General features: G+C 41.1%; 210 protein-coding genes, 3 tRNA genes, 5 pseudogenes and 1 other annotated feature (1 of these 219 cut by a window edge). Of the genes and pseudogenes, 25 read left to right on the top strand and 193 right to left on the bottom strand.

Translation table 11 applies throughout. The annotated features are described in order from the left end of the window. Positions 1 to 51: 51 nt before the first annotated feature. Both MP387_RS04115 and MP387_RS04110 read right to left on the bottom strand, forming a co-directional pair. Positions 52 to 495: a SprT family protein gene (locus tag MP387_RS04115; RefSeq protein WP_242747876.1), complete on the bottom strand. Its 444-nt coding sequence runs from the start codon at positions 493 to 495 to the stop codon at positions 52 to 54. After that, positions 482 to 2,611, bottom strand: coding sequence for a Tex family protein (locus MP387_RS04110; protein WP_242747874.1), 2,130 nt, complete (start codon positions 2,609 to 2,611; stop codon positions 482 to 484). Before MP387_RS04110 ends, MP387_RS04115 begins: the two co-directional genes overlap by 14 nt. 130 nt (positions 2,612 to 2,741) lie before the next feature. On the opposite strand from MP387_RS04110, the gene MP387_RS09140 reads away from it, so the two are divergent. The 3 genes from MP387_RS09140 to MP387_RS04100 are packed head-to-tail and all read left to right on the top strand — an operon-like array spanning position 2,742 to position 4,594. Continuing rightward, entirely contained in the window at positions 2,742 to 2,873 is a 132-nt protein-coding gene (locus MP387_RS09140; protein WP_278192666.1) for an SPJ_0845 family protein, read from the top strand. Next, positions 2,874 to 3,779 carry a permease gene (locus tag MP387_RS04105; protein ID WP_242747871.1) on the top strand — a complete coding sequence of 302 codons (906 nt, stop codon included), beginning with the start codon at positions 2,874 to 2,876 and terminating at the stop codon, positions 3,777 to 3,779. It begins immediately after the preceding gene. Then, positions 3,776 to 4,594, top strand: a complete 819-nt coding sequence (locus MP387_RS04100) for a TIGR03943 family putative permease subunit (protein WP_242747869.1) — start codon at positions 3,776 to 3,778, stop codon at positions 4,592 to 4,594. Before MP387_RS04105 ends, MP387_RS04100 begins: the two co-directional genes overlap by 4 nt. A gap of 18 nt (positions 4,595 to 4,612) precedes the next feature. On the opposite strand, the gene MP387_RS04095 is transcribed toward MP387_RS04100, so the two are convergent. From MP387_RS04095 to gyrA, 41 genes and pseudogenes are all read right to left on the bottom strand, one after another. Next, complete coding sequence (locus MP387_RS04095) at positions 4,613 to 5,224, bottom strand: tetratricopeptide repeat protein (RefSeq protein ID WP_242747867.1); 612 nt, start codon at positions 5,222 to 5,224, stop codon at positions 4,613 to 4,615. Between the two features lie 17 nt (positions 5,225 to 5,241). Continuing rightward, on the bottom strand, positions 5,242 to 6,294 hold the full coding sequence (locus tag MP387_RS04090; protein WP_242747865.1) for a hypothetical protein: 1,053 nt from the start codon (positions 6,292 to 6,294) through the stop codon (positions 5,242 to 5,244). 8 nt (positions 6,295 to 6,302) lie between these two features. Next, positions 6,303 to 7,076: a nucleotidyltransferase domain-containing protein gene (locus tag MP387_RS04085; protein WP_242747863.1), complete on the bottom strand. Its 774-nt coding sequence runs from the start codon at positions 7,074 to 7,076 to the stop codon at positions 6,303 to 6,305. A gap of 134 nt (positions 7,077 to 7,210) precedes the next feature. Continuing rightward, positions 7,211 to 8,161: a bifunctional riboflavin kinase/FAD synthetase gene (locus MP387_RS04080; RefSeq protein ID WP_242747861.1), complete on the bottom strand. Its 951-nt coding sequence runs from the start codon at positions 8,159 to 8,161 to the stop codon at positions 7,211 to 7,213. 143 nt (positions 8,162 to 8,304) lie between these two features. Continuing rightward, entirely contained in the window at positions 8,305 to 11,844 is a 3,540-nt protein-coding gene (gene smc, locus MP387_RS04075; protein ID WP_242747859.1) for a chromosome segregation protein SMC, read from the bottom strand. After that, entirely contained in the window at positions 11,835 to 12,533 is a 699-nt protein-coding gene (gene rnc, locus MP387_RS04070; RefSeq protein ID WP_242747858.1) for a ribonuclease III, read from the bottom strand. Before rnc ends, smc begins: the two co-directional genes overlap by 10 nt. A 172-nt stretch (positions 12,534 to 12,705) precedes the next feature. Next, positions 12,706 to 12,777 (bottom strand) — tRNA-Arg (locus tag MP387_RS04065). 67 nt (positions 12,778 to 12,844) lie between these two features. Next, positions 12,845 to 13,831, bottom strand: a complete 987-nt coding sequence (locus MP387_RS04060) for a GMP reductase (protein WP_084937712.1) — start codon at positions 13,829 to 13,831, stop codon at positions 12,845 to 12,847. Positions 13,832 to 14,004: 173 nt separating this feature from the next. Further along, a complete protein-coding gene (locus MP387_RS04055; RefSeq protein WP_242748040.1) occupies positions 14,005 to 15,309 on the bottom strand; it encodes an McrC family protein in 1,305 nt (434 codons plus the stop codon). Then, on the bottom strand, positions 15,293 to 16,843 hold the full coding sequence (locus MP387_RS04050) for an McrB family protein (RefSeq protein ID WP_423218898.1): 1,551 nt from the start codon (positions 16,841 to 16,843) through the stop codon (positions 15,293 to 15,295). The genes MP387_RS04055 and MP387_RS04050 overlap by 17 nt, the downstream gene beginning before the upstream one ends. Positions 16,844 to 16,951: 108 nt before the next feature. Beyond that, positions 16,952 to 17,086, bottom strand: a complete 135-nt coding sequence (locus tag MP387_RS09135; protein WP_278192671.1) for a hypothetical protein — start codon at positions 17,084 to 17,086, stop codon at positions 16,952 to 16,954. Between the two features lie 77 nt (positions 17,087 to 17,163). Beyond that, positions 17,164 to 18,045 (bottom strand): hypothetical protein, encoded by an 882-nt coding sequence (locus MP387_RS04045; RefSeq protein WP_242747856.1) that lies wholly within the window; start codon positions 18,043 to 18,045, stop codon positions 17,164 to 17,166. 157 nt (positions 18,046 to 18,202) lie between these two features. Then, positions 18,203 to 18,470 (bottom strand): annotated as a pseudogene (locus MP387_RS04040) (hypothetical protein); the annotation flags it as partial. Positions 18,471 to 18,621: 151 nt separating this feature from the next. Beyond that, complete coding sequence (locus tag MP387_RS04035) at positions 18,622 to 19,401, bottom strand: L-threonylcarbamoyladenylate synthase (RefSeq protein WP_242747854.1); 780 nt, start codon at positions 19,399 to 19,401, stop codon at positions 18,622 to 18,624. 26 nt (positions 19,402 to 19,427) lie between these two features. Continuing rightward, on the bottom strand, positions 19,428 to 20,021 hold the full coding sequence (gene leuD / locus MP387_RS04030) for a 3-isopropylmalate dehydratase small subunit (RefSeq protein WP_000410640.1): 594 nt from the start codon (positions 20,019 to 20,021) through the stop codon (positions 19,428 to 19,430). A gap of 9 nt (positions 20,022 to 20,030) precedes the next feature. Beyond that, positions 20,031 to 21,413, bottom strand: a complete 1,383-nt coding sequence (gene leuC, locus MP387_RS04025; RefSeq protein WP_242747852.1) for a 3-isopropylmalate dehydratase large subunit — start codon at positions 21,411 to 21,413, stop codon at positions 20,031 to 20,033. Between the two features lie 3 nt (positions 21,414 to 21,416). Further along, positions 21,417 to 21,686 carry a DUF1294 domain-containing protein gene (locus MP387_RS04020; protein ID WP_070683951.1) on the bottom strand — a complete coding sequence of 90 codons (270 nt, stop codon included), beginning with the start codon at positions 21,684 to 21,686 and terminating at the stop codon, positions 21,417 to 21,419. Beyond that, positions 21,683 to 22,720, bottom strand: coding sequence for a 3-isopropylmalate dehydrogenase (leuB, locus tag MP387_RS04015; protein ID WP_242747850.1), 1,038 nt, complete (start codon positions 22,718 to 22,720; stop codon positions 21,683 to 21,685). The genes MP387_RS04020 and leuB overlap by 4 nt, the downstream gene beginning before the upstream one ends. Positions 22,721 to 22,731: 11 nt before the next feature. Further along, complete coding sequence (locus MP387_RS04010) at positions 22,732 to 24,294, bottom strand: 2-isopropylmalate synthase (protein WP_242747848.1); 1,563 nt, start codon at positions 24,292 to 24,294, stop codon at positions 22,732 to 22,734. 314 nt (positions 24,295 to 24,608) lie between these two features. After that, positions 24,609 to 25,265, bottom strand: a complete 657-nt coding sequence (locus tag MP387_RS04005; RefSeq protein ID WP_242747846.1) for an MmcQ/YjbR family DNA-binding protein — start codon at positions 25,263 to 25,265, stop codon at positions 24,609 to 24,611. A gap of 43 nt (positions 25,266 to 25,308) precedes the next feature. After that, on the bottom strand, positions 25,309 to 25,941 hold the full coding sequence (locus MP387_RS04000) for a copper homeostasis protein CutC (RefSeq protein WP_049518799.1): 633 nt from the start codon (positions 25,939 to 25,941) through the stop codon (positions 25,309 to 25,311). Positions 25,942 to 26,034: 93 nt separating this feature from the next. Then, entirely contained in the window at positions 26,035 to 26,394 is a 360-nt protein-coding gene (locus tag MP387_RS03995; protein WP_001220350.1) for a YbaN family protein, read from the bottom strand. Between the two features lie 106 nt (positions 26,395 to 26,500). Continuing rightward, entirely contained in the window at positions 26,501 to 28,588 is a 2,088-nt protein-coding gene (gene topA, locus MP387_RS03990; protein ID WP_242747844.1) for a type I DNA topoisomerase, read from the bottom strand. A gap of 117 nt (positions 28,589 to 28,705) precedes the next feature. Continuing rightward, the gene (gene dprA / locus MP387_RS03985; protein ID WP_242747842.1) at positions 28,706 to 29,554 is read right to left on the bottom strand and encodes a DNA-processing protein DprA; all 849 of its coding nucleotides are present in this window, start codon (positions 29,552 to 29,554) and stop codon (positions 28,706 to 28,708) included. An 84-nt stretch (positions 29,555 to 29,638) separates the two neighbouring features. Then, positions 29,639 to 30,262 (bottom strand): hypothetical protein, encoded by a 624-nt coding sequence (locus MP387_RS03980; RefSeq protein WP_242747840.1) that lies wholly within the window; start codon positions 30,260 to 30,262, stop codon positions 29,639 to 29,641. Positions 30,263 to 30,406: 144 nt separating this feature from the next. Further along, the gene (lepA, locus tag MP387_RS03975) at positions 30,407 to 32,230 is read right to left on the bottom strand and encodes a translation elongation factor 4 (RefSeq protein WP_242747837.1); all 1,824 of its coding nucleotides are present in this window, start codon (positions 32,228 to 32,230) and stop codon (positions 30,407 to 30,409) included. A 78-nt stretch (positions 32,231 to 32,308) separates the two neighbouring features. Then, complete coding sequence (locus MP387_RS03970; RefSeq protein WP_242747836.1) at positions 32,309 to 33,037, bottom strand: metallophosphoesterase family protein; 729 nt, start codon at positions 33,035 to 33,037, stop codon at positions 32,309 to 32,311. Further along, the gene (recN, locus tag MP387_RS03965) at positions 33,038 to 34,705 is read right to left on the bottom strand and encodes a DNA repair protein RecN (protein WP_125391279.1); all 1,668 of its coding nucleotides are present in this window, start codon (positions 34,703 to 34,705) and stop codon (positions 33,038 to 33,040) included. It lies immediately after the preceding gene. Positions 34,706 to 34,711: 6 nt separating this feature from the next. Next, complete coding sequence (locus MP387_RS03960) at positions 34,712 to 35,143, bottom strand: arginine repressor (protein ID WP_001034390.1); 432 nt, start codon at positions 35,141 to 35,143, stop codon at positions 34,712 to 34,714. Further along, positions 35,136 to 35,951, bottom strand: coding sequence for a TlyA family RNA methyltransferase (locus MP387_RS03955; RefSeq protein WP_242747834.1), 816 nt, complete (start codon positions 35,949 to 35,951; stop codon positions 35,136 to 35,138). Before MP387_RS03955 ends, MP387_RS03960 begins: the two co-directional genes overlap by 8 nt. Then, a complete protein-coding gene (locus tag MP387_RS03950; RefSeq protein ID WP_242747832.1) occupies positions 35,944 to 36,819 on the bottom strand; it encodes a polyprenyl synthetase family protein in 876 nt (291 codons plus the stop codon). The genes MP387_RS03955 and MP387_RS03950 overlap by 8 nt, the downstream gene beginning before the upstream one ends. After that, complete coding sequence (locus tag MP387_RS03945) at positions 36,816 to 37,028, bottom strand: exodeoxyribonuclease VII small subunit (protein ID WP_000043226.1); 213 nt, start codon at positions 37,026 to 37,028, stop codon at positions 36,816 to 36,818. Before MP387_RS03945 ends, MP387_RS03950 begins: the two co-directional genes overlap by 4 nt. Next, positions 37,006 to 38,346, bottom strand: a complete 1,341-nt coding sequence (gene xseA, locus MP387_RS03940; RefSeq protein ID WP_242747830.1) for an exodeoxyribonuclease VII large subunit — start codon at positions 38,344 to 38,346, stop codon at positions 37,006 to 37,008. Before xseA ends, MP387_RS03945 begins: the two co-directional genes overlap by 23 nt. A gap of 128 nt (positions 38,347 to 38,474) precedes the next feature. Continuing rightward, the gene (udk, locus tag MP387_RS03935) at positions 38,475 to 39,113 is read right to left on the bottom strand and encodes a uridine kinase (protein ID WP_001181369.1); all 639 of its coding nucleotides are present in this window, start codon (positions 39,111 to 39,113) and stop codon (positions 38,475 to 38,477) included. Positions 39,114 to 39,224: 111 nt separating this feature from the next. Then, positions 39,225 to 40,103, bottom strand: coding sequence for a tRNA pseudouridine(55) synthase TruB (truB, locus tag MP387_RS03930; protein WP_242747828.1), 879 nt, complete (start codon positions 40,101 to 40,103; stop codon positions 39,225 to 39,227). 3 nt (positions 40,104 to 40,106) lie between these two features. Beyond that, positions 40,107 to 40,913 carry an alpha/beta fold hydrolase gene (locus tag MP387_RS03925; protein WP_242748038.1) on the bottom strand — a complete coding sequence of 269 codons (807 nt, stop codon included), beginning with the start codon at positions 40,911 to 40,913 and terminating at the stop codon, positions 40,107 to 40,109. 11 nt (positions 40,914 to 40,924) lie between these two features. Then, positions 40,925 to 42,199 carry a DUF2130 domain-containing protein gene (locus MP387_RS03920; RefSeq protein ID WP_242747826.1) on the bottom strand — a complete coding sequence of 425 codons (1,275 nt, stop codon included), beginning with the start codon at positions 42,197 to 42,199 and terminating at the stop codon, positions 40,925 to 40,927. Positions 42,200 to 42,293: 94 nt separating this feature from the next. Beyond that, entirely contained in the window at positions 42,294 to 43,574 is a 1,281-nt protein-coding gene (locus MP387_RS03915) for an O-acetylhomoserine aminocarboxypropyltransferase/cysteine synthase family protein (protein WP_242747824.1), read from the bottom strand. 150 nt (positions 43,575 to 43,724) lie between these two features. Further along, positions 43,725 to 44,522, bottom strand: a complete 798-nt coding sequence (locus MP387_RS03910) for a formate/nitrite transporter family protein (protein WP_125827214.1) — start codon at positions 44,520 to 44,522, stop codon at positions 43,725 to 43,727. Between the two features lie 199 nt (positions 44,523 to 44,721). Beyond that, positions 44,722 to 45,468, bottom strand: a complete 747-nt coding sequence (locus MP387_RS03905; RefSeq protein ID WP_242747822.1) for a class A sortase — start codon at positions 45,466 to 45,468, stop codon at positions 44,722 to 44,724. Then, positions 45,468 to 47,936 carry a DNA gyrase subunit A gene (gyrA, locus tag MP387_RS03900; RefSeq protein WP_242747820.1) on the bottom strand — a complete coding sequence of 823 codons (2,469 nt, stop codon included), beginning with the start codon at positions 47,934 to 47,936 and terminating at the stop codon, positions 45,468 to 45,470. The genes MP387_RS03905 and gyrA overlap by 1 nt, the downstream gene beginning before the upstream one ends. A gap of 193 nt (positions 47,937 to 48,129) precedes the next feature. On the opposite strand from gyrA, the gene MP387_RS03895 reads away from it, so the two are divergent. After that, positions 48,130 to 49,116: an L-lactate dehydrogenase gene (locus MP387_RS03895; RefSeq protein ID WP_000204722.1), complete on the top strand. Its 987-nt coding sequence runs from the start codon at positions 48,130 to 48,132 to the stop codon at positions 49,114 to 49,116. 131 nt (positions 49,117 to 49,247) lie between these two features. Here the strand turns inward: MP387_RS03895 and MP387_RS03890 are convergent, their stop codons facing one another. Next, positions 49,248 to 49,523: an HU family DNA-binding protein gene (locus tag MP387_RS03890; RefSeq protein WP_001284636.1), complete on the bottom strand. Its 276-nt coding sequence runs from the start codon at positions 49,521 to 49,523 to the stop codon at positions 49,248 to 49,250. Positions 49,524 to 49,629: 106 nt separating this feature from the next. Continuing rightward, complete coding sequence (locus MP387_RS03885; protein WP_242747818.1) at positions 49,630 to 50,466, bottom strand: DegV family protein; 837 nt, start codon at positions 50,464 to 50,466, stop codon at positions 49,630 to 49,632. 141 nt (positions 50,467 to 50,607) lie between these two features. On the opposite strand from MP387_RS03885, the gene MP387_RS03880 reads away from it, so the two are divergent. Further along, positions 50,608 to 51,456: a YitT family protein gene (locus tag MP387_RS03880; RefSeq protein WP_000619787.1), complete on the top strand. Its 849-nt coding sequence runs from the start codon at positions 50,608 to 50,610 to the stop codon at positions 51,454 to 51,456. 22 nt (positions 51,457 to 51,478) lie between these two features. Here the strand turns inward: MP387_RS03880 and MP387_RS03875 are convergent, their stop codons facing one another. The 21 genes and pseudogenes from MP387_RS03875 to parE form a co-directional block, all read right to left on the bottom strand. After that, entirely contained in the window at positions 51,479 to 52,876 is a 1,398-nt protein-coding gene (locus MP387_RS03875) for an APC family permease (RefSeq protein ID WP_242747816.1), read from the bottom strand. Between the two features lie 214 nt (positions 52,877 to 53,090). Further along, positions 53,091 to 53,660, bottom strand: coding sequence for a hypothetical protein (locus MP387_RS03870; RefSeq protein WP_242747813.1), 570 nt, complete (start codon positions 53,658 to 53,660; stop codon positions 53,091 to 53,093). Between the two features lie 19 nt (positions 53,661 to 53,679). Then, positions 53,680 to 55,092: a Fe-S cluster assembly protein SufB gene (sufB, locus tag MP387_RS03865; protein WP_000797056.1), complete on the bottom strand. Its 1,413-nt coding sequence runs from the start codon at positions 55,090 to 55,092 to the stop codon at positions 53,680 to 53,682. 57 nt (positions 55,093 to 55,149) lie between these two features. Continuing rightward, positions 55,150 to 55,590 (bottom strand): Fe-S cluster assembly sulfur transfer protein SufU, encoded by a 441-nt coding sequence (gene sufU, locus MP387_RS03860; protein ID WP_001218473.1) that lies wholly within the window; start codon positions 55,588 to 55,590, stop codon positions 55,150 to 55,152. After that, the gene (locus tag MP387_RS03855) at positions 55,577 to 56,803 is read right to left on the bottom strand and encodes a cysteine desulfurase (protein WP_242747811.1); all 1,227 of its coding nucleotides are present in this window, start codon (positions 56,801 to 56,803) and stop codon (positions 55,577 to 55,579) included. Before MP387_RS03855 ends, sufU begins: the two co-directional genes overlap by 14 nt. Positions 56,804 to 56,813: 10 nt before the next feature. Continuing rightward, positions 56,814 to 58,076 carry a Fe-S cluster assembly protein SufD gene (gene sufD, locus MP387_RS03850; RefSeq protein WP_042768928.1) on the bottom strand — a complete coding sequence of 421 codons (1,263 nt, stop codon included), beginning with the start codon at positions 58,074 to 58,076 and terminating at the stop codon, positions 56,814 to 56,816. Between the two features lie 27 nt (positions 58,077 to 58,103). Then, positions 58,104 to 58,874, bottom strand: a complete 771-nt coding sequence (sufC, locus tag MP387_RS03845; RefSeq protein WP_000114489.1) for a Fe-S cluster assembly ATPase SufC — start codon at positions 58,872 to 58,874, stop codon at positions 58,104 to 58,106. A gap of 152 nt (positions 58,875 to 59,026) precedes the next feature. After that, entirely contained in the window at positions 59,027 to 59,221 is a 195-nt protein-coding gene (locus MP387_RS03840; RefSeq protein WP_000198269.1) for a DUF3272 family protein, read from the bottom strand. A 27-nt stretch (positions 59,222 to 59,248) separates the two neighbouring features. Then, positions 59,249 to 60,907, bottom strand: a complete 1,659-nt coding sequence (gene dnaX, locus MP387_RS03835) for a DNA polymerase III subunit gamma/tau (RefSeq protein WP_242747809.1) — start codon at positions 60,905 to 60,907, stop codon at positions 59,249 to 59,251. After that, entirely contained in the window at positions 60,907 to 61,404 is a 498-nt protein-coding gene (locus tag MP387_RS03830) for a GAF domain-containing protein (RefSeq protein WP_242747807.1), read from the bottom strand. The genes dnaX and MP387_RS03830 overlap by 1 nt, the downstream gene beginning before the upstream one ends. An 82-nt stretch (positions 61,405 to 61,486) precedes the next feature. Further along, positions 61,487 to 62,689, bottom strand: coding sequence for a 30S ribosomal protein S1 (rpsA, locus tag MP387_RS03825; RefSeq protein WP_001001617.1), 1,203 nt, complete (start codon positions 62,687 to 62,689; stop codon positions 61,487 to 61,489). A gap of 164 nt (positions 62,690 to 62,853) precedes the next feature. Continuing rightward, positions 62,854 to 62,925, bottom strand: a tRNA-Gln gene (locus MP387_RS03820). Between the two features lie 8 nt (positions 62,926 to 62,933). Continuing rightward, positions 62,934 to 63,014, bottom strand: a tRNA-Tyr gene (locus MP387_RS03815). Between the two features lie 49 nt (positions 63,015 to 63,063). Next, positions 63,064 to 63,294: a DUF2969 domain-containing protein gene (locus MP387_RS03810; RefSeq protein ID WP_000037107.1), complete on the bottom strand. Its 231-nt coding sequence runs from the start codon at positions 63,292 to 63,294 to the stop codon at positions 63,064 to 63,066. A 112-nt stretch (positions 63,295 to 63,406) separates the two neighbouring features. After that, positions 63,407 to 64,453 carry a branched-chain amino acid aminotransferase gene (locus MP387_RS03805; protein ID WP_278192664.1) on the bottom strand — a complete coding sequence of 349 codons (1,047 nt, stop codon included), beginning with the start codon at positions 64,451 to 64,453 and terminating at the stop codon, positions 63,407 to 63,409. Between the two features lie 103 nt (positions 64,454 to 64,556). Beyond that, complete coding sequence (parC, locus tag MP387_RS03800) at positions 64,557 to 67,037, bottom strand: DNA topoisomerase IV subunit A (protein ID WP_242747803.1); 2,481 nt, start codon at positions 67,035 to 67,037, stop codon at positions 64,557 to 64,559. A gap of 244 nt (positions 67,038 to 67,281) precedes the next feature. Then, a complete protein-coding gene (locus tag MP387_RS03795) occupies positions 67,282 to 68,100 on the bottom strand; it encodes an aminoglycoside 6-adenylyltransferase (RefSeq protein WP_242747801.1) in 819 nt (272 codons plus the stop codon). Between the two features lie 124 nt (positions 68,101 to 68,224). After that, positions 68,225 to 68,701, bottom strand: coding sequence for a hypothetical protein (locus MP387_RS03790; RefSeq protein ID WP_242747799.1), 477 nt, complete (start codon positions 68,699 to 68,701; stop codon positions 68,225 to 68,227). A 12-nt stretch (positions 68,702 to 68,713) separates the two neighbouring features. After that, positions 68,714 to 68,929, bottom strand: a pseudogene (locus MP387_RS09160) (toprim domain-containing protein); the annotation flags it as partial. Between the two features lie 256 nt (positions 68,930 to 69,185). Further along, positions 69,186 to 69,536 (bottom strand): lipoprotein, encoded by a 351-nt coding sequence (locus MP387_RS03780; protein WP_242747796.1) that lies wholly within the window; start codon positions 69,534 to 69,536, stop codon positions 69,186 to 69,188. 28 nt (positions 69,537 to 69,564) lie between these two features. Beyond that, the gene (gene parE / locus MP387_RS03775) at positions 69,565 to 71,508 is read right to left on the bottom strand and encodes a DNA topoisomerase IV subunit B (RefSeq protein ID WP_242747794.1); all 1,944 of its coding nucleotides are present in this window, start codon (positions 71,506 to 71,508) and stop codon (positions 69,565 to 69,567) included. Positions 71,509 to 71,643: 135 nt separating this feature from the next. On the opposite strand from parE, the gene plsY reads away from it, so the two are divergent. Then, positions 71,644 to 72,285 (top strand): glycerol-3-phosphate 1-O-acyltransferase PlsY, encoded by a 642-nt coding sequence (gene plsY / locus MP387_RS03770; protein ID WP_242747792.1) that lies wholly within the window; start codon positions 71,644 to 71,646, stop codon positions 72,283 to 72,285. Positions 72,286 to 72,319: 34 nt separating this feature from the next. Here plsY and MP387_RS03765 read toward each other — a convergent pair whose 3' ends face one another. From MP387_RS03765 to MP387_RS03730, 8 genes are all read right to left on the bottom strand, one after another. Then, entirely contained in the window at positions 72,320 to 73,276 is a 957-nt protein-coding gene (locus MP387_RS03765; RefSeq protein ID WP_242747790.1) for an ABC transporter permease, read from the bottom strand. Positions 73,277 to 73,278: 2 nt separating this feature from the next. Continuing rightward, the gene (locus tag MP387_RS03760; protein WP_242747788.1) at positions 73,279 to 74,337 is read right to left on the bottom strand and encodes an ABC transporter permease; all 1,059 of its coding nucleotides are present in this window, start codon (positions 74,335 to 74,337) and stop codon (positions 73,279 to 73,281) included. Next, positions 74,330 to 75,865, bottom strand: a complete 1,536-nt coding sequence (locus MP387_RS03755) for an ABC transporter ATP-binding protein (protein WP_000929832.1) — start codon at positions 75,863 to 75,865, stop codon at positions 74,330 to 74,332. Before MP387_RS03755 ends, MP387_RS03760 begins: the two co-directional genes overlap by 8 nt. Positions 75,866 to 76,001: 136 nt before the next feature. After that, positions 76,002 to 77,057, bottom strand: coding sequence for a BMP family lipoprotein (locus tag MP387_RS03750; protein WP_242747786.1), 1,056 nt, complete (start codon positions 77,055 to 77,057; stop codon positions 76,002 to 76,004). A 90-nt stretch (positions 77,058 to 77,147) separates the two neighbouring features. Beyond that, the gene (locus MP387_RS03745; RefSeq protein WP_000246111.1) at positions 77,148 to 77,537 is read right to left on the bottom strand and encodes a cytidine deaminase; all 390 of its coding nucleotides are present in this window, start codon (positions 77,535 to 77,537) and stop codon (positions 77,148 to 77,150) included. Next, complete coding sequence (gene deoC, locus MP387_RS03740) at positions 77,524 to 78,186, bottom strand: deoxyribose-phosphate aldolase (protein ID WP_242747784.1); 663 nt, start codon at positions 78,184 to 78,186, stop codon at positions 77,524 to 77,526. Before deoC ends, MP387_RS03745 begins: the two co-directional genes overlap by 14 nt. 19 nt (positions 78,187 to 78,205) lie before the next feature. Next, the gene (locus MP387_RS03735) at positions 78,206 to 79,483 is read right to left on the bottom strand and encodes a pyrimidine-nucleoside phosphorylase (protein ID WP_242747782.1); all 1,278 of its coding nucleotides are present in this window, start codon (positions 79,481 to 79,483) and stop codon (positions 78,206 to 78,208) included. Further along, positions 79,480 to 80,070, bottom strand: a complete 591-nt coding sequence (locus MP387_RS03730) for a class I SAM-dependent methyltransferase (protein ID WP_125398199.1) — start codon at positions 80,068 to 80,070, stop codon at positions 79,480 to 79,482. The genes MP387_RS03735 and MP387_RS03730 overlap by 4 nt, the downstream gene beginning before the upstream one ends. A 205-nt stretch (positions 80,071 to 80,275) precedes the next feature. Between MP387_RS03730 and coaA the strand changes: the two genes are divergently transcribed. From coaA to MP387_RS03715, 3 genes are all read left to right on the top strand, one after another. Next, positions 80,276 to 81,196, top strand: coding sequence for a type I pantothenate kinase (gene coaA, locus MP387_RS03725; RefSeq protein ID WP_061586901.1), 921 nt, complete (start codon positions 80,276 to 80,278; stop codon positions 81,194 to 81,196). Between the two features lie 67 nt (positions 81,197 to 81,263). Further along, positions 81,264 to 81,500, top strand: coding sequence for a 30S ribosomal protein S20 (gene rpsT / locus MP387_RS03720; protein WP_001274000.1), 237 nt, complete (start codon positions 81,264 to 81,266; stop codon positions 81,498 to 81,500). Positions 81,501 to 81,552: 52 nt separating this feature from the next. After that, positions 81,553 to 82,086 carry a DNA topology modulation protein gene (locus tag MP387_RS03715; protein WP_242747780.1) on the top strand — a complete coding sequence of 178 codons (534 nt, stop codon included), beginning with the start codon at positions 81,553 to 81,555 and terminating at the stop codon, positions 82,084 to 82,086. 16 nt (positions 82,087 to 82,102) lie between these two features. On the opposite strand, the gene metG is transcribed toward MP387_RS03715, so the two are convergent. From metG to MP387_RS03695, 4 genes are all read right to left on the bottom strand, one after another. Continuing rightward, positions 82,103 to 84,100 (bottom strand): methionine--tRNA ligase, encoded by a 1,998-nt coding sequence (metG, locus tag MP387_RS03710; protein ID WP_242747778.1) that lies wholly within the window; start codon positions 84,098 to 84,100, stop codon positions 82,103 to 82,105. A gap of 135 nt (positions 84,101 to 84,235) precedes the next feature. Further along, complete coding sequence (locus MP387_RS03705; RefSeq protein WP_242747776.1) at positions 84,236 to 85,495, bottom strand: ABC transporter permease; 1,260 nt, start codon at positions 85,493 to 85,495, stop codon at positions 84,236 to 84,238. A 1-nt stretch (position 85,496) separates the two neighbouring features. Further along, complete coding sequence (locus MP387_RS03700; RefSeq protein ID WP_242747774.1) at positions 85,497 to 86,198, bottom strand: ABC transporter ATP-binding protein; 702 nt, start codon at positions 86,196 to 86,198, stop codon at positions 85,497 to 85,499. Continuing rightward, positions 86,182 to 87,366, bottom strand: coding sequence for an efflux RND transporter periplasmic adaptor subunit (locus MP387_RS03695; RefSeq protein ID WP_242747772.1), 1,185 nt, complete (start codon positions 87,364 to 87,366; stop codon positions 86,182 to 86,184). The genes MP387_RS03700 and MP387_RS03695 overlap by 17 nt, the downstream gene beginning before the upstream one ends. A 265-nt stretch (positions 87,367 to 87,631) precedes the next feature. Between MP387_RS03695 and gor the strand changes: the two genes are divergently transcribed. The 3 genes from gor to MP387_RS03680 all read left to right on the top strand — a co-directional run bounded on the left by gor (position 87,632) and on the right by MP387_RS03680 (position 90,608). After that, positions 87,632 to 88,978, top strand: a complete 1,347-nt coding sequence (gene gor, locus MP387_RS03690) for a glutathione-disulfide reductase (RefSeq protein WP_242747770.1) — start codon at positions 87,632 to 87,634, stop codon at positions 88,976 to 88,978. Between the two features lie 143 nt (positions 88,979 to 89,121). Beyond that, positions 89,122 to 89,658 carry a biotin transporter BioY gene (locus MP387_RS03685; RefSeq protein ID WP_242747768.1) on the top strand — a complete coding sequence of 179 codons (537 nt, stop codon included), beginning with the start codon at positions 89,122 to 89,124 and terminating at the stop codon, positions 89,656 to 89,658. Between the two features lie 392 nt (positions 89,659 to 90,050). Further along, complete coding sequence (locus MP387_RS03680) at positions 90,051 to 90,608, top strand: TetR/AcrR family transcriptional regulator (protein ID WP_084883285.1); 558 nt, start codon at positions 90,051 to 90,053, stop codon at positions 90,606 to 90,608. 33 nt (positions 90,609 to 90,641) lie between these two features. On the opposite strand, the gene MP387_RS03675 is transcribed toward MP387_RS03680, so the two are convergent. Beyond that, positions 90,642 to 90,860 carry a YdbC family protein gene (locus MP387_RS03675; RefSeq protein WP_049479683.1) on the bottom strand — a complete coding sequence of 73 codons (219 nt, stop codon included), beginning with the start codon at positions 90,858 to 90,860 and terminating at the stop codon, positions 90,642 to 90,644. A 103-nt stretch (positions 90,861 to 90,963) separates the two neighbouring features. Between MP387_RS03675 and MP387_RS03670 the strand changes: the two genes are divergently transcribed. Beyond that, entirely contained in the window at positions 90,964 to 91,284 is a 321-nt protein-coding gene (locus MP387_RS03670; protein ID WP_033629575.1) for a eukaryotic translation initiation factor 4 gamma, read from the top strand. A gap of 27 nt (positions 91,285 to 91,311) precedes the next feature. On the opposite strand, the gene MP387_RS03665 is transcribed toward MP387_RS03670, so the two are convergent. The 7 genes from MP387_RS03665 to rpsP all read right to left on the bottom strand — a co-directional run bounded on the left by MP387_RS03665 (position 91,312) and on the right by rpsP (position 94,429). Next, positions 91,312 to 91,650: an ATP cone domain-containing protein gene (locus MP387_RS03665; RefSeq protein ID WP_001196045.1), complete on the bottom strand. Its 339-nt coding sequence runs from the start codon at positions 91,648 to 91,650 to the stop codon at positions 91,312 to 91,314. Between the two features lie 11 nt (positions 91,651 to 91,661). Then, a complete protein-coding gene (gene trmD, locus MP387_RS03660; protein WP_002882191.1) occupies positions 91,662 to 92,381 on the bottom strand; it encodes a tRNA (guanosine(37)-N1)-methyltransferase TrmD in 720 nt (239 codons plus the stop codon). Continuing rightward, positions 92,371 to 92,889 carry a ribosome maturation factor RimM gene (gene rimM / locus MP387_RS03655; protein ID WP_242747766.1) on the bottom strand — a complete coding sequence of 173 codons (519 nt, stop codon included), beginning with the start codon at positions 92,887 to 92,889 and terminating at the stop codon, positions 92,371 to 92,373. The genes trmD and rimM overlap by 11 nt, the downstream gene beginning before the upstream one ends. Positions 92,890 to 92,962: 73 nt before the next feature. Then, a complete protein-coding gene (locus tag MP387_RS03650) occupies positions 92,963 to 93,514 on the bottom strand; it encodes a hypothetical protein (protein WP_242747764.1) in 552 nt (183 codons plus the stop codon). Beyond that, positions 93,504 to 93,848: a MazG nucleotide pyrophosphohydrolase domain-containing protein gene (locus MP387_RS03645; RefSeq protein ID WP_096422032.1), complete on the bottom strand. Its 345-nt coding sequence runs from the start codon at positions 93,846 to 93,848 to the stop codon at positions 93,504 to 93,506. Before MP387_RS03645 ends, MP387_RS03650 begins: the two co-directional genes overlap by 11 nt. 49 nt (positions 93,849 to 93,897) lie before the next feature. Continuing rightward, positions 93,898 to 94,137: an RNA-binding protein KphA gene (gene kphA / locus MP387_RS03640; protein ID WP_000379617.1), complete on the bottom strand. Its 240-nt coding sequence runs from the start codon at positions 94,135 to 94,137 to the stop codon at positions 93,898 to 93,900. A 19-nt stretch (positions 94,138 to 94,156) separates the two neighbouring features. Then, positions 94,157 to 94,429: a 30S ribosomal protein S16 gene (gene rpsP / locus MP387_RS03635; protein ID WP_000268760.1), complete on the bottom strand. Its 273-nt coding sequence runs from the start codon at positions 94,427 to 94,429 to the stop codon at positions 94,157 to 94,159. Positions 94,430 to 94,928: 499 nt separating this feature from the next. Between rpsP and MP387_RS03630 the strand changes: the two genes are divergently transcribed. From MP387_RS03630 to MP387_RS03615, 4 genes are all read left to right on the top strand, one after another. Continuing rightward, positions 94,929 to 95,525, top strand: coding sequence for a hypothetical protein (locus MP387_RS03630; RefSeq protein WP_242747762.1), 597 nt, complete (start codon positions 94,929 to 94,931; stop codon positions 95,523 to 95,525). A gap of 2 nt (positions 95,526 to 95,527) precedes the next feature. Beyond that, entirely contained in the window at positions 95,528 to 95,752 is a 225-nt protein-coding gene (locus tag MP387_RS03625) for a helix-turn-helix transcriptional regulator (protein WP_001041097.1), read from the top strand. Positions 95,753 to 96,348: 596 nt separating this feature from the next. Further along, positions 96,349 to 97,155, top strand: a complete 807-nt coding sequence (locus MP387_RS03620; RefSeq protein WP_242747760.1) for a peptidylprolyl isomerase — start codon at positions 96,349 to 96,351, stop codon at positions 97,153 to 97,155. A gap of 27 nt (positions 97,156 to 97,182) precedes the next feature. After that, entirely contained in the window at positions 97,183 to 97,422 is a 240-nt protein-coding gene (locus tag MP387_RS03615; RefSeq protein ID WP_000600216.1) for a zinc-ribbon domain-containing protein, read from the top strand. Between the two features lie 42 nt (positions 97,423 to 97,464). Here MP387_RS03615 and MP387_RS03610 read toward each other — a convergent pair whose 3' ends face one another. The 7 genes from MP387_RS03610 to MP387_RS03580 all read right to left on the bottom strand — a co-directional run bounded on the left by MP387_RS03610 (position 97,465) and on the right by MP387_RS03580 (position 103,962). Next, positions 97,465 to 99,006 carry an ABC-F family ATP-binding cassette domain-containing protein gene (locus MP387_RS03610; protein WP_242747758.1) on the bottom strand — a complete coding sequence of 514 codons (1,542 nt, stop codon included), beginning with the start codon at positions 99,004 to 99,006 and terminating at the stop codon, positions 97,465 to 97,467. A 1-nt stretch (position 99,007) separates the two neighbouring features. Continuing rightward, on the bottom strand, positions 99,008 to 99,487 hold the full coding sequence (locus MP387_RS03605; protein ID WP_242747756.1) for a VanZ family protein: 480 nt from the start codon (positions 99,485 to 99,487) through the stop codon (positions 99,008 to 99,010). A gap of 1 nt (position 99,488) precedes the next feature. Beyond that, positions 99,489 to 100,574 carry a dual-specificity RNA methyltransferase RlmN gene (gene rlmN, locus MP387_RS03600; protein WP_061599238.1) on the bottom strand — a complete coding sequence of 362 codons (1,086 nt, stop codon included), beginning with the start codon at positions 100,572 to 100,574 and terminating at the stop codon, positions 99,489 to 99,491. A gap of 20 nt (positions 100,575 to 100,594) precedes the next feature. Beyond that, complete coding sequence (locus MP387_RS03595) at positions 100,595 to 101,125, bottom strand: YutD family protein (protein WP_001224364.1); 531 nt, start codon at positions 101,123 to 101,125, stop codon at positions 100,595 to 100,597. 155 nt (positions 101,126 to 101,280) lie between these two features. Continuing rightward, the gene (gene sodA / locus MP387_RS03590) at positions 101,281 to 101,886 is read right to left on the bottom strand and encodes a superoxide dismutase SodA (protein WP_000974728.1); all 606 of its coding nucleotides are present in this window, start codon (positions 101,884 to 101,886) and stop codon (positions 101,281 to 101,283) included. A 69-nt stretch (positions 101,887 to 101,955) separates the two neighbouring features. Further along, on the bottom strand, positions 101,956 to 102,993 hold the full coding sequence (gene holA / locus MP387_RS03585) for a DNA polymerase III subunit delta (RefSeq protein WP_242747754.1): 1,038 nt from the start codon (positions 102,991 to 102,993) through the stop codon (positions 101,956 to 101,958). A gap of 33 nt (positions 102,994 to 103,026) precedes the next feature. After that, the gene (locus MP387_RS03580; RefSeq protein WP_242747753.1) at positions 103,027 to 103,962 is read right to left on the bottom strand and encodes a dihydroorotate oxidase; all 936 of its coding nucleotides are present in this window, start codon (positions 103,960 to 103,962) and stop codon (positions 103,027 to 103,029) included. Between the two features lie 205 nt (positions 103,963 to 104,167). Between MP387_RS03580 and gdhA the strand changes: the two genes are divergently transcribed. Continuing rightward, entirely contained in the window at positions 104,168 to 105,514 is a 1,347-nt protein-coding gene (gene gdhA / locus MP387_RS03575) for an NADP-specific glutamate dehydrogenase (RefSeq protein ID WP_242747750.1), read from the top strand. Positions 105,515 to 105,545: 31 nt separating this feature from the next. Next, on the top strand, positions 105,546 to 106,031 hold the full coding sequence (locus MP387_RS03570; protein ID WP_242748036.1) for a GNAT family N-acetyltransferase: 486 nt from the start codon (positions 105,546 to 105,548) through the stop codon (positions 106,029 to 106,031). A 160-nt stretch (positions 106,032 to 106,191) separates the two neighbouring features. Here the strand turns inward: MP387_RS03570 and MP387_RS03565 are convergent, their stop codons facing one another. From MP387_RS03565 to mecA, 12 genes are all read right to left on the bottom strand, one after another. After that, positions 106,192 to 106,560: an EXLDI protein gene (locus MP387_RS03565; protein ID WP_242747748.1), complete on the bottom strand. Its 369-nt coding sequence runs from the start codon at positions 106,558 to 106,560 to the stop codon at positions 106,192 to 106,194. A gap of 62 nt (positions 106,561 to 106,622) precedes the next feature. Further along, positions 106,623 to 107,525: a DUF2268 domain-containing putative Zn-dependent protease gene (locus MP387_RS03560; RefSeq protein WP_242747746.1), complete on the bottom strand. Its 903-nt coding sequence runs from the start codon at positions 107,523 to 107,525 to the stop codon at positions 106,623 to 106,625. A 297-nt stretch (positions 107,526 to 107,822) separates the two neighbouring features. Then, the gene (locus MP387_RS03555) at positions 107,823 to 108,176 is read right to left on the bottom strand and encodes a hypothetical protein (RefSeq protein WP_242747744.1); all 354 of its coding nucleotides are present in this window, start codon (positions 108,174 to 108,176) and stop codon (positions 107,823 to 107,825) included. A gap of 227 nt (positions 108,177 to 108,403) precedes the next feature. Then, positions 108,404 to 108,772: a 50S ribosomal protein L7/L12 gene (gene rplL / locus MP387_RS03550; protein ID WP_001196964.1), complete on the bottom strand. Its 369-nt coding sequence runs from the start codon at positions 108,770 to 108,772 to the stop codon at positions 108,404 to 108,406. Positions 108,773 to 108,846: 74 nt separating this feature from the next. After that, positions 108,847 to 109,347 carry a 50S ribosomal protein L10 gene (gene rplJ / locus MP387_RS03545; RefSeq protein WP_001287274.1) on the bottom strand — a complete coding sequence of 167 codons (501 nt, stop codon included), beginning with the start codon at positions 109,345 to 109,347 and terminating at the stop codon, positions 108,847 to 108,849. Positions 109,348 to 109,385: 38 nt separating this feature from the next. Next, positions 109,386 to 109,521, bottom strand: a sequence feature (ribosomal protein L10 leader region). A 61-nt stretch (positions 109,522 to 109,582) separates the two neighbouring features. Further along, positions 109,583 to 110,842 carry a TRZ/ATZ family protein gene (locus MP387_RS03540; protein WP_242747742.1) on the bottom strand — a complete coding sequence of 420 codons (1,260 nt, stop codon included), beginning with the start codon at positions 110,840 to 110,842 and terminating at the stop codon, positions 109,583 to 109,585. A gap of 114 nt (positions 110,843 to 110,956) precedes the next feature. Beyond that, positions 110,957 to 112,705: an ABC transporter ATP-binding protein gene (locus MP387_RS03535; protein ID WP_242747740.1), complete on the bottom strand. Its 1,749-nt coding sequence runs from the start codon at positions 112,703 to 112,705 to the stop codon at positions 110,957 to 110,959. Position 112,706: 1 nt separating this feature from the next. Then, entirely contained in the window at positions 112,707 to 114,431 is a 1,725-nt protein-coding gene (locus MP387_RS03530) for an ABC transporter ATP-binding protein (RefSeq protein ID WP_242747738.1), read from the bottom strand. Positions 114,432 to 114,490: 59 nt separating this feature from the next. Next, positions 114,491 to 115,429: a peptide-methionine (R)-S-oxide reductase MsrB gene (gene msrB, locus MP387_RS03525; protein ID WP_242747736.1), complete on the bottom strand. Its 939-nt coding sequence runs from the start codon at positions 115,427 to 115,429 to the stop codon at positions 114,491 to 114,493. Between the two features lie 259 nt (positions 115,430 to 115,688). Then, positions 115,689 to 116,558, bottom strand: a complete 870-nt coding sequence (gene thrB / locus MP387_RS03520) for a homoserine kinase (protein WP_242747733.1) — start codon at positions 116,556 to 116,558, stop codon at positions 115,689 to 115,691. A 1-nt stretch (position 116,559) separates the two neighbouring features. Continuing rightward, on the bottom strand, positions 116,560 to 117,846 hold the full coding sequence (locus tag MP387_RS03515) for a homoserine dehydrogenase (RefSeq protein ID WP_242747730.1): 1,287 nt from the start codon (positions 117,844 to 117,846) through the stop codon (positions 116,560 to 116,562). A gap of 151 nt (positions 117,847 to 117,997) precedes the next feature. Further along, positions 117,998 to 118,735: an adaptor protein MecA gene (mecA, locus tag MP387_RS03510; protein WP_242747727.1), complete on the bottom strand. Its 738-nt coding sequence runs from the start codon at positions 118,733 to 118,735 to the stop codon at positions 117,998 to 118,000. Positions 118,736 to 118,857: 122 nt separating this feature from the next. On the opposite strand from mecA, the gene MP387_RS03505 reads away from it, so the two are divergent. Beyond that, complete coding sequence (locus tag MP387_RS03505; RefSeq protein ID WP_242747725.1) at positions 118,858 to 120,336, top strand: oligosaccharide flippase family protein; 1,479 nt, start codon at positions 118,858 to 118,860, stop codon at positions 120,334 to 120,336. A gap of 46 nt (positions 120,337 to 120,382) precedes the next feature. On the opposite strand, the gene MP387_RS03500 is transcribed toward MP387_RS03505, so the two are convergent. The 16 genes from MP387_RS03500 to MP387_RS03425 form a co-directional block, all read right to left on the bottom strand. After that, positions 120,383 to 122,911 (bottom strand): MBL fold metallo-hydrolase, encoded by a 2,529-nt coding sequence (locus MP387_RS03500; protein WP_242747723.1) that lies wholly within the window; start codon positions 122,909 to 122,911, stop codon positions 120,383 to 120,385. Positions 122,912 to 122,954: 43 nt separating this feature from the next. Continuing rightward, entirely contained in the window at positions 122,955 to 123,767 is an 813-nt protein-coding gene (locus MP387_RS03495) for a LicD family protein (protein ID WP_002881745.1), read from the bottom strand. A 57-nt stretch (positions 123,768 to 123,824) separates the two neighbouring features. Next, positions 123,825 to 125,984 (bottom strand): LicD family protein, encoded by a 2,160-nt coding sequence (locus tag MP387_RS03490; protein ID WP_242747721.1) that lies wholly within the window; start codon positions 125,982 to 125,984, stop codon positions 123,825 to 123,827. A gap of 21 nt (positions 125,985 to 126,005) precedes the next feature. Then, on the bottom strand, positions 126,006 to 126,974 hold the full coding sequence (locus tag MP387_RS03485) for a glycosyltransferase family 2 protein (RefSeq protein ID WP_242747719.1): 969 nt from the start codon (positions 126,972 to 126,974) through the stop codon (positions 126,006 to 126,008). Then, positions 126,971 to 127,807, bottom strand: coding sequence for a LicD family protein (locus tag MP387_RS03480; protein WP_242747717.1), 837 nt, complete (start codon positions 127,805 to 127,807; stop codon positions 126,971 to 126,973). The genes MP387_RS03485 and MP387_RS03480 overlap by 4 nt, the downstream gene beginning before the upstream one ends. Before the next feature lie 143 nt (positions 127,808 to 127,950). Further along, positions 127,951 to 129,246 carry an LCP family protein gene (locus MP387_RS03475; RefSeq protein WP_242747715.1) on the bottom strand — a complete coding sequence of 432 codons (1,296 nt, stop codon included), beginning with the start codon at positions 129,244 to 129,246 and terminating at the stop codon, positions 127,951 to 127,953. Beyond that, positions 129,243 to 130,091 (bottom strand): prephenate dehydratase, encoded by an 849-nt coding sequence (gene pheA, locus MP387_RS03470; RefSeq protein ID WP_242747712.1) that lies wholly within the window; start codon positions 130,089 to 130,091, stop codon positions 129,243 to 129,245. The genes MP387_RS03475 and pheA overlap by 4 nt, the downstream gene beginning before the upstream one ends. Continuing rightward, positions 130,088 to 130,564 carry a shikimate kinase gene (locus MP387_RS03465; RefSeq protein WP_242747710.1) on the bottom strand — a complete coding sequence of 159 codons (477 nt, stop codon included), beginning with the start codon at positions 130,562 to 130,564 and terminating at the stop codon, positions 130,088 to 130,090. The genes pheA and MP387_RS03465 overlap by 4 nt, the downstream gene beginning before the upstream one ends. Continuing rightward, the gene (gene aroA / locus MP387_RS03460; protein ID WP_242747708.1) at positions 130,557 to 131,840 is read right to left on the bottom strand and encodes a 3-phosphoshikimate 1-carboxyvinyltransferase; all 1,284 of its coding nucleotides are present in this window, start codon (positions 131,838 to 131,840) and stop codon (positions 130,557 to 130,559) included. The genes MP387_RS03465 and aroA overlap by 8 nt, the downstream gene beginning before the upstream one ends. Positions 131,841 to 131,930: 90 nt before the next feature. Beyond that, positions 131,931 to 132,269 carry a YlbF/YmcA family competence regulator gene (locus MP387_RS03455; RefSeq protein ID WP_000065971.1) on the bottom strand — a complete coding sequence of 113 codons (339 nt, stop codon included), beginning with the start codon at positions 132,267 to 132,269 and terminating at the stop codon, positions 131,931 to 131,933. A gap of 10 nt (positions 132,270 to 132,279) precedes the next feature. Next, the gene (locus MP387_RS03450) at positions 132,280 to 133,383 is read right to left on the bottom strand and encodes a prephenate dehydrogenase (protein WP_242747706.1); all 1,104 of its coding nucleotides are present in this window, start codon (positions 133,381 to 133,383) and stop codon (positions 132,280 to 132,282) included. A gap of 9 nt (positions 133,384 to 133,392) precedes the next feature. After that, positions 133,393 to 134,559, bottom strand: coding sequence for a chorismate synthase (aroC, locus tag MP387_RS03445; RefSeq protein WP_242747704.1), 1,167 nt, complete (start codon positions 134,557 to 134,559; stop codon positions 133,393 to 133,395). 9 nt (positions 134,560 to 134,568) lie between these two features. Next, a complete protein-coding gene (gene aroB, locus MP387_RS03440; RefSeq protein WP_242747702.1) occupies positions 134,569 to 135,636 on the bottom strand; it encodes a 3-dehydroquinate synthase in 1,068 nt (355 codons plus the stop codon). A gap of 18 nt (positions 135,637 to 135,654) precedes the next feature. Further along, positions 135,655 to 136,509 (bottom strand): shikimate dehydrogenase, encoded by an 855-nt coding sequence (locus tag MP387_RS03435; RefSeq protein ID WP_242747700.1) that lies wholly within the window; start codon positions 136,507 to 136,509, stop codon positions 135,655 to 135,657. Continuing rightward, positions 136,499 to 137,176, bottom strand: a complete 678-nt coding sequence (aroD, locus tag MP387_RS03430; RefSeq protein ID WP_000767778.1) for a type I 3-dehydroquinate dehydratase — start codon at positions 137,174 to 137,176, stop codon at positions 136,499 to 136,501. The genes MP387_RS03435 and aroD overlap by 11 nt, the downstream gene beginning before the upstream one ends. Continuing rightward, positions 137,173 to 138,336: a class I SAM-dependent rRNA methyltransferase gene (locus MP387_RS03425; RefSeq protein ID WP_242747698.1), complete on the bottom strand. Its 1,164-nt coding sequence runs from the start codon at positions 138,334 to 138,336 to the stop codon at positions 137,173 to 137,175. The genes aroD and MP387_RS03425 overlap by 4 nt, the downstream gene beginning before the upstream one ends. 272 nt (positions 138,337 to 138,608) lie before the next feature. On the opposite strand from MP387_RS03425, the gene MP387_RS03420 reads away from it, so the two are divergent. Continuing rightward, on the top strand, positions 138,609 to 140,057 hold the full coding sequence (locus MP387_RS03420) for an alpha-amylase (protein WP_242747696.1): 1,449 nt from the start codon (positions 138,609 to 138,611) through the stop codon (positions 140,055 to 140,057). 90 nt (positions 140,058 to 140,147) lie between these two features. Here MP387_RS03420 and MP387_RS03415 read toward each other — a convergent pair. The 12 genes and pseudogenes from MP387_RS03415 to budA form a co-directional block, all read right to left on the bottom strand. Next, positions 140,148 to 140,462, bottom strand: a pseudogene (locus MP387_RS03415) (DHHA1 domain-containing protein); the annotation flags it as partial. A gap of 148 nt (positions 140,463 to 140,610) precedes the next feature. Further along, a complete protein-coding gene (locus tag MP387_RS03410) occupies positions 140,611 to 141,435 on the bottom strand; it encodes a hypothetical protein (RefSeq protein WP_242747694.1) in 825 nt (274 codons plus the stop codon). After that, on the bottom strand, positions 141,422 to 142,681 hold the full coding sequence (locus MP387_RS03405; RefSeq protein ID WP_242747692.1) for an AAA family ATPase: 1,260 nt from the start codon (positions 142,679 to 142,681) through the stop codon (positions 141,422 to 141,424). Before MP387_RS03405 ends, MP387_RS03410 begins: the two co-directional genes overlap by 14 nt. A 650-nt stretch (positions 142,682 to 143,331) precedes the next feature. Beyond that, complete coding sequence (gene alaS, locus MP387_RS03400; protein ID WP_242747690.1) at positions 143,332 to 145,950, bottom strand: alanine--tRNA ligase; 2,619 nt, start codon at positions 145,948 to 145,950, stop codon at positions 143,332 to 143,334. A 20-nt stretch (positions 145,951 to 145,970) separates the two neighbouring features. Beyond that, positions 145,971 to 146,456 carry an LURP-one-related/scramblase family protein gene (locus MP387_RS03395; protein WP_000847083.1) on the bottom strand — a complete coding sequence of 162 codons (486 nt, stop codon included), beginning with the start codon at positions 146,454 to 146,456 and terminating at the stop codon, positions 145,971 to 145,973. Between the two features lie 257 nt (positions 146,457 to 146,713). Beyond that, positions 146,714 to 147,784, bottom strand: a complete 1,071-nt coding sequence (locus MP387_RS03390; protein WP_242747688.1) for an ABC transporter substrate-binding protein — start codon at positions 147,782 to 147,784, stop codon at positions 146,714 to 146,716. Then, complete coding sequence (locus MP387_RS03385) at positions 147,781 to 148,554, bottom strand: ABC transporter permease (RefSeq protein ID WP_000712716.1); 774 nt, start codon at positions 148,552 to 148,554, stop codon at positions 147,781 to 147,783. Before MP387_RS03385 ends, MP387_RS03390 begins: the two co-directional genes overlap by 4 nt. After that, on the bottom strand, positions 148,551 to 149,357 hold the full coding sequence (locus MP387_RS03380; protein ID WP_242747686.1) for an ABC transporter permease: 807 nt from the start codon (positions 149,355 to 149,357) through the stop codon (positions 148,551 to 148,553). The genes MP387_RS03385 and MP387_RS03380 overlap by 4 nt, the downstream gene beginning before the upstream one ends. Then, the gene (locus MP387_RS03375) at positions 149,338 to 150,495 is read right to left on the bottom strand and encodes an ABC transporter ATP-binding protein (RefSeq protein ID WP_216728283.1); all 1,158 of its coding nucleotides are present in this window, start codon (positions 150,493 to 150,495) and stop codon (positions 149,338 to 149,340) included. Before MP387_RS03375 ends, MP387_RS03380 begins: the two co-directional genes overlap by 20 nt. Positions 150,496 to 150,654: 159 nt before the next feature. Next, positions 150,655 to 151,560, bottom strand: a complete 906-nt coding sequence (gene murB, locus MP387_RS03370) for a UDP-N-acetylmuramate dehydrogenase (protein ID WP_242747684.1) — start codon at positions 151,558 to 151,560, stop codon at positions 150,655 to 150,657. Positions 151,561 to 151,671: 111 nt separating this feature from the next. Further along, a complete protein-coding gene (locus tag MP387_RS03365; protein ID WP_033629494.1) occupies positions 151,672 to 152,424 on the bottom strand; it encodes a YhfC family intramembrane metalloprotease in 753 nt (250 codons plus the stop codon). A gap of 9 nt (positions 152,425 to 152,433) precedes the next feature. Beyond that, a complete protein-coding gene (budA, locus tag MP387_RS03360) occupies positions 152,434 to 153,165 on the bottom strand; it encodes an acetolactate decarboxylase (RefSeq protein ID WP_000375405.1) in 732 nt (243 codons plus the stop codon). Positions 153,166 to 153,309: 144 nt separating this feature from the next. Here budA and MP387_RS03355 point away from each other — a divergent pair, with 144 nt between their 5' ends. Beyond that, a complete protein-coding gene (locus MP387_RS03355) occupies positions 153,310 to 154,581 on the top strand; it encodes an aminotransferase-like domain-containing protein (protein WP_242747681.1) in 1,272 nt (423 codons plus the stop codon). Positions 154,582 to 154,600: 19 nt separating this feature from the next. On the opposite strand, the gene MP387_RS03350 is transcribed toward MP387_RS03355, so the two are convergent. From MP387_RS03350 to MP387_RS03230, 25 genes and pseudogenes are all read right to left on the bottom strand, one after another. After that, complete coding sequence (locus tag MP387_RS03350; protein WP_242747679.1) at positions 154,601 to 155,416, bottom strand: ABC transporter substrate-binding protein; 816 nt, start codon at positions 155,414 to 155,416, stop codon at positions 154,601 to 154,603. A gap of 157 nt (positions 155,417 to 155,573) precedes the next feature. After that, positions 155,574 to 156,227 (bottom strand): phosphate signaling complex protein PhoU, encoded by a 654-nt coding sequence (gene phoU / locus MP387_RS03345; RefSeq protein ID WP_242747678.1) that lies wholly within the window; start codon positions 156,225 to 156,227, stop codon positions 155,574 to 155,576. Positions 156,228 to 156,238: 11 nt separating this feature from the next. Next, entirely contained in the window at positions 156,239 to 156,997 is a 759-nt protein-coding gene (gene pstB / locus MP387_RS03340) for a phosphate ABC transporter ATP-binding protein PstB (protein WP_242747675.1), read from the bottom strand. Between the two features lie 12 nt (positions 156,998 to 157,009). Further along, positions 157,010 to 157,813: a phosphate ABC transporter ATP-binding protein PstB gene (pstB, locus tag MP387_RS03335; RefSeq protein ID WP_000049851.1), complete on the bottom strand. Its 804-nt coding sequence runs from the start codon at positions 157,811 to 157,813 to the stop codon at positions 157,010 to 157,012. 10 nt (positions 157,814 to 157,823) lie between these two features. Next, positions 157,824 to 158,708: a phosphate ABC transporter permease PstA gene (gene pstA, locus MP387_RS03330; protein WP_000543050.1), complete on the bottom strand. Its 885-nt coding sequence runs from the start codon at positions 158,706 to 158,708 to the stop codon at positions 157,824 to 157,826. Further along, entirely contained in the window at positions 158,698 to 159,615 is a 918-nt protein-coding gene (pstC, locus tag MP387_RS03325) for a phosphate ABC transporter permease subunit PstC (RefSeq protein ID WP_001070951.1), read from the bottom strand. Before pstC ends, pstA begins: the two co-directional genes overlap by 11 nt. Continuing rightward, positions 159,615 to 160,493, bottom strand: a complete 879-nt coding sequence (locus tag MP387_RS03320) for a phosphate ABC transporter substrate-binding protein PstS (protein WP_242747673.1) — start codon at positions 160,491 to 160,493, stop codon at positions 159,615 to 159,617. Before MP387_RS03320 ends, pstC begins: the two co-directional genes overlap by 1 nt. Before the next feature lie 210 nt (positions 160,494 to 160,703). Beyond that, positions 160,704 to 162,008, bottom strand: a complete 1,305-nt coding sequence (locus MP387_RS03315; protein ID WP_242747671.1) for an RsmF rRNA methyltransferase first C-terminal domain-containing protein — start codon at positions 162,006 to 162,008, stop codon at positions 160,704 to 160,706. Next, entirely contained in the window at positions 162,009 to 162,782 is a 774-nt protein-coding gene (locus tag MP387_RS03310) for an inositol monophosphatase family protein (RefSeq protein ID WP_242747668.1), read from the bottom strand. Next, positions 162,772 to 163,050 (bottom strand): UPF0223 family protein, encoded by a 279-nt coding sequence (locus MP387_RS03305; protein WP_061866043.1) that lies wholly within the window; start codon positions 163,048 to 163,050, stop codon positions 162,772 to 162,774. The genes MP387_RS03310 and MP387_RS03305 overlap by 11 nt, the downstream gene beginning before the upstream one ends. Next, positions 163,051 to 163,452 carry a Spx/MgsR family RNA polymerase-binding regulatory protein gene (locus MP387_RS03300; protein WP_000631261.1) on the bottom strand — a complete coding sequence of 134 codons (402 nt, stop codon included), beginning with the start codon at positions 163,450 to 163,452 and terminating at the stop codon, positions 163,051 to 163,053. Between the two features lie 218 nt (positions 163,453 to 163,670). Beyond that, positions 163,671 to 164,291 carry a TIGR01906 family membrane protein gene (locus MP387_RS03295; protein ID WP_242747666.1) on the bottom strand — a complete coding sequence of 207 codons (621 nt, stop codon included), beginning with the start codon at positions 164,289 to 164,291 and terminating at the stop codon, positions 163,671 to 163,673. Then, positions 164,281 to 165,054 carry a TIGR01457 family HAD-type hydrolase gene (locus tag MP387_RS03290; protein WP_242747664.1) on the bottom strand — a complete coding sequence of 258 codons (774 nt, stop codon included), beginning with the start codon at positions 165,052 to 165,054 and terminating at the stop codon, positions 164,281 to 164,283. Before MP387_RS03290 ends, MP387_RS03295 begins: the two co-directional genes overlap by 11 nt. A gap of 10 nt (positions 165,055 to 165,064) precedes the next feature. Next, complete coding sequence (locus tag MP387_RS03285; protein WP_242747662.1) at positions 165,065 to 165,802, bottom strand: acyl-[acyl-carrier-protein] thioesterase; 738 nt, start codon at positions 165,800 to 165,802, stop codon at positions 165,065 to 165,067. A 4-nt stretch (positions 165,803 to 165,806) separates the two neighbouring features. Beyond that, positions 165,807 to 166,937, bottom strand: coding sequence for a radical SAM family heme chaperone HemW (gene hemW / locus MP387_RS03280; protein ID WP_242747660.1), 1,131 nt, complete (start codon positions 166,935 to 166,937; stop codon positions 165,807 to 165,809). 73 nt (positions 166,938 to 167,010) lie between these two features. Beyond that, the gene (locus MP387_RS03275) at positions 167,011 to 167,409 is read right to left on the bottom strand and encodes a YtxH domain-containing protein (protein WP_242747658.1); all 399 of its coding nucleotides are present in this window, start codon (positions 167,407 to 167,409) and stop codon (positions 167,011 to 167,013) included. 15 nt (positions 167,410 to 167,424) lie between these two features. After that, on the bottom strand, positions 167,425 to 167,808 hold the full coding sequence (locus tag MP387_RS03270; RefSeq protein ID WP_000895033.1) for a DUF948 domain-containing protein: 384 nt from the start codon (positions 167,806 to 167,808) through the stop codon (positions 167,425 to 167,427). Next, positions 167,809 to 168,597, bottom strand: coding sequence for a prolipoprotein diacylglyceryl transferase (gene lgt, locus MP387_RS03265; RefSeq protein WP_000609707.1), 789 nt, complete (start codon positions 168,595 to 168,597; stop codon positions 167,809 to 167,811). After that, entirely contained in the window at positions 168,590 to 169,525 is a 936-nt protein-coding gene (hprK, locus tag MP387_RS03260) for an HPr(Ser) kinase/phosphatase (RefSeq protein WP_000115190.1), read from the bottom strand. Before hprK ends, lgt begins: the two co-directional genes overlap by 8 nt. A gap of 136 nt (positions 169,526 to 169,661) precedes the next feature. Beyond that, positions 169,662 to 170,624, bottom strand: coding sequence for a hypothetical protein (locus MP387_RS03255; protein WP_242747656.1), 963 nt, complete (start codon positions 170,622 to 170,624; stop codon positions 169,662 to 169,664). Between the two features lie 64 nt (positions 170,625 to 170,688). After that, positions 170,689 to 170,865, bottom strand: a complete 177-nt coding sequence (rpsU, locus tag MP387_RS03250; RefSeq protein ID WP_000048054.1) for a 30S ribosomal protein S21 — start codon at positions 170,863 to 170,865, stop codon at positions 170,689 to 170,691. A 110-nt stretch (positions 170,866 to 170,975) separates the two neighbouring features. Beyond that, on the bottom strand, positions 170,976 to 171,299 hold the full coding sequence (locus tag MP387_RS03245; protein WP_242747654.1) for a hypothetical protein: 324 nt from the start codon (positions 171,297 to 171,299) through the stop codon (positions 170,976 to 170,978). A gap of 50 nt (positions 171,300 to 171,349) precedes the next feature. Next, positions 171,350 to 171,598 (bottom strand): annotated as a pseudogene (locus tag MP387_RS03240) (class I SAM-dependent methyltransferase); the annotation flags it as partial. Between the two features lie 212 nt (positions 171,599 to 171,810). Beyond that, on the bottom strand, positions 171,811 to 178,662 hold the full coding sequence (locus tag MP387_RS03235) for a CshA/CshB family fibrillar adhesin-related protein (RefSeq protein WP_242747652.1): 6,852 nt from the start codon (positions 178,660 to 178,662) through the stop codon (positions 171,811 to 171,813). Positions 178,663 to 178,963: 301 nt separating this feature from the next. After that, complete coding sequence (locus tag MP387_RS03230) at positions 178,964 to 179,671, bottom strand: glucosamine-6-phosphate deaminase (RefSeq protein WP_061852482.1); 708 nt, start codon at positions 179,669 to 179,671, stop codon at positions 178,964 to 178,966. A 147-nt stretch (positions 179,672 to 179,818) separates the two neighbouring features. On the opposite strand from MP387_RS03230, the gene queA reads away from it, so the two are divergent. Next, the gene (queA, locus tag MP387_RS03225) at positions 179,819 to 180,847 is read left to right on the top strand and encodes a tRNA preQ1(34) S-adenosylmethionine ribosyltransferase-isomerase QueA (protein WP_242748034.1); all 1,029 of its coding nucleotides are present in this window, start codon (positions 179,819 to 179,821) and stop codon (positions 180,845 to 180,847) included. A 39-nt stretch (positions 180,848 to 180,886) separates the two neighbouring features. On the opposite strand, the gene MP387_RS03220 is transcribed toward queA, so the two are convergent. The 5 genes from MP387_RS03220 to mnmL are packed head-to-tail and all read right to left on the bottom strand — an operon-like array spanning position 180,887 to position 185,587. After that, positions 180,887 to 181,747, bottom strand: a complete 861-nt coding sequence (locus MP387_RS03220) for a YihY/virulence factor BrkB family protein (RefSeq protein ID WP_000759517.1) — start codon at positions 181,745 to 181,747, stop codon at positions 180,887 to 180,889. 29 nt (positions 181,748 to 181,776) lie between these two features. Beyond that, the gene (locus MP387_RS03215; RefSeq protein WP_242747650.1) at positions 181,777 to 183,831 is read right to left on the bottom strand and encodes a cation:proton antiporter; all 2,055 of its coding nucleotides are present in this window, start codon (positions 183,829 to 183,831) and stop codon (positions 181,777 to 181,779) included. 11 nt (positions 183,832 to 183,842) lie between these two features. Further along, complete coding sequence (locus MP387_RS03210) at positions 183,843 to 184,097, bottom strand: hypothetical protein (RefSeq protein ID WP_000361100.1); 255 nt, start codon at positions 184,095 to 184,097, stop codon at positions 183,843 to 183,845. Further along, positions 184,090 to 184,647, bottom strand: a complete 558-nt coding sequence (mnmM, locus tag MP387_RS03205) for a tRNA 5-(aminomethyl)-2-thiouridylate-methyltransferase MnmM (RefSeq protein ID WP_042902095.1) — start codon at positions 184,645 to 184,647, stop codon at positions 184,090 to 184,092. Before mnmM ends, MP387_RS03210 begins: the two co-directional genes overlap by 8 nt. A 1-nt stretch (position 184,648) precedes the next feature. Beyond that, entirely contained in the window at positions 184,649 to 185,587 is a 939-nt protein-coding gene (gene mnmL, locus MP387_RS03200; protein ID WP_242747648.1) for a tRNA modification radical SAM protein MnmL/YtqA, read from the bottom strand. Positions 185,588 to 185,678: 91 nt separating this feature from the next. Between mnmL and MP387_RS03195 the strand changes: the two genes are divergently transcribed. Next, positions 185,679 to 186,038 carry a DUF3397 domain-containing protein gene (locus tag MP387_RS03195; RefSeq protein ID WP_000525394.1) on the top strand — a complete coding sequence of 120 codons (360 nt, stop codon included), beginning with the start codon at positions 185,679 to 185,681 and terminating at the stop codon, positions 186,036 to 186,038. Between the two features lie 81 nt (positions 186,039 to 186,119). Here MP387_RS03195 and MP387_RS03190 read toward each other — a convergent pair whose 3' ends face one another. The 15 genes and pseudogenes from MP387_RS03190 to miaA form a co-directional block, all read right to left on the bottom strand. Then, positions 186,120 to 186,860, bottom strand: a complete 741-nt coding sequence (locus MP387_RS03190; protein WP_242747647.1) for a class I SAM-dependent methyltransferase — start codon at positions 186,858 to 186,860, stop codon at positions 186,120 to 186,122. A gap of 206 nt (positions 186,861 to 187,066) precedes the next feature. Continuing rightward, positions 187,067 to 190,429 carry a Cna B-type domain-containing protein gene (locus tag MP387_RS03185; RefSeq protein WP_242747645.1) on the bottom strand — a complete coding sequence of 1,121 codons (3,363 nt, stop codon included), beginning with the start codon at positions 190,427 to 190,429 and terminating at the stop codon, positions 187,067 to 187,069. Between the two features lie 593 nt (positions 190,430 to 191,022). Beyond that, a complete protein-coding gene (gene bgaA, locus MP387_RS03180) occupies positions 191,023 to 198,261 on the bottom strand; it encodes an LPXTG-anchored adhesin/beta-galactosidase BgaA (RefSeq protein ID WP_242747643.1) in 7,239 nt (2,412 codons plus the stop codon). Positions 198,262 to 198,536: 275 nt separating this feature from the next. Beyond that, a complete protein-coding gene (locus MP387_RS03175) occupies positions 198,537 to 199,046 on the bottom strand; it encodes an SdpI family protein (RefSeq protein WP_242747641.1) in 510 nt (169 codons plus the stop codon). Next, complete coding sequence (locus MP387_RS03170; protein WP_242747639.1) at positions 199,024 to 199,311, bottom strand: autorepressor SdpR family transcription factor; 288 nt, start codon at positions 199,309 to 199,311, stop codon at positions 199,024 to 199,026. The genes MP387_RS03175 and MP387_RS03170 overlap by 23 nt, the downstream gene beginning before the upstream one ends. Positions 199,312 to 199,550: 239 nt before the next feature. Continuing rightward, positions 199,551 to 200,009, bottom strand: a pseudogene (locus tag MP387_RS03165) (serine hydrolase domain-containing protein); the annotation flags it as partial. A gap of 169 nt (positions 200,010 to 200,178) precedes the next feature. Further along, on the bottom strand, positions 200,179 to 200,664 hold the full coding sequence (locus tag MP387_RS03160; protein WP_242747637.1) for a hypothetical protein: 486 nt from the start codon (positions 200,662 to 200,664) through the stop codon (positions 200,179 to 200,181). A 13-nt stretch (positions 200,665 to 200,677) separates the two neighbouring features. Next, entirely contained in the window at positions 200,678 to 201,508 is an 831-nt protein-coding gene (locus tag MP387_RS03155) for an ATP-binding cassette domain-containing protein (protein WP_242747635.1), read from the bottom strand. Positions 201,509 to 201,592: 84 nt separating this feature from the next. Next, entirely contained in the window at positions 201,593 to 202,258 is a 666-nt protein-coding gene (locus MP387_RS03150) for an ABC transporter ATP-binding protein (protein WP_242747633.1), read from the bottom strand. A 642-nt stretch (positions 202,259 to 202,900) separates the two neighbouring features. After that, the gene (locus MP387_RS03145) at positions 202,901 to 203,656 is read right to left on the bottom strand and encodes an SDR family NAD(P)-dependent oxidoreductase (protein WP_242747631.1); all 756 of its coding nucleotides are present in this window, start codon (positions 203,654 to 203,656) and stop codon (positions 202,901 to 202,903) included. Between the two features lie 28 nt (positions 203,657 to 203,684). Next, a complete protein-coding gene (locus tag MP387_RS03140; RefSeq protein ID WP_242747629.1) occupies positions 203,685 to 204,176 on the bottom strand; it encodes a DUF7832 domain-containing protein in 492 nt (163 codons plus the stop codon). A gap of 28 nt (positions 204,177 to 204,204) precedes the next feature. Next, positions 204,205 to 205,134, bottom strand: coding sequence for a ribonuclease Z (gene rnz / locus MP387_RS03135; protein ID WP_242747627.1), 930 nt, complete (start codon positions 205,132 to 205,134; stop codon positions 204,205 to 204,207). A 14-nt stretch (positions 205,135 to 205,148) separates the two neighbouring features. Next, a complete protein-coding gene (locus MP387_RS03130) occupies positions 205,149 to 205,772 on the bottom strand; it encodes a cystathionine beta-lyase (RefSeq protein WP_242747625.1) in 624 nt (207 codons plus the stop codon). Further along, on the bottom strand, positions 205,765 to 207,003 hold the full coding sequence (hflX, locus tag MP387_RS03125) for a GTPase HflX (protein WP_242747623.1): 1,239 nt from the start codon (positions 207,001 to 207,003) through the stop codon (positions 205,765 to 205,767). The genes MP387_RS03130 and hflX overlap by 8 nt, the downstream gene beginning before the upstream one ends. Beyond that, positions 206,996 to 207,880: a tRNA (adenosine(37)-N6)-dimethylallyltransferase MiaA gene (gene miaA / locus MP387_RS03120; protein WP_242747621.1), complete on the bottom strand. Its 885-nt coding sequence runs from the start codon at positions 207,878 to 207,880 to the stop codon at positions 206,996 to 206,998. The genes hflX and miaA overlap by 8 nt, the downstream gene beginning before the upstream one ends. Before the next feature lie 120 nt (positions 207,881 to 208,000). On the opposite strand from miaA, the gene MP387_RS03115 reads away from it, so the two are divergent. Then, entirely contained in the window at positions 208,001 to 208,171 is a 171-nt protein-coding gene (locus MP387_RS03115) for a DUF3042 family protein (protein ID WP_001051782.1), read from the top strand. A 42-nt stretch (positions 208,172 to 208,213) separates the two neighbouring features. Here MP387_RS03115 and MP387_RS03110 read toward each other — a convergent pair whose 3' ends face one another. The 15 genes from MP387_RS03110 to MP387_RS03040 form a co-directional block, all read right to left on the bottom strand. Continuing rightward, complete coding sequence (locus tag MP387_RS03110) at positions 208,214 to 209,053, bottom strand: thymidylate synthase (RefSeq protein WP_242747619.1); 840 nt, start codon at positions 209,051 to 209,053, stop codon at positions 208,214 to 208,216. A gap of 98 nt (positions 209,054 to 209,151) precedes the next feature. Next, positions 209,152 to 210,111, bottom strand: coding sequence for an ROK family glucokinase (locus MP387_RS03105; RefSeq protein ID WP_242747617.1), 960 nt, complete (start codon positions 210,109 to 210,111; stop codon positions 209,152 to 209,154). Between the two features lie 100 nt (positions 210,112 to 210,211). Then, positions 210,212 to 211,012, bottom strand: coding sequence for an excalibur calcium-binding domain-containing protein (locus tag MP387_RS03100; protein ID WP_242747616.1), 801 nt, complete (start codon positions 211,010 to 211,012; stop codon positions 210,212 to 210,214). 96 nt (positions 211,013 to 211,108) lie between these two features. Further along, positions 211,109 to 212,830 (bottom strand): aminodeoxychorismate synthase component I, encoded by a 1,722-nt coding sequence (gene pabB / locus MP387_RS03095; protein ID WP_242747614.1) that lies wholly within the window; start codon positions 212,828 to 212,830, stop codon positions 211,109 to 211,111. 206 nt (positions 212,831 to 213,036) lie between these two features. Then, positions 213,037 to 217,395: a sialic acid-binding adhesin gene (locus tag MP387_RS03090; protein WP_242747612.1), complete on the bottom strand. Its 4,359-nt coding sequence runs from the start codon at positions 217,393 to 217,395 to the stop codon at positions 213,037 to 213,039. Positions 217,396 to 217,636: 241 nt separating this feature from the next. Beyond that, positions 217,637 to 223,339, bottom strand: coding sequence for a ZmpA/ZmpB/ZmpC family metallo-endopeptidase (locus tag MP387_RS03085; protein ID WP_242747609.1), 5,703 nt, complete (start codon positions 223,337 to 223,339; stop codon positions 217,637 to 217,639). Positions 223,340 to 223,341: 2 nt separating this feature from the next. Then, entirely contained in the window at positions 223,342 to 223,905 is a 564-nt protein-coding gene (locus tag MP387_RS03080) for a TIGR01440 family protein (RefSeq protein WP_242747607.1), read from the bottom strand. Positions 223,906 to 224,014: 109 nt separating this feature from the next. Continuing rightward, a complete protein-coding gene (locus MP387_RS03075; protein ID WP_242747605.1) occupies positions 224,015 to 225,706 on the bottom strand; it encodes a cache domain-containing sensor histidine kinase in 1,692 nt (563 codons plus the stop codon). After that, entirely contained in the window at positions 225,703 to 226,440 is a 738-nt protein-coding gene (locus MP387_RS03070; protein ID WP_084937094.1) for a response regulator transcription factor, read from the bottom strand. The genes MP387_RS03075 and MP387_RS03070 overlap by 4 nt, the downstream gene beginning before the upstream one ends. A 70-nt stretch (positions 226,441 to 226,510) precedes the next feature. Further along, entirely contained in the window at positions 226,511 to 227,623 is a 1,113-nt protein-coding gene (gene msrB, locus MP387_RS03065; protein WP_242747603.1) for a peptide-methionine (R)-S-oxide reductase MsrB, read from the bottom strand. Between the two features lie 9 nt (positions 227,624 to 227,632). Next, positions 227,633 to 228,196, bottom strand: coding sequence for a redoxin family protein (locus MP387_RS03060; RefSeq protein WP_242747601.1), 564 nt, complete (start codon positions 228,194 to 228,196; stop codon positions 227,633 to 227,635). 13 nt (positions 228,197 to 228,209) lie between these two features. Next, positions 228,210 to 228,920 (bottom strand): thiol-disulfide oxidoreductase-associated membrane protein CcdA2, encoded by a 711-nt coding sequence (ccdA2, locus tag MP387_RS03055; RefSeq protein ID WP_242747599.1) that lies wholly within the window; start codon positions 228,918 to 228,920, stop codon positions 228,210 to 228,212. 162 nt (positions 228,921 to 229,082) lie between these two features. After that, positions 229,083 to 229,634, bottom strand: a complete 552-nt coding sequence (locus MP387_RS03050; protein ID WP_002882760.1) for a GNAT family N-acetyltransferase — start codon at positions 229,632 to 229,634, stop codon at positions 229,083 to 229,085. A 155-nt stretch (positions 229,635 to 229,789) separates the two neighbouring features. Beyond that, the gene (nadE, locus tag MP387_RS03045; RefSeq protein ID WP_000058057.1) at positions 229,790 to 230,614 is read right to left on the bottom strand and encodes an ammonia-dependent NAD(+) synthetase; all 825 of its coding nucleotides are present in this window, start codon (positions 230,612 to 230,614) and stop codon (positions 229,790 to 229,792) included. Then, a protein-coding gene (locus tag MP387_RS03040) for a nicotinate phosphoribosyltransferase (RefSeq protein WP_242747597.1) crosses the window boundary here: on the bottom strand, positions 230,611 to 230,686 show its end. The gene runs 1,385 nt beyond the window's last position; 76 of the gene's 1,461 nt are visible here — the last part of the coding sequence; its start codon lies off the right edge, out of view; it ends in the stop codon at positions 230,611 to 230,613. The genes nadE and MP387_RS03040 overlap by 4 nt, the downstream gene beginning before the upstream one ends.

Here is a 230,686-nt window from a genome sequence, read left to right as displayed (position 1 = left end):
CCTCTTTCGGTATTCTTACAAGTAGTATAGCATGAAACGGGGACAAAAACATCAGTCCTTAGGCCGATTTATGATGACGAGTTTGCCACGGCAGACGCCACAGCGATAGCGTTTTGTATCAATCCTACGCTTGCGCTGATAAGTCTGCTGGCAGGATTGGCACTGATAGACCAGGAAATTACTTTGGTCTTTCAAAGGGGGAACATAGCGCAGTCCATCCACTTCTTTCAAAAGTTCCTTGAAATCTCGGTCCTTATGTCGATAACCCTTTTTCTGAAAATAAAGGTGGTAGTGACAGAGTTCATGACGCACGATTTTCCGAAAAACCTCCAAACCAAGTTCATTATAGACCTTGGGATTAAAATCCAAATGCCCATCTTTAGGGAAAAATCGCCCACCTGTCGTTCGCAGACGAGAATTCCACCGGGCTTGGTGTATAAAAGGTCTACCAAAGTCTTCGAGTGAAACAGACTGAACGTACTCAGTCAGTTTCATCTGGAGCTAAGAGCGACAGATTAACTTTTTCACGTTCAGTATCGATTTTTTTAACCCAAACCGTTACCAAATCTCCGACTGACACCACTTGGCTGGGATGTTTGATAAATTTACGACTCATGTGGGAAATATGGATCAAGCCATCCTCGTGAATCCCGATATCAACGAATGCACCGAAGTCAACGACATTACGCACCACACCTTCTAGCTTCTGGCCGACTTTTAAGTCTTTGATATCCAAGACATCTTGGCGAAGCACAGGAGCATCAAAGGAGTCCCGGAAATCTCGACCAGGTTTGAGAAGGTCAGCAATGATATCTTTAAGGGTTTCTGGGCCAAGATTCAGTTCCTGTGCCATCTCCTTAACTGAAAGGGACTTAAGCTTACTTTGTGCCTCTTCATTCAAGTCTTTGATATCCAAGCGTTTGAAGAGCTCCTTGACGGCAGCATAGTTCTCTGGATGAACTCCTGTATTATCAAGAATATTGCTACTTTCCGGGATACGGAGGAAACCAGCAGCTTGCTCAAAGGCTTTAGCTCCCAGGCGAGGAACTTTCTTAATTTGAGCGCGTGAAGTAATTTTTCCTTCTTCCTCACGGTATTTGACGATATTTTCAGAAATGGTTTTATTGAGTCCAGCTACATGGGAAAGAAGTGCTGGGCTGGCTGTATTGACATTGACACCGACTTGGTTAACCACGGTATCCACGACAAAGTCCAGACTTTCAGACAGTTTCTTCTGACTGACATCGTGCTGGTATTGACCAACACCGATTGACTTGGGATCAATTTTGACCAATTCAGCGAGGGGATCTTGCAAACGTCGAGCGATAGAGATAGCAGAGCGTTTTTCAACAGTTAATTCTGGAAACTCCTGACGAGCAAGTTCGCTGGCAGAGTATACAGAAGCGCCACTTTCATTGACGATAACATAGCTGACCTCAGGAAAATCTTTCAGAACTTCCGCCACAAAGGCTTCGCTTTCCCGGCTGGCCGTTCCATTTCCGATAGCAATAATTTCGACACTATACTGACCAATCAAGTCTGCCAAGTCTCGCTTGGCTTCTTCGATCTGACGAGCTGATGCTGGTTTGACAGGATAAATGACCTGAGTCGTCAGCATTTTCCCTGTCGTATCAACGACAGCAAGCTTGGCACCTGTACGAAAAGCAGGGTCAAATCCTAAAATCACGCGCCCTTTCAGCGGAGCAACCAAGAGGAGATTGCGCAGGTTGTCAGAAAAGAGTTGGATAGCTCCTTCTTCTGCCTTCTCAGTTAATTCTGTCCGAATGCGTCGTTCGATAGCAGGCAAGACCTTTTTCTTAACTGACTGTTGAACCACTTCATCTATGTAGGCATTTTTCACCTTGAATCGGGCAGCAAAGAAAGATAAGATACGGTCCGTCGCATGTTCAAAGCCAACCTTCAAAATACCTAGTTTTTCCCCACGATTGAGGGCCAAGGTACGATAGCCCTGCATATTGCCAACTGTCTCTGAAAAATCATAATAAATCTGAAAAACTTGTTTTTCATCAAGACTTTCATCCTTGACTTGTGAAGTGATTTTAGAGTGTCTCAACACTTCCTGATAGGTCAGTGAACGCAAATTGACATCTTCCGATAAGGCTTCGACCAAAATATCAACCGCACCAGCCAAGGCTTCTTGACCAGTCGCAAATCCTTCACAAACAAACTTCTCACCTTCTTTCTCTAAGCCATCTACGTTTTGCAAAATCAATCGAGCAAGAGGAAAGAGTCCAGCTTCACGGGCAATGGTTGCCTTGGTTCGACGTTTTTCCTTATAAGGAAGATAGAGTTCTTCAACGTCTGCTAATTTTTCAGCTGCCAAAATAGCTTCTTCCAATTCCTTGGTTAGTTTGCCTTGTTCTTGAATCTTAGCCAAGACAGCTTCCTTACGATCATTGAGATTTGTCAGAGTTTTATCCAGGTCAATAATGGCCTTAATCGCCACCTCATCCAGACTACCAGTCATATCCTTTCGATAACGCGCGATGAAGGGAATTGTCGCCCCTTCTGCCGTCAGACTTAGAACAGTATCGATTTGCTTTAAGGTTACACCCAAATCTTGGGAGATTTTTTCATATTTTTTATCCATAAACCTATTATACCATAAGGAACAGCTCTTGTTTTGCCTTACCTGTTTTTGCATCTTTGATTATCAAAATAATCCCTTTTCCACAAAATAATAGTATAATAGAGGTAGAATGTAGAAAAGAGGTAGGCCCATGGCTGTTAAATTTACAAAAACCGATGACTTGGACAAGATGTTTGAAGAATTCGCAAAACTTCCTGACTTAACACAAGTCACTTTTCCAGATGAAAAAGATAAAAAAGAAAAAGTTGAGAAGAAAAAATAGATGACTGTTTTCCAATCTCTTCCTCCTAGTGTATTACAAGCGGGAGCTATTTTTCTCTCCATCATGATTGAAGCCCTTCCTTTTGTTCTAATTGGGAGTCTCATTTCGGGGTTGATTGAGGTCTATATCACACCTGATAAAGTTTATAGGTTTCTTCCTCGCAATCGTTGGGGGAGGATCTTTTTTGGTACCTTCATTGGTTTTCTCTTTCCTTCTTGCGAATGTGGGATTGTTCCGATTATCAATCGTTTTTTGGAAAAGAGAGTGCCCAGCTACACAGCGGTTCCTTTTCTGGTGACTGCTCCCATCATCAATCCTATCGTTCTTTTCGCCACTTATTCTGCCTTTGGCAATTCAATAAAACTTGCCTTCTTGCGAGCGCTGGGAGCCATTGTGATTGCTTTGGTGCTTGGGATTTTCCTAGGATTTTTCTGGAAGGAACCCATTCAAAAAGAGAATCCTATCACTTGTCACGAACATGACTTTTCACACTTGAATCCTGCTAGAAAAGTATTACAGGTCTTTATACAAGCTATTGAAGAATTTTTCGATATGGGGCGTTACTTGGTCTTTGGCTGTCTCTTTGCGGCTATCGTGCAGGTCTATGTCCCGACTCGGATCCTGATCTCTATCAGTGCTAGTCCAGTCCTTGCGATTCTCTTGCTCATGTTTCTAGCCTTTCTCCTCTCGCTTTGTAGCGAGGCGGACGCCTTTATCGGAGCTTCTCTCCTCTCGAGCTTCGGCCTAGCACCAGTCCTTGCCTTTCTGGTCATTGGTCCTATGCTTGATATCAAAAATCTCCTCATGATGAAGCACTATCTCAAAGCGCGCTTCATCTGGCAATTCATGGGCATTGTGACAGTGCTTGTCTTGCTTTATTCTTACATGATAGGGGTGACGCTATGATTCGATTTTTCATTCTACTGGGCTATTTTTCTCTGACCTTTTACCTAAAGCTATCTGGCAAGCTCAGTCACTACATCAACCTCCACTATTCCTATCTAGTCTATATTTCCATGCTCCTTTCTCTTCTATTGGCTCTGGTCCAATTCTACATCTGGATCAAGAAAATCAATTCTCACAGCCATTTGGAAAGTCGTCAAGCTAGACGAATCAGCATCCTGTTACTGTCACTACCTCTGTTGATTGGAGTTGCCTTTCCTACCGTAAGTTTGGACTCGAGAACCGTTTCTGCTAAGGGATACCATTTCCCACTTGCTGAGGGAATCGACACAGCCATTCAGGCAAGCGAAGGAACATCCAGTCAATACCTCAAACCCGATACCAGCACCTATTTTTCCAAATCTGCTTATGAAAAGGAAATGAGGTCTACAGCTGACAAATACCTCACCCAATCAACCATTCAGGTTACAGATGAAAACTATATGGAGGTCATGGAAGTTCTCTATGACTATCCTCAGGAGTTTGAAGGAAAGAAAATCGAATTTACAGGCTTTGTTTATAACGATCCTAGCCATCCAGATAGCCAGTTCCTCTTTCGCTTTGGCATCATCCACTGTATCGCTGACTCTGGTGTATATGGACTCTTGACCAAGGGGAACTCACGCCAGTATCCTGACAATACCTGGATTACCGCTAGGGGAACCCTGACACTCCACTACCATAAAGAACTCAAACAAAAACTCCCAACACTAGAAGTTGAGAGTTTCACAAAAGTAGACAAACCAGAAAATCCATATGTATATCGCGTGTTTCAATAAAAAAGTAGCCTGAACAGGCTACTTTTTATTATTTAGCAATTTTCTAACCTCTTGAGCACCAATCTGATCGCCTGCCTTTTCAAAAAGAGCGATAGCTTGTAAAAAATTTTCATGTGATTCTTCAGGATTTTGTATCGAACCAATCTCTCCTAAACCTCTATAGGCACAAGCTTGGGCAATCAAATCATCTGTTTGCAAAGCTTGTTTTAAGGACTGTTCCATATACATGAATGCTTCTGCTACTTTCCCTAGCTTTAATCGTAAATAACCTTGCTCATAATTGTTAACAGAAGATTTGAGGGTATCCTCTGTAAAAGATTCTTCAATGACTTTTTGCTCTCTTTCGATATAGAAAAGGGCCGTTTGAAATTCATTCATTTCACGATAAATCATGGCTAACTGATGATAGCCTATATGTTCATTTTCTGGGTCACTTTTAGTTCGTGCTAAGTCAATGTAACGCTGATAGATACTTAAGCACTCGTTGTATTTTTGCTCTTCGAGATAAATATACCCCATCAAATTTAACAAACTAAAATCTGTGCAAGTTTCCAATAAAAAATCAGCTTCAACTAATTTTTTAGCCTCATTAATCTTACCCTCAAACAATAAATCCCATGCTTGATTCATACATTTTCTCCTGCATCTTATGTTGTATAGAAATCTATCGACAAATCGCTATCAGCCTCGTATTTTTTCCAAGCTAAACTGAAGCCATAATAATCTTCACATTCAGAGTGCCAATCATAATAAAGTGGGATACGACTATACTTTCTCGCAACTACTTCGTCTTCAAATTCTGGAGACTCCCTAACAGTAATACCAAATTGAAGACCATTTAGCTCCCAACTATTGCCCCAAACGTTTTCATCAGAGAGAACATCGATCCATCTTGAGGCATCAATATCAAAATCAGCACATAATTCTAGTTCATAGAATCTTCTACAGTTAATCTCTGATGGCTTTATATAAAGGGCGCCATCCACTTGGTACTTTTTATCTCTGGCTTGGATTTGTGTAATTTTCATTAATATAGGAACTCCATTTAATTCTAACCAGAAATAACCTAAAGGAGTTTTGATACTATAATATGTTTTCTGAGAGTTGGGGGTAGCGTTTTTAGAGCAAGCATCAAGAATTCTTCCCTGCTTAATTAAATTTCTACAAACATTTTTCGAAGTGATTGGATCGAAATATGAATACCTACGAATGACACGTTTTAACTTCTCAACAGGAAAAGGGATATCCTTTGGTAGGGCATGATACTTCTGTACAACTAAAGCAGTTTTTTCAGTATTTTCCTTTCCTACAGGGACAATAACAGCGTGCCCAATATGGATATTTGGGTCATCGCAGATATAAGTATAGCCATTCCCTCCCTCCTGAAACTCAACCACAACAAGATTTAAATCTTGATCTGGATCAAAGAGAGGCTCGATCTTTTCTACTTCTTGGCGCTCATAAAAAGTAAAGCGGTCTCCATCCCCTTCTTCACCAAAAACCATGAAACTGCCACACTCAGGGCACTTCCACATATAAAATGACGCCTCTGAAATGTCTTCATAAGAAATTTTATTATGGTCGTCAGCTTTATTCATGATTTCTTCAAACAGCTCATCCGAATAAACCGAATAAGCATTTGGATCGGGCGATCTATGGTTGTTCATCGCTTGTCCACATTTACATGTCCATTTGCCCATAAACAACCTCAGTCATTCTCTAATTCTTCAAGGAAAAATTGATTGAGAGCTTTCCAGTCTTTCTTTTCCTCGCTAACACTTTGAACGTATGCATCCAGCTCTTGGATGTTAGCTAAAATATAATCTTGAATTGGCTTAATCGGATCAATTTCCATACCTTCAGGCCCGTTTATCTTAATGTCTAGCAATCTTGATACATGCTCCTGCATATGAGACGGAAGCAATTCTTTCACTAAATCATCAAACAAAATTGGAGGGACTGAATGGTATTTTTCAATCCAGCGACAGGCCAAAATGGGACGTAGTGCATAGAAATACTTTTTAGGCTTGACCTTGTCTCCTGAAAGATACTTATTCATTTGAGTTCTAGCAGTGTTCAAGTAATGGTGGAGCATTTTCTTCTCAGAAAAATACTGGTTGGCAAGTGGACGTAGGCGCTCGATAAAATCCGTTTGTTGATAGACAATTGGTGACTGTAACCATTCAAACAGTGTAGGATTTGACTTATAAAGGAGTTTTAAAGTCTTGTCTAAATCCCAACCACTCACATCCCAAGTATCGTCAATTGGTAGCTCGATAACATCACGCTGTTCATTCAAACGGAGATAAAAATCCTGCTTGTGTTTGTAGATAAATCGCACATCAAAGTCACTATCAGGAGACTCAAATCCCCAAGCACGACTACCAGACTCAATAGCCCATAAAACTCTGATACCATAATCACGCTCAATTTCTGCTAATTTTTCAGGTACCAGAACATTCATTTCTTCTTGCGTTTGCATAATAAAGCCTCGTCTATAATTAGGACATAAATAGTTGCTAAAATAGGTAACTAAGAGGACTGAAAGTGCGTTATATCAAACTTTCAAAACTACTAGAAAAAAACTAATCCTTCTAGTAGATTTTCAGACGTTTTCTATACCTCAGCCCCTTGAATGACAGAATCTCCATCCTTCCAGTTTCGAGCAATCTCTTCGTCTTTCTGGAGTTGGTCTACCAATTCCTCTACGGAGTCAAATTTGACCATATCGCGAACACGGTCCAGCCAGTAGACCATGACTGTCTCACCGTAAATATCGTCTGAAAAGTCGAAAATATTGACTTCAAAACGTGGTTCTTCTCCATCGAAAGTAACATTTTTCCCAACACTTGCCATTCCACGATATCTCTGACGTTGTACTTCTACATCAACTACGTAAACACCGTCTGCTGGCATGTAGGTTCGATCTCTGAGGACCAGATTGGCTGTTGGATAACCGATTGTACGCCCACGAGCATTTCCATGAACGACCATTCCACGGGTTGGGAGAGGTGTGCCGAGTAGATGGTTGACTTCCTTGACATCTCCATCAAGAATAGCTTGGCGAATCCGTGTGGAACTGATCTTTCCTTTTTCGTCCTCGACTGGAGGAACAATGATAATCTCTCCATCAAAATAATCTTTCAGGTCATCCGCAGTTTTCTTATCTGAACCAAACGTGTAATCAAATCCCGCTACAATAATCGCTGGTTTTAAAGCTCGAACATAGGTATCAAAGAATTCTTGACCCGTTAAACTAGCAAATTTGCTACTAAAGTCAAGTAAGAAAAGAGCCTCTACTCCGTGCCACTTCATCTTGTGCTCTCGTTCCTCGTGATTGACGATATGGAGCATGAGTTCAGGTTGGTAAGGTTGTAAGGCAAGTTTTGGCGATTCTGTAAAGGTCATCACGACAACTGGCAGATAATCCTTCATAGAAGCCTTGCTGGCCACTTCAAAAAGTTTCTGATGTCCCTTGTGGATGCCATCAAAATAACCTAGTACAAGGACTGTTTTCCCTGGTACTGCAATATCTTTTTCGTTCTTAATAGGTACTGTTGTAATCATGAAACTATTATATCATAGAGAAAGTCTTTTCGCTAAGAGGAAATCCCAAATGTCGTTTTTTGCGCCTGAACTGACCTTAAGAGAAGATTTAGCACTTTAGTTTTAAAAAATAGCACCTCCTAAGAGATGCTATCATTTGGTAACTAGTCTATTGTTTCTTCCAAATCTTTTAATTTAACCGAAACAATTTTAGATACACCTGATTCTTGCATGGTAACTCCATAGATAGAATCCGCTGCCGCCATCGTTCCCTTACGGTGGGTCACGACGATAAACTGACTATCCTTGTCAAAACGATTGAGGTAATCCCCAAAGCGTTTAACATTGGCTTCGTCTAGTGCCGCCTCTACCTCGTCCAAGATGACGAAAGGAATAGTCTTAACTCGGATGATTGAGAAGAGCAGAGCCAGAGCAGATAGGGCTTTTTCACCACCACTCATGAGGTTGAGAGATTGGATTTTCTTACCTGGTGGTTGAACAGAAATCTCCACACCAGCAGTTAAAAGATCGCCCTCAGTTAATATCAAATCTGCCTGACCTCCACCAAACATCTGTCTAAAGGTCACTTTAAAGGACTCACGAATCGCCTCAAAGGTTGATTTAAAGCGTTCCTTAACCTCATCATTCATCTCTGTGATGGTCTCAAGGAGTAGGTTTTTTGCAGACAGAATATCATCTCGTTGGCTATTGAGGAAATCTAGACGGTTGTGAACTTCTTCGTACTGGTCTATAGCGTCCAAGTTGACAGGGCCTAGTGAGCGAATAGCCTTCTCTAAATCCTTAACCTCTTGCTCCGCCAGATTGAGATTTTCCAGTTCATGAGCCATTTCTAGCGCCTCTGTGTAACTGATCTGGTACTGGTCAGTTAATTGAGCTTGTAGATAGCGCAGGCATTCGCTGACCTTTTCCTTCTTAGCTTCAGCACGTGTTTGCTTGCGAATCCACTCTTCATTCTGCTGGCGAGCCTGGTCCAAATGACTGGCAATATCATCTAGCTGACCTTCAATATCATCCAACTCAAACTGCTTGCGAATCAGACCTTGTTGGAGGTTTGTTTTCTGAGTTTTGGCCTCTTCCTCCTGCTGACTTAGCAAATCCGTATCCACTTTCTCAAGATTATCAACCTTTTCTTGGAGGAGGCGCTGGATTTCCTCTTGCTCGATATCCAGATTATCCAGTTCCTTGTCTAAGCGTTCAATATCAGTCACTTCGTACCGCTTTTGTCCTTGCAGTTCTGACTTAAGCAAGCGCGCTTGAGAAATCTGTTCCTGCAAGTTTTGATAACGTTCTTGAATAGCGTTTTTGTTAGACTTAATCTCTTCAATCTCAGCTTCCAGATTTTGCTTTTCACTGGTGATAGTAGCAAGGCGCTCTTGGCATTTTTCCTTGTCCGCTTGCCAATCTCCTTCAGATAGGCGATTTAATTCCTCTTCTTGAAGTTTCCAAAGCGTTTCCAGTTCTTCGACCTGCTGATTGGTTTGTTGATAAGCAAGGTACAAGCCTTGCTCCTGAATACGAGCTTGCTCACCCTGAGATTTGATGGCTTCTAATCTTTCTGTTAATACTACCATCTCATCTTGCAAGGTCTTCAAAGTCGCTTCTTCTGACCGCAAGTCAGCTTCTTCTTCAGCAATTTCTTTTTGTAATTGTTCCAGCTCTGGCTTGATGAAAATACTGTTGTTTTGACGATTGGCTCCACCCGCGTAGGAACCACCTGTGCGCAACTCTGTCCCATCCAGTGTCACCATGCGAACCTGATAACGAACTTGGCGAGCTGCGGCACGCGCATGTTCTACAGTATCAAAAATCGCTGTCGTAGCTAGCAAGTTCTTGAAAATGGCTTCTAGTCTCTTATCAAACGACACCAACTCATCTGCCATTCCAAGAAAGCCTGGACTTGATGCAATAGCATCTTGATTCTGACTAGAAATCGTACGAGCCTTGATTGTCGTCAACGGAAGGAAGGTCGCACGACCAGCTCTGTTACGTTTTAGGAAATCAATCGCCTTAGTCGCCGCGTTTTCATCTTCTACGATGATATGCTGACTGCTAGCTCCAAGTGCAATCTCAAGAGCTGTTTGATAATGAACATCAAAAGTCAGATGCTCACTAACTGCACCAATAATCCCACCTAGGCGGTCTTTTTCTTGGAGAACACTTTTAACACCCGCGTAAAAGTTGCTATGATTTCTAAGGATATTCTCTAAACTCTGGGCTCTAGCCTGCTTGTTTTTGAGACTATCCAGACGGTCAAATAGTTGGCTTTGCTGGGCTTGGTAAGAAACTTTCTGCTCCTCTTGCTCCTTGGCACTAGCTTGGTAGTCCGCCAATAATTTCTGAACCTGTTCCTTGGCAGTTTCAAGCTCAGCCTGTTGTTGACTGGCCTTCTCTTTAGCTGTAGCCAGTTGTTCTTTCAGTTTCTCAAGTTGATCTGCTTGTTTTTGAGATAACTGACGGCTGTTCTCTAGTTCATTCTCGATGCGGGTCAACTGGTTTGAGACATCCGCTTCTTCTTGTAAAAGAGCCACAAAACGTTCACGCAAGAGCTCAATCATCTGGTCAGGATCATCTGAAAAAGCTAGCAATTCAGCCTCTAGGTGATTGAGTTTCTTGTTATTTTCAGCTAGATTTTCCTCTAACTGTTTCAAGTGAGCTTCTTTTTCAGCCTTTTCCTTACTTAGCGCCTTTCTCTTATCTTCCAAAGTCGCCAAACGGGCTTGCGCTTCTTGTTGATTGAGGGCTACCTGCTCAGATTCCAGTTTAGACAAGGCTAGTTTTCGCTCTAAGTCACTGATCAAACTAGTCAAATCCATCAAGCTTCCTTGATCCTTGGCCATTTCAGCCTGGAGATCTTGGCGTTTCTTTTTAAGGCTTTGATTTTCCTCTTCTAACTCTTCACGCTTTTGGTAATAGCTAGTCAAAAGTTCCTGAACCTGAGTTAGTTCTTCCTCGGTCAGCTCCAGTTCAGCCTTGTTTTCCTTGATTTGGGCAACCAGTACATCCAAATAAATCGCCTTGCGTTGACCATCCAGGTCGAGAAACTTACGAGCATTCTCGGCTTGTTTTGCAAGGGGCTTGATTTGATTGTCCAACTCATAGATAATGTCCTCTAAGCGGTCGAGATTGTCTTGAGTTTGTTGCAGTTTGCTTTCTGTTTCTTTTCGACGAGTCTTGTATTTTAAAACTCCAGCAGCTTCTTCAAAAATAGCACGGCGTTCCTCTGGCTTGGAATTAAAAATCTCCTCAACCTTCCCTTGGGAAATGATGGAGAAGGAATCCCTTCCCAAACCTGTATCCAAGAAAAGGTCGTGCACATCACGCAAGCGAACTTTCTTGCCATCAATTCGATACTCGCTATCACCACTACGATAGATATGACGTTCTACCTTAATGATTTGCCCCGCATCCTTGATAAAGCCATCTTCATTGTCCAAAGTCACGACAACAGAGGCATAATTGAGTGGTTTGCGGCTTTCAGTTCCAGCAAAGATAACGTCGGGCATCTTGCCTCCACGAAGGCTCTTGACACTAGACTCCCCCAAAGCCCATCGCAGACTTTCTGTAATATTTGACTTCCCAGAACCATTGGGCCCAACGACAGCTGTCACACCTTGATCAAAGACGACCTTGGTCTTGTCAGCAAAGGACTTGAATCCCTGAATCTCAATTTCCTTTAAATACATGAATCCAGCCCTTTCTCAACTGCATTTTTGGCGGCCTCTTGCTCTGCTAATTTTTTAGAACGGCCTTGACCTTTTCCGATACTCTTGCCCTCAACAAGAACTTCTACATCAAAAACCTTATCATGGGCAGGCCCCTTCTCAGAGGTCACCTGGTAGCGAATATCCACATCTCCATTGACCTGGAGCAGCTCTTGCAGGTGTGTCTTGTAATCCTTAATCATTTCAAAGTCACCTGCTTCAACCTTGGGAATCATGACCTGATAGATGAACTCTTTTACTCTAGCAACATCCTTATCCAAAAGCAATGCTCCCAAAAAGGCTTCAAAGGCATCTCCAAGAATGGTGTCACGATTGCGCCCACCAGACTTTTCTTCCCCTTTTCCTAGCTTGATAAACTGATCAAACTGGCAATCACGCGCAAAACCAGCCAAACTCTCCTCACGGACAATCATAGCACGGAGTTTAGACAAATCTCCCTCCGGTTTCTTAGGATATTTTTTATACAGATATTCTGAAATCAATAATTGCAGAACAGCGTCTCCTAAAAATTCCAAGCGCTCATTGTGTGAAATTTTTAAGAGGCGGTGCTCATTGGCATAACTCGTATGAGTAAAGGCCGTTTCCAGTAAGTTTTTGTCTGCAAATTCGATTGCAAAACGCTTCTTTAGTACAGTTTGTAATTCTTTCATACCAACCTCTTTCTAACTGATAACAGTCCCTTTTATTATAACAAAAAAAGCCCCCTGAGTCACTTTAAAACGGGACTAGAGGGAAATTGAGCATTTTTTAGAAGACAATTTTCAATTTTAGGGACAGTATAAAGAAAAAAGCCTTATTTAAGGCTTTCTTAGGCTATTTACATCCACCCTGAGGGAATCGAACCCCCATCTCAAGAACCGGAATCTTACGTGATATCCATTACACTAAGGGTGGAAACTTGTCTTATTATAACAGAAATTTGCTCTAATAACAAGTTTTTTATTGGTGGACTAAGTGTCTCTTAGTGGGATGCATCCCCGTTCCAGATAGAGTTTTTCACGATAACATAATCAACGTGTTTGAGGTCAGCAACCTTGCGTCCACCTGCATAGGAAATAGCACTTTGCAAGTCCTGCTCCATCTCAGTAAGGGTGTCTTGCAAATGCCCTTTAGCAGGCAGTAAGATGCGCTTACCTTCCACATTTTTATATGCTCCTTTTTGGTATTGAGAAGCTGAACCATAGTATTCTTTGAATTGTTCCCCATCGACTTCAATCGTCTTCCCTGGGCTTTCGATGTGTCCTGCAAAAAGGGAACCAATCATGACCATGCTAGCACCGAAACGGATAGACTTGGCAATGTCACCGTGTGTACGAATCCCTCCATCAGCGATAATCGGTTTGCGTGCTGCTTTAGCACACCAGCGAAGTGCTGCCAACTGCCAGCCACCTGTACCAAAACCTGTCTTGACCTTGGTGATACAAACCTTACCAGGACCGATTCCAACCTTTGTTGCATCCGCACCGGCATTTTCCAATTCACGAACAGCTTCTGGTGTTCCTACGTTGCCAGCAATGACAAAAGTATTTGGTAATTCTTTCTTGATGTGTTGGATCATAGAAATCACGCTATCCGCATGACCATGAGCAATGTCAATCGTGATATACTCAGGAGCATCAGCCTTGAGTTGGCTAACAAAATCATACTCGTAATCCTTGACACCGACGGAAATAGAAGCAATGAGCCCTTGATCGTGCATGCGCTTGATAAAAGGAATACGTCCAGCCTCATCAAAACGATGCATAATATAGAAGTATCCACCTTTAGCAAGCTGCTCTGCTACGTTCTCATCCAAAATCGTCTGCATATTTGCTGGCACAACAGGTAGTTTGAAAGTGTGATTTCCAAGTGTGACACTTGTGTCTGCTTCTGCACGGCTTTTAATGACACATTTATTTGGGATCAACTGAATATCTTCGTAATCAAAAATTGGAAATTCATTTAACATATCGATGTCTCGTTTCTTTTGTAATGACCTACCTATGCTTACGCATCCCTACGCCTTTTTCCGACGTTTCCTTGACACATTATAAACCAAAGTACAGTTTTTGTCAAATATTTTTAATAATCAAATTATATTGTTCGGGAATTGCTTATATAAATATCAAAAAAGTGAAGAGATTATTTTCTCCCCACTTCTTCATCAATAATCGCTTTAAAAATTTCTGCGGAGTTTTCCATCATTTTACAAAATGCACTATAGGATGAGGCATTCTGAGGGATTTGGATAGACCACTTCTTCAATTGAGCGCCATAACCAGCTAGTTTTCCTATTTCACTATTTACTGACTGCTCCATACTAGGAAAAATCAGTCCAGCTTTCTCAGCTTCTAAAATATAAGAATAGGAAATCAGCTGGAACAAGTCCTCGCGGTTAATTCCTCTTTCAGTGAACTCCAGTTTTTTATATTTTGCATCTAGAACAATCTTTCGTTCTCTGTCATAAAAATCTGGATATACTTTTCGTTTCCCAACAGAAAATACTGAAATTCCATCCGTCTTATCCTTATTTCTGGGATGTACAAAATATTTTGGCAACAAGGTGTAGACATACTCTTCCCAAAGCCAGGCAACATCAAAGAGAATACCATGGATTTTTTGCTCTTGATATCCTAACCCATGCTTCTCTCTATTTAGGATCATCAGGCAAAGCTCCTGTAACTTTCTGTACTCTCTGAAGTAGGCGTGTCGGATGGGTTTCGTTTTATTCATTCTGATAATCTTAGCACGATCAGCGAGTTTATAAGACGGACTTACACGGATAATTTCAGCTATAGTTTCACGATTATTATCAAGCAAAGATCTGAAACTTTTTTGAATCTTTATGTACTCAATCGTATGCCGAATCAATTGCATGAGTGGATTATCATAGGTGAACACTCTTGTTGTATAGGCAATATTTCCCATAAAAGGAACATTTCTCTTAAGATGATTTCCTACATCTATCACTCCCTTTACATGACTATCGTTATGAGAAAATCTCTGGTATTCCTTATAAAGACCTTTTCTGAGAGCAGCTTGTAAATACTTGGGAAAGAGGTAAATCAAAAGCTGATAGAGTTTATCCTCTAGAGATAGACCGACATCCAAACTAGTCAGATTGATATTGAGAACCTTTTGTAAGAGATAATTCAAAAAATGGTCGTTACTTCCATCAGAAAAACGAGAGGAAATCGTTAATCTTTCCTGACCACACCCCAGAAAACCAATCACATTTCCAGTCTTAATTTCCTGATTGACAGTTTCAATAATCTTTTGATCCTTATCCAAATCAGGAGAATGCTTCAAATCATTTGGGAAAATAAAGATATTGTCCTCTCGATAAAGGTTATAGAGTGTTCTATCAAGAAGGGCTTGACTTAGTTTGGGATATTCTGCGACAAAGTCTTCTTTAGCAATTCTATGCTGATTATCGGTTATCCGCATCATAACCACCAGTATCTTGCTGAACTGTTTGCTCTTTATTTGTCAGATCAAATGCTTTTTTCAATGTTTGCAGAGTTTCATCCTCTTCATAAGAACCTCGTAAGTAGTCTTCTAGTAGCGGTTTAATATAATCAGACCAGAGTAATTCATAGTCAAAGTCCACTTCTTCCAACTTAAGGAAATAACTTGGTCCGATATGATAATGACTGTTTAGCTCCTGAACGTTCTCGATAGCAGCATTCAAGCTTCTTAGACGAAGTTTTGCTTCTTCTGCATGGATACCCAGTTCTTTATCCAACATAGCAACTTGACTTTCAGCAGTAACTTCAACAAAACGAAAACGACGACGCATAGCAAAATCAAAGGTATCCACTGAACGATCAATATCATTCATAGTTCCGATGATGTAAACATTTTCGGGGATATAAAACTTTTCATCAGTTTCGTGTAGATTTGCATATTGGGTAGAAACACTTCCCTTTTCACCACGATAGCCAGGGTCAATAGAGAAAAAGAGTTCACCAAAAATCTTAGAAATCTCACCACGGTTGATTTCATCAATGATGAAAACGAATTTCTTGTCTGTGTCAATTTCTGTTGGGGAAACATAGTCTTTCAAACCAAATCTCTTTCTCAATGTTTCTAGGACAGTTTTTCCACCACTTTTGTAGTATTCTTGCTTATTATAATTTTTATCTTTATACAACTCGTAAACATATTTGCGAGGTAGTGACCATCCTGGAACACCACTATCATAATTTACTGACAAATTTTGTCTACTATTAACAGATAAGTAAGATGTTTTTGTTATATATTCTTTTTCTTCAGCAACATTTATATATTCTAAGTAAGAATCCCAAGCCTCCTCAAAATTATCTTGTCCTCCAATCAATTGGGCTTCTTTTGCTTTCTGACAAAAATCTTTAAAAATACCGTCCTGTAGCCTAAACTCAATAGCTCCATCGCCATTTGATACCGGTCTCAAACCCTCTACAAAATCCGTATAATCATAAGATGGGTGAAATTGTACAAAGTCGATTTGATCTTCATTACCACCAGTTAGCTCTGCCGCAATTTCTTTAGCAAGATAAGTTTTTCCTGTGCCAGGAGCACCTCGGAGGATGAGGTTTTTGGATTGTAACAAGATATTACTCAAGGGATGATGAATATTATTTTGTTCAGACATTTCTTTCTCTCCTTGCTTATTATCACTGTCTATAAAATCTTTTGAATATTCAAATAAAATACTACCCAACATTGAAGATTCTAGTTCAGGATATGTTTTAGAAAACAGTTTACAAATCTCATGATTCTGACGATAGGGCCCTCCTTGATTGCTTTGGGGAATCAACCTATTCCAAAATTCATTTTGACTATTCATATTTACTCCTAAAAAAGAAGGATTCTCAGAATAAATACAAAGTAGTTTTGTGACTACCGCAGAACGCCCAATAAATTCATTCGTAGACTTTTTCATATCAAAAATCGGATTATCAAATTTGAAATGAATACCTTCTTTAATAATTTCGTACAAATCTGTTTTCAATTTAGTAAATAGATGATCCAACTCTGAAAGAGGAATGACTTTATTAGCTTGATCTTTATAACTCTTTGTTTTTTCATTCCAATAAACACCAAATTTTTAAGAACCTCCGCTTTGTTTTGCGGCTGTCCATCGGCGGACGAAAATAACAAACACACATGTCGCAATAAACACAAAACTCACTAGGAATACCAGCGAAATCCCAAATCTCGCTCCACTTTCTATTGTTGCCATTGTCGTTCCTCCTTTTTATCTTTCTCACTTAGAATCCATACAAATACAAGAATTTTTCTTTTCTTAGATATCACGATTTACACTTCCTCAGTTGTTGTTGAGCAATCTCTTTTATCCCACTTTAAAGGTAAGTGAGGTTTAATATCAACTGAATTACGATACGCAATCACTTTGTTCAATCTATCAAAATACGTCTTCCAATCTTCTAATGAAAAGTCTCGATATTTATAATCTGAGATTTCAAATTTATCAATTAATCGTTGTATGTTATTTTCTTTAATTTCTATATTATTTCTGTCTATAGCAACTTTACGATTTTCAATTTCCTCTAATGAGTGTTGAAAAAAACCTTGAAGAAACATACATTCTAAACTTTCTGAAAAAAACCATTCCACTAAATTTTTCTTGTTGTTGAAATACTCCATTAGTTTCCCTTTTAAACAATAGTATAAAAACTGATCAAGTTTATCTTCTGACATCATAAATTTATCAGGATTCAAATTTCTTTTTCCTGCTTTATTTGTCATATTCGGTAATAACAACAAATTTCCTCTCGATGCATAATGTTCTGCCAAATAATTAAAAATAGTAAGCTTCTCATTATTCCTAGTTTCATCATTTTGAAGAACTATATCGATACCAGCATTATTTTTCGCTAATATCTTGCCATCTTTATTCAGGTCTAAATAATAAGTGATTGGAGTCCAAATCGAAGTCATAATATCTCCGCGTTCTGCTAAATCTCTCCTTTGCCAATCATTATCCAGTTCTTTAATTTCTTCATCAAAATTATAAAAGTATACCGCATCTGAATCATATAAAAATCGAGGTGATTTAGGGATATCATCCTTATAATAGCGCATTAACATTTCTAAACCACTATTAACATTACTACAATCCACTGAAGCCGTTGAAAAAATTGTCTCAAAAACTTTCTTGCTAATCCCTTTCGTTCCCATCTCATACACCTACACCCTTCCAATCTATTTATTTACTATCGTTTTACCCTACTCATTGTTCGTTCTATCTCTATCTTATCGAGCTTTTTTATTTTTTCCACCTCTTTTAAGTACGTTTTAGGTTCATGGTGCAAATTATAGTTAACCAAACGGAAAGGAGAAGCTCCGCCTCCAATTCCCATAAATAAGGATTTGTATTTTCCCCTCTCAAGACCGTAACAAAAAGAATTACTTTGAGCTCCTTTCCCAATGACATATTCATCGATAGACATGGTTAAAATTCTATCAAGTGGGCACTCTTTAAGAAATTCTTCACGTAATTGTTCATTGTAAATACTATATTTAGATGCGTCTTCTCTTAATCTTATTTTATTTTCTTGATACCAAGCATAAAAATCTTCCAATCCAAGCTTTCTTTTATCCATCAATCTTACTCCTTTTATAATAATGTTCGAATAAAAAACTATATATTTCATATATAGAATATCATATCCTATAGAAAAAGAAAAGAACTTCTAAAAAAAGCCCAGCGTTAGGAGCTTCAATGACTCTTAACACTAGACTTCTTTTTTTATCTTAGTAATACTCACCTTGACGGTAGTCCCATGAGTTAAAGGTATCTGACAGATGCATCATGATTTTATCAATGTCAAGCCCTTTACGGATCACAACTGGAGCTGGTGAGATTGAACGATCTCCTCCTTGTTCAGGGATGAGTTTGCCGTCTTTATCGACCATAGATACCATCACGCCTTGCTCGTAGCGCGTTTCAATCGTTTTGTCAGGTTGGATAGATGCCACATAGTCGTCTGCTTCGATGACAAGGTCCACTGCTCCTTCAATACGTTCTCCGATTCCTTCTACCTTACCACGGTTTCCTTTTCCAGATGGGTTGGCTGATGAGGCGTAGACCATCTTGCCTTCTTCCCAAAGTTTAGCAGCCAGTTGTTCACCAGCTTTACCAAACTTGATGACAAAACAGCTAGTACCACGAACGTCTGTCATGAGTTCTTCACGGCCATCACCATATGCTTTGAGTTTGTCAAAAGCTTCTGGTTTCCATGGAAGGATACAACCGAGGAGAATATCTTCGTCCCAATGTTTTTGGTAGAAGGCTTCAATTTCTGGGTTGAGTTGTGCTAAAGCGCGAAGCTCGTCCATGCTACCACAAAGTACAACACCTGGTTTGTTACGGTTACGCTCTTTAGCTTCAAATTTGCGTTCAAGACCTGCCTTATCGCTCGTCATGATAATGTAACCAACTTTTGTGGGGCAAACGATACATCCGCCCTCACCTTTTAAAATGTCATAGCCTTCTTGAGAAAGTGTTCCGTTCCATTGAATGTGTTTTGTCATAGTTCTATAGTTCCTTTTCTATTTTTCTAATCCTGCCAGTAGGCCGGTCGTTGTTTTTCATAAGCAGCAATCAAATCTTCATACTGCAAAGTAATACCAATATCATCCAAACCATTTAAGAGCTTGTGTTTCCACTCGCTATCTATTTCGAAAGTGAATTCTCCAACTGGTGAGATGATTTTTTGTTGTTCCAAGTCCACAGTTACCTGGTCAGTTGGTTTGAGCTGGGCTAGTTTCTCTCTAACCTCTCTGGGCTGAACAATAGGCAACATGCCATTATTGAGTTCATTATTGTAATGAATGTCCCCGAAAGATCCTGCAATCACGACCTTAAAACCATAGTCAGCTAGAGCCCAAGCTGCGTGTTCCCTCGAAGACCCCGCACCAAAGTTATCCCCCGAGATGAGAATACTAGCTTTACGATATTCAGGTCGGTTAAAAACAAAATCTGGATCCTCAGTGTAGTTATCGTCCAGATAACGCCAAGCATACATAAGGTACTTACCAAAGCCTTTTTTATCAATCAACTTGAGAAATTGCTTGGGGAGGATTTGGTCGGTGTCGATGTTATCGTTCATGAGAGGAACGGTCGTTCCCGTATAAACTGTAAATTTCTCCATATCCTCTCCTTACTGGGCCTCTGGCATTTGCCGAACATCTACGAAGCGCCCTGCGATAGCCGCTGCAGCTGCCATGGCTGGACTGCAGAGATGGGTCTTAGCACCAAATCCCTGTCTGTCTTCAAAGTTACGATTGCTAGTTGAAGCGCAGTGAACACCATCAGGAACCTTGTCGGGATTCATCCCTAGGCACATAGAGCAACCTGGGTCTCGCCACTCAAAGCCAGCATCTAAGAAAACCTTATCCAAGCCCAACTTCTCAGCAGCTCGTTTGACAGGACGAGAGCCTGGAACCACGATAGCAGTTAAGTTAGGAGCTATTTTCTTCCCTTTGACAAATCGAGCAGCCAGTTGCAAGTCACTGAGTCGAGCATTGGTACAAGACCCGATAAAAATATATCCTAGTTCAATGTCCGCTGGCTTTTGACCAGGCTCCAAGTCCATGTAATGATAAGCACGTTCATCGTTCATATCCTTAATTTCTGGGAAGCTACTGTCAAAGTCAACGCCCATAGCAGGATTGGTTCCCCAGGTCACCATAGGAGCCAAGTCTGAGACATCCATCCGGATAACCTTATCATAAACAGCATCCTCATCGCTGACAAGCGTCTTCCAGTCAGCAACAGCCTCCTCGAAATCCTCTGGAACACATTCCCGTCCCTTGAGATAGTCATAGGTAGTTTGATCTGGATTCATGATGCCCATCTTAGAGCCAAACTCGATGGACATATTGCAGATGGTCATTCTCTCTTCCATGGTCAGTGCATCAATCGCTTGCCCACGATATTCCACCACATATCCTACACCACAAGCAACGCCATACTTGGCAATTAAAGCGAGAATGTAATCCTTAGAGTAAACTCCTTTTTGAGGAACACCAGCGAATTCTACCAGCATTTTCTTAGGTTTAACTTGCCAGAGTGTCTGGGTAGCAAAGACATGCTCAACCTCACTGGTCCCAATCCCAAAGGCGATAGCTCCGAAAGCTCCGTGAGTAGCTGTGTGGCTATCTCCACAAACGATGAATTTTCCTGGTTGCGTCCGTCCTGTTTCTGGACCAACCATGTGAACGATGCCCTGCTTTTCAGAACCGTGGGCCGCATGTTCAATCCCAAACTCCTCAACATTTTCAGCGAGCTTATCAATTTGAGCCTTAGAAATCACATCTCGAATATCGTAGATATTGACGGTTGGTACATTGTGATCAAAGGTCCCAAATGTCAAGTCGGGCCGTCTCAATCTGCGGCCTGCATCTCGTAATCCTTGAAAAGCTTGGGGACTGGTCACTTCATGAATATAGTGCTGATCTACATACATGAGTTGGGGTTGCCCTTCTTCTCCTGTGATGACATGACGGTCCCATAATTTATCAAAAATCGTTTTTCCTACCATCCATTACCTCCAAATAAAATATAAGGCTACTAGTGTGGTCACCATCCCGAGAAACCAAACTGTTTTAAAATACCATTTTCTAGTCTTGTGGTGAAAGGTGATTCCTGCCAACCAGGCACCAAAACCACCACAAGTAAGGGCTAAAATGAGTAAGATTTTCTCTGGGACGCGCCAAGCACCTCTTCTTGCCTTGGATTTGTCAATGCCATAAATCAAGAAAATCAGCAAATTCCAAATCAAGAAGGCAAGCGTGATTCCTTCATTTATCTTCATAATCTTTCAATGATGGCTTCTGTCATTTCCTTAGTCGAAGCCTGTCCTCCAATATCTCTTGTTAAAATGCCAGCCGCTAAACTAGCTTCAACAGCACGCTCGATACGCTCTGCATCCTCATAACGTCCAAAACTGTCTCTCAACATCATAGCAACTGACAAAATCATAGAGATAGGATTGGCAATTCCTTGACCTGCAATATCAGGCGCTGAACCGTGAATAGGCTCATAAAGACTTGGCCCCTTTTCAGAATGACTGGCTGATGGCATAACACCAAGAGTGCCTGATAGAACGCTTGATTCATCAGATAAGATATCTCCGAAAAGATTCTCTGTCACGATGACATCAAACTTGGCAGGATTGGTAATCATGAGCATGGCAGCTGAGTCCACCAACTGGTGCTCCAAGGTTACATCTGGAAAATCTTGCGCAACCTCCTCAGCTACTCTGCGCCAGAGTTTTGAAGTCGCTAGAACATTTTGCTTATCGATACTAGTAACGATTTTTCTGCGACTTCCTGCGATTTCAAAGGCCTTACGAATAATCCGCACTACTTCCTCATAGCTGTAGTCGTTGATATCACGCGCTTTCCGCTCTTCAAGGATATGATCTCCAAAGTAGATACCACCTGTCAACTCACGTACCACGACAAAGTCAACACCAGCAATTCGTTCCGGTTTGAGAGGTGACAAATGCTTGAGACTGTCAAAAATCTTAACAGGCCGAATATTGGCATAGAGATTGAGTTCCTTACGGAGAGCCAGCAAGCCTTGTTCAGGCCGAATCGCTGCCCCATCATACTGGGGACTACCGATAGCCGCTAGGAGAATAGCATCTGCTTCTCTAGATGCCTTGAGGGTTTCATCAGGTAAGGGATGCCCCACAGCATCAATACCCGCACCTCCAAAGGGGCGTCTTTCTATCTCATAGTCAAATCCTGTTTTTGAAGCTAGAGCTTCCAGAACCGCTAAACCAGCTTCCATGATTTCTGGACCGATTCCATCCCCTGCTAGAGCTACTATTTTCTTTGTCATAGCCTTCTCCTTTACACACTAGGCATGTCTCGGTAGGAAACGCTATGCCCCATCTCACCTGCATTCTCTTTTTGAACAAAAGTATTGGCATTGATATAGGCAATAGCGGAAGCCTTCAATACATCGAAATCAAGACCTGCTGCGTTAAAGATGGTTTCTGTATCTCTGTTTTCAACAGTGACCAAAACCCGAGCTTGGGCATCGATTCCATCTGTTACCGCATCGATGGTATAGGACACCAAGCGGACAGATTGGTTAAAGAACTTATCGATAGCGTTAAAGATCGCTTCAACGGAACCTTGCCCTGTCGCATTAAATTCGACTTTTTCACCATCCATATTAGCCAGACTAACGAGGGCTTCAATCTTATTATCTGCATGGGTTTGAAGTTGCAAATCATCAAAATGGAAGCCTTCTGGGTTTTCAACCATGGTACCAGCGACCAGAGCTCGAATATCTGCATCTGTGATTTCTTGCTTTTTGTCCGCCAGCGCCTTGAACTTAGCAAAGAGTGGTTTGATGTCTTCTTCAGTAAAGTCTAGTGCCAATTCTCTTAGTTTTTCAACAAAGGCATGGCGACCTGACAATTTACCAAGCGGAAGACTATTGCTCTTAACACCGACCAATTCAGGTGTGATGATTTCATAAGTGAGAGGATTTTTAAGGACTCCATCTTGGTGAATACCAGACTCGTGAGAGAAGGCATTACCACCAACCACAGCCTTGTTTTTAGGAACTGGAATACCAGAAAAGCGAGAAACCATTTCAGACGTATTCATTGTTTCATCCAAAACAATATCACTAGTTGCTTGGAAGAAATCCTCACGAATCTTCAAAGCAACAGCTACTTCTTCAAGAGCAACATTACCTGCGCGTTCACCGATACCATTAATAGTTCCCTGGACACGTCCAGCACCGTGTTTAATTGCTGTCAAAGTATTTGCAGTTGCCATACCGAGATCATCGTGACAGTGGACACCAAAGACAACTTTATGATCTGATTTAATATTTTCAGTCAAGTAATCAAAGATACGAGCAAACTCTTCTGGAGTCGTAAAGCCAACTGTGTCAGGGATATTGATATAAGATGCACCTGCATCGACCGCTGTTTGAACGACTTGTAAGAGGAAATCCAACTCTGTTCTAGTCGCATCTTCAGGAGAGAATTCGACGATTTCAAACTTAGAACGTGCATAAGAAACATGTTCCTTGATAGCTTCTAAAATCTCTTCCTTGCTCTTATTGAGCTTATACTTGCGGTGAATCGGACTAGTAGCAATAAAGACATGAATTTGAGGATACTTGGCATCCTTAAGAGCCTCATAACAAGCATCAATATCAGATTTTACAGAACGAGCTAATCCTGTCACTGCTGTTTTTTTCATGGCTTTAGCAATTTCTTGAACAGCTATAAATGAATCTGGACTAGCAGCCGGAAAACCAGCTTCAATTACAGAAATTCCCCATTTCTCCAGCTGTCTTGCAATGGAAACTTTTTCCTTTATTGAAAAGTTAACACCAGGTGTTTGTTCCCCATCACGAAGGCTTGTATCAAAAAATTCAACTTTACGCATAAGATTTCCCCTTTTCCAAATGTGGTTTTAAAAAAACATCTCGCTCAGAAGCCCAAGCGAGATGTTGATTTACTCCCGCTTGGTAAGCCAAACAGGACTAATGCTTTTGCACTAGCCCGAGTACCTCAACAACAAAGCAAATTGATTAAACTTAGCTGTTTTCATGTTTGACTTTCTCCTTCGTTTGATATCTTGTTTAGTATTTTAGCATAGCTAAAAACACTTGTCAAGAAAAAATCCATTATTTTCTGAAAATTTCTTCAGTAAAGAATATTTTGCTAATTGAAAGTATTTGAAAACTCAAGCGAATTTTCTTATTTTTTCACAGTCAAGTTCCAACTTTTTTCGATGAGTTCTATCACTTCTTCATCTTGCAAACTATCATCAAGTGCCAGACTAAGCCAGTAGCGTTTATTCATATGAAAAGCTGGATAAATACCCTTTTGTGAAAGCATGTCAGCTACTTGGTCGTGTTTGAGGTTGACTGCTTCGACTAGCCCTTCTCTCCCCTTTTCCAGCTTATCCCATGGGATTCTCATCACAACAGCATACCACTTTTGATTGCCTTCATGGCGCAATACAGCTGTATCAGGAGACTTTTCCCACAGATACTCCAACTGATTACCATACTTTTCCTGAACTTGAGCAATGATACGCTTAGTCTGAGGGCAGATAAAATCCTGTACATCAAAGCAAGCCTTCCGAATCTGGTAGAGAGTCTCCAAACAAGCCTCACGGACACTTCCGACAAAACTTCCCCGCATACTTTCCATATGTACTTGAGGATAGAGATCACCAGTTTCCTGGTCAAAGACATGAAATCTCACATTATCAGGAGTGATAGTGACTGTCATGTAAAAGTCACCCTGCAAAATCTGGCAACTATAGGTCCAGACTTCTCCATTTTCTACAAAACCATAGGCATGAGCTTTTTCTTTATTAAACTGATAGGATTTAAAAATTTCAAACATAAGTGAAAACTGCTACCAAAAGCTAGCAGTTCCTTTCTATTTTTTAAAAGACAACCTTAGTTCCATGCAATTGTGTCACACCCAGCTGGTCGATAAAGGTTTGACGGTTATCCAAGTCAATCCCCCCACCTGGTAGAATTTCAATTTTACCTTTAGCATGTTCCAAAATTCTGTGATAATGAGCGAAACGTTTCTCTAGCGAGTCTCCAGACACACCAGCACGAGTTAAGATACGAGTGACACCAGCTTGGCTGAGCCAGTCAATGGCTTCTAACTGGTCTTCATCACTCAATTCATCAAAGGCCATGTGAAAGACAATTTCCATTCCTTTAGATGCGGCAATCAGCTTCTCAAGATTAGGCTTATCTAACTTTTTATCAGCAGTTAATGTCCCAAATACAACCCCTTGACTTCCAGCCTGTGCAGTCAAACGAATGTCTTCTAGCATGATCGCTATTTCAAGATCAGTATAGACAAAGTCGCCACCACGGGGACGAATCATAGTCATGATGGTGCTATCATAATTAGCTGCCAATTCAACCGCTGCCTTGGTCACTCCATAACTTGGCGTTGTTCCTCCTACAGCTAGATTGTCACAAAGTTCGATTCGACGAGCTCCAGCCTGCATCGCTTTTTCAAGCAAGGTCACATTTTCAGCGCAAAATTCGTAAATCATTTGATTCTCCTTGATGTTTTCTTTGAATTTATTATATCATATTATTTTAAATATGCTTTCATTTTTATCAAGGCAAATAACTACTATTTTTATCTATTCTTTGTCAGGAATGACTTTAAAGAGATAGTAGGTAATAAAGATAGTCAGGGCTCCCAGACCGATTTTGACTGGTAAAAGAGGGGCAAAATAAATAGAAATCCCCATCAAGATATAGATAGATACGATAATTTTTTTCTTTCGTTCACGCGCGATTGACTTGGTTTCCCGAAAGTCCGCTACATAAGTCTGATAAAGCTTTGTATGATAAAGCCAGTCTTCAAAACGCTTAGAAGATTTTGAAAAGCAAGCGATAGCTAACAAAAGAAAGGGTGTTGTTGGCAAAAGTGGTAGGACAACTCCAATAACAGCTAAAGCCAGTGAAATAAAGCCAATACAGAGATAAATGATACGCATGATTTCTCCTAGATAAATTACTCTTCCTCTAGTTTCGCACACAAGGGGGAAATTTGTCAAGCTTCAAGTAAAAAGAGCCTGAAATTCAATTTCAGGACTCTGCATTTTATTTAATTTTCTCTTCTTCGTAGTCGCCATTACTACATACAACCTGCTTGCCACCACCACGGACTTTTTTCTCCACTAGGAAGTGTCCGCATTTTGGACAGTCACGGCCAATTGGTTTGTCCCAGGAAGTAAACTCACATTCTGGATAGCGATTGCAACCATAGAAGATACGATTGCGCTTGGTTTTGCGTTCAATGATTTGTCCTTGATGACAGCTTGGACACTCGACACCAATCTCCTTAACAATCGCTTGTGTATGACGGCAGTCTGGGAAGTTGCTACAAGCATAGAATTTACCAAAACGTCCTAGCTTAATTACCATTGGACTGCCACAAACTTCACAGTCAAATCCAGCTGGCTCATCCTTGATCTGGATTTTTTCCATTTCGGATTCAGCCTTGGCTACTTCTTTAGAGAATGGTTTGTAAAAGGCGTCAATGACCCGTTGCCACTGCTCTTTACCAACTTCGACATCATCCAGTTTTCCTTCCATTTCAGCTGTGAAGGTCACATTTACGATATCTGGGAAATATTCAACAATGAGTTTATTAACAATTTCACCCAACTCTGTTGGTTCAAAACGTTTTGCTGCTAGACGAACGTAGTAACGTTTTTGGATGGTTTCAATGGTCGGAGCGTAAGTTGACGGACGTCCAACCCCATTTTCTTCCAAGGTCTTGATAAGAGTCGCTTCCGAATAGCGAGCAGGTGGTTGAGTGAAATGTTGTTCTGGCTTGCTATTGACCTGCTTGACCACATCTCCAACAGCCATATCTGGCAACATTTTGTTCTTGTCAGAGTCATTGTAGATAGCAAGATAACCATCAAACTTAACTTGACTACCATTTGCCGCGAATTGGACTCCATTTTGAGAGAGTTTGACAGCCATGGTATCAAAGATAGCAGCTGTCATCTGGCTAGCCACAAAACGGTTCCAGATAAGGGTATAGAGCTTAAGCTGGTCTTTGTCCAAGTACTTAGCGATGCTTTCAGGTGTGTTAAAGACACTAGATGGACGAATGGCTTCGTGGGCATCTTGAGCACCTGAGGCATTCTTGACCTTGCTACCATGCTTGGAATACTTGCTACCAAAGCGGTCGTTAATATAGCTTGCTGCTTCGTTCTGAGCCACAGGACTGATACGAGTCGAGTCTGTACGCATATAGGTAATCAAACCTTGCACGCCCGATCCAATATTGATCCCTTCATAGAGCTGTTGGGCTACCATCATAGTCTTTCGAGTACGGAAATTGATTTTGTTAGCAGCATCCATCTGCATGGTTGAAGTTGTATACGGTAGGGGCGCATTGCGTTTGCGTTCTTTCTTATCTACCTGGTCTACTGTGAAATCTTTACTAGTCAAATGGGACAAGACTTCTTTGACCTCTTCATTGGTGGTCAATTTCATCTTTTTGCCATTCATACCATAGAAAGAAGCCTGAAATTGTTTGGTTCCCTTCTTAAAAACACCATCAATTGTCCAGTATTCTTCTGGTTGGAAGGCATTGATTTCATTTTCACGGTCAATGATGAGCTTAAGGGCAACAGACTGCACGCGTCCTGCTGATAAGCCCTTCTTGACCTTTTTCCACAAAATAGGCGAAATCGAATACCCTACCAAGCGGTCTAAGACTCGACGAGCTTGTTGGGCGTCGACCAAGTCCATGTCAATCTTGCGAGGTTCTTTAAAGGCATTTTTTACTGCGTCTTTGGTGATTTCATTAAAGACTACACGGTTGGCATCATTTTCATCCAAGTTGAGAATGTGAGCCAAATGCCAGGAAATCGCTTCTCCTTCACGGTCCGGGTCACTTGCTAGAAAGACTTTATTGGCTTTTTTAGCTTCTTTTTTTAAGTCATTGATGAGAGGACCTTTTCCTCGGATATTGATATACTGTGGTTCATAGTTATTTTCAATGTCGACTGACATACTGGATTTCTTCAAATCACGGATATGCCCGACACTGGCTAAAACCTTGTAATTTCTGCCTAGATATTTCTCAATCGTTTTCGCCTTAGCAGGCGACTCTACGATGACTAGATTTTTTTTAACTGTTGATTTTTTCTTCTTTGTTGCCGTAGCCACACTATCACACCTTTTCAAAGTAATAAACTTTATAAAGTGTAAACCATTTTTCTATAGCTGTCAAGACCTAAGTCCTATATATAGAAGAAAAGTTTATCTGAGTGAACAAATTTCTCCTTAAAATTCAAACTCAGCCAACACATCTTGACCACTGGAAATCAGCTTTGCCCCCTCTTGGATCAGGTGGTGACAGCCATCTGAATGGCCATCTAGAATGTTTCCTGGAATGGCAAAAACATCACGCCCCTCCTCCATAGCTCGCTCACAGGTAATGAGACTCCCTGAACGCATCCTTGCCTCTGCTACAATAACGCCACGGCATAGTCCAGCAATGATGCGATTACGAGCTGGAAAGTGAAATTTCAAGGGTTCTTCACCAGGTCCGTACTCGCTAAGTACCAAATGGTGATTGCCAATGTGTTCCTGCAAACGTTTATTGGCTCGGGGATAAAAAACATCCAATCCTGTTCCAATGACGGCAATCGTTCTTCCTCCATTCTGGAGTGCAGCCATATGAGCAGCTGTATCAATCCCTTTGGCTAAACCACTGACCACAATTAACTCGTTTTCCAAACCTTGAATGACTTTCTGAACCGACTTTGCTCCCTGACTAGAACATGAACGACTCCCTACAACAGCAACCTTTGGAAATTTCAACAGGTCTAGATTTCCTTTATAAAACAAGAGCGCTGGAGCATCATAAATCTCACTCAGATTCCAAGGATAACAGTCATCAAGAATCGAGAAGGATGGAAATTTTTGGAACTCTTTCTCCAACTGTGTATCATCTATCTGGAAATAGCGTTCCATAAAAACCGCAGGATTGCGACATCCTGAAATTTCTGCAATATCACCTAGCAAGAGCTCCTGATCTACAGTCTCGTCATATTCAAGAACTGTTAAAATTTGTTGATTGCTCAGCCCAGCTTTTCTCAATTTGTAAATCTCATAGTTTGTGATCTTCATATACAACTCCATTTCTTTTTCTACTCATCTATCTATTCGTAAAAAAAAAAATAAAAAGAAGACCAAGGATCTTCTTTTTTTCATTTATTCAGCTTTAGTAGTTGACCAGCTACTTTCAACCATCGGTAAGATTGTTTTTAAAGTTTCCCCATCCCCTTCAAGTGAAACATAGCGGATTTTACCATCATTTGATCGGAAAACCCAGGTAACGAGGTATTTCCCTGACTTAGCAATTGCATTGACAACATAGGCTTCATAACCTCCAATGGTTGATTTAGAGCCCCAAACCTTACTGAAATCAGAGCTTTGTTCTTTGGAAGTTAAAATACTAGATGAGACAGTCACAACATCCAATTTAGCATATTCTTCTTGACTGATATTAAATTGCTCAGCCTTGAAGGTATTCAGCGTAACAATGTTGATATCTGTGCCATCACAATACTGTATATCATTTCCACCTTCTACTTCATGGAATCGAACCCATGATTTGGGTACCTTGACAAAACCATACTCATTCGAGCCGATGATTTGCGTCTCTTCCTTTTTCGCTTCAGAAACAGCAGAGCTAGGGCTACTCGTCTCCTGACTTCTTGAAGAACTAACAACTGCAGACGAACTTTCTTCGGTTGCTGTTTGCGATTTATTAGAGCATGAAGCTAAAAAAGCACTAATAGTAACTACAGTACCTAAAATTAATAATTTTTTCATCCTACCACCTTTCCATCTGCATTATAAGAAAAATAAGGACTTCTGTCAAATTCTAACCTGATCGATTCTGTTAGCTTCCGATTTTATAGCTCACATTTAAAGCAAAAACTCTTGAAAAATCTTCAAGAGTTTTGTTTTCTATTTCTATTCTTCATCCATGCTTAAGACGCTAAGGAAAGCTTCTTGTGGGACTTCTACTGATCCGATCGCTTTCATGCGTTTCTTACCAGCTTTTTGTTTTTCAAGGAGTTTGCGTTTACGAGAAACGTCACCGCCGTAACACTTAGCAAGTACGTTCTTACGAAGGGCCTTGATATCAGTACGGGCCACGATCTTGTGCCCAATAGCTGCTTGAATCGGCACTTCAAATTGTTGACGAGGGATGATTTTCTTGAGCTTATCAACAATGAGTTTCCCACGTTCGTAGGCAAAATCCTTGTGAACGATAAAGCTGAGGGCATCCACCTTGTCCCCATTGAGAAGGATATCCATTTTGACCAGTTTAGATGGGCGGTACTCTGACAATTCGTAGTCAAAGCTTGCATAACCACGCGTCGAAGACTTAAGCTTATCAAAGAAGTCAAAGACGATTTCAGCAAGTGGAATTTGATAGATAACATTGACACGATTATCATCAATATAGTCCATGGTCACAAAGTCTCCACGCTTGCGCTGAGCCAGTTCCATTACTGCTCCGACAAACTCCTGCGGTACCATGATTTGCGCCTTGACATAAGGCTCTTCAATGGTCGCAATCTTGGTTGGGTCTGGAAATTCAGAGGGGTTAGACACATCCATAGACTCACCATCAGTTTGGTTAACCTTATAGATAACAGATGGAGCTGTCATGATGAGGTCAATGTTGAACTCACGCTCTAAACGCTCTTGGATAACATCCATATGGAGAAGTCCAAGGAATCCACAACGGAAACCAAATCCAAGGGCCTGAGATGTTTCTGGCTCAAACTGCAAGCTGGCATCGTTGAGTTGCAATTTTTCAAGGGCTTCACGAAGGTCATTGTACTTGTTTGACTCGATTGGATAAAGACCTGCAAAGACCATAGGATTCATCTGCTTGTATCCGTCTAGTGGTTCTGCTGCAGGATTACTTGCTAGAGTAACTGTATCACCCACACGAGTGTCTTGAACCGTCTTGATAGAAGCTGCAATGTAACCAACGTCACCTGTGGCTAGGAAATCGCGCCCTACTGCTTTCGGTGTGAAAATTCCCACCTCAGTAACATCAAAGGTCTTGCCATTGCTCATGAGTTGAATCTTATCGCCAGGTTTAACCACTCCGTCCATAACACGCACTTGGAGGATAACCCCACGGTAAGCGTCGTAAACAGAGTCGAAAATCAAGGCTTTTAATGGAGCTGAAACATCACCAGTTGGTGCGGGAACTTTCTCTACGATCTGCTCAAGAATTTCTTCAATACCAATACCAGCTTTGGCTGAAGCTAAGACCACTTCGCTGGCATCCAGTCCAATGACATCCTCAATCTCTGTACGCACACGCTCTGGATCAGCTGCTGGAAGGTCAATCTTGTTAATGACTGGCAGAATTTCCAAATCATTGTCCAATGCTAGATAAACATTGGCAAGCGTCTGAGCCTCAATCCCTTGGGCCGCATCAACCACCAAAATTGCTCCTTCACAGGCCGCTAGCGAACGCGACACTTCATAGGTAAAGTCCACGTGCCCTGGCGTGTCAATCAAGTGGAAAATATAGGTCTCGCCATCTTTTGCAGTGTAATTGAGCTCAATGGCATTAAGTTTAATGGTAATCCCACGTTCACGCTCAAGATCCATACTATCCAGAAGTTGGGCTTGCATTTCACGACTAGAAACCGTCTCCGTCTTTTCCAAAATGCGGTCTGCCAGCGTTGACTTCCCGTGGTCAATATGGGCGATAATGGAGAAGTTTCGAATCTTCTCCTGTCGTTTCTTTAATTCTTCTAGGTTCATGCTGCTCTTCCTTTCAGGGTATCTATTAATTATAAATTGTTTTTAACATTTTGACAAGACCATACCCTGCTAGGAGTACTAATCTTCGGCAATAAAGCCATCATTTTCGATAAAGTGGTGTTCTGTCATTCCTTGCTCAGTAAAGACAATCCCATGAAGGACACCACCATAGACAGCTCCTCCATCCATGCCAATCTTGCCATCTTCTGTCATCCAAAGCTCAGCAGTACCTCGGTCTTGCTTCAGCAAACCATAAACTGGTGTATGCCCAAAGACAATGGTTTTCCCGGTATGATTTTCAGCTTCGTGGAATGGTTTTCTGAGCCAGACTTTTTTATAATCTGTAGTTTCATGCCAATCATCCAAGGTCAAGTCAATACCCGCATGAACAAAGATATACTTGTCTGTCTCTACTACAAATGGCATTTGACGAATAAATTCGACCAAGTCTGCTGCTTCTGTCGCAACCCGTTTGGCATCTTCTACGCCATCAACTGGTGCATCCAAGGGACGACCTAAAATTGAGTTAATGGTTGTATCACCACCATTGCGACGATAATGGTCATAGCTTTCTTCTGGGTCATCGAGCCAAGTCAGAAACATATACTCATGATTACCTGATAAACAAATAGCTCCTTGATTGTCGACCAAGTCTTTGACCATTTCTAGAACACGGCGACTATCTTCACCACGGTCAATCAAATCCCCTAGAAAGAGCAACTGAGTTTGACCATCCCATGTTTTGAGAAGATCTTCCAGCATACCTGCTTTTCCATGGACATCTCCAATTACATAATAGTCTGTCATTTATTTCATCCTCGTTTGCAATAATTCTCTGGCTTGGGTAAGGGCAGCTTCAGTTACATTTTCCCCAGCCAACATCTTAGCTACTTCTTCTACTCGCTCTTCTATAGTCAAGAGACGAACCGTCGACACCGTAGAATGCTCATCACTAATCTTCTCAATAAAGAATTGATAATCCGCGATGGCAATCACTTGTGGAAGGTGAGAGATAGCAAGAACCTGACCATGCTGGCCAATCTTATGAATCTTTTGAGCAATAGCCTGGGCTACACGACCTGAAACTCCCGTATCCACCTCATCAAAGACAATACTGGTCTTACCTTCCTTACGAGAAAAGGCGGATTTAATAGCTAGCATGAGGCGGGATAATTCCCCACCAGATGCAACTTTGACCAAAGGCTTAAAGTCCTCACCTGGGTTGGTGGAAATGTAAAACTCGACCGTTTCATTCCCCTCACGACTAAATTTGCCCTTGCTAAAGCGAACCTGAAATTGTGCCTTCTCCATATAGAGGTCTTGCAGTTCTTGTTTAATCTCTGCCTCAAGCTGCTGAGCCAAATCATGACGAGCAGATGCAAGCTGACCTGCCAAGTCGACAAGATTAACTTCCAATTTCTTGAGCTCTGCTTCCATGTCTTCAGAAGAAAGATTATTTCCAGTCAAGAGATTGTACTCATCCGTAATCTTGGCAAAATAAAGCAGGACATCGTCCACAGTCCCACCGTACTTGCGGGTAATAGTATTTATAAGGTCTAAGCGATTCTCAACCTGCATGAGGCGATTGCCATCAAAATCTAAGTCCTCAATAATATCTTCCAAACGCTTTGTAATATCTTCTAAAACATAGTAGGTCTCAGACAGAGAACTTGAAATTTCACGGTATTCAGGGTCATATTCTTCAACACTTTCCATGTCATTCATAGCTGAACGGACATTAGCAAGACTGGAGAATTCCTCATTGTCCAACATACTGTAGGCATTGGTTAGCGTATCCGCAATATTCTTATGATTGAGGAGTTTATCTCGTTCTTGGTTGAGAGCCAAGTCTTCACCAGCCTGTAAGTTCGCTGCCTCAATCTCTGCCATTTGAAATTCCAACATCTCAATACGAGCCTTATGTTCCTGCTGGTTTTTCTTGACTTCCAAAACCTGCTTGCGCATTTTGCGATAGGCATCAAAGCTCGTCTGATAGGTCTCCTTCAAGTCCAAGAACACAGTATCACCAAACTCATCCAACATCTGGATGTGCAGTTGAGGACGCATTAACTCCTCTTGGTCATGCTGACCATGGATATCCACAAGGTGTTGCCCAATAGCACGCAAGACAGAAAGATTGACCATCTGGCCATTCACGCGACTAACACTACGACCATTTTGCAGAATTTCACGCCGGATGATAATTTCATCACCCATTTCCAAACCTTGCTCATCAAAAAGTTCCTGTAAAAGGCGACTATTTTCAACTGAGAAAAGCCCCTCAATCTCTGCTTTTGGCGCACCGTGACGAATAACGTCTGTCGTTGCACGAGCCCCCAACATGAGATTCATAGCGTCGATAATGATAGACTTTCCAGCACCCGTTTCCCCGGTCAAAACAGTCATACCCTTTTCAAAATTGAGGGAAATCGCTTCAATAATGGCAAAGTTTTTTATCGAAATTTCAAGTAACATACTGACCTACCATTTTTTGACTTGTTCAACAATTTCCTCAGCTGCCTCTGCTGTTCTAGCTACAATTAAGATAGAATCATCATCAGCTAGACAGCTAAAAATCTGTTCAGAAAATGCTTCAACCAACTGACTCTTCACAAAAATAGTATTTCCAGGAATGACAGCAAGGTTGATCATATTTCCCATTAACTCAGAACTCACAATATTGTCCTCAGCCAACTGCAAACTTTTGACGATTGATTTTGGCAACTCATAGATATAGGTGTTGTTCTTCAAAGGAATTTTAACAATCCCAAGCTCCTTGATGTCTCTTGAGACAGTGGCTTGCGTAGCAGAAATACCTGCTTCCTTCAAATGCTCAACGATTTCTTCCTGAGTACCGATTTGATAATCCGTAACAAATCTTCTAATTTTTTCAAGTCTCTCTTTTTTATTCATCTTTAAATTCTCTATGTGCTCTCTCTACAACTTTTTCTATTTCAGGAGCAACTTGGTTACTTGCTCCCTCTTCCTTTTTCAAATATGCCAGAAATTCGATGTTTCCATGTCCACCTTGGATTGGTGAATAGTCTAATCCAAGCACTGAAAAACCTTGCTCAACTGCCATAGCAGTGACAGATTCAAGGACATTCTGATGAACCTTGGCATCACGAATAATCCCATTTTTCCCAATCTGCTCACGACCTGCTTCAAACTGGGGCTTAACCAGAGCTACAATTTGACCTTGATCAGCCAAGACGCGGTGCAAAGCAGGCAAAATCAGACTGAGGGAAATGAAACTCACATCAATACTGGCAAAGCTCGGTTCCTGCTCAAAATCAGTCTTTTCAGCGTAACGAAAATTAAACTGCTCCATGCTGACAACCCGCGGGTCTTGGCGTAATTTCCAAGCCAACTGATTGGTGCCAACATCGACTGCAAAGACCAACTCAGCACCATTTTGCAACATGACGTCAGTAAATCCTCCAGTGGAAGCCCCAATATCAATCGTTGTCGCTCCCTCGACTGACAAATCAAAGACCTCCAAGGCCTTCTCTAGTTTTAGACCACCTCGACTGACATACTTGAGTTTTTCACCCTTGAGTTTTAGTTCAGTGTCATCTGGGATCTTCTCTCCTGGTTTGTCAAATCGCTCCCCATTGAGGACAGCTACGACTAGACCTGCCATGACACCGCGCTTGGCCTGTTCTCGCGTTTCAAACAAGTCCTGTTTATAAGCTAGTACATCCACTCTTTCCTTAGCCATTGATTCTCAAACTTTCTACTACTTTCACAATCGGCTCTGTTTCAAAGCTGACTTGCTGGGCAATTTCTTCTAACTTGGCATTAGCTTGATCCAAGGTTTTGTTACAAAAGGCAATGGCCTCCTCCAAACCCAGCAAGGCTGGATAGGTTGATTTTTCAGCCTGCAAATCCTTTTGTGGAGTCTTGCCGATTTCCTCAAAACTAGCTGTCACATCCAGCACATCATCTCGAACTTGAAAGGCCAGTCCAATCAATTCACCAACTGTTTTCAGTTTTACTTGGATTTCTGGTGCTAATTCAGCTATGATAGCAGCTGCTTGAAAGGGATAAGCTAGCAATTTTCCAGTCTTATTGGCATGAATGGTCTGAAGTTCTTCCAAGGACAAATGCTGGTGTTCGCCCTCCATGTCCAAAACCTGACCTGCTACCATGCCTAGACTTCCTGAAGCAAGGGATAAGTTGGCAATCAAATCCACCTTGATCTTACTTGGCAAATCCGCCTGCGCTATTAAGGCATAGGGATCTAGGAACAAAGCATCTCCTGCCAATATTGCCATCGCTTCGCCAAATTTCTTATGATTTGTTAAACGCCCCCGACGATAATCATCATCATCCATGGCTGGAAGATCATCGTGAATCAAGCTCCCTGTATGAATCATTTCCAAGGCCGCAGCCACCTGCGCGTGTGCTGGTTTAATAGCGACTTGCAAGGCTTCCAGAACCTCTAACAAGAGAAAAGGCCGAATTCTCTTGCCACCAGCATGAATGGAATAGAGAACGGACTCTCGCAAACTAGAGACAAACTGCTGGTCTCCATAAAAATTTTCCAAAGCCGACTCAACAAGAGCTAATTTTTCTTGCTTCTTCATTCAAAATCACTTTCTGTTCCGTCTTCTTGCATGACCTTAACCAAGGTCTTTTCAGCCTTGTCCAAAGTCGCTTGGAGCTCTTTTGACAAGACCATGCCCTTTTGAAAGGCCGCAATTGCATCTTCCAAAGCAATTTCACCGTTTTCCAAACTTTGGACAATGGTTTCCAGTTCTGCTAGATTTTCCTCAAATTTCTTTTGTTTTGACATCCTTAACCTCTAATTCTACTTGACCGTCTCGCATCAAAAGCGTCACTTGGTCTTTTTTCTTCAAATTCTCAACCGAATCTACAACGGACTCTTCTTTTTTGACAATAGCATAACCACGGGCCACAATTCGGCTCGTATCCAGCATCAGAAGAGCTTCCGAAAGTCGCTTGACCTCAGCCACCTTGGCGTCATAAACTAAGGCCATTTGGCTACGGAGGAGCTTGTCCAACTGAGCAAGCCGATCCTGATAGCGTTGGATTTTGGTAACAGGTGATGACTGGACTAGTCGATGAGTCCTTACTTGTACTATCTGTTTACAATCGGAAATCCGTGTTCGCAAACTTTGTTTTAATCGCAGTTGCAGCTGATCCAACCGTTGTAAATAGCCATCATATAAGCGCTCTGGTTGTCTAAAGATGACTGACTGACTGCATTTTTTCAGAACTTCTTTTTTTCTTGACAAGACATTCTGAACCGCTATTGCCATTCGTTTTTCTTGATTTTGCAAATGGGTCAAAAGATCCAACTTAGTTACAGGTGTTGCCAGTTCTGCTGCAGCGGTTGGCGTCGCAGCTCTGCGATCCGCTACAAAGTCTGCCAAGGTTACATCCGTCTCATGCCCCACACTAGAAATGATTGGCAAACGGGATTCAAAAATAGCTCGTACTACAATCTCTTCGTTAAAGGCCCAGAGATCCTCGATAGAACCCCCACCACGACCAATGATGAGGACATCTAGGTCCTCACGTTGATTGGCACGCGTAATATTCCGCGCTATTTCCTCAGCAGCTCCATCTCCTTGCACCTTGGTCGGATAGAGAAGGATATCAACACCAGGAAAACGTCTGCTGACGGTTGTGATAATATCCTGAATAACGGCACCACTGCGACTGGTTACTACACCAATTCTCTTAGCAAACTGGGGAAGAGGTTGCTTGAATCTCTCTTGAAATAGACCTTCTTCCGTCAATTTTTTCTTAAGTTGTTCAAACTGAATCGCTAGCGCCCCAACCCCATCAGGCTCAGCTTTTTCAATGATGATAGAGTAGCTCCCGCTTGGTTCATAGACCTGCACACGCCCAATCACATTGATTTTCATCCCTTCTTCCAGGTCGAAACCTAATTTCTGATAAATCCCTGACCAGATGGTCGCTTGAATAACTGCATGGTTATCTTTTAAAGAGAAATATTGGTGAGTAGGTCGTTTACGAAAGTTGGAAACTTGACCAGTTAAATAGACCCGTTCCAAGTAAGGGTCTTTATCGAATTTCATTTTCAGATACTTGGTCAAAGTTGTTACTGATAAATACTTTTCCATCTCCACCTACTATTCATTTTCTTGCTTTTCCATGGGTATTATTATACCAAAAATATGATTAAAAATCTCCTTTTGCATACCGAAACGAAAGGAAAAATAGAAAAAGGAGGCTAGGCCTCCTCATCTGATTATTTACTATTACGAGCTTCTTCCAAAATCTTTGCAATCTTGGTTGTCAAAAGGTCGATAGCTACTGTATTGCTGACTCCCTCGGGAATGACGATATCAGCATAACGCTTGGTCGGCTCGATGAACTGGTGATACATGGGTTTGACCACACCAAGATATTGGTCAATAACACTATCTAGACTACGGCCACGCTCTTCCATATCACGCTTGATCCGACGAATAATGCGCACATCATCATCTGTATCTACAAAAATCTTGATATCCATCAAATCACGCAGACGCTTGTCCTCCAAGACCAAAATCCCCTCAACGATAAAGACATCTTGAGGCTCCTGACGATAGGTCTTGCTACTCCGTGTATGCGCTGTATAGTCGTAAGTCGGGATGTCCACCGGACGCCCTGCCAACAATTCCTTAATCTGCTCGATCATCAAGTCTGTATCAAAGGCAAAAGGGTGGTCGTAGTTGGTTTTGACACGCTCTTCAAAGGTCAAGTGAGACTGATCCTTGTAGTATGAATCATGCTCAATCATGGAAATCTTTTCATCAGGGAAATGCGATAAAATGGCTCTCGAAACACTGGTCTTGCCACCACCAGAACCACCTGTCACTCCGATAATGATTGGTCTATTTTGCATGCTATCCTCCGTTTTTTTATCCGTCGTCTATTCTATCACATTTTTTGCAAAATTTATAGTCTGATTTGGATAATCTAGGTGAAACAAATCCATCCCCACACTCCAGTTAGACTAGCCAAAAACCTTTCTTGGTTTGTAGAAATTGTCCCTTTTTTCTAGAATGGCTAGCAATTTATCCCCCTCAAAGGCAGCTAATTCTTTGTCTGTTTGGTCTAACTCAATAAAACGACCAAATCGCACTTCTGTAGCCTCTTCTGGAGTTAGGATAACTTTGACAAGGTCACCTATTCCAATCTCTAGAGGATGGAGAAAGTCCAGTTGCCCTGCCTCCACTTTTGCAGCAATTTCATTCAAAGTCAAGGCATCTTCTAACTGTAAACCTGCTGCACTCGTCCGAGTCAATTGGGACATATGGGCCGCATAACCCAGCTTCTCTCCCAAGTCAACAGACAAGGTACGGATATAAGTCCCCTTACTGCATTTCACACGAAATGTAAAACGCGCAAGTTCGCCCTCATAAGAAATCGGACTAGTCCGTTCAAATTGATAAATAGTCACCTGACGTTCTGGACGCTCCACTTCCTGACCTGCACGCGCATACTCATAGAGCTTGCGTCCATTAACCTTGACAGCCGAATACATAGGTGGAATCTGAGTAATAGGCCCAGTCAGACTCGCAATCGCTTCATCGACAATGGTTTCATCCAAGGGCGACAAAACAGGGGTCTCTGCAACCACTTCCCCACTAGCATCCTCGGTCGTCGTTGAATAGCCCAGACTAATCTCTCCCTCATAGACCTTGCCCTCGTCCTGCATAAACTCGACCATTCGGGTCGCCTTACCAACCGCAATGGGCAAAACACCCACTACATCCGGATCCAAGGTCCCACCATGCCCAATCTTCTTGGTTCCCAAAATCTTACGCAGCTTAAAAACCGCGTCATGCGAGGTCATCCCCGCTTCTTTTTTTAAGTTGATAATACCGTTCATTCATTAACTTTCTAAAAATACTAAAACTCTCTTTTGGAAATCATTATTCTGCTCATAAAGTGCATGGCCGCACTCTGGCAAAATAGTGAGCTGGCTATCTTTGATATGCTGATGCAATTCAAGTGAAGCTTCTACGCCTAGAACATCATCCTTTTCTGCTCCAATGATTAGCGTAGAACAGTTTATTTTTTCCAAAATGGTTAGGCTATCGTGTTTCAAACAAGATACAGCCTGAATAGCAATGCGTTGTTTATCTTTAATACGACCAAAAATTCCCATTATTCGATAAAGGTATTTGAATTTTCCGAAGGATTTAGTTGTGTAAGAGTGACTAGCAATATCAACCATCAGTTCTTTATAAGTCCCTATTTGACTCAGGCTCAGCCAGCATCTAATCCGCTCCCTACCAAGCTCACTTAGTTTTGCAGTAGTAACAGCCAAAATCAAACTTTCAACTTTTTCTGGAAAATCTACAGCTACCCATTGAGCAATCATACCACCTTGGGAAATCCCCATGACGACAGAACTTTTTAAATTCAATACATCCATAGCTTCCGCTACATCAGCAGCCATATTTCGTGTTGTATAATTTTCTGGCAACTTATTGATGCGACTAAAAACATAAACTTTATAAACCTTGGCAAATTCTCGGTAAGTTAAAGCTAGCATTTGAGCCATGCCCTTAACTGTCTGTAATCCATCCCCCAACCCTGGTATGATAACGAGAGACTTCTTTCCTTTACCAAAGGTCACATAATCCATGTTTTTTTGATCTAGTTGAAGGACCTTATTTTTCGAAGAGTAAAACATTATTTTCTTTCTCACTCCCCCTTCAGCGCTTCAAATTTCGCTTTCATAGTTGGATTTTTTCGGGTCAATTTTTTAACTGAAACATCTTCCAATTTGTTATTAGCGAGGCGGAGTTGGTTTTCAGATGTGGTTAGGAACTTTTTGACTTCCTCCATCCGTTTGATGGCCTTGTCGATTTCATCGATTGCTTTTCCAAAGTTGGTCGAAGCAGAGTTGTAGTTTTTGGCAAAGGCTAGTTTAAAGGCATCCAAATCTTCCTCAAAATGTGTAATATCGATATTTTGCTCTCGAACCAAGGCTAACTCTTGCTTGTATTTAAGTGAATTAAACGCTGCATTACGCAAGAGCCCAATCAACTGAATAAAGAATTGAGGACGGACCACATACATCTTTTCATACTCGTGGCTGACATCAACAATCCCTGTATTAAAGTAGTCGTTATCTGCTTCTAGCATGGTCACCAGAACCGCATATTCGCAGTTTTTCTCCCGACGGTCCTTGTCTAATTCTTTGTAAAAATCCGAGTTCTTATGCTTCTTCTCCGTCCCATCCGCTTCGTTTTTCATCTCAAACATGATGGAAATAATTTCCACTCCATTTTCATCACATTCACGGAAGATAAAGTCTCCCTTAGATCCACGCGCAGAGACCTTGTTATCCTTCTCAAAGTAGGCATTTGGAAAGGCGAAACTACGTACCTTGTTAAACTCACTCTCTGCATACTGTTCCAAACTTTCCCCAATTGCCTTGGTTGATTGTTGGGCTTTGAAATTCTTATAGAACTCGACCTGTTCACTGGCTGCCTTAAGCTGGGCTTCGTAATTCTGCTTAACAGAAGCCAAAGACAGCTCATTTTCCTTTTCTTGCAAGAGGAGCTGGTTTTTGACCTGATCACGCTCTCTTTCTAAATCAGAAAGGGTCTTTTGCAGTTGATTTTCATGCTCCAAACGCAAGGTGGCCAATTGGCTTTCCAAGGCCTGCACTTCCTTGTCCTTGGCCAATAAAGCCTCATGGCTTGTCTGTTCAACTTCTTTCTTAGCTAATTCTTTTTCTGTATCAAAGTTTTGGATTTGACTCTGCAATTGCGCAATTTCTTGATCTTTTTGAGCCAGTTTAGTCTGTTGTTCATTCATGGCCTTTTGCTCAGCTAAGGCCAGCTCCTGCTTCATTCGATCGTGCAGTTCCTTATCAAACTCAACCGTTCTCACTTGGGATAAGAGTTCCGCATACTGACTCTCATTTACTGTAAAGACTTCCCCACAGTTGGGACATTTGATTTCGTTCATAACTTTCCTCTTTCTAGACTTCTGTAACCATTATATCATGCTTGAGGGAAAATCAAAAACAGTGAGTCGAAACCCACTGTTTATATCTTTTACTTTAAATTTTTTCCAATGCCAAGCGCAAATCTTCAATCAAATCCTCTACATTTTCAAGACCAATCGACAAGCGGATTTGGTTTGGTGTGACACCTGCTGCTTCTAGATCTTTTTCTGACAACTGACCGTGAGTGGTTGTCGCAGGATGGACAACAAGCGATTTGGCATCCGCTACGTTAGCAAGGTCAGAGAAGATTTCCAAATTATCAATCACCTTGCGAGCTTCTGCCTCTCCACCTTTAACATGGAAGGTAAAGATTGAACCCACACCTTTTGGCAAATATTTCTCAGCCAAAACATGATATGGACTGTCTGCAAGTTTTGGATAGTTGACTTTTTCTACCTTAGGATGGTTGACAAGGAAATCAACAATTTTCTCTGCATTTTGCACATGGCGTTCCACACGAAGAGAGAGAGTTTCAAGCCCTTGGAGCAAGAGAAAGGCATTAAACGGTGATAAGGCAGCACCTGTATCACGAAGCAATTGAACACGAACAGCGATAATAAATGCTGCCGCACCCACATCACGAGTATAGCTCAAGTTATGGTAGCTCGGATCTTCCTCAACAAATTGAGGGAATTTCCCTGAAGCTGCCCAGTCAAAACGACCACTATCAACAATCACTCCTCCAATAGTCGTACCATGCCCACCGATAAACTTAGTTGCTGAGTGAATGGCAATATCTACACCGTGAGAGAAGACGTTAATCAAATATGGTGTGGCAAAAGTGTTGTCCGAAACGAGAGGAATCTGGTGTTTATGCGCAATCTCAGCCAATTTTTCTAAGTCAGGAATGTTAATCAAGGGATTCCCCAAGGTTTCAATCAAGACAAGTTTGGTATTGTCACCGATAGCTGCTTCAACTTCCTCCAAATTATCCACATCCACAAAGGTAGTTGTGATCCCATAACGAGGAAGGGTTTCCTTCAAGAGGTTGAAGGTCCCACCATAAATAGTTGACGCCGCTACCACATGGTCACCTGCGTGAGCAAGCGCCAAAATAGTGTAGGTTACAGCAGCCATACCTGATGCTGTCGCTAGTGCTCCAACACCACCTTCAAGAGCTGCGATTCTTTCTTCAAATGCTGCTGTTGTAGGATTTGTGATACGAGTATAGATATTGCCTGGTTTTCTCAAGGCAAACAGATCTGCACCTTCCTGCGTGTCATCAAAAACGAAGGATGTTGTTTGATAAATAGGTACTGCACGAGATTTGGTCGCTGGATCAACTACTTGTCCAGCATGTAATTGTAGGGTTTCAAATTTAAAATCACGAGTCATAAGACGACCTCCAAATAGCTTCATTAGGGATATTGTATCATCTTGGACTAGTCTTTTCCAATACTGATTTTCTATATTTTGATATAAGAAACAACTATGACTAGTCTTACACATCAAACAAAAAAGCACGATTAACTCGTGCTCATTTCTTTAATCGACATAAGTATCTTCGTTTTTATTGAGGAAGGCGTATGGCAAGCCCATCAAGAGACCTCCTCCGATAAAGTTCCCGACAAAGGTTACACCCCAGTGACGAAGAATATTAGGTATGTCAAAGTTAGCAATAGAATCAGCTGCAACACTGAACTTAACAATCGCAAAAGAAGCAAAGTTCGCAGCAATGTGTTCGTTTGTTAAGAATACAAACATGTAAATTGCTGACAAAACAAGCCAAAGTTTAGCCCCACCGTCTTTCACCAAAACAAATGAAAGAATAGCAATGTTCACAAAGATATTGGCTAAAATACCTTCAAGTAGGACTAACTCATTGGAACGACCTAACTTCATCTCTACAACCCCTGAAATGAAGCTATCATGTGTTAGATTTGCATAGGCTGCTGAGTGGGCAAAGCCCCAACCTGCTATCAAAGCACCGATAAGGTTGAACAAAGTACAGTAAAGTAAAATTTCAGCTGTTTTTCTCCAAGAGATTTTTTTCAAGAAACTACCAGCTGTCAAGAACATCATATTTGAAGTTACCAGCTCAGCATTTAAGAAAACACTGTAGGCCAATCCCCAAGCAAAAACAAATGGGAAGAGAAAACGTCCACTACCTGGAGCGATCTTATTAATCAAGTCAGCCCCAACTGCACCCGCAGCCGTACTAAATGTCAGAAAAGCACCTGCAAACATGGAACGAATCGCATACTTAAACTTACTTTGGCTATAAAGACTTTCTTTCTTTTTGCAAGCAAATTCAATCTTTGAAATAAATTCTGAAGAGACCATAAAAAAACTCCTAAACTTTTATTTGTGATAATTATAACATAATTCTTGTTTTCTAGAAAGCGTTTTCCGTAAATTTCTAAAATATTTATCTTAAAAATCTATATCGTAAGGCTTACAAACCTTTTTCATATGAACTATTTTGATTCTATTTGTTCATATAAAAAACCAGTGAAATAGCACTTCACTGGTTCATTCATTCTTAATATCGTTGTCTATACGGTTGATTAAAGGCCTTCAAAATATCCTCAGAAGTCTCAGAATAAGCCTTTGAGTCTTTGAAGATACCTTTGACAATTATACGCTCGGTTTCATTATAATCAACACAAGTAACCAAAGTAATTTCCTGCACACCAATACGATCATCGATTTCATCTACACGGTCTGGTGTAACACGTTTTACTTCTGTAATCTCATAAGTATAAACTTTATCCTTATCCGTCAGATAAATTTTCATACCTGCTTTGGCATTGACCAAAGGTGAGAAGAGCATTTGACTGGCATTTTCAGCAGTAAAGATATGGTGACTTGCTAGAGAATAGTTCCCTTCTCCCATTTTTTGATCTGGTTTCATGGTCCCTGCTCCGTAGAACAAGTTTACATTATCCAAGCCTTTAAAAATCGGTAAGTTAATCTCAACTTCGGGAATAGCAATACCTCCAATAACGGGAAGTTTCTGAGCATCCCATTGTGAAGCCAATACAGCTTCGGAGGAAATAGACTTAACAGAGTCAAAATCAAAATTTCCTTCGGTTTTTAGATTTTCATCTATATTTTCCTTAGTGACTTGATTGACTTGGTATTTATTGGTATTCCAGACCAAAAAGAGATCACGAATCTTTGAATTAAAAATTAAAGCTAGCGATAAAAGAATTAAGAAACCCGCTAAAATATTAATAAATAGATTTCTCCGTTTATTCTTCTTATTTTTCGTTTTTTTATGAGACATTATGCTTCACCTTCTGTTTCAATTTCAGTCCCAACTTCTTCTTTCTCTGCCGCAGCAACCGTTGTAAAGGTCACAATCTTAGCATCCTGATCTAGACGCATCACCTTAACTCCCATAGTTGAGCGTCCAGTTTGTGAAATATTGGCAACATTTGTACGGATCATGACACCTGTATCTGTGATAATCATCAAGTCTTCATCTCCTTTAACAGTAAGGAGACCTGCCAGAGGACCATTCTTCTCAGCAACATTGGCAGTCTTCATCCCTTTACCACCACGGCCTTTGGTAGGGTATTCCGTAGCAAGGGTACGTTTACCATAGCCTTTTTCAGTGATGATAAGAACCTCGTCTTGGTTCGTAATCACGCTAGCACCAACTACTGTGTCACCCTCACGAAGATTGACTCCTCGGACACCTGTCGCGATACGGCTCATGCCACGAACAGCTGATTGATTAAAGCGAACAGCATAACCAAACTTGGTACCAATGATAATATCCGTATCTTCTTCTGTCAGCAAGACATTAATCAGTTCATCTTCATCCTTGAGATTCAAAGCTTTAAGTCCATTTTGACGAATATTAGCGAACTCTTTAACACTGGTTCGTTTCACGATACCGTGACGGGTTGTGAAGAAGAGATAGGCGTCATCACTACGTTCAGACTCAACGTTGATAATGGTCTGAATACTCTCGCCTTCGTCCAACTTCAATAGATTGACAACTGGCAATCCCTTAGCGGTACGACCATATTCAGGGATTTCATAACCTTTTAGTCGGTATACGCGTCCTTTATTAGTAAAGAAGAGCAAATGATCATGGGTGCTGGTTGAAACCAACTCACGCACAAAGTCATCATCCTTAACTCCCGTACCTTGAACTCCACGGCCACCACGTTTTTGAGCAGTGAACTCACCTTGGTCCAAACGTTTGATATAGCCCTTGTTAGATAGGGTAATCAAGACATCCGTTTCTTCAATCAAATCTTCATCTTCAAGAGTTAAGACTTCTCCGATCATCAACTCCGTACGACGCTTGTCACCAAACTTGCGTTTGACTTCGTCCAATTCCTCTTTGATAATTTGCGCCACGCGTTCAGGTTTGGCAAGAATATCAGCCAAATCTGCAATCAAGGCAATCAATTCATCATATTCAGACTGAATCTTATCACGTTCCAATCCTGTCAAACGACGAAGACGCATATCAAGGATAGCTTGACTTTGACGTTCAGAAAGCTTGAATTTGCTCATCAACTCAGCTTGCGCTTCCGCATCTGTTTCACTGGCACGAATGATACGAATCACTTCGTCGATATGGTCAAGTGCAATTAAAAGACCTTCTAAGATGTGCGCACGCGCCTCCGCCTTTTCCTTGTCAAAACGAGTACGGCGAACAACCACTTCTTTTTGGTGCTCGATATAAGCATCCAAAATTTGACGAAGGGACAAGATTTTTGGCACACCATTTTCAATCGCCAACATGTTGAAACCAAAGTTGGTTTGCATCTGGGTCATCTTGAAGAGGTTGTTAAGGATAACGTTGGCAGACGCGTCGCGTTTAACCTCGATTACAAAGCGAACGCCTTCACGGTTGGACTCATCACGTACGGCTGTAATGCCCTCAATTCGTTTTTCCTGAACCAAGCGAACAATATGCTCATGTACCTTGGTTTTATTAACCATATAAGGGAATTCCGTTACAACAATCCGCTCACGACCCGTCTTAGTGGTTTCAATCTCTGTACGAGAACGAAGGACAATGGAACCTTTACCAGTCTCATAAGCCTTATGAATACCTGATTTCCCCATGACAAGGGCACCGGTTGGAAAATCTGGACCAGGCAAGACTTCCATCAAGTCCTTAGTCGTCACTTCAGGATTGTCCATAACCAACTTCACTGCATCAATGGTTTCACCCAAGTTGTGAGGTGGAATATTGGTTGCCATCCCAACAGCAATACCCGTTGCTCCGTTTACCAAAAGGTTTGGAAAACGAGCTGGCAAGACCAAGGGTTCACGTTCGTTAGCATCGTAGTTGTCTACGAAATCAACGGTGTTTTTATTGATATCACGAAGCATTTCAAGAGCAATCTTGCTCATACGTGCCTCAGTGTACCGCTGCGCGGCAGCACCGTCCCCGTCCATAGAACCAAAGTTTCCATGCCCATCAACAAGCATGTAACGGTAGCTCCACCACTGGGCCATACGAACCATGGCTTCGTAAATAGAGGAATCACCGTGTGGGTGGTATTTACCCATAACATCCCCTGTAATACGGGCTGACTTTTTATGAGGTTTGTCTGGAGTAACACCTAGTTCATTCATTCCGTAAAGAATACGACGGTGAACTGGTTTTAAGCCATCTCGAACATCAGGAAGAGCACGCGCTACGATAACACTCATGGCGTAGTCGATAAAGCTGGTCTTCATCTCCTTTGTCAGATTAACATTCACTAAGTTTTTATCCTGCATTCATAAATGCCTCATTTCACTATTAGTAATTAGATATATTATACCATAATTCGTCCCTCATTTCAGCCTTCTGAAATCACTAAAACGTTTACATCGATAACCGAATAGAATATTCGTGACAAAGCTTTTCAAAAGTGATAGAATGAAATTGTCTGGGGATTCCCCTAAAAAAAATGAAGGAGATGTTTAGATAATGACTTCAACTAAACAACACAAAAAAGTGATCCTTGTTGGTGACGGTGCCGTAGGTTCATCTTACGCTTTCGCACTTGTTAACCAAGGAATTGCACAAGAGCTTGGAATTATCGAAATTCCACAATTACACGAAAAAGCTGTTGGTGATGCGCTTGACCTTAGCCACGCCCTTGCCTTCACTTCACCTAAAAAAATCTACGCTGCTCAATACTCTGACTGTGCAGACGCTGACCTTGTTGTTATCACTGCAGGTGCTCCTCAAAAACCAGGTGAAACTCGTCTTGACCTTGTAGGTAAAAACTTGGCTATCAACAAATCAATCGTAACACAAGTTGTTGAATCAGGTTTCGATGGTATCTTCCTTGTTGCAGCTAACCCAGTTGACGTTTTGACTTACTCAACTTGGAAATTCTCTGGATTCCCTAAAGAACGTGTTATCGGTTCAGGTACTTCACTTGACTCAGCACGTTTCCGTCAAGCACTTGCTGAAAAATTGGATGTTGATGCTCGTTCAGTTCACGCCTACATCATGGGTGAACACGGAGATTCTGAATTTGCGGTTTGGTCACACGCTAACATCGCTGGTGTAAACCTAGAAGAATTCCTTAAAGATACTCAAAACGTTCAAGAAGCTGAATTGATTGAATTGTTCGAAGGTGTTCGTGACGCTGCTTACACAATCATTAACAAAAAAGGAGCTACATACTACGGTATCGCTGTAGCACTTGCTCGTATCACAAAAGCAATCCTTGATGACGAAAATGCAGTACTTCCACTTTCAGTCTTCCAAGAAGGTCAATACGGTGTTAAAAACGTCTTTATCGGTCAACCAGCTGTTGTTGGTGCACACGGTATTGTTCGTCCAGTAAACATTCCATTGAACGACGCTGAAACTCAAAAAATGCAAGCATCTGCTAAAGAATTGCAAGCTATCATTGATGAAGCATGGAAAAACCCTGAATTCCAAGCAGCTTCTAAAAACTAATGAAAAGAAGGTTCTCAAACATGGGAACCTTTTTCTTTTTGTACAGAATGATAACTCAACTTTTCAAATAAACAAAAAAAGCCTATCGACCAAGCAATGAAGCTTGATACAATAGGCTTTTTGAAAATTCATTATTTAACAGCGTCTTTAAGAGCTTTACCAGCTTTGAATGCTGGAACTTTAGAAGCTGCGATTTTGATTTCTTTACCAGTTTGTGGGTTGCGACCTTTACGTGCAGCACGCTCACGAACTTCAAAGTTACCGAAACCGATCAATTGAACTTTTTCACCAGCTGCAAGGTATTCAGTTACTGCTGCAAATACAGCGTCAACTGCTGCTGCTGAATCTTTCTTAGTCAATTCTGTAGCTTCTGCTACTTTAGCGATCAAATCTTGTTTGTTTGCCATGTTAACAAATCCTCCAAATAATTTCTAATTAACAAATATAATCATATCCTAAAATCGGCTATAGGTCAAGTCAAAAACACTATTTTGACCATTTTTTCTCTATTTTTTAGGAATTGTAGCGAATTAGAATTGCCCAAGCATTCTCTCCAGTATGAGTTTGAATAATAGAGCCAGTTTCCAATACAGAGATTGGCTTCTCAACATAAGGTTGCAATAATGCCTTCATCTCATTCGCCAATTCGTTCGTTCCAGCATAGGAGATTCCAATTTCTGCAACTGATTTTTGGGAAAGAGTATTGGTTAATTCCTCAAGCCACTTTTTGAAAGTTTTCGCTCCACGTCCTTTGGCGATTGGTTGGAGTTCGTGGTTCTTCATCTGCATTACTACACGAATATTCAAGAGGGAACTTAGTAATCCTGTCACACGTCCAATACGACCACCTTTAACTAAATTTTCTAGCGTCGAAACACCGATATAGAGTTCTGTATGATTTTTGACGTCCTCTACATGAGCCAAGATCGTTTCTAAATCTTTACCTTCTTTAGCAAGTTTTGCGGCTTCAACAACTTGGAACTTCATCGCTTGATCTGTAAAGGAACTATCAATAACCGTTACATCAGCAGTAGAGAGACTTGCCCCTTGGCGAGCAGCTTCCACAGTTCCAGACAAGGCATGGGACATGTGAATGGCGATAATTTGACTGTCATCTTTACCTAGTTCTTCAAAGATCTCAGCAAACACTCCCACAGGTGGCTGACTTGTTTTAGGCAGATTCTTGCTTTGTTGCATAAGATGAAGGAATTCTCCCTCTTTCAAATCTGCATCCGAATAAAGCACACTATCAATCATAACTGATAGAGGAACAACGGTGATATTTAATTCTTTAACTACTTCTGGTTCGATAGTAACAGAAGAGTCCGTTACAATTTTTACTTGTGTCATAATTCAATCTTTCTATTCTTCTCGATAGGATTGGGATTTTCTCCTTTATTATATCAAAAAAATGATAAAAAATCATCAGTGATCCGATGAAAAGAACTGAATTTTTGGTATAATCTATCTATAGAAAAGTGAGGAACAGCCATGATTCGAAAACTTCAACCGATTATCACCATTATTCTTGGAGCTGCTATCTATGCCTTCGGTCTTACCTACTTTGTTGTTCCTTATCATTTATTTGAGGGAGGGGCGACAGGTATTACCTTGATTACCTACTATCTTTTTAAAATTCCTGTCTCATTGATGAACCTCTTAATCAATATCCCTTTATTTATCCTGGCTTGGAAGATATTTGGACCTAAGACCCTCTACTCTAGCCTTCTAGGATCTATTTCACTTTCCGTTTGGCTAGCAATCTTTGAGCGCATTCCTTTGCACATCGACTTGCAAGGGGATCTCATCATTGTCGCTTTAGTCTCAGGAGTCTTACTGGGGGTTGGTTTAGGAATTATCTTTAATGCTGGTGGAACCACTGGTGGCTCTGATATCGTTGCCCGTATCCTCAACAAATACACTAATATTTCGATTGGTAAATTGCTTTTTGGGATTGACTTTTTTATCCTAATGTTGATTTTGATTATCTTCCAGGATCTTCGTCTAGTTACCTATACCCTCTTATTTGACTTTATCATCGCTCGTGTTATCGACTTGATCGGCGAAGGAGGTTATGCTGGTAAAGGATTTATGATTATTACCCAATATCCTGATCAATTGGCCAAAGAGATTAACGATGAACTCGGACGTGGCGTTACCTTTATATCTGGTCAAGGCTACTACAGCAAAAAGGATTTAAAAATTATCTACTGTATCGTAGGTCGGAACGAAATCGTTAAAATGAAAGATATGATTCACAAAATCGACCCTCAAGCCTTTATCACCATCACTGAGGCTCATGAAATTCTGGGTGAAGGATTTACTTATGTGAAAGATTAAAAAAGCTGGGAATTCCCAGCTTTTATTCTGCTTCTGCAAGCGTTGAATGGCGAAGCCCGTAAGCAAAGTAAATGACTAGGCCAACTACAAGAGCAATGCCAAAGGCAATCCAGGTATCTAGGCTATATTGAAGCATAAAGGAAACACAGATAAGAATGGAAAGAATTGGCAAAAGTGGCACCAAGGGAGTTTTAAACTCTCCCTCTTTTGGCATACCCTTATCCTTTCTGAGTTTTATTATTCCGTAGGCTAGCAAAATGAGATAAGCTAGCGTACAAATATTTAAGAAGGCTGCAATACTGGCTAGAGGAAAGACCCCTGCAGCAATGGCTGAAGCAACTCCTGTTAAGAGGGTCGCATTTTTAGGAACGCGACTGGTCTTGCTTAATTGTTTGAAACTTTGAGGTAAAAGTCCATCACGCGCTAAACTATAAATCATCCGAGACAAAGCATAAGTCATGGAGATACATACGGTTATCAGGGTTAGAATGGCTACAAGCGAAACATAATTGGCCGCCCAGCCGATACCAATACTCCGTAATGAAAATGCTACTGCATCGTCCACATTGAGCTTACTGTAGTGAACAATCCCTGTCAATACTAAGGTTACCAAAGCATAGAGAATGGTGACAATTGTCAGAGAAAGGACAATTCCGCGAGGAATATTTTTTTGCGGGCTTTGAATTTCATCAACTGCCATGGAAATAGACTCAAATCCGAAAAATCCAAAGAACATCAAAGATGCACCCGCCATAATCCCAGTACTTCCACCATATAGTTGACCAAAACCAAATGGAGCAAAATTCGTCCAATTTTCAGGCTTAATGTACCAAATACCAACTAGGATAAATAAGGCCAGAGCTGAGAATTTCAAGACCACTAAAAGCGAATTAAATCGCAAGGCTGCCTTGGAATTTAATAAAACCAATCCCGTTACCAATGTTAGTACTAAAATAGGCAGAAGATCAATATAGGTTCCTTGTTCAGGATTAAAGGTTCCATTCAAGGCTTGGGGCATGGAGATACCATAATTATTGAGCAGTCCCTTAAAGTAAGCTGCCCAGCCAGACGCAACACCTGAAACAGCCGTCATGAATTCCATGATGGTCAGCCAGCCAGCAATCCAGGCTGGCAATTCTCCTAGAATCGCATAGAGGTAACTATAAGCACCACCAGTTGCAGGCACACGAGAGGCAAATTCTGCAAAAAAGAGGGCTGATAGAGAAACACACAGGGCAGAAATCACAATGGAAATCACTAGTGATGGACCAGCTAGGGTAGCCGCTGCTGTTCCTGTAATGGTGAAAATCCCTGTCCCCACCATGGCACCAATCCCTAGAAGAATCAAATCCCACAACTTCAAATGACGGTGCATCTCTGTCTGTCTCAGACTAACATCCTTGGTTCTAAAAATATTCATACTTCATCTCCACTAAATGTAATTGTTTTATTTTACCATATAAAAGCATTTTTGTGAATATTTATTAGGTTCTTTTTTGAAAAAAATTCTGAACAGAAAGGATTTCTGTTCAGAATTTGCATTTTTACCCACTGATTCTTTCAATTAGTTACTCATCAAGCGAGTAGGCTCAACAGTATACTCCATTGAAAATTTTTTGGGGATTTGGGATTTTTTAAACTTCAAAGTAAGGGAAGGGACGGTCACTATCTAAAGGACGATTTGGAACTTCTTGTTCCAAAATAGCGCGCCAACCAGATACCAATTCTTCAAAAGTCAGTTGTGCTTCTGGAGAAGCTGTTGTCAGCTTCCGTCCAAACCAAGCCATGGTTGCAGTTTCAAACTGAAGCATAGCGTACTGGATTACTGGTACATCTGCCTCTTCATAATTTTCATTTACTGCACGCGCTACTTCTGCCGCTTGCGGAAGGAGTTGATTGCTGATTTTATCAACTACAGTCGCATCCATCTCTCTCCATGAAAGAAGTTGACCATTTACCTGATAAAAGAGCTCAAAGGTTTCTTGATTTTCCTTGAAATTAGCAAGAACAAATGCACGTTCTACTGCCTCAGGACCACCAGCAGCTTTTACAGCGTTTATCAAGAGGTTTTGTTCCATTTGTCGCCAATAATCATCTGCTTCTTCTACTAAATCAACTGTAAAAGGTGGAACAATTTCTTCAGCAGGAATTTCGCCTTTATTCGCTTTTTCAACATTGCCAAATAATTTTTTTAAGAATCCCATTTGCTTCTCCTTTTTGCCCTCATCCTACCGATCCTTCCATCTCATAGCTAATCAAGCGGTTCAGCTCAACTGCGTATTCCATTGGAAGTTCTTTAGTGAAGGGCTCTACAAATCCCATAACGATCATCTCAGTTGCCTCAGATTCTGACAAACCACGGCTCATGAGGTAGTAGAGTTGTTCCTCTGAAATCTTAGATACTTTGGCTTCGTGTTCCAATGCAACTTGCGAGTTGTGGATTTCATTAAATGGAATGGTATCTGAAGCTGATAAGTCATCCATGATAATGGTATCACACTCGATGTGAGAAACAGATTTCTTAGAGTTCTTGTTAAAGGTTACTTGTCCACGGTAGTCAACCTTCCCTCCGCCTTTAGCGATGGATTTAGAAACGATAGACGAGCTTGTATGCGGTGCGTTGTGGATCATCTTGGCACCAGTATCTTGGTGTTGACCAGCATTAGCAAAGGCGATAGAGAGCATAGTACCACGGGCCCCTTCTCCATCTAGGTAAACAGATGGGTATTTCATGGTTGTTTTGGCACCCAAGTTTCCATCAATCCACTCAACAGTCGCATCTTTCAAGGCTTTGGCACGTTTCGTTACCAAGTTATAAACGTTATCTGACCAGTTTTGGATAGTAGTATAACGCATATAAGCTCCGTCCAAAGCGAAAATTTCTACAATAGCAGCGTGCAGGCTATTACTTGAATATGTTGGTGCTGTACATCCTTCTACATAGTGGACACTTGCTCCCTCATCAACGATAATCAAGGTACGTTCGAACTGACCTGTATTTTCGTTGTTGATACGGAAATAAGTTTGAAGTGGAATATCTACCTTGACACCTTTTGGCACGTAGATAAAGGTTCCACCCGACCATACTGCAGAGTTGAGGGCTGCCAACTTGTTATCTGTCGGCGGTACCAACTTCGCAAAGTATTGTTTAAACAAGTCTGGGTATTCCTTGAGGGCAGAATCCGTATCTGTAAAGATAATCCCCAATTTCTGGAACTCTTCCTTCATGTTGTGGTAAACCACTTCTGACTCGTACTGGGCAGAAGCACCTGCTAGATAAGCACGTTCAGCTTCTGGAATACCGATACGTTCAAAGGTTTCTTTAATCTTTTCAGGTACATCATCCCAAGAACGGGCTGGTTTATCAGATGGTTTTTGGTAATAGATCAAGTCATCAAAGTCAATCTCTGACAAGTCTGCCCCCCAGGTTTGCATAGGCATTTTTTTGAAGGTTTCATAAGACTTCAAACGGAATTCTAACATCCACTCAGGTTCTCCCTTAGCAGCTGATAATTCGCGAATGACTTCTTCGTTCAATCCTTTTCCTGTCGATAGGACAGGCTCTACATCGTCATGGAAACCAAATTTATATTCACCAAGGTCAATTGGTTTTGGTTCTACTCTTTCTTCAGCCATAATATCCTTTCTTTCATTCTTCATTTCTACTGATTCGTAAGACAAAAGAAACTTGTCTTACTGTTTTTCTTGATCTTCAATTGTTTTCTTAAGGGCATTCCAAGCTAGGGTTGCACACTTGATTCGTTGAGGAAATTTGGCAACACCTGATAAGAAAGCTGCATCGCCAAGTTGGTCTTGGCGGTCATCTTTTTGACCTTGAACCATTTCTGAAAAAATGGTCGCAAGCTCTAAAATTTCTTGTTTGGTCTTGCCTAAAACTGCATCTGTCATCATGCTAGCAGAGGCAGTTGAAATCGTGCATCCTGAATTTAGAAAAGCAATATCTTCCAAACGGTCCTCTGCGTCAAACTTGACAGAGAGGTTGATGACATCCCCACAGGTTGGATTATTGAGGCTGATTTGCTCAGCATCTTCCAGCTTCCCTTGGTGATGTGGATTTTTCGAATGGTCTGCCACCACTGCCATATAAAGGCTATCTAGTTTAGAAAGTGCCATTGAAAAACTCCTTTGTCTTTTGTAGGGCATCGACTAGCTTGTCACAATCTGCCTTGGTATTGTAGATATAAAAACTTGCACGAGCTGTTGCTGGGACTTCTAAATACTGAAGCAAGGGTTGCGCGCAGTGATGGCCCGCGCGAACAGCCACTCCTTCATAATCCAGTGCTGTTGCAAGATCGTGAGGGTGAAGATCCCCTAGGTTAAAGGCAATGACACCTGAACGTTTAGCCAAGTCCTGCGAACCATAAATGGTCAAACCTTCAATGGCCTGCAATTTTGGAAAGACGTATGAGATTAATTCCTGTTCATGAGCTTCAACGGAGTCCATACCAATCTTTTCCAGATAATCCACTGCTGCAGCAAGTCCAATAGCACCTGCCATATTTGGCGTTCCAGCCTCAAATTTCCAAGGCAATTCCTTCCAACTAGCAGATTGCTCATAGACGAAATCAATCATCTCGCCACCAAACTCAACTGGTGACATTTGTTCCAGATACTTTTCTTTACCGTAAAGAACACCAATACCAGTTGGTCCAGCCATCTTGTGACCTGAAAAAGCAAAGAAGTCCACATCCAAGTCCTGGACATCAATCTTCATATGGGGTGTAGATTGAGCACCATCCACCACCATAATAGCTCCAACTTGGTGGGCTAATTGAGTGATTTCCTTGATCGGATTGACCACACCAAGGACATTAGAGGAATGAGCTAAGGAGACAAACTTGACTTTACCAGTCAATTTAGCTCGCAAGTCATCCATATCCAGAGCTCCATCCTTGAGATAAACATAGACAAGCTCTGCCCCAGTCTTGCGGCAGACCTCTTGCCAAGGAATGATATTGGAATGGTGTTCCATGACAGAAATCAAGACCTGGTCTCCCTCAGTCAGGATTTCCTCAGCGAAGCATGCCACCCAGTTAAGGCTGGTTGTCGTTCCTCTGGTAAAGAGAACTTCCTTTGTAGAGCCTGCATGGATAAACTTACGAATGGTTTCACGAGCAGCTTCATAAGAAGCTGTTGCTCGCTCAGCCAAGGTATGAACACCACGGTGAACATTGGCATTGTCCTGCTCATAGTAGCGGTTGATTGTTTCCAGAACTGCTAATGGTTTTTGTGTCGTCGCAGCATTGTCCAGATAGACCAGAGGTTCATCGTTGACAATCTGGTCCAAAATTGGAAAATCCTTGCGAATCGCTTCTACATCTAACATAGGCTTCCCCTTAGCGTTTTGACAATTTTTCTTCGATAGTTGCAATCATTTCGTCACGAACTTCTTTAACTGGAATCTCAACAATTACGGAGCCAAGGAAACCACGAACAACCAAACGCTCAGCAGTCGCCTTATCCAAGCCACGGCTCATGAGGTAGTACATATCTTCTGGATCCACCTGACCGATAGAAGCCGCGTGACCTGCAGTTACGTCATTTTCATCAATCAAAAGAATTGGGTTGGCATCTGAACGTGCTTGGTCTGAAAGCATAAGAACACGACTCTCTTGCTGCGCATCTGCTCCCTTGGCACCCTTGATAATGTGGCCAATACCATTGAAGGTCAAGGTAGCTTTTTCAAGGATAACCCCATGTTGGAGGATATTTCCGATTGAGTTACATCCATAGTTAGTCACTCGAGTATCAATCCCTTGCACCTGACGGCCACTTGAAAGAGCTACGACTTTAAGGTCAGCATGGCTACCATTTCCAATCAAGTCGCTATCAAAGTCCGCAACGACATTTCCTTCGTTCATGACACCGATTGCCCAGTCAATGCTGGCATCGTTGCCTAGTTTACCACGACGGCTAATGTAGGCAGTGACATTTTCACCTAAACGGTCAATAGCAGCAAACTTCACTTGCGCACCTGAACGAGCAATCACTTCAACCGTGATATTAGCAGTTGCCTTGGCACTACCTTCACCTCGTGACTCTAGACGTTCAAGATAACTAATCTTAGAATTTTTACCAGCGATAATCATAATATGCTTGTTAAATGGCACATCGCTATCACTGTCTTGGTAGAAAATTCCTTCGATTGGCTCTGTAATCTCAACATTATCAGGAATGTAGAGAACAGCACCACTGTTAAAGTAAGCTGTATGGTAGGCTGCCAACTTGTCATCGTCATACTTAACAGATGACATGAAGAATTCCTCGATAAGTTCTGGAATTTCTTCTAAAGCTGAGTGAAAGTCTGTAAAGACAACACCTTGTTCAGCCAACTCAACTGGAGTTTGTTCAAAAACAGTCTGCGTTCCTACTTGCACCAACTTCAAGTGATTATCTAGAGCCGTGAAGTCAGGAACATTTGCTGAAGGTTCACTTTCTGTGATGGTTCCATCTCCCAGATTCCAACGGTGAAATTTGACACGCTCAATAACTGGTAATTCCAAACTCTCAATCTTATCAAAAGCTTTTTGACGGAGGTCAGCCAACCAGCTTGGTTCAGCGTGCATTTCTGAAAAAAGTTTAATATTCTCTTTAGTCATTTACTTCTCCTAAAAGATACGAGGGAATTACAATTCTTCCTTGTAGTCGTAGCCAAGTTCTTCAGCCAGTTTTGCGTATCCTTCACGTTCCAAACGGGCAGCCAATTCTGGACCACCAGAAAGGACCACACGACCTTCCATCATCACGTGGACCACGTCTGGTGTGATGTAGTTCAAAAGACGTTGGTAGTGAGTGATAATCATAGCACCAAAACCCTCGCCACGCATAGCATTGACACCTTTCGATACGACTTTAAGGGCATCAATATCAAGACCTGAGTCAATCTCATCCAAAAGAGCAAAAGTTGGTTCCAACATCAAAAGTTGAAGAATTTCATTGCGTTTTTTCTCACCACCAGAGAAGCCTTCGTTGAGGTAACGCTCTGCCATTTCTTCTTTCATGTTGAGCAATTCCATTTTCTCGTCTAGTTTAGTGATGAACTCACGAACCGAAATCTTTTCATCATCTTCTTTACCGGCATTCATGGCTGCACGAAGAAATTCAGCGTTGGTAATTCCAGGGATTTCAGATGGGTATTGCATAGCAAGGAAAAGTCCCATACGCGCACGCTCATCCACTTCCAACTCAAGGATGTTTACGCCATCAAACAAGACCTCACCTTTGGTAACCTCATAGTTAGGGTTCCCCATAATAGCTGCAGAAAGAGTTGATTTACCAGTACCATTTGGTCCCATGATAGCTGCGATTTCTCCTGTTTTCAGAGTCAGATTGACCCCTTTCAAAATTTCTTTTCCTTCAATTTCAACGTGAAGATCTTTGATCTCTAATACTGACATGATAGTTCCTTTCTTTTTCTGGCCTACTTCCTTTACCCTTAAAGAAATCACTTACATTTCTCTAAAAAATACAAGAAAAGGTCCATAAATATACTCTACTAGTATAACAAAAAAAAGCCTAAAAGGCTTTGATTTTGTTTAGAAGCTAGTGACTAATCCTTACGGTTTAGGTGCTGATCAATGGCATCTACTATTTTACCCATTACATAACTTAACCTAAAATTTCGAAAAAGTAGAATAGCCCAAAATGCTGCCATGAAATAGCGACCCGTCATCCAAGCTTCATTGAAAAAATAAGTCTCAGCAGCAGTAAATAGTGCTATCACGATAAATTGTTGTCTAGTCATAGGATTATTGTACCATGAAATCCACTTTTAGTCTTCTTCAACCATGACTTTATCAGCCAGAAATTCAAATCCCTCTGGAATCAGACTTTCTTCTTCTACCTCTTGATCTGCTTGAGAAGACTTGTTTTTAGCTGAAAATGCTGCACGAACCTCTTTCCATTCCTCTAGGGAAATTGCCAGGATTTCAGGTGAAAATCCAGCCGCTTGGCTGAGAATATTGCCAAACATGGTATTGAGGTTATCCCGTTTCATAGTTTGTCCAGCATTGAAATTAGATTCAAAAGCTAAAATAGCATGGTGTTCGTTGGCTGCAACTGGTTGAGAACCAACAAGCAGAGCCTTATCAGGACCAGCTAAGCTTTCGATCACTTCCCCCCATGCATTCTGAAGGCGAATCAAGTTTTGCCGTGCCAATTCAGGATTTTCAACAGCTTCTTGTAGGATAGCCTGAACCTTATTACGGTCTACTCGATAGACTGTCTTAGAAGTGGTTGAACGGCTAGGGACTGGTACCACTTGTTTAGGAGCTTTTCCAACATTGGCAAGTTCTTGTTTAAGACGAGCGACTTCCTGTCTCAGTGCAGAAATCTCACTTTCGACAGCTTCTGAAAGCACTGGTTCGGGCTTAATCTCAGCTAAACGAATGGTCATCATCTCAGCATAAATCTTAGGTTGCAGGCTAGCTTTCATATCCGCCAAGCTCACAGTCGCTATTCGAATCATTTCAAAGAGACTTTCCTGAGAAAGAGCTAGATTGTCCATAAAAACTGGACTATGATGAGTATTTTCGCCACCTGTCTGAACAACTAGTAAATCACGCAAATACTGCAAAAGATCCGTCACAAAACGAGTCATGCTCTTGCCATTTTCAAACAAAAGATTCAAAGAATCAAGCGCTTTTGAAACATCCTGCTGAGACAAGGCAGCTACATAGTCATCAAGTGCTGATAGACTAATGGTGCCTGTAATCTCCTCAGAGATAGCTGTCGTGAGCTCATTTCCCTGTGTTAAACTCAAAGCTTGGTCCAGAATGGATAAGGCATCCCGCATCCCACCTTCAGCTCGTCTGGCAATGATTTCCACAGCATCTGGTTCAGAACTGATATTTTCTTTTTCTAAAATATGATGAATATGTGCCGTGATATCTTGAGTTCGAATCGATTTAAACTCAAAACGTTGGACACGCGATAAAATAGTTGCTGGAATCTTGTGCAATTCGGTGGTCGCCAAGATAAAGACAACATTTTGAGTTGGTTCTTCCAAAGTCTTCAAAAGCGCATTAAAGGCTCCTGTAGACAGCATATGAACCTCGTCTATGATATAGACCTTATAACGTGCCAAACTAGGAGCATAGGTGGATTTATCACGAATTTCACGGATTTCATCAACTCCATTATTCGAAGCCGCATCCATTTCGATAACATCTTCTAAGCTACCTTCTGTCACTGCTTGGCAGATATAGCAGTTATTACACGGTTCTCCGTCCACTTGGTTCGGACAGTTCATAGCCTTGGCAAAAATCTTGGCTACACTGGTCTTCCCAGTCCCACGAGGGCCTGAGAAAAGATAGGCATGACTAATCTTTTCCTGCTCGACCGCTTGTTTTAGGGTTTTAGCCACAACTTCTTGGCCTACCAGTTGTGAAAAAGTCTGGCTTCTATATTTTCGATAAAGTGCTTGATACATTAGGCTTTCTCCTCAAACATCGTAAAGTCCCATTCTGTCTTCTCAAGCAAAATAGCGACAAATTGTTCCAAATAATCACAGTCAATGACATTGTAATCATCAATAAGTGAAGAATCCAAGTCTAAGACACCCAGCAATCGACCATTCTTGAGCATAGGAACCACGATTTCACTCTTGGCCATACTATCACAAGAAATGTAGTTTGGATAGGTGCTCACATCGCCAACCAAAACAGTCTCTTGAAACTCAGCAGCTTCTCCACACACGCCTTTCCCAAGCGGAATGCGAATACAAGAAACACCACCCTGAAAAGGCCCTAAAACCAACTCGCTACCATCAAACAGATAAAACCCTGCAAATACAGTATTCGGAAAGCGAGATTTTAGGAGGGCACTAGCATTTGAAAGATTGGCAAGAACATTGGTCTCACCTTCTAGTAAATAAGAGAGTTCCTCATTTAACATTTGATATTGTGATTGTTTTTCTGAATCTAACATAGAACTATTATATCAAAAATGAGAAAGAGACAAAAGAAAAATCCCTTGTTTTAAACAAAGGATTTTGTGATTATCAATTTGATTAAAGTTCGATATCACCGAACAAGTCAGCCATTGAGAATCCTGTTTGTGTTTCTGGAAGTTCGAAATCACGTTTTTCTTGACGTTTTGGACGACGTGGACGAGCAGCACGTTTTTCTTCTTTTTGTCCTTCTTCTTGAGCTGGACGTTCTTCAAGAGCTTTGATAGAAAGTGATACACGTTCTGCGTCAGCGTTAACATCAAGGACTTTAACAGTAACTTCTTGACCAACAGTAAGAGCTTCTTTTGGATTTTCGATACGTTTGTGTGAAATTTGTGATACGTGAACAAGTCCATCAATACCTGGCAATACTTCAACAAATGCACCAAAGTCAGTCAAACGTTTAACTGTTCCTTCTACTACGTCACCTTTAGCCAATTTTTGCTCAACGCCATCCCATGGTCCAGGTGTTGTTGCTTTAAGTGAAAGTGATACGCGACCTTCTTCTTCGTTAAGATCAAGGATCTTCACTTCGATTTCTTCACCAACAGTTACAACTGATTTAGGTGATACGTTACGTTCGTGTGACAATTCAGTCAAGTGAACCAATCCGTCAACCCCACCAAGGTCGATGAAAGCACCGAAACTTGTGATACGAGCAACTTTACCAGTTACGACATCACCAACAGCCAATTTACCGAATACTTCAGCACGAGCTGCTGCAGTAGCTGCTTCAACAACTTCACGACGTGAAAGGATGAAGCGGTTTTCTTTAGGATCAACTTCTTTGATTTTAGCATCAAATTCTTGACCTACGAAACGCTCAGTGTTACGTACGAAACGAGTATCCAACATTGAAGCTGGGATGAATCCACGAACACCTTCAAATTCTACTGAAAGTCCACCTTTAACGGCACGAGTTCCTTTAACAGTAACAACTTCTTCTTCGCGTCCTACAAGTTTGTCCCATGCTTTGCGAGCTTCAAGGCGTTTTTTAGATACAAGGTATGTAACTGTATCAGTATCTTTACCAACTACTTGACGAAGTACAAGAACATCCAATACTTCTCCTACTTTCACAAAGTCATTGATATCTGCATCGCGATCGTTTGTCAATTCGCGAAGAGTCAAGACACCTTCAACACCAGTCCCAGAGATTGCAACGTTAGCTTGAGTCGCATCAACTGTCAATACTTCAGCACTAACAACATCACCAGGCTCAACTTGGCTAACGCTATTTAGCAAATCTTCAAATTCGTTCATCTAAAAAATCCTCCAACAATCAAGTTTTTTCAAAAACTTGACATACTTATAATTTTTTTCCTAAGCACCCGCAAAGACATGTTCATATCGTTCACGTCTTTCAATTATAAAAATAAAATACCCTAAGATATTTTTCTTTTTATCTTGAATTTATTACCTAAGAACTGGGGTAGCTGGATTCGAACCAACGCATGAGGGAGTCAAAGTCCCTTGCCTTACCGCTTGGCTATACCCCATTGATGAATGGAGAGAGAGGGATTCGAACCCCCGAACCCGAAGGAGCGGATTTACAGTCCGCCGCGTTTAGCCTCTTCGCTATCTCTCCAATGTTTAACGAGAACTATTATATCATGAAATTTTCAATAAAACAAGTATTATTTTGTCAAATTATAGTTTTCAATCAAAATTTCCACAGCTTTTTCAAGTTTTTTATAAAAACTATCGACATTTCCATTCTTTATGATGGCAAATTGGCTATCTAATTCGGCAATTTCCCCAATAACCTTTTTCCCGATCGTCAAAACGTAGCCTTCATAGCTGTCTTTCCCAACAGTCACTTTTGCATCCGTTAATTGGATTTCAATTTTCTTATCTTTTTTACTCATACTCTACCTCTTTTCACTTTTTCTATTGTACAAGAAAATGCTCAAACTAGCAAGAAAAAACTCCATTTCAGCCATTACAACTGCTACGGAGTTCTTCTTTACTTCATGTCTTTTAGTCCACTTTGACAATCCATCCTTCTGGTGCTTCTACATCACCAAATTGGATACCAGTCAATTCATCATAGAGTTTACGTGTAACAGGACCTACTTCTGTTTCACTGTAGAAAACATGGAAATCATCGCCATGTTGGATTCCCCCAATTGGCGAAATGACCGCTGCTGTACCACAAGCTCCTGCCTCTACAAAACGATCCAAATTATCAATTGGGACATCGCCTTCAATCGGTGTCAAGCCCAAGCGGTGTTCTGCCAAGTAAAGCAAAGAATACTTGGTAATAGATGGCAAGATAGATGGACTCAATGGCGTAACAAATTCATTGTCTGCCGTGATTCCAAAGAAGTTAGCTGAACCGACTTCTTCAATTTTTGTATGTGTAGATGGGTCTAGGTAGATAACATCTGAGAATTGGCGTGACTTGGCCATTTTACCTGGGAGGAGACTAGCAGCATAGTTTCCTCCTACCTTGGCCGCACCTGTACCATTCGGAGCTGCACGGTCGTATTCATCCTGAATCAAGAAGTTGGTTGGGACTAAACCACCTTTAAAATAGTTACCAACTGGCATAGCAAAGATGGTGAAAATATACTCTTCTGCTGGTTTAACCCCGATAATATCTCCAACACCAATCAAAAGTGGACGAAGATAAAGGGTTCCACCTGTTCCGTATGGTGGTACATAATCTTCATTGGCACGCACAACTGCTTTACAAGCTTCTACAAACATTTCTGTCGGAACTTGTGGCATCAAAAGACGGTCACAAGTACGTTGCAAACGCTTGGCATTTTCGTCAGGACGGAACAATTGAACACTGCCGTCCTTGGTACGATAGGCTTTCAATCCCTCAAATGCTTGCTGTCCATAGTGGAGACTTGGAGAAGACTCTGAAATATGCAAGGTTGCATCCTCTGTCAATTCTCCTTGATCCCATTGACCATTTTTGTAGTGAGCGATATAACGGTAAGGTAATTTCATATAAGCAAATCCAAGGTTTTCCCAATCAATTGCAACTGTCATGTGTTTCTCCTTTGTACTATTCAAACTATGTGTTCTATTCTACACTTTTCTAGTAAAATTTCAAGTATTATTTGTAATTTTCTGAAAATTTTTCAATACAAAAAATCAGCCCTCTGGACTGATTTTTTTATGAATTCGCTTTATCCTCTTTAAAGACTTCTTTGAGGTAAGCATCGAAAACTTCTTCATCTGAAATGGTGTCTGAAATAAAGCTTCCATTGCTAGTACGTTCTGACAAGTTGAGGTCTTGCAATCGACTCTCATAGATTGTTCCCTTGTTAGATTGGACAAGTAACGTTTGGTCGTTTTCTTCTACTTCTGTACTAAAGAGATCACCAACGAAACCTTGCTCTGCAACTGCTCCAGCCAAGAAGACTCGGTGCGGTTTGTTTTTCAACTCACGCAAGACTTGTAGGCCTCGTTTAGCACGGCTGGTCGCCGGAATTTCCTCACAAGAGACACGTTTCAAGCTACCACGTTGGGTCAAGAGGTAGAAGGATGAAGTGTTACAGATAAATGCGGATTGGAGGACATCATCTGCTTTCAGGTTCATAGCCTTGACCCCTGCCGCCTTGGAACCAACAACTGGAACCTCTTCGATATTAAAACGAAGGGCATAACCGTTTTGACTAATCAAGAGAACATCATCTAGTTTGATTGGAGCTACTGCTACTATCTGGTCTGTCTCGTCTTTGAGTTTGGCATACTTGACAGACTTAGACTTGTAGGTCCGCCATGGAGTGAATTCTTTGCGTTCTACACGTTTAATTTGACCAAGACGAGTTGCAGCAAAGTAGGTTGTCGCATCATCAAACTGATCTACCACTTCAACATAAAGGATTTCTTCATTAGTTTCGAAGTTTGTGACAGTTTGGCTTAGGTGCTCTCCGATATCCTTCCAACGAATATCTGCCAATTCGTGGATTGGTCGATAGATGACATTCCCAAGAGTCGTGAACATCAAGAGGTGCTGGGTTGTCTTAGTAGCTTGAACAAAGATCAAACGATCATCATCACGTTTACCAATTTCTTCCAGCGTAGAAGCTGCAAAGGAACGTGGGCTAGTACGCTTGATATAGCCTGCCTTGGTTACGCTGACATAAGTATCTTCCTCGGCAATCAAACTAGCTGTATCAATCTCGATTGCTTTCGCAGTATCTTCCAAAGTACTCAAACGTGGTGTCGCAAATTTCTTCTTGACCTCACGAAGCTCTTTCTTCATGAGATTGTACATGGTACGTTCATCACCGATGATAGCCGCAAGCATGGCAATCTTTTCACGAAGTTCTGCTTCTTCTTCCTGCAAGACAACCACGTCTGTATTGGTCAAACGGTAAAGTTGTAAGGTCACGATGGCTTCAGCCTGCTCTTCTGTAAACTCATAGCTGACCTTGAGGTTTTCCTTGGCGTCAGACTTGTTCTCAGAGGCACGGATAAGGGCAATGACTTCGTCCAAAATTGAAATTACGCGAATTAAACCTTCAACGATGTGAAGACGTTTCTCAGCCTTTTCCTTGTCAAAGCGTGAACGAGCCAAAATCACTTCACGACGGTGGGCGATGTAGCTAGACAGGATTGGGACAATCCCGACCTGACGAGGTGTGAAATTGTCAATCGCTACCATGTTAAAGTTGTAGTTGATTTGTAGGTCGGTGTATTTGAAGAGATAGTTAAGAACAAGCTCGGTATTGGCGTCTTTCTTGAGTTCGATAGCAATGCGAAGACCATCACGGTCAGACTCATCACGAACCTCAGCAATACCAGCCACCTTGTTATTGACACGAACATCATCGATTTTCTTGACGAGATTAGCCTTATTAATTTCATAAGGAATCTCACTAATAACGATTTGCTCCTTACCACCTTTTAGTTTTTCAATCTCCGTCTTAGAACGAACAACCACGCGCCCCTTCCCAGTTTCATAGGCTTTCTTGATTTCATCACGCCCTTGAATGATAGCCCCTGTAGGGAAGTCAGGTCCAGGCAAGAATTCCATGAGTTTGTCCACCTTGGCTGTTGGGTGGTCAATCATGTAAACCGTCGCATCAATAACCTCAGCTAAATTATGCGGTGGAATATCTGTGGCATATCCAGCCGAAATCCCAGTCGAACCATTAACCAAGAGGTTTGGAAAGGCTGCTGGTAAAACCGTGGGTTCTTTCTCGGTATCGTCAAAGTTCCAAGCAAAAGGAACTGTCTTTTTCTCGATATCTTGAAGAAGATAACCAGCAATCTCAGACAAACGAGCCTCGGTATAACGCATAGCCGCAGGCGGATCTCCGTCCATAGAACCGTTATTACCGTGCATTTCAACTAGAATCTCACGGTTTTTCCAGTCCTGAGACATACGAACCATGGCATCATAGATAGAAGAATCCCCGTGTGGGTGGAAATTTCCCATGATATTCCCGACTGACTTGGCCGACTTGCGGTAGCTCTTGTCAAAGGTATTGCCATCCTTATTCATAGAATAAAGAATACGACGCTGAACCGGCTTCAATCCATCACGAATATCTGGCAAAGCCCGGTCTTGAATGATGTACTTGGAGTAGCGACCAAAGCGCTCTCCCATTATGTCCTCTAGGGACATGTTTTGGATATTACTCATATAGGATACAAAGCCCGTAAAATGCAAAGTGAAAATAGTAAATTATTGCAGTGAGCGATGCTCACAAGAGAATTTATCTTTTTCACACAACATTTAGGGCGTGTTCAACTCCTTTCAAAGAATGTAGAGTAGTTTTTATGCAGTAAAAGATATTTTACGGGAATTAGTCCCATGTTCAGTTACCGTAAGTAACCAAACAATCCTTTCTGTAGTTTAATCTTTTAAAATTAAGGTATTTATGTAGTTAGCGATTAAGAAGTCTCTCCTTAGCATACTGAATCATCTTCTCAGCTACTTCCCTATCGTATTCAAAGCCCATCTTTTGGGAAAGACTTTGAGCTTCTTGATGAAAAATTTGCATCGTAGCCAATAAAGACTGAATGATTTTGTCTAAACTTGTGAAATCAAGTAGATTTGAGAATTCCTTCTCTTTCTCAGCAGGTAAATAGTTAAAGAGATACTTGTAGTTCTTTCCAATATCAACTCTTCCCCTATCACTTGCTACCTGCCAGGCCATAACTTTTAAGAGTTCTTGTTGACAAATACCGTAGAGATGGTCTGTCGCATATATGACTTGCTTGCGACAAATTCCTTTAACCACGTAAGCTGACACCCACCAAAATTCATTACAAGTTTTTTTAAAATCCATCTCACTAGCTGGATGTATCCAGAAACGTTCTGGCCTGGGATAATAAGACTCAAACAAACCCTTAGGATCCTCTAGTACCGTGAAATCCGCTTCGTTTTCTAACCACTCTTGAATTTGGTCTTTGGGGCAGAGGGTTAAATCAATCCGATTGCCATCTTCGAAAAGCATGAGGTAGAGACGGCGATGTCCCAGAGTAACCTCTTGCTCGATGATACGTTTGCCGAACTGGGTCAGCCAAGAAAGATCCCTCGTCAGATAATCTAAGTCATCCACAATATAGACAACATCGTAGTCCTGAAACTCATCTTTTGGTGCTTTTGTATCCGTTCTCGAACCAGATAGAGCCACAGCCTCAACTTGTAAAGATTTAGCAGTCTGTGAAATTAGTTCAAATATTTCCTGGTCATTTCTCATCTTTCACTCCTTCATCACTTAGAGCTTTTTGAAATTGTTTTTTATTATAAATTGTAAACAATCGGTCATCTCTGACATTAGCTAAGCAATTAATCTCTATCCCCTACCAAAAAGTATTCTTGTCTTACTGATTTCGTTTGGTGTAATGGAGATAGAGAGGAGGAAGATAAGAAACCAGAATCATCAAAATCATTACCAAGAATGTCAACAGATGTATCTGAACTAAATTTACCACATACGATCCCAGAACACCTACAGATAGGGGACCTAAAATATAGGATAGGAAAATCAAAAAAGCCTTCCACCGTTTCTCCGGATAGACATAACACAATCGAATAAGTGTGTAGATTAAGGCTCCTGCTATCAAAGGAAAACCAAATAAAATCATGACAAAGGATGCCACTAAAGAACCGGATTCTGACGAATCCATATTGAATAAAAGCATCAAGATCATAAACAAGGTAAATACAATCGGTGCATATAAACCTTGGAAACTTTTTTTTCGACTGTTAATGTAGAATGCAAGAATAGCCGAGGGTAAAGAAACTAAGAAAACCAAACCCAAATAACTTCCAAAAATCGAATGTCCTGAACTATCCATTAATCATACTCCTTAAAACACTGTCGCTTCTTTCAGCGTAAACTTGACATTGTCTTCAATCCACTTGCGGCGTGGTTCAACCTTGTCTCCCATGAGGACATTGACACGGCGTTCAGCGCGGGCTAGGTCTTCGATTGTGACACGGATAAGAGTGCGGGTTTCTGGATTCATCGTTGTTTCCCAGAGTTGATACGCATTCATCTCACCAAGACCCTTGTAGCGTTGGAGGGCAACTTCCACTTAAAAACCATTGTCTTCGCCTTCAAAGTATAGGGCTGGCGTCAAGGTTTCCTCATCTTCATTATTGAAAGTAGTTTACTTGGAAATAGATTAGCAAACTTTACCTGTATAATTTTTGATACCTGTGATATAATTCAAAATCCAACAATCCTGTCACAGTTTCTATAAAACGAAATCTTACTTTGCTTATTAGCTGAAATAACCTAAAATTTAGTTAAAATTAAAGATTAACCTTTTTGTCATTTTATTGATCCTTTTTAAATTCGAAGCTTTGACCATTAGTAGCAGAAAGTCCGTCTGAATTAAATATTTCAAGATGAATTGTATCTTTATCTTTCTTTTCAACCTGATATCGAATTCCATTATCATCAATTAAGTTTACAACCGAATCTTTACGGTCCTTTACTTCTAGATTCTCAGCTATTTTTCTTTCACCACTTAAAATAGTCCATTTCCCACTTTCTTCTTTAAATTCATACTTAGAATTTGTTTGATTACTAGTCCATGTACCTTTTAGCCATGCCTCCTTCGAGGCACAAGCAGATAAAATAACAGCCATAAAAGCAACCAATAGAACAGCATATATTTTTTTCATCATAACTCCTTTGTAATTCTAAAATTTATTAAAATACTGTCGCTTCCTCAAGCGTAAACTTGACATTATCCTCAATCCACTTACGGCGTGGTTCGACCTTATCTCCCATAAGGACATTAACACGGCGTTCGGCGCGTGCTAAGTCTTCAATCGTGACACGAATGAGAGTTCGAGTCTCTGGATTCATGGTTGTTTCCCAGAGTTGGTCCGCATTCATCTCACCAAGACCTTTGTAGCGTTGGAGAGTGGCTCCTTTGCCAAATTGCTTGCGGAGTTCTTCTAGCTCTCCGTCCGTCCAAGCATAGGCCACTTCTTCTTTCTTGCCTTTGCCTTTGGACATCTTGTAAAGAGGCGGAAGGGCAATATAGACATGGCCTGCCTCAACTAGCGGGCGCATGTAACGATAGAAAAATGTCAAGAGCAAGGTTTGGATATGAGCACCGTCAGTATCCGCATCGGTCATGATAATGATTTTGTCATAGTTGGCATCTTCAATGGAGAAGTCTGCTCCCACACCCGCACCAATGGTATAAATCATGGTATTGATTTCTTCATTTTTGAGGATATCCGCCATCTTGGCCTTGGCTGTATTGATGACCTTACCTCGAAGGGGCAAGATAGCCTGGAACTTACGGTCACGGCCTTGTTTGGCAGAACCACCGGCAGAGTCCCCTTCGACTAGGTAGAGCTCGTTCTTTGCTGGATTTTTAGATTGAGCTGGAGTCAATTTTCCAGACAACAAGCCCTTGTCTTTCTTGTTTTTCTTACCATTTCGGCTCTCATCACGCGCTTTGCGGGCCGCCTCGCGCGCATCACGGGCCTTGATAGCCTTACGAATGAGATTGGAAGCTAGTTCTCCATTTTCCATGAGGAAGAAGGTTAACTTATCAGCCACAATACCATCGACAATTGGACGAGCCAGAGGACTCCCTAGTTTATCCTTGGTCTGACCTTCAAACTGGAGGTGTTCTTCAGGAACTAGGATAGAAAGAACGGCTGCAAGTCCCTCACGATAGTCTGAACCTTCAAGATTTTTATCTTTTTCCTTGAGAAGACCTGTCTTACGCGCATAGTCATTCATGACCTTTGTAATGGCAGACTTGAGTCCCGTCTCATGCGTTCCACCATCTTTCGTGCGAACGTTATTGACAAAGGATAGAATATTATCTGAAAACCCATCATTGTACTGGAGGGCAACTTCCACTTGGAAACCATTGTCTTCGCCTTCAAAGTATAGGACTGGCGTCAAGGTTTCCTTGTCTTCATTGAGGTAAGAAACAAAGTCTTGTACCCCGTTCTCATAATGGAATTCGATTGCTTCATCTGTTCGCTTATCTGTCAAAGACAAGGTGACATTTTTTAAGAGAAAGGCTGACTCATTGAGTCGTTCTGAAATGGTATTGTACTTGAAGTCAATCGTAGAAAAAATCGTCGCGTCAGGCATGAAAGTAACCTTGGTACCTGTCTTAGACTTAGCAGCTGTCCCAACCTTTTCAAGAGTTGTTACTGGCTTACCACCATTTTCAAATCGTTGCTTGTAGACTGTACCGTCACGGGTAATTTCAACTTCCAACCAACTTGAGAGTGCATTAACAACCGAAGATCCCACCCCGTGGAGACCACCAGATGTTTTGTAGCCACCTTGACCGAATTTTCCTCCAGCGTGGAGAATGGTAAAGATAACCTCAACAGTTGGAATTCCCATGGCATGCATCCCAGTTGGCATCCCACGACCATGGTCTTGAACGGTTAGACTGCCGTCTTTATTGATGGTCACATCAATGCGTTCACCAAATCCAGACAAGGCTTCATCGACTGCATTATCCACAATTTCCCAGACTAGGTGATGGAGACCAGCACCGTCGGTCGATCCAATATACATACCCGGACGTTTACGGACCGCATCCAACCCTTCTAGCACCTGAATGGCGTCATCATTGTAGTTATTAATATTGATTTCCTTTTTTGACACAAGGAACCTCCTATTTGTTCATCTTTACTATTTTACAGGTTTTATAGGAATTTTGCAAAGTTTTTCCCTTTCAGCCGTCACAATTTCACAGGAAATTCTCTGACTTTCTATACCATTTCATGATATAATAGTTCTATGATGACATTTGTATTATTAATTTTAGCTTATCTGCTAGGTTCGATTCCGTCTGGTCTTTGGATTGGACAAATCTTCTTTCAAACAAATCTGCGTGAACATGGTTCTGGAAACACCGGAACAACCAATACTTTCCGAATTTTAGGTAAGAAAGCGGGTATGGCAACCTTTGTGATTGACTTCTTTAAAGGAACCTTGGCCACTCTCCTTCCAATCCTTTTCCACCTTCAAGGTGTATCACCTCTCATCTTTGGTCTTTTGGCCGTAATTGGACATACCTTTCCTATCTTTGCAGGATTTAAAGGGGGTAAGGCTGTCGCAACCAGTGCTGGAGTGATTTTCGGATTTGCGCCTGTTTTCTGTCTCTATCTAGCAATCGTATTCTTTGGAAGCCTCTATCTAGGTAGTATGATTTCACTGTCTAGCGTTACTGCTTCTATCGCAGCCGTTATCGGAGTTCTCCTATTTCCACTATTTGGTTTTATCCTAAACAGCTATGACCCTCTCTTCATTTTGATTATCCTAGCACTTGCTAGCTTGATTATCATTCGTCACAAGGATAATATCACACGTATCAAACATAAAACAGAAAATCTTGTCCCTTGGGGATTGAACCTAACCCATCAAAATCCAAAAAAATAAAACGCCAGTTTGAAACTGACGTTTTTTTGTATGCTTATTTTGACTTGATGTAGTTGATACCGTCTGCCTTAGGTGCAACTGCTTTTCCAAAGAAGGCTGCCAAGACAAGAATGGTCAAGACATAAGGGGCGATTTGAAGGTAAACCGCTGGCACTCCTTGTAGGAAAGGTAATTGAGAACCGATAACTGCCAAACTTTGTGAAAGTCCAAAGAAAAGACTAGAAAGCATAGCACCAATTGGGTTCCATTTACCAAAGATCATTGCAGCAAGGGCAATAAATCCAGGACCGACAATAGTTGTCACTGAGAAGTTGACAGAAATGGATTGAGCATAAATTGCTCCCCCAATTCCCCCAAGGAAACCTGAAATAACAACCCCTAAATATCTCATCATGTAGACATTGATCCCCAAGGTATCCGCTGCTTGAGGGTGTTCCCCGACAGAGCGAAGGCGAAGACCAAAGCGTGTCTTAAAGAGAATAAACCAAGCAAGGAAAGAGAAGGCAATGGCGATATAACCTAGTAGACTGGTAGACTTGAAGAAGATATCTCCAATCACTGGGATATCAGCCAAAACTGGGAAATCAAAACGTCCAAAAGTCTGGCTTAAGTTATCTGTTTGCCCTTTGTTATAAAGAACTTTAACCAAGAAAACCGCTAGGGCAGGAGCCATCAAGTTCAATACTGTACCACTGACAACATGGTCTGCACGGAAATGAACCGTTGCGACTGCATGGATGAGGGAGAAAATAGCTCCCACGATACCAGCAACTAACAAGGAAATCCAAGGAGTCGCTGCTCCAAGTTGTTCTGCAAATTCAAGGTTAAAGACAACCCCAGAAAAGGCTCCCATAACCATAATTCCTTCAAGACCGACGTTAACGACACCACCACGTTCAGAGAAAACTCCTCCGATACTCGTAAAAATAAGTGGTGCTGAGTATATCAGCATAGAAGAGACCAAGAGGGTGAGTAATGTTGTAATAGACATCCTTACTTACCTCCTTTAACTTGTTTTTTAGGTTTGACAAAGCGTTCGATAATGTAGTGAACGCTGACAAAGAAGATAATGGACGCTGTTACAATGCTAACAAGCTCAGACGGAACTTGCGCTGCGTTCATACCTGGTGCTCCTACTTGCAAAACTCCAAATAAGAAGGCCGCAAAGAGAATTCCAATTGGTGAATTTCCAGCAAGCAAACTAACTGCCATCCCGTTAAATCCGATAGCTAATGATGATCCCTGAACGTAAACGTTTTGGAAAGTTCCAAGACCTTCGACCGCTCCACCAAGACCAGCCAAAGCACCAGAGATAATCATTGATAGAATGATTGTACGTTTTGCTGAAATACCAGCGTACTCTGAGGCATGGGGATTGAGACCAACTGCACGAATTTCAAAACCGAGAGTCGTTTTCTTTAGCAAGAACCAAATCACAACTACAGCAATGATTGCAAAGAAGATTCCGATATTCATACGGGAATTTCCAGTCAACTCTGATAACCATGGTGTCTGGTATGTAGCATTGGCACTCACACGAATCGTTGAGTCTGTACTTTGCATAATATCTTTAGGAAAGGCATGAATAAAGGCATTTCCCACATACAATACAATGTAGTTCATCATGATGGTCACGATAACCTCTGACGTACCGAGATAAGCTCTGAGGATACCTGGAATCGCACCAACAATTCCACCTGCGATCAAAGCAATGATCACTGTCAATGGAATCAAAACGAGACGAGGCATATCTGGATTTGACAAGGCAAACCAACCACTGAGAATCCAGCCTGCAAGTGCTTGACCAGGAAGTCCAACGTTAAAGAAACCTGCTCGACTGGCAACTGCGAAACCAAGACCTATCAAGACAAGAGGACCCATGGCACGGAAAATTTCTCCAATCCCACGGAGGCTACCAAAAGCTGTATAGAACAACTCCTCATAACCCCAGATAGCATCATATCCGAAGATCCACATGACAATGGCTCCGAGCAAGATTCCTAAGAATACGGAAATCAAGGGAACCGAAATTTGTTGTAATTTTTTAGACATCACTCTTCTCCTTTCCCAAGTTTCCACCTGCCATCAAGACACCAAGTTCTTGTTTGTTAGTTGTTTCTGGCGATACAATACCTTGAATCTTACCATCGTGAATAACAGCAATTCGGTCTGAGACATTTAAAATCTCATCCAATTCAAAGCTGACAACAAGGACAGCCTTCCCGTTATCACGTTCTTCAATCAAACGTTTGTGGATATATTCAATGGCACCGACATCCAAACCACGAGTTGGCTGGCTGACGATAAGGAGATCAGGATCACGATCAATCTCACGAGCGATAATCGCTTTTTGTTGATTCCCTCCTGAAAGAGCTGCTGCTGGAACAAATTCGCTTGCCGCACGGACGTCAAATTCTTCCATCAATTTCTTGGCATGTGAAGTGATATTGGCATAGTTCAAGATACCATTCTTGCTGAGTGGTTCTTTGTAGTAGGTTTGAAGAGCAATATTTTCTGAAATCATCATCTCCAAAATCAAGCCATCCCGGTGACGATCCTCAGGAACGTGCCCCACGCTTAGTTCTGTAATTTGTCGAGGATGCATTCCCACAATTGATTTGCCTTTTAATTCAACGCTACCTGACTCAATCTTACGAAGACCTGTAATGGCTTGAATGAGTTCAGATTGACCATTGCCATCAATACCTGCAATACCGACAATCTCACCAGCACGAACATCCAAAGAAAGATTCTTCACAGCTGGTACACCGCGGTTTTCATTGACAACCAAGTCTTTGATAGACAAGACTACTTCTTTGGGTTGTGGTGCCTGTTTTTCCGTTTTAAAGGAGACTGAGCGTCCAACCATCATTTCTGCCAAGTCCGCATTTGTTGCCCCTGCGATTTCAACTGTCTGGATTGATTTCCCACGACGGATAACCGTGACTCGATTGGATACCGCACGAATCTCATCCAGTTTATGGGTAATCAAAATGATAGACTTCCCTTCTTTGACAAGGTTTTTCATGATTGCCATCAACTCATCAATCTCTGAAGGAGTCAATACGGCTGTAGGTTCGTCAAAGATAAGGATATCAGCACCACGATAGAGTGTTTTCAAGATCTCTACACGTTGTTGGGCACCAACGGAAATATCCGCCACCTTAGCAGCTGGATCCACTGCCAAACCATAACGTTCAGAAAGAGCCTTGATTTCTTTAGTAGCACCAGCTATATCTAGAACACCATTTTTAGTGATTTCACTCCCTAAAATGATATTCTCAGCTACTGTAAAAGCCTCAACCAACATGAAATGTTGGTGAACCATTCCAATTCCAAGTCCAGCGGCTTTAGATGGTGAGTCTAGTTTTACAACCTGACCATTCACCACAATTTCACCACTCGTTGGTTCAAGAAGTCCTGCCAGCATATTCATCAGAGTGGATTTACCCGCTCCATTTTCTCCTAAAAGTGCATGGATTTCACCTTTTCGCAGTTGCAAGTTGATTTTGTCGTTTGCTACAAATTCACCAAACACCTTGGTAATATCCCGCATCTCAATGACATTTTCGTGTGCCATATGCTCTTCCTTTCAGAGGTTTATTTTATTTCAATAAAACCTGCTAATCACATTAACAAGCTCTATTGAGACAAAAATTGCCTCAATTCTTAAAGAAGCGACCGATGGCCGCTTCCTAAGAAATGACTTTTATCCATTATTTTTCTGGAACTTTTACGCTTCCGTCAAGGATCTTAGCTTTTGCATCTTCAACAGCTTTTTTACCTTCTTCTGAAAGGTTTGTTACTGCTAGCTCAACCCCTTTATCTTTCAATGAGTAAACAATCACTTGTCCACCAGGGAATTCACCTTTTTCTGTTTTGTTGGCAATATCTTTTACAGTTGTACCAACTTGTTTCAATGTAGATACAAGAACGAAGTTAGATTCTTTACCATCTTTAGAAGTGTATTTACCTTCTGCTGCTTGGTCACGGTCTACACCGATAACCCAAACTTTTTCGTCTTCATTTTTGTTTTCGTTCAATGATTTTGCTTCAGCAAAGACACCAGCACCTGTACCACCAGCTGCTTGGTAGACAACGTCTGCACCGGCAGCGTATTGAGCTGCTGCAATTGTTTTACCTTTGGCAGCATCACCAAATGAACCAGCGTAGTCAACTTGGACTTTGATAGATGGGTCTACTGACTCAACACCAGCTTTGAATCCAGCTGCAAAACGTGAAATAACTTCAGATTCGATACCACCTACAAAACCAACTTGTTTTGTTTTCGTAGTTTTCGCTGCTGCAACACCAGCAAGGTAAGCTGCTTCGTTATCCGCAAATCTTACGCTCGCAACATTATTTTGACCTTCAATCACATCATCAATCAAGACATAGTTTAGGTCAGAGTGGTCTTTTGCTGCTTCCTCAACTGCATTGTGAAGGGCAAAACCAACACCGAAGATCAGGTTGTAACTTCCAGCCGCTTGTTGCAAGTTGTTAGCATAGTCTGCTTCACTTGTTGATTGGAAATAAGTAAAGCCTTTATCTTTAGAAAGATTGTGTTCTTTACCCCAGTCTTGCAAACCTTCCCAAGCTGATTGGTTAAATGATTTGTCATCAACACCACCAGTATCTGTTACAATCGCTGCTTTGGTCTTCATTTCAGATGAAGATGAAGCTGCGTTACGAGAAGAGCGGTTACCACATGCAGCAAGTCCAACTGCTGCTACTGCAACTAGACCAAGGCCTAGCCATTGTTTCTTGTTCATTACTGAACCTCCTAAATAAGATGTGCAACGATGTTGCAAGTATGGATTGTTTGGTCACACAGACCACAGCCACTACAAGAGTGACCCAGACTAATTTAAGTCTGTAAATGAGTATGGAAGTAACTCCCCGACCGTCATCTCGACCGTCGATTTATCTTTAGCGACTAAGGTCACTTTTAGATCTTGTTCAAAAAATTCAACCATGACCTGGCGGCAAGCACCACATGGTGAGATGGGTTTTTCAGTTTGTCCGTAGACAATCAATTCTGAAAACTCCCGCTGCCCCTCCGAAACTGCTTTAAAAATAGCAGTACGTTCTCCACAATTAGTCAACGGATAGCTAGCATTCTCGATGTTTACACCCGTATAAATGCTACCATCCTTGGCTACTAAAACAGCTCCGATGGGAAAGTGAGAATAGGGGACATAGGCTTGTTTGCTGGTTTCAATTGCTAGTTCAATCAACTCAGTAGTCGCCATCTGCCAATTCTCCTTTTAAGATTGCTACACCAGCAGATGTTCCTATACGGGTAGCGCCTGCTTCCACAAAAGCGACAGCATCCGCATATGAACGCGCTCCACCAGCTGCCTTAACTCCCATATCTGGTCCGACTGTTTTACGCATCAACTGAACATCCTCAATAGTGGCACCACCAGTTGAAAATCCAGTTGATGTTTTGACAAAGTCAGCGCCTGCTTTCTGGGATAATTGGCAGGCCACAACCTTTTCATCGTCTGTCAACAAGCAAGCTTCGATAATGACTTTCACCAGCTTGTCACCACTTGCTTCTACGACAGCACGGATGTCCGATTCAACTAAATCCAGATTGCCTGATTTGAGGGCACCGACATTGATAACCATATCAATCTCATCTGCACCGTTTTGGACAGCTTCTTTTGTTTCAAAAGCTTTCACAGCTGAAGTTGTTGCTCCCAAAGGAAAACCTACTACTGTACAAACCTTTACACCTGAGCCTTCAAGCCCTTTTTTCGCATGTTTCACCCATGTGGGATTGACACAAACGCTGGCAAAGTCATACTCACGCGCTTCAGATAGCAAACGATCAATTTGTTCTTGACTTGCATCTTGCTTTAAAAGCGTATGATCAATATATTTATTTAACTTCATATTCGGATTCTCCCTAGTTTTATGAGATAATTTCTATAATTTCTCGTAAACTTTGCACTCCATCATTTATTTTAACATATTTTTGAAATTCTGTAACTAGTTCAGAAGAAATTTTTCCATTTGTATAAACTTTTGCAACAATTTCACCCTTTTGAACGGAGTCTCCAACTTTCTTTTCAAAAACAATCCCTGTTTCATAGTCCAAGTCATCAGACTTGACTGCACGACCAGCTCCTAGTCTCATGGCATAGAGCCCAAATTCCATAGCTGGAAGGGCTGAAATAACACCTGTATCTTGAGCTGGAATTTCCAGCACATGGGCAACTTTGACTGGGCGATAGAGATCTTCTAAATCACCGCCTTGTGCTGCTACCATTTCTTCAAACTTAGCCAGTGCTTGGCCATTTTCCAGGTGTTGACGGATTTCCTCGATCGTTTTTTCAACATCAGCCAAGCCAAGCATAATCTGAGCTAGCTCGCAGATAAAGTGACTAATATCTTCTCGGCCATTTCCTTGGAGAATCTCGATTGCCTCAAGGATTTCGAGACGATTGCCAATAGCTTTTCCCAAGGGTTGGCTCATATCGGTAATGACTGCTACCGTCTTTCGACCAACTGCCTTACCAAGATCCACCATGGTTTGAGCCAATTCGCGCGCCTCATCAACCGTCTTCATGAAGGCACCCTCACCGACCGTTACGTCTAGCAAAATGGCATCCGCTCCTGCAGCAATTTTCTTGCTCATCACCGAACTAGCAATCAAAGGAATCGTGTCGACAGTTGCTGTCACATCACGGAGGGCATAGAGAAGTTTGTCTGCTTTAACCAGCTGATCGGACTGCCCAATGACAGATATACCAATGTCCTGTACCTGACGAATGAAATCTTCTTGACTTCGCTCAACTTGATAGCCCTTAATGGACTCCAATTTATCAATTGTCCCACCAGTATGGCCGAGACCACGACCACTCATTTTAGCAACGGGCACTCCGAAACTCGCAACAAGTGGAGCCAAAATCAAGGTCACCTTATCACCTACACCACCAGTCGAATGCTTGTCAACTTTAACCCCCTCAATAGCTGACAAATCAAACTCCTGACCTGTCTTGACCATATTCATCGTCAGATCAGAAATCTCACGTGTGGTCATTCCTTTAAAATAAACAGCCATAGCAAAAGCAGACATTTGATAATCTGGAACAGTTCCAGCCACATAGCCTTCTACTAGCCATTTGATTTCAGCTGTAGTCAGTTCTTGACCATCTCGTTTCTTTTGGATTAAATCAACTGCTCTCATTCTTTCACACTTCTAAGGATATAATATCCCTTATCTTTCTTTACGATTTCACAATTTCCAAAAACGTCTTCCATCTTATTTCTAGCACTTGGAGCTCCTTGTTTTTTCTGAATGACGATGGTTAAATCTCCTCCGTCATTTAAGAAATCTCTGCTCTTTTCGATAATCTCATGAACAACCTGTTTGCCCGCTCGAATAGGCGGATTGGAAATAACATGGTCAAACTTCCCTTCAACTTGTTCATAGATATTGGATTGGAAAATCGTTACTTCTACTTTATTACGTTCAGCATTTTGTCGCGCTAGGTCCAAGGCACGATTATTGATATCGACCATGGTTGCCTGAACTCCATAAGCCTTGACCAATGACAAGCCCAATGGCCCATAACCACAACCCACATCAAGGACCGTCTCTCCTTTGTTAACCTCTAGACACTTCAATAAAAGCTGACTCCCAAAGTCAACCATTTTCTTGCTAAAAACACCCGCATCCGTCAAAAAGGTCATGTTTTCTCCCAACAACTCCACTCTCAACTCATGAATGTCGTGAGCAGCATCAGGATTTTCTGCATAATACATTTTACTCATAAAACTATTTTACCATAATTTAGTGAAATGTTAAACCGTTTACATAGCTAAATTTCAAGACATAGACTACATCTGTTATGATAACAACCAAAGTTTTTCATTGATTTTCATTTCTTTTAAAAATAATATATCATAATTCGATCCAATTCGTTTCTGTCTTTATAAGTGAAATATGATATACTAAGGTATCAAACGAGGAAAGATTATGACCAACGAATTTTTACATTTTGAAAAAATCAGTCGCCAGACTTGGCAATCATTGCATCGCAAAACAACCCCTCCCTTGACAGAGGAAGAGTTAGAATCCATCAAGAGTTTCAATGACCAGATTAGTCTGCAGGACGTAACAGACGTCTATCTTCCCCTTGTCCATCTTATCCATATTTACAAGCGCACTAAGGATGATTTGGCATTTTCAAAAGGAATTTTTCTTCAACGCGAAAGTAAATCTCAGCCTTTTATCATTGGGGTTTCTGGTAGTGTTGCTGTGGGGAAATCGACTACTAGTCGCTTACTTCAGATTCTTCTATCACGTACTCTACCGGATGCTACTGTAGAGCTAGTGACAACTGACGGTTTTCTCTATCCCAATCAAACCTTGATGGACCAAGACATCTTAAATCGCAAAGGTTTTCCTGAAAGTTATGATATGGAAGCCTTGCTGAATTTTCTTGACCGCCTAAAGAATGGGCAAGATGTCGATATTCCTGTCTATTCTCATGAAGTGTATGACATCGTTCCTGGAGAGAAACAACGTGTCAAAGCTGCTGATTTTGTCATTGTCGAGGGCATCAATGTCTTTCAAAACCCTCAAAATGAGCGCCTTTACATCACTGATTTCTTTGATTTCTCCATCTATGTGGATGCTGCTGTCGAGGACATTGAAAGCTGGTATCTGGACCGTTTCTTAAAGCTGCTCAGCTTTGCCCAAAATGATCCCAACAGCTACTACCACCGTTTTACGCAAATGCCAATTGGAGAAGTTGAAGCATTTGCTCACCAGGTTTGGACCAGTATTAATCTCACAAATCTACAAAACTATATCGAACCAACAAGGAATCGCGCCGAGGTCATTCTCCACAAGACTAAAAACCATGAAATCGATGAAATTTACCTAAAAAAATAATTTCCCCTTGTCAAAACATAAGTTTTCAGATATAATAGTATAGTTAGTAAATATGGAGGTAAGAACATTGGCAAACATTAAATCAGCTATCAAACGCGCTGAATTGAACGTTAAACAAAACGAAAAAAACTCAGCTCAAAAATCAGCTATGCGTACTGCTATCAAAGCTTTCGAAGCAAACCCTTCTGAAGAACTTTTCCGTGCTGCTAGCTCAGCTATCGACAAAGCAGAAACTAAAGGTTTGATTCATAAAAACAAAGCAAGCCGCGACAAAGCTCGTCTTTCAGCTAAACTTGCTAAATAAGAAACAGTCCATAGAGGCTGTTTTTTTGTCCTCTAATCAGAAAAGGTAGAAAATGAAAATCGCAATCATCGGATATTCTGGAGCTGGCAAGTCAACTCTAGCTGAAAAGTTGTCAAACTACTACTCCATCCCCAAACTGCATATGGACACACTCCAATTTCAACCTGGTTGGCAAGATAGTGACCGCGAATGGATGTTGACCGAGATGAAAAACTTTCTCACAAAGCACGAAGCTTGGGTCATCGACGGCAACTACTCTTGGTGTTGCTATGAAGAAAGAATGCTGGAAGCTGACCAAATTATCTTTCTCAACTTTTCACCATGGACTTGTCTCTTTCGAGCCTTTAAACGGTATCTCACATACCGAGGCAAGGTCAGAGAAAGTATGGCTGTAGGTTGCCCTGAACGCTTTGACTGGGAGTTTATCCGATGGATTCTCTGGGATGGACGGACAAAGAATGCCAAAGAACGTTATCAACGGGTTCAAGAAACCTATCTAGAGAAAGTAATTGTCCTCCAGTCTCAAAAGGAGATAGACCACTTCTTAGATAATCTCGTACATAACAAGAAAAACCAACGTGCCTAACGTTGGTTTTTTGCTTTTACCCAATCACACTTCCATTTTGTACAGCTGGATCCACTGTGAGAAGGGTTAATTTGCCATCATGTTCAGCTGAGAGAATCATCCCTTGACTGACATATTTCTTCATCATCTTACGTGGTTTGAGGTTGGCAACGATTTGGACTTTCTTGCCAACCAATTCTTGTTCGTTTGGATAGTATTTAGCTATTCCTGAGAGGATTTGACGGTCTTGACCATCACCAGCATCTAGGCGGAATTGGAGCAACTTATCAGAACCTTCCACTTTAGACACTTCTTTGACTTCTGCGACACGGATCTCAACCTTGTCAAAGTCTTCGAACTTGATTTCATCCTTGTTGAGTCTGAGTTCAACTTCATCTGGATTCCATTCTTTTTCGACTGCTGGTTTGTTACCTTCCATTTGTTCCTTGATATAGGCAATCTCTTCTTCCATGTCCAGACGTGGGAAGATTGGTGTTCCTTTGGCAACAACAGTCACACCAGCAGGGAAATCTGCCAAGCTCAAGTTTTCCAGGCTAGAAACTTCTGCTAAGCCAAGTTGTGCCAATACAGCGCGACTAGTTTCCATCATAAATGGCTCAATCATGTGAGCTACAACACGAAGGCTGGCTGCCAAATGGCTCATAACACTTGCCAATTGGTCACGGTGCTCTTCATCCTTAGCCAAGACCCATGGGGCTGTCTCATCGATGTATTTGTTGGTACGAGAGATAAGAGTCCAGACTGCTTCAAGAGCACGTGGGTAGTCAACTGCTTCCATGTGTGTATGGAAGTCAGAGATAGATTGCTCTGCTACTTGTGCAAGAGCATTGTCAAAGTCTGTCACACCTTCTACGTAGGCAGGGATTTGCCCATCAAAGTACTTGTTAATCATGGAAACTGTACGGTTGAGAAGGTTACCAAGGTCATTGGCCAATTCATAGTTAATACGGCCTACATAGTCTTCTGGAGTGAAGGTTCCATCTGAACCGACTGGAAGGCTACGCATGAGGTAGTAACGAAGTGGATCCAGTCCATAACGTTCTACTAACATTTCAGGGTAAACGACATTCCCTTTAGACTTAGACATCTTGCCGTCTTTCATGACGAACCAACCGTGGGCAATCAAGCGGTCAGGCAATTTCATATCCAACATCATGAGAAGGATTGGCCAGTAGATGGAGTGGAAACGAAGAATGTCTTTTCCGACCATGTGGAAGACTGTTCCATTCCAGAATTTATCATAGTTAGCATGATCCTCTTGACCGTAACCAAGAGCAGTCGCATAGTTAAGAAGGGCATCGATCCAAACATAGACAACGTGTTTTGGATTGGAAGGGACTGGCACACCCCAGGTAAAGGTTGTACGAGAAACCGCTAAGTCTTCCAAACCTGGCTCAATAAAGTTACGCAACATTTCATTGAGACGACCATCTGGAGTGATGAAGTCAGGGTGTGATTTGAAAAATTCAACTAAACGGTCTTGGTATTTGCTGAGGCGAAGGAAGTAAGATTCTTCAGATACCCATTCCACTTCGTGACCTGATGGAGCGATACCGCCCGTCACATTTCCAGCTTCATCACGGAAAACTTCCGCAAGCTGACTTTCTGTAAAGAATTCCTCATCTGAAACTGAATACCAACCAGAGTATTCACCCAAGTAGATATCATCTTGAGCAAGCAAGCGTTCAAAGACCTGAGCCACTACTTTTTCATGGTAGTCATCAGTTGTACGAATGAATTTATCGTATGAGATATCGAGTAATTTCCAGAGTTCTTTGACGCCAACCGCCATCCCATCAACATAAGCTTGAGGTGTAATCCCAGCTTCTTCTGCTTTTTGTTGAATCTTTTGACCATGCTCATCAAGACCTGTCAGATAAAAAACATCGTAGCCCATGAGGCGTTTGTAGCGAGCTAGGACATCACAAGCGATGGTTGTGTAGGCAGAACCGATATGAAGTTTACCAGATGGATAGTAAATCGGTGTTGTAATATAAAAATTCTTTTCAGACATAATTTTTCCTTTCCAGGCAAATGAAACCTGTTTTTCTAACACTTCATTATATCATATTTTTAGTGATTTTCGATAGGAAAATCCATACAAAAACAAGACAGACAACTGTCCATCCTGTTTTTTCTGCTCTATATCTTATTCATAACGAAGGGCTTCGATTGGATCAAGCTTAGACGCTTTATTGGCTGGCAAGACTCCGAAGATCATCCCAACACTTGCTGACACAGCCAAGCTAAAGAGAGCGATTGGGAGGGAAACCCCGACTTCAATACCTGCAATCATGTTTTGAAGCAATACTCCAGCTAACATGGTCATTCCAGCAGCAATCCCAAGACCAATGACACCACCTAGCAAGGTCAAGATCATAGACTCAATCAAAAACTGTACTAAGATATTAGCCCGAGTAGCTCCGAGAGCTTTCCGCAGACCAATCTCCCGCGTGCGTTCTGTCACCGAAACCAGCATGATATTCATAACACCAGTTCCCCCGACAAAGAGAGAGATTCCTGCGATGGCACTGATAATGGTGGTCATAAAACCAAATAGTTGTTGTACCTCTTGGAAGGCGGCAGTTGCATCCGCAACTTGGTACTCCCCTTGCTGAAGACCAGCAATCTCAGTCAGTTTTCGAGCCAACTCCGGACCCAAGGTCTGCGTTAGACTAGTATCATTGACACGAAAGACGATGTTCGAGATTTCATCAGTATTAAAATTGGCTGCAAGAGAGATATTGGTCGTAATCGGAAGACCACCAATCCCAAAGGCTTTAGCAGTTTTAGCTTCATTACTAGTATAAACACCAATTACACGGTAACTAAATTCATTAACAGAGATGACTTGATTAACCGCAGCTTCTGGACTATCAAACAAACTCTTGGCTAGTTCTTCGTCCAGCAAAATCACACTGGCAAATTCCTTGTAGTCTTGCGGTCTTAGACTTCTACCCGCTACGATTTCATTTTCAACTGCGTTCATGTAAGTGCTATTTCCGCCTGTCAGAGTCGCTCTTTCAACCTTCTTATCCTTATAAGATAGGGTAACGTTAGTCGAGTTGGTGACATAGTAACTGTCTACTCCTTTAAGTTTAGCAGCCTCCTTGACCCAAGACTCCAGTGGTTTTGGTGGTTCAACATGAACATCCTCTTCTCTCCCACTGACTGTCAAAGCGGATTGTTTCTGTGTAAAGGAGCCGTCCTTGCTTTTGATAGGAGAGAAAAAGACATGGATATCCTTCTGTGATTTGGTCATGTTTTTATTAACCTGACGAGACATGGAGTCTCCCAGAGCCATGATGACGACGACAGATGAAACTCCGATGATAATTCCAATCATGGTGAGGAAGGAACGCATCTTGTGGGCCATGATGGATGAAAAGGCAAATTTCAGATTCTGCATCTTAGTTTTCCTCCTTTTCTACCTGAGCACTATCAGACGAGATGACACCATCACGAATGACAATTTGGCGTTTGGCATAAGCAGCAATCTCAGGCTCATGCGTGACCATGATAATGGTTTTCCCTTCCTTGTTTAACTCCACCAACAGCAGCATAATTTGATTTCCTGTCTTGGTATCCAAGGCTCCTGTCGGTTCGTCTGCTAGGATGATAGAGGGATTATTTACCAAGGCACGCGCAATCGCTACACGTTGCTTTTGACCACCTGATAACTCGGAAGGCAAATGATGACTGCGCTCCATCAGCTCAACCTTTTCCAGAAATTCCTCAGCCAATTTTCGACGTTTTGAAGCTGAAACTCCAGCGTAAATCAAGGGCAATTCAACGTTTTGAAGCGCATTGAGCTTGGACAAGAGAAAGAACTGCTGAAAGACAAAGCCGATTTGCTGGTTGCGGACCTTGGCCAGCTGTTTCTCTCCAAGACCTGCAACTTCTTGCCCTTCAAGATAGTATTCTCCACTGGTTGGTGTATCCAACATTCCAATGGTATTCATCAAAGTGGACTTACCAGAACCAGAAGGTCCCATAATGGCGACAAACTCACCTTCTTGAACTTCTAAGTTAATATTTTTTAGGACCTGCAGTTCTTGGTCACCATTTCGATAACTCCTGCAGATATTTTTGAGACTAATTAGTTTCTTCATCAGCCTTCACCTCTTTTCCTTCTTCCAAGGAAGATGTTGGATTACTGATGACCTTGGCACCGTCTGTCAAACCTGAAGTAATTTCTTGGTTGTCTGCATCCGCATTCCCCAAAGTAACTTCTACCCTCTTCGCTTTTTTCTGGTCGTCAACGAGCCAGACATAGTTTTTGTCATTTTCGGTAACAACACTTGTCAAAGGAACAAGGATGGCCTTACTCTTATTTTTGACTTCCACACTGACAGAGAAGCCTTGTTTCAACTCACCGATATCGCTAGTCACATCAACAGTATAAGGGTACTTAGATCCAGTATTTCCTCCAAGGGCTGCATTTGCTGCTTCTCCATTGTTTTTAGGATAATCAGAAATATAGCTGATTTTTCCTGTCCAGCTCTTATCTTGGTAAACCTTCGAAGTAAAGGTAACTTCTTGGCCTACAGAAAGGTTAGCAAGGTTGTATTCAGACAACTCCCCTTTGACCTGCAAGTTTTCATTACTTACGACATGTACTACCACTTGGCTATTACCTGTTGGCGATTTGGAAACATTACGATTAACTTCAACTACAGTCCCTTCTAGTGTACTGAGGACAGTTGCAGCATCTAGCTGAGCTTGAGCCTTGTTGAGCTGAGCCACAGCATCTGCACGGTTATCCTTGGCATCACTGATTTGAGAATCAATTGAAGATACTGAAGAAGTCGCTGCTTGCGCTTGTTCTGGGAGTCCAGCTTCTGTTGGAACCTGTGGAAAAGCTGGTGCAGCTGATGCATTTTCACGGGCTTTGTTTAACTCCTCGATATGACGGTCTGCCTTTGCAACTGCACGATCGGCTGCATCATAGGCAGCTTGAGCATCTGCACTGCTGTATTTGACCAACGCTTGCCCTTCTTCGACCTTGTCACCAACCGAAACGAGAATTTCATCTAAATCTCCCTTACTAGCATCAAAATAAACGTATTGTTCATTTTTTGCTGTAACCATACCTGACAAGAGAACCGATGAAGCAACAGAGCCTTCCTTAGCAGTAACGATATGGGAGGTTTCCTCCTTGACTGCTGACTGGGAAGGTTGTCTAAAAATCAAAATCCCCGCAGCACCGATAACAATAGCACTGGCAACACCAATCGCTGTGTATAATTGCCATTTTTTTGCCTTCTTATTTCTTTTCATTTTTAAGCTCCTTTATTCTTTTGCCTTACAAAAATCATTATATCAGAAATACCAAGACCAAACAATGACAGTTCAGATGGAAACAATGACAATTCAGGATCATTATTTCGTTCGGTATTCGTTTATTGGATTATTGTGCTAGATATATAATACAATATCTTTTTGAATTTGGCAAGCGTTTTTATAATTTTTTATCGTAGCAGATTTTTGCATTCAAAAAATAAAAACGATAGAATATGACTATCAAAGCTATAAGGAGTTTTCTATGAGAGAATATGATATCATCGCCATCGGTGGAGGGAGCGGTGGCATTGCCACTATGAACCGCGCTGGCGAACACGGTGCTAAAGCAGCTGTTATCGAGGAGAAAAAATTAGGTGGAACCTGCGTCAATGTCGGCTGTGTTCCTAAGAAAATCATGTGGTATGGAGCTCAAATCGCTGAAAGCTTCCACCACTACGGCCCTGACTATGGTTTTACAAGTTCAGATGTTCAATTTGATTTTGCTAAACTTCGTCAAAACCGTGAAGCCTACATCGACCGTGCTCGCTCGTCTTATGATGGAAGTTTCAAGCGCAACGGTGTTGATTTGATTGAAGGTCGTGCTCATTTCGTTGATGCTCATACAGTCAGCGTTAATGGTGAATTGATTCGTGCCAAGCATATCGTGATTGCGACTGGGGCTCGTCCAAGCATCCCAACTATTCCTGGAGCTGAACTCGGTGGCAGCTCAGACGATGTCTTCGCTTGGGAGCAACTTCCTGACTCCGTTGCGATTCTTGGAGCTGGTTATATCGCGGTTGAATTAGCAGGTGTTCTCCACGCTCTAGGAGTAAAAACTGATTTGTTTGTCCGTCGTGATCGTCCCTTGCGTGGTTTTGACAGCTACATCGTTGAAGGACTTGTCAATGAAATGGAAAAAACAGGTCTACCTTTGCACACACACAAGGTACCCGTCAAGCTCGAAGAAACGGAGCAAGGTATTATCATTCATTTCGAAGACGGCTCTAGTCACACTGCCAGCCAAGTTATCTGGGCTACCGGTCGCCGTCCAAATGTAGACGGTCTGGAGTTAGAAAAGGCTGGCGTCACACTCAACCAACGTGGATTTATCCAAGTAGATGAATACCAAAATACAGTTGTAGATGGCATCTATGCTCTTGGAGATGTTACTGGTGAGAAGGAACTGACCCCGGTAGCCATCAAGGCAGGACGTACCTTATCTGAACGCCTCTTCAACGGGAAAACAAATGCCAAGATGGACTACACGACTATCCCTACTGTTGTCTTCTCCCACCCAGCAATCGGAACGGTTGGTTTAACCGAGGATCAAGCTATCAAAGAATACGGCCAAGATAACATCAAAGTCTACAAATCAAGCTTTGCATCCATGTACTCAGCTGTTACAAACCATCGTCAAGAGTCTCGCTTCAAACTCATCACCGCCGGTGCTGACGAAAAAGTTGTTGGACTTCACGGACTTGGTTACGGAGTGGATGAGATGATTCAAGGATTCGCTGTTGCCATCAAGATGGGAGCTACCAAGGCAGACTTTGATGCTACAGTAGCTATCCACCCAACCGCTTCAGAAGAATTTGTGACCATGCGCTAATTATCGCAAGAGACCACATGTGGTCTCTTTTTACTTGTAAAATCGGCTGTTACAAAATTGTTAGCTTGTTTTTGAAAATAGGTTGACTTTTCTTTCTGAATTAGTATAATAGTTACTATAATTTTGAAAAGAGGTTAACAGTTTTGAAAAAAGCTCATATCTATGCCATTCCTGCTATCGGTGCTGCTCTCATCGCCGTATTGGCACAAATTAGTCTTCCTATCGGTCCTGTTCCCTTCACTTTGCAAAACTTTGCAATCGGTCTGATTGCTACTGTTTTTAGACCTAGGGAAGCTGTTTTATCTGTAGCTCTCTATCTCCTGCTGGGTGCCATTGGTCTACCTGTTTTTGCAGGGGGTGGTGCAGGATTTCACGTTTTAGTCGGTCCAAGTGCAGGCTATCTTTGGTTCGACCTTGTCTATGCTGGACTTACATCTTATCTCATCCATCAAAAAAGTGGCTACATTCGCATTTTCCTAGCCAACCTCTTGGGTGACTCCCTCGTCTTTGTCGGAGGTATTCTCAGCCTCCACTTCCTTGCCGGGATGCCATTTGATCAGGCACTAGCTGTCGGTGTCCTTCCCTTTATCCTCCCTGATCTTGGTAAGATTATTGCCATTAGTTTCATTAGTCGTCCCCTACTCAAACGATTGAAAAGCCTTCCATATTTTTCAAGATAAAAGAATAGTCTAGAACCATTGTTCTGGACTATTTCCTTTCTAAGAATCAACTGTACACTATTTAGCTACTTGACTATTCTTATACCAGTATGAATATTAATCGTTTTATTCTTCAAATTACAGCTATTCATGATATGCAAAGTAGAAAAGTATTCTAATTGATTCAAACCAAATAAGCTTCCATTGATTTTGGAAGTTTAACAATTGTATACTTTTCAGAAAACGTATTTTCACTGAGATAGCTATATTTTATAAATTATTTGTGATACAATAGAGCTACCTAAAAGATTCAGAAAATTTAATGTTCATTGATTGTTTATATTAACTTGAACATTCTGATTTTTCTTCATTCAAAAATAACTGTAAATAATTATAAGTAGAAAGGTAATTCTATGGCAAAGAATACTCGTGAGCTAATCATTGGGGCTCTCATCACACTAGCTAAGAAAAATCCTCAGCGTAGTTCCTTTACAATGACTGAAATTGCTGCTGAAGCTGGTATTTCACGACAAGCGATTTATCAAAAGCATTTTAACAACTTTGAAGATATTATCGAATACATTCACGAAGAGACCAATCAGCACATTTTTAACGTCTTTAATAAGTACTGCCCTAGCAATGATGGAGATCCTATCAGCTTTTTAGCAGACCATATACTTCCTCTCATATACGAAAAAAGGGAAGTTGTTAACACCTTGTATACCACACAAGTCGACCCATGTTGGAAGGAATTTCTTCGTGGAACATACTCTGAATGGGTCCTCAAGAATGTCAATTACCAACTGAAATATAATTTTAATAAAGAAGACATCGCTTATATCATTACGACTATGGCAATCTCTTTCATTGAAGTCTGGATTCGTAAAGATGATCCAATTCCACCTGAAGAATTTAGAAAGACTTTCATTCAATTATCTAAAACTTCTCTGTGTGACTATATTGTATCCTAAAAAAAGAATCTTGAGTTGCACTCAAGATTCTTTTTATTGTTGCCCTTTAAAGGCATCGACCATTACCTGAAATTCTTCATTGGAAAGCGTGATTCCTTTGCCCATTTTGGTATGGTCAGGACTCCAAGAACGAATATCAAACTTTGCAGGGGCACCATTAAAGCTAACTCTATTTAGTTCTTTTGTCCATCCTTTGTCATTTTCAGACAAGGTAAGTAAGTGTTCTTCGATTTCAAATGTAAATTCTGCCATTTTAACTCCTTTATGTGATATGCTTTCTATAGTCTATTCGTAAAAATCTTGTGGTTTTTAAGAAAATTTTATATAATGTGGATATATAAGAAGGGAGGATTCTATGAGACAGACATTCAAACTAGTTCTAGATAAACTACATGGTTTTCTCAATGGGAATGATGATCATCCTCAAATTGAGGACAACTCCCTCACTGCTATGATTGAACAAGCCATCCAGAAAAAGTCGGCTATTCATGTCATACTTGCTGAGACAAGTTTTACGGGTGATATTGTCAAACACGATGCTAACCGCCAACAAATCATCGTCAAAAATTTTTCAAAAAACGTGACCCGAATCATTCGTATCAGTGATATTAAACGACTTCGTTTCGTTCCCTCAACTGTACAAAAAGCTCAGAAAAGCCTATTTAAGAAAGAGTGAGATGTTCTTTGCATCCCACTCTTTTTCTTAACGGATTTGTTCAAAATGAAGATGAACGGCGATATGGTCGCCATAACCACTTCTCTCCAAATCGCGTTGCAAGCGATAAGAGATATAGTGTTCTGCAATTGTGATGTAACCAGCTCCAAGTAAGCGGTGCTCAACCATTGATTGGATCATGCTGATAGTGGCACGTTCTACTTTTGCTTCTTCCAAGTCCAAAACGACTTTTTTAGTAACTTGCGCTAGGTTTTGACGCAGGTCATCGGTCAAAACATAAACTGTTTGAGCTGCTTTTAGGACAGCTTGGTAAATTTTATCTGGATCAAATTCAGCAATTTCTCCATTACGTTTGATTACTTGCATAAGGTTCTCCTTTATTCTTTGTTTTCTTTGATTTCAGCCAGCATCTTTTCTTCTTCAGCTGTCAGTTGATAGTTTTCTAGCAGGTCAGGTCTGCGCTCGTAGGTTTTCTTTAGACTTTCATACAGCCGCCACTGGCGAATCTTTTCATGGTGCCCACTCATGAGCACATCTGGCACGACCATACCTCGATAGTCATAAGGGCGTGTATACTGAGGATATTCGAGAAGACCTGAAGAAAAGCTATCATCCTGGTGACTTGACTCCTTACCAATCACTTCTGGTATCAAGCGCACGGTCGCATCAATCATGGTCATGGCTGCCAATTCACCACCAGTCAAAACATAGTCTCCTAGGGAAATTTCATCGGTTACCAAGGTCTTAATCCGCTCGTCATACCCTTCATAGTGACCACAGATAAAGATAAGCTCCTCTTCCTGGGCCAAATCCTCAGCGTAAGCTTGATCGAACTGTTTCCCAGCAGGATCAAGAAGAATGACACGGGGATTTTTCTTTTCAATAGCATCAAAGGCATCGAAAATAGGTTGGGCACGGAGCAACATTCCTTGACCGCCTCCGTAGGGCTCATCGTCAACATGACGGGCCTTTTCAGCGTATTCTCTGAAATTATGGTACTGGATATCCAAGAGCCCTTTTTCTCGAGCCTTCCCAACAATCGAGTGCTCTAGCGGAGAAAACATCTCTGGAAAGAGGGTTAAAATATCAATCTTCATCGTCTAACCCTTCTAAGATTTCCACTTCGACCCGCTTGTTTGGAATATCAACATTGAGAATTACTGGCGGAATGTAGGGTAAAAGCAAATCTCGCTTACCTTTTCGCTTGACCACCCAGACATCATTGGCTCCTGGTTGCAGGATTTCCTTGATAGTTCCTATCAAGTTATCACCCTCGTAAACATCCAAACCGATAATCTCGTGATAATAGAATTCTCCATCATCTAAATCGTTCAAATCTTCCTCAGCGACCTTGAGACTATAACCCTTGTACTTTTCAATCGCATTGATATGATACATGTCTTTGAATTTGATAATGTCAAAGTTCTTATGCTTACGGTGGCTAGCGATGGTCACTGTTTGGACAAACTGATCTTTTTCATCAAATAAAGCCAGCTCTGCCCCTTTTTTAAACCGTTCCTCAGCAAAATCCGTCACAGACAAGACTCGCATCTCACCTTGTAGACCCTGCGTATTAACGATTTTCCCAACATTAAAGTAGTTCATCTTGTCTCCTGTATCTATTTCTATCCTTTATTTTATCACGTTCCAGGGATTTTCACAAGTTGGAGAAAATCAGCTATAATCCCAAAATTGCTAGTAGTTTCCTCTTTAATGTTAATTTATATTTGAAAGAAGAAATGTTTATATTCCCGTTATACATATTACTATAAAATGTATACTCCCCAATTTGACCTTGACTTGTCTTCCATTTCATTCTTAAACTAGGTATAGTCTCAGGTAAATCTGTATGAATCAATAAGCATGTATAATTTTTTAAATTTTTGACTGTATGTATTTTATCTTGAACGACTAAACGATTACTTTTTGAATCATAGATTAAAGAATAAAATTCTACAATTTCAATATCAACTTCTTTTGGATAAAAAATCAAATGGTTATAATGTTTATCATTTTTATTATGTTTAAACTCATAAACATGATGAAATCTCGTATGTAAGGAATCAAATTCGATTGGTTTAATTGCCTGAATTTCGATATTATTAATATAGGCCTTATTCTGGAAACTAATTTTTAAAATTACACCTATAAAAGTCAAAATCTGTATAATTCGTAATAACCAATCAATATACATCGCCCAGTCTATTTTTAAAAAATAATCAGTGTCCAATATCTCTCAAATCTCCCTTCAGAAAACTTTCCAAATCACGTTCATGCTGATACTTAATGGCTGCTTTTTTATCTTTGTCAAAGATGGTTTTGGTTAGGTCAATGTCGTTGATGGCCGCGATTGCAACAGTGTAATGAATGATATCAGCCAATTCTTTGGCAAGTTCCTCGTTTGAGTCCTGAACCCCCTCTTTTCGACCAGAGCGCCCATTCAAGACCTCAGCTACTTCTCCTACTTCCTCCACTAGCTTGATAAAGAGGCCTTCCTCAGTTCGAGATTGCTGGTAATGTTCGAGTAAGTAGGCTTGTAATTGTCTAAACGTTAAATCCTTCATCTTCTCCTCCTCACAAAAAAACGAGACATCTGTCCCGCTTTTTTTTTTTTTATTTTTCATCGATAACGATTCTTACTTTTTTGTCTTCAGTTGGGACAGAGTAGACAATCGTTCTTATCGCTGAGATAGTGCGACCCTTACGACCGATAACACGACCGACATCGCTTTGGTCAAGATCCAAGTGATACTCCAAAAACTCTGGTGTGTCTTCGATCTTGATAGTTAAGGCATCAGGTTGTGAAATCAATGGTTTCACAATCGCAATAATGAGATTTTCAATCGTATCCATCTGTCAACCTACTTTAAACTTATTTTGAGAATTTAGAATCGTGGAATTTTTTCAATACGCCTTCTTTTGAAAGGATGTTGCGAACTGTATCTGAAGGTTGAGCTCCATCAGCCAACCATGCAAGAACGCGGTCTTCTTTCAAAGTCACTTGGTTTTCAGCAACAAGTGGGTTGTAAGTTCCAACTGTTTCGATGAAACGTCCGTCACGTGGTGAACGTGAGTCTGCTACGTTGATACGGTAGAAAGGTTTTTTCTTAGAACCCATACGAGTCAAACGGATTTTAACTGCCATTTTTTAATGTCTCTTTTCTTATTTTTTATTTCGGTGAAATAGCTGAGCTATTTAGCACATGTTCTATTATAGCAGATTTTCGATAGGTGTCAAGAAAAAAACTTGACAGACTATTAAATTTTTAAACCATTTAAAAATTTGTTATTTTTTAAAAAAAATCAGAAAGAGAATGTCATGAATGCTATTGTATAAACACTTTATAAAGACCATCAAGTCAAGCCCCTCATATCATCTGAACGTGATTTGGATGCTTGACTCCTAAATCCCAAGCCCGTTCCCAAATGAAACAAGGACTTATTAACGAAACTATCCAAACCAAATCCGATGCATTGCTTCAAAGAATTCTTCAGTTGTTTAACTAGTAAGGGCTTTTATTAAAAAATTTTTTCAAATAATTGCCACCTTGTCACAAAAATTCTTGCTTTCCAAATTTAAATGTGATATATTTATAACATGAAATTTAAGTGTTATATATTTATAACATAAAAAGGAGTCTATTATGAAAAAAAGTCAAAAAATGGGTGGGTTCATTGCAATGATTGCCGTAGCTCTCTTTATTGATTTTACTGTTTTATTTGTTTCTAATCTTAGTTGGGGACCCAAGTTAGTTATTGCTGGTATTTCAGTGTTAGGTCAAATTGTAGCTATTTGGGGCTGGCTACATATGAAACCACGGCCTCATAAGAGTCAGAAAGGTAAGGGAAAGATTATTTTTGACTTGTCTGCTAAGCTTTACACGATACTTTTGTTTGCAGCAAGCATTTTTTATACAGTAGGAATTTGGGTTGCGACCCCAAGCGAAAGTTCTGGTATTAAAGAATGGATTTTGGGAATTGGCCTCATTATTGAAGTGATTGTATTTGGTTTTTTCTCTTTGAAAAATGTCAAGGAAACTCCGGACGAACGCTTTTATGTTAATTTAGCAAAAACAGCTAGCTTGATGTTTGTTTTTATACTAGGTGTACTGATGATCCTAGCAGTTATCATTGGGTATATGGGGTCTCTCACTCTTTACATGGGTCAGATCTTTATTAGCATAGCTGCCTTGATTTGCATCTTTGCGGTTGTCTATCTTATTTTGGAACGTAGAGGATAAGCATGGCCAAAGAAAGCAAGATTATTACTAATCTCAAATCTGTTCGTGAGTCCACAGGCATGACCCAGCAGGAGTTAGCCGACCTCATCGGAATGAGACGCGAGACAATTCTGCACTTGGAAAATAACCGTTACAATCCTTCGCTGGAAATGGCTCTTAAAATTGCTCAAGTTTTTAATCTGAAAGTAGAAGACCTCTTTGAACTCAGACAGAAAGAGGAAGCATAATTCTTTTCGAGACCTGGTATTAAGTTCATTGATTAATTAGGAATGGAAGCCGAAAGAAAAAATCCGTTGAAAATGTGCTCTTTTAAAATATAGTAATTCTTTCGAATTAACGTTTACTAATTGTGATTCTTTACGAGCTTTCTTAAGAACTGGTTTTCTAAATACTTCAAGTAGACTTATAGCATTGATGCCCCCAAAAAATTTAGAAATACCTGTTGAAAAAGGCTATGCTCTTGTCGAAACTGTCTTAGACTCGCTTGATCATCTAAATACCACTATGAAAGAGAATATCCTCAAAAGTATGGAGAGCTACAGTACTTTCTAAGATGAGGGCTCCAGATTTGGACCAATCCCTTCGTGACAACTTTTCAGGAGAAGAATTAGCAAGTTACTTTTCAATTTGTGGTTACAAATTGACTTCAAAGGGAGAGCAGATACTGGAACAGTAGCAGGACATTATCGACCGTCATCCAAAGAAAAATCTCTAAGCAAGCGACTTTCTGGTCGGCATCCTCTTAAACTACCTTGTCACTAATATTTGAAATCCCCTTACTTTTAAGGTACAATGGTAGAAATGAATTTTTGAGAGGAAAACAATGAAAAAACTAGCAACCCTTCTTTTACTATCAACTGTAGCCCTTGCTGGATGTACTAGTATCCAACGTGGTCTCCGTGGTGATGACTATGTCGACTCTAGCATCTCAGCTGAAGAAAGCTCAAAAGCAGCTGCTCAGGCTGCCAAAGATTTGAATGACGCTTTGACCAATGAAAATGCCAACTTCCCTCAACTTTCTAAGGAAGTTGCTGAAGATGAAGCCGAGGTTATTTTGCACACAAATCAAGGCGATATCCGCATCAAACTCTTTCCAAAACTAGCACCTCTTGCAGTTGAAAACTTCCTTACTCACGCTAAAGAAGGCTATTATAACGGCATCACCTTCCACCGTGTTATTGATGACTTTATGGTCCAAACTGGAGATCCTAAGGGAGATGGTACAGGGGGCCAATCTATCTGGCATGATAAGGATAAAACAAAGGACAAGGGAACTGGTTTCAAAAATGAAATCTCTCCTTACCTATACAATATCCGAGGAGCCCTTGCTATGGCTAACACTGGTCAACCAAACACCAACGGTAGCCAGTTCTTCATCAACCAAAACTCAACAGATATTTCTGCTAAACTCCCTACCAGCAAGTATCCAAAGAAAATCATCGAAGCCTATAAAGAGGGTGGAAATCCAAGTCTAGATGGCAAACACCCTGTCTTTGGTCAAGTCATCGATGGCATGGATATTGTTGACAAGATTGCCAAGGCTGAAAAAGATGAGAAAGACAAACCAACGTCTGCTATCACCATTGATAGTATCGAAGTGGTGAAAGACTACGACTTCAGCAAGAAATAAACCATCAACAGATAAGGAGACGATGATATGATTTTATTTTGGGGTTCTAAAGGTTATCAGAAAGATTTGGGACATACGCAAACTGCGATCGAATGTGGTCACTGTAACAATGTCGACACTTGGGAGATCGTAGAAACTGGACGCAAGTTCACCCTCTACTGGATTCCACTTTTTCCTTATGGTAAAAGTTACTTCGTTTCTTGTCCGATTTGCCACTATGGTAAAGAAATTGAGAAATCTGAAGTTGAAAGCTATTTAAATTACTAGTCAAAAAAGCCAAGTCATTTCAACTTGGCTTTTTTACTGCTTTTAAGTTAGCTTGTTAAAGTCCCAGATTTGGTCCATCCAGCCTTCATAGAAGTCTGGTTCGTGGCAAACCATGAGAATGCTTCCTTTGTATTCTTTAAGCGCGCGCTTGAGTTCTTCCTTGGCGTCTACATCCAAGTGGTTGGTCGGCTCGTCCAGCACTAAGACGTTATTTTCACGGTTCATCAAGAGACAGAAACGCACCTTGGCCTGTTCCCCACCTGACAATACCTGAATTTGGCTTTCGATGTGCTTGGTTGTCAAACCACAACGAGCAAGGGCTGCACGGACTTCTGCTTGGTTAAGGGCAGGAAAGGCATTCCAGACAGCCTCTAGTGGTGTTTGACGATTGCCACCTTCTACTTCCTGTTCAAAGTAGCCAAGTTCTAGGTAATCTCCACGTTCGACTTCCCCAGCGATTGGTGGAATAATTCCCAAGAGAGACTTCAACAGGGTTGTTTTCCCGATACCATTGGCCCCAATAATGGCAACCTTTTGATTGCGTTCAAAAGTGAGATTTAAGGGCTTGGTAAGAGGACGGTCATAACCAATCTGCAAGTCCTTGGCTTGGAAGATAAAGCGTCCAGGTGTACGAGCTGGTTTGAAATCAAAGGATGGTTTTGGCTTCTCACTTTGCAGTTCGATAATATCCATCTTATCCAATTTCTTTTGACGGGACATGGCCATATTACGCGTTGCGACACGCGCTTTGTTTCGAGCGACAAAGTCCTTGAGGTTCGCAATCTCTTTCTGCTGACGTTCGTAGGCCGCTTCCAACTGAGATTTCTTCATGGCATAGACTTCTTGGAACTGGTAGTAGTCACCAGAGTAACGCGTCAACTGTTGATTTTCCACATGGTAGACGATATTGATCACGTCGTTGAGGAAAGGAATATCGTGAGAAATGAGGACAAAGGCATTCTCATAGTTTTGGAGATAACGCTTGAGCCAGTCAATGTGTTCAGCATCCAGATAGTTGGTTGGCTCGTCCAGCAATAAGATATCTGGCTTTTCAAGGAGGAGTTTAGCTAAAAGCACCTTTGTTCTTTGTCCACCTGACAAGGCTGTTACGTCTGTATCCATGCCATAGTCCATGACACCGAGAGCACGCGCTACTTCATCAATCTTAGCATCCAAGGTATAGAAATCTCGACTTTCCAAACGATCTTGGAGTTCACCAACTTCTTCCATGAGTGCATCAATATCCGCTCCTTCTTCTGCCATTTCCATGTAGAGGTCATTGATACGAGCTTCTGCTTTAAAAAGCTCATCAAAGGCTGTACGCAAGACATCACGCACGGTTTGACCTTCCTTTAGCACAGCGTGCTGATCCAGGTAGCCAGCAGTCACATATTTGGACCACTCCACCTTCCCTTCATCTGGCAACATCTTACCTGTCACGATGCTCATAAAGGTTGATTTTCCTTCACCATTGGCACCGACTAAGCCGATATGCTCTCCCTTGAGGAGACGGAAAGACACATCTTCAAAAATTGCACGGTCACCAAAACCGTGACTTAAATTTTTAACTTCTAAAATACTCATTCTAATTCCTTATCTTGTTTTTATGCAGTCCTTTATAGAGGACCCAAGCCAGATAGCCTCCCAAGGTATTGGTCCACAAATCATCAATCTCAAAGACTCGATTAAAATCAAAGAAAAAGTCTAAGACCAGCTGCGTACACTCGATTCCTAGGCTCAGTAGAAAGCTGAGAAGGATGATTTTTTTCGTTTGCCGTAAATTTGGACAGAGATAGATCAGTTGAAAGACCAGAGGGAAGAGCAAGAAGACATTTAAAATATTCTGCAAAAAGATCCAAATGACTTGTCCCAAACTGGTCACTTCACCCAGATTCCAAAGGGAGTTTAAGGGAGTTAAAAGAAAAACCAGGCGTCCAAAAGTTTGAATACCTGGAGTTTCCACTCCTGTAGGAAGTTGAGGCTGGGGAGTAAAACAAAAACAGACAATGCAAAGACTGTAAACAGCCACTCCCAATCTTAAGATTAATTCTCTTTTTTTAGTCATTTTATGGATTTACCGCTGCAACTGCCTTCTGGCGATCACGTTTCATTGTATTGGAGCGCAATTGTCCACAAGCTGCATCAATATCTGTACCATGCTCTTGACGGACAACACAGTTGATTCCTTTTTTCTTGAGGGTATCGTAGAAGGCCATCACGCGCTCTTTAGGACTACGGCTATATTGGTCATGTTCACTAACTGGGTTATAGGGAATCAAGTTGACATATGACAATTTCTTGATGTTTTTGAGCAATTCAGCCAATTCCAAGGCTTGTTCTACACCATCGTTGACTTCATTGAGCATGATATATTCAAAGGTCACACGGCGATTGGTTGTTTCGATATAGTACTCAATAGCTGCAAAGAGCTTTTCAATCGGAAAGGCACGGTTAATCTTCATGATGCTTGAGCGCAATTCATTATTGGGTGCGTGAAGAGACACAGCCAGATTGACCTGTACGCCTTCATTAGCAAAGTCACGAATTTTATGGGCCAAACCTGAGGTTGAAACAGTGATGTGGCGAGCACCGATAGCCATTCCCTTGTCATCATTGATGGTACGGACAAAATTCAACACATTGTTGTAGTTATCAAATGGTTCACCAATTCCCATAACAACGATATGGCTGACACGTTCATCCTGACCACGTTCATCAAAGTATTTCTGAACCAGCATAATCTGCGCTACGATTTCCCCATTATTAAGATCACGTTGCTTCTTAATCAAGCCTGACGCACAGAAGGTACAACCGATATTACAACCGACCTGAGTGGTCACACAGACTGACAAACCGTAGTGTTGACGCATGAGTACTGTCTCAATCAACATGCCATCTGGCAACTCGAAAAGATACTTAACAGTACCGTCAGCTGACTCTTGTACAATCCGTTGTTTCAAAGGATTTACGACAAACTGGTCATTGAGCTTAGCAATCAAATCCTTGGAAAGGTTGGTCATTTCTTCAAATGACTGCACACGTTTACGGTAGAGCCATTCCCAGATTTGATCTGCACGGAATTTCTTTTCCCCTTGTTCTAATACCCATTCTTGCATGGTTTGACGTGTTAAACTATAAATAGAAGGTTTCATCTCTTCTCCTTATTCTCTATCTATTTCTGACGAATGACAAAATGGCGCTGTCCCTTGTCCTCTTTCTGAGACTTTTGGTCCTTATGACGACGTCTATTTCGCTTATCCGTATTTGGTTTTCTCTTATTTTGCGAAGGTTTCTTGCCTCTTCTAGGAAGGTTCTCCTCATCCTTTTTACGCATTTTTTTGTCAAATGAAGCCCGTTTCGGTGCTTGGTTTTCTAGGACAAAATAAGCACAACCATAACTACAATACTCTAAAAGATAATCCTGTAAGCGACTGATTTTTTCAATTTTTTCCTCTGTTCGGTCGTCTTTATAAAAGCCACGTAGACGGAGCTGTTCATTGCTCCAGTCTCCCACGACATAATCAAACTTGGTCAACACCTCAGAAAAGCGTTGATTAAAGACTGTCACATCGAAAGCATCCTTGATATTTTCAACCAAGGTAAAAGCAATCCCTTCAGTCTCAACCTTATCCCCATTCACATGAAATTCTGGGCCAGGAAACTTGTTATAGTTGTATAATTCAGGTGCAATTTCTTTACGCATAGTCTTCCTTTTCCACGATTACTTAACACTCTATTTTACCATATTTTCTACAAGTTGGCACGAATATCCTGTAAATGAAAAAAGTCTGACGATTCTGTCAGACTTCTGCTTTATAACTTTAAAAAGAGAAGAACAATTCTTCCCTCCATATTTTATTATTTAGCTGCTGCGTAAAGCTCGTCTACTTTGTTCCAGTTAATGACTGAGAAGAAAGCTTTGATGTAGTCAGGACGTACATTGCGGTATTTCACATAGTAAGCATGTTCCCAAACGTCCAAGCCCAAAATTGGTTTTTTACCTTCTGAGATTGGTGTGTCTTGGTTTGCTGTTGAAGTTACTTCAAGTTTTCCTTCTTTGTTGACAACCAACCAAGCCCATCCAGAACCAAAGCGAGTTGTTGCTGCTGCAGTAAAGGCTGCTTGGAACTCTTCAAATGAACCAAATGTTGCATCGATTGCTGCTGCAAGTTCTGCTGAAGGAGCAGTCTTTTCAGGAGTCATCAATTCCCAGAAAAGAGCATGGTTCAAGTGTCCACCACCATTGTTGATAAGTGCTTGACGGATATCAGCTGGGATAGAATCTACATCAGCAAGCAAGGCTTCAAGGTCTTCACCAATTTCAGGGTGTTTTTCAAGAGCTGCATTTGCATTGTTTACATAAGTTTGGTGGTGTTTGTCATGGTGCAAGTGCATTGTTTCTGCATCGATGTATGGTTCCAAAGCGTCATATGCGTATGGAAGGTCTGGTAAGATAATAGCCATCTGTAATACCTCTTTTTCTTTCTATAAGAAAATGATAACGCAATCATCCTCTTTTTTCAAGTTTTTTGCTCAATTTGCCTCTGCCGCGATCTGCAAAAGTGCCTTTTCAAACAAGTATCCTTTTTCATAGACACCTGTCTTAATCTGGTAGTCTGTTTCAATCAAATAAGAAATCGCTCGCTTGAGAAAATCTAAGGAAATCCCTCTCGAATCTCTCAATGCGAACTTGATTTGATAAGGATTAGGATTGCGTCCCAAATAAGTCCCCAGACTGCTTACAATCTGCGATTCCGACTGACCAGCTTCTGATAAAATCTTCACTTGTGTAAAGGTACGAAACTGTCCTAACATGACAGCTATGAGCTTGATCTCATCCTCCCCTTGCAAGGTCAAATCTCTGACCAAGTCACGGGCCTGATCGATCTTTTTGCCCAAGATAAGCTGAGTCAAATCAAAAATATTGTCCTGCAGAGTCTTTGGAATAGCCTCGACAATATCCTTCTCCTCAATCACGCCGTCTGACTTATAAGACTGCAAAAAAAGGAGATTTTTCTGGATTTCACTAAATTGAAAACCAGATTTGATAAGGAGATTTTCAAAAGACTTTTCTGCAAACTGCAGACCTTGTGTCTGGCTCCATTTTTGGAAATACTGGCGCAATTCTTGTTCTTTGGCTTCTACTGCATCAAAAACCTTGGCATCTCGTTTGAGCAATTTGACCAGCCGTCTCTTACTATCTAACTTTCCTTCAGCAAAAATCAATAACTTGGTTGTTGGCGAAGGGTTATCAAGGTATGCCTCAAATGACTTGAGCTCATCATCTGTTAAAAAACGTTTCTTGGCTGTTGTAATATCGACAAAATGGTCTAATATCACGATTTTCTCATCCGCAAAGAAAGGGAGAGTAACCAGCTCCAACTCTAAGTCTTTATAAGCTACTTCTTTCATATCAAAGTAAGCAAAATTGAGATCAGCTGGATCATAACCAATCTGTTTCAACACTTGACTCTTCATAACTTCAAACTGACCCTGGTCTGTCCCAGTAAATAGATTCAAGCTAGATAAATTTGATAGAGATAACTTTCGACTCTCTTCTATGGCTAGCATCTTCTCTCCTTTCTTCTGATTTTTCGATTTAATTTAGTCAATATAGCGCAATTTCCCACGGAAATCTTCTAGTCTCTCGTACCCTTTTTCCTCCATAATAGCTTTCAGTTCATTGGTAATGCGTTCAAAAGCACCTACGCCTTCTTTGTGAAGGGTAGTTCCTAGTTGCACCATACTCGCACCGCAGAGGATGTGTTCAAAGGCATCACGACCTGTCAAGACGCCACCCGTTCCGATGATTTGGATTTGCGGATTGAGACGTTGGTAAAAGGCGTGCACATTAGCAAGAGCGGTCGGTTTGATATACTCTCCACCAATGCCACCAAAACCATTTTTAGGACGAATCACGACCGACTCGTCTTCTATATAAAGGCCGTTTCCGATAGAGTTAACACAGTTAACAAACTTGAGCGGGTATTTGTTGAAAATAGCTGCCGCTTGATCAAAGTGAACAATATCAAAATATGGTGGCAATTTGATTCCAAGAGGTTTGGTAAAGTAGGCAAAGACTTCTGCCAAAATACGGTCTGTTGTCTCAAAATCATAGGCAATCTGAGGTTTTCCTGGAACATTTGGACAAGAGAGATTAAGCTCTGTCAGTCCTTTGAATTCACTCTCTTGAACTTTTTTCAAGATGGTATGTGTTTCTTCTGGAGACATGCCAACTAGAGATAGGAAGAAAGTTCGGTTTGGCTCCTTTTCCTGCAAGTCCAAAAGATAGTCCAGATAGTAGTCCAAGCCATTATTTGGTAAGCCCATGGAGTTGATAGAACCAAGTGGAACATCCTGGTAGCGTGGCTCAGGATTGCCCTGACGAAAGTCCAAGGTCGCAGTCTTCGTAACAAAAGTACCTGCCGCTGAGTTTTTGACCCCTTCTAGTTCCTCTATCGTCATACAAGCCACACCTGCTGCATTCATCAAGCAATTGTCAAACTCAAAGCCAGCTATTTGTGTTTTCGTTGATACCATGATTCTGATCCTCCAGATTCCTTTTATTTCTAATATTATACCATACTTTAAGATTTTCTCTTTGAGAAACTAATTTCTATATAAAACGTTCGGTTTTGTAAATTGAAAGAATTTTTAGAAAATTTCTGTTTTTTTCTTTACACTCAAAAAAAATTCTGCTATAATGGCTCATGTAATAAAATATAACAACAAAAAGGAGAACGATATGACATCTGCTAAAGACTATATCCAAAGCGTGTTTGCAACTGTGAAAGCTCGTAACGGGCATGAGGCTGAATTTCTCCAGGCGGTTGAAGAATTCTTCAGCACTTTGGAACCTGTATTTGAAAAACATCCCGAGTATATCGAAGAAAACATCTTGGCACGCATCACTGAGCCTGAGCGCGTGATTTCTTTCCGTGTTCCTTGGGTTGACCGTGATGGAAAAGTCCAAGTGAACCGTGGTTACCGTGTTCAATTTAACTCAGCTGTTGGACCATATAAAGGCGGACTTCGTTTCCACCCAACTGTAAACCAAGGGATCTTGAAATTCCTTGGCTTCGAACAAATCTTTAAAAACGTCTTAACTGGACTTCCAATCGGTGGAGGTAAAGGTGGATCAGACTTCGATCCTAAAGGGAAGACTGATGCTGAAGTGATGCGCTTCTGCCAAAGCTTCATGACTGAATTGCAAAAATACATCGGACCATCACTTGACGTACCTGCTGGTGATATCGGTGTTGGAGGACGTGAAATTGGTTACCTATACGGACAATACAAACGTCTTAACCAATTTGATGCGGGTGTCTTGACTGGTAAACCTCTTGGATTTGGTGGTAGCTTGATTCGTCCAGAAGCAACTGGTTATGGTTTGGTTTACTACACTGAAGAAATGCTCAAAGCTAATGGTAACAGTTTTGCTAGTAAGAAAGTGGTTATTTCAGGTTCTGGTAACGTAGCTCAATATGCTCTTCAAAAAGCGACTGAACTCGGCGCTACTGTTATCTCTGTATCTGACTCAAACGGTTATGTCATCGACGAAAATGGTATTGACTTCGATCTTTTGGTTGATGTTAAAGAAAAACGCCGTGCTCGTTTGACTGAGTACGCAGCTGAGAAAGCAACTGCTACTTACCATGAAGGTTCTGTATGGACTTACGCTGGAAACTACGACATCGCTCTTCCATGTGCGACCCAAAACGAAATCAACGGCGAAGCAGCTAAACGTTTGGTTGCTCAAGGCGTTATCTGTGTATCTGAAGGTGCTAACATGCCTAGTGACCTTGATGCGATTAAAGTCTACAAAGAAAACGGAATCCTTTACGGACCTGCCAAAGCTGCCAACGCTGGTGGGGTAGCTGTATCAGCGCTTGAAATGAGCCAAAACAGCCTTCGCCTTTCATGGACCCGTGAAGAAGTCGATGGACGACTCAAAGACATCATGACAAACATCTTCAATACAGCTAAAACAACTGCTGAAACATACGGTCTTGGTACTGACTACCTTGCAGGAGCAAATATCGCTGCCTTCGAAAACGTAGCAAACGCTATGATTGCCCAAGGTATTGTTTAATTAGTCGATACATCCTATCGGAGGACAAATGATGAACTTACGGCCAATGGAAGTAAGAGATAATCCAGCTGTAGCACAACTCATTCGAGCTAGTCTTGAAGAATTCGGGCTTGACAAACCTGGAACTGTCTACTTTGATTCTCATCTAGATCATTTGGCCGACTATTATCAACAGCAAGAGAGAGCAGCTTACTTTATTCTGGAAGATGAAGGTCAGCTGGTTGGCTGTGGTGGCTTTGCACCTGTGTCTGATAAGATTGCTGAATTACAAAAACTGTATGTCACTAAAAATAGCCGTGGCAAAGGTTATTCCAGCAGGTTGATAAAGCGGATATTCCAGGAAGCCCGTCTGGCTGGTTATGAACAGCTTTATCTAGAAACCTCTACTGAACTGGCTACGGCCGTGGCCATCTATCAGCACTATGGTTTTACAGCACTACAACAACCACTTTCTAACGCCGCCGGCCACCCAGCTATGAATATCTGGATGATAAAATTCCTCTTATCAGATGAATAGATGGCAGTATACTCTGGTCGTCTCGAAGACATCATGACCAAGATCCTCAAAACAGCTAAAACAACTTTTAAAAATGTAGCCAAGGCTATGATAGTTAAGGTATTGTTTCAGCACTATCAAACTAGAAGAAATCCGACTGCTTATAAAAGCGGCCGGATTTTTATATATCTAATTTTTCAAAAAATTTGCCTGCAGACTGCTTTTCTTTTAGCTTCTCCAGCAGTTCGTTCTCCAGAAAAGGACTTAGTTCGTCAAAATCTTGGCAAACCTTAAAAACCGTCTCTCTATCCATCTGACCATAAGCTAATTCGTAATAGTCCTTATGATGATGCCAGTTCTGGTCATAGTTGACATCTGTACGTTGATAGTAAACAATGTTTTGCTTCGGTGTCAGGTAAAGCTTCTGTGTTAGAATGCTTTTCTGATCTTTGGACAACTTGCTACGACTGAAAATCTTGACACCTTGAAAAATTTTACGCTCATGGATACCTTGATTTGTGACTTTTAATTCAATTCTTTTATAATGCATACTATCACCTCCAGAAATTACCTACATTATATCAGATTCTGGCAGATTTTCAAGCAAAAGTGTCATTTCCAAAAGTCTTTAGTTGCTTCTAAAATCTCTGCCGTCGGTGTCACCGTAGCCTCAATAATGCTCTTGCCAGTCTTTTTCAGATAAGCTTGTATCAGATGATAGCCATAAGCATAGCCCGCAGCATAAGGCATTCCAACCGGTAGTTGACCTTGAATCTCAGCTATTTCATCACCGTAAAGATAAGGAACCATTTCCGCCATTCCTGTTAGCTGAAGCTGACTTGAGATAACAGGCTTAATCTCTTCTAGCTGCTCGGAACTAGTTGAAGTGACCCAAGGCCCAATGAGATCTTTACCATAGAGCTCAGCAGCAAAAGACTCTGCCAACCCCTCACTAACTACCCAGTCTGCTAGTGTCGTCTGCTGGTTCCATTTGATAAATTGGAAGCGAACATTATGGTTGCACTCGTGAGCCAACGCAGCCTGCACACGTGGTAAAGTATAGTCATTCGGTAGCAGACTAAGCATGAGGTAGCCTGGGATTCCACCATCTCCACTATAACCCTTATTGAGCTGTAACATGGACTTTTCAGGGTTGCCCAATAAAATAGTAAAATGGTAATCCTCAATCTCTAAGTCATAGCCAGCCTGCTCAAAAAGACCAATACTCCTCTTGATGGTATTCTGGCAGTCTTGCCAGAGTTGATCAGAGCTCAGAGCGTCGATAGCTGGCCTATCCTTCTCTGACAGAGTTCCGGGTAGCTGATTCATAAAACCAAGTAGGAACAAAGCATCAAATCCTCCGGGATACTTGGCTTTCAGAGGAATATGTTGAGTTTGGTATTTCGTAGCAAAAGGTGCTAATATTTTAGCTCGAAAACAGCCCTCTCTCTTTTCTAAAGGAAGCTCGAGCATCTCTTGGTAAACTTTATCTGAACGAATCATATTGATTTGCATAATAATCTCCTTTCTTATCTACTATTAGTATAATCCCTTACCTAAGGTCAGAGTCAATAAAAAAACTGAACTATCTATTAAAAATTCATTGAAATTATCTCAAATTATAAGAGAATTTCTTTCATTAGCATTCTGTAATACTGAGGTTATAATATTAGGGGGCTTGATAAAATATAAACTTATCTTCAACTATTAATTCAGTAATCTATTCTATGATACAAAAATAGAATCTTGTAAAAACAAGATTCTATTTTTTTTATATTATTCAGCTAGAAATTAGAAAAACTGAAATTAAAATCAATAATTACCTCTATTAACTTTGAAATAGAGATAAATAAGACCGATGATACCAATTGGTATAGAAAAAGTCCAAATTACAAAAAATCTTACTATCTTCCATATTACTAATACTAAAGCTGGTAAAAATAAGATGTTATCTCCCATTATTAATTCAACTATACTTTCATATACAAACATAGCAAATGGGTAAAAGAATGATGAAACTAGGAAGAAAATAAATCCTGTAGGATAAAAACTTGGATCATTTTTTAACGCAAATGCAAAAATTGCTAATGCTCCTAAAGAAAATAAATAGTGTCTAATTAACCACCCTTTATTAAGTGCTACAAATATATTTTTGAATTTATCCATATGTTACCTCCCCTTAGTAATAAAAAAATTAGGAATATAAGCTTAATACAAATATCTCTAATTCATATAAAAACTTTACTAAAGTAATTATACTTAAATTATTGAATATAGTCAAGCAATTAGGAATTTTACAGTGAAAAAAAAGTTAGTGAGAACGTTAGTTGAAATCACAACTAAATAAAAATACCCCACAATAATTGCGGGGTATTAGTTGTAAAGTTACTTTATTATTTAAGAGTAACTGAAGCTCCAGCTTCTTCCAATTTAGCTTTGATTTCTTCAGCTTCTGCAGTTGGAACGCCTTCTTTGATGACACCTGGTGCACCATCAACAAGTTCTTTAGCTTCTTTAAGTCCAAGACCAGTGATTTCACGTACAACTTTGATAACGCCAACTTTTTTGTCACCAGCAGCTGTCAACTCAACGTCAAATGAGTCTTTAGCAGCACCAGCGTCAGCAGCACCAGCTGCAGCAACAGCTACAGGAGCTGCTGCAGTTACACCAAATTCTTCTTCGATAGCTTTTACAAGGTCGTTCAATTCAAGGATTGAAGCTTCTTTAATTTCAGCAATAATGTTTTCAATGTTCAATGCCATTGTTATTTCCTCCAAATAAGTTTTTAATTTTATAATAGTTTTTCCGTAGCTAGGCTACGCTGCGTAGCTTAAGATTAAGCTGCGTCTTCTTTGTTGTCTGCAACCGCTTTGACTGCAAGAGCAACGTTGCGCACTGGCGCTTGAAGTACAGAAAGGAGCATAGAAAGAAGTCCTTCGCGGTTTGGAAGAGTTGCAAGAGCAACGATTTCTTCTTTAGATGCGACAGCGCCTTCGATTGCACCACCTTTGATTTCAAGTGCTTCAGCGTTTTTAGCAAAATCGTTCAAGATTTTCGCTGGCGCGATAACATCTTCGTTAGAAAATGCTACTGCAGATGGTCCAACAAATACTGATGCAAGATCTTCAAGACCAGCTTTTTCAGCTGCACGACGCAAGATTGAGTTTTTAATGACTTTATACTCAACTTCGCTTCCACGAAGCTCACGACGAAGAACTGTATCTTGCTCAACTGTCAAACCACGAGCGTCTACAACGACGATAGATGCAGCAGCTTTCATTTTTTCAGCTACTACGTCAACTAGTTCCGCTTTTTTAGCAATAATTGCTTCACTCATTAGTGTGTTCACCTCCGTAATTATTTTGCTTGGGGAATTTTTCCAAAAGAAAAACGCGCCCAAACCTAGACACGAAAGTACAATACGCTTCTTTTTACATGATACGTTTTGTCCTCGGTAGGATATTTATGAGTCGAGCTCCCCTACTGTCTTAGGCAGTTTTTTCAAACCGTATATAAGTATAGCATAGACAAAAAAAGAATGCAAGATTTTTGCAAACTTTTTTTAAATTTTTTTAAATCTCTACTGTCAAAACTTTGCCTTGCTTAACCACCTGTTCTCCAGCGATATAAACATCATCAACATCACTGGATTTGACTGCATAAACCAGGTGAGAGAGCATATTTTCCTGAGGCTGAAGATGGATTTTTCCTTGTGGTTGAATGGCCAGAAAATCTGCTTGCTTGCCAACTTCTAGGCTTCCTATCTGCTTTTCCATTCCTAGAACCTTAGCTCCTTCGATCGTTAGTGCCTTAAGGGCTGTCTCGATAGGGAATTGGCTGGCATCTCCACTCTTCATTTTCTGAAGAAGGGCTGCGGTCCGTCCTTCCTCAAACATATCTAGATTATTATTGGAAGCAACTGAGTCAGTCGCAATTCCGACTGCTACTCCTGCTTTTTGCAGTTGGATGATTGGAGCGATTCCTGAGGCCAGTTTTAGATTACTGATAGGATTGTGGGCGATAGCCACATGAGAAGTCGCCAAGCGTTCAATTTCTCGTTCGTTTAACTCGACCCCGTGAGCAAAGACGGACGGATGATCTAAATAACCCAGTTCTTCAAGAAAAGTAAGGGGGCGTTTGCCATAGCGTTTCAGGATAATTCCTGATTCCTCCTTGGTCTCCGCCACATGGATATGGATAGGAATATTCAGCTCTTTTGCCATATCTAAGCTCTCTTCCAGCAAATCTTTACTACAGCTGTAGGGAGAATGAGGGGCTACCATAACCTTGAAATTTGGGTTTTCATATCCTAAGATTTCTTCTATAATGGATCGTGTTCTGCTTATAGTCTCAGCAGTTGTTTCTGCCTCTGAAGAAAAGAGGGTCGGTGAGAAATAACAACGCATCTTAGACGCCTTGACTGCCTGATAAATTCTCTCAATATCCACACCATTGGGATTATACATATCGTTGAAGCTTGTTGTTCCTGACTGGAGCATTTCTGTCAGAGCTTCTTTGACCGCCTTGGTAGTCATGTCGGGAGTAAATCCTGCTTCTGCTGGCCAGATAAAGTCATTGAGCCATTCGTGGAGATTGCTGTCATCCCGAATCCCTCGCAAACCTGTCATAGCAGAATGGGTGTGGCAATTAACCAAACCAGGCATGATCCAGGCTCCCTGATAGTCTATAATCTGCTCAGCTTGCTCTAAAATCTCTGGCTCCTCTTGGCCGACATAGACGATTTGAGAGTCCTTAACGGCTAAGATACTATCCAAATAAACATGGAAATCTTTGTCACAAGTCACAATATTTACATGCTGATAGACTTTCATTATAGGCTCCTTTTCTATAAGACAATTTACAGTGAATAATTTTTCTAGCTATTGTAACAAAAAAGTCACCCGAAGGCAACTTTTTTCGTTCATAAGATTTTAAAATAGAAAGGATTATTCAGAGCTAAAAGCCGCAGCTTTTTGCATTTGGTAATACTTGCCCTTTCTAACCATGAGATCATGATGGTTACCATGCTCCACAATGTCACCATCTACCAAGACCAGAATCAAATCCGCATCCTGAATGGTTGACAAACGGTGAGCAATAATAAAGCTTGTGCGCCCCTTCATCAGTTTGGCAAAGGCATCCTGTACTAGCACCTCTGTCCGTGTATCGATGGAGGAAGTCGCCTCGTCTAAGATAAGAATCTTTGGAATAGCTAGAAAGACTCGGGCGATGGTCAAGAGCTGGGCTTGACCGACAGAGAGAGATTCTCCTGCATTTTCCAACTTGGTATCGTATCCCTGTGGCAACTGTTGGATGAAAAAGTCTGCGTTGGCTGCTTTGGCGGCAGCAATCACCTGCTCCCGACTGGCGTCAGGATTTCCAAAGACAATATTGTCATGAATGGTTCCTTGCTTGAGCCAGGTTTCTTGGAGTACCATTCCAAACTGCTGTCTCAATGACGCTCGGGTATAGTCGTAAATGGAACGACCGTCTAGCAAGATATCTCCCGAGTTAATAGGATAAAAACGCATGAGGAGATTGATAAGAGTTGACTTACCAGCACCTGTCGGACCAACAATAGCCACCTTGCTACCAGCTGGAATGTCAATCGATAAATCCTTAATCAAAACCTTCTCAGGATGATAGCCAAAAGAGACATGTTTAAAGGAAATAGCACCCTTGACTTGGTCACTGGTCAAGACTTCCTTACCTGTTTCAGCCACCTCAGGACTCTCTAAGACAGCATAAACACGCTCTGCACAAGCGAGAGCACTTTGCAATTCGGCTAGAACCGAAGAAATATCGTTAAAGGGCTTAGTGTACTGCTGGACATAGTTCAAAAAAGTCACTAAACGCCCAATAGTCAAGGTTGAACCCATCATGATACGATAGGCTCCCACTCCAGCAAGAAGGGCATAAATGAGCGCATTGACAAAGCGAGTTGAAGGATTGACCGTTGATGAATAAAAGATGGCTGACTGAGAATAACCTGCATAGTTGGCATTCGCCTCGTGCAGTCTTTGGATAAACTCTGTCTGAGCATTGAAGGACTGGATAATGGTCTGTTGGCTAAGTGATTCTTCAATCAACTGAGTCTGAATCCCCCTCGTCTCTGTTTGCTTCTGGAAGAGATGATAAGAGCGTTTAGCAATAAAACGTGAAATCACCATAGACAGTGGCGTCAACAGCAAGACCAAGAGGGTCATGAGGAGGTGAATTTGAAGCATTGCTAGAATACTAACCAAAATCATCAAGACGCCAATGAAAAATTGGTTAAATATCATGGTCAAACCAGCTGCCAACTGCTCGACGTCTGTGGTCACACGACTGACCATCTCTCCACTGCCTTGCCGATCTACAAAAGCAATCGGTAACCGATGGAGCTTATGGATGATTCGCTCTCGCAAGTCTCTGGTATAAGAAAAGATTAGGCGATTATAAAGAAGAGGATTAGCCCATTGTACCAGTGTATTTCCTATGACCACCAAGATCATCTGGATAAAAATCTGCCAAAAAACTGGTGAAGAATCAGCTACTAGAACCTGGTCAATGACCTGCCCAATCAAGATAGGTAGGTAGATCGATAAAGCAACTTGGGCAATAGTTCCTAGAAAGGCAAGGAAAAGGAGAAAAGGATGGCTTACTAAATCTACGGCTAAACGTTTGAGCGTCTGGTTTGCGGTTTGTCGTTTCATGCTAGTCCTCCTTTCCATGTTGGGATGCATTGATTTCGCGATAGACTTGACTAGTCTTCATCAAGTCATCGTGCTTGCCAACAGCTAGGAGCTCACCTTTTTCCAAGAGGAGAATCTGGTCAGCCATCTGAAGTGTAGACGCTCGTTGAGAAATCAAGATTAAGCTCGTGTTTGGCAGATTTTCTCTAATAGCTTTCAAGAGCTTGGACTCGGTAATGGTGTCGAGGGCCGAGGTCGCATCATCTAAGATGAGAAATGGAGCTTGGCGCAAGACTGCTCGGGCAATAGATAGCCTTTGTTTTTGTCCGCCTGAGAAATTTCGACCTCCTGTCTCAACTAGGGCATCCAAAAGTCCTTCCTTTTCACTGACAAAATCCTTAGCTTGCACAATCTCCAAGGCCTGCCAGAGTTGCTGGTCAGACACTTCTTGATTTAAACCTAGAGTCAAGTTGGAACGAATAGTTCCTTTAAAAAGTTCAACTTTTTGGGGTACATAGGCAATCCAAGACCGCCACTGCTCAAGATTAAGAGGACTACATCCATCTCTATAAATGTCAATGCTTCCCTTGTCTACTGGATAAAGTCCAAGCAAAACTTGCACCAAGCTTGATTTACCTGAACCAGTTCCTCCGATGATACCAAGGATCTGATCTTGATTCATACCAAAGGAAATGTTTCTCAGAGAAGGCTGGGCCGCATCAGGATAGGTAAAGGTTAATTCTTTGACTTGCAAAACCCGATCACCGGTAGCTTGTTTTTGTTCTAATTCTGAAAAAATATCTTCTGGAGCTTCGGTAAAAACTTCCTCAATTCGCTTGGCTGAGATATAGGATTGGTTGAGGGAATTGATCAGCATGGCGAGCTTAACCAATTCCACCAAAATCTGTAAGAGGTAGTTGATAAGAGCAATGAGAGCTCCTTGACTGAGTAAACCTCCTTGAATTGAAATATATCCCTGCCAGATAATGACGAGGAGAGTTCCATTAACAATCAGATAGGTCAGAGGTGTTAACAAACTTGACCAGAAACCCGTCTTTTCTTGCAATCTAGCATAAACTTGGTTAAGGTTTTGAAAAATCTGTAACTCTCGTTTTTCATGGCCAAAAGCACGAATAACTCGCATCCCTTGCAATTGCTGGCGCGTTTCCTGAACCAATTGGTCCGTTTTTTTTCTGAGACTGCTGTAGAGAGGATTGACAAGTCTAGATAACCCGACAATGACAATCGTCAAAATGACAACCATAACTAAAAACCAGAAAGTTAGCTCAGCCGAGATGCGATAGGCCATAAAGATAGCCCCAAAGACGATAATAGGCGCTCGCAAAAAGAGGCGCAGGAATTGATTGATCCCAGTCTGAATCTGGTAAGTATCCGAAGTCAAGCGTGTCACCAAGCTAGAAGTTGTCAGACGATCTCTGCTATCCTTTGGCAAGGAAAGAATATGACGATAAAGGTCGTCTGTCAGTTCCTTGGCGAATCCAACCGCTGCCTTGGCTGAGTAAAACTGGGCTATCAAGGCCACTAAAACACCAATCACTGCAAAGATAAGGAGCAGGCCAATCTGCATCCAGAGGTGTCCCTGATCTCTCTGGGGCAAGGACTGGTCAACAATCCCAGCAATCACCATGGGAACCAAGAGTTCAAAAACAGCTTCTAGCAGCTTGAACAGGGGTGCTAGAATCGACTCTTTGATGTAGGGTTTGAAGTAAGATAGTAAGTGTTTCATAAGTCCCTTCTATTCTTATTCTGAAAATGAAGAAAGTGGGAAGCCCCACCCTCTCAGTTTTATTTGTTTAAGTAAGGTAATAGATAGCCATATCCTGCTTTTTCCATCTCATCCTTGGCTATAAAGCGCAAGGAAGCAGAATTAATACAGTAACGGAGGCCACCTAACTCCTGAGGTCCATCTGTGAAAACATGACCCAAGTGAGCATTTCCTGACCGAGAACGAACCTCGATTCGCTCCATTCCATGGCTCAAATCCTTGTAATAGTGAATCAATTCCTTAGAAATCGGACGACTAAAACTTGGCCAACCACAACCTGAAGAAAACTTATCCTTGGCGAAAAAGAGTGGCTCACCTGTCGTGATGTCTACATAAATCCCTTCTTCAAAGGTTTGGTCATAGGCATTGGTAAATGGAGCCTCTGTAGCAGCTTCTTGCGTAACACGGTAAGACTCTTCAGTTAAGCTTTCCTTTAATACCTCTTGACTAGGCTTTTCATAGTTAGAGGCATCAATCAATGGTTTCTCAGCATCCGTCACATCGATATGACAGTAACCTGAAGGATTTTTCTTGAGATAGTCTTGATGGTAGTCTTCAGCCAAAATGTAGTGGCGAAGTTTCTCCACTTCTACTGCAATCTTTCGACCCAGCATGCGCTCCTGCTCCTGCACCACTGTGTAGATAGCTGGCAAGTCTGCTTCATCCTGATAATAGATTCCCGTTCGATATTGGCGACCACGGTCATTCCCCTGCTGGTTAATAGACAAGGGATCAATGACACGGAAATAATAAAGCAAAATCTCTCTAAGTGACACTGCTTTCTCATCATAAATCACTTGAACAGTCTCTGCATGGTCTGTTTCCTTGAGCAACTGGTAATTGGTCGTTTCGACTTGGCCATTAGCGTAGCCAACACTGGTTGCTAATACGCCTGAAATTCGAGAAAAATATTCCTCTAATCCCCAAAAACAACCACCTGCTAGATAAATTTCTGCCATCTTTATTTCTCCTTTATCAAGTTTTTAACTAATACTCTTCGAAAATATCTTCAAACCACGTCAGCTTACATCTGCAACCTCAAAACAGTATTTTGAGCTAACTTCGTCAGTTCTATCCACAACCTCAAAACACTGTTTTGAACAACCTGCGGCTAGCTTCCTAGTTTGCTCTTTGATTTTCATTGAGTATAAACTTCTTTTCAAAAAAAGGATAGGAAGCCCTCTGGTCGAGAGTTTCCCCATCCTATCCTCTATTTCTTTACTTTGTTTCGACACGGACACCTTGGGTATCAACTTTCAAATCATGAAGTTTGCCTTTGAAAGACTGCTTTTGCAATTCTGCCTTAATCGCCGGCATCTTGTCATGAGAAGCCAAGACCATAACTGTCGGCCCTGCTCCAGAGAGATAGGTCGCATAGGCTCCATTCTCTTTGGCTACTTGCTTAATCGTTGCAAATTCACGGACCAGACTTTGACGATAACGCTCGTGGAAGAGGTCCCCCTCGATTGCTTGGCCAGCTGTCACCATGTCTCCTGCCAACAAGGCTGCAACGGCCACATTGGCGATAGAACTAGCTGCAACAGCTTCCTTGTAGGACAATTTCTTAGGAAGGACACCACGGCTGTCGCGAGTGCGCAATTCATAGTTAGGAATATAAGCTAGAAAATCACACTCGGGGAAGTCAGCCACGATTGCTGAAACGTGACCTTCAACGGAACTCGCAACAACAAGATTTCCATAGATAGCTGGTGCCACATTGTCAGGATGCCCTTCAATCTTGGTAGCCAACTGCAATTTGTCGTGGTTAGATAAGTTGAGCTTACCTAATTGGTTAGCCAGTTCAATCCCAGCAACGATAACCGAGCTTGAAGAACCCAAACCACGCGCCAAGGGAACATCGCTGGTCATTTTCAAGCGTCTCGGTTGCAAGTCAGGCGCAATTTGCAAGGCAATCTTGAGCAAGAGATTACGCTCGTCATGGGGAATCCATTTACCAACCTGGTGTTCAATCAACCACTCATCCCGTTCTTCACAAACCTCAATTTGAAGATACTTGGTTACAGCTACACCGACCGAATCAAAACCTGGCCCGATATTGGCACTGGTTGCAGGTACAATAATCTTCATCCTATTCTCCTAACACCTTGAAGGTATTCAAGAGGTCAAATTCTGAAGCTTTGGCCAACTCTGCTGAAACATTCTCAAGTTGTGCTTTATTGATCTTATGAGTGATAATCACTACACGCGCCTTGTCACCCTCTTTGCCATCTTGGAGGATTTGCTTGAAGGAAATATCTTGAGCATTGAAAATCTCAGCCAATTTCAAGACCTGACCTTTTGAGTCTGGAGCCAAGATTGAGAAATAGTAGTTTGCTTTAACATCCTCAGGATTAGCCAAGACCAAGTCACGGCTGTATTCGTTGAAGTCTTTACCAATGGTACCATCATTCAAGCGACGAACGATACGGACAATATCTGCTACAACACTTGTCGCAGTTGGTTTTTGACCCGCACCTGGTCCATAGTACATAGACTCACCGATACCAATAGATTCTACAAAAACAGCATTCATCACGCCATTCACACTGGCAAGTGGATGTGCTTTAGGAAGGAAGGTTGGAGTTACTTCTGCAGCAATACCAGAAGGAGTTTCCTCGATAGAACCAACCAATTTCACTACATAGCCTAGGTCTTGAGCTACAGCTACGTCTTCTGGTGTGATGTTACGGATTCCCTTGTGGGCTACATCGTCAAAGGCAACCTTCATACCAAAAGCAAACTGGCTCAAAATCACCATCTTGTAGGCTGCGTCAATCCCATCCACGTCATTTGTAGGGTCGCTTTCTGCAAATCCTAGTCTTTGAGCTTCCGCCAGAGCATCATCATAAGACCAGCCTTCTTCCACCATCTTGGTCATCATGAAGTTAGAAGTTCCGTTAACGACACCAAGAACGCGCGTGATTTTATCAGAAGCCAATGAATTTGCTAGAGTGCGAAGAATTGGAATACCACCAGCTACTGCTGCTTCGTAGTAAAGTGCTACATTATGCTCTTTAGCGATTTCTAACAATTCTGCACCATGGACAGCCAAAAGGTCCTTGTTAGCAGTAACAACGTGTTTCCCAGCTTCCAAGGCACGAGTGATAAAGGTTTTAGCTGGTTCGATACGCCCCATCAATTCCACTACGATAGTAATGTCCTTGTCTGATAAAATATCGTCTACATTGGTTACAAAGTTAAAGTCATTTCCTGCTGCAAGCAAGCGGTTCTTCTCATCTTCATCCTTGACCAATACCTTGGCTACTTCAATCTCAGAATGAGATGACTGAACGATTTTTTCTCCATTTTCCTTTAGTAGGAATGGCACACCACTTGCAACGGTACCAAATCCAAGTAAAGCAATTTTAACTGTCATGTTTGTCTCCTAGAAATTTTCTGATATAGCCATTATAACAGAATTTTGTGAAAATTCCTATTATAGTAAATCACTATTTCAGTCTAGTAAAGAAAAAACGAATCAGACGATTCGTTCTCCTTAAAATCTAGAAAAAGATTTCCAGAAATGATTATCCGATTTTTTGCAGACCGAGAACTGCATCATGGTTAATCAATATTTGCCCATACTCTTGCAAGACTGAACGACTGATGTCACTATCGTCTGCAAACTCACGCATACGAGCCAAGAGCCAAGCCGGATATGGACTTGGATGATTTTCCACATCGACTAAGATTGTCAAATAATAGTGTCCATTCATCTTATAGAGTTCAGATGTTTCCATCTGGTAGTTAACCGTCTTTGCAAAAGCAACTAAGTCAGCAAGGCTTGCAAAGCGTAGGATATAGTAGATATAAGGTTCTTTCTTATTCTCCGTCTCCTTGTCTGCCTGCTCTTGCTCTTCTTCCTTTGCTTCGACCTGCTCTAGAGATTGGATGGCCTCAATATCGTCCTTGGTCTTATCTGCAATGCTCTTTTCCAAGGTTTTGAGAAATTCATCTGGCGACATTTGGGCTAATTCTTCCATGTCTGGTAGATCCGCCAAATCTTCAAAATCCAGATTTTGGTCAATCTTGGACTTGGTCACAAAGACGTCGACCTTATCAGGTTTTGGCGTCACGCGGAAACTCAGCATGCCACTATCCAAGAAATTGTCTGGCATCTCTAACTCATCTAAAATAGCATAGAAAAACTCTTCGGTTTTTTCCTGAGGAACGAGAAAGTCTGCAATCTCCATTCCCCGATCCATCAAATCATCTAAAGTCATCGTGATTTTTAGTGTTGTATCACTAATTTGTTTCATCTTCATATCAAGTAACCTCATACTTTCAGTCTATCTATTATACTAGATTTTTACGATTTTATCAAAAGAATGAAGCGAGAATGTGATATAATACTAGATATGATTTTAGATTTAAGAAAGAAAGTTCAATGAAAAATATAAAAGTAAATGCATTGGCCAGCTTGCTGGTCAATATTCTCAATATCGTTTTTCCACTGATAACCAACCCTTATCTGACGCGGATTCTCAGCAAATCCAATTACGGTTATTTCAATACAGCCAATACCTGGGCAAGTTTCGTTATTCCACTAGCTGCCTTTGGAATATACAACTACGGGATTCGAGCTATTAGTAAGGTCAAGGATGACAAGAATAAAATCAACTACGTCTTTTCTAAGTTGTTTTATATCTCGGTTTTCACTTCCCTCCTGACCACTGGTATCTACTTCCTCATTATCTTCTTTGACACCAGCATTGAGAATCTGAAAGTTCTCTACTACATCCTAGGAGCCCAAGCACTCTTCCAATTTCTCAATATCGAATGGATGAACGAGGCTTATGAAAACTATGCCTTCATCCTCTACAAAACGTTAATTATTCGAATTACCATGCTGGTCGCTATCTTCGCCTTTGTTAAAACGGCAGATGATATTGTTCCTTATGCTATCGTTATGACAGCGACCACTATCCTCAACTACCTGCTCAGTTTTCTTTGGATTAAGAGAGAAGTTTCTTTTGTTAAGATTGGTTTCGTCGAATTAGCTAAAGCTTCTAAACCGCTCTTCACTATGCTTCTCTTAGCAAATGCTAATATGCTTTATACCTTGCTAGATAGAATGTTTATCACCAAGGGACCAGATGAAAACTACATTTCTTATTATACAATTGCCTATAGTATCGTCATGTTGATTGCCAGTGTCTTGAGTGGAGCTATCAACGTCAGTATTCCACGCCTTGGCTACTATCTCGGTAAAAAGGATTACAAGTCCTATAATTATCTCGTGAATCAAGCGGCATCCTTATTCTATTTCCTTATGGTTCCAACTAGTGTCGGGATTATGATATTGGGACGGTACGCAACTGTTATTTATTCTTCTGAAAAATATCTTGAAGCGGGTATCGTAACTAGCGTCTTCGCCTTTCGTACCATCATTTGGGCTATTGAGTTGATTCTTGGTAAACAGATTATCTTTATCAACGACCATGAAAATCGCTTAACTGCCTTCTACTTCCTTGGTGGTGGTGCCAATATACTATTAAATAGCATCTTGTATTTCAATAATATTTTTGCACCTGAGTATTACATCGCTACGACCATTATCGCAGAAACTATCGTCGTTTTACTTGAAATTCATTTTATCAAGAAACACCAACTGATTAGTTTAAAAGAAATTTTTATAACCTTAACACGTTATAGCCTCATATCCCTTGGTTTTATCCCAATCTTCTATATTTTCAAGATGATTTTCCAAATCAATTCCTACACAGTAAACTTCAATATGATTCTCATGGTTCTTTCTACCGTAGCAACTTGTGGTATCTATTACCTCTTGACCCTCTTTATCACCAAAGACAAAACACTCCACTATGCACTGAACCTTGTACTTGCTAAATTAAAACGAAATTAAAAAAATCCCCTACTGATAAATTAGTTGTCAGTAGGGGATTTCTTCTTTATTCTTTTTCTTTCTTATCAGAAGCCTTGGCTTCTAGATTTGAATCTTGTTTAGGTTGTTCAACAATAGAGGAATTAGCTTCTTGTTTCTGTTCTGGCTTGACTGCATCGCTATTTACAGCAGCAACAGCCTGTTTCCAGATTCCTTCTTCGTTTACTTTATAACCATCAGGTGTTGTTGCGTTCTTCAACAAAGAACCATCAGCTTGGAAATAGTACCAATTACCATCAAGCTGTTTCCAACCTGTCTGCATAGCTCCTGATTCATCAAAGTAATAATGATCACCATTTACTTTATGAAGGCCAACCAACATGATGCCATCTTCAGGATTTAGATAATACCAGACGCCTTTGTCTTTTATCCAACCAGTTTTCATGGCTCCATTTGATTCAAAGTAACGGTAATGATTATCAAACCATTTCCAGCCAGTTTGCATGGCTCCAGATTTGCTAAAGTAATATTGCTTACCATCTACTTGATGGAGGCCGACTAACATAACGCCTTCCTTACCTTCAAGATAATACCAGACATCACCATCTTTCAACCAACCAGTTTGGAGTGCGCCCGACGTAGCGTAGTAATGCCAAGAATCATTTGACCACTGCCATCCAACTTGCATAGTACCTGCAGAGCTGAAGAAATAGTTCTTACCATCAATCTCTTTAGATCCTACAGCCATGATACCTGTTTCTGGATCCAAATAATACCATGATTCTTTATCTTTCAACCAACCCGTTTTCATAGCACCTGAGTTCGTATAGAAGTACCAGCTATTGTCTTGCCACTTCCAGCCAGTCTGCATGGCACCACTAGCATTCAAATAGTAACGAACACCATTTATATCTTGTCTACCAGTTAACATGATACCATCTTTATCCAGATAATACCATGTTTCCTGATCCTTGACCCAACCAGTTTTCATAGCTCCAGAACTTGCAAAATAGTTCCAGTGACCATCAACAAAGGCCCAGCCAGTTTGCATGACACCTTCTTGATTAAAGTAGTATGTGCTTCCATTGATATTCTTTTTACCGATGGTCTTTAGCCCATCCTCGTCATAGAAATACCAATTTAAATCAATCTTTTGCCAAGTTGAAGGCTTACCTGCTGTTTGGAGTGCACCACTTTCGCTAAAGAACATTTTCTTGCCATTATAGACTTGGTGTCCTGTTAGCATCTTGCCATCTGCCGCAAAGAGATACTTTTTCCCTCCAATTTCAGAGAGCTCGCTAAATCGTCTAGCACCATTTGATTGGATATAATACCAAGAGTCATCTAGTTTGAACCAACCACCAGTTTGCATTTTACCATTTTGGTTCAGATAGTAATCATTCCCTTTAGCATTTTCTCCCCAGTCGTCGTTAAGGTGAAGCCAGCGACCTGCTTGCATTTGTCCTTTTCCATTAAAGAAATAAGTGGCTCCGCCAATCTCTCTCCAGCCGATAGCCATTTCTCCATCAGTCAAACGATATTTCCAATAACCATCTTCTTGATACCATTTTTCGTCAACTACAGGGATATCAGGGAAGGTATTTGAAACATTAGCAAATCCTTTATCGCTAATATCAAAAACGGTAGCGTCTTGAGTTTGGCTAGCAGCATGAAGAACCTGAATATTTTTCTTCTGAAGGTATTCTCTGGTTGAAGCAACATTAATATCTCCACCAGTTGTCTGAATAATCATTTTTGGTGATAAGTTTTCAAGGAAATTAATCGTATTTGAAATTGTCGCATCATAATGGTGGTTCCATTTCATCATATCAACCTTGCCGATAACTGGACCTAACTTATCTTCTGCTCCTTCGGCATTATCCAAATCTCCACCAAGATAGATTCTCTTTCCTGCCACGGTCACTACTGAAACAATGGAGTTGGAGTTATCATCTCGAACTTTTTTCAGATTCCCGTCAGCATCATATTCATTCTTATAGTTGTAGAGTTGGATATCCATATCACCTAATTTTAGATGGCTATCCTCATCTGAAATATTCTGGATAAGAGTAACTCCTCGTTTTTGAGCTGCTCTCAAAGCATTATCATAATTGAAAAGATTATCCCATAGTCCCCAGTTTGCTGTGATCCGATCATCTGAATATTTTTTCAAATAAAACTTACCGACTTGATATCGATTGAGTATTTCGTCCGCTCCACCAATATGGTCACTATGAACATGAGTTCCTATAATAAAATCTAATTTTTTTACACCTATTTGATCCAAGTGGCGAATCAATCGATCCTCCAATACTTGATAATTTCTCATGGAAATTCCCCAGCGGCTTGGATAGCGTGGATCACTCCCATCAGGAAAATCATAGTCTTCTCCCATATCAATCAAAGCATAGTGACCATTGCTTTCCAGAAGGATGGCGTCACTCCCAGATTTTGCTTTAGTATTTATGAAATGGATACGATTGCCCGAACCTGCAGAGATGGTATCTGCATCTACTCCTTGCGATAACTGAATCAGTAATAGAAAGAATGCGAGAACACTATAGCTGACTGATTTTAATAACCATTTATTTTTCACCTTGAAAACTCCTTTATCTTAACAATAAGCAACTTTTACTAATCTAATCAATCCAGTAGTTTTTATCCCCTCCTGGGACTTGTTGCTCAATAGGCGGTGGAGTCATATAGTTTTCTCCAAATTCGTAGACAAGTATTTCATGGTATTTTCTCGGAACCTTGACCACAATGTCTTCATAGGGCATATCAATCAAATCATAGAGCCATTCTTTTTTTATACCATTTGGATAATAAGGGTCATAGATAGTACAAGTAAGATCTGTTGCTTGATCTACACTATACTTTAAAGCAAGGCTCTCTAATTTTTGATTCCATAGCTGTGGGGAAGTTAAGCGGAAAATCGCTGATCCCATATAACGAGGGAGGTTCTTAAGTCCACCATTCTCAGACTTGATCCCTTTAAAATTCAATGAAGAAAGGCGGATGAAATATTTGTAGAGCTTCATTTTCTTACGGTCACTTTCCTCTGTGACGACACCATCATATGGAAAAATGTCAACACAAGTTCCCAATACGACCGTTGGGTCTACGAGGTTAGCATCTCGACGAGTCCTTACATCATAGACTCTCATATAACTGTATGGGTATCCCTTTGTTTCTCTGAATGAAATCAATTTGTAGTAGGGATGATTTTCATTTTGTAAAACCTTGTACAGTTTTTCAAATTCATCACGCGCTAAGGAAATATCTGTATCATCATCCCAAGGGATAAATCCTTTATGGCGTACAGCTCCTAGTAAGGTTCCAAAATCAATAAAGTATTTGATTTGATGTTGTTCACAAAGATCATGTAGATACTTTAAAATATCCAATTCTACTTGCTTGATTTCTTCAAGAGTTAAAGTTCTTTCAGACATAGGTTCTATTCTCCTAAATTTGACTATATTTTTAAACGTTTCTTAATCCCAATCCCGTCATTTAGACCTTTTAACAATCTTCCATAATTTAAAATCATGATGAGATACTCTTTGTTCAACCGGTGGCAATTGCATATAGTCTCCGTAGTCTGAGGTCAAAATTTCATGATAATTTTTCGGAATGGTAAATTCCTTACCTTCAAATGTTCCAGTAGTAACTTGTTCCAGCCATTCACGTCTCCACACTGGTTTGTTCATATCCTTGTAGATAAGATAATCCACCTGCTCATAATCTGAGACTTTACGGGATTTTGCAAGCTCTTCAATCTGGGCAACGTATTTGTTCGTATTGGTGAAATAGAAAATAATAATTGACACATAACGTAGCAGTGAATTCAGTACACTTTTCGTATTGGTAATGCCTTTAAAGGTATAGCAACTCAATTGACGTTTCTTTATCAGTTTCGTCATCTTGTTTTTAAATTGTACGTCATCCTCGTAGCCATCTACAGGGAAAATATCTACATAGATTCCCATATTCGAATCGATGCGAACATCTTCTTCCAGCAAGTAGGTATGGTTATCCTGCACTTTCATGAAGGGATAGACATAGTTGAGATTGTTTTTATAAGACATGACCTCGTAACGTTCATCACGGTTAGCGATAAGGTAGTCTTGCAACTTTTCATAATCTTCTCGTAACATGCAGATATCCATGTCATCATCCCAAGGGATAAATCCTTGATGGCGAACAGCACCAATTAGACTTCCATATGCTAAGAAATACTTGACACCAATTTTCTGACAAACTTCATGAATATACTCCATGATTCCAAGTTCCATCTGTTGAATTTCATTGATGTCTGTTACTTCTTGGTACCGAACTCCTTCATCTCGTTTGCAGACTACGAGTCCATAGCCAATCGCTAGCCAGAAGATGATATTAATAAAGTTGGTTGAATACATAATCTGACTTTCAAATAATTGACCAAACAAGATACCAAAGAATAGGATCATGATCAATTTATCAGTATTTTTCTTGGAAACAATCAAATACGTTAAAAAGCGCTTGACGACATAAGCCAGTACAAGAAGGAAGGATACCAAACCTAGAACTCCCGAACTGACAAATATGGTCACAAAAATGTTATGGAAATTCCCACCGATAAGGGAGTTTTGAATCTCAAATTTACTGAAATATTCTGTGTAGTAATCTGGAACATTTCGTACACCATAACCAAAAATTGGTTTGGCACTTCCCATCTTGATGGCATTTTTCCAGATATAGGTTCTACCACTTGGTGTTGTTTCGATTAGATGGAGCTCACCGTTTTTCTTAGTAACAGATGAATCTGTCTCAGCATAGGATTGTCCATTGTTTAAATCTAAGACAGTCGCAGTTTCAGATGAGATATAGATTGAAGTTATATAGCTTAATCCAATATTAGTTGCAGTAATCAGCAAACCAGCAACTATAAAAGTGAGGAATCGTTTAACGATACTTCCTCTAGTAGCAAAGAAACTATAGAGTCCAATCATGAGAAGTAAAGAAAGTAAGGCTCCTCGACTTTGCATCGTAGCAAAGTAAACGAATTGAATCACATTATTCAGTTTAAGATAAACAGAATATTTACTTCCTTTATGGATCAAATACATAGCCAAAATAATGCTAATGTATGAAAATATCGCACTAGCATTTGGATTGACAATCCCCCACAGACGACCATTCATGACACCATAGTAATAAGATTGTTCGCCAATCTTAAATAGGATAAGGACTCTACTTATCAATAAACCAAACGCAAAAATTGCTGAAGAAAAAGATACAATTTGAACCGTATAGGCAATCCAGTCAAATAATTTTTTAAATTGCCCTGATTGTAACATGGTAAATAATAAAACATAGGTTACCATGAAGAGAATTTCAATCACATTTCCAATCAGATGTCCAGAGCGATTGAAAATAGCTGATAGCAGATGACTTCCAGCTAAGAGTCCAAATAAGGATAGAAATTTGCGATCTGCTGTGATTTCTTTCCACTTAAACAATAAGGTATAGCAAATATAAAGCACTACAATTGCTGATAATCCCTTGTAGAGGGGATTTGCTATCTTATAAACCAGTGAACTCATACTTAAAATCGAAATGAAAACAAATAGATATGCAATCCATAGTTTTGATTTTTCAAAGTATTCATCCATTTTTGAAAAATTCATTTTCAACTCCTTCTCATGATATTAGTTTTTTAATCCAACAATTTTCTTATATAGCCATGGAGAAATGACAAGTGAAAGGATCGCTACCTTGCGAAAAGTGGTGAAATAAGCATCTTTCCATATTTCGCGTCGGTGCTGAACAATCCAAGTTCTCAGCTCGGCTTTCTCCTTTTGATACTCTTCACGTGAAGTAAAGATAATTTTATCGTAAACTGTGATGTACGACCAACATTCTCTATTTTTTAATTCGTATTTTAAATTAGGGAAGGCTTGTGAAACTTGAGCAATTATTTGCTTATAAACTTCTATTGTGTCAAATACATGTCGATTAACAGATGTTGTTGCACTTCCCTCACGATGATCATAATAATAAACAGGTTTGTCAATAAATACGCAACTGCATCTTGTCTTTAGTAGCAATTCAGTTAAAAACAAGGCATCTTCAGCTAGGTGATAATTGGTATTAAACTTTTCACCCGCAAGCAGGTCTCTCTTAAACAGTTTTGCGACTGGAAAAAATGATGTTCTGGTAGTCATCAGTAGTTCCTTCATGGTTTCTTCTGTTGACCAGAGTTCTGTTTTTCCTGAATGTGAAGGTAGGTCTGTTACAATTCCGTTTTTGATATGGTGCAGAGGAGCAATTACAAAGCCTACATTCAACCCTTCAGCTGCACTTGCTAAAGTAGCTAGGTAATCCTGGGTAACGAAATCATCGCTATCAATAAAGGTAACCCAAGAACCCGTTGCTAGCTGAATTCCCATATTTCTAGCATTTGAAACACCAGCATTTTCGATATGATAAACCTTGATATTCTCATACTGAGACGCTAAGTAATCACAGATCTGTCCACTGGAATCAGTAGAACCATCATTGATTAGGATTAACTCAAAATGGGCATAAGTCTGTTGAAGAATCGACTCCACACATCGCTCCAGATAGGCTTCTACATTGTAGACTGGAACGATAACGCTTATTTTTTCTCCCATCATGCTCCATATTCTCCCTTGTACTCTGTGTAACTCTTGTCCATGTCTGCTATAATGGCATCATGATGCGGTACTTGCTTGTCCGCTGGTGGCGGTGTCATATAATCCCCAAAAGCAGTGCTGAGATAGGCATCATAACCGACTGGGATGGGCATCTCAGTTCCTTCAAATGGCAAGAAGAGATTGTCCTCAAAGGATGCGATTGGGTATTTGTTTCGCATGTAGCCGGGACCTGAGCATAATTCCGTGATTCCATCGCTCTCAGCCAGACTATACTTGGTCATTTCTTTTTCAGCTTTTTTCCAAATGCGATAACGTAGAGATTTTGGAGTCAGGCCGAGTAAGATGCGACTTCCCCATTTCATGACTGCTCCATGCTTTTCTGGGACAGTTTGGGCACAAAAGAGGGAATAAATCAAAGCCCAACGAACCTGTTTCTTACGCTCAGACGGATTTTTAGGATAATAATCCAAAGGTAAAACATCCAAGGCCAAACCGTGTGGCAAATCCAAATCCTTCTGATAAGGCTTGATACAAGTGGTTTCCTTATCACGAATAGTAATAAAAAGGTTACGGTCTACAAAATCCTTGTTACTCTTTGACAAGAAATAACGCTCGTCTGCATAACGTGGCCACAGTTCTACTAATTTTTCATAGTCCTTGCGAGGCATGAAGAAGTCTAGATCATCATCCCAAGGAATGAAACCTTTATTACGAAGGGCGCCAATGGCTCCTCCACCACAGAGATAGCACAACAAATCATGTTCTTTACAAAATGCGACGAAATATTCAGCCATTTCCAGACTACGAGCCTGAATCGCTTTCAAATCACTCATGTCTCTCCTCTTCTGTCCAATAACGAGTTATATCGTTTTATTATACCATAAAAACGCCCTAAAAATCCATCAGATACTAAGAAAAATCAAAGCCTAAACCACTTTTTCACTGGTGATTCAAACTTTGATTTTTTTATAGTATTCTATCTCATTCCCATTTGGGCGAGTTTGGTCTGGTATTTATTTTGATCAACTAGAAGTCCTTGTCCACCATAGATATCATAAGCGTCTACCCAGTCACCAAGTTCTGGGACGGTGAGTCTTTCAATGCCATTTTGAGCACCTTCTAGGACAGATAAGCCATTGGTCAACAAGAAGCTATATGGTAGATTTGTTGATGTCATGCCAAAGACTTTTCCAAGTGCCTCAGAACCTGTGAAGAGTTTGGTTGGATCTTTAATCTGCTCAAGAACGGCTGACATGACTTGTTGCTGACGTTTGGTACGGCCATAGTCTCCCTCATCGTCATCACGGAAGCGAGCATAGTTCAGCAAGGTGGATCCATTCATCTGCTGTTTTCCAACTTTGATAGTTTGAGTTGGGGACTCTGTCTCTGTTGCATGAAGGTCATCTCCAACTGTTGCTTCTGTTAGAGGTTGACCATTCAATGTTGAGAATTGAGCATCAATCGTTACTCCGTCAGGGAAGAGGGTATCAATAGCTGTTGCAAAGGCCTGGAAGTCGACTAGAGCATAGTACTTAATATCCAAATCAAAGTTGTCTTTTAGAACCTTGCGGACCAATTCAGCCCCTTTTTGCCCTTCTTGTTCCCCAAGTTCATAAGCAACATTGAGTTTGTTATCCGTTTGTTTCTGGCCATTTACAATCTTACTATAGCCGTCGATATAGACTAAGTTATCACGCATAAAGCTGACTAGCTTGATCTTCTTATCTGATCCACTGACATTCAGTACCATGATTGTGTCGGTACGGGTCTCCGCACTATTTTGACCGATACGGCCATCTGTCCCCATGACAAGGATATTCACGCCATCTTTGGTATCCTGACCGTTAAAGACCTCTACTTGAGCCGCCTTGGCGTCAGCTGGTTTATTTGTTGGATTGGCTGCTGACTGGAACCCTCGAAGAAACATAAAAATCATCCCTGCAACCACACAGGTAATCAACAGCAAGAACCAAGTCAATATTCGTTTGAAGCGAATTCTTCTCTTTTTCTTTTTGACTTTAGGTTGAGGAGCTACCTTTTCACGTTTCTTAGACCGGCTTCTACTGCCATAAGTCGGAAGATCAATATCTCTACCCCAAGATTCTTCTTTTTCTTCTTGGTAGAAATGGTGAACTTCAGAGTTGGGACCTGCCATTTTCTGTTGCAGATAATCAAACTCCCTCCGTTCACGGTCGTTGAGGTAATGAATATTTTTGAAGAGATAGTCATAACGTAACTGCTCGTGATGACTTAAAGGATTTTCTTTGCTCATTGACTCTCCTTTTCTAAATCAGTTATGGTAAAAATTGGGTAGGTTCCCAATATCTTGTGCTGGATTCCAATGGCCTCTAGCTCTTGTCTAGCAAAATGAACCAGTTCTTTGTCACTATAGTCTACATCGATAATGAAAAAGTATTCTCCCAAGGCTGTTTTAAGGGGGCGACTTTCAATCTTTGTTAAGTCAATCCCTCTCCAAGCAAAAGTCGAAAGTGCCTTGTAAAGAGCACCAGGTAGGTTGTCTGGTAAGGTCAAGGCCAAACTCATTTTTTCAGCTTGCGAGTTCAAAGGAATCTTCGGTATCTCTGCCCCTAACACCCAAAAACGTGTGAAATTGGCTTCCATTTCCTGAATATCCTCTGCAATTAATTCCAAGCCATATTCTTCAGCTGAACTTCTAGGAGCAATTGCTGCATAAGGCTGATCTGGATGTTCCGAAATAAAGCGAGCTGCATAGGCGGTACTGGCGGTTATCTCAATTTTAGCCTCTGGATAGTGTTTGTCGATGAATTTCTTTCCTTGAGCCAGAGCCTGAGGATGAGAAAAAATTTTCTCAATTTTTGACTGACCTGGAACCACCATTAACTGCTGGTGAATGGGTTGAACAATTTCTGCAACTGCTTGGATGCGAGCCTGGTGAAAAAGGTAATCCAAACTTTCATGTACACTACCTTCAATGGAGTTTTCAACTGGTACCACAGAATAGTCCACCAAGCCTTGCTCATAGGCCTTGATAACATCAGTGATATTGGCAAAAGCCTGCAATTCCTCATGAGGAAAAGCTGTCTGCACAACATGATGCGAAAAAGATCCCTTGGGACCTAGATAGGCAATTTTCATCTCAGTTCCTCTATAATTTTTTCTGGGCTTAGCTTGGTCACATCTAGAACCCGACTGGCTACTTCCTCATACCAAGCCTGTCTTTCTTGGAAAATAGCTGCCAGCTCTTCCTTGCTATTATTTAGAAACAGCGGGCGCTGATTGTCCTTATCAGCTGCGATACGTTGGTAGAGGGTTTCAAAATCTGCTTTTAGGTAGATGTTATCAGGATTGGTTTTGAGCAAGTCACGATTTCTCTGAGAAATGACAACTCCTCCGCCAGTTGACACAACTCGGTCCGTTTTTAGTAAGTCAGCTAGGATTTCTGACTCTACTTGACGAAAGGCCACTTCTCCTTTTTCAGCGAAAAAATCCGCAATGGACATACCCAAACGTTCCTCGATTAAGGCATCCATATCGATGTAGTCTGGGGCCAATCCTCTAGCGATTGTCGACTTGCCTGCCCCCATAAATCCGAGTAATACCTTAGCCATGAATCAAGCTCTCCAAATCATCAAAGAAGCTAGGATAGCTGGTATTGATGGCTTCAGCACGATCAAGTTCCACTTCTCCATCCGCAACCAAGAGGGCTGCGATGGCTGTCATCATTCCGATTCGATGGTCACCAAACGTATTGACTCTAGCGCCATGAAGGATTGATTTCCCTTTGATAACCATTCCATCTGTAGTAGGTGTGATATCCGCCCCCATGCTATTTAAGGCATCTGCCACCACTTGAATGCGGTCGGTTTCCTTGACCTTGAGTTCCTCAGCATCCTTAATGACTGTTTCACCTTGCGCTTGGGTCGCTAGAAGGGCAATAATAGGCAATTCATCAATCAAGCGGGGAATCAAGGCTCCACCAATCTCTGTTCCTTTCAGGTCTGAAGACTCGACAGTCAGGGTTGCTGATTTAGCAACTGGGTCAATTTCAGTTATTTCCAATCTTCCTCCCATGGCACGAATGACATCAATAATACCAGTACGAGTTTCATTGATGCCCACATTCTGCAGTACTACACGAGAGTTTGGAACAATCAAACCAGCGACCAACCAAAAGGCTGCACTGGAAATATCTCCTGGAACAACTACCTTTTGTCCGATCAGTTTTTGTGGTCCTTGAACTGTGATTTTCTTGCCTTCTACACTTAAATGGCCACCAAATTGTTGCAACATATCTTCGGTGTGGTTACGAGTACATTCTTTCTCGATAATAACGGACTCCCCCTGAGCCTGCAAGGCTGCAAATATCAAGGCAGACTTGACTTGAGCAGAGGCAATTGGCAACTCATAGTGAATCGGTTTTAAATTTTTCGTCCCTTTTAAGCGAAGAGGGGGCAGGTCTCGCTCCGTTTGCCCCGAAATGCTAACCCCCATTTTTTTCAATGGAATCGTCACACGATCCATAGGACGTTTAGAAAGACTGTCGTCTCCGAACATCTCTACTTCGAAGTCTGCACCAGCAAGGACACCTGAAATCAGGCGAATCGAGGTGCCAGAATTCCCCATATCCAAGGCATTTTGTGGCGCTTTTAAGCCATCCATTCCAACACCTTGAATGGTAATAACCCCATCTTTATCCTCAATTTCAACACCAAGGTCACGAAAAACCTGCATGGTTGAGAGCACATCCTCTCCACGCAGAATATCATAAACCTTAGTCTCTCCCTCAGCCAAACTACCAAAAATAATCGAACGGTGGCTGATAGACTTATCACCTGGAACCCGGATACTGCCATGTAAGTGGCGAATATTTGTTTTTAGTTTCATAGTTGACCTCATACTTGCAATACTTTTTCTTATTTTATCACAAAAAAGCCAGAAATTCCTGAAATTTCTGGCTTTTATACAGATAAAATACTATTTCAATAATTCTGAAACAGGTTCAAAGACAATTTTTTCAATGTCTGAAAGGTAAATAGACAATTGTTGCTGTTTAGCAAAGAAATCTGACAAAAGAGCGTTCTCTTGGATTTGCTTACTGAAGGACTGCATCTTTTCTTGGAAAGAGGCGTCTGGCATTTGTCCCGTTTGCGCCATGACTTGGATTTCTTGCTGGAAGGCGATATAGTCTGCAAAAATCTTGCTAGCTTGTTCATCAGCTTGGATAGCATCTTTTGCTGCCTTAACCGCCTTGTATTCTGGTAATTCGCGTAACCCGCGACTGAGTTCATTTGCACTATCGTAAATATTTGACATGATTTTCTCCTTATTTGATGACGACTGTGTAGTCCGTATTTTCTGTAATTAAGCGCTCGGCTCGTTCTAAATCTTGAGCATTTTTAAAGGAAATTTGTAGAATCCCGTGAACATCCTCACGGTTTTCTTCGTTGATGTGGATATTAACCAAAGAAGTCCCACGAAGTAATTCCAAAATTCGCAAGATGACATCTTCTTCATCGGGAACATCGACATAGAGGTCGTAAGAACTATCCACACCACCACGCTTATGGATTTCCATGGCCTGACGTTGCTCACGTGCTTGGTTGAAAAAGTTCCAGATTTGCTCTTCATCTCCCTTGCTGATGGCTTGTCCAACCTCATCTAGGCGCTCCTTGAAATCCTCAATTCGATCTAGGATAGTCTCACGATTGGACAAGAGAATGGAAGTCCACATACCTGGCTCGCTTTCCGCAATTCGGGTCATATCTCGAAATCCACCCGCCGCAAAGCGCCTTGCCATTTCATGATCTTGAGCATAAACTGCTGTCTGCTCCATGAGGCTGGAAGCCAGAATATGAGGAAAATGACTAATCTGAGAAGTCACCCGATCATGCTCCTTGGCATCAATCTCGATAAAACGAGCATGAAGACCTGAAAGCAGATCTTTCATTTCCTCAAGTGTGTCAGGACTTGTCTGGCTCGAAGGTGTGAAGATATAGTAGGCATTTTCAAAGAGATTAACATCCGCAGAGGCAGCCCCTGTCTTGTGGCTACCAGCCATGGGATGAGCCCCGATAAAGCGGACAGGCTTGCCAGCCAAATACAGCTCCGCCACATCCACGATGGCTGACTTGGTTGAGCCCGCATCCGAGATAATGACGTTTTCCTTCAAATCTAAGTTTGCCAGTTCCTTAATAAAAGCAATGGTCTGTTTGATTGGCAAGGTCAGAATGATGACATCTGCTAGGGGAGCGAAACTGGCAAAATCATCCGTCGCACGGTCTATCATGCCTTTTTTCAAAGCAATGTCTCTCGAATCCTGGCTACGATTGTAACCTAGAATTTCATAATCAGGATGATCACGCTTGATACCGAGTGCCATCGAGGCACCAATCAAACCAAGACCTGCGATATAGATTGTTTTTGCCATAGGAACTCCTTAATAGTTCTTTGTATAGTCTCGGTGTTTGGCTACCGCTTCTTTTAGTTCCTCAAGATTATCTGATGAGAATTTTTCAAGGATTTCTTGAGCCAGAACCGTAGCCACAACGGCTTCCATAACCACACCTGCTGCTGGAAGAGCGGTCGGATCACTTCTTTCAACAGTTGCCTTGTAAGGTTCGTGGGTTTCGATATCCACACTCATAAGTGGTTTGTAAAGAGTGGGAATGGGTTTCATAACTCCACGAACAACAATTGGTTGCCCATTGGTCATACCACCTTCAAAACCACCTAGATTATTGGTACGGCGAGTATAGCCATCTTCTTTAGACCAGAGAATTTCATCCATAACCTGGCTGCCTTTTCGGTAACCAGCTTCAAAGCCAAGACCAAATTCCACTCCTTTAAAGGCATTGATAGAAACAACTGCTTGAGCCAATCGCGCATCCAATTTTCTGTCCCATTGGACATAGGAACCAAGACCAACTGGAACGCCTCCGACGACTGTCTCCACAACCCCACCGATGGTATCACCGTCACGCTTAATTTGGTCAATATAGTCCTTGATTTCCTGTTCCCGCTCTTGGTTGACAATAGAGACTTCAGACCGGGCAGCTCGTTCTTTAATCTCCGCAACTGTCAGATTTTCAGGTACATCGATTTCCTTGCCACCAAAGACCACGACATGGTTGGCAATCTCCATATCCAGTTCAGCTAAGAGACGTTTGGCTACTGCTCCAACTGCTACTCGCATGGTTGTTTCACGAGCTGATGAACGCTCCAAAGAATTTCGCAAATCGTCAAAACGGTACTTGATGCCCCCAACCAAATCGGCATGACCGGGACGTGGATGGGTGATTTTTCGTTTGCTTTTAAGGCGGTCTTCAATGTCCTCCGCAGACATGATATCCAACCATTTTTGATGGTCCTTATTGATGACATCCATGGTAATGGGAGCCCCTGTCGTCTTCCCGTGGCGAACGCCTGATGTAAAGACAACCTGGTCACTCTCAATCTTCATACGACCACCACGACCGTAGCCACCCTGACGGCGTTTAAGGTCGTCATTGATGTCCTCTACTGTCAAAGGAAGTCCAGCGGGAATTCCTTCAATGATAGCTGTCAGACGGGGGCCGTGTGATTCTCCTGCAGTTAAATATCTCATACGTTCTCCTTATTTTACCAAGTAGTCTTTCATCTCTTCCAGAGAAACTGGGTGAATGGTCGCTGAACCAAGCTCTGGTACCAAGACCAATTTCAAGGTGTTACCACGTGCCTTCTTGTCATGAGTCAAAGCTTGATAAAGCTTGTCAACATCCCAGTTTTCATAGTCAACAGGTAGTCCAAATTTCTGACACATCTCTGTAATGGACTGGGTTATGCCAGCTGGCATAAGGCCTTTTCCCTCAGCAACCTTAGAAATCTGCACCATTCCCATAGCCACAGCCTCACCATGCATGACCTTGCCATAACCGGCCGTTGCTTCGATAGCATGACCAATAGTGTGACCAAAATTGAGGTAAAGGCGAACACCATTATCCAACTCATCCTCAACCACCATCTTGCGCTTAACCTGACAAGAATGTTCAACCAAAGTCTCTGCATGCACCAGTATGCTCTCAACAGAGCCATCTAGTTCCGTCAAGAGAGCCCAAAGTTCTGGATCCTCAATCAAGCCGTACTTAATAACCTCACCCATCCCTTCAATCAGCTCTCTTTTTCCGAGTGTTTCAAGGACAAGCGGGTCAATCAGAACCCCATCTGGTTGGGCAAAAGTTCCCACCATATTTTTAGCAAAAGGAGTATTGACACCTGTCTTTCCACCGATAGAAGAATCAACTTGGGCAGTCAAACTAGTCGGAATCTGAACAAAATGAATGCCTCGCATATAGGTAGAGGCTACGAAACCAGCCAGGTCCCCAACGACACCACCGCCAAGAGCCACAATCCCATCGCTACGAGTCAGACCTTGCTTGACTAAAAATTCATAAACCTTCTGAACAGTTGTTAAATTTTTTCGTTCTTCGCCTTCTAAAAAGTCAAAAACAGCTACCTGAAAACCAGCATCTTCTAGGCTGAGTTTAACCTTCTCTGCATAGAGAGAAGCTACATGGTTGTCTGTTACAATGACTACCTTTTGAGGTTGCCAGAGTTCTCGCAACCATTGACCAGCTTGCGATAGACAACCTTTTTCAATCTCAATATCATAAGGATGATGCGGAATATCGATTCTGATTTTCATAGTAGGGTCTCCTTTTCACTATTTATATTTTTCTGTTAAGGACTGCCAAATCTCGTCTGTCGGCATTTCTTTACCTGTCCACAGTTGAAAAGCTTCAGCAGCTTGATAGAGCAACATTCCTAGACCATTGACAGCTGAATTGCCCTGACTTCTAGCCCATTTCAAAAATGGGGTCTCAAAGGGTTGGTAAATAATATCTGCCACCAAGAGAGCCTCTGGCAAATTGATGCTTTCTGGAACGGGGGACGACTGGCCATCCATCCCTACACTGGTCGCATTGACGAGCAGGTCCGACTCGGCAATCCTTGATTGCAGCTCAGAAATATCTTCTAAAGCATACAAGTCCACTTTAAAACCTGTTTGCTCCTGCAACTTGTCTAGGTAAGGTCTTGTTTTTTCCGTAGAAACTGAACGAACAAAAACTGAAATCTGACTGGCCCCGTCCAAAATGGCTTGTGCCAAGATTGATTTGGCCGCACCACCTGCACCCAAAATGGTCATTGTTTTACCTGAAATTGTAAAAGAAGGCAAGCTCTTAAAGAATCCCTTGCCATCTGTATTATATCCAATTAAAGTGCCATTATGATTGACTACAGTATTGACTGCCCCAATCAAACGAGCTTCATCACTCAACTCATCCAGATGAGGAATCACTTGCTCCTTGTAAGGCATAGACAGGTTGATGCCAAACATCTGGTAACGGCGAATATTGGCGACTGTTTCTGCCAAGTCACCCGCTTCAATCTCCCAAGCTATATAGGCACCATTAATAGCTGTCGCCTCAAAGGCCCTATTGTGGATAAAGGGTGAAATAGAGTGTTTGATGGGATTGGCAACAACTGCAGCTAAACGTGTATAGCCATCAAGCTTCATCCAAAATCTCCCTGATTTTCTTCATGTTTGATAGCGAAATCTGACCTGGGGCACTCGCTTCATCCAGACTAGCAAATGACCAACTTGAACCCGTCACATCTGAAGTGATACGGGATACCTTGCCCATTTTCCCCATGGAAATGGTCACGTACTCTTGCTCAGGGTTGAGTGTTTTAAATCCTCGAGTGTAATTCATCAGGTCTAAAACATCCTGCTCCGTATGGGCCATAACTGATACCTTGACCACTTTCGGAGAGAGACTGGTCAACTCAGACAGGATTTCCATCATGTTTTCAGGTGTCTCCTGGAAATTATGATAGCTCAATACGAGATTTGGAAAATCCAACATTTCCTCAAAAACGTCCTTGTAGCTGAAATACTCGAAATCTACATAATCCGGCTGATAAAGCTGAGTAACTTCCTTGATGATTTGAACATACTCTTCTGAGGAAAGTTCGATTTCTCCTCCCTCAGCGCGAGTCCGAAGGGTAAAGACAAGTTCCCGTCCTGCAAACTTCTCAAATATAGCAGGTGCTACCTGTAAAATAGCGTCCTTTGTAAGAAAGTCCGCACGCCACTCAATGATATCGGCATCTTCATACCTAGTGGCATCCAGTTCTTGCGCTTCTTCTAAACTTCTTGGCATTACTGAAACGATTAATTTCATCTACTAACCTTCATACTAATCACCTTGAGGTAATTACTGCTTTCATCTTTTTTATTATAGGCAAAGTCTGCTGGAAGACCGTATTGGTTCAAGACCTGATACCTTCTTCTTGCAAAACCTTTATCAATTTGTTCTGTAAATTTCTGGCGGGAAACATTGGCAGCATTGGTACTGGCAATGATAATCCCTCCCGGATTTAAAATCTCTAGACTCTGGGAAATCAACTTGCGATAGTCCTTAGCTACAGAGAATGTTTGTTTTTTATTGCGGGCAAAGCTCGGCGGATCAAGCACAATCACATCATAGGTCAAGCCTTTTCGCTTGGCATACTTGAAGTACTCAAAAACATCCATGACGATAAAACGGTGATTGTCCGTGCTGAGTCCATTTGCCTGAAAATGAGCTTCTGATAGCTCTCTGGACCGTTTGGCTAAGTCGACAGAAGTCGTCTCACTGGCGCCTCCCATAGCTGCAGCAACTGAAAAGGCCGCCGTATAGGAAAACATATTGAGCAAGGATTTGCCCATGGCTAGGCCGTCAACCAGACTCCCACGAACCTCATGCTGGTCTAGGAAAATCCCTGTCATCAAGCCATCATTCATAAAGACTTGATAGAGCACGCCATTCTCAAGAACAGTAAAATCATCTGGCGCTTCCTCACCATAAACATAGGCAGACTCGTAGTCTAGACCTTTAAAACGAATCTTCTCATAAGCCCCCAAGACCTCAGGAAAAACTTCCTTAAAAGCCTTTACGATTAGCTCACGAATTTGGTAAACAAAGGAGTTGTACCAAGAAAAGACAGCATAATCTCCATAGAGATCAATAGTCAGACCCCCAAAACCATCCCCCTCTTGGTTAAAAAGGCGAAAGGCAGTAGTCAAGTCATCTTGATAATAAGGCTTTCTAGCTTCCTTGGCCTTACAAAACAGAATTTCAAAAAAGGCTTGATTGAAACGAACCTTTTCCTTGCTGATGAACCAGCCGATTCCCTTGTTCTGCTGAGAAAGATAGGCGCTCCCTAAAAACTTCCCGTCTTGACTAAGAACTTCTACTGCCTGATCCGTCAGTTCAATATCTGTTAAATCACTTGCTTCCAAAAGAACTAGACCCTTAGCTAGCTTTTTTTCAACGCGTCTGCTGACCCTAATTCTATTCATAGCTACTATTATAGCAAATTTTGTGACAATTCTCAAAAAAGAAACCGTTTAACCATATGTACTTTAGTTTACTGAGTGTCATTTTTGTTAAAATAAGTATATGCCATTTACTTTTCCACCAAAACATCCTTTCCCTTATAATGGAAAGAGAGATTCTATTCGCTAAAAATAGACAAAAACAGAAATGAGTATAGAATCTTGCGCAAACGTTTGCCTAGTTCTAAACTTTATGGTAGAATAAAACACAACATTGATAAGCAAGAGGAAAAACAATGCAAAATCAGACACTTATGCAATACTTTGAATGGTATTTGCCTCACGACGGCCAACACTGGACGCGACTGACAAATGATGCAGAGCACTTAGCAAACCTGGGCATCAGCCATGTCTGGATGCCACCTGCCTTCAAGGCAACCAATGAAAAAGATGTCGGCTATGGTGTTTACGATCTTTTTGACCTAGGCGAATTTCACCAAAAAGGGACTGTCCGTACCAAGTATGGGTTTAAAGAAGACTATCTTCAAGCCATTCAAACTCTAAAGGCACAGGGAATTCAACCTATGGCCGATGTGGTGCTCAATCACAAGGCTGCTGCCGATCACATGGAAGCCTTTCAGGTTATTGAAGTGGACCCTGAGGATCGTACCCTTCAACTAAGCGAGCCCTTTACTATCAATGGCTGGACTCACTTCACCTTCGATGGTCGCCAAGATACCTACAATGACTTCCACTGGCACTGGTACCACTTCACAGGTACAGACTACGATGCCAAACGCCGTAAGTCTGGTATTTACCTGATCCAAGGAGACAATAAAGGTTGGGCCAACGAGGAATTGGTCGATAACGAAAACGGTAACTACGACTACCTCATGTATGCCGACCTAGACTTTAAGCATCCTGAAGTCATCCAAAACATCTATGACTGGGCTGACTGGTTCATGGAAACGACTGGTGTAGCTGGTTTCCGTTTGGATGCCGTTAAGCACATCGACTCCTTCTTTATGGGCAATTTCATCCGTGATATGAAGGAAAAATACGGTCAAGATTTCTATGTTTTTGGGGAATTTTGGAACCCAGACAAGGATGCCAATCTAGACTATCTCGAGAAAATAGAAGAACGTTTTGACCTTGTCGATGTTCGCCTCCACCAAAATCTCTTTGAAGCCAGTCGGGCTGGAGCAAGCTATGATCTTCGTGGCATTTTCACAGATAGCTTGGTTGAACTCAAGCCCGACAAGGCTGTCACTTTCGTTGATAACCACGATACTCAAAGAGGACAGGCACTCGAATCAACCGTCCAAGAATGGTTCAAGCCAGTAGCCTATGCCCTTATTCTATTACGCCAAAATGGCCTTCCATGTGTCTTTTACGGAGACTATTACGGCATTTCAGGGCAATTTGCTCAACAAGATTTCAGAGAAGTTCTTGATCGTCTCCTAGCCATCCGAAAAGACAGGGCCTATGGAGAGCAAACAGACTACTTTGACGATGCCAACTGTATCGGATGGGTACGTTCAGGCGCTGAAAATCAATCCCCAATCGCTGTTCTTATCTCAAATGACCAAGAAAACAGCAAGTCTATGTTTGTCGGGCAAGAATGGGCTAACCAAACCTTTGTAGATTTACTTGGAAACCACCAAGGTCAAGTTACAATTGATGAGGAAGGTTATGGAGAATTTCCAGTAGCAGCAGGTTCAGTCAGTGTCTGGGCAACAAAATAAACCTATCAGTTACAAGCCAGATCCAACCGGATTTGGCTTTTTTGCAATCACAAAAAGACCTACCCAAGTGGATAGATCCTGAATGTTTTCTTACAATTTACCTGCTACTGCCTCCAAGAGTTCTTGGATTTTCGCTTGGTTGCTTCCTCCTGCCATGGCCATGTCTGGTTTACCACCACCACGTCCATCGACGATTGGAGCCAATTCTTTGACAAGGTTTCCTGCATGCACATCTTTTGTCTTGCTAGCTACAAGAACGTTCACCTTGTCACCGATAGCTGCGACAAGAACAAGCACATCAGAGTAGTCTTTTTGTTTCCAGTTATCCGCAAAGGTACGAAGGGCACCTGCATCTGATACAGAAACTTGGCTTGCAATGTAACGGTGACCGCTGACTTCTTGAACTAATTAAAATTAAACATTAAAAATTCGTAAAATACCATTATTAAAGTGAAAAAATAGAATAATCTTTTTTTCTAGCTACTAATTAAACAATTTTTTATTAAATTAATTATCAATTTAAATCTACAACTTATCTTAATAAATATAAGTTTTAACTAACTAAAAAGTTAAGCCCATATGATTTTTCATATTCTGAAAGACTCTTAAAAAGATTAGTTCTTTTAAATGACTCTAAAGTGAAACTAGCTCTCAGTACTAACTCAACATCTTTACTTTTAATATTTTTTTCAATTCCAGAAGTGTTACAAATCACTTTAAATAATTCAGAAAAATCGTGTCCTCTTGTAATTAATTTTAAATCTGTAACAAAATGATAGTGTTCCTCAACAATAGACTGTTTCTCTGAATCGTAATTATTTTTTGACGGTCTATTTATTTCTTTTATAATTTCTTCATTACAGTTTAATTCTGATTTTCTATACAGTTCGTCAATAGAAATATTTTCGGTAATGAATTCCCAACCCTCAGATGAATTTTTTTCTCTAAAACAACTTATATATTTTAGCTTTTGAAATACTTTCTTACGTAAATCAAAGACTTTCTCATCTCCACAATAAAATTCACTACATATACTTTCAAATGATTCATCATTCATAGCTAACATAATTTCTAAACTATGATAATCATACAAAAAAATTTTATTGTCACCTGAAGTCAAACTGCTATAGTCTTTATCCCGTATCCCAATAATTCTTTTATCACTCTGAAAAAAATTAACAATTTCTTCAACACCATCACATCCTGAAAACGATTCGAATCCATATGTATTATCATTAAATTTATTTTTAATAAATCTTAAATCGTCGTCTCCCTCTACTATGACAAAAGTCTTTACTTTATTATAGTCTTCACCACATAAAAGTCTAATTTCAGAAATTATATCCTCTCGTTTGAGATTTCTTCTAATCGAGTCCATATAACTCTCCTAAATCAATTTGATTCTCCCAATGATTATTAATAATTTGTGGAGAGTGTGTAGCAACTATTACATTCAGCTTTTTGAATTTAATTATCTTATATAAATCATCCATAAATTTCTTCTGCCAAGCAATATGTAAGGATATCTCAGGTTCATCAATTAATAATAAAGTATTTTCTGGAGTCTCGAAAATTAATTTATAAAATAGAATAATTTCCTGTTTTTCACCGGATGACAGCTGAGATAGGGAAATCTGTTTCCCTGTAAAATCAGTATCCTTAATAAAAATGCCCTTTTCTCTTGAAATTGCAATATCTTTGAAATTCAATTTATCGTTTATTATCTCGGTAAATAATTCTAATTGATTAATAAAATTCTCATAAATTTGATATTTTTCATCAAAATCGTCAAAATATATTTTTAATGCTTTTGCAAATTCTTCTTTAAACTCTAAATTACTCAAGTCCTGAATGCGAGAAAGATCATACTTATTTAATTTTTGAAATTTTTCAGTCATCAATTGTATTTTCTGATTGAATTCATCTTGTGAAGTGATTGCTTCTTTATTATTAAATAATCGTATAGGGTATGAACTATCTAGTTCATTTGACTTTGAGGAATATTCTGAACTATTCTCATCCAAAAGAAGTTTGAATTTTCTAGGTAATTCTTTTATCTCATCTTTTAATCTAGATTCATCAAAACTATCAAATTCTTCACTCACCAATCTTTGCTCTCTTATGTAAAATACCTTCCCTAGTTCTTTAGAAAACTCTTTCAGAGTATTTTTCACAAACTTAATATTATTCTTTTTAATTAAACCCTTCCTAGAATATAGTTCTATAAATGACTCATAATTAAAAACTTCATCCATATTTTTTATATCTGAGAATTTTTTATCAAACTTTTTATTATAATATCTATTAAAAAGAGAGGCATTTTCTATATATTTTTTAATATCTTTTAAATTAATAGAGTAATTTGTTTTATCATTTATTACTAAAGATTCAGCTTTTTTTGTAATTTTTAATTGTTTTTCATTAGATATTAAAAAAATTGCTTCTTCGAAATCTAAATTGAAAAAATAAGGAATACCTTCTTCTTTTTCATACAATTGATATATACAATCTAATATAGTTGATTTTCCAAATCCATTTGGGCCCGTAATAATGGTTAGTCCATCTTCTTTTAATTCTATACTGTAGTCAAATCGACCAAATAATCCTTTGAATTGGATCTTCATAATATTCAAACTCCTTTTAATTTTTAACAATAGATGGATAAAGTTGCCTATCAACCTTAAGTAATTTTTAATATTTCGTAAGCAATCATATAATTAAATTCTTTATTTATAAAGTCCTGAATCTAACTAAAAGTCCAAGTACCTTTGCTATTTTATATTGTTACCATAATATGTTCTATACACAATACTGCGTCCTTCATTCTAAAAGTAACACTATAACCTTTTCTCTAATATATTTTAGAAATATATTATTACTTAAGAAACCGATTTCATTATAACATCCTTTTTCTGTTTTTTCAAATTAGAAGAGAAATTATATTTACTAATCCCAGTAATAGATAAAATTGCAAAATCTTCAACTTTAAATCAAATGATAAAAACAAATTAACATCATTACTAATTCTATTAATTTTCTAGAATTGGTAATTTGTATGATCTATCAATCTGTTGATTTTATGATTTAATTTAGTTTTAGGAACTCTTTATAATTTTTATGATGTGCTTTCCTTATACTGAAAATCAAATACATGAATTACAATCTAACTATATATCATATCTTTTCATCAATTTAAAATGATTGACAAAGAATTTTACAAAATTTCCTTTGGAAAACAAAGATCCACCCAAGTGGATAGATCCTAAATGTTTTCTTACAATTTACCTGCTACTGCATCCAACAAGTCTTGAATCTTCGCTTGGTTGCTTCCTCCTGCCATAGCCATGTCTGGTTTACCACCACCACGTCCATCGACGATTGGAGCCAATTCTTTAACCAAGTTACCTGCGTGGATTTCTTTAGTCTTGCTGGCTACGAGAAGGTTGACCTTGTCACCAATAGCTGCGACAAGAACAAGGACATCAGAGTAGTCTTTTTGTTTCCAGTTGTCCGCAAAAGTACGAAGGGCACCCGCATCTGAAACAGAAACTTGGCTTGCAATGTAACGGTGGCCGTTAACTTCCTTCACGTCCTTGAAAACATCACCTGCCGCTGCGGCTGCTGCTTTTTCTTTCAACTCTGCATTTTCTTTTTGCAATTGACGGAGTTGCTCTTGGAGTCCTTCTACCTTATGAGGAACTTCCTTGAGTTGAGGTGCTTTCAAGGTTGCTGCGACAGCTTTCAAAGCGTCTTCTTGTTCACGGTAAGCTTCAAAGGCTTCCTTACCAGTAACTGCCAAGATACGGCGAGTTCCTGATCCGATTCCTTCTTCTTTGACAATCTTGAAGAGACCGATTTCAGAAGTATTGCCAACGTGGGTACCACCACAGAGTTCCACAGAGTAGTCACCGATGGTTACAACGCGAACTTCCTTGCCATATTTCTCACCAAAGAGAGCCATCGCTCCCATTTCCTTAGCAGTGTCGATATCTGTTTCAACTGTTTCAACAGCCAAAGCTTCCCAGATTTTCTCATTGACTTGCTGTTCAATGGCACGCAATTCTTCAGCAGTAACTGCTTGGAAGTGGGTAAAGTCAAAGCGAAGGAATTCGACTTCATTAAGTGAACCTGCTTGAGTTGCGTGGCTACCAAGGATATTGTGAAGGGCAGCGTGAAGCAAGTGAGTCGCAGTGTGGTTTTTCATAACACGGTGACGACGATTGGTATCAATTGCCAAGGTATATTCTTGGTCCAAGGCAAGCGGTGCAAGGACTTCAACTGTATGAAGAGCTTGTCCGTTTGGAGCTTTTTGAACATTTGTCACAGTAGCCACGACCTTACCTGACTCATCCAAGATTTGACCGTGGTCAGCTACTTGTCCACCCATTTCAGCGTAGAATGGAGTCTCTGCAAAGATAAGAGAGGCAGTTCCTTCAGATACAGCTTCTACTTCAGCATTGTCCGCTACGATAGCCACCAACTTAGAAGGCAATTGGCTGGCGTTGTAGTTGAAGACACTTTCCACTGTAATGTTTTGAAGGGTTTCATTTTGCATTCCCATTGAGCCACCTTTGACAGCTGACGCACGCGCACGTTCTTGCTGCTCTTTCATGGCTGCTTCAAAACCTTCACGGTCGACAGTCATCCCAGCTTCTTCAGCGATTTCTTCTGTCAATTCAACTGGGAATCCGTATGTATCGTAGAGTTTGAAGACATCTTGCCCCGCAATAACGTTTTGGCCTTTCGCTTTCAAATCAGCTACAATGGTTTCTGCAAAGTGTTGACCTGAGTGAAGAGTACGGGCAAATGACTCTTCCTCGCTCTTCACGATTTTCTCGATAAAGTCACGTTTTTCAAGCACTTCTGGGTAGTAGCTTTCCATGATTTTTCCAACCGTTGGAACCAGTTTGTAAAGGAAAGGCTCGTTGATACCCAATTTTTGACCGTGCATAGAAGCACGACGGAGCAAACGACGAAGAACATAACCACGACCTTCATTTCCAGGAAGGGCACCATCACCGATGGCAAATGAAAGAGAACGGATATGGTCAGCAATGACCTTAAAGCTCATGTTGTCGCCATCTTGGTCATAAACCTTACCAGACAATTTCTCAACTTCACGAATGATTGGCATGAAGAGGTCCGTTTCAAAGTTTGTCTTAGCCCCTTGGATGACTGCCACCAAACGCTCCAAACCAGCGCCCGTATCAATGTTCTTATGCGGTAATTCCTTGTACTCGCTACGAGGAACAGCTGGATCAGCGTTGAATTGTGACAAAACGATGTTCCAGATTTCGATGTAACGATCGTTTTCGATATCTTCTGCAAGGAGACGAATTCCAATATTTTCTGGGTCAAAGGCTTCTCCACGGTCAAAGAAGATTTCTGTATCTGGTCCAGAAGGTCCAGCACCGATTTCCCAGAAGTTGTCTTCGATTGGGATCAAGTGGCTTGGGTCCACTCCTACTTCAATCCAGCGGTTATAAGAATCCTTATCGTCTGGATAGTAGGTCATATAAAGTTTTTCAGCTGGGAAATCAAACCATTCTGGGCTTGTCAAGAGCTCATAAGCCCAAGTGATGGCTTCATCACGGAAATAATCACCAATAGAGAAGTTCCCCAACATTTCAAACATAGTATGGTGGCGCGCAGTCTTCCCTACGTTTTCAATATCGTTAGTACGGATAGCTTTTTGCGCATTGGTAATACGTGGATTTTCAGGGATAATGGTTCCGTCAAAGTATTTCTTAAGGGTTGCTACCCCAGAGTTAATCCACAAAAGAGTTGGGTCATTTACAGGAACCAAGCTGACTGATGGTTCGACAGAGTGGCCTTTATTTGCCCAGAAATCAAGCCACATTTGGCGAACTTGAGCACTAGATAGTTGTTTCATAATATCTCCTTATTACTTGTTTAATTTGATTGGCTTTCTAGCATCTCCACATAGTCAATCGCGACACAGAGGGAAATGACCAGGTCTGCATAAGAGTCTTCATAGACGGTTACGGTGTAAGTTGAGGTCAAATGGAAAATCTCTTTCCGAATCTCGGCAATCACTTGGTCACGATCATCCAGCAATTTGAAATTCAAATCCCAGATATTGCCCTCAATACGAAGCCCGAGATCATCAAACTCATACTTATCTCGAAAGAAGGTCAACTTCTTACGAATGACGAAATTGGAACCGTTTCGTAGCTGAATAGTAAAGCGAGGAAGCAAGGTGAAAAATTCTTTACTGATTTCACTGACCTGCTCACCATAGGCGTCATAGATGGTAAAGGTCTTAGGAATTTGGAAGAAAGATCCCTCCACTTGATAGTTCACTACTCCTCTGTCATCCTTGATATCAAAGCGTTCGCCCCCAAGACGAAACTTTTGTTTCACGAGAAATGTCTTCATAAACACCTCCAAAAATCAAAAGACAAGCTCACATCACGAAGGGCGAAAAACCGCGGTACCACCTTCATTCAATGAACTTGTCATTCTCTTATTCTTATGCAATTGTCTGATTGAGTAGCATGACTTCCTACCTTAGATGGCTCGCAGCACCGCCATTTCTCTGGACTAAGTTGATTGAAAATCAATTCTCAACTTTATTATTATATCGTTTTTTGAGTTCTGCGTCAACTGGAAAAGCTGACAAGAAAGCATATCTCCTACTTCCGATACATTTTAAACTGTAGGAAGAGGTCGCTATATTTTCCTGTCCATTTATGGTCAAATTTCTCATAAACTTCCATGTGTTTCATGGTATCAGCGTCTGGATAGAAGGATTTGTCCTCACGAGTCTCCTCTGGGAGCATTTCCTTGGCTGGTAGGTTTGGTGTTGAGTAGCCTACATACTCCGCATTTTTCAGAGCATTTTCGGGTTTCAACATAAAGTTGATAAAGGCATAGGCTGCCTCTTGGTTTTTCACGGTTTTTGGAATGACCATGTTATCAAACCAGAGATTGCTGGCCTCAGTTGGAACAACATACTTGAGATTAGGATTTTTCTCCAACATCTGGCTGGCTTCCCCAGAGAAGGTCACCCCGATAGCAGCGTTGTTCTGAATCATGTAACCCTTCATCTCGTCTGCAACGATGGCCTTGATATTTGGAGTCAGTTTGTAGAGCTTGTCTACCGTTTCTTCCAACTGCTGAGGATCCTTTGAGTTGAGGCTGTAACCGAGCGAGTTAAGTCCGAGCCCCAGCACCTCACGCGCCCCATCAAAAAGCATGATGGAATCCTTGTATTCTGGTTTCCAGAGGTCATCCCAATGTTCAGGAGCCTCATCTACCATGTTTTCGTTGTAGACAATTCCCAAGGTACCCCAGAAATAAGGAATGGAGAATTTATTGCCTGGGTCAAAAGTCTGGTTGAGGAACTCTGGTCCGATATTTTCAATTCCTTCAATTTTTGAATAATCAAGAGGAACCAAAAGGTCTTCATCCTTCATCTTGTTGATCATGTACTCACTTGGGATGGCAATATCGTAGGTTGTTCCCCCTTGCTTGATCTTGGTATACATGGCTTCGTTGGAATCAAAGGTCTCGTACTGAACTTGGATCCCTGTTTCTTCTGTGAATTTCTCCAAGAGTTCGGGATCGATATAGTCCCCCCAGTTGTAAATAACCAATTTCTGACTATCTCGGCTATTGATTTTACTGTCTAGATGAGTCGCAATCCCCCATAAGACAAGGATAATCGCTACAATTCCTGCTAAAAATGAATAGAGTTTTTTCATGCTTGCTCCTCCTTCTCACGTGAGATAAAGTAATAGCCAACAACTAGGATAATACTAAAGAGAAAGACAAGGGCAGACAGAGCATTGATTTCTAAGGAAATTCCCTTACGAGCACGAGAATAAATCTCGACTGATAGAGTAGAAAAGCCATTTCCTGTCACAAAGAAGGTTACGGCAAAATCATCCAGCGAATAGGTGAAGGCCATGAAATAACCTGCAATGATAGACGGAGTCAGGTAAGGAAGCATGATTTCCTTGAACATCTGAAACTGGCTGGCTCCCAAGTCATAGGCCGCATGAATCATGTCATCATTCATCTCCTTGAGGCGAGGCAAGACCATCAAGACCACGATAGGGATGGAAAAGGCCACGTGACTAGATAAAACCGTCAAAAAGCCAAGCGAAAACTTAAGCTGGGTAAAGAGAATCAAGAAGCTGGCACCAATCATAACGTCAGGCGCAACCATGAGGATATTATTGAGTGATAAAAAGGCTTCTTGGTATTTCTTACGAGACTGATAGATATAGATAGCACCAAAAGTCCCGATAATGGTCGCAATCAAGGCAGATAGAAAGGCCAAGAAAAAGGTTTGGGTGAGGATCAACATGAGGCGACCATCACCAAACATGGTTTTAAAATGGCTCAGACTAAATCCTGTAAAGCTGTTCATATCATCCCCTGCGTTAAAGGCATAGCCAATCAAGTAAAAAATCGGCAAATAAAGGATGATAAAGACAAAGGCTAGGTAGAGATTGGCAAATTTTTTCATCGTTCTCTCCTTTCCTTGGTCACCCACATGGTGATGAACATGGTCAGGATGAGGATCACACCGATGGTAGAACCCATACCGTAGTTGTCATTGGTTAGGAAATTCTGTTCAATGGCTGTGCCCAAGGTAATAACGCGGTTCCCACCGATCAAACGTGTCAGCATGAAGAGACTCAAACTTGGGATAAAGACAGACTGAACCCCACTTCTCACACCGTTCATAGACAGAGGGAAGATAACATGGCGGAAAGTCTCCCACTTGGTCGCACCGAGGTCATAGCTGGCATTGATAAGATTGTTATCCATATCGTCCAAAACATTGAAAATCGGCAAAATCATAAAGGGAAGCTCAATGTAGCTTGCGACAAAGATAAAGGAGAAATCCGTAAAGAGCAACTGCTGCGAACCGATTCCGATAAATTCCAAAAATTGGTTTATGGAGCCATTTTGACCAAAAATCCCGATAAAGGCATAGGCCTTAAGGAGCAGATTAATCCAGGTTGGCAAGATAATCAGCATGAGCCAGAGTTGACGGTGCTTTAGACGGGTCAAAAAGAGGGCTGTTGGATAGCTGATGAGCAGTGTTACCAAGGTTACAATCCCTGCATAAAGCACAGAGTTGAAGCTCATTTTGAGGTAGGTCAAGTTTTGTGACACAAAGTAGGATTTGTAGTTTTCTAAACTAAACTGCCCTTCAATGTTGAAAAAGGATTGTCCAAAAATCAAGACCAAGGGTGCGAGGACAAAGAGGGCAATCCAAAGCATGTAGGGCACTACAAAGAGTTTAGAGGTTGTTTTCTTCATCTCTTTCCTCCTCGATCGCGTTAATCAGACCTGCTTCTTGCTCTTCGATTTCTACGTATTCTTCAATACGAGCATCGAATTCTTCTTCGGTTTCGTTAAGACGCATGATGTGGATATCTTCTGGTTCAAAGTCCAGACCGATTTCCTCGCCAACGATGGCCTTACGAGTCGAGTGGATCATCCATTCATTTCCGAGTTCGTCATAGGCGATAATCTCGTAGTGCACCCCACGGAAGAGTTGGGTATCCACCTTGACTTGGAGCTTGCCTTCTTCAGGAAGGGTAATGCGCAAGTCCTCTGGACGAATGACAATCTCGACAGGCTCATTTGGCTTCATCCCCCCGTCGACCGCTTCAAAGCGTTTGCCATTGAACTCGACCAAGTAGTCCTCAATCATGGTTCCTGACAAGATATTTGACTCACCGATAAAAGTGGCAACAAAGTGGTTGATTGGCTCATCATAGATGTCCACCGGCGTTCCAGACTGAACAATCTCGCCATCGTTCATAACGAAAATCCAGTCACTCATAGCAAGAGCTTCCTCCTGATCGTGAGTGACAAAGACAAAGGTAATCCCCAATCGTTGTTGCAATTCACGCAGTTCGTACTGCATGTCTGTTCGCAATTTCAAGTCCAGCGCTGACAAGGGCTCATCCAGCAAGACCACACGGGGTTGGTTGATGATAGCACGGGCAATGGCCACACGCTGACGTTGTCCTCCAGAGAGTTTACGAATGGAACGCTTCTCGTAACCTTCCAACTGAACCATCTTGAGAACTTCCGCTACGCGTTGTTCGATTTCTTTCTTGTCGATTTTACGCAAGCGGAGTGGAAAGGCAACATTTTCAAACACATTCATATGTGGAAACAAGGCATAGGATTGGAAGACGGTATGGACATCTCGTTTATTAGTTGGGATATCGTTGATTCGCACCCCATCCAGTAAAATATCCCCTGTCGTCGCATCCAGTAAACCTGCAATGATATTTAGAATGGTTGATTTTCCTGAACCAGATGCGCCCAAAAGAGTGTAAAATTTCCCTTCTTCCAACTCAAAGTTAATGTCTTTGAGAACCTTGGTGTTGCTGTCTTCAAAAACTTTAGAGACGTTTTTGAATTCAATAATTGGTTTTTTCAATTGTCATAAATTCCTTCTTTTTCATAAATTAACAGATTAGGGCTCTGTTAGGCCGCTACTACCTCGTGTAGGAGATTAAACTGCCTACATACATCTTCACTAACGATAGGCTTTCACCCCCTTTACAATGGTTATAGCAGCAATTTTTCAACCCCAACCTTATTCCTTCTCACCCAAGATTCGGACTTCTCTTTCAAGAGTAACACCTGAGTGTTCCTTGACTTTTTCGATAACAGATTGGATCAAGTCTTCATAGTCTTTGGCCGTTCCGTCAGCAACATTGATCATGAAACCGGCATGCTTTTCAGATACTTCCACACCACCGATTCGATAGCCCTTCAAGCCTGCCTCTGAAATCAACTGTCCTGCAAAATGCCCAACTGGACGCTTAAAGACTGAACCACAAGATGGGTATTCTAGAGGTTGTTTGAGTTCACGTAGGTGCGTCAAGCGGTCCATTTCTTGCTTGATAACCTGATGATTCCCTGGAGATAGAGCAAATTTAGCTGACAAAACAACAGCCCCAGAATCCTGAATAGCTGAATGGCGGTAACCAAAAGCCAAATCCTTGGCAGATAAGGTCTCGATTTCCCCTTCCTTGGTCAAAATTTGACAAGACTGCAAGATATGAGCAATCTCTCCTCCATAGGCACCCGCATTCATAAAGACAGCTCCACCGATGCTTCCAGGAATCCCACAAGCAAACTCAAAACCAGTCAAACTATGACGGAGGGCAATACGTGTTGTTTCAATCAAGTTGGCTCCTGCTTCTGCTTCGATGGTATAGCCATCAACTGAAACGTTATTAAGCTTATCACACAAGATTACAAAACCACGGATTCCACCTTCACGAACAATGATATTGCTGGCATTCCCAAGCACCATCCAGGGAATATTCTCTTGATTGGCAAATTGGACGACACGCATCATCTCATAGCGATTGCGTGGCAAAACTAGGTAATCCGCTCGACCTCCAACCTTTGTATAGGTATAGGTCTTCAAAGGTTCCTTAAAACGAATATCGATTCCTTCTAGGATTTCAAGCATTTTTTCTTTTACTGACATGTCACTCTTCCTTTTTCAAAATTCATTCCATTATACCATTTTTAGAGACATTTGACGACCATAAAAAGAGCTTGTTTTATCTTTACATAAAAAAAGAGGTCACCCCTCTTTTTATGATTTTTTCCAAAATGTAGATTTTGTTAGCCAGATAAAGACTAGAAGTTCTACGAAAAGAATGAACTCAACTAGAAGCGGATTTGCAATCCATCCTACCTGAGATAAGGCCGGAGCCAAGTCAAACAAAGCATGCAAACCATAGGCAGCAAGGAGGTAGATCCATTTCTTTTGACGAACACTTTGATAGACCCAGATAGAGAGACCAATTTGCAGAACCAGAGCAAGCACACGCTCAACTCCTAGTAAATAAACCTGCCATACAGAAAGAGACTGGACCGTTTCGAGTGTAGTCTTTGGAAGGAGATTAGCTACATCAGTATTTGAAGACTGGATGAGTGAAAAGAGAATCAACAAACTGATCAAGCTTCCCATTCCGAGATAGAGCATCTCCAAGCCCCCATGTCCCAAACCATAGGCCAAAGCATCTCGATCTTCTAGCTTTCTCTTTTTCTCCAACCATTTAAAAAAGATAAGACGAGCCGTCTCTTCAAAGAGGGCTGCCATAGCGATCCCATAAAGGACGTATAAGAAAGGCTGCTCCTGCATAAGCGGAATGGTTCCATCTTTTTGCGGATGGAGTATCAGAAGGTGAACCATCTTCTCTAACACTTGAGAAGAAACAAAAAATGCGATTGCCCCCAAGCCCATCACTGCAAGAGAGATTTTAAACCGTTTTTTGGCATACCAAGTCCCACTTACTAGAATGAGAACCAAAGCGATCATGGTAAGGATAATATGTACTGTCATCTTTTTCTCCTATTCTGACTTATCAATATCTTTCTTCATCTCGTCAACGTTAAATTTGGCAAATAAATACTGGCGATCTTGGACTGGAAAACGTTGGTCCAACTGGTCGACTGCCCCAACCTCGATCATTCCTTCTTTGATAACAAAGTCCATCACATGCCCACCAAAGGTCAAATCATCTGAGATAAAATGCAAATGGTAACCTGCAACACTCACTCCATGGAAAATCTCCGGTGTCCAAAATCCAACAATGGTTCCCGATACATTTTCACGGCTATATTCAGGTTGGTGAGTCGCGACATCAGCAAACTTGGTATCAGGTGTGGATTTAGGAATCATCCGTACGTGCATTTGTGAAAATTCGCCATGAATCTTGATGGAACGAAAGAGATTCTCCCCATCATAGTAGGACTCAATTCGCTTTTCCAATTCTTTATCAGTCATCTCAAAGCGCTGACGAAAAATCACTTCTGCCTGATGAGGAACCACTGCTGCATAGGGAATAAGAGCATCCGCTGCCACCTCAACGATTTCAGGCGTTTGACCAGATCCCTTGGCTTGATAAGCCTTGCCATCAAGGACAATCAACTCTCCATCAATCGAATCAAGGGTTCCCAAACCAAGGTCACCATGTTCCAGCAATTCTCCCACTGTCATGGTTCCACCATAGAGACCTGCCATTAGGGCACCCAGAGTATTGTATTGAAATAATTTTACCGGTTCCTGCACTTTTCTATCCATTCTCTTTCTTATCTTCTGTTCAATAAATCATCATACTTTCTAAGTATACCACATTTGCTCCTAGTTGTGAAAGGGGGAATGCTTTTCCCATTGCCAAGCAGGCAAAAAAAAGGTACAATGTAACAAAATCAACGGAGGTCTGGAATGAAGAAAGAAAGTAAATACCAAGCAGTCGTTTCCTTTCTAAAAAAGGGGATTGAATCAGGAAAATTTCCAACAGGTAGCCGGCTTCCCTCTATCCGTCAACTGAGCCAAGACTTCCACTGTAGCAAGGACACTATCCAACGAGCCCTGCTGGAATTACGCCATGAACAATACCTCTATGCCAAACCCCAAAGTGGCTACTATGTTCTAGAACAAGGACAGCATCAGGACTTGGAAATCGAAGTCACTGACGAACATGCCAGTGCCTATGACGACTTCCGACTCTGCGTCAACGAAACCCTAATTGGAAGAGAAAACTACCTCTTCAACTACTATGACAACCAAGAAGGCCTTGAGGAACTGAGACAATCTGTCCAGCAACTCCTCTTTGACCAAGCCCTCTACTGTAAACCCGACCAACTGGTTCTAACATCTGGTACCCAACAAGCTCTCTTTATCCTTTCTCAGATTAACTTTCCGAGCCAGGGAACTGAGATTTTGGTCGAACAGCCGACCTACCACCGGATGAACCGTCTCTTGGTCGCTCAAGGATTAGCCTACCAGACCATTGAACGCCGTATTGATGGCATCAACCTTGAAGAACTGGAAGAACAGTTCAAATCTAGGAAAATCAAGTTTTTCTACACCATTCCTCGCTTCCACTATCCCCTAGGTCATTCCTATTCTGATCAGGAAAAAAGGGCTATTTTGGATCTAGCAAATCAGTATGGTGTATATATCGTCGAGGATGATTATCTAGGTGACTTAGACTCTAAAAAGGGACAAACCTTCCACTATCTGGATACTGAGGATCGGGTCATTTATATCAAGTCCTTCTCAACTAGTCTCTTTCCAGCCCTTCGTATTACCGCCCTCATTCTCCCAAATGCTCTAAAAGAGGCCTTTGTTTCCTACAAAAATATCCTGGACTATGACAGCAATCTCATCATGCAAAAGGCTCTTTCTCTTTACATCGATAGCCAGTTATTTGAAAAAAATCGATTGGCCAGACTGAGCCTTCAAGAGAACTATCAAACTCAGATTAAGGAAGTACTTGAAAAAAACACCTGTCCCTTGCCCCACTATCCTCTACACGATGGTCTTTTGCTTGATTTGAGACACTATCCTAAGATTGCTAGTTTGAAACACAGCTCACTCAAACTAGACTTTTTTGAGAAGGCTTATTTGGATGCCTGTCCTTATCAGTTCGCCAAAGTTACTCTTGAAAATCTAGAAGAGCTATTAGAATACATAAAAGCAGAATTGGATTAAAGTCCAACTCTGCTTTTTCTTACTGTTCAACTTCTGTTAGTTTCGCTGCTTTCTCAAGATAAGTTTGATAGGTTCCGTCATCTTTTAGTTTTTGGATAACCTTATCTACTACTGCTTTCAAGTCTGATTGATTTTTCTTAATAGCAACGGCATTGGCTTCGCCATCTTTCATCGTCAAGTTAACAGATGCAACAACGAGATCTGAGTTTTTACCTGCATAGCTAAGAGCAACTGGTTCATCCATATGAACAGCATCCACTTTTCCAGCCTGCAATTCATTGACTGCTTCCCCCATATTGGTCAAGGATGTCAACTGGGCATTTGGCAATTGTTCCTTGACCATGGTTTCTGGCACAGTTCCCTTTTGAGCTGCGATATTGGCACTTGCGAGACTTGAAAGATCCTTGTATTTGTCTAAATCGGCTTTTCTGACCAAGAAGCTCATTTTGTTTTCATAGTAAGGGATTGAAAAGTCAAAGACTTCCTTTCTCTCATCTGTTGCACTAATTCCTGCAATTGCTAAGTCAGCCTTTCCAGTTTGAAGACTGGTCAAGACATTGTCAAAACTCATGCTAGAGATTTCAAGTTTAACCCCAAGCTCATCCGCAATCGCTTGAGCCATATCAATATCTGCACCAACCACTTGGTTTTTACCATCTACCAAGGCTTGGAATTCAAATGGTGCATAGTCTGGGCTAGTCGCCACAACTAGCTTCCCTTTTTGTTTGATAGCTTCCACAGCAGACTGAGAACTATCAGTACCTGACTGACAAGCCACTAAAATCATGCTGGCAAGCATGCTACACACAACTAATATCCATTTCTTAAATTTCATAAATAAACGACCTTTCTGTTAATTCTGAATAATTATAACTCTTTTAAAAATAGTTGTCAACCCTTTTAGAGATTTTGATTGTAAAACAATTCTTTTCATAAAAAAGAAGACTGATTTATTTTAATCAGCCTTTTCTTCTGTATATTTAAACCGTTTCTTATAGTTCGACAATCTTACCTGTTTCAAAGTAAACAACCCATTCACAGATATTTTTTGCGTAGTCTCCAATACGTTCCAAGAAAGAAATAACCTGGAAGTAATCACGGCCTGTAACGATAGCTTCAGGATTTTTCCTAATTTCTTCTGTAGCCAAATCACGGATGCTATCAAAGTAATGGTTGATTTTTTCATCCATAGCCGCTACTTCGTAGGCTTGATCCACAGAACCGTTGAGATAGAGATCTAGAGCCGCTTCAACGAAGTTTTTCACGTCGCGTCCCATCTTTTTGATTTCTCCTTCAACAGAAGGGATACGTTGCTCCCCCTTCATACGAATGGTCGCCTCAGCGATAGACACTGCATGATCTCCCATGCGTTCCACGTCTGAAACTGCCTTTAGAACGGTCAAGACGGTACGAAGGTCTTGCGAAACAGGTTGTTGGAGAGCAATCATTTCAAATGATTTCTTTTCCAACTTCACTTCATATTCATTTACTTCTGCATCGTCTTCGATGACTTCTTTTGCCAAATCACGGTCATGCGTGACAAAGGCACGCACTGTACGATTGATCTGCGAGAGCACTTCTTGTCCCATAGCATAGAACTGGTTGTGCAATTTCTCCAAATCTTCTTCAAATTGGGATCGTAACATCATTCAACTCCTTATCCAAATTTTCCTGTAATATAATCTTCTGTTTCCTTGTTTTGTGGGTCTAGGAACATCTTCTTAGTATCGTTAAACTCGATCAAATCCCCATCTAGGAAAAATCCTGTTTTATCAGAGATACGAGAGGCTTGTTGCATCGAACGTGTAACCAAGAGCATGGTGTACTTATCTTTCAGACCATACAAGGTTTCCTCAATCTTACCTGCAGAAATAGGATCCAAAGCTGATGTTGGTTCATCTAAGAGGATAATTTTCGGACTGGTTGCTAAGACACGAGCAACACAAACACGTTGTTGTTGTCCACCAGAGAGACCAATGGCCGAATCATGCAAACGATCCTTTACTTCATCCCAGATAGAAGCACGTTGCAAGGCCTTTTCTACTGCTTCATCCAAAACATGTTTATCCTTAACCCCATTGATACGTAGCCCATAGACAACATTTTCGTAGATAGACATAGGGAATGGATTGGGTTGTTGGAAAACCATGCCGATTTCCTTACGCAATTCAACCGTATCTGTACGAGGACTATAGATATTGTGGCTATTATAGACTACTGATCCCGTTGTTGTCACTTCAGGATTTAAATCGCCCATGCGGTTGATGGCTTTGAGCAGGGTAGACTTTCCTGATCCAGAAGGTCCAATCAAGGCCGTTATTTCCTTAGGTTGGAAAGAAAGGGAAACACTATTCAAGGCCTTCTTTTTATTGTAATAAACGGACAGGTCTGACACCTGTAAAATCGCTTCTGACATACCGTTTCCTTTCTAACCAAAGTGTCCCGTTACATAGTCATTGGTTGATTGTAACTTAGCATTTTGGAAAATATTGGATGTCTTATCATACTCAATCAAATCACCCAAGTAGAAAAATCCAGTGTAGTCACTTGCACGCGCAGCCTGCTGCATACTGTGGGTAACGATGATGATGGTAAAGTCCTTCTTCAATTCCAACATGGTTTCTTCCAGCTGGGCTGTCGCAATCGGATCCAAGGCTGACGCCGGTTCATCCATCAAGAGGATATCTGGCTTGACAGAGATGGCACGAGCGATACAGAGACGTTGCTGCTGACCTCCAGAAAGCATCAAGGCTGATTTGTGAAGGTCGTCTTTGACCTGATCCCATAGGGCAGCCTGTCTCAGAGAGGTTTCTACAATTTCATCAAGTACTTTCTTATCCTTAACACCTGCACGTTCATGAGCAAAAGTGATGTTGCGATAGATAGACTTAGCAAATGGATTTGGACGTTGGAAGACCATTCCGATATGCTTTCGCATCTCATAGACATTGATTTCAGGTCTGTTGACGTCAATCCCTCGGTAGAGGATTTGACCTGTTACCTTGGCAATATCAATGGTATCATTCATCCGATTGAGACTGCGAAGATAAGTAGATTTCCCTGATCCAGAAGGACCAATCAAGGCTGTTATTTTATTTTTTTCAAATTGCATATCGATGCCCTTGATGGATTCATTTTTACCATAGTAAACATGTAAATCCTTGGTAGAGAGGGCCACTTTTTCTTCAGGGAAGGTGATGATATGCTTTTCATCCCAGTTATATTTTGACATGGCTTCTCCTTTAGGCAGCGGTTAATTTCTTGTGTAAATAGCTTCCGAGTTTGCGTGCTCCAAAGTTAAAGATCAAGATAAAGATGAGGAGCACAGCGGCAGAACCAGCAGATACAATGGTAGCATCAGGAATGGTTCCTTCACTGTTGACCTTCCAGATGTGGACCGCCAAGGTTTCTGCTTGACGGAAGATTGAGATAGGGCTGGTAACACTGAGGATATTCCAGTTAGACCAGTCAAGGGCTGGAGCAGATTGTCCTGCCGTATAGATAAGAGCGGCGGCCTCACCAAAGATACGGCCAGATGCCAAAACAACACCCGTTACGATACCTGGAAGAGCTTCTGGAATGACGACATGGACCACCGTCTCCCAACGAGAAATTCCAAGAGCAAGACCAGCCTCACGTTGCGTATGGTGAACGTGTTTTAAACTGTCCTCAACATTACGAGTCATCTGAGGGAGGTTAAAGACCGTCAAGGCCAAGGCACCCGAAATGATTGAAAATCCATACTCAAACTGGACTACAAAGATCAAGTAACCAAAGAGACCAACAACAACTGATGGTAGAGAAGACAAAATCTCAATACAGGTACGAATAAAATTGGTCACAGGTCCTTTTTTGGCATACTCAGCGAGGAAAACGCCAGCTCCCATAGATAGGGGAACAGAAATAATCAAGGTAATGACCAAAAGGAAGAAGGAATTGTAGAGCTGAATCCCGATACCCCCACCTGCTTGATAAGAGGAAGATTTCCCAGTCAAGAAGGACCAAGAGATGTGAGGTAACCCTCTCACCAAGATATAGAGAATCAAAGATGCCAAGATGGCAACGATGATACCCGCGATGGTATAGAGGACAGCTGTTGCAAGTTTATCTAATTTCTTAGCGTGCATAGTTTTTCTTTCCTCGTTCTTTCGTAATCAATTTAATCACACTGTTAAAGGCCAAACTCATCAAGAGCAATACCAAGGCCAGTGACCAGAGAACGTTATTATCAACCGTTCCCATGACGGTATTTCCGATACCCATAGTCAATACAGATGTCAAGGTCGCAGCTGGTGTTGTTAGCGAGGTTGGGATAACTGCTGAGTTTCCGACCACCATCTGAATAGCAAGGGCTTCACCGAAGGCACGCGCCATCCCAAAGACCACTGCAGTGAAAATACCTGAACGTGCTGCTTTCAAGGTCACACGCCAGATGGTTTGCCAACGAGTGGCTCCCATAGCCAAACTGGCTTCACGGTAATGACGAGGAACAGCACGCAAGCTGTCTGTTGTCATAAAGGTTACAGTTGGTAGGATCATGACAAAGAGAACGAAAATCCCTGACAAAATCCCGAAACCAGTTCCACCAAAGACGCTACGAACAAAAGGCACCACAACTTGCAAACCGATAAATCCATAGACGACTGAAGGAATCCCAACGAGGAGTTCAATGGCTGGTTGCAAAATCTTTGCACCCTTTGGTGATACTTCTGTCATAAAGACTGCAGCACCAATAGCGAAGGGTGTTGCGATGAGAGCTGATAAAATCGTCACAATAAAGGAACCCAAAATCATCGGAAGGGCACCAAATTGTTTTCCTGAAGGATTCCAAGTTTGTCCAAAGAGGAAATCAAAGATGTTGACCCCATTAACAAAGAAGGTCGATAAGCCTTTTTGGGCTACAAAAATCAAAATCATGGCCACAATGATAACAATCAAAGAAAGGCAGGTGAAGGTCAAACCTTTACCAAACTTCTCAAGGCGAGAGTTCTTTGAAGGAGAGAGTAATTTTTTAGATAATTCTTCTTGATTCATTATTGACCTCCTTCTACTGCTGTAACGGTACCTGAAGCATCCTTTTGGACTTTCATTTCATTGATGGAAATATAGCCCATTCCCTTAACAATCCCATTTTGGGCTTCATCTGAGAGGACGAAATTCAGGAATTCAGCAGCTAACTCATTTGGCTGACCAAGTGTGTACATATGTTCATAAGACCACAAAGGCCAATTGTTGGTCGTTACATTCTCAGATGTAGGTTCATACCCATTCAGTTTCATGCTTTTCACGGAGTCATCTACATAGGCAAAAGCCAGGTAAGAAATGGCTCCAGGCGTTTGGGATACAATCGACTTGACCATCCCGTTAGAATCCTGTTCTTGGCTCTGCATTGCCGCTTGGCCATTCATAATCACCGTATCAAACGTCGCTCGTGAACCAGAACTTGCTGCTCGGTTGATGATTGAAATGGCCAGGTCTTTGCCCCCAACTTCTTTCCAGTTGGTCACTTCACCTGTAAAGATTTTGCGAAGTTGCTCGGTTGTGAGATTTTCAACATCCACTTCCTTGTTTACAATCACTGCAAGACCAGCCACTGCAACCTTGTGGTCTACCAGAGCTGAAGCATCGATTCCTTCTTTTTCCTCTGCAAAGACGTCAGAGTTCCCGATGTCAACTGCTCCAGACTGGACTTGAGATAGGCCTGTACCCGATCCACCACCTTGAACATTGACTGTTTTTCCGATGTTTCTAGAACCGAATTCATCTGCTGCCGCTTCGACAAGAGGCTGAAGAGCAGTTGAACCAACGGCTGTCATGGATTCTCCACGATCAATCCAGCTAGCACATCCTGCAAGAGAACCTGCTATCAAAAGAGCTGCAAGAGACATGACGAGCTTTTTTCTTTTTTTCACTGTTATTCTCCTTGAACATAATGATAAATGTTCTGATTTCTTCCGTTTGTCCTGATCATCCAATAATCATCAATGATTGTCCCACTTTATTTTATCTAGTCATTCTTCGGAGCGGACAATTCCATCGTATAATATAAGTAATAATGAAAGACTATCAGAAAAAACTCATACTTCCACTATAACATAGAATAGGTTCTTTGACTAGCTTTTTCACCTGAATCTGAGTCCTTTAGGATAATAATTTTTCAAAACATTTCCCGTTACCTTGGCAAAGCCTAATCCATTTCCTTGAACCACAACTTGGTACCAGCCATTTGGTCGAGCTTCAGACAATTGAACAGTCTCACCAGCCACATATTTTACAAAGTCGTTATCATTGATTTCGACACTTTGTTTTACTTGACTTGGTTTCAAGGCTAATCCCAGAGCAAAGCTTGGTTCGAAGCGTTTCTTCTTAAAAGTACCCAGATGGAGGCCATTCCTAGCAATTTTGAGTTTCCCTAGATCCGGTAGCATCTCTTGCAAGAGATAGAGTTGGTCTCCAAAAGTCTGCAAGATACCAGTTAGATTGACTCGCAAGTGTTTTTGGGCAAATTCTTGCCACAAGGCCAGCTGTTCCTGACTGAGATTGCTTTTGCTAGCCTTGAATTTAGGTGCTGGATTTTGTCCCTTAAACTGCAGGTGGGCAACAAACTGACCTTCTCCCTTGAAATGATGAGGGTACATCCGAGCCGTTTCAGGAAGATCAATTCCTGCTACCATACCGTTCACATGCTCAACCGGAAGCAGTTCAAAATCATAAGTGTCCAGTAACCAGTGGACGATTTCTTCATTTTCCTCAGGTGCCCAAGTACAGGTCGAATAGACCAAACTGCCACCTTCTGCAAGCATGGTCACTGCATCTTCTAAAATTTCTCTTTGAAGACTAGCACATTGACTAGGATAATCGGTACTCCAATAATCCATGGCATCGGGCTGCTTACGAAACATCCCTTCACCCGAGCAAGGTGCATCAAGGACAATCACATCAAAGTAACCTTTAAAAACCTTGGCCAATCGGTCAGCAGATTCATTAGTCACAACAACGTTTGTAGCTCCAAATCGCTCCATATTTTCCACTAAAATTTTAGCACGCTTGCTTGAGATTTCGTTGGAAACAAGGACTCCTTGATTAGCCAGATAAGCTGCTAGTTGAGTGGATTTTCCACCTGGAGCCGCCGCCAAGTCCAAGACCTTCATGCCAGGAATTGGTTGAGCTACCTGGGCCACCATTTGGGCTGCAGGCTCTTGCGAATAAACGAAACCGGTCACATGCTCTGGAGATTTCCCAGAAACCTTACCATAATACCCCCAAGGTGTATGGGGAATAGCATCTGCAAACGATAACTGACTTTCTTTTAAGGGATTGACCCGAAAAGCCGAAACTGCTTCTTGTTTAAAAGAGGCAAGAAAGTCTCTTGCCTCGTCTTCTAGTATCGCTTCATATTTTTCAACAAATCCTTCTGGAAATTGCATTTAGTTCTCTTTCCTTTCGTAGATATAAGACTGAATCTCTTCTTGCATCTCGATTGGCACCATCATGACAGGCTGACGCGTTTTAAAATCAGCAGGCTCACCCGATACCGTAAGAAGGCGATAACCCAGACTTTCCCCTAAGATACTGGCCGCAGCGTAATCCCATGGCTGCAAGTAGGTAATATAAGTCAAAAGACGACCCGATAAAACCTTGGCAAAACTAATGGCCGCACTGCCGTAAACACGGACACCCAACGCTGCTCGACCCAAATCACCCAAGCCCCACTCATTGCTTTCAAACATACCTGAGTTACCAGCAACTAAAAATTCTTGAAGAGGTTTCTTTTTAAAAGGCGGTAAGGGCTCATTATTGCGGCAAGGAGGAAAGGCACCACCACCATGGTAACAATCACCTTTCATGACATCATAGATGATACCAAATTTGCCCACACCATCCTCAAAATAAGCCAACATCACAGCAAAATCTTCCTGCTGGGCGACAAAGTTATTGGTACCGTCAATGGGATCAATCACCCAAACGGAACCTTGACCGACTGCAGCACGTAAACAACCCTCTTCCGCGCAAATCAAGTCCTCAGGATAGGAGTACTTGATCCGATCAACCAAGAGTTCCTGGACCTCCTTGTCCAAACGCGTCACCAAGTCTGTAGGGGAGGACTTGCGCTCAACCTGCAAATCTTCTTTCATGTGAGCCAAAATATAGTTAGCAGCTTCCTGCACAATCTGTTTGGCAAATTCAAATTTAGTTTCCAAGAGAAATCTTCCCTTCTCTTTTTTCTTTTGCTAATTGAACTGCATGATAGCAGGAATAACCGCTAGCCGTCTCAAATTCGCGACCTAGGCGCTTTTCTTCACTTTTGCTCGGGACGACAGACTTAAATTCCTTATAAGAATCTAGCAGTTTTTTTGCTTCTACCTTATCTTCATAAGCAGCTTCAACATCATTAAAAAAAGAAAGCACTGAAGCAAGTTCTTCAGTGCTCCACGACAAATCTAGTGGGTAACTATACTGTTTGTTCATCTATCCAATACCAGCTCTCAATGTTGCTTCTTTCAATTCTTGTTTACGGTAACTACGAGGGAGAAAAGCACGAATCTCATCTTCATTAAAACCGATTTGCATACGTTTGGTATCTATAATAATTGGGCGACGCAAAAGACTAGGATATTGCTCAATCAACTGAAGCAACTCTGATACCGAGATACTCTCTACATCAATATCCAATTTTTGAAAAATTTTTGAACGAGTTGAAATGATGTCATCAGTACCATTTTCGGTCAAGGAAAGAATATGTTGTAATTCTTTTCTTGTTAAAGGACTAGTCATAATATTATGCTCTTGAAAGGGCACTTTATGCGTCTCTAACCAAGCCTTTGCCTTACGACATGATGTACAACTCGGTGATAAAAATAGTGTAATCATGCTTTTCTCTTCTTTTATTTATACTTGCTATTTCTATTATACAAAAAAATAAAGCGCTTGACTAGGTATTTTTAGAAAAAAAGCCTATTTTTTCATAGAAAATAGACTGTTTTCTGCAAAAATCTCCTGCTTTGCAAGTTTATCTTTAGGATAACCTAACAATAAATAGGGAGCAGAGCGACTTCTCTCGGTTTTTATTAAAAAATACAGAATTTTATCTACTTTTTCCTTGAAGCCTCGACAAGAAGGAAACCTAATATTCCTTCATACAAAGCAAAGAAAAGTACAAAGGCATGGAGGAAGAAAATCTCTGGTAAAATCAGAATAACTCGATCCTTTGCTGGATCAAAAAGCCAGGTATCATCTCCCCAAAAGAGAATCTGATGGAAAAGAGTAAAGAATTGCTCAAAACCAATCAACACTCCTACAAGCCCAATGATCAGGGGCAATAGTACTAGAGTTAGGATACTTTTACGATATAGAGGGAGAAAACCTTTTTTTACAATCTTTCTATCAAAAAAATAAAAACTTGGTAGTGTCACTAGGGCAACTAGCTGAACTAGGTGAAAGAGATTCTTCACCACCGCAAAGTGATGTAAACCAGCCGCTGATGAACGAAAATCTGGCATCTCCAAAACCTGACTAAAGGGATTGGTCAGGTAATTCATCAAGATATGAAAGTTATACAGAATGGTTTCTCGCTTTAGATAGACTCGATCCACTAAGTTTGGCCACTCAATCTCCAAAGGATAGAAAATCCATGCCAGATAAATGGTCAGAAGAATAGAAAGAGAGAGGAGAAAGAGCATACTTCCCCAAAAGGTTAGTTTAGTTTTCATCAAAATCCCACTCCTCTAGGCTAGAAAGCACATGTGTTGGTGCAATTGGCAGGTCAGCCACTTCTTCTGCCTTGGTAAAACCTGTCGTCACCAAGAGCGTTGAAATGCCATTGTCAATGCCTGCTCGAATATCCGTCAGATAGTTGTCCCCAACCATGAGCAAGTCTTCTCGATCCAAGCCCAAGTGCTCAACTGCCTTGTCCATGATGATGGCATTCGGTTTTCCGATATAAACTGGTTTTACACGTGTTGCTACTTCAATAAGTGTAATTAGTGAACCAGCACCTGGCAAGAGACCACGCTCTGTTGGGATATTGAGGTCAGGGTTGGTTCCGATAAAGTGAGCACCCTTTTGGATAGCTAGAGTTGCTGTGGCAAATTTTTCATAGTCAACTTGCCAGTCCAGTCCAACGACCACATAGGCTGGATTTTCCTTGTCTTCGACATAACCTGCCGCCTGGATAGCATCCTTGAGCCCTGCTTCACCAATGACATAGACTGTCTTTTCCAGTCCCAAGTCGTTCATATAGTCGATGGTTGCCAGAGTTGCTGTATAGACAGTTGATAGGGGGGTATTAATGTTAAAATTCTGAGCCAACATTTCTTGAACGCTCTCAGGAGTACGAGTTGTATTGTTGGTCACAAAGAGATAGGGAATTTCTCGCTTTTGCAACTCATGCACAAAAGCCTCACCTGCCGGAATCCGGTCTTTCCCCTTGTAAATGGTTCCGTCTAAATCAATTAAATAACCTTTATAAGCCATATCGTCCTTTCTAATTGCCTTCAATTTCTTGCCACGTAATCATAGCTTGAGCATTGATCTCCCCATCACTGATAATCTCATGCTTGCTTTCTAATCCCTTGAGTTCATACGCTGAAGCAATCATACCACCTGGTCGCACTTCTTTGACATACTTGAGATTGATTTTCTTTGGAATATACTTGGTCAAAAAGTCTGCTCCCATGACCTCAAAAATCCAATCTAGGTATTTGCTATTATTGACATGACCATTCATATCCAAGTCGTAAAAACGAACATGGTAGTCTTTACTGATCGGATCTTCTAGATTTGCATACTTTGGCCCACGGATGAGTTTTTTATCAAACTCAGACTGATAAGGAGCAACAATCTCCGGTTCGACAGCATGAACTTTACGACTGTCTCTGTCCATGAGAACAAAGGTTGCTACCATGCGAATGATTTCTTGACCTGCTTCATCGTAGAGAGTGAAGCGACGATAGCAAAAGAGACGATTATAGCTCAAAGCTTCTGTTTCAATCGTAATCTCTTCAGCAAAGCGAGGCAAGCGAACCACTTCAATTTCATAATCCGTGATAATCCAGACCAGATTGTAACGCTCCAATACGTCCTTGTCGCTAACTCCCAGTTCAATCGACTGCATACCTGATACTTGCAGGGACAGCAAAATCACATCTGGAAGTTTGATATGACCGTTCATGTCCGCCATATCAAAAGGAATTTTCATTTTCATTTGATAAGTTAAGCCCATTGTTCTACTCCAAAATAAATCGTTCTGCTACGGTGTCTCCTAAAAAGAGACCTCTCTTTGTCATTCGGACACGATCACCATCGATCTGCATAAGACCTTGTTGTGTCAAGTCCCTGACAATTTTTCCATAAAGTCCATCAAAGGACCGTCCGAATTTTTCCTCAAATCGCGCCATGGAAACCCCAGATTTCTTGCGGAGGCCTAGGAACATTTCTTCTTCCATCTGCTCCCTTTGACTCAGGTGTTCTTCTGTAATCCGAGCATTTCCTGCCTCTACCGCATTGAGATAGTGGCGGATAGGACCGTGGTTTTTATAACGTACCCCATTGACATAACCTGAAGCACCCGCACCGATACCATAATACTCAGCATTGTCCCAGTACATGAGATTGTGGCGACTTTCAAATCCGGATTTAGAAAAATTGGAAATCTCATAATGCTCAAAACCAGCTCGCTCCAGTTCTGCGATGATGTACTCAAACATCTCCGCTTCCAGTTCCTCCTTGGGCAGGGGCAATTTCCCTCGTCTCATGCGGTTCATAAAGACCGTATGATTTTCCAAAATCAAGCTATAAAGGCTCATATGAGGAATATCAAGCGAGATAGCCTTAGCTACATTTTCCTTGACTTGCTCCATGGTCTGACCAGGCAATGCATAAATCAAGTCGATGGAGATATTGTCAAAATCAGCCAGTTTGAGGCGGTCGATATTTTCATAAATATCCTTCTCCAAGTGACTGCGCCCAATCTTTTTCAGCATTTTGTCATCAAAAGTCTGCACACCTAAGGAAACACGATTGACTGGCGACTGTTTCAAAACCGCAATCTTATCCGCGTCCAAATCGCCTGGGTTGGCCTCAATGGTCAACTCTTCCAAGACAGACAAGTCCAAGTTTTTAGACAAGCCATCTAAGAGCAGCTCTAATTGCGGAGCGGACAGAGCCGTTGGCGTCCCACCTCCGATGTAGAGAGTTGACAACTTTTGGATATCATAAGAACGAAACTCCTCTAGCAGATGCTCCAGGTAACTATCTACTGGTTGATTCTTGATAAATACTTTTGAAAAGTCACAATAATAACAAATCTGTGTGCAAAAGGGAATATGCACATAGGCGGACGTTGGTTTTTTCTGCATAGTACTTATTATACCACAAAGACGGCTTCCCAGATAAAAATCACCATCTCCAAAAACCAGAGATGGTGATACCTTATACTTCAGTAATATCGATGATGATTTCTTCTTGGTCTTCAGCGACGTCTGGAGTTGCTGACTGTTCTTGCCACTGCTCCTTGAGATTGTTAAAGGTTTCCTTTGACGCTTCTGTCGCTTGTCGAGCACAGTTTTTAGCTTGGTCAAGGACACTATCAAAAGTGATTTCACCAGATTCTACTTGTTCCTTTGTCTTCAGCACAAAGTCAGTTGCCTGTTCCTTCACTTCTGTCAATTTCTCACAGACTTGCTCTCTAGCATATTCTGGATCTTCTCTCAAATCATCTAGAAAATCCTGAGCTTGACTACAAGCTTGCTTACCCTTGTCACTCGTCAAAAACAAAGCAAGAGCTGCACCTGAAACTGTTCCTAAAAGGATAGAGGATAGTTTTCCCATAAGATTTCTCCTTTTTTATTTTTTGAAAAATTTACTTGCGACACGAAGAGCTGACAAGCCTGCACCTGTTTTAATGGTCTTTGAACCAGCAGATGAAGCTTTTTTGCCTAAAACACGTGCATGTTGGTTGAGGTCAGAAACTGACTCAGACAAGTCTGCCACAGCTGTAAAAAGTGGATCAATCGTCGCAACTTTGATATTGATATCGTCTGCTAACACATTGACCTTAACCAACAATTCATTAGTCTGATGCAAGGTAACGTTCACATCTGAGCTCAACGTTTTGATGGTTTTCTCTGTTTCATCAATCATACGACCTGCTTTTTGAATCGTGATTGTCAAATAGACTAAACAGACAATCAAAGCAATCGCAACAAGTATATATGCAACTTCTAACATTTATTTTTCCTCCTCTGTATGATAGAAAGGGGCTTTCTTTCGATTTTGATAAAGTATGATAAAAATACCGAGTCCGATAAGGATAACTGATAACCATTGGGAAACTCGCAGACCAAAGAACATGAGACTATCCGTCCGCATTCCTTCGATGATCATACGACCAAAACCATACCAAATCAAGTAGAAAGCAGTGATATGACCACGTCTGATTCCCTTCAATTTTCGTCTAAAAATTAGAATCAAAGCAAATCCAATCAGATTCCAAACCGACTCATATAAGAAGGTCGGCTGACGGTAGCTACCATCAATGTACATCTGGTCACGAATGAAGCCCGGCAAATAATCCAGACTATCTACTGCTGCACCATAAGCTTCTTGGTTAAAGAAGTTCCCCCAGCGCCCTAAACTCTGGGCAATCATGACACTCGGTGCTGCAATATCTAAGAAATCCCAAGTATTAATCAGCTTTCTATCTGCAAAGATATAAAGGACAATAGCGCCCGCTATCAAACCTCCATAAATGGCCAAACCACCATTCCAAATGGCGATGATTTCACCTGGATTTTGCAGATAATAATCTAAGCGAAAGAGTACGTAGTATAGCCTAGCACCTAAAATAGCTACCGGAAAAGCAATCAGGATAAAATCCAAAATATCATCTGATAGGATTTTCTTTTTAGGAGCTTCTTTCATGGCAAGATAAACTGCTAAAACCAAACCAGCTACAATACACAAAGCATACCAACGAATAGCAAAGGGACCAATTTCAAATGCGACTGGATTAATCATGTTTCACCTCATTTTGAGCGATTAGATTTGTCAAGCGTTCTTCAAATAAACGTGTCGCATCAAAGCCCATTTCTTTAGCACGATAGTTCATGGCAGCTGCCTCAATAACAACGGAGATATTTCGTCCTGTTTTTACTGGAATGCGGATACGCGGAATTGTTACACCAGAAACTTCGAGTTCTTCGGCATTGTTTCCTAGACGGTCAAAGGTCTTATGCGTATCATAATTTTCTAAATAAACTGCTAGCTGAACTTGTGAAGAATCTTTTACAGCACTTGCACCATAGAGACTCATGATATCGATAATCCCAACTCCACGAATCTCAAGTAAATGTTTCAAGATTTCAGCAGGTTCGCCCCAAAGAGTCATCTCATCCTTAGAATAAATATCTACACGATCGTCTGCTACTAAACGGTGTCCACGCTTCACAAGTTCAAGACCTGTCTCGCTCTTACCGATACCGCTATCCCCTTGGATCAAGACACCCATGCCATAGATATCCATCAAGACACCGTGCACACTGGTACGTTTAGCCAAACGGGAATCAAGGTAGCTAGAAAGTTCTCCAGATAAACGACTGGTTGCTGTTCGACTGGTTAAAATCGCAATCTTGCATTCTCTAGCAGCCCTCAACATTTCCTCGGGTACTACCAGACCACGAGCCACGATAACCGCAGGTGTTTCAGGTAGAAACATTTTCTTCAAAACTTGATAACGGTTCTGGGCAGGCATGGCAACTAAATAGGACCACTCCTTCATCCCTAACAGCTGAATCCGTTCTGGTGTATAGTAATCAAAATAGCCCGTCATTTCAAGACCAGGTCTCATAATGTCTGCAGTATTGATTTCTTTTTCAAGTAATTCGCCTTCACCATAGACAATATCTAGTCTGAGTTTTTCAATGACATCTCTTACTAAAACCGACATAATTTCCTCCTTCAATCGAGTTCTCCCTACTATTATATCAGATTGTAGGAGGAAGTTTCCTTTTTTTGCAGAATTTACAGTATTTATTTGATGTTGCTTGGGAAAAGATTTGACTAGGAAGTCTTTTCGTACTCCTTCAAATTAACCGAGACAAATCTACTGCAAATCGGTCAACGTCTATCACCAAGTCCCTTCCAGATTTTTCTAAGTAAATCCTTGGAAGACCTTTTGTTAATATTCTGTTTGCATCAGCCATATCTTGAGGATAGGTATAGAACTGTTGACCTTGTGGAAACTGATTTTGGACTTGCCATTCTTCAAAGTCCTTCAAAAAAGTCTTATGAGACGGCATGCTGACTTCTTCGAACAAGGAATGGTCAAAAAATCGTACCAATCGATATAGACCATGAATCTCATCCGCAAAGCACTTATCAATCTTTTCATAAGGATAACCTCGTCTCTGATAAGCTTGGCATAAACTTTGTAAGGACTCACTTAATGCAACAGCATCTTTTCTTGCCAAGTTTATAAAATACCGAACAGAAAATTCTTCCATACCAGTTCGTTTTTTCTTCTCCAAAAAATGTTGTGCCAGCGAGAGCGACTCGAATAATCTTTCTTCATCTTGATAATAAAGAGCGTATAAAAGATTCATCACATTTTCTGGATAATAAGTTCCTTTCAACAAGGGTAAATCTTTGGGGATGAATGATGGAATGACTGAAAAATCGTTACAAGCAAAAGAGGTAAACAAGCCTTTCAAAATCCCATCTGTGTAGATGGTTCCACTTGCCAACAAACCACCTCTCAACAACCCGGTTCTTCCTGTTTGCCATAGAGCGTTGTTTAACTGCTTATAATCCCCATCTAAAAACGCAGCATAATAGGCAAAATATTTAGTATCATCTAGCAATAAGCTACTGTACAATTTTACCCTTAAAACCTTGTCAGACAATACTTTTGAATCGGTCAAATACTTTTCAAAAATTCTTTGGTTTGACTCTTCAAATTCCTTCCAATCTATCGGATCAGCACAATAACCCCAATCTTCCAAGTGATTTTCACGCATCTTTTGATATTCTTTTATATACTCTCTCATAACAATTTCTTCCTCTAAACATTGTGCAAAAAAAGACTAGACAAGTCTAGCCTTTCATTTCAAATTAGAATTTTTTACGTTTACGAGCTGCTTCTGATTTACGTTTACGTTTTACAGAAGGTTTTTCATAGAATTCACGTTTGCGTGTTTCTTGAAGAGTACCAGCTTTAGTAACCGCACGTTTGAAACGACGAAGTGCATCGTCAAGAGATTCATTCTTACGTACTACTGTTTTAGACATTTTTTTCACTCCCTTCAAGTTCAAGATCTATTCTATTTTACATGCAAAATGAATAATTGTCAAGAGGAAACCTACATTTATTCCTATTTTCCAGTTTATTAATTACTTTCTTACCTATACTTTATCAAATCATACAACTTTGTTACTGCTTGTTCAAAAGGCTCAATATATTCCCAATATTCATCAGGAAGACTTGAAATCTTACTCAAGTCATTGCTATCAAAATGATATACCAGATGACGAAGAATTTGATTTTCAATAAAATGCAAATCCCTCATCTGATCTATACTAATAGAATCGAGCTTTTCTACGTAGCGACATAAATCAGCCAGCGAGTCCGAATCAAATACTTTTTCCTCGTGTAAATAATAGAGAAAGCTTTTGTTTTCAGCTTTTTTATTATCTTCTATCAAATTCCTATTCTTCGTATTCATTCTGATTCCTCCTGTAAAAGATTTTAAAAAAGCTACTTTTTAACAGATTCTTAACGAATTTTATAAAGGATCCATGATCCCTTTCTTTGACTAGTTACGAGCTCAAACCCTACTGATAACAAGAATCGTCTAAATGCTTCTTCGCTTTGGACCTCTGGTAAAAAGTAAGATAACTTATTGTATTCACAAGCCAGTAAGAGCATCCCGTCTGATTTGAGTATTCTTCGAAGTTCCATAAAAGAAGCCTCTAGATTCTGCCAATGAAAATGAGTTTGAAAGGCTGTGATTAAATCAAAACTTCGAGCCCCCTCTGAATAACTTTATTATACCACTTTAGCAGGATAGTGAACAATTGAGGCAAAATAATTAGACGATTTTCAAATCAATTACCAAAAAGAGAGAACCAATTGGTTCTCTCTTTCTGTTAGACTGATATCTTCTTAGATAGCAATGAATGTAATCATTTCAATCAAGTATCTAAAACAACTTACCAGATGACTTTCACCACTAATTATTCTTCCTCAGATTTTTTTCTTTGAGCTAGAGAAATTAATCCCATACCTGATAAAGCAGCCAATAGACCAGCTGTCAAGTGAGATGTCTCCTCAGAACCCGTATTTGGAAGAGTTTTAGTAGTTCTTTCTTCTGTAATACCTTGTTGTTCTGGATTTTCAACTACAGGAAGTTCTACTACTGTTGGAGTATAGAATCCTGAAATGATATTTCCATTACGGTCTTTACGGATCACTTTCACACCTTTGGCTTGTCCTACAAAGTCTGCCTCAGGGGTAAAGGTGACGGTGCCATCTGGTGAGATTACATAAGTTCCTTCACCTGGAACGACTTTTTCAGTTGTTCCATCTTCAAAGGTTGGCGGAACTGTCAGATCGACATCACCTGTAAAGTTTGGTTTACCAGTCTGAGTTTGACCTTTAAGACCTTCGGATGTCGCATCACTCACTTGTGTTTGTCCAAGGACAGTTGGTGTGTAATGAGCAATAACTACATTTCCATACATATCCAGACGTTTCACAACCAATCCTTTAGCTGTACCAACAAAGTCTGGTTCTGGTGTAAAGGTAATCTTACCATCTTTATCAATTGTATAGCTTCCTTCACCCGGAACAACCATAGTCGTGCTACCATCCTCAAAGGTTGGTGGTACAGTCGAATCGATATGTCCTTCAAACGTTGGGGTTGCTACTTGTGGTTGGCCTTTTGCTCCTGTAGAAGCCGTATCATGACCAGTAGATGGATCTACAACTGTTGGACGATAGCTTGCAGTAACTGGGGTACCGTTCTTATCCTTACGAACGATTGTTACGCCAGTTCCTTTTCCTACAAAATTAGCTTCTGGAGTGAAGGTAACGGTGCCATCTGGTGAGATTGCGTAAGTTCCTTCACCTGGAATCACTTTTTCAGTTGATCCATCTTCAAATGTTGCTGCCACGGTTTCATCGATTGGAACAAGCGGATTACCACCTTCAAATGTTGGCGTACCCGTTTGAACAAGCCCCTTAATGTTCACTGAAGAAGTATCTTTACCAGTTGGAATCACCTTAGTAAACTCTGGACTGTAAGTCGCAGTGACTGGGGTGCCGTTCTTATCTACACGTTTGACTGTAACTGGATCTGGGTTTCCAACAAACTGCTTATCTGGTGTGAAGGTCACTGTACCATCTGGCGCAATCGTGTAAGTTCCTTGACCTGGAATAGATTTCTCTTTGCTTCCATCTTCGAAGGTTGGCTCTACTGTTTCATCGATTGGAACCAGTGGATCACCACCTTGGAAAGTTGGGGTGCCTGTTTGAGGGACACCTTGAGGACCTGTGCTCGTTGCGTTAGTGCTGGTTGGAACTACTTCTTTCACCACCGCTTGGTACTTGACAGTAACAGGAGTTCCGTTGGCATCCACACGAGTCAATTCAAGTTCTGGTGTTTCACCCTTGAACTGTTTATCAGGAGTGAAGGTCACCTTACCGTCTGCGTCCACTTCGAACTTACCAACATTGGGTACTTCTTTCACAGTTGTACCATTGTCAAATAGTGGAGTTGAATTAGCTGGGAATGGAACTGAGTCATGGCCTGGAGTGAAGGTCACTTTACCTTCTTGGACCTGACCTTGCAGACCCTCTGTCTTATCACCTGTTCCAGTTGGTGTCACTTTCGTAAACTCTGGGCTGTAAGTCGCAGTAACTGGGGTGCCATTCTTATCTACTCGTTTGACTGTGACTGGATCTGGGTTTCCGACAAACTGTTTGTCTGGTGTGAAGGTCACTGTACCGTCTGGTGTAATCGTGTAAGTTCCTTGACCTGGAATAGACTTCTCTTTGCTTCCATCTTCGAAGGTTGGCTCTACTGTTTCATCGATTGGAACCAATGGATCGCCACCTTGGAAGGTTGGAGTGCCAGTTTGTGGAACACCCTGAGGACCTGTGCTCGTTGCGTTAGTGCTAGTTGGGGTTACCTTAGTCACTGTTGGGGTATAAGTCGCAGTGACTTCTGTTCCATTCTTATCTACTCGTTTGACTGTGACTGGATCTGGTGTGCCAACGTATTGTTTTTCTGGTGTAAAGGTAATAGAGCCATCTGGATTGATGCTGTATTCACCTACACCCGGAACTGTTTTCGTTGATTGACCATCTTCGAATGTCACTGGTTTTGTATCATCAAGTGGAACCAATGGATTACCTTCTGTGAAGGTTGGGGTACCTTTTTGCGGTTGACCTTGGATACCATTTGAAGTGGCATTCGTTGAAGTTGGAACTACTTCTTTCACCACCGCTTGGTACTTGACAGTAACAGGAGTTCCATTGGCATCCACACGAGTCAATTCAAGCTCTGGTGTTTCACCCTTGAACTGTTTGTCTGGAGTGAAGGTCACCTTGCCATCTGCGTCCACTTCGAACTTACCGACATTTGGCACTTCTTTCACAGTTGTACCATTGTCAAATAGTGGAGTTGAATCAGCTGGAAATGGAACTGAGTCATGGCCTGGAGTGAAGGTCACTTTACCTTCTTGGACCTGACCTTGCAGACCCTCTGTCTTATCACCTGTTCCAGTTGGTGTCACTTTCGTAAACTCTGGGCTGTAAGTCGCAGTAACTGGGGTGCCATTCTTATCTACTCGTTTGACTGTGACTGGATCTGGGTTTCCAACAAACTGTTTGTCTGGTGTGAAGGTCACTGTACCATCTGGTGTAATCGTGTAAGTTCCTTGGCCTGGAATAGATTTCTCTTTGCTTCCATCTTCGAAGGTTGGCTCGACTGTTTCATCAATTGGAACCAGTGGATCACCACCAGCAAACGTTGGAGTCCCGGTTTGTGGAACACCCTGAGGACCTGTGCTGGTTGCGCCAGTTCCTGTAGGAGTGACCTTAGTCACTGTTGGTGTATAAGTCGCAGTAACCTCTGTACCGTTCTTATCTACACGTTTCACTGTGACTGGAGTTGGTGTACCAACATATTGTTTGTCTGGTGTAAAGGTAATAGATCCATCTGGATTGATGCTGTATTCACCTACACCCGGAACTGTTTTCGTTGATTGACCATCTTCGAATGTCACTGGTTTTGTATCATCAAGTGGAACCAATGGATTACCTTCTGTGAAGGTTGGGGTACCTTTTTGCGGTTGACCTTGGATACCATTTGAAGTGGCGTCTGTTGAAGTTGGGGTTACCTTAGTCACTGTTGGAGTATAAGTCGCAGTAACTTCTGTACCGTTCTTATCTACACGTTTCACTGTTACTGGAGCTGGAGTTCCAACGTATTGTTTTTCTGGAGTAAAGGTGATAGAACCATCAGAATTGATGCTGTATTCACCTACACCCGGAACGGTCTTCGTTGACTGACCATCTTCGAAAGTCATTGGTTTCGTATCATCTAGTGGAACTGCTGGATCGCCTGCTGTAAAGGTTGGCTTACCGCTTTGTGGCTGTCCTTGCAGACCAGTTGATGTATCATTTGTACTTGTTGGAGTGACTTTAGTCACCGTAGGTTGATAAACTGCTTCAGCAGTAGAACCATTCTTATCTGTCACACGAAGAGTTGCAGGAGTTGGCGTTCCATAGAAATCAGGTGCTGGTTGGAAGCTAATATCCCCATTTGGTTGAACAGTATAAGTTCCTTGAAGTTTACCGCTAGCATCATGTACTGGTAAGCTGTTACCTTGTTGAACTTGTCCATCAACCACAAACTGTGGACCTTCTGGTGCAAATGGTACAGTCTCATTTTGTCCATTGATAGTTGCTTGACCAGGAGTAAAGGTAAGGTGGCTATCTTGTTTTTGACCCTGGAGTCCAGTAGTCTCTGCTCCTTGCCCTGTTGGAGTTGCAGCCTTAACATCCGCTTGATAGGTAGCTGTTACTTCTGTTCCGTTCTTATCTACACGCTTAACAGTTTCTGCAGTTGGACGTCCAGAGTAGCCAGGAACTGGTTGGAAAGTAACGCGACCTGTACTGTCCACCTTATAAGTTCCAACGCCAGGAACCTCTTTCGTTGGCTGACCGTTGTCAAAAGTTGGTGCAATTGATTCATCAATTGGAATACGGTTATCACCTGGAGTGAAGACCAAGTTCCCAGATTGCTCTGCACCTTGAATACCTTCAGAACTTGCGTTTTGGGATGTTGGAACAACTCGGGTAACAGTTGGTTGATAAGTGGCAAAGTGATCATTACCACTTGCATCATTTACTTTTAATTTAATCGGATCAACAGTTCCAACAAATGATTTATTTGGGGTAAAGGTTACTCGACCCGTAGTTGGATCTAGGTTAAAGGTACCAACTTCTTTACCACCTGATGTTGCAGGAATACTAGTTCCTGAGATAGGTTCTCCGTTTCCATCCAAGAAAGTAGCAGGATTACTTGCAGATGGTTGAACCGGTGTGTTAGCTGGATTCCCATCAGTAAATAAAATATCTTTTACTTGCGGTAAACCTTGAGCATCAGTTGAACGATGTTCAGTAAAATCAACTACAGTAGGAACATAACGAGCATCCATAGAATTTAGAGGTTGGTTGACAATAGGCTCTGAATTATTTTTTGCAGTCCATTCTGTGCTTGCTCCATTGTTGTCAAAGCGACGGATGTTAATACCTGATGTAGTACCTACGTATCCAGCATTTGGAACGAAGACAACATCAACATTGTCACCATTTGGCGTCACCTTGTAACGTCCTTCTGCGGTTGTATACCAACCTTCTGCATCTGCTGTTAATTCACGTCCATTATTATCTAAAACGACAGGCGCCTTATTAGTATCAATCGTTGTTCTAGCATTCTCGTCTTCTTTAGAATAACCACGAGGTGTGAAGCGTAAGCTTGTTTGTTGTTGTTGATCGCGTAAGCCCTTTGTTTCCTTCTTCTCACCTTTTGGTGGATAAGTAAGGTTAACTTGTAAGTCTTCAACTTCACCACTAAAAGCTGTGCCAGTTGGTTTTTCGATATCACCTTGGTTTAAGGCAATACGAACACGCATTCCTAGCTTCTTAACGTTATCATCGTTCATAGGTGGGTGATTTCTAAAAGTAACGGTATAGTCGCCTTCATTTGTTACTTCTGTAAAATCACTAGCTTCATTTTCATCAAATTTACCGTTATTATTGAAATCAATCCAAGCTCGAACATAAGCTTTTTCATTTCCATTAGCTGAAGCATGGAAACGAAGCGAATAATCACCATCACGAAGACGATCTGCTTGGAATAACTCATGAGTCTTACCAACTAAGTCTGATGGTAAAAGCTGATCAATCCCTTCATCAGCATGATCTGTACTATCATCATGGGTCCAATCATTACCTGACGTAGTATCAATATCAGCAGGTTTTCGACCAAGGTAAGGTTGTGGATTTTGTGCTCCCGTAGCAGCATTGTAACCAGAAATAGTATGAACTGCATTTCCATAACTTTCAGGAGCATCTCCAGTATCTACAACCATGAAACCAATCATAGCAGCTTGCTGACCAGAAGATGCAATATAAATTCCAACTTCTGATGCTTCACGAGTCATCACAATTGGCACAGTATGGTCTTTAGAAGTGTTTGGACCAAATACTTGTGAGCCTAAGCCACCTGTTCTTTGATCAGGATTTGTAAATTTTGTCCAGTCAATCGTTGGAGTCGTTGCATTGTCACCAATATACTGACCAAGTCGATTAGGATTCATTGGTGCGTAGGTATCTGTAATCACTTTACCTTGTGGTGACACACGTTTCCATTCAGCTAAATGTTCCCATCCTTTACCATTGGTCGTAAAGATAGCATATTCACCTGGGTTTGCTTCTTCTCCATCCGCCATAACCACTGTGGCCTTAACAGGCTTGTTTAGATATGTTGCTTCAACCTTAAACTTCACACCATAGCTTGCACCATTTTTAGGTACTTGTAACTGTGTCTTCCGACCATTAGTATCAATTCCCTGCTCACGAAGAGATGTCCATTGGTTCATAGGAGCCCCAATGATTTTTGGTCGTGCAGAATCACCCTCATTAACTTGGCGATTATAGTCTGCAGGTACATATCTAAACCAGGTATTTTTAGCATCAGGATCATAACTGTTTTCATAAGATGTTCCTGCTACACGAGCACGATAAATCTCAGTTGAGTGGAAAGGTTTTAGTTCCGTAACTGTTAATTTAACGACATATCCTGGAGAAATTTCCTTCTCATAAACACTACCTACTTTAAGAGAACCGTCAGTATCAAGTCCTTTAAATGCCTGACTATCACCAAAATCTAACCAGTTAATTTGCTTAACTAGATCCGCAGGGCGTTTCTTTTCGGAATCTGCTAAAGTTGGTTTTTCAATTGTGTTGTTAGGATCTCCATCACGTAAACCAGTAGGTGTAGCATCTCGACGTGCTCGGCGAGAACGTGTAGGTTGCGTAGCCTCCCTAGTCGCTACTGGTTGTTCTGTAGCTCTTGAAGCACTTACAGCTTCTGAGCTAGCTTCAGTTGAAGCTGAATTGGCACTCTCTGCAGGCTTCATTTCTGTAGAAGCAACCGGCTTCTCAACAGAAGGTTGAGGTGTTTCAGAAACAACTGGCTGTTCATTCTTTGGTTTGTCAATAGATTCTGAAGCTGAGTTTGCAGGTTGACTATTTTCAGCGGATTGAGGAGCTTCAGTAGCTGAAGCAACTACAGAAGCTTCAGAATTTGTTGGTGCTGTAGAAGTTGCTGATGGTTCAGCAATATCCGTTCGCGAAATCTCATTTTGGACACCAGAAGCACTTGTTTCATCAGCGCTAACCTGAGACGTCACTCCCAATAGAACCAAGGTAGACAAGAGCACAGAGCAAACACCCACGTTTAGTTTCCGAATAGAAAACTTACGAAGGTGTGGATTAAATAATTCTTTTCCCATTAGAATCTCCTAAAATTATTTTTTAAGATATTATACATTATTTTTAATGATTTAGCTACTAAATTATCCTAGAATAATAACTTTTTTTCTATTAAGTGAGCTAAATGAGCAAAGTTTTAAACATCATTATATTAAGCGCTCTTTATGTTTGTTTTTAGGAATATTTATACTAATGTTTTATATTTCAAATAAATTATTTTACAAACTAAATTAACCTTTCATAGAATATAATAAAAAATTCCTGCTATTTATAAAGAATCAAAAAACCACTCACTCCAAAGAGCAAGTGGTTCTTGTATTTTTACTTTTCAAGTAAGCTGAGCGCTTCTGCATCTGCGATGATCGTCACATCAGGGTGGTTTTGTAGACTGCTTGCTGGGAGATTCTCAGTCACTGGGCCTGATACTGTTCCGGCAATGGCTTCTGCTTTTGACTCACCGTAAGCAAAGAGAATAATTGACTTGGCATCCAAGATGTTTTTAATTCCCATTGAAATGGCTTGGGTTGGAACATCTTCAATCTTGTCAAAGAAGCGAGCATTGGCTTCGATGGTAGATTGATCAAGTTCTACTAAATGCGTTTGGCTATCAAATGGAGTTCCTGGCTCGTTAAAGCCGATGTGTCCATTGCGACCAATCCCCAAGATTTGCAAATCAACTGGATGGTCAGCCAAAATTTGATTATAGCGTTCTACTTCTTCTTCAGCATTGTCCTTAACACCACGTGGCAAGAAGCTTTCTTTAAATGGTTTTTGGTTGAATAAGTTTTCTTGCATGAAGTAACGATAAGATTGTGGATTGTCCCCATCAAGCCCTACATACTCATCAAGGTTCACACTAGTCAGATTTGAAAAATCAAGGTCACTCTCAACGATTTCCTTGTAAAATTCAAGTGGACTACTTCCTGTCGCAAGTCCTAATGTTTGAGCACCATTGGCCAATTTTTCCTTCAAAATCTCAAAAGCTACTTTTCCACCTTCAATTTGGTTTTCAACTTTAATAACTTTCATTTTATATCCTCCATATTTCTATATTTATTATATGGTATAGACCAATTTTTGTCAAGTGAAAACGATTTATTTTCCAAAAAAAGAGCGTCCAAACTTGAAACATGTTATAATGGATAGGATTAGAACTTAGAAAGAATGATGAAAAAAATGAATACAGCTGATTTTGATTTCCACTTACCTGAGGAATTGATTGCCCAAACACCACTTGAAAAACGTGATGCGTCTAAACTTCTTATCGTTAATCGTGAGACGGGAGAAATGCAGGATAAACACTTCCACTCCATTATTGATATGCTGGAACCTGGTGATGCCCTTGTTATGAACGACACTCGCGTTCTCCCTGCCCGCCTCTATGGTCAAAAGGAAGAAACAGGAGGTCATGTGGAACTTCTCCTGCTCAAAAATACTGCAGGTGATGAGTGGGAAGTTCTGGCTAAACCTGCCAAACGTCTCAAGGTTGGTACTCGTGTCAGCTTTGGCGATGGCCGCCTCAGCGCTGTCGTTACCGAAGAATTAACCCACGGGGGCCGCATTGTCCGCTTTGAATACCAAGGAATTTTCCTAGAAGTTTTGGAAAGTCTGGGTGAAATGCCACTACCACCTTATATCCATGAAAAATTGGATGACCGTGAACGTTATCAAACGGTCTACGCTAAAGAGAGTGGCTCTGCTGCAGCACCAACTGCTGGATTGCACTTCACCAAAGAACTGCTAGCAGAAATCCAAGCCAAGGGTGTTCATCTGGTCTATCTCACTCTCCATGTCGGACTCGGAACCTTTAGACCTGTCTCTGTTGACAATCTGGACGAACACGAAATGCACTCGGAGTTCTACCAACTTTCTGATGAAGCAGCTGCCACCCTTCGCTCAGTCAAGGAAAATGGAGGTCGCGTCATCGCTGTTGGAACCACTTCGATTCGCACACTGGAAACCATCGGTTCCAAGTTTGATGGGCAAATCCAAGCAGATTCTGGTTGGACCAATATCTTTATCAAACCAGGCTACGACTGGAAGGTCGTAGATGCCTTTTCAACCAACTTCCACCTGCCAAAATCAACTCTTGTCATGCTAGTTTCTGCCTTTGCAGGTCGTGACTTAGTCCTAGATGCCTATCACCATGCCATCCAAGAACACTACCGCTTCTTCAGTTTTGGAGATGCCATGTTTATCTATTAAGAAAATCCCTATTAGGAAACCTAATAGGGATTTTTCTAATTATTCTATACCAAACTTTGGATCTTTCAAACTCTGAACACTGGCATTGATAACTGCTCCGATAATCAAAATCTTTGCAATGAGAATAAACCAGAACATCATGACTACCACAATAATGGAACTGAAAAATCGGACATCAACCAGATGATTAACATAACTATTGACGTAGACAGAAAAGATATTCAATAAAAAGATAAGAGTTAGCAAGACAAAGACACTTCCTGGTAAAACATAGCGGATTCGTGGTGCTTTTACTTTTGGAAGGAAGTAATAAATCATGACTAGAATGGCAAAGATCAAGGCATAGACCAGAGGGCCTGTAAAGTCTTGCAGGTAGGAAAATAGCGGACTGTCTGATTGCCAGTAAGTTTTGAGGAGGTTAAGCAACATACGACCAAACATACTCAAAAACAAGGCAAAGGCAAAAAGGATCTGCAAGCCAAAACTAACAAGTAGACTCATCAACTGATGGGAGATAATGCCTCGACTCTTGGTCACTCCATAGGCTTTGTTAAAGGCTTTTTGGAGGAAATCCATTGATTTCGAAAAAGTCCAGAGGGCAGATAAAACAGCAAAACTCAGCAAACCAGTCGATGGTTGAGTCAGAACTTCTCGGACAATCTTGGCGACCACATCATACACCGTATCAGGCAAAAATTCCTTGATCGTAAGTAAGAAATTTGAGACCGGAATCTGAAAATAAGGCAAAATATTGACCATTATCATTAGCAAAGGAAAGATTGAAATCAACCAATAGTAGGCAACCGCAACACTGGTCAACTCGCTATCAGATGCTTGATAATAATGCAAAAAAGCTTTCAATAAGGGCCTGTCCATCAGCTCTTTCCACCACTTTTTCATGTTTCATCCTCCGTCATTTTCTTCATCGTCTAAGTTCTTCTGATTAAATCTAGCATATCATAAGGCAAGGTATTTGCAGCCTCTTTCAGAGAATAATTCTCTAAATTATTCACATTTTGGCGTAGTTTTTTGGCATACTTGGCTGTTATCAGTTTAGCTTCTTCGTATTCAAAGATTGCCTTACGTTCGAGATAGTAGCCTCGCAGCATTTCATCGATATTGTTTGGCTTGATGCGATTGATAACCCGCTCAACAAAAGCACCACTTCCGATAATGGCCGTCTCGCGTAGACGAGACTCTTGCATAAAGCTAATCAGAGAACTCTTGTAAACCCCTTTGAGGTTTTCCAAACTCTCGATAATCAGCTCTGTATTTTCCAAATACAACTCTGAAATCTGATCATAGTCAACTGCTAGTAGTTTACGAGATTCTTCATTCATCCAACTGCGAAAGGTCTTACCAAAGGTAAACATTTCATGGAGTAGAAAGCGCAGTATCCGTAAGGAAACTAGGAAGTAATAAGTCACTCTAGAAGCGAAATTCCGATTGATACTCTGCTCCATGTTTTTTAGGTAACGCTGGTAAACTCGATAGCCACGCTCACTGATTCTATTTTCCTCGTAGGCTTGTTCCAAACCGTCAATCTCAATACTCAAGATAAGAAGCTTGAGGGACTCCCAGTCCTCTTGGACTCTCTTATTTTCCAGACTAAGGATGAGGTTTTCAATTCGACCATGATAATTATCAATAGCTGCATAAAGAGGGAGTTTGTTCTTGTGATGGTCTAGCTCTTTTTCTAATTCTGCAGCCACATCATTCAAAATCGCAATATGCATCAAATGATCCTTGCTTTCCTCTTGTTCCTCAGATAAGTGAGGGAGGACCAATAAACCTGTTAGAAAGCTCAATAGTGTAACGCCTGCTACAAGGAAGAGTAAGAGAGGGTATTCCTGCTCCAAATGACTTGGTATGAGGAGAATGGTCGCGATAGATACTGTCCCTTTGACACCAGAGAAGGTCAAAAGAAGCATATCTTTCATGTACTTATGAATTTTTTTCTTAAGTCGACGCGTCCTCACAAAGTAAAAACCAGCAATCATGACAAAGCGGATCGCAAAAAGCAAGAAGGTCAGAACGACAACTGAAATCAGTAAAAGAAGGGGATTGTAGAGAGAATTAGACAAAATCGGCTCTGCAATCAACTCTAATTCCATTCCCAAGAGAACAAAGACTGATCCATTTAGCATAAAGGTCACGGTGTGCCAGACGGTCTCCGTCACGGTGTCTACCTGAGCCTCAAGGAGCGTAATTTTCTTAAAGCGACTGGCCTTCAAAATACCTGCAACCACTACTGCGATAATCCCTGAAACATGAAACTCTTCTGCGATGAAAAAGGTCATGAGTGGCAAACTTAGTTCTAGCAATAATTCACTGGCTATATCTATCGCTCGTACACTCAGCAAAAAGCTATGCAAGAAACGATTGACCATAGCCGTCACAAAACCGACTACAAAACCACCGAGGATAGAAAGTGCTAGGGAAGTCCCAGCTTGGCTGAAAGAAAACGTTCCTGTTGTCCAAGCAGCCAGAGCCATCTGAAAGGCAACCAAACCAGAAGCGTCATTTAAGAGCCCTTCCCCTTTTAGGATATTGGAAACCCGTTTTGGAAAACAAAAACGTTCAGAAAGAGATGCGAAAGCAACCAAATCTGTTGGCCCAAGTGCCGCTCCAACTGCCAAACAGGCAGCTAAAGGAAGAGTCATCCAAAGGAAGTGAGCCATACCTCCTAAGCTTAAGGTCGAGATAAAAATCACAGGAAAAATCAGAAAGACGACAATCCGCCAGTGCTTCAAAATGGACGTAATATCCGCTTCTTCTGCCTCCCGGAAAAGTAAGGGACCAATAACCATGGCCAGAAACAGCTCCGTATTGAGATGAAAATCCGCATCAGGAACAAATAAGCCAATCCCAATCCCCAAAAGGATTTGCACAAGAGGAAGAGGCAAAAAAGGGAGAAGTTTATTGGTCGTGGTTGAAATGATTAAGACAAATAAAAATAGAATCAAGTAAATGAGTAATTCCACACAATTCCTCCTTAATCTTTTTTACAACAAGATTCAAAAATCTCCTTTTGCTCTTGAATTTTCTGATCAATCTTAGAACAGTCTTTGTGCTCAATTTTTTTCTGGCATCGTTCCATTTCAAGAGCCACTAATTTTTTCTTGATTTTAAGCATTTTCTTGCTCATATGTGCTTCGTCGAGCACCCCGACTGCTCGCTCGTGATGCGTTGACTCGACAAAATTTTGGCGCATTGTCTCAAGCTTCTCACGAAGGTATTGTTTATCCATGTCTATACCTTTCTAATTTCTCAATCATAACTAAAAACGGGGGATTATTGACTTGGTTTAGGGTTCGATAAATGGCAGCTGTATACTCTTGTTGGTTCAACTGACTAACAAAATCCAATACAGCATCCCTCTCAGTATCTCCTCCTTCATGACCATAGTAGATCATGATAGCAATCCGTCCTCCTTTGACAAGCAAATGACACAGCTTTTCTAAGGCTTCAATGGTAGTCTGAGGTTGGGTGATGACGGATTTATCAGCAGAAGGTAAATAACCCAGATTAAAAATCCCTGCCTTAGCTTCTGTCACAAATTGATCCAGTGTCTCGTGACCTTGCAAGATTAACTGAGCATTTGTCATTCCAGCCTGATCCAAACGCTCTTGCGTCTTCTCCAAAGCCTGCTCCTGGATATCAAAGGCATAGACTTGCTTGGCTAGCTTGGCTAAAAAAAGGGTATCGTGTCCATTGCCCATAGTCGCATCCACTACAATATCCTCTTTTGTCACAACCTCAGCCAAAAAATCATGTGCCATCTCAAGTGGTCTTTTCATTTTAAAACTCCTGTTTTACAGCCTTGCATCCTTGCACACTTCCACGACGTCTCATTTCAGTTTCAATAGCATTTAGCACTTCCCATTTATTGAGGCTCCACATAGGACCAATCAGCATATCTCTCGGTGCATCTCCAGTAATTCGATGGATGACGATATGCTTGGGAATGATTTCCAACTGATCACAGATGACCTTGACATACTCATCCTGACTCATCAGTTGCAAGCGTCCTTCGTGGTAATCCCGCTGCATGCGCGTATTGGTCATGAGGTGAAGCAAGTGCAGCTTAATACCTTGTATATCATTATCCCTAACACAGAGACGAACATTTTCGACCATCATCTCATGAGTCTCACCAGGCAGACCATTAATCAAATGGGAAACAATCTCAATCTTGGGATATTTCCTCAAGCGTTTTACTGTTTCCACATACAATTCATAAGAATGGGCACGGTTAATCAAGTCAGAAGTTGTTTCAAAGGTTGTCTGTAAGCCCAATTCTACCGTCACATGCATGCGTTCCGATAACTCAGCCAAATATTCGATGGTTTCATCGGGTAAACAGTCTGGCCGTGTTCCGATATTGATTCCTACTACACCTGGCTCGTTGATAGCCTGCTCATATCGCTCCCGAATCACTTCCACCTTTTCATGGGTGTTGGTAAAATTTTGAAAATAAACCAAGTACTTCTGAACATCTGGCCATTTGCGGTGCATAAAGTCAATTTCCTTATAAAATTGCTCACGGATAGGGGCATCCGGTGCCACGATGGCATCTCCAGAACCTGAAACCGTACAAAAAGTACAACCACCATGTGCTACAGTTCCATCCCGATTTGGACAGTCAAATCCCGCATCGATAGGAACTTTGAAAGTCTTTTCTCCGAAAAGTTTTCGATAATAATCATTCAAGGTATTATAAGATTTCATAACTTTCATTATAACAAAAAACACCTACAATCTCAAAAGCCTGACTTTCCAACAAATTCCCTTGTTTCTCATTTCCTTTAGCGTTTTTTTATGATACAATATTGGTATGATTTTAATGAAAATAGCATCTATTTTATTATTGATATTAACCTTGGTGGTTTGCTTTATTGTCACCAAGCTTTTTGGACTTAGGAAAATAGGATTTAATTTCGCGGATCTAGCTTTTCCACTTTTGGTATTTGAGTACTACCTGATTACTGCTAAAGCCTTTACCCACAACTTTCTACCGCGACTTGGAGTCGCACTTTCTCTCCTAGCAATCCTCCTTGTAGTCTTTTTCCTTGTCAAAAAACGAAGTTTTTATTACCCTAAATTCATCAAATTTTTCTGGAGAGCTGGTTTTCTCCTTACCTTAATCATCTACATAGCTATGATTGTCGAATTGATGATGCTCCCATAAAAAACATTCCCCCAGACAGCTGTCTAAGGGAATGTTTTTATCTTCATACTTACTTTCTAAGCTCTACCAAGATACTTTTTCTTATTTCCTAAATGTTAAGGCGTAGAATTTTTCATCCCAAAGAAGTTTCATTTCCTTTTCCTTAACTTCACTTGGAACAGCATTCTCAATTTCACTCAAATCAACAGTAGCGTCTTTAAAATAATCCTTACTAAAATGATTTTTCTTATATTGCTGATCCACATAGTCAGCCGTCTCATCTGCGATTAAAAGCTTGGTTCTTGGCTTCGCTACTCGTAGCATTTCCTGCATAGCCTTGGCCTTATCATTGAAAAAATTGATTCCGCCAATATGGTAGACAATGTCAAAACTATTATCCGCAAAGGGTAGATCCTCCGCGCAAGCATGGAAAAGTTGCAGATTGGTCTTTTTAGCACAAGATTTCTGGCATTTTTTTAGCATACTGATAGAAATATCTACCCCTACAAAGTCTAAACTTTTCAGGTCAATTGTCTCAGGAATATAACGGAGGTCTTGGCCAGTCCCGATAGAGACATAAAGAACAGATAAATTATCCTTCCATTCTATTTCCTCCATCAGATCCTTTCTCAACTTATCAATTGCCTTGCCGTGGAGAAGTGGTCCTATCCATTTCTCACTCATATCATACCAGCGAGCCATACGGTTGTACATGGTCATGTATTTAGCATTATCTCCAGATAAATAATCTGGATTAAGAGACAGATAGATAGCCCCATCTTTTTGAAAATTTTCCACCTCCAAACCTGACTTCAATTTATCTTGTAATCTTGTTTCAATCATATGCAACATCTCCTTTTTTATTTGTCACCTATTATAGAGGATTTCGTAGCGAAAACAATAGCTTTTCAATAAGTGGCAACTATCCACTTGTATCCGGTAGTAGAACCAGGGTCAGTTACAAAAAAACAAGTGCCAATTTCCATTGACACTTGTTTCTACTTTTAAACTGTGTTGCAAAATTTCGTGAAAGATACCGTTTAAAAAACTTAATCTTCTTTTTTGCGTCTTGCCAAGAATCCTGTTCCCAATCCAAGTAGGGCGATTCCAGCTACTAGAGCCACTTGGTTAGACTCGCTTCCTGTATTAGGCAATTCCCCACCTTTTTTAGGCTTACCTGGTTCATTTGGTTTGCCAGGTGTTGGTTTTTCAGGAGTGTGCGTATTTGTAATGTTGTAACCTTCTACCGAAGCAGTATAACCATCTGGAACATTCACTTCTTCAACAGTGTAGGCAATCTCCTTACCTTCTTGATAACGATCAAGACCTGTAAACTCATAAGTCCAGCCACTTGTTTCTGACACTGTAGCTGTCTGACCAGTTTCCTTACCATCTGCAAGAAGTTTTACGGTGATAGATGCTGGACGGATGCCATCTTTGTTATCTTCATCTTTCCAGATTTTATGACCTTTTACAGATGTTTTCTCTGGAGTATGTTCGTTAGTAATGGTGTACTTACCATCCTTGTCTGTAGTGATGGTTGCTTTGTATTCTGTCATAGCAGTTTCTTTGACAGTGTACTTGATTTCCTTACCATTCTCATACTTAGGAAGTTTTTTAGATTCGAACTTCCAACCAGTTTTTTCTGAAACTTCAATTTCTTGAACAACCTTGTCGCCGTTAAGAATTTGAACTTTCACTTTATCTGCACGTTTGCCGTCTTGGTTGTTGTTATCATCCCAAACCTTAGCTCCTGAAAGAATTACTGTTTCTGGTGTGTAATTGTTTGTCACTACTTGACCAGTCACAGAGGCTTCGTAACCAGCTGGTACATCCACTTCCTTGATAGAATAGGTGATTTCTTTTCCAACTTCGTATTGTGGAAGATTGGTGAAGGATGCTACCCAAGTGTTATCATCAGTCTTCTCCTTAGCTGTTAAGGTCAATTGCTTACCTTCAACGGCTACTGGATCTGCATTTCCTACTTTTTTATAAAGTTGAATCGTTACGGACTCAGGACGTTTACCATCTTGGTTGTTCGCATCGTTCCATACTTTTGTTACCTTGTAGTCAATTTCTTTAGGAGCATATTTGTTTGTGATGGTAAAGTCTGTAATAGTCGCTTCGTATTCTGCTACGGCTTCTTCTGTTACAGTGTATTTGATTTCTTTACCAGCTTTATATTTTGCTAATTTCGTGAATTCGACAGTCCAAGTTCCGTCTGCGGCTGCTTGAACTTCTTTCGAATCAACTTGCTGACCGTCTGCTAAAAGATTGATTGTAATCTTGGTTGGACGTTTGCCGTCTTGGTTGTTCGCGTCATCCCAGTTCTTAGTTGCTTTTACAACAACTGTTTCTGGTAAATAGCTATTTGTGATAGTGAATCCTGATGCAGCATCACCAGTAACTTCAGAAGTGTAACCAGGAACAGTTACTTCTGCTACCGTGTACTGTATAGGTGTTCCACCTTTATCAGCATCAAGGTCTTTGAAGCTTCCAGCCCAACCATTTGCTTCAGTCAATTCAAGTGTTTTACCAGTATCTTGACCATCTGCAAGCAATTTAACTGTGACAGAAGATGGGCGTTTGCCATCTTGGTTGTTCTCGTCCTTCCATACTTTCTTAACAGAAACTTCCGTTTTTGCTGGAGTGTAAGTGTTCTCGAATGATTTTTCATCATCGTAAGAAACAGTTGCTTCAAGTGCGCCTTTACCCTTGTCCGCTACAGTAACTGTAGCCGTAACAGTTTTAGTATCGTACTTGATGCTTGTATCACTGCCAGCTTTTTCAGCAATTTTAAAGGTATAAGTTCCTGCTTTGTCGAATTCCAATTCTGAGAAAGCAATGTTTCCGTCTTTGTCATTCTTCACAGTTTCTTTCACCTTACCATCTTGGTCTGTTAAAGTGAATTCAAACTCTTCAGCCTTTAACTCACGTCCTGTAAGTTTTTTATTAGCTTTAATCTTAACTTTAGCTTTGCTACGTTTATTTGTAACTGTTTTGATAGCTCCGTCTTGTCCAACAGTCATCTCAAATGGAGTAGGATTTAACTCATATCCCTCAGGAGCCTGAACCTCAGTTACTGTAAAGTTCCCTTTCTTGATATCACTTTCTGAGTAAATAGATGATTCAGCAATTCCGTCATCATTTGTCGTTACAATTTCCTCTTTAGCCGTAGCTCCTGCCGGAGGAGTAATCTTGAATTTTGCTCCTTTTAGACGGTCATGAGTCAGCTCATCGACCTTGTAAAGAATGATACGGTAACCAGTTTCTAACTGAATTGTACCGCCTGAAGCAACTACTGAGTTTCCGATTTGCTTAACGACTGTCTTATTACTATAGTCGTCATATGTAAGAATCTGGTCATCACCCTTCATTTCAGCATTATTCTGAACTTTTGTTCCATCAGCTGGAGCACTTGTTTTATAATTAATTCGAAATGCTGCAGGTTTCCCGTTCTTAGCAACAATTGAAGAAGCATTGTTAATTGTTAAAGTAAAATCGGTATATGACTCATTCCAACTAACTTGGTAATCTTTACCAGCTTCTAAGACCACCTCATCTTTAAAGTAATAAGATTTATCGTACCAACCTGCCGTAACTTTAAATGTTTCTGGAATCATCTGCATCGGTGAGGCATTAGGATCAACCCAGTCATGAATTTCAATTTTGTTATAGGCAGCTTGTTTCGGATTAGCTCGAACATACCAACTGTGTAAATATTGTCCACTCTTATTTAGAGCACTAGATGTCCAATCCTCTTTATAAATCAAACCATGATACTTACTGAAATTCGCACGTCCAATACCTTCAGAATAATCAGATGCTTCGCCTCTTTTTACCTTAATCTGGTGTGTAATTTCATTTATGGTTTCCGTTTTATCAAATCGAAGCGTCTCATTGCTTAGTTCATTTTTAGAACTAAAACCAACAAAGAATGTCCCTTTGACATTTTGTACTTGATAGCCACCTTTTTTCTCAAGGTAAGCTTTCAGATTCTTTAATGTAATAGTTACCTTACCACCATTATTATCCCCATTTGATACAATTTGAGTTTCCCCGATAACGAGATCTGTTTCTTTGTCTTTCAAGTCAAAACTCTCATTTCTCACGGTTAACGGACTTGGGACTGTAAATGTAAAGGTATCACCGTCCTCCAATTTGCCATCGTAGGCACTCAAATCATAATCCACTGAGAACTTATAGTTTGAGTAGTCATGGTGCTCTGGAGAAAGGTTATAAATTCCATTTTCATCCGGACTTATAAATTTACCATTATCAACTTCCCAAATTCCGATATTACTGATAACATTCTTTAACTCCTTCGCTTCTGCTGAATTGGGAGCAAGGATTATCCCTAGAACACATGCCAGAGAAGTTAGGATGGATAACCAAAATTTCTTGTTCTTCATTTTCTTCCTTTCTAAATAACCGAAAACATAAAACGACCAACTATGATTGTCAAAACTCAACAACATCTCCTTTCAAATTCATTAAAATGGATGAGGCGCATTGATGAAACTACATCACATTTACAGACGTTCTTACAGTATGCAATTGCAATTATTTATCATATTGGTTCTGTTTTTAATATAGAAACCTCCTTTAATTTTATTATAAAACAAAATTAACTTTTTTTGTAATAATATAAGGTTATTACTCTTTACAAAATATTGACACTGTGTAAAATTTTAACTTATATTTTTATTTTATCAACTTAAAGCTTTCTCTCAAGTGACAGAATGCCTATAAAACTAGCTTCAATTTATAAGAAGCACTTAAAAAGCAACATATTAAAATATTACATTTATTTATAAGTTTGAATTATCTTAATTTTTATTCCGACTACTTTATATAATTGTTAATCAAATAAAATTGTATAATACCCAACATTCTTTCTGAAATTAATATAAATTTGGAATTTTTATTTGTCTTGAATTGAATACAAAAAGACCAGGTTTCCCTGGTCTTTCTGAGATACATTTAGAAGAAATACTTATTCATTCTAGTCTTCTTTTTTTCCTTTAGTGGCCACTAGACCTGCACTCAAACCAAGAAGAGCTAGGCCTGCTGCTAGGGCTGCTTGACTTTCTGCACTTCCTGTATTTGGTAACTGCTCTTTTTGAGCTTGATTAGCTTTACTTGAAGCAATTTCTTTTGTATCTGCTTTTTCTGATACTTGTGGTTTTGTTGCTTCTTGAGGTACTGGTTTGGTCGTTTCACCAGCTGTACCGACTTCTACGATGCGATCCTGAGCTATAACTTTATCATAGCTTTCTTTTTCAGTTCGCTTACCATTTTCAACTTCGATTAAGTGAACACGGATACCTTTTTGACCTTCTTGGAGAACACGAGTTTGACCCGCTGGAAGCTTATCATTCTTTTGTTCCTGAACCTTGAAATCAATTGTTTCTTCTTCGATTACAAGTTCTGGTCTGTTAAGGACTAGGTTCTTAACTTCGTCTTCTGGAAGAGAAGTTCCTGGTTTAGTACCAACTTCTACTATACGATCTTGAACAGCGACTTTATCGTAAGTTTCTTTAAGCTGACGTTTTCCATTTTCTACTTCAATCAAGTGAAGACGAATACCTTTTTGACCTTCTTGTAGGACACGAGTTTCTCCTAGGTACAACTTATCAGACTTACGCTCCTGAACCTTGAAGTCAATGGTTTCTTCTTCGACTATAAGTTCGGGTCTGTCGAGGACTAGGTTCTTCACTTCGTCTTCTGGAAGAGAGGTTCCTGGTTTTGTTCCGACCAAGACGATGCGGTCTGTCGGAGCCTCTACCACTTCGCGAAGTTTTTCTTCATTACTTCCACTAGGATTAATCGCTGTGAAGATCCGTTCCTTACCAACTTTTCCTTCTTGTTCTACACGAGTTTCACCTAGATACAGTGTTGAATCCTTTTTCTCAACTGTCTTATAGGCCAAATCTTTTTCAACAAATTCGAGTTTTGGAAGATCCTCTTGTACAGCAGCAACAGTCTTCTCAGAAACTGGTTTTTCCTTAGTCAACTGAATACGGTATTCCTTGACTTGTTTTCCACTTTCTGAAACGAGGCGAACAAGTACTGGAAGGCTATCATCGCCACTATCTACTACAGTTGAAGCTACTTGATTACTTTCTTCGACTGAGACTTTTGGACGTTGTCCGCTATAAGTTACTTGATAGTCTTGACGGTTTTCAGCGAAATCAGGAAGTTCTTTTCCATCTACAAGAATCTTCGATTGAGTGCTTTCTTGAGGCAATTCGCTTGGAGCAAGGAAGGTCATTTCAATTATCGCAACACCCTTCTTATCCGCTTTGCGCTCCATACGCCATCTCATGGCTTTGGCTTTGACAGCTTTAAAGGTAACGTTAATTTCATCACCGGCTTCAATGTCTTTATCCGCACGATAAGGGACAGCTTCCCAATTTTCTGGATTGTTGAATGGATGGTCTGCGTCGTAGGCTTGGTAGTTTGAATAGTAGGTTGGCACTTCAAACTCTGGACCGACATAGCGTTCTAAAACGAGTTTAGATGGTGCATCCGTACCACTATCTGCAAAGAAGTGAAGTTTGGCTTGAGCAACAGTCCGTTCTACAATCTTACCATTTTCACGGAAGATCACACCCGCTGATACTTCTGGATTAGAAGATGGTGTTGGAGACCAGTTTGTCCAACGACGATTTTCAGAATGATCTCTATCATTGATATAGTCAACACGGTCATGAGAACTGTCGTCAATATCATTAGTTGCTGAGGCAAAGGCTTGGTTGCTATTTTCATCATAGTCAGGGTTGTCTGAGAGTGCCTCACCAAGTTTGTCTGTCACTCGTACAGTGAACTCAGCAACAAGATCACTACCTAGGACATGCCCTCGAACGGTAAATTGACCTGCTTTTGTCAGATTTTCTGCTGGAACTTCATCCCATTCTACTGCCAAATCTTTTGTTTCGTAACCGTCTTTACCTGTGAAGTAAACAGGAACCTTCGTTGGCAATTCAAGTGGTTGCCCTACTTGCAGCAAGCGAGCTTGTTTGACCGCAGCAAGAGGTTTACGAGAAAGTAAGTCTTTGTCCTTAGTGAAATGTAGACGGTATTCTCCTAAGATGTCGCCATTTTCAGCTTTAGCGATGACACGGACTGGCTCACCTTCACGAACGCTTGGAACAACTGTCGCAAGACCATTGTTGCTAACACTTGCTGTTACTGCAGGAACTTTTCCATCTACAGACTCAAGATAGTAGTCTGTCAAATCAGGATTGAAGTTTGCTAAGTCTTTACCGTCAACTTGGATTCTTGTTTGTCCTTGTTTGGCTGCTGCGACTTGTTTCGCAAAAATTTGTACTTCTGTGATAGACGTTCCTTTCTTGCTATCAAGTCGAACCATACGAATGCGAACCGCATAGGTCTCAACTTTATCAAAGCTGAAATGATTCATTTCTCCAGCTTTTAATTGAGCTGGTGCTTTGAGATTGCTTACCTCTTTCCAGTTTGCAGGATCATTAAAGGCATGGTTTTCCTCACCTACAAAGCTAGGGTTTTTAGGGGCTGTTGGAACGGTCTTACCGACATAATATTCAATCACATAAGACTTCGGTACACCAACTCCATGGTCTTCGTGGAATCCGACACTTAGATTATCAACTGAACGTTTGCTCAAAATACCTGAATCTCCGAATAGGACACCAACTGAAGCTTCTGGATTAGTACGGTTCCAGTTTGTCCAACGGTTAGCTGGGCGGTCATTAAAGGAAATCAATTTATCGTTGACGTTTGAAACAGGATCAGTTGGATTTGAGTCTGAAGCAAAGGCCAGTGGCAATTCTGAACCTGTCCATTGGTCAGAAATGTTTGCTCCCTTCTCAGTTTGAGCAGATACGCGAACATGAAGTTTAGTTGTTAATTGCGTACCTTCTAGGCGACCATTAACTGTAAAGACACCTTCCTTGGCGTATTGCTCTGGACGAATCTTATCCCAAGTAACCTTAGCTGATGAAACGTGACCATTTGAATCGTAGGTACGAACGCTTTCTGGTAATTGAGGCGCTTCTGCGATTGGGGTCGTCACTCTGACTTCTTCGACTGAAACGACACCTTCTACAGAGACTTTAGCACGCGCTTCAAGGTCAAGACCTTCAACTTTACCTAGAACTTCAAAGGTTTGATAGTGGTCTAGTTTTTCTTTTGGAATAGCTTGCCAAATGACTTTATGAGTTTTAGGGAAACCTTTGTCATACTCAACAGTTACTGTTGCTGGAAGGCTTGGTTCTTGATGCAAGTCTGTTACTACGTTTACTGGACGGATAGATTGGGCTACTTTTTTCTCAGTATTGGCCTGGATAGTGAGATCAACTTGACCTGTAGCCCCCTCATATTCTGCCTTGAGAGTGACTGTTCCTGGCTTATGCAATTCAAGCATTCCCTTACGAACTGCGACTTCCCCTTCACCACTTGTAGAGAAGGTTACTTTATCTGCTGGTAAAACTGCTTGTGTTCCGTCTTGATAGTGGGCAAGGACAGACAATTTCACTGTTTGATCTTCTTTAAGACCGTCAGCTTTCTCCACTTGTAGGCTCAAATGGTCAATTTTTGGCGCTTCTTCAAGGAATTGAATTGCATAGGTTTGAAGAGGGCCACCATCTTTTGGTTGAACATAGATGCTTGCACGCATGCCGTTTGCTGCACTTGCTTGGACTACAGTAACATCCGCATTTTCAGCACTTGCTACAACTTCTGGCAAGGATGCACCGTAAGCAAGAGTTCGATATTGCATTGGATTTTGAGTAGTAAGACCAGTGACAGATTCGCCACCAACCGTTACAGTTGGTACTGCAGGAGCCGCAGGATTACCTTCTTCTACCACAAGGGTAGCGTGAATAGTCTCACCACCCAGTTGACCAGTCATTTGAATACGTGATCCTGCAACTGACAGTTTAGCTTTATCTGCTTCCGCAATCTCCCACTTATCAACTTCGTATTCTTGTACGCTTCCATCCGTAACAGCAATAGAAACGTATTTGTCAACAGCGCTCAAGTCTGTTCCTGGAGCAACACGCTTAACAGTTGGAAGCTCATTTGCGATTGCTAGAATTTCGACACGGGCCTCAACTTCGCGTCCATCTGCCATACCTTTAACAGTCACAACTCCTGCTTGGCTCACATCAACTGAAGACCAAGTTACTGGACGTTTTTCACGACTGCCATCACTGTAGATAAAACCGACTGTCTTCGGCATTTTTGGCTCTTTCTCAATAACAGTACGTACTTTTGGTACTTCTGTCCCGAGAACGGTCTTTTCTTGGTCTTCTTTTTTACCAGTAAAGACCGTTACTTGACCAGATTTCAAGAGATCTGAATGGGCAGTTAGAGTGAATTTACCTGCTTGCTCAGTTGATTTAACAATGGCAACCCCTTTACCGTTAAAGGCTCTGCGAATCCAAGAACCATCTGCTTGTGCCTTATAACGTTCACGGCTGGCTTGTTCCCCATTATCTACACCGACCAGTTGACCTTGGCCATGTAATTGGAAGCGAACCAAATTATTGGCAGTTGGTACCACATTTCCTTCACTGTCTACGATTTCGTAGTAGATGTAGGTCAAGTCTTTTCCATCTGCTGCGATTGCGTGTTCTTCCTTGACGAGGCGAACTCCTGCAGGTTGGCCTGCAGTCGTGATCTTATCACGTGCAATTTCTTTTCCAGCTTCATCGCGAGCTACAGCTTCCAAAGTACCTGGTTGGTAAGCAACCTTCCACTCAAGATAGAGTTCCTTAGCATTGGCACCTTCTTGGTAAGTGCGGCCATCACTGGTTTGTTTTTTGTTAAACTTCTTAACTCCGAGAGATTGACCGTTCAAGAACAATTCTACGCTTGCAGCGTTTGAGTATGCACGAACTGGAATTTTTCCGTCTGAATCTTCAACTTTCGATGCCAATTCTCTATTTTCCCAGTTCCAGTGAGGAAGGAGGTGCACCATTGGTTTCTTCTTGGCAGAAACCCATTGGCTTTGGTAGAGATAAAAGTCATTTTTTGGAATACCGGCTGTATCTACAATACCAAAGTAAGAGCTCTTAACAGGAGTTTGGTTTTGGTTGTGCCATGGTGTAGGCTCACCGATATAGTCCGTACCTGTCCAGATAAACTGTCCAGCATAGCCAGCGTTGTCACGGTCAAAGGTCCATGAAGCGGTTGCCGTTTTACCCCAACCAACACGATCATTTCCATAATCTGACTGTTCATAGTTACGATAAGCTTGGTTGCTATGTACCAATTCTTGTTCAGGACGATAATAGCTACCGCGTGTACGGGTTGCTGAAGATGTTTCTGAACCATAAATCAACCAGTTTGGATGTTTCGCACGAAGTTTCTTGTAGTTGTCTTCTGAGTAGTTGAAACCAACCGCATCCAGTTCATTAGCAATCTTCTCATGATCACCACTACCATCACCAAAGCGGAACTTATCTGCTCCCATAGTAACATAACGTGTCGTATCAACATCTTTAATCACTTTTACTAAGCGTTTAACCGTTGCAAGAGAGTGAGCATTACCATTGGCTTCACCGATTTCATTCCCGATAGACCACATGAAGACAGCTGGGTTATTTTTATCTCTTTCGACCATGGTACGAAGATCATAGTCAGACCATTTTTCACCTTTTCTAGCTTCTGGGTGAGTCGCGTCTTTTTCAAAGAAACGTCCGTAGTCATAAGGTTTCTTACCACCATACCAAGTATCAAAGGCCTCTTCCTGAACGAGCAAACCAAGTTCTGCTGCGATTTGCAAGGTCTGTGGACTTGCAGGGTTATGAGTTGTACGGATGGCGTTAACGCCCATCTCCTTCATTTGTTTGAGACGACGGTATTCTGCCTTATAGTTTTCTTCTGCTCCAAGCGCTCCGTGGTCATGGTGCAAGGAAACACCATGGAATTTAATGCGTTCACCATTCAAAGAGAAACCTTCATTTGGAGTCCAATGATAGTAACGGTAACCAAACAAATCTTTCTTAGCATCAACCAATTGACCGTCACGGTAAACACGCGTAATCAATTCGTACAAGGCTGGTTTGTCATTTAAAACTGTCCAGAGTTTTGGTTGTTCCACTTCTAAAATAGCATCAAGACTTGTTGATTCATGTGCTTTCAAGGTACGGCTCGCTGTACGAACCAAGCCTGTTACAGCTTGACCACCACGTTCAACGATTTGATATTCTGCCACCAGTTCATGGTCTTTATCATCTGTATTGACGATTTTGCTGGCTACATGAGTTTCAACCTTACCATGTTGCTGTTGTTCTAGTTTTGGTGTTAAAATAGTTGTTCCATTTTTTTCAACATGAACCTTATCTGTCACTTGCAAGGTCACATCACGGTAGATACCACTACCTGAGTACCAACGGCTACTTGGTTGTTTGTTAACCGCATGGACAGCAATCACATTCTCACGACCATCTTTGTGAAGGTATTTGGTGATATCGTATGAGAACTGGTTATAACCATTTGGATAATGCCCCACTAACTGGCCATTGACATAGACTTGAGAGTCCATGTAGACACCATCAAAGGTCACTCGAACATTTTTCTTGAGATCTTTTTCATCAAGTTTAAAGGTCTTGCGATACCAAGCTTCTCCACCATTGAGCTGTCCACCCTCGTTTTGGGCAGGTGACTGATGGTCAAAATCGTTAAAGATACTCCAGTCGTGTGGGAGATCCAATTTTTGCCATGTTGATACATCTGCATCTGATTTCACAGCTTCTTTAGGGTTCGCATTGAGTTTAAAGTGCCAATTTTGATTAAAATTCACTTTTCTATCTTCAATCATTTGATTCACTTCTTCATTTGTCGCAGCTTTCAAATCTTCCTTAATAGGTTTTTCTTGACTTGAAGCTTGAGATTCTACCTTTGGAGCTGTTTCTTCAGGTTTTAGTGACGCTTTCTCCTCTTTTGGAGCTACAGGTTCCTCTTCTTTCTTCTCTGGTTTGCTTGCTTCAATTGGAGCAGCTTGACTTTGATCAACACTTGCAACATCCTTGTGCTCTGCTACAGTTTGATCTTCTTTCTCCTCCACTGCCGGACTTTCCTCTTTTGCTTGTTCTACAGTGTGGGCGATAGGAGTTTCATCCGCGAAAACTGGTGATTCTCCAATGACACTTCCTCCAAATAGAACCGCACAGGTTCCAATCATGACAGAGCAAGCTCCTACGGCAAACTTACGAATGCTGTAGACTCTTTTACGATTCCAATGGCCTTTTTCCATAAAATCCTCCTTTAGTAACCGCTTCCATTTATTTGTAAGCACATTACTTTTTCATAGCCTTTTACCCTTATTTTATAAAATAATATAGGAAATTTCAATACCCTAAACACAAAAAATCATATTTTTGATTGTTTTTTCTAAAATTTGTAGAAGATTCGAAAAAAGTGAATGTAGATTTAGAACAAAAACAAACATTTCTTGTCACTCAGTAAAATGTTATAAAAAAGGGCTCTAAACAAAAAGCGCACAATCTGTGCACTTTGTTTTCACTTGATTTACAAAAGAAAGAGTCCCACTAGTACGGCTGTCAAACCGACTAGGATAAAGAGGTAGGCTAGCCAACGCGGCGCTGGTTTTTCTTCCACCACCACTTTCTTAGGCATATAATTTCCAGAAATTAGAAACATCAAGCCTGAAAAAATCAAGGCAATCTTAGCAACATTGAAATGAGAATCAAGAGCATAGAACAGAATGGAAAGATAGACAACAATATGGGTCAAAGGAACAATCCAAAGGACGAAGCGGGCAAAAGCCGGCTTGGTGATTTCTAGGTATGCCGTTGCCCCATAAACAATCAGCTGTATCAAAGTCATAAAGATTGGCAGACCCCAGATAAAGAGAAATTTGGGTGCATACTTAAATGTCGGGCTAATCGGCGACATCAAACTGATCCTAATATTCTCTGGCAAACTAGGATAAATCCATAAGGCATAAGCAAGTGGCAGCCAAATAACCAAGAAAGTCAGCAGCAATTCCCTAAGGTTATTTCTCAGTTTCGTTTTCATTATTTTTCCCTCCTAACGCGGCAATCCAGACCAAAATTTCCTCAAAAACCGTGGCATCTAAATGGTAGTAAATGTAATTTTTCTGCCGTTCTTCATAGATTAGCCCTGCTTTTTTCAGCTGGGACAAATGATAAGACACCGTCGCTCCCGTCAAATCAAAAACTTGACCAATCTCGCCAGCCGACTTGGGACCTTTTTTTAATATTTCTAATATTTCCCGCCGAACTGGATCGGCTAAGGCTTTCATGGTTTCACTAATTCCCAATTTTGATACCTCTTAAAAATGGATTGATGACATATTTCCGGCTGAGGAAAAATAAAGTTCCTCTTTTTACATAAATCAAGACCCCGATGTAGACAAGCAAAGAGCCATGAAGTGCTCCGTCCAAATGACCAAGATTTTCTGCCAGCAATCCTCCTAAAACTATTTAGAAAACTTTCAAATTCTTTTCTCCATTATACTGTTTTTGAGGATAAAAGACAAGGAGGGCTTAGCTAAACACTAAAACCCGCTTGGTGGTTCATGAGGTTCAGCATGGTAATGGGCTTGTCGTACTTGAGCTTGCCCTTGAGAAAATCCTTGGGCAGGCAGTCTTTGATGTCTGTTTTGAAGTCAATCTTGCCCTCTTCCCAAAGCTGCATGACACCGACCCAGACGGTGATTTTGGTCGTTGACCCCCACTCGAAAACCGAGCTATCGTCTACAGCTAGCTTTTTCTCCTTGTTCATATAGCCAAAATTATTTTGGTAAAGAGTGTTGCCGTCCTTGTCAAAGACCGTCGTTGCCAGTCCAGCACTGGTTCTTTCGTGTTCTTTATAATAGTCTTCAATCTTTTGACCGATTTGGTCATAAAATGTGTCCGACGGCAATTTTTGCTGCTCAGCGTAAGCGTGGACTGCTCCAAAAGCTAGCAAGTCACACGTTACCAGCGCCGCATTGCTTTTCAAAAATGATGATTTCATGATGATCACCAATCATTATTTTCTATATTTCCTTCACTTAAAAAGGAAAAAGAAAGAGCAAACTGAGTAGACCGAGAAGCAGCCACAACCAGCCAAAGATAAAGAATAACAGGATTTTAACAAAAACGAAAATATGAAACATGATTTTCTCCTTTCGTATCAGACATTTTTAAAAGAGGAAGAGGCTGACCAGAAACAGGATTGAGCTAACTCCTCCGAAGATATAAGCTAAAATGCGTGGTGCAGGCTCTTGATCTGCCACTATTTTTCTCGTGAGGAAGTAGCTGACAGCATTAAGGATTATTGCAGACATAATCCCATTGACCTTAAATACCGGAAAAGCCGGATTGAGCCCATAAAGAAGAACGCTGATATAAACTACGGCATTGATAAAGGGAACCAGCCAGTAAAGGAAATGGACAAATTGCTTGTCAATAATCTCTTTAATAGTCGTCGTGTAGCAAACAATCAGTTGAATGACACTCAAGAGAACTGGCAAAAACCAGATAAAGATTTGCTTGGGCATGCCTAGACCGCTATAGGGCAAATGCCCTCTGATTAGCTGAGGTAGGTCTGCATAGATTGACAAAGCGTAGATAAGCGGTAGCCAAATAGCGATTAGGCTTGCGATGAGTTCTTTCCATTTTAATTTCATTTTTTCCTCCAATTTATAATTCCAGACAGTCATCAAAGCGGTCTAAAAGAGCCCGACCTTGATTGTGGGTAATAACGATAACAATGCGGTCTTTAATCGACAAGATATAGTCCATGACTTCCGCTGCCAAGTTGGGGTCAAGATTGCTAGTCGGCTCATCAAAAATCAGCACATCATAATCCTTGACCAAGAAGCGCGCCAAATCAATCCGCTGCTTTTCGCCATAGGAAACTTCCTGCCGCTCCAAGTCCAACTCCTTGCTCAAGAAAGCCTCATTAAAATGCAGACTTTGGTACAAGGAAGTTTGGTCAGGTACATTTATATCTCTGTATAGCACGATATTGTCCGCGACACTTCCCTCGATAAAAAAGTCATTCTTTTGGATAAAGGCGATTTTCTGATAAATGCTGTCGCTTGCTAGCTGGCTGACCGCTTGACCATTGACCATGATTTGACCAGCGTAGTCCTTCTTATCAAAATAATTAAGCAAGAGCTTCATCAAGGTCGACTTGCCCCGACCAGACTCGCCGATAATGGCATAGTGCTTGTCCTTGGCAAACTGATAAGAAAAATCCTGAAAGAGAGTCTTGTCGCCCAACTCCAGACCGAGATGTTCAAAATCAATCCGCTCAATCGTTTCTGTCAGATTTTGAGCGGGCTCCGCTTCTTTCTTAGCCAACTTAGCATCAAAATCATTCTCAATATCCTTGACCGTGCTCATGAGATTTTTGTTATTGATAAAAAGCTGCAAAGGAGTAAAGACAAAGTTCAAAAGCTGAAGACTGGCAATCAAAGCCCCAATCGTCAGTGAGCCTTGACTGACAAACCAAATCCCCAGAGACATACAAAATATCTGAGACAGAAAGCTAAAGAACATCATCAGATTTACAGCACCCTCCTTAGCCGCATTATAGCTTTTTCTGGATTGCTAAAAATCTCTGTTGCTGCTAGACAAGTGCTCAACCACCCTTTTTTGGATTTGCAAAAGTTTGATTTGCTCAAACCCTTCCAAAAAATTGGTGACTTGCTTCAAGAAATGATTGCTTTTCTGGGTAAAATTTGCCGTCGCCTTTCTCATCAAGACCCCCGGAATTTGCGACGCCGCCATAGTCAAGATAGAGATGAGGATAAAGCCCAGAGCCATTCGCAACTCAATCCAGAAGATAGCCAGTGTACTGATAAAAACCGAGAAAAAGGCAGCCACAATATCACAGCGCGGGGTCAAGTAATTCTCTTGGTAAATATCCATATTCTTGGTCGTTGTGTTGAGATAGCTGTTTTCCTGCTCAGAAGCCTTGTCATGCAAATCCTTGTCATAAAAAGAATGGAAAAGCCTCGTTTTCACTTCTTCCAAGACTTGCTTATTATGATTGTTCTTGAACCAAATAGCCAGCAAGCTGCAAAGAGACCAAGCACAAGTGCAAAAAAGGCAGATAAAGAATTGTCCAAGCAAGTTAGAATGAGCCTTCTGCACGCTATCCACGACTACACCCAGTTGCAGTGAAAACAGGGTCATAAAAATCGTCGCTAAGATATTAAAGGTAGTCGCACCTAGATAAGAAGCGCGGTATTTTCGCAAAATTTCTTTTAACATTTAATTTTTCCTTCCAATTTTTTTCTATTTCTAAAAACAAACCAAGACGGGATTGCCCAGCAGACGGATAAAACCGTGAGCAAGCCTATAAGTAATAAAAGTAATCCTCTCTTCATCTTTCCTCCTTTATTTATTTCGAAAATTTTCTAAATACTGACTACAAAATCAAGCAGCAAGCTTCACTTAACCAGTCTATCGTATTTAGATTTTTTTCTAAATACTTTGATTTAAAAAATCCAGCCTAGAAAAACTAGATTTTTAAACATGTTTTTGATTGGATATTTTTTCTAGTTCGTCTCTATTTTTATAGAGCACCCATGAAAAAACAGCCAGCCAAATGGACAAACCAGTCACTTAACCTAAGACTGTCAGTAGAATGGAACTTCTTGCTTTCTTCATTTTCTCCTCCTTCTTGCTGCGTTATGAAGGCAAGCATCTAGTCGGTAGATAGCGTTTAGAATTTTTTCTAAATACTTCTCAAAAATTATCTGGTCAATCATCGAAAGACCAAAAGCAAAGTAATTAGATTTCTTTCTAAATAGATTGTAACATGTCTTTTGGAAAATAGCAAGTAGTATTTTGATTTTTTTCTAAATAGCTGGCAAAAAATCTAGCCTGTCTAGACTAGATTGTTTTAATTCATTACTTATAATTAAAAGTCTCCCCTGCCAACTTATCAGCTAGCTTGGGAAAGAGAGTATAAAATATGTGGGCTAAATTGAGCAAAAAAGGAAGATTGAGTTCTCGTTTATTTTTTCCTATGGTTTTGACAATCTTTTTAGCAACCGCTTCTGGTTCTAAGAGGAATCGCTCAACAGACTTGAGGTAGGTTCCATCTGGCTCCGCCTGGTCAAAAAATCCAGTTCGGATTGGTCCTGGATTGACCGTAGTTACATAGACACTATAGGGCATGAGTTCGAGGCGTAAAGCGTTGGAAAAACCAATAGCCGCAAACTTGGTCGCTGAGTAGAGACTGGATTTCCCTGTCGCTATCAAACCTGCCATGCTAACGATATTGATGATATGTCCTTTTCGACTTTCCTTCATTCGACAACCAATGCGACGAGACAGATTCATCAGAGCAAAGGTATTGACCTCGAACATCTGGTGAATGTCTTGATCAGAAATCTTGTCAAATTCTTCAAAAATTCCATAGCCAGCATTGTTAATCAAGACATCAATCTTGCCATAACGGAGATGGAGATCAGCTACTAAAGTTTCTAGGGCTTGGTCATCGGTAATATCAATCTCAACTAATTCAGCGTTAGAATGATTTCCGTAGAGCTGAGCTAATTTTTCCTTATTTCTACCTAGCAGAATCAGTTGGTCATTTGGCAAGAGTTTGACCATTTCTTGGGCTAAGCCACCGCTAGCACCTGTAATGAGAATCGTTCGCATATTTCTTCCTTTCAAAGTATTGGTCAATTTAATGAAATCTTTTTCCAGCTAAATAGTGAGCATAAGCTTGGTCAATGACAGGAGCAAACAGATGATAATCCTCCCAGCTACCTAAAAATTCTAAAGGCAAGTCATATAAGTCATTGACTACAAATTCGGAATAATCAGCCATATACTGATGTTCATAATAGTCATTTACAAAAGCCTGAAAATCCTTTTTGATATCCATTGTTCCCAATTTACCATCGCACCAGTCTAAAAGATAATCGACACCCAAAGTTTGCTCGTCTTTTACACTTTGGAATATCGTTTCTTCATCAGTAGACATCATTTCTTTGGCATCATGCTGGGTGAGCCAAGTAACGAAAAAACCGATATGGTTCGCAGCCCAACGATAAATCTCCCGATAATCTTTTTGAGTTAGCTCTTCTTTGTGTAATTGATAGCTGTGCAAGTAATTGGTTAATGCATTTTCAAAATACCAATCCGCTTTATCTAATAAACGATTTTCAACAGTCATCTTATTTCTCTCTCAACGAACTATAACATTATAACTCAACTTCTTCCAAGTCTTTGACGACATGAACATTTTCAAAGACACTAGCAGCATCTTTCTTAAGCTGACTAATATCCTTTGATAGGAAGCGGGCACTGATATGGTTGAGCAAGAGGCGTTTGACTCCTGCTTCTTCCGCTACTTGTGCAGCCTGCATATTGGTTGAGTGACCGTGATTGCGGGCAATTTTCTCATCGCCCTTGCCATATGTGGACTCATGGACTAGGACATCGGCGTTAACAGCCAGACGCACACTAGCATTGGTTTTGCGGGTGTCACCAAGTATGGTGATAATCTTACCAGGACGGGGAGCTGAGATATAGTCTGAAGCGTTGATTTCAGTCCCATCTTCGAGAACAACATCCTGACCGTTTTTGATTTTTCCAAAAAGCGGGCCAAATGGGACGCCAGCTGCCTTGAGTTTTTCAGCATCCAATGTTCCTTCAAGATCCTTTTGCATGACACGATAACCAACGCAGAAAATAGTGTGGTCCAGCTCCTCTGCATACACAGTGAATTTATCGGTCTCAAGGATTTTCCCTAGAGAATCTTGGTCAAACTCATGAAAATGAATTCGGTAAGGTAGACGAGAACCTGACACACGAAGACTGGTTAAGACAAATGACTTGATCCCTTGAGGTCCATAAATATCCAAATCTGTCTGCTCTTCATTGGCCTGAAAAGCACGGCTAGAGAGAAATCCTGGCAATCCAAAAATATGGTCTCCATGCAAGTGAGTGATAAAGATTTTGCTTACCTTGCGTGGTCGAATTGTGGTTTCCAGAATACGATTTTGCGTTCCTTCTCCACAGTCAAAGAGCCAAACTTCGTTAATCTCATCCAAGAGTTTCAGGGCGAGGCTTGAAACGTTGCGGGCTTTAGAGGGCTGACCAGCCCCCGTTCCTAAAAATTGAATATCCATTTGATACTTTCTAATTAATCAATATATAACATGGCTGTGCGGTTTTCCGATCGGAAATAGCGCTTGCCAGAAAAAGCAACAGCTTCTTGTAATAAATCCTCTTGACTATAACCTTTGAGACGCTTGCGACCATCAGCTAAACTTTCCAAATCAGTCAAAGCTGTGAGACTTTTTACGCTAACAACTTCCTCGTCCCCGACAGACTTCATGTAAATCTTTCCAGACTCCTCATAGACGAGCTGATGAGGGAAAATCTGAGCAATTTCAAAGAGCAAGTCAGCAGTGATTGCTTCCTCAGTTTCTGAGAAAATCCTTCCCAGTCCTTCACTCTCATAGCAAAAGCCAAAAGATTTGCCAGATAGATTGAGGCGGATAAAAGGCTTATTTTCAAAGGTGAAACTTGGCTCAGCATTGTAGAGATTCAGTTCATGACTGAGTTCTGCAAAATAATCCGTCGCAGCTTCAGGACTCTTTTTCTGGTAGAGTTCAGCAAAGTAGGCATTGACGACACTAGGCGGAGGGGTGATGAGAGCCAACTGCTCTTGCTCTGTTTTGCCAGCTAGAAGCTGATCTAGATAGACCCTATCCAGACTTGTATAGCCCCCATATTTTAGAGCCAAGGTTTTAATATCAGTCATAAAATTCCTCTAACCTCCATTTATTTTTCTCGGAAATATAGCCTGTAATGACTTCACCGTCATCCTGAAAATCGCGATCTTCCAGAATCGCTACACTTTCTAAATCATGAATCTTGTAGGACTTCGAAAATGGCACGCGCAGGGTAAAGACTTCAAAAATCTCCTTGATTTTCTCTAAAAATAAAGCCTGCAACTGCTCACGACTATCCTCAGACTTGGCAGAAATGAGGGCATACGGTGTTTGAGTAGGCGTGAAATCCTCCACCAAATCCGCTTTATTATAAAGGGTCAGGCAAGGAATATCCTCCATATCCAAGTCTTTCATAATAGACAGAACCGTTTTTTCATGCTCCTCATGGTAAGGATTGCTGGCATCAATGACATGCACCAGAAGGTCCACATGCTTGCTTTCTTCCAAGGTCGACTTAAAACTTGACACCAATTCTGTTGGCAAATCTTGGATAAAGCCAACCGTATCAGTCAAGGTCACCTGAAGATTGCCCCCTAGATGGATGCTCTTTGTCGTCGCATCCAGAGTCGCAAACAGCTCGTCTGCTTCATACTGGGTCTTACTGGTCAAGGTGTTCATGATGGTTGATTTCCCAGCATTAGTGTAACCAATCAAACCAATCTTAAAAGTACTTGACTCCAGACGTTTTTCTCTGACTGTCGCCCGATTTTTCTCAACCACCTTGAGCTGGCGCTCGATATCTGTGATTTGATTACGAACACTACGACGGTTCAGTTCCAGCTGGCTTTCACCAGGTCCACGGGAACCAATTCCCCCAGCCTGACGACTGAGCATAATCCCCTGACCAACCAAGCGAGGCAAGAGATATTTGAGCTGGGCTAGGTGTACTTGGAGTTTCCCTTCATGGCTTCGAGCCCGCATAGCAAAGATATCCAGAATCAACTGCATACGGTCAATGACCTTGACACCCAGAACTTCCTCTAGATTGACATTTTGCCGTGGTGTCAGACGGTTGTTGACAATGACAGTAGTAATTTCTTCTGCTTCCACCATGAGCGCAATTTCTTCCAACTTACCAGAGCCGACAAAGGTCTTGGAATCATATTTTTCACGTTTTTGCCTGTAGCTATCGACTACGACTGCTCCAGCAGTCTTAGCCAGACTGCCCAATTCTTCCATAGAGAGATCAAAATTATCCATGCCCTGCAATTCCACACCGATGAGCAGGACACGTTCCTCTTTTTTCTCCGTTTCAATCATTTAAAAACTCCTCAATCTGGCTTAAAATGCGGTCCTGCACGTCAGGCTCTCCTATCTGATAAAAGGTGACCTGCATGCGATTACGGAACCAGGTCAACTGACGCTTAGCAAAACGGCGGGTCGCCTGTTTGAGACTCTCGCTGGCTTCCTCCAAACTTTGCTCCCCGCGGAAATAAGGAAAGAGTTCCTTGTAGCCAATGCCTTTGGATGCCTGTACATCTGGATAGTGCTCAAAGAGCCACTTAGCTTCATCCAATAATCCAGCCTCAAACATCAGATCTACTCGGCGATTGATACGTTCATAAAGCTGACTGCGTTCATCATCCAAGCAGATAATCAAAGCTTCATAAGGACTTTCCTGATTTTCCAAATCCTGACCAAAATGGGCGATTTCCAAGGCACGCATAGCTCGACGACGGTTAAACTGGGGAATTTCAAGGCCTGCTTGCTTCACCAGATGGGCTAATTCCTCATTTGAATAAGGCTCCAAACTAGCCCGATAAGCTACAATCTCCTCATGAGGTGTTTCCCCACCTAGATGATAGCCTTCCAGCAAGCTCTGGATATAAAGTCCAGTTCCACCAGCGATAATGGCTAGCTTGCCACGGCTTTGAATATCCTCAATAGCCTTCTTAGCTTCTGAAACAAAATCAAAAGCCGAGTAAGACTCGGTCACCTCTCTGACATCAATCAAATGATGAGGAACAGCTACTTGCTCCTCTGGGCTAGCCTTGGCCGTCCCAATATCCAACCTTCTATAAACTTGCTGACTGTCACCACTAACCACCTCTCCACCAAAGCACTTGGCCACTTCAATAGCAAGGGCTGTCTTCCCAACAGCAGTCGGTCCAACAATCACAATTATTTTTGTTTTCATCTTTTTTCCTTGAAAAATTTCCATTTTTTCGTTACTATTATTATATCACAAAAAGGTCAGTCAGAAAAATGCTACCACTTGGGGAGCCTGGCTGATCGGGAAGATAAAGGAGGAAGACTCATGGCTAAAGGATTCGCTAAAGGTCTTGTAACAGGTGTCGCAGGAACTGTCGCTGCCGTTGCAGGTGCAGTATACGCAATTAAAAAGAAAGTGATTGAGCCAGAAGAGCAAAAAGCAGCTTTCATCGAAGAAAACCGCAAAAAAGCAGCTCGCCGCCGCGTATCACATTAATACACAAAAGAAGTTGAGAAATCTCAACTTCTTTTTATTTTCTTAAATAGCCAAATCAAACTTCAGCTGTGGCTTAACCGGATTATAGTCAACTAACTCAAAGTCCTCCGCTTTGATATCAAAGAAATTGGTCCCATCAGGAACATTCAAGACCAAGCGTGGTTGGCAGTTTGACGGCTCACGTCGGAGCAATTCCTCTGCTTGTTCAAACTGATTATCATAGATATGAAGGTTGTTGATAAAATAGAAAAACTTCCCAACCTTCCATCCAAAATGCTTAGCAATCATCATCTGTAAAGCCACATACTGCATGGCATTGATATGGTGGGCCACCAACATATCATTCGAACGCTGGGTCAAGGTCGCATCCAGATAGATTTCCCCATCAACACGACGGACATCAAACATGGTCTGAAAGGCGCATGGAAGAAGACCATCTGTCTCCTCAAAAGCTTGGTAATCCCAGAGGGAGATGATATTACGACGATTCCAAGGATTGGCTTCTAACTGCTTGAGTATCTTATTAATGATGTCGTGTTTCTTAACGACTGCCCCATAGCGTTCACCGATGGTTCCCGTATCTCCCACTTCCCAGTCATTCCAGTAGTGAACATTGTACTTGTCATTGAGAACATCTAGGCTATTAGACTGATCTTGGTAAATCCAGAGTACTTCCTTGATGGCGGATTTGATTGCAATGGGACGCAAGGTTGTGATAGGAAATTCTCCTTTAGATAAGTCGTACTCGGAAAAGGCACCCGTTACATATTTAGAGTTGGCAACTGTCCCATCCTTGTACTTGGGACGAGCCTGCTCAGAAAAGACACCGTCTTTGAAGATTCGTTCAATATTTTCTTTAAAAATCGTATCAGCTTTTGTCATTTACTCTCACCTCATTTATTGTCCTAACTAGTATAGCATAAAAAAAGAAAGGAGGAAAATCACTGGCTTTAAAGTAGTGTTTTTCTCCTTTTATGATCTTATTGCAATACAAGTGATGCTGCTCCGATAACTCCAGCGTCATTTCCTAGAGTTGCAAGAGCCAATTTTGTGGATGTGCGTACTTGTGGGAAGGTATTGTCATCATAAACCTTTTGCACGCCTTGGAGAAGGAATTCTCCCGCAGCTGATACTCCACCACCAATAACGATTGTTGATGGGTTTAGGATTGAACCGATGTTAGCACAAGCGATTCCCAAGTAACGTGAGAAGTTTCGGTAAACGATCAAGGCAAGGTCATCCCCTTCTTTTGCAAGGTCAAAGACAGTTTTAGCAGTTACTTCTTCACCGTCGTCGATCAAGCGTTTCAAAGCCGCATCGCCTTCGTATTCATCTGCATAACGACGAGTCAAGTTGACAATCCCTGTTGCAGAAGCAACTGTCTCAAGACAGCCTTTTTTACCACAGGTACATGCGATTGGTTGGTCAAAGTCAACAGTGATATGACCAAGCTCACCAGCAGCACCAGCAACACCGTGGAGCAATTTGCCTTCTGCCACGATACCGCCACCAACACCTGTACCAAGTGTCATAAAGACAACGTCCGGTTGGTTGTCACCAGCCCCCATCCAGCGCTCACCAAGAGCAGCTACGTTGGCATCATTATCGATGAAGAATGGAATACCCAAGGCTTTTTCAATCTTTTCTTTAATTGGTTGAAGGGTTTTCCAGTTGAGGTTGTAGGCACCGATAACAGTCCCTTTTTCACGGTCAACCACACCAGGTGATCCCATCCCAATCCCTCGGAAGTCTGTGGCTGACAATCCAAGCAAGTCCAAACGATGTTGAATAGACTCAATCATATCATCTACGATATGGCTTCCTTCATCCAAAATATTAGTCTTGATAGACCATTTTTCTTGGATTTCTCCCTCTTGAGTTAAAATTGCAAACTTGATAGATGTTCCACCAAGGTCAATCCCAATAATCTTTTGACTCATCGTCTTCTCCTTTTTAATTGAAAATGCTTACAGATATAGTATAACAAAATCGTCTCTTTTGTGCAAAGGTTTGCATTAACTTCCTAGAAATTATTCTGATTTATGGTTTCCAAAGACCAGAACCATCTACGTAGTATCTGCCACCATCAACTTGCTCATTCTTTGCCATTTTACCATCTGATTTCAAATAGTAATTTCCTTGCCAAGTATTACGAGCGTATGAACCATCTGATTTCAAGTAGTACCAAGATTGATAAGAAGAGTCATAAATCCACTCACCTTGTGCCATTTTACCGTTCGCTTTGAGATAAAAAGCGCCTTGCCAAGTATTACGAGCGTATGAACCATCTGATTTCAAATAATACCAAGCTTGGTATGATGAATCATAAATCCATTCACTTTGAGCCATCTTTCCGTTTTGTTTAAGGTAGTAACTTCCTATCCATGTGTTTCGTGCATATGAACCATCCGATTTGAGATAATACCATCCTTTGTAATATGAGTCATATATCCACTCACTCTGAGCCATTGTCCCATCTGATTTGAGATAGTAATCTCCTTTCCAAGAATTTGTTACTGGATTACCATTGTCAGAATAATAATACCAATATCCGTCCTGCTTAACCCATCCACTAGAAGAAACTCTATTTTGTGGACTAGACTGGCGTGGTTTAAAGACTTCCCGAGGTGCATTTGCACGTTCACAAGCTATCCCATCACCATCTTTGTCTAGTCTTGAAGAATATCCAGGCTCTCCTCTATGGATATCAGAATAACCATTTTCCCATGCTTCTTTACAACTAGAAAAATGAATATTTTCTTCTGCACTAACCGGTTGAGCAAACAAACCTAAAATTGGAAAAACAGTAAGAATCACTTTCAGCAAAATTGTTTTTTTCATCATTTCCTCCTAATAAAATGACATCGTTTTCTTTTTATTTTATCAAACTTAATTCAACAATTCAACATATCCATTATGTTTTTTAATTTATGAAATTTATTTAGAATTCACTTCCAACTCATACAATTTTCTCACTGCGTTACAGCCATAGATAGTTTCCGCTTGGTTCAAGTCTGCCAAAGTCAGAACTTTTTCCTCTACCTGTCCTGTTTCCAACAAATGCTGGCGGTAGATACCTGGTAAAATTCCTTGACCGATGGGTGGTGTGTAGAGTTTACCATTAATTTTTAAGACCAGATTTCCAATAGAGGTCTCAAGCAGTTCTCCTGCTGCATTATGGTAAATGATTTCCTGTTTACCTAGGCTTAAATGTGGTCTGTGAGTGGTTTTGAAGTAGGTAAATGCTTGCTGCAAATCAGCTTCTTGCAGGCAGAGTTTAGCCTGACAGAACTTTGGACTAAGTGGTGTTAAGATTTGGCGACTGAGCTCTATTTCTCCAGACTTGTTGAGACTGATTCTCAAACGGTAGTCTTGATTAGCATCACAAGCCTGACACTCTCCCTCTATTTTTTGTTTCAAGTCTTCTGCATCAAAAGGATAGGCAAAATATCGACTCGCCTTTGTCAGTCTTTCCAGATGTTGATCTTCAAAAAGCAGTTGTTTTTGACTGATTTTCCCAGTTGTAATCAATTGGAAACGTGGTTGTTTACGATAGAGTACAGCCGCCTTTTGATGAACTTCACGGTATTCAGACTCCCAAGTACTATCCCAAGTAATCCCGCCTCCAACTCCATAGATAGCTTGGCCCATATAGAGTTGAATGGTCCGAATGGCGACATTGAAAATCCGTCGTCCATTTGGAAGCAAGAGACCAATCGTTCCGCAGTAGACTCCTCTGGGTTGGGGCTCCAAGTTCTTGATGATTTCCATGGTCGCAATTTTCGGTGCTCCCGTTATGGAACCGCATGGAAAGAGTGAACGGAAGATTTCAACTAGGTCAACATCCGGTCGTAACTGACTCTTGATGGTTGAAGTCATCTGCCAAACAGTTGAATACTGCTCCACTTGACACAGACGTTCTACATGCTCACTCCCCACCTCAGAAATACGGTTCATGTCATTGCGCAAGAGGTCCACAATCATCATATTTTCAGAGCGATTTTTAGGATCTTGTTCTAGCCAACTAGCTTGGGCAAGGTCTTCTTGGTCAGTCACCCCACGCTGGGTTGTTCCCTTCATTGGTCGCGTTGTCAATTCACGGTCATTTTGCTCAAAAAAGAGCTCTGGGCTCATGGAAATCACTGCCATCTCATCGTGTTCAACATAGGCATTGTAGCCCGCCTCCTGCTCTACCACCATACGATTGTAAATAGCAAAAGGATTGGCACTTAAATCTTGCTTGAGTTGGACAGTGTAGTTGACCTGGTAGGTATCCCCCTGACGCAAATGATGGTGAATCTGGGCATTAGCCTTTTCATAGTTCTCTGCAGATGTTAGCTCCTGCCACTTTGAAGGCAAAGCTACATCTTCATAAGTCAGAGGAATAGGGGATGTTTCCACCCTATCGTGAACGGTAAAATATAGCAGATACTCTGCCAGTAAAGGAGCTTTATGAACTGCTAATTTCTCCTCAAATGCAGGTGCAGCCTCGTAACTGACATAGCCCACCACATAATAACCTTGCTCTTGGTAGCTCTCCACCTGTGCCAGCAAGTCCGCCACTTCTGATAAATCTCTCGTTTTTAACTCTTTGATAGGCTGAGTGAAGGTGTATCTCTCCCCCAAAGCCCTAAAATCAATCACTGTTTTTCTATGCATATCTTAAGTATAGCACAAAAGAAATAAACCCTCAGCTACAAAACTAATCAATATAACTTCCTTTTGATGAATTTTAACTCTATGTAGTTGCTTAATATAAAATTTCTCCTAGTAGTTATTACCACTAGGAGAAATTTTTGCTAAATATTACTTGCTAGTTCACTAGAAGAAAAAGTCAATTTACGAATATAGCTATTAAATCCTAATTAGACTTCATCATCTTCTTTTCGACGATGACTTAGAAGAGCTAACCCCAGAATAGCGCTAGTTGCTGCTGCTACCATTGTACTTAGCGATTCTGCTGTTCCTGTATTCGGAAGTTTTTTAGTCTTCAGGGTATCTTCTACTGCTTTCTTGGCTTCCGGTTTTCTTTGAGCGGTTGGGTTTACTGAGTTGACCTCAGTTGTTCCAGCAGTTTTGGCTTGCGATACTGCTTCATCTGTTGTTGCATTATCGATGTTCTTCTTAGCTTCATCAGCTTTCGCCTTGGCATCTGCTTTCGCAACAGCTTTCTCTTCATCCGTCAAATCAGTACGTGAATCAATGGTTGCTTCCTTGGCTTTCAGCGCATCATCAATCGCTTGCTTGGCTGCAGGCTTGCTTTGCGCAGCTGGGTTGACTCCGTTAACTTCAGTAGTTCCAGCACTTTTATCCTGGTCGACTTCTGCATTTGTGGTCGCAGCGTCAATGTTCTTCTTAGCTTCATCTGCTTTCGCTTTGGCATCTGCTTTCGCAACAGCTTTCTCTTCATCCGTCAAATCAGTACGTGAATCAATGGCTGCTTCCTTGGCTTTCAGAGCATCATCAATCGCTTGCTTGGCTGCTGGCTTACTTTGCGCGGTTGGGTTTACTGAGTTGACCTCAGTTGTTCCAGCAGTCTTGGCTTGCGATACTGCTTCATCTGTCGTCGAAGTGTCGATGTTCTTCTTAGCTTCATCGGCCTTAGCTTTGGCATCTGCTTTCGCTGCAGCTTTCTCTTCATCCGTCAAATCGGTACGTGAATCAATTTCTGTTTCCTTAGCTTTCAGCGCATCATCGATCGCTTGCTTGGCTGCTGGCTTACTTTGCGCAGTTGGGTTGACTCCGTTAACTTCAGTTGTCCCAGTTGACTTAGCCTGGTCGACTTCTGCAGTTGTTGTCGCTGTATCAATTGCTTGTTTCGCTGTATCTGCTTTCGCCTTGGCATCTGCCTTCGCAACAGCTTTCTCCTCATCCGTCAAATCAGTACGTGAATCAATTTCTGTTTCCTTAGCTTTCAGCGCATCATCGATCGCTTGCTTGGCTGCAGGCTTGCTTTGCGCAGTTGGGTTGACTGAGTTGACCTCAGTTATTCCAGTTGACTTAGCTTGATCAACTTCTGCATCTGTGGTCGCAGCGTCGATGTTCTTCTTAGCCTCATCGGCCTTAGCCTTGGCATCAGCCTTCGCTGCAGCTTTCTCTTCATCCGTCAAATCGGTACGTGAATCAATGGCTGCTTCCTTATCTTTAAGGGCGTCATCAATCGCTTGCTTAGCTGCTGGCTTCGCTACTGCTTGCGGATTAATTGAAGTTACTTCAGTTGTTCCAGTTGACTTAGCTTGATCAACTTCTGCATTTGTGGTCGCAACGTCAATATTCTTCTTAGCCTCATCTGCTTTCGCCTTGGCATCTGTCTTCGCAACAGCTTTCTCCTCGTCCGTCAAATCGGTGCGTGAATCAATTTCTGTTTCCTTGGCTTTCAGGGCATCATCGATTGCTTGCTTGGCTGCTGGCTTACTTTGCGCAGTTGGGTTGACTCCGTTAACTTCAGTAGTTCCAGCAGTTTTATCCTGGTCGACTTCTGCATTTGTGGTCGCAGCGTCAATGTTCTTCTTAGCTTCATCTGCTTTCGCTTTGGCATCTGCTTTCGCAACAGCTTTCTCTTCATCCGTCAAATCAGTACGTGAATCAATGGCTGCTTCCTTAGCTTTAAGGGCCTGCTCAATAGAAGTTTTGGCTTCATTTTTTTTCTGACCTGCTTGAGGATTTACACTTTCTATATCAATAATTCCACTTGTTTTAGCACTCTCTACTGTAGCATTTGTGGTCGCAGCGTCAATGTTCTTCTTAGCCTCATCAGCTTTCGCCTTGGCATCTGCTTTCGCAACAGCTTTCTCCTCGTCCGTCAAATCGGTGCGTGAATCAATAGCTGCTTCCTTAGTTTTCAGGGCGTCATCGATAGCTGCTTTTGCGGCATCTTTCTTTATTGTTATAGGATTGTCCTTACTGATTGCTAAAAGCCCTTCTCCTTTTGCAAAATCTAATGCCTCTTTTGTTGTAATATTCACATCACCAATTGCTGTTAAAGCTTTTTCTTTATCAGCGTTCACCTTTGCAATTGCTTCTGCCTTCTCTTCAGCAGTTGCAAGTAGATTTGAATTAATTTCTACAATCTTGCTTTCTGCAGCGTCATTAATAGCATCGATGGCAGACTGTTTGTTTAAAGTTATGAATTCTGATAAAGATCTTGTATCAATTGAACCATCTTTATAAGTTACAACTAGATTCCCATTTGAATCTTTGGCAATAGTATCGATTCGCGCTTCTTGATTTTCAACTATTTTTCCACTCTTACTAATCAGATTTGCATCATCGTTAGTTTGAGAGTATTCAATTTTTACTTTTTCTTTTATTTTTTCAAATTCTTCAGTTGTAATGTTATTAGGATCTACTACACTTACCTTACTTTCAGGAGCCTGTATGTCATATTTTGAAGTTTGATTTTTAACCACAAACTCCACATATCCTGCTGTTTTTTGACGCTCTGCTACATTTGTAGTTTCCTCAATCCTACCGTTGTATGGTGCACTCTCTCCGTTATTATAATCATTCGCTACAATGATACTTGTCCATTTTTGACCAGGTTTTGCATTAGTAATCCCAGTCATTTTAATACTAGCGCTTTTCTTATCATCTGAAACAGAGCCTTCTCCACTCGTTAGGGCACTTTCAGTGATTTTCCCAACTGTATAACCATAGGCATCTAGATTACCTTCGGTGGAATCACCAGCACCTCGAAGTTTCATATCTTTAATTTTAGATTCATCTTTAGCAGTAAAGGTTAAATCAGTTTCTTCACTAGAGTATACATAGATAGTCCTATTTTGCTCGTTAGAATATGGTACTTGTACAGTTGGGGGTATATTCTCCCTCAAAACCTCCCCTACAGGTCTTGTTCTTGTAGATCCATCAGTAAAGGTTACCACAATGTTATTTCCTACAACATCAATTGATTGAATGATTTCATCAGGATTCTCTACTAAAGTTCCACGTTTATTCACTAATCTCGCATCTTCATTAGCTGTTGAATATTCTATCTGAATACCATTCTTGATTTTCTCTCTATCTTCAGCAGTTGGATTTGTTAGGCTACTTACTGTTATCAATTCATCTGCAGGCTGAGCTCGCAAAGCGTACTTCTTTGACTGAGATTTCAATACAAGATAGAAATAAGCGGGATCAGACATGTCTTGCCCTTTTTTCAGATTTTCTCTACCTTTATCATCAACTACCTGTAAATAACGAGTTCCAATATTCAAGTTTTGATCTTCTCGTTTGGTATAACCGCTATTATTTTTCAACACATCATTGGGACGCCCTTTAATGACAATTTTAGCTGGATTTTTCTTTGTAGCAGGTGTTGTTAAAGTTGGGTTTTCTGCTCGGTTTATTACGGTAGCAGTAAATCCATATTCAATATCAAGATCATTTTCCGTATCTGGAACATTATTAAACTTCTGTCTAGAACCCTTTTTTATTGTTGCATAGCGGATTTTTCCACTTTCAGAGTATACTGGGATTTCTAATGTGAAGTTCTCTTCATTATAGATGTAAATTTTCTTCTCTGATGGAATCGAAAAGGTAAAATCTACTTTAGGATCTTCATTTACAGCTGCTCGGAATCCAGTATTACTATCCACTGAGCTACTCTTACGAAGAACAGTTGACTCCGTTTTGTCATCCTGACTAGGCTCTGTATTTTTCTCCGAATTTTCAGTTTCTTTTTCCACGTTCTCTGTTTTTTGAGTCACAGTATCTTGTCTATTCGTGGTATCTTCTGAAATTTCTTTTTTTTCAACTACTTTATTTCTCAGCTTAGAGTTCACTGCAGTCACTAATTTTTGGTAGGCTCTATTCAATTCTTCTTGGTTTAGTGCACTGTTTAAACTAGCTTTTGCTGAAGCTAATTCAGTTGATAAATTAGCTAAGCTTTCTTCTGTTTTTGTTGAATATACACCACTAGTAATGTTTGTTTCAACTTCTAAAATATAGTTTGCAAGTAAACTTTTATCTAATTCAGGTTGACTATCCTTCGCGTTACTCTGATCAGTACTGATCTTTTCATCATCTTGCATTAGTTCAACCTTATTAGCTGACTCTTCAGAAATTTTCAATTGATCAGCAGAAACAGCACCATTTCCTAAAAACATTAATAGTGTTGCAACTGCCACACTTGCAGCACCAAAACTATATTTTCGAATTGAAAAGCGCATAACCTTTTCTTTATCCTGTTTTTTAAGGTTTTTATTAATAATCTCTTTTTTCATCAATACTCCTTTAACTACCACTATCAATATAAAAATATATAGATTTTTATATATAATTATAAAGCATTATACCACTCATTCTATAATTTTTAAGCTCTTTTTGCAAGTTGTGGAAGTTACTTTTATTTGTAAAAACTTAGCATTATTCTGAAAAAGTAGCTTCTTGAATTCAAAAAAATGGAGAGGACATTTTGTCCTCTCCATTCTCTATATATCACTCAGCCTATTTGTCTAAAAAAGATTACTTAAAGATAGAAGTTTTAAAGCTATCCGTCTGTTGTAAAAGTTTCTTGAATAGTTTTTCTTTTAGTGTAATTGTATTATCAAACTTAACAGAGCCGTTCTTCAAACTGATTCTATCTCTTTCAACAGCAGCAGAAAACGCTTGTTTTAAATCTTCGTAAGAATTATAGGTTGTGCCGTCGATTTCAACTGACTGAATTCCATTTTTCGCTTTTGTTACAACTTCATTGAAATATGCTTTCTTCCAATCTTCCAAAGTACTAAATTTATTATCAGACAGTTTCTTAATAATATAATCATCACCTAGAGTGGATTTACCTTCTTTTCTAGATTCATCCTTATATTTATTTGATGCATACCCTAGGAAACCTTTTTCATAACCATAGTAACCCCAAATTCTAAAGGTGTTGTGCTTAAAGGACATCGCTCCAGGAGCGCCCTCGCTTGTATTTCCACCATAGATACCAGTCATCATAGGAACAGTAACATAAGCAGAATCAAAATCGGAAGGATTATAAACTCTATTACCCGGACCACGGTTCGTCATGAAATTATTGGTTACCAAGTCATCTACTGTATGTAAAGGAATAGCTTTCTCTTCATCGCTTAAAGGTCGAACCTTATCAAATTGATTCTTAGTGTTATTCCCCCTGTATTGTCTATCTACCTTCTTGAACCAAGCATTATTTAATTCTTGACTAGCTTTATTGAGGACAGCTTCTCCTTCCAGGTAATCTAGGAGCATGAGCGTATCATTGTACCCTTTCATATAACGATCAATCTCATCTCTAGACTTAAGATCATTTGGATTCGTATTATACCACTGATTTCCATCATTCAAACGTTCATAGGCCATATTGATACCTAAAGCTTTATATTCCCCGTTTGGATTCGATACTGAAGGAGTTTGTAGCATTCCTTGAGCAAATGCTTCAAGATCTGTTCCTTCACGATGTCTTGAACCGCCTAGATAAACCATACGATCATTAACGTGAGTTGTTTCGTGCGTGAAGGCAGATACTCCAAAATCACTAATCATATCCGTTACCATAAAGAAGACTGAATCATCTTTATATGGATTAGCATAAACTCGAGCTACAGCTCCCATATTCCAGTTCGTATCATGATAGGTACCAGTTGGTCCAAATACTTCACGTACTGGTGCAACATCTTTACCTTTGTTAGTATGACCATAACGATCCGTACTGATTCCTTTGTAGTTCTGGTTATCTCGAACAGGAGTTGGGACCATATTGTTACTCTTTAATAATTGGTTACGTACTTTATCTAAAGACAAACGAGACCAGAAATCCAGATAATTTTGTTGTTCCTTAGCAACTTTATCAATTTCAGCCTTAAAGGCATTTCTTTCTGCATCAGTATTCTTACCATATTTCTCAAAAGAACTATAAGCCATGGTATTGTATGTTGAAATCAAGATCATATGGGCATCTTTTAAGTTCAAAAGTGGCAAGATCATTTTACCATGCATATCATTATTTAATCCTTCGTATGCTCTATGTTTCTTACCAGCAAACTCAGGATTCGTTGTTTTAGGTTCAACGATGTAAACATTATCTTTAGTTGATTTTATGAACCAATCATTCAGATCTCTATCACTTGTAAAGAGTTCCATATTGTATTTTAAAAACTCATGAAGATTACCCTTACCTGTTGAACCTGAAATTACTTCACGGTAGGCATCGTGAGTGCGATCACCTTTTATATTATTTTCCTTAGAACCGATATTGATAATCCTATCTAGGACATCAACATTTTTACCATAGAAATCTGGTTTGAATAACATAATCTCTTTGATGTTAAAATCTTCAAATTTAATTCCATAGTATCGATTGAGATAGGACAAACCAAGAAGTAGAGCAGCCTTATTATCATCTATTTTCTTAATCAAAGCACGTTTTGCAGCTTCATCAGTATTTAGCTGATGATCTTGGTTGTGAACAAGTTTCGTAATAAATTTACCAAGATTCTCTTTTACGAACTTGAAACTCTCTTCCAGATAAAGATTCTTAATGGCATTTACTTTTCCGTCACCAAGTCTATTTAAATGTTTATAAATGGTATCAGACTGTAACTCAACTGGACTTAATTTTTCTAGAATTGATTGGATTAAATCACTTCTATCCTTATCAACGATATTTGGAGTATAAACTATTTCACCTAGTTCTACAATACTATACTCTTTAACTTGTTTCACTTTAGAGCTATCTTTAGCAACAACAAGTAATTCTTCTTTCGTTCCGTCAGCATAGTGAATCAAAATCTTATCAATATCAGATAAATCTGTTACAAACTGTCCATTTTTCAAACCTATAACAGAAAGAACTTCTTTCGTAACCAAGTTTGAACTAGCTCCCAATTTATTGGCCTGATTGACAATCCACTCTTTATTATAGAAAGGTTGTAATTTTTCGATATTGCGATAAGCAAGTTCACGGTCAATTCTGTAATCTTGAGTATCTTTATAGGTCTCATCTAATGATTTTGTATTGTTGAGAGTGTCCTCAATTAGAGGTTTAATTTCAAACTTATCAGCAGTGATTCCCATTGCATCAATCTTGGTATTAGCTTCTTCGAGACTAATTTCTCTAATTCTATGTGAACGAGAATATTTGAACGAATGTTTACCTGCACTAACATCTTTTACAACAAAGTTTCTTTCAAGAGCATTATTCGTGAAGTATCCCCCATCGTAATCAATATCACCGGAACCATAGAATTCTTCACCGTTCTCAACTTTCATCATTGAAACATTATTTTCAAGTTTGCCCCATACCCAGTTCTTACTGATGAAACCTCCAACATCTACAGGTGATTTAACTTTAATTGTTCCTTTAGCGACTGAATTTCGTACAGTCCCATATTTACCGATGCCATTAGGGTCCGAACTATTGTCAACAGTAGACGCAAGACCAGCAACCCGAGCCTTAGTTGCTGTAATATCAGCTTCTACATATGTTTTATTCGCATGGCCTTTCCAAATCTCACCCACAATACCAGCAAGATTCCATCCTTTATCCCCAACACCATCAATTTTACCAATGAAAGCAACATTATTAACTTTAGCGCCCTCACCATCTAATTTATTAACCACACCAGCAATATCATTTTTCGCAATAATATGGCCTGTAACTTTGACATTTTCGATTACAGCATTTTTAACAATTCTTGCAACGGGTGCAATATTTTCTGCCCAAGGCATATTAATATTCACATTGCCAAGATTGATATTCTTCACAGAAGCATTTTCAATACGCTCAAACAATGGTCGAGCGATATTATGAATGGTATACTGTTTTCCATCAACACTTGTTAAATGACCATTAAATACACCTGGTACATATTGTTTATTTGGAGTTGGAACATTTGCTGCGTTCAAATCTGCACCAAGCTTAAACGTCCCCTTACGATTAGCTTGCATCGCTTTTACCAATTCATTGAAATCGTAGTAGACATTCTCTTCGTGAGATTTTGGCTTGGCAAAATAATGAACATATTCTTCACTGAGTTCATTACCATTAGTATGCTGAACTAGATCAGGAGCTTTAGCAGTGACCTTGTATAGTGTTTTTCCATCGACAGTAACTTCTTCGATTTTATCCACAGCAAGACGGGTCACCTTATTATCATGTGTAGCGATTTTTAGATAGTATGGTTTTACATCAGTTGGAACAGAAGTTAAGAAGCTACTATCCGTTTCAACACCATCAGTATCAACACTTATTAAGCTTGTTTCTTTAATATTTTTGACTTCAACTTTTTTGAGGTCAATTCTTAGTGGTTCTTCCCTTAGAACTTCTTCTTCATCACCTTCACCACGGTCATAAACCATTTTGGTTTCGAGTTTATAATCCTTGTAGTACTGCAAATCTGTCAGACTAGCTGTTAAGTTGTCTGGCGAAATAGTCAATGTTTTGACAATTTCATCACCCTTTTTAAGAGTTAGGGTAATGGATTTTATAGTTGCCTTACTTGGGTTTTCCAAATTGTAACGAATTTGAGATGTTCGTTTTAAATCTTTAACATCGATAAGCGACAAACTTAAAATTGGTTTTTCAAAGTTTTTAGTTCCTAATTTAACGATACGATCTTGATCTAACTCCAAAACCTGTTCGACAACTTTCGGTGCTTCTTCAGTCTTCAGTCCTTTAATTGTCTTATAAGTCTTTATAACCTTTTTCTGTCCGTCTTTTCCTTCTTTGACAGTAACTCTTTCACCTTTTTTCAGTTGATCATCTTCTTCAACCTTTTCCTTAAACGGAATCTTTTCAAGACTTTCTTCTACCAGAGTTCCTTCAATTGGTTTCGTACCACGACTTATTTTTTTAGTGACCGGTTCTTTGATGATAGTTGTAGCTGTATTTAAAACTTGGTCAGTCTCAACACCCTCAATAGTCTTATAAGTCGTTTTGGTAATTTGACTACCCTTTTCTCCATCTTGGATGACAGTTTCTTCATCCGTATATTTGGTTGGATCTTCGATAATTTCTGTCTTATAGTCAATCTCCGTAGTAGTTTCTTTCGTAACCGCGCCCTCAGTTACTTTATATTCAGGTAACTTTTCTTGAACTACCGACTCACCTTCTTTACCTGGCTCTTGAGTACCTTTAGCTTCAATCTTGCCTGTATATTCCGCCTGTGGTTCTTGAACTAAGGATTCTCCCTCTTTGCCTGGCTCCTGAGTACCTTTAGCTTCAATCTTGCCTGTATATTCCGCCTGTGGTTCTTGAACTAAGGATTCTCCCTCTTTGCCTGGCTCCTGAGTACCTTTAGCTTCAATCTTGCCTGTATATTCTGACTGTGGCTCTTGAACTAAGGACTCTCCCTCTTTGCCTGGTTCCTGAGTGCCTTTAGCTTCAATCTTGCCTGTATATTCCGCCTGTGGTTCTTGAACTAAGGATTCTCCCTCTTTGCCTGGTTCCTGAGTGCCTTTAGCTTCAATCTTGCCTGTATATTCTGACTGTGACTCTTGAACTAAGGACTCTCCCTCTTTGCCTGGTTCCTGAGTGCCTTTAGTTTCAATCTTGCCTGTATATTCTGACTGTGGCTCTTCAACTACCGACTCACCTTTTTTACTGCTTGTATTGGTACTAGATTTTGATTCTTTAAAGTAACCAACATACTCATATCCTTCAATATGAATAACACCTTTAGCCAAACCTTCATGTGTAGATGCAGAAATAGTTTGGTTATACGAAAGTAACTCTTTATTTTCAAATGCAAATGCAGTAAAAGGTACAAAATTGCTGACTCCGATAGAGCTAATTAACAGAATACCAAGTACTTTACTACGGTGTTTCTTGGAAACTAATAGAACCGCTAGTGAGGCTGTTGCCAATCCAAGACCTGCCAAAGCAAGCTCCTTACTTCCTGTGTATGGAAGTTGTTGACTGTTAGTCTCCTTCTTGCGATAAACTACATAAATAATATCTTCATCTTGAAATTCTGTAGGAACCTCATGGTGAATCAAGGCTTTTTCAGACTCGGTCAATTCCTGCTCCGCCAGATAGCGGTAATGCACACTATGAACACCACCAATTTCATTGGCTTGCACCTTATCTACTAAAAGGGTACTGGCACCAAAAAGGAAGGCCCCGATAGCTACAGGACCTACCCCAACAGTGAGCTTACGAATCGAATATTTGGTAATTTTTTCTAGTTGTTGTTTTGTCTTTTTCATTCTCATGACTTTCTGATAGAATCTTGTGGATACTGCGCACGCGCACCTCCAATTAATTTTGGACGACTAGCTAGAGCCGTTACATGGGCATGCCCAATTTCTCTCAAAAAAGGGCGAATCGGAACCTGAACATGCTTGACATGCATGCCAATCGCAGTATCTCCGATATCCAATCCAGCATGGGCCTTGATAAATTCAACCTCAACTGGATCCCGCATAAACTTGAAGGCTGCCAACTGACCCGAACCTCCTGCATGAAGTGTAGGAAGGACACTCACGATTTCAAGACCAAACCGCTCTGCCACCTGACGTTCAACAACGAGGGCTCGATTGACATGTTCACAACCTTGAACAGCTAGATGAATCCCTTTTCCCTCTAGGATAACTAGGATGATCTTCACGATGATTTCACCAATTTCTTGGCTGGATTCCTTGCCAATCTGACCACCTATCACCTCACTAGAAGAAAGGCCCAAAACAAATATAGCCCCTTGCTTCAAATTAGCCTTTTCTATTACATCTTCTACAATCTGGCTTGTTGCTCTTTGAATGTCTTTTTCCTTCATACTTGATACCTCTTTTGTCACTATCTATCATATCTTTTTTTACTGATTTTATCAAGGCCAACTAATCATTCTGATTTTTAAAAGTAAAACTCCCAGAGTGAACTGGGAGTTAGCTAGTTTCAATTTTATTGATGTATATTTCAACTGTCGTCCCTTTTGAAGGTACAGAATCAATCTTCATCTGATAGTTTTCTCCAAAATGAAGTTTGAGTCGTTGGTCGACATTTTGTAGACCAACTCCCCCACGTTTGAGCTGACTTTGACTGCTATCACCAGGATTTTGGAAACCAACACCATCATCCTCAATGCGGATGACAAGCCCTGTATCCTGTCTCTGAACAGAAACTTTAATATGGCCCTGGCCTTCCTTCTCCTTAATACCATGGTAAAGAGCGTTTTCTACAAGAGGTTGCAACACCAACTTGGGTAAGACTAGGTTACCAAAGTCAGGTTCTTCAGCAATCTCATACTCCAGCTTATCACCATAGCGTTGTTTCTGGATAAAGAGGTACTGGCGGACATGATTGATTTCATCAGAAAGAGAAATCAAATCCTTGCCTTGATTGAGCGCCAAGCGGAAATAGGTTGCCAAGGACTTGGTCACCTGAACCACTCGCTGACTATCCTGAAATTCAGCCATCCAGATGATAGTGTCCAAGGTGTTATAGAGAAAATGGGGGTTAATCTGACTCGACAGTGCTTGAAGTTCATACTGCCGGGTCGCTTCTTCCTGCCTGCGCACATCTGCCATCAACTGATCAATCTGATCCAGCATGGCATTGAACTGGCGAGTCACTTCTCTCAGTTCATAGGCGCCAGCTTCCTTAGCACGAAGATTTTGTGTACCAGAAGCAATTTCCAGCATGGTTTCTCTCAGATCCTTCAAAGGGGCAATCCAGCGTTTGAGACTGAACCACACCAAGCAGAGACAGGCAAGAAGAGATAAGGCACTAGCACCAAGCAAGGTCCACATGAGTTGACTCCGAACCTGGTCTAATTTTTCCAACGAAGACACGCCTATAACCGTCCAATCAGTCCCTGCAATCTGTTCCTGACTGACGTAGGATTGGTGGTCCAGCGTATAGCCCTGCCCCGTCTCAATGTAGGGTTTCATAGCCTCCATTTCACTAGCTGAGCTATAGACAGTACGTTTAGGATGGTAGACAAATTCATGGTTTTCATTGATGATAAAGGCAAACCCCTGCTGACCCAACTGGAGTTGGTTGAGATAGGCTTCCAGAGTTTCATAGGAAATATCCAAACGAAGTACGCCAAGATTGGCCCCCTCTGCATCAACAAGTTCCTGAGTGACAGAAATAACCCACTGACTATTCGATTTACGAGCTGGGGTCAAAACTGGCTTAGCCCCCTGATGAATGGCCTTCTGATACCAATCCTCAGCCATCATATCTGAGGAAGTTTTCATCTGCACACTATCATCTGTGGAAATAACCTGACCGGATTTGGTGACCAGTACCACAGCTTTCAAGTCCTGGTCTGCCTTTAAGAGGGTCAAAAATAGATTTCGAATTCCCTTGACCTTGTCTTGACTGGGATTCTCAGCATAGGCTAAAACATCTGCCTGCTGGGTCAAACTAGTTGAGGTGGTTTCTAATTTTTTGATATAAGACTGAATAAAGTGGCTAGTTTGGCTAATTGTCGTTTGGCTATTGCCCTCAATGCTAGCCTCAATGGCCGAGGAACTAGATTGATAGTAGAAAGTCCCAACCAGAGCTAGGAGAATGAGAAAGACCAGAAAGATGGAAATAACCATTCTGACTAGGAGAGAAGAACGCTTCATCGACCTTCTCCCTTCTTAAACTGACGAGGTGTCACACCTGCAATCTGTTTAAAACGTTGGGTAAAGTAGTTCATATCTTCAAAACCAACCTTCTCGGCGATCTCATAAATCTTTAAATCTGTTGTCAAGAGCAAGAGCTTGGCTTGTTTGACACGCTCTCTCACCAGGTAATCCTGAAAAGGCAGCCCCAACTCTTTCTTAATCAAGGAACTCAAATAAGTCGGACTAAAGCCCAAGTCACTGGCCAAAGACTTCAAACTAAACTGACTGTCAGCTAGATGGGACTGGATTTTCTGAGCAATATTTCCCTCAAACTTATCGGTTAATAAATCTTGTAACTGCTCTTCCTTTTCTTCCTTGTCCAACTTTTGCTTGATTTTCCCCAACATCTCCTCAATATCCTGACGCGAAAAAGGCTTGAGTAGGTAATCATCCACACCGAGTTTGACAGCAGATAAGGCATAATCAAAATCATCGTAGCCCGTTAAAAATACCAAATGCACCTGAGGATAGGTTTCTCGGACTAGACTGGCCAACTGGATGCCATTCAGCTGAGGCATGTTGATATCGGTTAAAATGATGTCTGGCACCTGCTTTTGAATCAATTCCCAAGCCTGCCTTCCATTTTCAGCCTGACCAATGATTTCCATATCGTAGGCTGCTACATTGACCAGCTTGGTCAAACCTTGCCTCACCAGATACTCATCTTCTACGATTAAGATTGTGTAGGTCATGCTTTGCTCCTTTGTCACTTACTAGTATCAGTATAGCAAAATTCTCCTCTAACTGCTTAGGAAAGACTTCTTAATCGACATAATCTAGTAAATAAGCATAGCCTTTTTCTTCCATTTGGTCTTTAGGAATAAAGCGGATAGAGAGACTATTAATACAGTAGCGCAAGCCACCCTTGTCCTGAGGCCCATCTGTAAAGACATGGCCAAGGTGAGAATCTCCAACTCGGCTCCGCACTTCCATGCGTGTCATATTGTAGGACTTATCTTCCTTGTAGGTGGCAACATCTGGGCTGATGGGTTGGGTGAAACTAGGCCAGCCACAACCAGACTCAAACTTATCCTTTGATGAAAAGAGGGGTTCACCAGTTGCGACATCCACATAGATACCAGATTCAAATTTATCCCAGTAGCGGTTTGAAAAAGCTCGTTCTGTTTGATTTTTCTGGGTAACGGCATACTCCTCAGGTGACAAGGTTTTCTTCAATTCTTCATCACTTGGTTTAGGATATTTGCTGGCATCAATGACAGGGTAGGAAGCCTGATTGACATTGATATGACAGTAGCCATTTGGATTTTTCTTGAGGTAGTCTTGGTGATAATCCTCCGCCACCACAAAATTCTTCAAATTTTCCTTTTCAACTGCCAGAGGTTGGTCGTATTTCTTAGCAACTTCATCAAAGACTTGGTTGATTACTTCCAAATCCTTGTCATCTGTGTAATAAACACCAGTACGGTACTGGGTCCCCACATCATTTCCTTGTTTATTTTTGCTGGTTGGATTGATAATGCGGAAGTAATGAAGCAGAATTTCCTTGAGGGAAATTTGATTAGCATCATAGGTGACATGGACAGTCTCCGCATGTCCTGTTTGATTGATCAATTCGTATTTGGTTGTTTCCCCTCTACCGTTCGCATAGCCTGAAACGGCATCTGTCACTCCGGAAACGCGTGAGAAGTATTCCTCCACTCCCCAGAAACATCCTCCAGCTAGATAAATTTCGTGCAAGTCTGCGTCTTTACTAATTTCTGTTTTTTTCACTGTTTTTCCTCCTTGGCTAACGGATGCTTTCTCAATTTGCGAGCTATCTGTCTGCCCTGCATTTCGCATCAATAGGAAATAGAAACCGGTTATAGCTAGGAGAATGACCCCTGCCAAGACAAAAAGTTTTACTTTATCATTCATAGCCTTTCTCTACCCCATTTCTTTCAATTCTTTTAAAATCATATCCTTATCCATAAAACCTGGTTGCGTTTTGACCAGCTTGCCTTCCTTGTCTATAAAGGCTTGAGTCGGATAAGAACGGACACCATAACTTTCCAAAAGTTTGCCTGATGGATCAATTAGAACTGGGAAATTTTTATAATCTAAGCCCTTGTACCAGTTCTTAAAGTCTGCTTCAGATTGCTCCCCCTTGTGTCCAGGAGACACCACTGTCAAGACCACATAGTCATCACCAGCTTCTTTAGCAATTTCATCCGTATCTGGAAGGCTGGCTAGACAGATGGAGCACCAAGAAGCCCAGAATTTGAGATAGACTTTCTTGCCTTTGTAGTCAGATAAACGATAGGTCTTACCATCTACACCTGTCAGTTCAAAATCAGCGACTGCTTGACCCTTGGTGGCAGTTTGTGAACTGACTTGTTCTGTTTTGGATTGCTCCTTCATAGTAGCTTCGTCTGCCATATTTTTAGCCGAACAGGCTGCCAAGCAACAGATTGAGCTTACTCCAAGGAGACATGTTTGCCATTTTTTCATTTCTTTTTCCTCTCTATTCAAATAATGTAGTCAAAATGGAAGCAGTTCCCAAAAGCACCAAGATTCCCATCACGATAATGAGAAAACCACCGACTTTTTTGAGGATCCCGAGGTAGGGATGGAGTTTTCGGAAATGTTTCAAAACATAGCTGGAGGCAAGAGCTAGAACTAAAAATGGTAGCGCCAATCCCAGCGTGTAAACCAACATGAGACCAGCTCCCTGCCAAGCTCCTGAACCACCTGAAGCCGCCAAAGCCAAAACAGACCCCAGAACTGGCCCCACACACGGCGTCCAAGCAAAACTAAAGGTCAACCCCAGTAAAAATGCCTGACTATAGCCGTTAGCGTTTTGATCCTGTCTCTTTAATTGTAGCCTTCTTTCCTTGTAGAGCCCCTGCAAATGTAAGACTTCCATCTGGTGCAAGCCCAAGAGAATGATAATCGCACCCGTCACATACTGAAACCACGAAGCATACAGCAAATTGCCTAAAAAACCAGCTCCATAGCCCAGTAAGATAAAGATAAAAGAGATCCCCGCTATAAAGGCCAGAGTTCGCAATAAACTTACAAGTGAGATTGAAAATTTTCCGCTAGAATCCTGAGCACCGTCTTTGTCATCCAACAAGACCCCTGCATAGACAGGTAACAAGGGTAAAATACAAGGAGAAAAGAAGGAAAGAATTCCAGCAAGAAAAACACTGATAAAAAAGATTACATTGTCCATTGCCTTCCTCCATTCTTTGATTTGATAGGACTATTATAGCTCCAAAACTCCAGAAAAAACAGGGACAATGATAGGGAAAAATAGGAATTTAATCAGTTTATTCAGAAATCTGGCACAAAAAAAGCCAGACAAGGTCTGACTTTGATAGAAACAGAAAAGAAATCACCTGTCTTCCCTACTTATCTGGTAATAAATAAGGTCCGCAACGTAGTCTTTTCTCTCCACACCATTGGCAATAGTTTTTAGATAGGACATTCCAGCTTTCTCCATCACACGGCCTGAAGCTGGGTTAAGACTGGCGTAACGAGCTCTGACCTTTTGAAAGCCTGCTTGAGTAAAACAAAAGTCTAACACAGCTTTCAAGGCCTCCGTCATCATACCACGACCCCAATAGTTTTTTCCTAAAATATAGCCAATTTCACAACTTGAATCTTTCTCATTCATCTCTACGATGCTGATATCTCCTATCACTTGCTCTGGGTTTTCTTTGAGACAAATGGCCCATTTGTAATAGTTGGGATTAGTATAGGATGCAACCCAATTTCGAATCGAGTTCCGAGTCACTTCAACATCAGGATGAGGATCCCAGGTGACATAGGTCAGATTCTCAGGAGACGAAGCCCAATTTTGAAACATGGCTTCCGCATCACTCTCCACAAATCTTCTCAAAATCAAACGTTCTGTCTGTAACATTTGTGTACCGATTGCTTTCATAATGTTACCTCGCTTTCTAAGCTTAAGACTCAAGCGAAAAAGGTCCACTGGACCTTCTTCGCTTTCTCATTTCTAGGCTCAGGGTAAAAACCTCCACTGGAGGTTCCTCGTTTTCCCGTTTCTAGACTCGGGCTGAAAACCTCCACTGGAGGTTTTCACTCCCAAAAGTCATCAAAGACGGTGATTGGTAGGTGGCGTTTATGTTGGCCTTTGTGCCACCAGTTTTCGATAGTCGCTTGGGCTTCTGGACTGATGGTTTTGCCTTCAAGGTAGTCATCAATTTCTGCATAAGTGACTCCAAGAGCTACTTCGTCTGCAATACCTGGTTTTTCTTCTTCCAAATCTGCTGTTGGGATTTTTTCATAAAGGGCTGGGTCTGCACCAAGTTCCTTCAAGAGTTGTTTCCCTTGACGTTTATTGAGGCGATAAAGAGGGAGAATGTCTGCACCACCGTCACCAAACTTGGTAAAAAAGCCTGTGATATTTTCCGCGGCATGGTCTGTTCCAATGACCGCTCCGCTATGGGCACCTGCAAGGGCATATTGGGCAATCATACGACTACGAGCTTTAATATTGCCCTTGTTAAAGTCTGAAACAGGACTTCCTGTCGCTTCAACTGCAGCTGCCATGGCATCAGCTGATTCCTTGATATTCACAACCAAGCTGACATCTGGCTGGATGAAAGCAAGAGCTTTTTGAGCATCTGCTTCATCAGCTTGCACTCCGTATGGCAGGCGGACAGCGATAAATTGGTAGCTGTCATCTCCTGTCTCAGCTCGCATTTCTTCCATCGCTAATTGTGCCAAGCGCCCTGCCAAGGTTGAGTCTTGTCCTCCAGAAATCCCTAGTACAAAGGTTTTAAGGAAAGGGTGTTTTTTCAAGTATCTCTTTAAGAAATCAATCGAACGACGAATTTCTTCCTGGGCATCAATCACTGGTTTGACGCCCAGTTGCTGGATAATGGTCTCTTGCAAACTCATTCTTCTTCTCCTTCACCAAGAGCTTCTTTGCGCATCTTGTCAATCAAGTCCATTTTGTCCTGCCAAATATCA

Source organism: Streptococcus oralis (assembly GCF_022749195.1).
Taxonomy (GTDB): domain Bacteria; phylum Bacillota; class Bacilli; order Lactobacillales; family Streptococcaceae; genus Streptococcus; species Streptococcus oralis_CI.
This window is presented reverse-complemented; position numbering and strand designations above follow the sequence as displayed.

Excerpts from the sequence above, each read along its gene's own strand:
- MP387_RS03385 (WP_000712716.1), bottom strand. The coding sequence starts at position 148,554 with ATGAAAAAATTTGCCAATCTCTACCTAGCCTTTGTCTTTATCATCCTT.
- MP387_RS03755 (WP_000929832.1), bottom strand. The coding sequence starts at position 75,865 with ATGGCACACGAAAATGTCATTGAGATGCGGGATATTACCAAGGTGTTT.
- mnmL (WP_242747648.1), bottom strand. The coding sequence starts at position 185,587 with ATGAAAGTTATGAAATCTTATAATACCTTGAATGATTATTATCGAAAA.
- hprK (WP_000115190.1), bottom strand. The coding sequence starts at position 169,525 with ATGTCGGTTTTAGTAAGAGATGTCATTGAAAAACTCAGACTAGATATT.
- MP387_RS03300 (WP_000631261.1), bottom strand. The coding sequence starts at position 163,452 with ATGATTACACTATTTTTATCACCGAGTTGTACATCATGTCGTAAGGCA.
- MP387_RS03085 (WP_242747609.1), bottom strand. The coding sequence starts at position 223,339 with ATGAAAAAGACAAAACAACAACTAGAAAAAATTACCAAATATTCGATT.
- MP387_RS03945 (WP_000043226.1), bottom strand. The coding sequence starts at position 37,028 with ATGTCAAAACAAAAGAAATTTGAGGAAAATCTAGCAGAACTGGAAACC.
- smc (WP_242747859.1), bottom strand. The coding sequence starts at position 11,844 with ATGTATTTAAAGGAAATTGAGATTCAGGGATTCAAGTCCTTTGCTGAC.
- MP387_RS03210 (WP_000361100.1), bottom strand. The coding sequence starts at position 184,097 with ATGGATAAACAATACCTTCGTGAGAAGCTTGAGACAATGCGCCAAAAT.
- MP387_RS03450 (WP_242747706.1), bottom strand. The coding sequence starts at position 133,383 with ATGGCAAAAACAATCTATATCGCAGGTCTTGGTTTGATTGGTGCCTCG.
- ccdA2 (WP_242747599.1), bottom strand. The coding sequence starts at position 228,920 with ATGGACAATGTAATCTTTTTTATCAGTGTTTTTCTTGCTGGAATTCTT.
- MP387_RS03680 (WP_084883285.1), top strand. The coding sequence starts at position 90,051 with ATGGCAAAGAATACTCGTGAGCTAATCATTGGGGCTCTCATCACACTA.
- MP387_RS03485 (WP_242747719.1), bottom strand. The coding sequence starts at position 126,974 with ATGATGGGAGAAAAAATAAGCGTTATCGTTCCAGTCTACAATGTAGAA.
- MP387_RS03880 (WP_000619787.1), top strand. The coding sequence starts at position 50,608 with ATGATTCGAAAACTTCAACCGATTATCACCATTATTCTTGGAGCTGCT.
- MP387_RS03060 (WP_242747601.1), bottom strand. The coding sequence starts at position 228,196 with ATGAAAAAATGGCAAACATGTCTCCTTGGAGTAAGCTCAATCTGTTGC.
- MP387_RS03830 (WP_242747807.1), bottom strand. The coding sequence starts at position 61,404 with ATGTTAGATTCAGAAAAACAATCACAATATCAAATGTTAAATGAGGAA.
- MP387_RS03515 (WP_242747730.1), bottom strand. The coding sequence starts at position 117,846 with ATGACAGTTAAAATTGCTTTACTTGGATTTGGTACCGTTGCAAGTGGT.
- gyrA (WP_242747820.1), bottom strand. The coding sequence starts at position 47,936 with ATGCAGGATAAAAACTTAGTGAATGTTAATCTGACAAAGGAGATGAAG.
- MP387_RS03875 (WP_242747816.1), bottom strand. The coding sequence starts at position 52,876 with ATGAATATTTTTAGAACCAAGGATGTTAGTCTGAGACAGACAGAGATG.
- MP387_RS03175 (WP_242747641.1), bottom strand. The coding sequence starts at position 199,046 with ATGAAAACGAAACTGAGAAATAACCTTAGGGAATTGCTGCTGACTTTC.
- msrB (WP_242747603.1), bottom strand. The coding sequence starts at position 227,623 with ATGAATGATAAAGTAAAACTTTTTGTCTTGGCAGGGGTCATTCTCCTA.
- MP387_RS03980 (WP_242747840.1), bottom strand. The coding sequence starts at position 30,262 with ATGAAAAAATTATTAATTTTAGGTACTGTAGTTACTATTAGTGCTTTT.
- MP387_RS03395 (WP_000847083.1), bottom strand. The coding sequence starts at position 146,456 with ATGAAGACATTTCTCGTGAAACAAAAGTTTCGTCTTGGGGGCGAACGC.
- MP387_RS03185 (WP_242747645.1), bottom strand. The coding sequence starts at position 190,429 with ATGAAGAACAAGAAATTTTGGTTATCCATCCTAACTTCTCTGGCATGT.
- MP387_RS04010 (WP_242747848.1), bottom strand. The coding sequence starts at position 24,294 with ATGCGTAAAGTTGAATTTTTTGATACAAGCCTTCGTGATGGGGAACAA.
- aroB (WP_242747702.1), bottom strand. The coding sequence starts at position 135,636 with ATGAAAATCAGAATCGATATTCCGCATCATCCTTATGATATTGAGATT.
- MP387_RS04045 (WP_242747856.1), bottom strand. The coding sequence starts at position 18,045 with ATGGGAACGAAAGGGATTAGCAAGAAAGTTTTTGAGACAATTTTTTCA.
- MP387_RS03905 (WP_242747822.1), bottom strand. The coding sequence starts at position 45,468 with ATGTCTCATAAAAAAACGAAAAATAAGAAGAATAAACGGAGAAATCTA.
- aroA (WP_242747708.1), bottom strand. The coding sequence starts at position 131,840 with ATGAAACTAAAAACAAATATTCGCCACTTACATGGCAGTATCCGGGTT.
- MP387_RS03150 (WP_242747633.1), bottom strand. The coding sequence starts at position 202,258 with ATGTTAAAAGAAATTTTGCGAAAATACCGCGCTTCTTATCTAGGTGCG.
- MP387_RS03565 (WP_242747748.1), bottom strand. The coding sequence starts at position 106,560 with ATGCATTATAAAAGAATTGAATTAAAAGTCACAAATCAAGGTATCCAT.
- MP387_RS03915 (WP_242747824.1), bottom strand. The coding sequence starts at position 43,574 with ATGACTCGTGATTTTAAATTTGAAACCCTACAATTACATGCTGGACAA.
- MP387_RS03795 (WP_242747801.1), bottom strand. The coding sequence starts at position 68,100 with ATGAGAAATGACCAGGAAATATTTGAACTAATTTCACAGACTGCTAAA.
- MP387_RS03295 (WP_242747666.1), bottom strand. The coding sequence starts at position 164,291 with ATGAAAACTAAACTAACCTTTTGGGGAAGTATGCTCTTTCTCCTCTCT.
- MP387_RS03090 (WP_242747612.1), bottom strand. The coding sequence starts at position 217,395 with ATGAAAAAAGAGATTATTAATAAAAACCTTAAAAAACAGGATAAAGAA.
- MP387_RS04095 (WP_242747867.1), bottom strand. The coding sequence starts at position 5,224 with ATGAATCAAGCATGGGATTTATTGTTTGAGGGTAAGATTAATGAGGCT.
- MP387_RS03595 (WP_001224364.1), bottom strand. The coding sequence starts at position 101,125 with ATGCGTAAAGAAATTGCACCTGAATTATACAACTATAACAAGTTTCCT.
- MP387_RS03895 (WP_000204722.1), top strand. The coding sequence starts at position 48,130 with ATGACTTCAACTAAACAACACAAAAAAGTGATCCTTGTTGGTGACGGT.
- pstA (WP_000543050.1), bottom strand. The coding sequence starts at position 158,708 with ATGCACGCTAAGAAATTAGATAAACTTGCAACAGCTGTCCTCTATACC.
- rimM (WP_242747766.1), bottom strand. The coding sequence starts at position 92,889 with ATGAACTACTTTAATGTTGGGAAAATCGTTAATACGCAGGGTCTACAA.
- MP387_RS03910 (WP_125827214.1), bottom strand. The coding sequence starts at position 44,522 with ATGGTCTCTTCAGAATTTATTTCAAAGATTGAATTTGCTTGCAAAAAG.
- MP387_RS03535 (WP_242747740.1), bottom strand. The coding sequence starts at position 112,705 with ATGAAACGACAAACCGCAAACCAGACGCTCAAACGTTTAGCCGTAGAT.
- mnmM (WP_042902095.1), bottom strand. The coding sequence starts at position 184,647 with ATGAAAAGACCACTTGAGATGGCACATGATTTTTTGGCTGAGGTTGTG.
- MP387_RS03155 (WP_242747635.1), bottom strand. The coding sequence starts at position 201,508 with ATGTCTCTGGGGATTTGGTTTGTCAGTCAAGGCTCACTGACGATTGGG.
- coaA (WP_061586901.1), top strand. The coding sequence starts at position 80,276 with ATGACCAACGAATTTTTACATTTTGAAAAAATCAGTCGCCAGACTTGG.
- MP387_RS03070 (WP_084937094.1), bottom strand. The coding sequence starts at position 226,440 with ATGACCTACACAATCTTAATCGTAGAAGATGAGTATCTGGTGAGGCAA.
- MP387_RS03285 (WP_242747662.1), bottom strand. The coding sequence starts at position 165,802 with ATGGGCTTAACTTATCAAATGAAAATGAAAATTCCTTTTGATATGGCG.
- MP387_RS03355 (WP_242747681.1), top strand. The coding sequence starts at position 153,310 with ATGAAGAAAGAAAGTAAATACCAAGCAGTCGTTTCCTTTCTAAAAAAG.
- MP387_RS03235 (WP_242747652.1), bottom strand. The coding sequence starts at position 178,662 with ATGGGAAAAGAATTATTTAATCCACACCTTCGTAAGTTTTCTATTCGG.
- MP387_RS03630 (WP_242747762.1), top strand. The coding sequence starts at position 94,929 with ATGAAAAAAAGTCAAAAAATGGGTGGGTTCATTGCAATGATTGCCGTA.
- MP387_RS03505 (WP_242747725.1), top strand. The coding sequence starts at position 118,858 with ATGAAAAATATAAAAGTAAATGCATTGGCCAGCTTGCTGGTCAATATT.
- MP387_RS03100 (WP_242747616.1), bottom strand. The coding sequence starts at position 211,012 with ATGAAAAAAACAATTTTGCTGAAAGTGATTCTTACTGTTTTTCCAATT.
- kphA (WP_000379617.1), bottom strand. The coding sequence starts at position 94,137 with ATGGATACGATTGAAAATCTCATTATTGCGATTGTGAAACCATTGATT.
- MP387_RS03080 (WP_242747607.1), bottom strand. The coding sequence starts at position 223,905 with ATGAAGGAAAAAGACATTCAAAGAGCAACAAGCCAGATTGTAGAAGAT.
- MP387_RS04110 (WP_242747874.1), bottom strand. The coding sequence starts at position 2,611 with ATGGATAAAAAATATGAAAAAATCTCCCAAGATTTGGGTGTAACCTTA.
- MP387_RS03270 (WP_000895033.1), bottom strand. The coding sequence starts at position 167,808 with ATGTTAGAAGTTGCATATATACTTGTTGCGATTGCTTTGATTGTCTGT.
- MP387_RS03670 (WP_033629575.1), top strand. The coding sequence starts at position 90,964 with ATGAGACAGACATTCAAACTAGTTCTAGATAAACTACATGGTTTTCTC.
- MP387_RS03645 (WP_096422032.1), bottom strand. The coding sequence starts at position 93,848 with ATGAAGGATTTAACGTTTAGACAATTACAAGCCTACTTACTCGAACAT.
- MP387_RS04100 (WP_242747869.1), top strand. The coding sequence starts at position 3,776 with ATGATTCGATTTTTCATTCTACTGGGCTATTTTTCTCTGACCTTTTAC.
- MP387_RS03475 (WP_242747715.1), bottom strand. The coding sequence starts at position 129,246 with ATGAGCAAAGAAAATCCTTTAAGTCATCACGAGCAGTTACGTTATGAC.
- phoU (WP_242747678.1), bottom strand. The coding sequence starts at position 156,227 with ATGTTACGATCCCAATTTGAAGAAGATTTGGAGAAATTGCACAACCAG.
- MP387_RS03410 (WP_242747694.1), bottom strand. The coding sequence starts at position 141,435 with ATGGACTCGATTAGAAGAAATCTCAAACGAGAGGATATAATTTCTGAA.
- nadE (WP_000058057.1), bottom strand. The coding sequence starts at position 230,614 with ATGAGTTTGCAAGAGACCATTATCCAGCAACTGGGCGTCAAACCAGTG.
- MP387_RS03405 (WP_242747692.1), bottom strand. The coding sequence starts at position 142,681 with ATGAAGATCCAATTCAAAGGATTATTTGGTCGATTTGACTACAGTATA.
- MP387_RS03190 (WP_242747647.1), bottom strand. The coding sequence starts at position 186,860 with ATGATTGAAACAAGATTACAAGATAAATTGAAGTCAGGTTTGGAGGTG.
- trmD (WP_002882191.1), bottom strand. The coding sequence starts at position 92,381 with ATGAAGATTGATATTTTAACCCTCTTTCCAGAGATGTTTTCTCCGCTA.
- queA (WP_242748034.1), top strand. The coding sequence starts at position 179,819 with ATGAATACAGCTGATTTTGATTTCCACTTACCTGAGGAATTGATTGCC.
- xseA (WP_242747830.1), bottom strand. The coding sequence starts at position 38,346 with ATGGAAAAGTATTTATCAGTAACAACTTTGACCAAGTATCTGAAAATG.
- lepA (WP_242747837.1), bottom strand. The coding sequence starts at position 32,230 with ATGAACCTAGAAGAATTAAAGAAACGACAGGAGAAGATTCGAAACTTC.
- MP387_RS03700 (WP_242747774.1), bottom strand. The coding sequence starts at position 86,198 with ATGAAGAAACTAATTAGTCTCAAAAATATCTGCAGGAGTTATCGAAAT.
- MP387_RS03540 (WP_242747742.1), bottom strand. The coding sequence starts at position 110,842 with ATGAAAGTCTATCAGCATGTAAATATTGTGACTTGTGACAAAGATTTC.
- MP387_RS03255 (WP_242747656.1), bottom strand. The coding sequence starts at position 170,624 with ATGAGAGAGTATATAAAAGAATATCAAAAGATGCGTGAAAATCACTTG.
- MP387_RS04005 (WP_242747846.1), bottom strand. The coding sequence starts at position 25,265 with ATGTTTGAAATTTTTAAATCCTATCAGTTTAATAAAGAAAAAGCTCAT.
- pstC (WP_001070951.1), bottom strand. The coding sequence starts at position 159,615 with ATGAATCAAGAAGAATTATCTAAAAAATTACTCTCTCCTTCAAAGAAC.
- rlmN (WP_061599238.1), bottom strand. The coding sequence starts at position 100,574 with ATGAAACCTTCTATTTATAGTTTAACACGTCAAACCATGCAAGAATGG.
- MP387_RS03050 (WP_002882760.1), bottom strand. The coding sequence starts at position 229,634 with ATGAAAGCAATCGGTACACAAATGTTACAGACAGAACGTTTGATTTTG.
- rnc (WP_242747858.1), bottom strand. The coding sequence starts at position 12,533 with ATGAAAGAATTACAAACTGTACTAAAGAAGCGTTTTGCAATCGAATTT.
- msrB (WP_242747736.1), bottom strand. The coding sequence starts at position 115,429 with ATGGCAGAAATTTATCTAGCAGGTGGTTGTTTTTGGGGATTAGAGGAA.
- MP387_RS03870 (WP_242747813.1), bottom strand. The coding sequence starts at position 53,660 with ATGGGATTCTTAAAAAAATTATTTGGCAATGTTGAAAAAGCGAATAAA.
- MP387_RS03315 (WP_242747671.1), bottom strand. The coding sequence starts at position 162,008 with ATGCAATTTCCAGAAGGATTTGTTGAAAAATATGAAGCGATACTAGAA.
- MP387_RS03455 (WP_000065971.1), bottom strand. The coding sequence starts at position 132,269 with ATGTCAAATATTTACGATAGTGCAAATGAACTCAGTCGCGGGTTACGC.
- budA (WP_000375405.1), bottom strand. The coding sequence starts at position 153,165 with ATGGATAGAAAAGTGCAGGAACCGGTAAAATTATTTCAATACAATACT.
- MP387_RS03885 (WP_242747818.1), bottom strand. The coding sequence starts at position 50,466 with ATGACACAAGTAAAAATTGTAACGGACTCTTCTGTTACTATCGAACCA.
- MP387_RS04090 (WP_242747865.1), bottom strand. The coding sequence starts at position 6,294 with ATGGGCAAATGGACATGTAAATGTGGACAAGCGATGAACAACCATAGA.
- MP387_RS03425 (WP_242747698.1), bottom strand. The coding sequence starts at position 138,336 with ATGAATAGAATTAGGGTCAGCAGACGCGTTGAAAAAAAGCTAGCTAAG.
- MP387_RS03555 (WP_242747744.1), bottom strand. The coding sequence starts at position 108,176 with ATGGATAAATTCAAAAATATATTTGTAGCACTTAATAAAGGGTGGTTA.
- gdhA (WP_242747750.1), top strand. The coding sequence starts at position 104,168 with ATGACATCTGCTAAAGACTATATCCAAAGCGTGTTTGCAACTGTGAAA.
- sufU (WP_001218473.1), bottom strand. The coding sequence starts at position 55,590 with ATGGCACTTTCTAAACTAGATAGCCTTTATATGGCAGTGGTGGCAGAC.
- MP387_RS04035 (WP_242747854.1), bottom strand. The coding sequence starts at position 19,401 with ATGACAAAACACATTCAATGGAACGGAACACTTTCTCAAGAAGGCTAT.
- MP387_RS03075 (WP_242747605.1), bottom strand. The coding sequence starts at position 225,706 with ATGAAGCGTTCTTCTCTCCTAGTCAGAATGGTTATTTCCATCTTTCTG.
- MP387_RS03105 (WP_242747617.1), bottom strand. The coding sequence starts at position 210,111 with ATGAGTCAAAAGATTATTGGGATTGACCTTGGTGGAACATCTATCAAG.
- recN (WP_125391279.1), bottom strand. The coding sequence starts at position 34,705 with ATGTTACTTGAAATTTCGATAAAAAACTTTGCCATTATTGAAGCGATT.
- MP387_RS03140 (WP_242747629.1), bottom strand. The coding sequence starts at position 204,176 with ATGACTGTTGAAAATCGTTTATTAGATAAAGCGGATTGGTATTTTGAA.
- MP387_RS03765 (WP_242747790.1), bottom strand. The coding sequence starts at position 73,276 with ATGTCTATTACAACATTACTCACCCTCTTGGTCTCTTCTATGCTGATA.
- leuC (WP_242747852.1), bottom strand. The coding sequence starts at position 21,413 with ATGGTAGGAAAAACGATTTTTGATAAATTATGGGACCGTCATGTCATC.
- sufD (WP_042768928.1), bottom strand. The coding sequence starts at position 58,076 with ATGACTAAAGAGAATATTAAACTTTTTTCAGAAATGCACGCTGAACCA.
- MP387_RS03275 (WP_242747658.1), bottom strand. The coding sequence starts at position 167,409 with ATGGGAAAACTATCCTCTATCCTTTTAGGAACAGTTTCAGGTGCAGCT.
- MP387_RS03810 (WP_000037107.1), bottom strand. The coding sequence starts at position 63,294 with ATGAGTAAAAAAGATAAGAAAATTGAAATCCAATTAACGGATGCAAAA.
- pstB (WP_000049851.1), bottom strand. The coding sequence starts at position 157,813 with ATGTCAAAATATAACTGGGATGAAAAGCATATCATCACCTTCCCTGAA.
- MP387_RS03950 (WP_242747832.1), bottom strand. The coding sequence starts at position 36,819 with ATGAAGAAGCAAGAAAAATTAGCTCTTGTTGAGTCGGCTTTGGAAAAT.
- MP387_RS04000 (WP_049518799.1), bottom strand. The coding sequence starts at position 25,941 with ATGATTTACGAATTTTGCGCTGAAAATGTGACCTTGCTTGAAAAAGCG.
- MP387_RS03665 (WP_001196045.1), bottom strand. The coding sequence starts at position 91,650 with ATGCAAGTAATCAAACGTAATGGAGAAATTGCTGAATTTGATCCAGAT.
- MP387_RS03615 (WP_000600216.1), top strand. The coding sequence starts at position 97,183 with ATGATTTTATTTTGGGGTTCTAAAGGTTATCAGAAAGATTTGGGACAT.
- murB (WP_242747684.1), bottom strand. The coding sequence starts at position 151,560 with ATGTCAGTAAAAGAAAAAATGCTTGAAATCCTAGAAGGAATCGATATT.
- MP387_RS03390 (WP_242747688.1), bottom strand. The coding sequence starts at position 147,784 with ATGAAAAAACTCTATTCATTTTTAGCAGGAATTGTAGCGATTATCCTT.
- MP387_RS03160 (WP_242747637.1), bottom strand. The coding sequence starts at position 200,664 with ATGAAATTAAAATGGAAAGAACTCATCGCAAGCCTAATCGCTATTTGG.
- sodA (WP_000974728.1), bottom strand. The coding sequence starts at position 101,886 with ATGGCTATTATCTTACCAGACCTTCCATACGCATATGACGCTTTGGAA.
- MP387_RS03730 (WP_125398199.1), bottom strand. The coding sequence starts at position 80,070 with ATGAGTAAAATGTATTATGCAGAAAATCCTGATGCTGCTCACGACATT.
- MP387_RS03970 (WP_242747836.1), bottom strand. The coding sequence starts at position 33,037 with ATGACAGACTATTATGTAATTGGAGATGTCCATGGAAAAGCAGGTATG.
- MP387_RS03220 (WP_000759517.1), bottom strand. The coding sequence starts at position 181,747 with ATGAAAAAGTGGTGGAAAGAGCTGATGGACAGGCCCTTATTGAAAGCT.
- MP387_RS03530 (WP_242747738.1), bottom strand. The coding sequence starts at position 114,431 with ATGAAACACTTACTATCTTACTTCAAACCCTACATCAAAGAGTCGATT.
- MP387_RS04020 (WP_070683951.1), bottom strand. The coding sequence starts at position 21,686 with ATGAAGATAAATGAAGGAATCACGCTTGCCTTCTTGATTTGGAATTTG.
- rplJ (WP_001287274.1), bottom strand. The coding sequence starts at position 109,347 with ATGAGTGAAGCAATTATTGCTAAAAAAGCGGAACTAGTTGACGTAGTA.
- MP387_RS03420 (WP_242747696.1), top strand. The coding sequence starts at position 138,609 with ATGCAAAATCAGACACTTATGCAATACTTTGAATGGTATTTGCCTCAC.
- MP387_RS03790 (WP_242747799.1), bottom strand. The coding sequence starts at position 68,701 with ATGGATAGTTCAGGACATTCGATTTTTGGAAGTTATTTGGGTTTGGTT.
- MP387_RS03675 (WP_049479683.1), bottom strand. The coding sequence starts at position 90,860 with ATGGCAGAATTTACATTTGAAATCGAAGAACACTTACTTACCTTGTCT.
- MP387_RS03745 (WP_000246111.1), bottom strand. The coding sequence starts at position 77,537 with ATGGCGACTACTGAGTTGATTGAACTAGCAATTGAAACCAGCAAACAA.
- rpsA (WP_001001617.1), bottom strand. The coding sequence starts at position 62,689 with ATGAACGAATTTGAAGATTTGCTAAATAGCGTTAGCCAAGTTGAGCCT.
- dnaX (WP_242747809.1), bottom strand. The coding sequence starts at position 60,907 with ATGTATCAAGCACTTTATCGAAAATATAGAAGCCAGACTTTTTCACAA.
- miaA (WP_242747621.1), bottom strand. The coding sequence starts at position 207,880 with ATGAAAACAAAAATAATTGTGATTGTTGGACCGACTGCTGTTGGGAAG.
- MP387_RS03695 (WP_242747772.1), bottom strand. The coding sequence starts at position 87,366 with ATGAAAAGAAATAAGAAGGCAAAAAAATGGCAATTATACACAGCGATT.
- MP387_RS03715 (WP_242747780.1), top strand. The coding sequence starts at position 81,553 with ATGAAAATCGCAATCATCGGATATTCTGGAGCTGGCAAGTCAACTCTA.
- aroC (WP_242747704.1), bottom strand. The coding sequence starts at position 134,559 with ATGAGATATTTAACTGCAGGAGAATCACACGGCCCCCGTCTGACAGCT.
- aroD (WP_000767778.1), bottom strand. The coding sequence starts at position 137,176 with ATGAAATTAATCGTTTCAGTAATGCCAAGAAGTTTAGAAGAAGCGCAA.
- metG (WP_242747778.1), bottom strand. The coding sequence starts at position 84,100 with ATGTCTGAAAAGAATTTTTATATTACAACACCGATTTACTATCCATCT.
- MP387_RS03995 (WP_001220350.1), bottom strand. The coding sequence starts at position 26,394 with ATGCGTATCATTTATCTCTGTATTGGCTTTATTTCACTGGCTTTAGCT.
- pabB (WP_242747614.1), bottom strand. The coding sequence starts at position 212,830 with ATGCATAGAAAAACAGTGATTGATTTTAGGGCTTTGGGGGAGAGATAC.
- MP387_RS03230 (WP_061852482.1), bottom strand. The coding sequence starts at position 179,671 with ATGAAAGTTATTAAAGTTGAAAACCAAATTGAAGGTGGAAAAGTAGCT.
- MP387_RS03705 (WP_242747776.1), bottom strand. The coding sequence starts at position 85,495 with ATGCAGAATCTGAAATTTGCCTTTTCATCCATCATGGCCCACAAGATG.
- bgaA (WP_242747643.1), bottom strand. The coding sequence starts at position 198,261 with ATGGAAAAAGGCCATTGGAATCGTAAAAGAGTCTACAGCATTCGTAAG.
- MP387_RS03145 (WP_242747631.1), bottom strand. The coding sequence starts at position 203,656 with ATGCGAACGATTCTCATTACAGGTGCTAGCGGTGGCTTAGCCCAAGAA.
- MP387_RS03380 (WP_242747686.1), bottom strand. The coding sequence starts at position 149,357 with ATGAAGAAAACAACCTCTAAACTCTTTGTAGTGCCCTACATGCTTTGG.
- sufB (WP_000797056.1), bottom strand. The coding sequence starts at position 55,092 with ATGGCTGAAGAAAGAGTAGAACCAAAACCAATTGACCTTGGTGAATAT.
- leuD (WP_000410640.1), bottom strand. The coding sequence starts at position 20,021 with ATGGAGAAATTTACAGTTTATACGGGAACGACCGTTCCTCTCATGAAC.
- parC (WP_242747803.1), bottom strand. The coding sequence starts at position 67,037 with ATGAGTAATATCCAAAACATGTCCCTAGAGGACATAATGGGAGAGCGC.
- MP387_RS03605 (WP_242747756.1), bottom strand. The coding sequence starts at position 99,487 with ATGACTAAAAAAAGAGAATTAATCTTAAGATTGGGAGTGGCTGTTTAC.
- MP387_RS03560 (WP_242747746.1), bottom strand. The coding sequence starts at position 107,525 with ATGCAAATCAATATGATTCGTTCAGATAAAGTTTACCAAGAGATGCTC.
- MP387_RS03855 (WP_242747811.1), bottom strand. The coding sequence starts at position 56,803 with ATGTTAGATGTAGAAGCGATTCGCAAGGATTTTCCAATTTTGGACCAG.
- MP387_RS04055 (WP_242748040.1), bottom strand. The coding sequence starts at position 15,309 with ATGCGGATAACCGATAATCAGCATAGAATTGCTAAAGAAGACTTTGTC.
- dprA (WP_242747842.1), bottom strand. The coding sequence starts at position 29,554 with ATGAAGATCACAAACTATGAGATTTACAAATTGAGAAAAGCTGGGCTG.
- sufC (WP_000114489.1), bottom strand. The coding sequence starts at position 58,874 with ATGTCAGTATTAGAGATCAAAGATCTTCACGTTGAAATTGAAGGAAAA.
- MP387_RS03750 (WP_242747786.1), bottom strand. The coding sequence starts at position 77,057 with ATGAACAAGAAACAATGGCTAGGCCTTGGTCTAGTTGCAGTAGCAGCA.
- hflX (WP_242747623.1), bottom strand. The coding sequence starts at position 207,003 with ATGATTGAAACGGAGAAAAAAGAGGAACGTGTCCTGCTCATCGGTGTG.
- MP387_RS03735 (WP_242747782.1), bottom strand. The coding sequence starts at position 79,483 with ATGAGAGCAGTTGATTTAATCCAAAAGAAACGAGATGGTCAAGAACTG.
- MP387_RS04080 (WP_242747861.1), bottom strand. The coding sequence starts at position 8,161 with ATGATTACAACAGTACCTATTAAGAACGAAAAAGATATTGCAGTACCA.
- MP387_RS03115 (WP_001051782.1), top strand. The coding sequence starts at position 208,001 with ATGGCTAAAGGATTCGCTAAAGGTCTTGTAACAGGTGTCGCAGGAACT.
- plsY (WP_242747792.1), top strand. The coding sequence starts at position 71,644 with ATGATGACATTTGTATTATTAATTTTAGCTTATCTGCTAGGTTCGATT.
- MP387_RS03480 (WP_242747717.1), bottom strand. The coding sequence starts at position 127,807 with ATGAGTGATTTGAAAGCGATTCAGGCTCGTAGTCTGGAAATGGCTGAA.
- rplL (WP_001196964.1), bottom strand. The coding sequence starts at position 108,772 with ATGGCATTGAACATTGAAAACATTATTGCTGAAATTAAAGAAGCTTCA.
- MP387_RS03760 (WP_242747788.1), bottom strand. The coding sequence starts at position 74,337 with ATGTCTAAAAAATTACAACAAATTTCGGTTCCCTTGATTTCCGTATTC.
- MP387_RS09140 (WP_278192666.1), top strand. The coding sequence starts at position 2,742 with ATGGCTGTTAAATTTACAAAAACCGATGACTTGGACAAGATGTTTGAA.
- thrB (WP_242747733.1), bottom strand. The coding sequence starts at position 116,558 with ATGAAGATTATTGTACCTGCAACCAGTGCCAATATCGGGCCAGGTTTT.
- rpsP (WP_000268760.1), bottom strand. The coding sequence starts at position 94,429 with ATGGCAGTTAAAATCCGTTTGACTCGTATGGGTTCTAAGAAAAAACCT.
- MP387_RS04085 (WP_242747863.1), bottom strand. The coding sequence starts at position 7,076 with ATGCAAACGCAAGAAGAAATGAATGTTCTGGTACCTGAAAAATTAGCA.
- truB (WP_242747828.1), bottom strand. The coding sequence starts at position 40,103 with ATGAACGGTATTATCAACTTAAAAAAAGAAGCGGGGATGACCTCGCAT.
- MP387_RS03570 (WP_242748036.1), top strand. The coding sequence starts at position 105,546 with ATGAACTTACGGCCAATGGAAGTAAGAGATAATCCAGCTGTAGCACAA.
- MP387_RS03465 (WP_242747710.1), bottom strand. The coding sequence starts at position 130,564 with ATGGCTAAGGTATTACTCGGATTTATGGGGGCAGGCAAGTCGACAATC.
- MP387_RS03780 (WP_242747796.1), bottom strand. The coding sequence starts at position 69,536 with ATGAAAAAAATATATGCTGTTCTATTGGTTGCTTTTATGGCTGTTATT.
- MP387_RS03625 (WP_001041097.1), top strand. The coding sequence starts at position 95,528 with ATGGCCAAAGAAAGCAAGATTATTACTAATCTCAAATCTGTTCGTGAG.
- MP387_RS03610 (WP_242747758.1), bottom strand. The coding sequence starts at position 99,006 with ATGAGTATTTTAGAAGTTAAAAATTTAAGTCACGGTTTTGGTGACCGT.
- MP387_RS04105 (WP_242747871.1), top strand. The coding sequence starts at position 2,874 with ATGACTGTTTTCCAATCTCTTCCTCCTAGTGTATTACAAGCGGGAGCT.
- MP387_RS03925 (WP_242748038.1), bottom strand. The coding sequence starts at position 40,913 with ATGTTTTACTCTTCGAAAAATAAGGTCCTTCAACTAGATCAAAAAAAC.
- MP387_RS03365 (WP_033629494.1), bottom strand. The coding sequence starts at position 152,424 with ATGACAGTACATATTATCCTTACCATGATCGCTTTGGTTCTCATTCTA.
- MP387_RS03960 (WP_001034390.1), bottom strand. The coding sequence starts at position 35,143 with ATGAATAAAAAAGAGAGACTTGAAAAAATTAGAAGATTTGTTACGGAT.
- udk (WP_001181369.1), bottom strand. The coding sequence starts at position 39,113 with ATGCAAAATAGACCAATCATTATCGGAGTGACAGGTGGTTCTGGTGGT.
- MP387_RS09135 (WP_278192671.1), bottom strand. The coding sequence starts at position 17,086 with ATGGCAACAATAGAAAGTGGAGCGAGATTTGGGATTTCGCTGGTATTC.
- holA (WP_242747754.1), bottom strand. The coding sequence starts at position 102,993 with ATGCTAGCCATAGAAGAGAGTCGAAAGTTATCTCTATCAAATTTATCT.
- MP387_RS03580 (WP_242747753.1), bottom strand. The coding sequence starts at position 103,962 with ATGGTATCAACGAAAACACAAATAGCTGGCTTTGAGTTTGACAATTGC.
- MP387_RS03305 (WP_061866043.1), bottom strand. The coding sequence starts at position 163,050 with ATGAACAAACAGTATAGTTACCCACTAGATTTGTCGTGGAGCACTGAA.
- MP387_RS03955 (WP_242747834.1), bottom strand. The coding sequence starts at position 35,951 with ATGGCTAAGGAAAGAGTGGATGTACTAGCTTATAAACAGGACTTGTTT.
- MP387_RS03840 (WP_000198269.1), bottom strand. The coding sequence starts at position 59,221 with ATGACTAGACAACAATTTATCGTGATAGCACTATTTACTGCTGCTGAG.
- MP387_RS04115 (WP_242747876.1), bottom strand. The coding sequence starts at position 495 with ATGAAACTGACTGAGTACGTTCAGTCTGTTTCACTCGAAGACTTTGGT.
- MP387_RS03490 (WP_242747721.1), bottom strand. The coding sequence starts at position 125,984 with ATGAATTTTTCAAAAATGGATGAATACTTTGAAAAATCAAAACTATGG.
- deoC (WP_242747784.1), bottom strand. The coding sequence starts at position 78,186 with ATGAAGTTAAATAAATATATTGATCATACGCTTTTAAAGCAAGATGCA.
- pstB (WP_242747675.1), bottom strand. The coding sequence starts at position 156,997 with ATGTCAGAAGCGATTTTACAGGTGTCAGACCTGTCCGTTTATTACAAT.
- MP387_RS03290 (WP_242747664.1), bottom strand. The coding sequence starts at position 165,054 with ATGGCTTATAAAGGTTATTTAATTGATTTAGACGGAACCATTTACAAG.
- rnz (WP_242747627.1), bottom strand. The coding sequence starts at position 205,134 with ATGGATATTCAATTTTTAGGAACGGGGGCTGGTCAGCCCTCTAAAGCC.
- alaS (WP_242747690.1), bottom strand. The coding sequence starts at position 145,950 with ATGAAACAACTATCTAGTGCTCAAGTTCGCCAAATGTGGCTTGATTTC.
- pheA (WP_242747712.1), bottom strand. The coding sequence starts at position 130,091 with ATGAAAATTGCCTATCTAGGTCCCAAGGGATCTTTTTCGCATCATGTT.
- MP387_RS03350 (WP_242747679.1), bottom strand. The coding sequence starts at position 155,416 with ATGAAATTTAAGAAATGGATATTAGTTGTGTGTAGCATGCTTGCCAGC.
- MP387_RS04060 (WP_084937712.1), bottom strand. The coding sequence starts at position 13,831 with ATGTTAAATGAATTTCCAATTTTTGATTACGAAGATATTCAGTTGATC.
- MP387_RS03620 (WP_242747760.1), top strand. The coding sequence starts at position 96,349 with ATGAAAAAACTAGCAACCCTTCTTTTACTATCAACTGTAGCCCTTGCT.
- MP387_RS03495 (WP_002881745.1), bottom strand. The coding sequence starts at position 123,767 with ATGTCTGAAAGAACTTTAACTCTTGAAGAAATCAAGCAAGTAGAATTG.
- MP387_RS03920 (WP_242747826.1), bottom strand. The coding sequence starts at position 42,199 with ATGAACGAAATCAAATGTCCCAACTGTGGGGAAGTCTTTACAGTAAAT.
- MP387_RS03245 (WP_242747654.1), bottom strand. The coding sequence starts at position 171,299 with ATGAATACGAAGAATAGGAATTTGATAGAAGATAATAAAAAAGCTGAA.
- lgt (WP_000609707.1), bottom strand. The coding sequence starts at position 168,597 with ATGATTAATCCAGTCGCATTTGAAATTGGTCCCTTTGCTATTCGTTGG.
- hemW (WP_242747660.1), bottom strand. The coding sequence starts at position 166,937 with ATGCAGAAAAAACCAACGTCCGCCTATGTGCATATTCCCTTTTGCACA.
- MP387_RS03110 (WP_242747619.1), bottom strand. The coding sequence starts at position 209,053 with ATGACAAAAGCTGATACGATTTTTAAAGAAAATATTGAACGAATCTTC.
- rpsU (WP_000048054.1), bottom strand. The coding sequence starts at position 170,865 with ATGTCTAAAACAGTAGTACGTAAGAATGAATCTCTTGACGATGCACTT.
- leuB (WP_242747850.1), bottom strand. The coding sequence starts at position 22,720 with ATGACAAAGAAAATAGTAGCTCTAGCAGGGGATGGAATCGGTCCAGAA.
- mecA (WP_242747727.1), bottom strand. The coding sequence starts at position 118,735 with ATGAAGATGAAACAAATTAGTGATACAACACTAAAAATCACGATGACT.
- MP387_RS03435 (WP_242747700.1), bottom strand. The coding sequence starts at position 136,509 with ATGAAGCTTGATGGCTATACACGTTTAGCTGCAGTTGTTGCCAATCCC.
- MP387_RS03890 (WP_001284636.1), bottom strand. The coding sequence starts at position 49,523 with ATGGCAAACAAACAAGATTTGATCGCTAAAGTAGCAGAAGCTACAGAA.
- gor (WP_242747770.1), top strand. The coding sequence starts at position 87,632 with ATGAGAGAATATGATATCATCGCCATCGGTGGAGGGAGCGGTGGCATT.
- MP387_RS03130 (WP_242747625.1), bottom strand. The coding sequence starts at position 205,772 with ATGACTGATATTAAAACCTTGGCTCTAAAATATGGGGGCTATACAAGT.